General features: G+C 66.2%; 203 protein-coding genes, 5 tRNA genes, 1 other RNA gene and 3 pseudogenes. 90 read left to right on the top strand and 122 right to left on the bottom strand.

From position 1 onward, the window contains the following. Nucleotide 1: 1 nt before the first annotated feature. The 3 genes from ETC07_RS06565 to glpK form a co-directional block, all read right to left on the bottom strand. Nucleotides 2-78: transfer RNA gene (locus tag ETC07_RS06565), tRNA-Val, on the bottom strand. A gap of 21 nt (nucleotides 79-99) precedes the next feature. Beyond that, nucleotides 100-176: transfer RNA gene (locus ETC07_RS06560), tRNA-Val, on the bottom strand. 104 nt (nucleotides 177-280) lie between these two features. Further along, entirely contained in the window at nucleotides 281-1,789 is a 1,509-nt protein-coding gene (gene glpK, locus ETC07_RS06555) for a glycerol kinase GlpK (protein ID WP_136247698.1), read from the bottom strand. A gap of 210 nt (nucleotides 1,790-1,999) precedes the next feature. On the opposite strand from glpK, the gene ETC07_RS06550 reads away from it, so the two are divergent. Both ETC07_RS06550 and glpD read left to right on the top strand, forming a co-directional pair. Next, a complete protein-coding gene (locus ETC07_RS06550; protein WP_136247697.1) occupies nucleotides 2,000-2,758 on the top strand; it encodes a DeoR/GlpR family transcriptional regulator in 759 nt (252 codons plus the stop codon). A gap of 135 nt (nucleotides 2,759-2,893) precedes the next feature. Beyond that, nucleotides 2,894-4,408: a glycerol-3-phosphate dehydrogenase gene (gene glpD, locus ETC07_RS06545; protein WP_136247696.1), complete on the top strand. Its 1,515-nt coding sequence runs from the start codon at nucleotides 2,894-2,896 to the stop codon at nucleotides 4,406-4,408. Nucleotides 4,409-4,442: 34 nt separating this feature from the next. On the opposite strand, the gene ETC07_RS06540 is transcribed toward glpD, so the two are convergent. Further along, nucleotides 4,443-4,988, bottom strand: a complete 546-nt coding sequence (locus ETC07_RS06540) for a histidine phosphatase family protein (RefSeq protein WP_240724577.1) — start codon at nucleotides 4,986-4,988, stop codon at nucleotides 4,443-4,445. Between the two features lie 173 nt (nucleotides 4,989-5,161). Here ETC07_RS06540 and phnD point away from each other — a divergent pair, with 173 nt between their 5' ends. The 5 genes from phnD (at nucleotide 5,162) to ETC07_RS06515 (ending at nucleotide 9,872) form a co-directional block, all read left to right on the top strand. Next, nucleotides 5,162-6,163, top strand: a complete 1,002-nt coding sequence (gene phnD / locus ETC07_RS06535) for a phosphate/phosphite/phosphonate ABC transporter substrate-binding protein (RefSeq protein ID WP_136247694.1) — start codon at nucleotides 5,162-5,164, stop codon at nucleotides 6,161-6,163. 78 nt (nucleotides 6,164-6,241) lie between these two features. Next, nucleotides 6,242-7,039 (top strand): phosphonate ABC transporter ATP-binding protein, encoded by a 798-nt coding sequence (phnC, locus tag ETC07_RS06530; RefSeq protein WP_136247693.1) that lies wholly within the window; start codon nucleotides 6,242-6,244, stop codon nucleotides 7,037-7,039. Then, nucleotides 7,026-7,841 carry a phosphonate ABC transporter, permease protein PhnE gene (phnE, locus tag ETC07_RS06525; protein WP_136247692.1) on the top strand — a complete coding sequence of 272 codons (816 nt, stop codon included), beginning with the start codon at nucleotides 7,026-7,028 and terminating at the stop codon, nucleotides 7,839-7,841. Before phnC ends, phnE (ETC07_RS06525) begins: the two co-directional genes overlap by 14 nt. Then, a complete protein-coding gene (gene phnE, locus ETC07_RS06520; protein WP_136247691.1) occupies nucleotides 7,835-8,644 on the top strand; it encodes a phosphonate ABC transporter, permease protein PhnE in 810 nt (269 codons plus the stop codon). Before phnE (ETC07_RS06525) ends, phnE (ETC07_RS06520) begins: the two co-directional genes overlap by 7 nt. A 163-nt stretch (nucleotides 8,645-8,807) precedes the next feature. Next, a complete protein-coding gene (locus ETC07_RS06515) occupies nucleotides 8,808-9,872 on the top strand; it encodes an endonuclease/exonuclease/phosphatase family protein (RefSeq protein ID WP_136247690.1) in 1,065 nt (354 codons plus the stop codon). 27 nt (nucleotides 9,873-9,899) lie between these two features. On the opposite strand, the gene ETC07_RS06510 is transcribed toward ETC07_RS06515, so the two are convergent. Continuing rightward, nucleotides 9,900-11,279, bottom strand: coding sequence for a class II fumarate hydratase (locus ETC07_RS06510; RefSeq protein WP_136247689.1), 1,380 nt, complete (start codon nucleotides 11,277-11,279; stop codon nucleotides 9,900-9,902). A 145-nt stretch (nucleotides 11,280-11,424) separates the two neighbouring features. Between ETC07_RS06510 and ETC07_RS06505 the strand changes: the two genes are divergently transcribed. Continuing rightward, complete coding sequence (locus ETC07_RS06505) at nucleotides 11,425-11,997, top strand: carboxypeptidase-like regulatory domain-containing protein (protein ID WP_240724576.1); 573 nt, start codon at nucleotides 11,425-11,427, stop codon at nucleotides 11,995-11,997. Nucleotides 11,998-12,088: 91 nt separating this feature from the next. Then, nucleotides 12,089-12,967: an ectoine/hydroxyectoine ABC transporter substrate-binding protein EhuB gene (gene ehuB, locus ETC07_RS06500; RefSeq protein ID WP_136247688.1), complete on the top strand. Its 879-nt coding sequence runs from the start codon at nucleotides 12,089-12,091 to the stop codon at nucleotides 12,965-12,967. A gap of 18 nt (nucleotides 12,968-12,985) precedes the next feature. On the opposite strand, the gene hda is transcribed toward ehuB, so the two are convergent. Both hda and ETC07_RS06490 read right to left on the bottom strand, forming a co-directional pair. Continuing rightward, on the bottom strand, nucleotides 12,986-13,687 hold the full coding sequence (gene hda / locus ETC07_RS06495; protein WP_136247687.1) for a DnaA regulatory inactivator Hda: 702 nt from the start codon (nucleotides 13,685-13,687) through the stop codon (nucleotides 12,986-12,988). Further along, a complete protein-coding gene (locus ETC07_RS06490) occupies nucleotides 13,684-14,760 on the bottom strand; it encodes an AI-2E family transporter (RefSeq protein WP_136247686.1) in 1,077 nt (358 codons plus the stop codon). Before ETC07_RS06490 ends, hda begins: the two co-directional genes overlap by 4 nt. Nucleotides 14,761-14,901: 141 nt before the next feature. Here ETC07_RS06490 and purM point away from each other — a divergent pair, with 141 nt between their 5' ends. Together purM and purN are read left to right on the top strand one after the other, a co-directional pair. Then, a complete protein-coding gene (purM, locus tag ETC07_RS06485) occupies nucleotides 14,902-15,975 on the top strand; it encodes a phosphoribosylformylglycinamidine cyclo-ligase (RefSeq protein ID WP_136247685.1) in 1,074 nt (357 codons plus the stop codon). Continuing rightward, entirely contained in the window at nucleotides 15,972-16,712 is a 741-nt protein-coding gene (gene purN / locus ETC07_RS06480; RefSeq protein WP_136247684.1) for a phosphoribosylglycinamide formyltransferase, read from the top strand. The genes purM and purN overlap by 4 nt, the downstream gene beginning before the upstream one ends. A gap of 156 nt (nucleotides 16,713-16,868) precedes the next feature. Here purN and dcd read toward each other — a convergent pair whose 3' ends face one another. The 3 genes from dcd to ETC07_RS06465 form a co-directional block, all read right to left on the bottom strand. Continuing rightward, nucleotides 16,869-17,435: a dCTP deaminase gene (gene dcd, locus ETC07_RS06475; protein ID WP_136247683.1), complete on the bottom strand. Its 567-nt coding sequence runs from the start codon at nucleotides 17,433-17,435 to the stop codon at nucleotides 16,869-16,871. 89 nt (nucleotides 17,436-17,524) lie between these two features. Continuing rightward, entirely contained in the window at nucleotides 17,525-18,331 is an 807-nt protein-coding gene (gene apbC / locus ETC07_RS06470) for an iron-sulfur cluster carrier protein ApbC (RefSeq protein WP_136247682.1), read from the bottom strand. A gap of 151 nt (nucleotides 18,332-18,482) precedes the next feature. Further along, nucleotides 18,483-19,574 (bottom strand): coiled-coil domain-containing protein, encoded by a 1,092-nt coding sequence (locus ETC07_RS06465; RefSeq protein ID WP_136247681.1) that lies wholly within the window; start codon nucleotides 19,572-19,574, stop codon nucleotides 18,483-18,485. A gap of 232 nt (nucleotides 19,575-19,806) precedes the next feature. Between ETC07_RS06465 and ETC07_RS06460 the strand changes: the two genes are divergently transcribed. After that, the gene (locus tag ETC07_RS06460; RefSeq protein WP_136247680.1) at nucleotides 19,807-20,736 is read left to right on the top strand and encodes a YihY/virulence factor BrkB family protein; all 930 of its coding nucleotides are present in this window, start codon (nucleotides 19,807-19,809) and stop codon (nucleotides 20,734-20,736) included. 8 nt (nucleotides 20,737-20,744) lie between these two features. Here the strand turns inward: ETC07_RS06460 and ETC07_RS06455 are convergent, their stop codons facing one another. The 5 genes from ETC07_RS06455 to ETC07_RS06435 all read right to left on the bottom strand — a co-directional run bounded on the left by ETC07_RS06455 (nucleotide 20,745) and on the right by ETC07_RS06435 (nucleotide 25,630). Continuing rightward, nucleotides 20,745-20,963, bottom strand: coding sequence for a lipopolysaccharide assembly protein LapA domain-containing protein (locus ETC07_RS06455; RefSeq protein WP_136247679.1), 219 nt, complete (start codon nucleotides 20,961-20,963; stop codon nucleotides 20,745-20,747). Between the two features lie 90 nt (nucleotides 20,964-21,053). Continuing rightward, complete coding sequence (locus ETC07_RS06450) at nucleotides 21,054-22,505, bottom strand: phospholipase D family protein (RefSeq protein ID WP_306462088.1); 1,452 nt, start codon at nucleotides 22,503-22,505, stop codon at nucleotides 21,054-21,056. Nucleotides 22,506-22,668: 163 nt separating this feature from the next. Beyond that, nucleotides 22,669-24,192, bottom strand: a complete 1,524-nt coding sequence (locus ETC07_RS06445; RefSeq protein WP_136247678.1) for a tripartite tricarboxylate transporter permease — start codon at nucleotides 24,190-24,192, stop codon at nucleotides 22,669-22,671. Further along, nucleotides 24,192-24,644: a tripartite tricarboxylate transporter TctB family protein gene (locus tag ETC07_RS06440; protein ID WP_136247677.1), complete on the bottom strand. Its 453-nt coding sequence runs from the start codon at nucleotides 24,642-24,644 to the stop codon at nucleotides 24,192-24,194. The genes ETC07_RS06445 and ETC07_RS06440 overlap by 1 nt, the downstream gene beginning before the upstream one ends. Then, nucleotides 24,644-25,630, bottom strand: coding sequence for a Bug family tripartite tricarboxylate transporter substrate binding protein (locus ETC07_RS06435; protein ID WP_136247676.1), 987 nt, complete (start codon nucleotides 25,628-25,630; stop codon nucleotides 24,644-24,646). The genes ETC07_RS06440 and ETC07_RS06435 overlap by 1 nt, the downstream gene beginning before the upstream one ends. Before the next feature lie 215 nt (nucleotides 25,631-25,845). Here ETC07_RS06435 and ETC07_RS06430 point away from each other — a divergent pair, with 215 nt between their 5' ends. The 4 genes from ETC07_RS06430 to ETC07_RS06415 are packed head-to-tail and all read left to right on the top strand — an operon-like array spanning nucleotide 25,846 to nucleotide 29,562. After that, nucleotides 25,846-26,451, top strand: coding sequence for a helix-turn-helix domain-containing protein (locus ETC07_RS06430; protein ID WP_136247675.1), 606 nt, complete (start codon nucleotides 25,846-25,848; stop codon nucleotides 26,449-26,451). Further along, nucleotides 26,448-27,110: a response regulator transcription factor gene (locus ETC07_RS06425; RefSeq protein ID WP_136247674.1), complete on the top strand. Its 663-nt coding sequence runs from the start codon at nucleotides 26,448-26,450 to the stop codon at nucleotides 27,108-27,110. The genes ETC07_RS06430 and ETC07_RS06425 overlap by 4 nt, the downstream gene beginning before the upstream one ends. Then, nucleotides 27,107-28,477 (top strand): sensor histidine kinase, encoded by a 1,371-nt coding sequence (locus ETC07_RS06420; protein WP_136247673.1) that lies wholly within the window; start codon nucleotides 27,107-27,109, stop codon nucleotides 28,475-28,477. Before ETC07_RS06425 ends, ETC07_RS06420 begins: the two co-directional genes overlap by 4 nt. Next, entirely contained in the window at nucleotides 28,474-29,562 is a 1,089-nt protein-coding gene (locus ETC07_RS06415) for an ABC transporter substrate-binding protein (RefSeq protein WP_240724575.1), read from the top strand. Before ETC07_RS06420 ends, ETC07_RS06415 begins: the two co-directional genes overlap by 4 nt. 35 nt (nucleotides 29,563-29,597) lie before the next feature. Here ETC07_RS06415 and ETC07_RS06410 read toward each other — a convergent pair whose 3' ends face one another. From ETC07_RS06410 to ETC07_RS06390, 5 genes are all read right to left on the bottom strand, one after another. Continuing rightward, nucleotides 29,598-30,008 carry a septal ring lytic transglycosylase RlpA family protein gene (locus tag ETC07_RS06410; protein ID WP_136247672.1) on the bottom strand — a complete coding sequence of 137 codons (411 nt, stop codon included), beginning with the start codon at nucleotides 30,006-30,008 and terminating at the stop codon, nucleotides 29,598-29,600. A gap of 48 nt (nucleotides 30,009-30,056) precedes the next feature. Further along, a complete protein-coding gene (gene cobA / locus ETC07_RS06405; protein WP_240724574.1) occupies nucleotides 30,057-30,932 on the bottom strand; it encodes a uroporphyrinogen-III C-methyltransferase in 876 nt (291 codons plus the stop codon). Nucleotides 30,933-31,112: 180 nt separating this feature from the next. Continuing rightward, nucleotides 31,113-32,573: a sodium-dependent transporter gene (locus tag ETC07_RS06400; protein ID WP_136247671.1), complete on the bottom strand. Its 1,461-nt coding sequence runs from the start codon at nucleotides 32,571-32,573 to the stop codon at nucleotides 31,113-31,115. A gap of 174 nt (nucleotides 32,574-32,747) precedes the next feature. Further along, nucleotides 32,748-33,848 (bottom strand): 4-hydroxyphenylpyruvate dioxygenase, encoded by a 1,101-nt coding sequence (gene hppD, locus ETC07_RS06395; RefSeq protein WP_136247670.1) that lies wholly within the window; start codon nucleotides 33,846-33,848, stop codon nucleotides 32,748-32,750. Nucleotides 33,849-34,070: 222 nt separating this feature from the next. Beyond that, nucleotides 34,071-34,394 (bottom strand): MTH1187 family thiamine-binding protein, encoded by a 324-nt coding sequence (locus ETC07_RS06390; RefSeq protein ID WP_136247669.1) that lies wholly within the window; start codon nucleotides 34,392-34,394, stop codon nucleotides 34,071-34,073. Nucleotides 34,395-34,562: 168 nt separating this feature from the next. Here ETC07_RS06390 and cfa point away from each other — a divergent pair, with 168 nt between their 5' ends. From cfa to ETC07_RS06370, 4 genes are all read left to right on the top strand, one after another. Continuing rightward, nucleotides 34,563-35,714, top strand: a complete 1,152-nt coding sequence (cfa, locus tag ETC07_RS06385) for a cyclopropane fatty acyl phospholipid synthase (protein ID WP_136247668.1) — start codon at nucleotides 34,563-34,565, stop codon at nucleotides 35,712-35,714. A 53-nt stretch (nucleotides 35,715-35,767) separates the two neighbouring features. Continuing rightward, nucleotides 35,768-35,953, top strand: a complete 186-nt coding sequence (locus ETC07_RS06380; protein WP_136247667.1) for a class I SAM-dependent methyltransferase — start codon at nucleotides 35,768-35,770, stop codon at nucleotides 35,951-35,953. A gap of 53 nt (nucleotides 35,954-36,006) precedes the next feature. After that, nucleotides 36,007-36,192 carry a class I SAM-dependent methyltransferase gene (locus ETC07_RS06375; RefSeq protein WP_136247666.1) on the top strand — a complete coding sequence of 62 codons (186 nt, stop codon included), beginning with the start codon at nucleotides 36,007-36,009 and terminating at the stop codon, nucleotides 36,190-36,192. An 81-nt stretch (nucleotides 36,193-36,273) separates the two neighbouring features. Then, on the top strand, nucleotides 36,274-38,271 hold the full coding sequence (locus ETC07_RS06370) for a RecQ family ATP-dependent DNA helicase (protein WP_136247665.1): 1,998 nt from the start codon (nucleotides 36,274-36,276) through the stop codon (nucleotides 38,269-38,271). 46 nt (nucleotides 38,272-38,317) lie between these two features. On the opposite strand, the gene ETC07_RS06365 is transcribed toward ETC07_RS06370, so the two are convergent. Continuing rightward, nucleotides 38,318-39,880 carry a sigma-54-dependent transcriptional regulator gene (locus tag ETC07_RS06365; protein WP_136247664.1) on the bottom strand — a complete coding sequence of 521 codons (1,563 nt, stop codon included), beginning with the start codon at nucleotides 39,878-39,880 and terminating at the stop codon, nucleotides 38,318-38,320. A 289-nt stretch (nucleotides 39,881-40,169) separates the two neighbouring features. On the opposite strand from ETC07_RS06365, the gene phhA reads away from it, so the two are divergent. From phhA to ETC07_RS06350, 3 genes are read left to right on the top strand one after another with little or no spacing between them, the layout of a single operon-like run. Next, the gene (phhA, locus tag ETC07_RS06360) at nucleotides 40,170-41,000 is read left to right on the top strand and encodes a phenylalanine 4-monooxygenase (protein WP_136247663.1); all 831 of its coding nucleotides are present in this window, start codon (nucleotides 40,170-40,172) and stop codon (nucleotides 40,998-41,000) included. Nucleotides 41,001-41,048: 48 nt separating this feature from the next. Continuing rightward, nucleotides 41,049-41,387 (top strand): 4a-hydroxytetrahydrobiopterin dehydratase, encoded by a 339-nt coding sequence (locus ETC07_RS06355; RefSeq protein ID WP_136247662.1) that lies wholly within the window; start codon nucleotides 41,049-41,051, stop codon nucleotides 41,385-41,387. Further along, the gene (locus tag ETC07_RS06350; protein ID WP_136247661.1) at nucleotides 41,388-42,578 is read left to right on the top strand and encodes an amino acid aminotransferase; all 1,191 of its coding nucleotides are present in this window, start codon (nucleotides 41,388-41,390) and stop codon (nucleotides 42,576-42,578) included. It abuts the gene before it with no gap. 139 nt (nucleotides 42,579-42,717) lie between these two features. Here the strand turns inward: ETC07_RS06350 and ETC07_RS06345 are convergent, their stop codons facing one another. From ETC07_RS06345 to leuC, 18 genes are all read right to left on the bottom strand, one after another. Next, nucleotides 42,718-43,977, bottom strand: a complete 1,260-nt coding sequence (locus tag ETC07_RS06345) for a D-amino acid dehydrogenase (protein WP_136247660.1) — start codon at nucleotides 43,975-43,977, stop codon at nucleotides 42,718-42,720. 241 nt (nucleotides 43,978-44,218) lie between these two features. Then, a complete protein-coding gene (locus ETC07_RS06340; RefSeq protein ID WP_168709178.1) occupies nucleotides 44,219-45,505 on the bottom strand; it encodes an MATE family efflux transporter in 1,287 nt (428 codons plus the stop codon). Between the two features lie 235 nt (nucleotides 45,506-45,740). Beyond that, nucleotides 45,741-46,325, bottom strand: coding sequence for a YceI family protein (locus ETC07_RS06335; RefSeq protein WP_136247659.1), 585 nt, complete (start codon nucleotides 46,323-46,325; stop codon nucleotides 45,741-45,743). Nucleotides 46,326-46,365: 40 nt separating this feature from the next. After that, nucleotides 46,366-46,944 carry a cytochrome b gene (locus ETC07_RS06330; protein ID WP_136247658.1) on the bottom strand — a complete coding sequence of 193 codons (579 nt, stop codon included), beginning with the start codon at nucleotides 46,942-46,944 and terminating at the stop codon, nucleotides 46,366-46,368. Between the two features lie 129 nt (nucleotides 46,945-47,073). Further along, complete coding sequence (locus ETC07_RS06325; RefSeq protein WP_136247657.1) at nucleotides 47,074-48,273, bottom strand: O-succinylhomoserine sulfhydrylase; 1,200 nt, start codon at nucleotides 48,271-48,273, stop codon at nucleotides 47,074-47,076. A gap of 12 nt (nucleotides 48,274-48,285) precedes the next feature. After that, nucleotides 48,286-49,806 carry an amidophosphoribosyltransferase gene (purF, locus tag ETC07_RS06320; protein WP_136247656.1) on the bottom strand — a complete coding sequence of 507 codons (1,521 nt, stop codon included), beginning with the start codon at nucleotides 49,804-49,806 and terminating at the stop codon, nucleotides 48,286-48,288. A 57-nt stretch (nucleotides 49,807-49,863) separates the two neighbouring features. After that, nucleotides 49,864-50,427, bottom strand: a complete 564-nt coding sequence (locus ETC07_RS06315) for a CvpA family protein (RefSeq protein WP_136247655.1) — start codon at nucleotides 50,425-50,427, stop codon at nucleotides 49,864-49,866. After that, a complete protein-coding gene (locus ETC07_RS06310; RefSeq protein WP_136247654.1) occupies nucleotides 50,424-51,104 on the bottom strand; it encodes an SPOR domain-containing protein in 681 nt (226 codons plus the stop codon). The genes ETC07_RS06315 and ETC07_RS06310 overlap by 4 nt, the downstream gene beginning before the upstream one ends. Continuing rightward, complete coding sequence (folC, locus tag ETC07_RS06305; protein ID WP_136247653.1) at nucleotides 51,101-52,459, bottom strand: bifunctional tetrahydrofolate synthase/dihydrofolate synthase; 1,359 nt, start codon at nucleotides 52,457-52,459, stop codon at nucleotides 51,101-51,103. Before folC ends, ETC07_RS06310 begins: the two co-directional genes overlap by 4 nt. After that, nucleotides 52,425-53,456, bottom strand: a complete 1,032-nt coding sequence (gene accD, locus ETC07_RS06300) for an acetyl-CoA carboxylase, carboxyltransferase subunit beta (RefSeq protein ID WP_136247652.1) — start codon at nucleotides 53,454-53,456, stop codon at nucleotides 52,425-52,427. Before accD ends, folC begins: the two co-directional genes overlap by 35 nt. A gap of 71 nt (nucleotides 53,457-53,527) precedes the next feature. Further along, nucleotides 53,528-54,331, bottom strand: a complete 804-nt coding sequence (gene trpA, locus ETC07_RS06295; protein ID WP_136247651.1) for a tryptophan synthase subunit alpha — start codon at nucleotides 54,329-54,331, stop codon at nucleotides 53,528-53,530. A gap of 9 nt (nucleotides 54,332-54,340) precedes the next feature. Beyond that, on the bottom strand, nucleotides 54,341-55,555 hold the full coding sequence (gene trpB, locus ETC07_RS06290; protein WP_136247650.1) for a tryptophan synthase subunit beta: 1,215 nt from the start codon (nucleotides 55,553-55,555) through the stop codon (nucleotides 54,341-54,343). Nucleotides 55,556-55,607: 52 nt separating this feature from the next. Continuing rightward, nucleotides 55,608-56,258, bottom strand: a complete 651-nt coding sequence (locus tag ETC07_RS06285) for a phosphoribosylanthranilate isomerase (protein WP_136247649.1) — start codon at nucleotides 56,256-56,258, stop codon at nucleotides 55,608-55,610. A 14-nt stretch (nucleotides 56,259-56,272) separates the two neighbouring features. Beyond that, nucleotides 56,273-57,253: a tRNA pseudouridine(38-40) synthase TruA gene (gene truA, locus ETC07_RS06280; RefSeq protein WP_136247648.1), complete on the bottom strand. Its 981-nt coding sequence runs from the start codon at nucleotides 57,251-57,253 to the stop codon at nucleotides 56,273-56,275. A gap of 205 nt (nucleotides 57,254-57,458) precedes the next feature. Then, on the bottom strand, nucleotides 57,459-58,571 hold the full coding sequence (gene asd / locus ETC07_RS06275) for an aspartate-semialdehyde dehydrogenase (protein ID WP_136247647.1): 1,113 nt from the start codon (nucleotides 58,569-58,571) through the stop codon (nucleotides 57,459-57,461). Between the two features lie 164 nt (nucleotides 58,572-58,735). Beyond that, nucleotides 58,736-59,815: a 3-isopropylmalate dehydrogenase gene (gene leuB, locus ETC07_RS06270; RefSeq protein WP_136247646.1), complete on the bottom strand. Its 1,080-nt coding sequence runs from the start codon at nucleotides 59,813-59,815 to the stop codon at nucleotides 58,736-58,738. 204 nt (nucleotides 59,816-60,019) lie between these two features. After that, nucleotides 60,020-60,664 (bottom strand): 3-isopropylmalate dehydratase small subunit, encoded by a 645-nt coding sequence (gene leuD / locus ETC07_RS06265; protein WP_136247645.1) that lies wholly within the window; start codon nucleotides 60,662-60,664, stop codon nucleotides 60,020-60,022. A gap of 3 nt (nucleotides 60,665-60,667) precedes the next feature. Beyond that, nucleotides 60,668-62,131 carry a 3-isopropylmalate dehydratase large subunit gene (gene leuC / locus ETC07_RS06260; RefSeq protein WP_136247644.1) on the bottom strand — a complete coding sequence of 488 codons (1,464 nt, stop codon included), beginning with the start codon at nucleotides 62,129-62,131 and terminating at the stop codon, nucleotides 60,668-60,670. A gap of 187 nt (nucleotides 62,132-62,318) precedes the next feature. Between leuC and ETC07_RS06255 the strand changes: the two genes are divergently transcribed. The 10 genes from ETC07_RS06255 to ETC07_RS06210 all read left to right on the top strand — a co-directional run bounded on the left by ETC07_RS06255 (nucleotide 62,319) and on the right by ETC07_RS06210 (nucleotide 73,693). Further along, on the top strand, nucleotides 62,319-63,218 hold the full coding sequence (locus ETC07_RS06255) for a LysR family transcriptional regulator (protein WP_136247643.1): 900 nt from the start codon (nucleotides 62,319-62,321) through the stop codon (nucleotides 63,216-63,218). 183 nt (nucleotides 63,219-63,401) lie between these two features. After that, a complete protein-coding gene (locus ETC07_RS06250) occupies nucleotides 63,402-64,559 on the top strand; it encodes an aromatic ring-hydroxylating oxygenase subunit alpha (protein WP_136247642.1) in 1,158 nt (385 codons plus the stop codon). Continuing rightward, nucleotides 64,556-65,323 carry an SDR family NAD(P)-dependent oxidoreductase gene (locus tag ETC07_RS06245; RefSeq protein WP_136247641.1) on the top strand — a complete coding sequence of 256 codons (768 nt, stop codon included), beginning with the start codon at nucleotides 64,556-64,558 and terminating at the stop codon, nucleotides 65,321-65,323. The genes ETC07_RS06250 and ETC07_RS06245 overlap by 4 nt, the downstream gene beginning before the upstream one ends. A 37-nt stretch (nucleotides 65,324-65,360) precedes the next feature. Next, nucleotides 65,361-66,293 carry an ABC transporter substrate-binding protein gene (locus ETC07_RS06240; protein ID WP_136247640.1) on the top strand — a complete coding sequence of 311 codons (933 nt, stop codon included), beginning with the start codon at nucleotides 65,361-65,363 and terminating at the stop codon, nucleotides 66,291-66,293. A gap of 57 nt (nucleotides 66,294-66,350) precedes the next feature. After that, the gene (locus tag ETC07_RS06235) at nucleotides 66,351-68,015 is read left to right on the top strand and encodes a choline dehydrogenase (protein ID WP_136247639.1); all 1,665 of its coding nucleotides are present in this window, start codon (nucleotides 66,351-66,353) and stop codon (nucleotides 68,013-68,015) included. A gap of 10 nt (nucleotides 68,016-68,025) precedes the next feature. Further along, nucleotides 68,026-68,982, top strand: a complete 957-nt coding sequence (locus ETC07_RS06230) for a PDR/VanB family oxidoreductase (protein ID WP_136247638.1) — start codon at nucleotides 68,026-68,028, stop codon at nucleotides 68,980-68,982. A gap of 32 nt (nucleotides 68,983-69,014) precedes the next feature. Then, a complete protein-coding gene (locus tag ETC07_RS06225) occupies nucleotides 69,015-70,499 on the top strand; it encodes an aldehyde dehydrogenase (protein ID WP_136247637.1) in 1,485 nt (494 codons plus the stop codon). Nucleotides 70,500-70,513: 14 nt separating this feature from the next. Continuing rightward, the gene (locus tag ETC07_RS06220) at nucleotides 70,514-71,248 is read left to right on the top strand and encodes a class II aldolase/adducin family protein (RefSeq protein ID WP_136247636.1); all 735 of its coding nucleotides are present in this window, start codon (nucleotides 70,514-70,516) and stop codon (nucleotides 71,246-71,248) included. 9 nt (nucleotides 71,249-71,257) lie between these two features. Beyond that, the gene (locus tag ETC07_RS06215; protein ID WP_136247635.1) at nucleotides 71,258-72,271 is read left to right on the top strand and encodes a GlxA family transcriptional regulator; all 1,014 of its coding nucleotides are present in this window, start codon (nucleotides 71,258-71,260) and stop codon (nucleotides 72,269-72,271) included. 84 nt (nucleotides 72,272-72,355) lie between these two features. Continuing rightward, nucleotides 72,356-73,693: a hypothetical protein gene (locus ETC07_RS06210; protein WP_136247634.1), complete on the top strand. Its 1,338-nt coding sequence runs from the start codon at nucleotides 72,356-72,358 to the stop codon at nucleotides 73,691-73,693. A gap of 64 nt (nucleotides 73,694-73,757) precedes the next feature. On the opposite strand, the gene ETC07_RS06205 is transcribed toward ETC07_RS06210, so the two are convergent. Further along, nucleotides 73,758-74,279, bottom strand: coding sequence for a zinc ribbon-containing protein (locus ETC07_RS06205; RefSeq protein WP_136247633.1), 522 nt, complete (start codon nucleotides 74,277-74,279; stop codon nucleotides 73,758-73,760). Between the two features lie 238 nt (nucleotides 74,280-74,517). On the opposite strand from ETC07_RS06205, the gene leuS reads away from it, so the two are divergent. The 6 genes from leuS to ETC07_RS06175 all read left to right on the top strand — a co-directional run bounded on the left by leuS (nucleotide 74,518) and on the right by ETC07_RS06175 (nucleotide 80,686). Then, the gene (leuS, locus tag ETC07_RS06200; RefSeq protein WP_136247632.1) at nucleotides 74,518-77,100 is read left to right on the top strand and encodes a leucine--tRNA ligase; all 2,583 of its coding nucleotides are present in this window, start codon (nucleotides 74,518-74,520) and stop codon (nucleotides 77,098-77,100) included. A 28-nt stretch (nucleotides 77,101-77,128) separates the two neighbouring features. Then, a complete protein-coding gene (locus ETC07_RS06195; protein ID WP_136247631.1) occupies nucleotides 77,129-77,620 on the top strand; it encodes an LPS-assembly lipoprotein LptE in 492 nt (163 codons plus the stop codon). Between the two features lie 8 nt (nucleotides 77,621-77,628). Next, nucleotides 77,629-78,687 (top strand): DNA polymerase III subunit delta, encoded by a 1,059-nt coding sequence (holA, locus tag ETC07_RS06190; protein ID WP_136247630.1) that lies wholly within the window; start codon nucleotides 77,629-77,631, stop codon nucleotides 78,685-78,687. Between the two features lie 192 nt (nucleotides 78,688-78,879). Beyond that, nucleotides 78,880-79,275 (top strand): PA2779 family protein, encoded by a 396-nt coding sequence (locus ETC07_RS06185; RefSeq protein WP_136247629.1) that lies wholly within the window; start codon nucleotides 78,880-78,882, stop codon nucleotides 79,273-79,275. Between the two features lie 14 nt (nucleotides 79,276-79,289). Then, nucleotides 79,290-80,261 carry a PA2778 family cysteine peptidase gene (locus ETC07_RS06180; protein WP_136247628.1) on the top strand — a complete coding sequence of 324 codons (972 nt, stop codon included), beginning with the start codon at nucleotides 79,290-79,292 and terminating at the stop codon, nucleotides 80,259-80,261. Next, on the top strand, nucleotides 80,258-80,686 hold the full coding sequence (locus tag ETC07_RS06175; RefSeq protein WP_136247627.1) for a DUF488 domain-containing protein: 429 nt from the start codon (nucleotides 80,258-80,260) through the stop codon (nucleotides 80,684-80,686). Before ETC07_RS06180 ends, ETC07_RS06175 begins: the two co-directional genes overlap by 4 nt. A 62-nt stretch (nucleotides 80,687-80,748) precedes the next feature. Here the strand turns inward: ETC07_RS06175 and sthA are convergent, their stop codons facing one another. The 9 genes from sthA to ETC07_RS06130 all read right to left on the bottom strand — a co-directional run bounded on the left by sthA (nucleotide 80,749) and on the right by ETC07_RS06130 (nucleotide 90,429). Beyond that, on the bottom strand, nucleotides 80,749-82,140 hold the full coding sequence (gene sthA / locus ETC07_RS06170) for a Si-specific NAD(P)(+) transhydrogenase (protein WP_136247626.1): 1,392 nt from the start codon (nucleotides 82,138-82,140) through the stop codon (nucleotides 80,749-80,751). Nucleotides 82,141-82,265: 125 nt separating this feature from the next. After that, the gene (nqrM, locus tag ETC07_RS06165; RefSeq protein ID WP_136247625.1) at nucleotides 82,266-82,520 is read right to left on the bottom strand and encodes a (Na+)-NQR maturation NqrM; all 255 of its coding nucleotides are present in this window, start codon (nucleotides 82,518-82,520) and stop codon (nucleotides 82,266-82,268) included. A 179-nt stretch (nucleotides 82,521-82,699) separates the two neighbouring features. Beyond that, nucleotides 82,700-83,932, bottom strand: coding sequence for an NADH:ubiquinone reductase (Na(+)-transporting) subunit F (nqrF, locus tag ETC07_RS06160; RefSeq protein ID WP_136247624.1), 1,233 nt, complete (start codon nucleotides 83,930-83,932; stop codon nucleotides 82,700-82,702). Between the two features lie 63 nt (nucleotides 83,933-83,995). Next, a complete protein-coding gene (nqrE, locus tag ETC07_RS06155; protein ID WP_136247623.1) occupies nucleotides 83,996-84,613 on the bottom strand; it encodes an NADH:ubiquinone reductase (Na(+)-transporting) subunit E in 618 nt (205 codons plus the stop codon). A gap of 1 nt (nucleotide 84,614) precedes the next feature. Next, nucleotides 84,615-85,283, bottom strand: coding sequence for an NADH:ubiquinone reductase (Na(+)-transporting) subunit D (locus ETC07_RS06150; protein ID WP_136247622.1), 669 nt, complete (start codon nucleotides 85,281-85,283; stop codon nucleotides 84,615-84,617). 2 nt (nucleotides 85,284-85,285) lie between these two features. Continuing rightward, complete coding sequence (locus tag ETC07_RS06145) at nucleotides 85,286-86,095, bottom strand: Na(+)-translocating NADH-quinone reductase subunit C (protein ID WP_136247621.1); 810 nt, start codon at nucleotides 86,093-86,095, stop codon at nucleotides 85,286-85,288. Further along, a complete protein-coding gene (locus ETC07_RS06140; RefSeq protein WP_136247620.1) occupies nucleotides 86,095-87,321 on the bottom strand; it encodes an NADH:ubiquinone reductase (Na(+)-transporting) subunit B in 1,227 nt (408 codons plus the stop codon). Before ETC07_RS06140 ends, ETC07_RS06145 begins: the two co-directional genes overlap by 1 nt. Then, nucleotides 87,321-88,670 carry a Na(+)-translocating NADH-quinone reductase subunit A gene (locus ETC07_RS06135; RefSeq protein ID WP_136247619.1) on the bottom strand — a complete coding sequence of 450 codons (1,350 nt, stop codon included), beginning with the start codon at nucleotides 88,668-88,670 and terminating at the stop codon, nucleotides 87,321-87,323. The genes ETC07_RS06140 and ETC07_RS06135 overlap by 1 nt, the downstream gene beginning before the upstream one ends. A 295-nt stretch (nucleotides 88,671-88,965) precedes the next feature. Beyond that, the gene (locus tag ETC07_RS06130; protein ID WP_136247618.1) at nucleotides 88,966-90,429 is read right to left on the bottom strand and encodes a glyceraldehyde-3-phosphate dehydrogenase; all 1,464 of its coding nucleotides are present in this window, start codon (nucleotides 90,427-90,429) and stop codon (nucleotides 88,966-88,968) included. A gap of 183 nt (nucleotides 90,430-90,612) precedes the next feature. Here ETC07_RS06130 and mfd point away from each other — a divergent pair, with 183 nt between their 5' ends. Together mfd and ETC07_RS06120 are read left to right on the top strand one after the other, a co-directional pair. Beyond that, nucleotides 90,613-94,062 carry a transcription-repair coupling factor gene (gene mfd, locus ETC07_RS06125; protein ID WP_205742515.1) on the top strand — a complete coding sequence of 1,150 codons (3,450 nt, stop codon included), beginning with the start codon at nucleotides 90,613-90,615 and terminating at the stop codon, nucleotides 94,060-94,062. A 157-nt stretch (nucleotides 94,063-94,219) separates the two neighbouring features. Beyond that, complete coding sequence (locus tag ETC07_RS06120; protein ID WP_136247616.1) at nucleotides 94,220-95,260, top strand: L,D-transpeptidase family protein; 1,041 nt, start codon at nucleotides 94,220-94,222, stop codon at nucleotides 95,258-95,260. Between the two features lie 286 nt (nucleotides 95,261-95,546). Here the strand turns inward: ETC07_RS06120 and ETC07_RS06115 are convergent, their stop codons facing one another. The 7 genes from ETC07_RS06115 to topA all read right to left on the bottom strand — a co-directional run bounded on the left by ETC07_RS06115 (nucleotide 95,547) and on the right by topA (nucleotide 104,218). Further along, nucleotides 95,547-96,641 (bottom strand): ShlB/FhaC/HecB family hemolysin secretion/activation protein, encoded by a 1,095-nt coding sequence (locus ETC07_RS06115; protein WP_240724572.1) that lies wholly within the window; start codon nucleotides 96,639-96,641, stop codon nucleotides 95,547-95,549. Next, nucleotides 96,616-97,149: a POTRA domain-containing protein gene (locus tag ETC07_RS15890; RefSeq protein ID WP_240724571.1), complete on the bottom strand. Its 534-nt coding sequence runs from the start codon at nucleotides 97,147-97,149 to the stop codon at nucleotides 96,616-96,618. The genes ETC07_RS06115 and ETC07_RS15890 overlap by 26 nt, the downstream gene beginning before the upstream one ends. Nucleotides 97,150-97,557: 408 nt before the next feature. Next, nucleotides 97,558-99,273: a collagen-like triple helix repeat-containing protein gene (locus ETC07_RS15980; protein WP_136247615.1), complete on the bottom strand. Its 1,716-nt coding sequence runs from the start codon at nucleotides 99,271-99,273 to the stop codon at nucleotides 97,558-97,560. A 409-nt stretch (nucleotides 99,274-99,682) separates the two neighbouring features. Next, on the bottom strand, nucleotides 99,683-99,946 hold the full coding sequence (locus ETC07_RS06105; RefSeq protein WP_136247614.1) for an Lpp/OprI family alanine-zipper lipoprotein: 264 nt from the start codon (nucleotides 99,944-99,946) through the stop codon (nucleotides 99,683-99,685). A gap of 177 nt (nucleotides 99,947-100,123) precedes the next feature. Beyond that, on the bottom strand, nucleotides 100,124-100,750 hold the full coding sequence (locus tag ETC07_RS06100) for a L,D-transpeptidase family protein (RefSeq protein WP_136247613.1): 627 nt from the start codon (nucleotides 100,748-100,750) through the stop codon (nucleotides 100,124-100,126). Nucleotides 100,751-101,117: 367 nt separating this feature from the next. Then, a complete protein-coding gene (locus tag ETC07_RS06095) occupies nucleotides 101,118-101,582 on the bottom strand; it encodes a DUF6586 family protein (protein WP_136247612.1) in 465 nt (154 codons plus the stop codon). After that, a complete protein-coding gene (topA, locus tag ETC07_RS06090; protein WP_136247611.1) occupies nucleotides 101,579-104,218 on the bottom strand; it encodes a type I DNA topoisomerase in 2,640 nt (879 codons plus the stop codon). Before topA ends, ETC07_RS06095 begins: the two co-directional genes overlap by 4 nt. Nucleotides 104,219-104,516: 298 nt before the next feature. Here topA and lipA point away from each other — a divergent pair, with 298 nt between their 5' ends. After that, a complete protein-coding gene (gene lipA, locus ETC07_RS06085) occupies nucleotides 104,517-105,575 on the top strand; it encodes a lipoyl synthase (RefSeq protein ID WP_136247610.1) in 1,059 nt (352 codons plus the stop codon). 105 nt (nucleotides 105,576-105,680) lie between these two features. Here lipA and lipB read toward each other — a convergent pair whose 3' ends face one another. The 11 genes from lipB to ETC07_RS06030 all read right to left on the bottom strand — a co-directional run bounded on the left by lipB (nucleotide 105,681) and on the right by ETC07_RS06030 (nucleotide 115,983). Continuing rightward, entirely contained in the window at nucleotides 105,681-106,316 is a 636-nt protein-coding gene (gene lipB, locus ETC07_RS06080) for a lipoyl(octanoyl) transferase LipB (RefSeq protein ID WP_136247609.1), read from the bottom strand. Nucleotide 106,317: 1 nt separating this feature from the next. Continuing rightward, on the bottom strand, nucleotides 106,318-106,635 hold the full coding sequence (locus ETC07_RS06075; protein WP_136247608.1) for an HP0495 family protein: 318 nt from the start codon (nucleotides 106,633-106,635) through the stop codon (nucleotides 106,318-106,320). A 71-nt stretch (nucleotides 106,636-106,706) separates the two neighbouring features. Then, nucleotides 106,707-107,924 (bottom strand): D-alanyl-D-alanine carboxypeptidase family protein, encoded by a 1,218-nt coding sequence (locus ETC07_RS06070; protein ID WP_240724570.1) that lies wholly within the window; start codon nucleotides 107,922-107,924, stop codon nucleotides 106,707-106,709. A gap of 44 nt (nucleotides 107,925-107,968) precedes the next feature. Next, on the bottom strand, nucleotides 107,969-108,889 hold the full coding sequence (locus ETC07_RS06065) for a septal ring lytic transglycosylase RlpA family protein (protein ID WP_136247606.1): 921 nt from the start codon (nucleotides 108,887-108,889) through the stop codon (nucleotides 107,969-107,971). Beyond that, nucleotides 108,886-109,944, bottom strand: a complete 1,059-nt coding sequence (gene mltB, locus ETC07_RS06060) for a lytic murein transglycosylase B (RefSeq protein ID WP_136247605.1) — start codon at nucleotides 109,942-109,944, stop codon at nucleotides 108,886-108,888. The genes ETC07_RS06065 and mltB overlap by 4 nt, the downstream gene beginning before the upstream one ends. A 36-nt stretch (nucleotides 109,945-109,980) precedes the next feature. Next, nucleotides 109,981-111,132, bottom strand: coding sequence for a rod shape-determining protein RodA (gene rodA / locus ETC07_RS06055; protein WP_136247604.1), 1,152 nt, complete (start codon nucleotides 111,130-111,132; stop codon nucleotides 109,981-109,983). 5 nt (nucleotides 111,133-111,137) lie between these two features. Beyond that, nucleotides 111,138-113,042, bottom strand: a complete 1,905-nt coding sequence (mrdA, locus tag ETC07_RS06050; protein ID WP_136247603.1) for a penicillin-binding protein 2 — start codon at nucleotides 113,040-113,042, stop codon at nucleotides 111,138-111,140. A 22-nt stretch (nucleotides 113,043-113,064) separates the two neighbouring features. Then, nucleotides 113,065-113,532: a 23S rRNA (pseudouridine(1915)-N(3))-methyltransferase RlmH gene (gene rlmH / locus ETC07_RS06045; protein ID WP_136247602.1), complete on the bottom strand. Its 468-nt coding sequence runs from the start codon at nucleotides 113,530-113,532 to the stop codon at nucleotides 113,065-113,067. Further along, nucleotides 113,529-113,903 carry a ribosome silencing factor gene (gene rsfS, locus ETC07_RS06040; protein ID WP_136247601.1) on the bottom strand — a complete coding sequence of 125 codons (375 nt, stop codon included), beginning with the start codon at nucleotides 113,901-113,903 and terminating at the stop codon, nucleotides 113,529-113,531. The genes rlmH and rsfS overlap by 4 nt, the downstream gene beginning before the upstream one ends. A gap of 119 nt (nucleotides 113,904-114,022) precedes the next feature. Continuing rightward, nucleotides 114,023-114,649 (bottom strand): nicotinate-nucleotide adenylyltransferase, encoded by a 627-nt coding sequence (gene nadD / locus ETC07_RS06035; RefSeq protein WP_136247705.1) that lies wholly within the window; start codon nucleotides 114,647-114,649, stop codon nucleotides 114,023-114,025. A gap of 41 nt (nucleotides 114,650-114,690) precedes the next feature. Continuing rightward, a complete protein-coding gene (locus ETC07_RS06030; protein WP_136247704.1) occupies nucleotides 114,691-115,983 on the bottom strand; it encodes a glutamate-5-semialdehyde dehydrogenase in 1,293 nt (430 codons plus the stop codon). Between the two features lie 90 nt (nucleotides 115,984-116,073). Between ETC07_RS06030 and ETC07_RS06025 the strand changes: the two genes are divergently transcribed. Genes ETC07_RS06025 through ETC07_RS06015 form a run of 3 tightly spaced genes read left to right on the top strand, consistent with a single transcriptional unit; the run spans nucleotide 116,074 to nucleotide 119,293 of the window. After that, on the top strand, nucleotides 116,074-116,943 hold the full coding sequence (locus ETC07_RS06025) for a hypothetical protein (RefSeq protein ID WP_136247600.1): 870 nt from the start codon (nucleotides 116,074-116,076) through the stop codon (nucleotides 116,941-116,943). Next, nucleotides 116,936-117,874 carry a diguanylate cyclase domain-containing protein gene (locus ETC07_RS06020; protein WP_136247599.1) on the top strand — a complete coding sequence of 313 codons (939 nt, stop codon included), beginning with the start codon at nucleotides 116,936-116,938 and terminating at the stop codon, nucleotides 117,872-117,874. Before ETC07_RS06025 ends, ETC07_RS06020 begins: the two co-directional genes overlap by 8 nt. Before the next feature lie 15 nt (nucleotides 117,875-117,889). Further along, on the top strand, nucleotides 117,890-119,293 hold the full coding sequence (locus tag ETC07_RS06015; RefSeq protein ID WP_136247598.1) for a bifunctional DedA family/phosphatase PAP2 family protein: 1,404 nt from the start codon (nucleotides 117,890-117,892) through the stop codon (nucleotides 119,291-119,293). A gap of 81 nt (nucleotides 119,294-119,374) precedes the next feature. Here the strand turns inward: ETC07_RS06015 and ETC07_RS06010 are convergent, their stop codons facing one another. The 3 genes from ETC07_RS06010 to mpl form a co-directional block, all read right to left on the bottom strand. Further along, entirely contained in the window at nucleotides 119,375-119,998 is a 624-nt protein-coding gene (locus ETC07_RS06010; RefSeq protein WP_205742514.1) for a LysE family translocator, read from the bottom strand. Nucleotides 119,999-120,076: 78 nt separating this feature from the next. Then, nucleotides 120,077-120,706 (bottom strand): flavin prenyltransferase UbiX, encoded by a 630-nt coding sequence (locus ETC07_RS06005; RefSeq protein ID WP_136247597.1) that lies wholly within the window; start codon nucleotides 120,704-120,706, stop codon nucleotides 120,077-120,079. After that, nucleotides 120,693-122,078, bottom strand: coding sequence for a UDP-N-acetylmuramate:L-alanyl-gamma-D-glutamyl-meso-diaminopimelate ligase (mpl, locus tag ETC07_RS06000; protein WP_136247596.1), 1,386 nt, complete (start codon nucleotides 122,076-122,078; stop codon nucleotides 120,693-120,695). Before mpl ends, ETC07_RS06005 begins: the two co-directional genes overlap by 14 nt. Nucleotides 122,079-122,306: 228 nt before the next feature. On the opposite strand from mpl, the gene ETC07_RS05995 reads away from it, so the two are divergent. Beyond that, the gene (locus ETC07_RS05995; RefSeq protein WP_136247595.1) at nucleotides 122,307-123,566 is read left to right on the top strand and encodes a 6-phosphofructokinase; all 1,260 of its coding nucleotides are present in this window, start codon (nucleotides 122,307-122,309) and stop codon (nucleotides 123,564-123,566) included. 84 nt (nucleotides 123,567-123,650) lie between these two features. Here ETC07_RS05995 and ETC07_RS05990 read toward each other — a convergent pair whose 3' ends face one another. Next, complete coding sequence (locus tag ETC07_RS05990; protein WP_136247594.1) at nucleotides 123,651-125,369, bottom strand: bifunctional protein-serine/threonine kinase/phosphatase; 1,719 nt, start codon at nucleotides 125,367-125,369, stop codon at nucleotides 123,651-123,653. A 223-nt stretch (nucleotides 125,370-125,592) separates the two neighbouring features. On the opposite strand from ETC07_RS05990, the gene ppa reads away from it, so the two are divergent. Continuing rightward, the gene (ppa, locus tag ETC07_RS05985) at nucleotides 125,593-126,123 is read left to right on the top strand and encodes an inorganic diphosphatase (protein ID WP_136247593.1); all 531 of its coding nucleotides are present in this window, start codon (nucleotides 125,593-125,595) and stop codon (nucleotides 126,121-126,123) included. A gap of 67 nt (nucleotides 126,124-126,190) precedes the next feature. On the opposite strand, the gene ETC07_RS05980 is transcribed toward ppa, so the two are convergent. After that, on the bottom strand, nucleotides 126,191-127,306 hold the full coding sequence (locus ETC07_RS05980) for a DUF2333 family protein (RefSeq protein ID WP_136247592.1): 1,116 nt from the start codon (nucleotides 127,304-127,306) through the stop codon (nucleotides 126,191-126,193). Between the two features lie 214 nt (nucleotides 127,307-127,520). On the opposite strand from ETC07_RS05980, the gene dsbD reads away from it, so the two are divergent. The 7 genes from dsbD (at nucleotide 127,521) to purH (ending at nucleotide 135,590) form a co-directional block, all read left to right on the top strand. Next, on the top strand, nucleotides 127,521-129,452 hold the full coding sequence (gene dsbD, locus ETC07_RS05975) for a protein-disulfide reductase DsbD (RefSeq protein ID WP_136247591.1): 1,932 nt from the start codon (nucleotides 127,521-127,523) through the stop codon (nucleotides 129,450-129,452). Between the two features lie 185 nt (nucleotides 129,453-129,637). Beyond that, nucleotides 129,638-130,111, top strand: a complete 474-nt coding sequence (gene accB, locus ETC07_RS05970; RefSeq protein ID WP_136247590.1) for an acetyl-CoA carboxylase biotin carboxyl carrier protein — start codon at nucleotides 129,638-129,640, stop codon at nucleotides 130,109-130,111. 28 nt (nucleotides 130,112-130,139) lie between these two features. After that, nucleotides 130,140-131,480 carry an acetyl-CoA carboxylase biotin carboxylase subunit gene (gene accC, locus ETC07_RS05965; protein WP_136247589.1) on the top strand — a complete coding sequence of 447 codons (1,341 nt, stop codon included), beginning with the start codon at nucleotides 130,140-130,142 and terminating at the stop codon, nucleotides 131,478-131,480. 79 nt (nucleotides 131,481-131,559) lie between these two features. Then, nucleotides 131,560-132,474 (top strand): 50S ribosomal protein L11 methyltransferase, encoded by a 915-nt coding sequence (gene prmA, locus ETC07_RS05960; RefSeq protein WP_136247588.1) that lies wholly within the window; start codon nucleotides 131,560-131,562, stop codon nucleotides 132,472-132,474. Between the two features lie 76 nt (nucleotides 132,475-132,550). Then, complete coding sequence (gene dusB, locus ETC07_RS05955) at nucleotides 132,551-133,609, top strand: tRNA dihydrouridine synthase DusB (protein ID WP_136247587.1); 1,059 nt, start codon at nucleotides 132,551-132,553, stop codon at nucleotides 133,607-133,609. Between the two features lie 107 nt (nucleotides 133,610-133,716). After that, nucleotides 133,717-133,941, top strand: a complete 225-nt coding sequence (fis, locus tag ETC07_RS05950; RefSeq protein ID WP_168709176.1) for a DNA-binding transcriptional regulator Fis — start codon at nucleotides 133,717-133,719, stop codon at nucleotides 133,939-133,941. 74 nt (nucleotides 133,942-134,015) lie between these two features. Beyond that, entirely contained in the window at nucleotides 134,016-135,590 is a 1,575-nt protein-coding gene (purH, locus tag ETC07_RS05945; protein ID WP_136247585.1) for a bifunctional phosphoribosylaminoimidazolecarboxamide formyltransferase/IMP cyclohydrolase, read from the top strand. A 167-nt stretch (nucleotides 135,591-135,757) separates the two neighbouring features. Here the strand turns inward: purH and ETC07_RS05940 are convergent, their stop codons facing one another. The 4 genes from ETC07_RS05940 to ETC07_RS05925 all read right to left on the bottom strand — a co-directional run bounded on the left by ETC07_RS05940 (nucleotide 135,758) and on the right by ETC07_RS05925 (nucleotide 139,462). After that, nucleotides 135,758-137,215, bottom strand: a complete 1,458-nt coding sequence (locus tag ETC07_RS05940; RefSeq protein ID WP_136247584.1) for an NAD-dependent succinate-semialdehyde dehydrogenase — start codon at nucleotides 137,213-137,215, stop codon at nucleotides 135,758-135,760. Nucleotides 137,216-137,324: 109 nt separating this feature from the next. Next, nucleotides 137,325-137,735: a dihydroneopterin triphosphate 2'-epimerase gene (gene folX, locus ETC07_RS05935; protein WP_136247583.1), complete on the bottom strand. Its 411-nt coding sequence runs from the start codon at nucleotides 137,733-137,735 to the stop codon at nucleotides 137,325-137,327. A 10-nt stretch (nucleotides 137,736-137,745) separates the two neighbouring features. Continuing rightward, nucleotides 137,746-138,303 (bottom strand): GTP cyclohydrolase I FolE, encoded by a 558-nt coding sequence (folE, locus tag ETC07_RS05930; protein WP_136247582.1) that lies wholly within the window; start codon nucleotides 138,301-138,303, stop codon nucleotides 137,746-137,748. 175 nt (nucleotides 138,304-138,478) lie between these two features. Next, the gene (locus ETC07_RS05925; RefSeq protein ID WP_136247581.1) at nucleotides 138,479-139,462 is read right to left on the bottom strand and encodes a serine/threonine protein kinase; all 984 of its coding nucleotides are present in this window, start codon (nucleotides 139,460-139,462) and stop codon (nucleotides 138,479-138,481) included. 259 nt (nucleotides 139,463-139,721) lie between these two features. On the opposite strand from ETC07_RS05925, the gene ETC07_RS05920 reads away from it, so the two are divergent. Continuing rightward, a complete protein-coding gene (locus ETC07_RS05920) occupies nucleotides 139,722-140,357 on the top strand; it encodes a LysE family translocator (RefSeq protein ID WP_136247580.1) in 636 nt (211 codons plus the stop codon). Nucleotides 140,358-140,478: 121 nt separating this feature from the next. On the opposite strand, the gene ETC07_RS15875 is transcribed toward ETC07_RS05920, so the two are convergent. After that, nucleotides 140,479-140,928: a ComF family protein gene (locus ETC07_RS15875; RefSeq protein WP_240724578.1), complete on the bottom strand. Its 450-nt coding sequence runs from the start codon at nucleotides 140,926-140,928 to the stop codon at nucleotides 140,479-140,481. A gap of 114 nt (nucleotides 140,929-141,042) precedes the next feature. Continuing rightward, nucleotides 141,043-141,189 (bottom strand): annotated as a pseudogene (locus tag ETC07_RS15870) (ComF family protein); the annotation flags it as partial. Nucleotides 141,190-141,259: 70 nt separating this feature from the next. On the opposite strand from ETC07_RS15870, the pseudogene ETC07_RS05910 reads away from it, so the two are divergent. From ETC07_RS05910 to ETC07_RS15770, 3 genes and pseudogenes are all read left to right on the top strand, one after another. Next, nucleotides 141,260-141,595 (top strand): annotated as a pseudogene (locus tag ETC07_RS05910) (biotin synthase BioB); the annotation flags it as partial. A gap of 118 nt (nucleotides 141,596-141,713) precedes the next feature. Beyond that, nucleotides 141,714-141,920 (top strand): hypothetical protein, encoded by a 207-nt coding sequence (locus ETC07_RS05905; protein ID WP_240724569.1) that lies wholly within the window; start codon nucleotides 141,714-141,716, stop codon nucleotides 141,918-141,920. A gap of 369 nt (nucleotides 141,921-142,289) precedes the next feature. Continuing rightward, a complete protein-coding gene (locus tag ETC07_RS15770) occupies nucleotides 142,290-142,784 on the top strand; it encodes an integrase core domain-containing protein (RefSeq protein WP_205742513.1) in 495 nt (164 codons plus the stop codon). Between the two features lie 224 nt (nucleotides 142,785-143,008). On the opposite strand, the gene gapS6b is transcribed toward ETC07_RS15770, so the two are convergent. The 4 genes and pseudogenes from gapS6b to ETC07_RS15865 form a co-directional block, all read right to left on the bottom strand. Beyond that, nucleotides 143,009-146,320, bottom strand: coding sequence for a GapS6b family protein (gene gapS6b, locus ETC07_RS05895; RefSeq protein WP_136247578.1), 3,312 nt, complete (start codon nucleotides 146,318-146,320; stop codon nucleotides 143,009-143,011). A gap of 15 nt (nucleotides 146,321-146,335) precedes the next feature. Beyond that, nucleotides 146,336-146,674: a GapS6a family protein gene (gene gapS6a, locus ETC07_RS05890; RefSeq protein WP_136247577.1), complete on the bottom strand. Its 339-nt coding sequence runs from the start codon at nucleotides 146,672-146,674 to the stop codon at nucleotides 146,336-146,338. 154 nt (nucleotides 146,675-146,828) lie between these two features. Continuing rightward, nucleotides 146,829-147,185, bottom strand: a complete 357-nt coding sequence (locus tag ETC07_RS15765; protein ID WP_205742512.1) for a ComF family protein — start codon at nucleotides 147,183-147,185, stop codon at nucleotides 146,829-146,831. A gap of 114 nt (nucleotides 147,186-147,299) precedes the next feature. Continuing rightward, a pseudogene (locus ETC07_RS15865) lies at nucleotides 147,300-147,446 on the bottom strand (ComF family protein); the annotation flags it as partial. A gap of 70 nt (nucleotides 147,447-147,516) precedes the next feature. Between ETC07_RS15865 and bioB the strand changes: the two are divergent. From bioB to ETC07_RS05855, 6 genes are all read left to right on the top strand, one after another. Next, nucleotides 147,517-148,614 (top strand): biotin synthase BioB, encoded by a 1,098-nt coding sequence (bioB, locus tag ETC07_RS05880; RefSeq protein ID WP_205742511.1) that lies wholly within the window; start codon nucleotides 147,517-147,519, stop codon nucleotides 148,612-148,614. 4 nt (nucleotides 148,615-148,618) lie between these two features. Next, a complete protein-coding gene (gene bioF / locus ETC07_RS05875; RefSeq protein ID WP_136247576.1) occupies nucleotides 148,619-149,770 on the top strand; it encodes an 8-amino-7-oxononanoate synthase in 1,152 nt (383 codons plus the stop codon). Continuing rightward, nucleotides 149,767-150,522, top strand: a complete 756-nt coding sequence (locus tag ETC07_RS05870) for an alpha/beta fold hydrolase (RefSeq protein ID WP_136247575.1) — start codon at nucleotides 149,767-149,769, stop codon at nucleotides 150,520-150,522. Before bioF ends, ETC07_RS05870 begins: the two co-directional genes overlap by 4 nt. Continuing rightward, complete coding sequence (locus ETC07_RS05865; protein WP_136247574.1) at nucleotides 150,519-151,328, top strand: methyltransferase domain-containing protein; 810 nt, start codon at nucleotides 150,519-150,521, stop codon at nucleotides 151,326-151,328. The genes ETC07_RS05870 and ETC07_RS05865 overlap by 4 nt, the downstream gene beginning before the upstream one ends. A gap of 1 nt (nucleotide 151,329) precedes the next feature. Further along, nucleotides 151,330-152,031, top strand: a complete 702-nt coding sequence (bioD, locus tag ETC07_RS05860; protein WP_136247573.1) for a dethiobiotin synthase — start codon at nucleotides 151,330-151,332, stop codon at nucleotides 152,029-152,031. A 45-nt stretch (nucleotides 152,032-152,076) separates the two neighbouring features. Continuing rightward, nucleotides 152,077-152,161, top strand: a tRNA-Leu gene (locus ETC07_RS05855). Between the two features lie 416 nt (nucleotides 152,162-152,577). Here ETC07_RS05855 and ETC07_RS05850 read toward each other — a convergent pair. Then, nucleotides 152,578-153,492: a LysR family transcriptional regulator gene (locus tag ETC07_RS05850; protein ID WP_168709173.1), complete on the bottom strand. Its 915-nt coding sequence runs from the start codon at nucleotides 153,490-153,492 to the stop codon at nucleotides 152,578-152,580. 126 nt (nucleotides 153,493-153,618) lie between these two features. Here ETC07_RS05850 and ETC07_RS05845 point away from each other — a divergent pair, with 126 nt between their 5' ends. The 5 genes from ETC07_RS05845 (at nucleotide 153,619) to ETC07_RS05825 (ending at nucleotide 159,033) form a co-directional block, all read left to right on the top strand. Further along, complete coding sequence (locus ETC07_RS05845; protein ID WP_136247571.1) at nucleotides 153,619-154,851, top strand: MFS transporter; 1,233 nt, start codon at nucleotides 153,619-153,621, stop codon at nucleotides 154,849-154,851. A gap of 55 nt (nucleotides 154,852-154,906) precedes the next feature. Further along, nucleotides 154,907-156,082, top strand: a complete 1,176-nt coding sequence (locus tag ETC07_RS05840; RefSeq protein ID WP_136247570.1) for an MFS transporter — start codon at nucleotides 154,907-154,909, stop codon at nucleotides 156,080-156,082. Nucleotides 156,083-156,420: 338 nt separating this feature from the next. Next, the gene (bioA, locus tag ETC07_RS05835; protein ID WP_136247569.1) at nucleotides 156,421-157,698 is read left to right on the top strand and encodes an adenosylmethionine--8-amino-7-oxononanoate transaminase; all 1,278 of its coding nucleotides are present in this window, start codon (nucleotides 156,421-156,423) and stop codon (nucleotides 157,696-157,698) included. An 81-nt stretch (nucleotides 157,699-157,779) separates the two neighbouring features. Beyond that, the gene (locus ETC07_RS05830) at nucleotides 157,780-158,088 is read left to right on the top strand and encodes a winged helix-turn-helix domain-containing protein (RefSeq protein WP_136247568.1); all 309 of its coding nucleotides are present in this window, start codon (nucleotides 157,780-157,782) and stop codon (nucleotides 158,086-158,088) included. Nucleotides 158,089-158,238: 150 nt separating this feature from the next. Continuing rightward, complete coding sequence (locus ETC07_RS05825; protein WP_136247567.1) at nucleotides 158,239-159,033, top strand: SDR family NAD(P)-dependent oxidoreductase; 795 nt, start codon at nucleotides 158,239-158,241, stop codon at nucleotides 159,031-159,033. A 76-nt stretch (nucleotides 159,034-159,109) separates the two neighbouring features. Here the strand turns inward: ETC07_RS05825 and ETC07_RS05820 are convergent, their stop codons facing one another. The 3 genes from ETC07_RS05820 to ETC07_RS05810 all read right to left on the bottom strand — a co-directional run bounded on the left by ETC07_RS05820 (nucleotide 159,110) and on the right by ETC07_RS05810 (nucleotide 162,380). Then, the gene (locus ETC07_RS05820; RefSeq protein WP_136247566.1) at nucleotides 159,110-159,877 is read right to left on the bottom strand and encodes an SDR family NAD(P)-dependent oxidoreductase; all 768 of its coding nucleotides are present in this window, start codon (nucleotides 159,875-159,877) and stop codon (nucleotides 159,110-159,112) included. An 18-nt stretch (nucleotides 159,878-159,895) separates the two neighbouring features. Continuing rightward, nucleotides 159,896-161,563, bottom strand: coding sequence for an AMP-binding protein (locus ETC07_RS05815; protein ID WP_136247565.1), 1,668 nt, complete (start codon nucleotides 161,561-161,563; stop codon nucleotides 159,896-159,898). Between the two features lie 247 nt (nucleotides 161,564-161,810). Further along, complete coding sequence (locus tag ETC07_RS05810; RefSeq protein WP_136247564.1) at nucleotides 161,811-162,380, bottom strand: TetR/AcrR family transcriptional regulator; 570 nt, start codon at nucleotides 162,378-162,380, stop codon at nucleotides 161,811-161,813. Nucleotides 162,381-162,512: 132 nt separating this feature from the next. On the opposite strand from ETC07_RS05810, the gene ETC07_RS05805 reads away from it, so the two are divergent. Further along, on the top strand, nucleotides 162,513-163,700 hold the full coding sequence (locus ETC07_RS05805; protein ID WP_136247563.1) for an acetyl-CoA C-acyltransferase: 1,188 nt from the start codon (nucleotides 162,513-162,515) through the stop codon (nucleotides 163,698-163,700). Nucleotides 163,701-163,812: 112 nt separating this feature from the next. Beyond that, complete coding sequence (locus ETC07_RS05800; RefSeq protein ID WP_136247562.1) at nucleotides 163,813-165,012, top strand: MFS transporter; 1,200 nt, start codon at nucleotides 163,813-163,815, stop codon at nucleotides 165,010-165,012. A gap of 47 nt (nucleotides 165,013-165,059) precedes the next feature. Here ETC07_RS05800 and pstB read toward each other — a convergent pair whose 3' ends face one another. The 6 genes from pstB to ETC07_RS05770 form a co-directional block, all read right to left on the bottom strand. Further along, entirely contained in the window at nucleotides 165,060-165,842 is a 783-nt protein-coding gene (gene pstB, locus ETC07_RS05795; protein ID WP_136247700.1) for a phosphate ABC transporter ATP-binding protein PstB, read from the bottom strand. Between the two features lie 103 nt (nucleotides 165,843-165,945). Further along, the gene (gene pstA, locus ETC07_RS05790; RefSeq protein ID WP_136247561.1) at nucleotides 165,946-167,112 is read right to left on the bottom strand and encodes a phosphate ABC transporter permease PstA; all 1,167 of its coding nucleotides are present in this window, start codon (nucleotides 167,110-167,112) and stop codon (nucleotides 165,946-165,948) included. 17 nt (nucleotides 167,113-167,129) lie between these two features. Then, a complete protein-coding gene (gene pstC / locus ETC07_RS05785; RefSeq protein ID WP_136247560.1) occupies nucleotides 167,130-168,386 on the bottom strand; it encodes a phosphate ABC transporter permease subunit PstC in 1,257 nt (418 codons plus the stop codon). A gap of 112 nt (nucleotides 168,387-168,498) precedes the next feature. After that, nucleotides 168,499-169,512: a PstS family phosphate ABC transporter substrate-binding protein gene (locus tag ETC07_RS05780; protein ID WP_136247559.1), complete on the bottom strand. Its 1,014-nt coding sequence runs from the start codon at nucleotides 169,510-169,512 to the stop codon at nucleotides 168,499-168,501. Nucleotides 169,513-169,625: 113 nt separating this feature from the next. Continuing rightward, nucleotides 169,626-170,360 (bottom strand): sulfite exporter TauE/SafE family protein, encoded by a 735-nt coding sequence (locus ETC07_RS05775; RefSeq protein WP_136247558.1) that lies wholly within the window; start codon nucleotides 170,358-170,360, stop codon nucleotides 169,626-169,628. Continuing rightward, complete coding sequence (locus ETC07_RS05770) at nucleotides 170,353-171,537, bottom strand: multidrug effflux MFS transporter (RefSeq protein WP_136247557.1); 1,185 nt, start codon at nucleotides 171,535-171,537, stop codon at nucleotides 170,353-170,355. Before ETC07_RS05770 ends, ETC07_RS05775 begins: the two co-directional genes overlap by 8 nt. A gap of 129 nt (nucleotides 171,538-171,666) precedes the next feature. Here ETC07_RS05770 and tal point away from each other — a divergent pair, with 129 nt between their 5' ends. Continuing rightward, on the top strand, nucleotides 171,667-172,605 hold the full coding sequence (gene tal / locus ETC07_RS05765; RefSeq protein ID WP_136247556.1) for a transaldolase: 939 nt from the start codon (nucleotides 171,667-171,669) through the stop codon (nucleotides 172,603-172,605). Between the two features lie 95 nt (nucleotides 172,606-172,700). Here tal and ETC07_RS05760 read toward each other — a convergent pair whose 3' ends face one another. From ETC07_RS05760 to ETC07_RS05725, 8 genes are all read right to left on the bottom strand, one after another. Next, nucleotides 172,701-173,210, bottom strand: coding sequence for an STAS domain-containing protein (locus tag ETC07_RS05760; RefSeq protein ID WP_136247555.1), 510 nt, complete (start codon nucleotides 173,208-173,210; stop codon nucleotides 172,701-172,703). Further along, nucleotides 173,197-174,387 (bottom strand): PP2C family protein-serine/threonine phosphatase, encoded by a 1,191-nt coding sequence (locus ETC07_RS05755; RefSeq protein WP_136247554.1) that lies wholly within the window; start codon nucleotides 174,385-174,387, stop codon nucleotides 173,197-173,199. Before ETC07_RS05755 ends, ETC07_RS05760 begins: the two co-directional genes overlap by 14 nt. A gap of 9 nt (nucleotides 174,388-174,396) precedes the next feature. Next, on the bottom strand, nucleotides 174,397-175,170 hold the full coding sequence (locus ETC07_RS05750; protein ID WP_136247553.1) for an MlaA family lipoprotein: 774 nt from the start codon (nucleotides 175,168-175,170) through the stop codon (nucleotides 174,397-174,399). A gap of 119 nt (nucleotides 175,171-175,289) precedes the next feature. After that, nucleotides 175,290-179,306 carry an ATP-dependent RNA helicase HrpA gene (hrpA, locus tag ETC07_RS05745; protein ID WP_136247552.1) on the bottom strand — a complete coding sequence of 1,339 codons (4,017 nt, stop codon included), beginning with the start codon at nucleotides 179,304-179,306 and terminating at the stop codon, nucleotides 175,290-175,292. Between the two features lie 203 nt (nucleotides 179,307-179,509). Continuing rightward, a complete protein-coding gene (locus tag ETC07_RS05740) occupies nucleotides 179,510-181,192 on the bottom strand; it encodes an AMP-binding protein (RefSeq protein ID WP_136247551.1) in 1,683 nt (560 codons plus the stop codon). 243 nt (nucleotides 181,193-181,435) lie between these two features. Beyond that, nucleotides 181,436-182,233, bottom strand: a complete 798-nt coding sequence (locus tag ETC07_RS05735; RefSeq protein ID WP_136247550.1) for a class II glutamine amidotransferase — start codon at nucleotides 182,231-182,233, stop codon at nucleotides 181,436-181,438. After that, nucleotides 182,226-184,070, bottom strand: a complete 1,845-nt coding sequence (locus ETC07_RS05730; protein WP_136247549.1) for a vWA domain-containing protein — start codon at nucleotides 184,068-184,070, stop codon at nucleotides 182,226-182,228. The genes ETC07_RS05735 and ETC07_RS05730 overlap by 8 nt, the downstream gene beginning before the upstream one ends. Nucleotides 184,071-184,078: 8 nt before the next feature. Further along, nucleotides 184,079-184,513 carry a hypothetical protein gene (locus ETC07_RS05725; RefSeq protein ID WP_136247548.1) on the bottom strand — a complete coding sequence of 145 codons (435 nt, stop codon included), beginning with the start codon at nucleotides 184,511-184,513 and terminating at the stop codon, nucleotides 184,079-184,081. 72 nt (nucleotides 184,514-184,585) lie between these two features. On the opposite strand from ETC07_RS05725, the gene ETC07_RS05720 reads away from it, so the two are divergent. Then, complete coding sequence (locus ETC07_RS05720; protein ID WP_136247547.1) at nucleotides 184,586-186,697, top strand: S9 family peptidase; 2,112 nt, start codon at nucleotides 184,586-184,588, stop codon at nucleotides 186,695-186,697. A gap of 206 nt (nucleotides 186,698-186,903) precedes the next feature. Here ETC07_RS05720 and ETC07_RS05715 read toward each other — a convergent pair whose 3' ends face one another. The 6 genes from ETC07_RS05715 to dnaX all read right to left on the bottom strand — a co-directional run bounded on the left by ETC07_RS05715 (nucleotide 186,904) and on the right by dnaX (nucleotide 192,010). Next, entirely contained in the window at nucleotides 186,904-187,350 is a 447-nt protein-coding gene (locus ETC07_RS05715; protein ID WP_136247546.1) for a YcgN family cysteine cluster protein, read from the bottom strand. A 123-nt stretch (nucleotides 187,351-187,473) separates the two neighbouring features. After that, nucleotides 187,474-187,776: a YcgL domain-containing protein gene (locus ETC07_RS05710; protein ID WP_136247545.1), complete on the bottom strand. Its 303-nt coding sequence runs from the start codon at nucleotides 187,774-187,776 to the stop codon at nucleotides 187,474-187,476. Further along, nucleotides 187,773-188,900, bottom strand: a complete 1,128-nt coding sequence (gene rnd / locus ETC07_RS05705; protein WP_168709172.1) for a ribonuclease D — start codon at nucleotides 188,898-188,900, stop codon at nucleotides 187,773-187,775. The genes ETC07_RS05710 and rnd overlap by 4 nt, the downstream gene beginning before the upstream one ends. A 34-nt stretch (nucleotides 188,901-188,934) precedes the next feature. After that, entirely contained in the window at nucleotides 188,935-189,540 is a 606-nt protein-coding gene (gene recR / locus ETC07_RS05700; protein WP_136247543.1) for a recombination mediator RecR, read from the bottom strand. Between the two features lie 132 nt (nucleotides 189,541-189,672). After that, nucleotides 189,673-189,999, bottom strand: coding sequence for a YbaB/EbfC family nucleoid-associated protein (locus tag ETC07_RS05695; protein ID WP_136247542.1), 327 nt, complete (start codon nucleotides 189,997-189,999; stop codon nucleotides 189,673-189,675). Between the two features lie 61 nt (nucleotides 190,000-190,060). Continuing rightward, on the bottom strand, nucleotides 190,061-192,010 hold the full coding sequence (gene dnaX / locus ETC07_RS05690; protein WP_136247541.1) for a DNA polymerase III subunit gamma/tau: 1,950 nt from the start codon (nucleotides 192,008-192,010) through the stop codon (nucleotides 190,061-190,063). A 305-nt stretch (nucleotides 192,011-192,315) separates the two neighbouring features. Between dnaX and ETC07_RS05685 the strand changes: the two genes are divergently transcribed. Beyond that, a complete protein-coding gene (locus tag ETC07_RS05685; RefSeq protein ID WP_136247540.1) occupies nucleotides 192,316-193,350 on the top strand; it encodes a sodium:calcium antiporter in 1,035 nt (344 codons plus the stop codon). A gap of 29 nt (nucleotides 193,351-193,379) precedes the next feature. On the opposite strand, the gene ETC07_RS05680 is transcribed toward ETC07_RS05685, so the two are convergent. The 3 genes from ETC07_RS05680 to ffs all read right to left on the bottom strand — a co-directional run bounded on the left by ETC07_RS05680 (nucleotide 193,380) and on the right by ffs (nucleotide 195,535). After that, a complete protein-coding gene (locus ETC07_RS05680; protein ID WP_136247539.1) occupies nucleotides 193,380-194,423 on the bottom strand; it encodes a histone deacetylase family protein in 1,044 nt (347 codons plus the stop codon). Nucleotides 194,424-194,497: 74 nt separating this feature from the next. Then, entirely contained in the window at nucleotides 194,498-195,217 is a 720-nt protein-coding gene (locus tag ETC07_RS05675; RefSeq protein ID WP_136247538.1) for a tellurite resistance TerB family protein, read from the bottom strand. A 221-nt stretch (nucleotides 195,218-195,438) separates the two neighbouring features. Further along, nucleotides 195,439-195,535: signal recognition particle sRNA small type (gene ffs / locus ETC07_RS05670), an RNA gene on the bottom strand. A gap of 238 nt (nucleotides 195,536-195,773) precedes the next feature. Here ffs and ETC07_RS05665 point away from each other — a divergent pair. Genes ETC07_RS05665 through ETC07_RS05655 form a run of 3 tightly spaced genes read left to right on the top strand, consistent with a single transcriptional unit; the run spans nucleotide 195,774 to nucleotide 199,871 of the window. Continuing rightward, entirely contained in the window at nucleotides 195,774-196,997 is a 1,224-nt protein-coding gene (locus ETC07_RS05665; protein WP_136247537.1) for an ATP-grasp domain-containing protein, read from the top strand. A gap of 45 nt (nucleotides 196,998-197,042) precedes the next feature. Next, on the top strand, nucleotides 197,043-199,058 hold the full coding sequence (locus ETC07_RS05660; RefSeq protein WP_136247536.1) for a hypothetical protein: 2,016 nt from the start codon (nucleotides 197,043-197,045) through the stop codon (nucleotides 199,056-199,058). Between the two features lie 57 nt (nucleotides 199,059-199,115). Next, a complete protein-coding gene (locus tag ETC07_RS05655; RefSeq protein WP_136247535.1) occupies nucleotides 199,116-199,871 on the top strand; it encodes a TlyA family RNA methyltransferase in 756 nt (251 codons plus the stop codon). Nucleotides 199,872-199,878: 7 nt separating this feature from the next. Here ETC07_RS05655 and mscK read toward each other — a convergent pair whose 3' ends face one another. Next, nucleotides 199,879-203,295 carry a mechanosensitive channel MscK gene (gene mscK / locus ETC07_RS05650; protein WP_136247534.1) on the bottom strand — a complete coding sequence of 1,139 codons (3,417 nt, stop codon included), beginning with the start codon at nucleotides 203,293-203,295 and terminating at the stop codon, nucleotides 199,879-199,881. 155 nt (nucleotides 203,296-203,450) lie between these two features. Between mscK and ETC07_RS05645 the strand changes: the two genes are divergently transcribed. From ETC07_RS05645 to ETC07_RS05630, 4 genes are all read left to right on the top strand, one after another. Next, nucleotides 203,451-204,569, top strand: a complete 1,119-nt coding sequence (locus ETC07_RS05645) for a phospholipase A (protein ID WP_136247533.1) — start codon at nucleotides 203,451-203,453, stop codon at nucleotides 204,567-204,569. A 75-nt stretch (nucleotides 204,570-204,644) separates the two neighbouring features. After that, nucleotides 204,645-204,977 carry an ElaB/YgaM/YqjD family protein gene (locus ETC07_RS05640; protein WP_136247532.1) on the top strand — a complete coding sequence of 111 codons (333 nt, stop codon included), beginning with the start codon at nucleotides 204,645-204,647 and terminating at the stop codon, nucleotides 204,975-204,977. Then, on the top strand, nucleotides 204,977-205,375 hold the full coding sequence (locus tag ETC07_RS05635; protein WP_136247531.1) for a phage holin family protein: 399 nt from the start codon (nucleotides 204,977-204,979) through the stop codon (nucleotides 205,373-205,375). Before ETC07_RS05640 ends, ETC07_RS05635 begins: the two co-directional genes overlap by 1 nt. Beyond that, nucleotides 205,362-205,649, top strand: coding sequence for a YqjK family protein (locus ETC07_RS05630; RefSeq protein WP_136247530.1), 288 nt, complete (start codon nucleotides 205,362-205,364; stop codon nucleotides 205,647-205,649). The genes ETC07_RS05635 and ETC07_RS05630 overlap by 14 nt, the downstream gene beginning before the upstream one ends. Before the next feature lie 49 nt (nucleotides 205,650-205,698). Here the strand turns inward: ETC07_RS05630 and ETC07_RS05625 are convergent, their stop codons facing one another. Then, a complete protein-coding gene (locus ETC07_RS05625; protein ID WP_136247529.1) occupies nucleotides 205,699-206,874 on the bottom strand; it encodes a BaiN/RdsA family NAD(P)/FAD-dependent oxidoreductase in 1,176 nt (391 codons plus the stop codon). Between the two features lie 269 nt (nucleotides 206,875-207,143). On the opposite strand from ETC07_RS05625, the gene ETC07_RS05620 reads away from it, so the two are divergent. From ETC07_RS05620 to ETC07_RS05605, 4 genes are all read left to right on the top strand, one after another. Further along, complete coding sequence (locus ETC07_RS05620; RefSeq protein ID WP_136247528.1) at nucleotides 207,144-208,280, top strand: efflux RND transporter periplasmic adaptor subunit; 1,137 nt, start codon at nucleotides 207,144-207,146, stop codon at nucleotides 208,278-208,280. Next, entirely contained in the window at nucleotides 208,280-211,393 is a 3,114-nt protein-coding gene (locus tag ETC07_RS05615; RefSeq protein WP_136247527.1) for an efflux RND transporter permease subunit, read from the top strand. The genes ETC07_RS05620 and ETC07_RS05615 overlap by 1 nt, the downstream gene beginning before the upstream one ends. A gap of 133 nt (nucleotides 211,394-211,526) precedes the next feature. Further along, a complete protein-coding gene (locus tag ETC07_RS05610) occupies nucleotides 211,527-211,904 on the top strand; it encodes a SpoIIAA family protein (RefSeq protein WP_136247526.1) in 378 nt (125 codons plus the stop codon). 542 nt (nucleotides 211,905-212,446) lie between these two features. After that, a complete protein-coding gene (locus ETC07_RS05605) occupies nucleotides 212,447-214,036 on the top strand; it encodes an ABC-F family ATPase (RefSeq protein WP_136247525.1) in 1,590 nt (529 codons plus the stop codon). Between the two features lie 21 nt (nucleotides 214,037-214,057). On the opposite strand, the gene ETC07_RS05600 is transcribed toward ETC07_RS05605, so the two are convergent. Continuing rightward, nucleotides 214,058-214,963 (bottom strand): LysR family transcriptional regulator, encoded by a 906-nt coding sequence (locus ETC07_RS05600; RefSeq protein WP_136247524.1) that lies wholly within the window; start codon nucleotides 214,961-214,963, stop codon nucleotides 214,058-214,060. 107 nt (nucleotides 214,964-215,070) lie between these two features. On the opposite strand from ETC07_RS05600, the gene ETC07_RS05595 reads away from it, so the two are divergent. The 5 genes from ETC07_RS05595 (at nucleotide 215,071) to ETC07_RS05575 (ending at nucleotide 218,935) form a co-directional block, all read left to right on the top strand. After that, complete coding sequence (locus tag ETC07_RS05595) at nucleotides 215,071-215,574, top strand: lactoylglutathione lyase family protein (RefSeq protein WP_136247523.1); 504 nt, start codon at nucleotides 215,071-215,073, stop codon at nucleotides 215,572-215,574. 215 nt (nucleotides 215,575-215,789) lie between these two features. Further along, on the top strand, nucleotides 215,790-216,230 hold the full coding sequence (locus ETC07_RS05590; protein ID WP_136247522.1) for a LexA family protein: 441 nt from the start codon (nucleotides 215,790-215,792) through the stop codon (nucleotides 216,228-216,230). Nucleotides 216,231-216,238: 8 nt separating this feature from the next. Next, the gene (locus ETC07_RS05585; protein ID WP_136247699.1) at nucleotides 216,239-217,516 is read left to right on the top strand and encodes a Y-family DNA polymerase; all 1,278 of its coding nucleotides are present in this window, start codon (nucleotides 216,239-216,241) and stop codon (nucleotides 217,514-217,516) included. Nucleotides 217,517-217,761: 245 nt separating this feature from the next. Beyond that, nucleotides 217,762-218,322 (top strand): hypothetical protein, encoded by a 561-nt coding sequence (locus tag ETC07_RS05580; protein WP_136247521.1) that lies wholly within the window; start codon nucleotides 217,762-217,764, stop codon nucleotides 218,320-218,322. A 1-nt stretch (nucleotide 218,323) separates the two neighbouring features. Further along, nucleotides 218,324-218,935, top strand: coding sequence for an ImmA/IrrE family metallo-endopeptidase (locus ETC07_RS05575; protein ID WP_168709171.1), 612 nt, complete (start codon nucleotides 218,324-218,326; stop codon nucleotides 218,933-218,935). Nucleotides 218,936-218,989: 54 nt separating this feature from the next. Here ETC07_RS05575 and ETC07_RS05570 read toward each other — a convergent pair whose 3' ends face one another. The 10 genes from ETC07_RS05570 to ETC07_RS05525 all read right to left on the bottom strand — a co-directional run bounded on the left by ETC07_RS05570 (nucleotide 218,990) and on the right by ETC07_RS05525 (nucleotide 225,824). Beyond that, nucleotides 218,990-219,943, bottom strand: coding sequence for a sce7725 family protein (locus ETC07_RS05570; RefSeq protein WP_136247519.1), 954 nt, complete (start codon nucleotides 219,941-219,943; stop codon nucleotides 218,990-218,992). A gap of 26 nt (nucleotides 219,944-219,969) precedes the next feature. After that, entirely contained in the window at nucleotides 219,970-220,839 is an 870-nt protein-coding gene (locus ETC07_RS05565) for a sce7726 family protein (protein ID WP_136247518.1), read from the bottom strand. A 53-nt stretch (nucleotides 220,840-220,892) separates the two neighbouring features. Continuing rightward, complete coding sequence (locus ETC07_RS05560; protein WP_276605500.1) at nucleotides 220,893-221,174, bottom strand: S24 family peptidase; 282 nt, start codon at nucleotides 221,172-221,174, stop codon at nucleotides 220,893-220,895. Between the two features lie 384 nt (nucleotides 221,175-221,558). Further along, a tRNA-Ser gene (locus ETC07_RS05555) sits at nucleotides 221,559-221,646 on the bottom strand. Between the two features lie 122 nt (nucleotides 221,647-221,768). Continuing rightward, nucleotides 221,769-222,272: a YiiD C-terminal domain-containing protein gene (locus tag ETC07_RS05550; RefSeq protein ID WP_136247516.1), complete on the bottom strand. Its 504-nt coding sequence runs from the start codon at nucleotides 222,270-222,272 to the stop codon at nucleotides 221,769-221,771. Nucleotides 222,273-222,274: 2 nt separating this feature from the next. After that, nucleotides 222,275-222,835: a nitroreductase family protein gene (locus ETC07_RS05545; RefSeq protein WP_136247515.1), complete on the bottom strand. Its 561-nt coding sequence runs from the start codon at nucleotides 222,833-222,835 to the stop codon at nucleotides 222,275-222,277. Between the two features lie 92 nt (nucleotides 222,836-222,927). After that, on the bottom strand, nucleotides 222,928-223,764 hold the full coding sequence (gene queF / locus ETC07_RS05540; RefSeq protein ID WP_136247514.1) for an NADPH-dependent 7-cyano-7-deazaguanine reductase QueF: 837 nt from the start codon (nucleotides 223,762-223,764) through the stop codon (nucleotides 222,928-222,930). Nucleotides 223,765-223,767: 3 nt separating this feature from the next. Then, complete coding sequence (locus ETC07_RS05535) at nucleotides 223,768-224,541, bottom strand: ABC transporter permease (protein ID WP_136247513.1); 774 nt, start codon at nucleotides 224,539-224,541, stop codon at nucleotides 223,768-223,770. After that, on the bottom strand, nucleotides 224,538-225,494 hold the full coding sequence (locus tag ETC07_RS05530; protein ID WP_136247512.1) for an ABC transporter ATP-binding protein: 957 nt from the start codon (nucleotides 225,492-225,494) through the stop codon (nucleotides 224,538-224,540). The genes ETC07_RS05535 and ETC07_RS05530 overlap by 4 nt, the downstream gene beginning before the upstream one ends. 255 nt (nucleotides 225,495-225,749) lie before the next feature. Continuing rightward, nucleotides 225,750-225,824, bottom strand: a tRNA-Gly gene (locus ETC07_RS05525). Nucleotides 225,825-225,919 lie beyond the last annotated feature (95 nt).

Here is a 225,919-nt window from a genome sequence, read left to right as displayed (position 1 = left end):
CTGGTAGGACCAGGCGGATTTGAACCGCCGACCTCCACGATGTCAACGTGGCGCTCTAACCAACTGAGCTATGGTCCTGCTATCGATGCCGTGTCGTGCTGGTAGGACCAGGCGGATTTGAACCGCCGACCTCCACGATGTCAACGTGGCGCTCTAACCAACTGAGCTATGGTCCTGCATCGTCGGCGATCTTCGCCTTCACAACGGATGCGTATTCTACGCACCCCGAGGAAAAATGCAAGTCTTTTCCGCCGACACGAGGCCGGCAAGTCACGACGGATCAGGCAGTTGGCGGCGCATCGTCCGGCTCACAACACACTCGATCCACCGCCTCGAGCCAGCCGCTATAGAGGCGCTGCCGCTCGGCCTCCTCCATCGCCGGGGAAAAGCTACGCTCGCAACGCCACAACGCGGCGATCTCGTCGAGATCCCGATACCACCCCAGCCGCAGGCCCGCCAGGTAAGCCGCCCCCAGCGCGGTGGTCTCGAGGACCCCGGGTCGATCCACCCGGCTGCCCAGCATGTCGGCCAAGAACTGCATCAACCAATTGTTGACCACCATGCCACCGTCCACCCTCAGGGTGCTCGGCGGTGCCCGCATGTCATCACTCATGCAGGCCTGCAGGTCTCGCGTCTGATAGCAGACGGCCTGCAGACCGGCCGCCACGATATCGGCGATCCCCGTATCGCGGGTCAACCCCAGGATGGCCCCACGGGCCTTGGGGTCCCAATGGGGGGCCCCAAGGCCGGTGAAGGCCGGCACCAGATACACACCGTGCCGCCCTTGCGTTTCGCGGGCCAGGGCCTCGGTCTCGGCGGCATCGTCGAACAACTTGAGGCCATCGCGCAGCCATTGGACCGTCGCTCCGGCGACGAAGATGCTGCCTTCCATGGCGTAAGTCGGCACCCCATTCAGCCGGTAACCGACCGTGGTCAGCAGGCGGTTGCGCGAGATCTCGGGGCGCTCGCCGGTATTGACGATCATGAAGCAGCCGGTGCCATAGGTGCTCTTGCCCATGCCCGGCGAGAAGCAGGCCTGGCCGATCAGCGCCGCCTGCTGGTCCCCGGCGACACCGGCGATCGGCAGCTCGCCACCCAGCAGCTCCGCCGTGGTTCGGCCAAAGTCGTCACTGGAATCCCGCACCTCGGGCAGCAAGTTCTGCGGAATGTCGAACAGCGCAAGCAGCTCCGGGTCCCAGCGCTGCGCGTGAATATCGAACAACGCCGTGCGCGAGGCATTGGTGGCGTCCGTGACATGCACTCGCCCTCCGGTGAGGCGCCATATCAAGAAGGTGTCGACGGTACCGAACGCCAGCTCACCGCGCCGGGCCCGCTCCCTAGCCCCCTCGACGTTGTCGAGCAACCAGGCCAGCTTGGTCGCCGAGAAATAGGGGTCGATCAACAGCCCGGTGCGCGCCTGGACCAGCTCGCCGTGCCCCGCCTCGCGCAATGCCTGGCAGCGATCGGCGGTACGCCTATCCTGCCAGACGATGGCGTTGTGAAGCGGCTCGCCGGTGGCACGATCCCACAGCAGGGTCGTCTCGCGCTGATTGGTGATACCGATGCCCGCGATCTCCTCGATCGTTAGCCCCTGGTCGGCGATCACCTCACGGCAGCTCGCGAGCACACTCTCCCAGATATCTTCGGGGTCATGTTCGACCCAGCCGTCGGCGGGAAAGTGTTGAGGAAACTCGCGCTGAGCCGTCGCAACACTATGCCCCTCGCGGTCGAAGAGGATCGCCCGGGAGCTGGTGGTACCCTGGTCGATGGCAAGCAGGTAAGAGGCCATGAAGAAGCATCCTGGAATCGTTGGCTCGAGGAAGGTTTTCGTTTTTCACGACAAAAATGTTCGTTTATGTTCAAAAGACTACGCTAGTGGCAGATGACGCTCAATTGACAGCATCGACCATCGCCTACGACTTTAGCCGCAAATCTCGAGCATCGAATCGCCCTGAAACGGCGCACAGGATAACGTGCCCCCTGGCATCAAGGAGTTAGCATGACCCCACAGAAGCGCCAAGACAGCATTGTCGACCTCGTGCGTCGCCAGGGCTACGCCAGCATCGAGCAGCTTACCGAGCATTTCTCGGTCACCCCGCAGACGATCCGTCGCGACCTCAACCAGCTCTCCGAGGAAGGCCAGCTCAGGCGCGTCCACGGCGGTGCCGGCCTCGAGTCCAGCACGGTCAACACCGCCTACTCGATGCGCAAGAGCCTCAACCTGGAGGCCAAGCAGCGCATCGCCACCCTGCTGGCCCGCCACATCCCCGACCACGCCTCGCTGTTCATCAACATCGGCACCAGCAACGAGGTCATCGCCGAGGCCCTGCTGGACCATCACGCCCTCGAGATCATCACCAACAACCTCAACGTGGCCGCGATCTTGCAGCGCAAGGAAGACTTCAACGTGATTGTCGCCGGCGGCCAGGTTCGCTCCCGAGACGGCGGCATCATCGGCGAAGCCACCATCGACTTCATCAATCAGTTCAAGGTCGATTTTGGCATCATCGGCATCAGCGGCATCGATGAGGACGGCTCTCTGCTCGAGTTCGACTATCAGGAGGTCCGCGTCGCCCAGGCGATCATTCACAACTCGCGCCAGGTCTTCCTGGCCGCCGACCACTCCAAGTTTCAGCGTAACCCGGTCGTTCGCCAGGGCAATCTCGCCCAGCTCGACGCCCTGTTCACCGACCGCCAGCCTTCGGAACGCATCGCGGAGCTGCTGCGCGAGCACGACGTCACCCTGCACCTCGCCTGATCCTCGACGCGCCTTCCTCTGATCTCACGACGCTTGCCGGCGGTGGCATGTTGACACTTGATGTTCGATTTCAATTACTATATTTTCGTTTTCGACCATCACCTTCACACGACCCCGTGCCGACCGGAGCGCGATATGGCGACTTCTACCGACATCCTGGACCTATTCGTGATCGGCGGCGGCATCAACGGCGCCGGCATCGCCGCGGATGCTGCCGGGCGCGACCTCTCGGTCGGCCTCTGCGAACAGGCCGACCTGGCCAGCGCCACCTCTTCCGCCAGCAGCAAGCTGATCCATGGCGGCCTGCGCTACCTGGAGCACTACGAGTTCCGCCTGGTCCGCGAGGCGCTTCGCGAGCGCGAGATCCTGCTCGCCAAGGCCCCGCACATCATCTGGCCGCTACGCTTCATCCTGCCGCACCGTTCACACCTGCGCCCGGCCTGGATGCTGCGCGCCGGCCTCTTCCTCTACGACCATCTCGGCAAACGCCGCCGCCTTCCCGCCTCCCGGGGCCTACGCCTGAGCCCCGAGATGGGCTTGTCCGATGACCTCTCGCGAGGCTTCGAGTATTCGGACTGCTGGGTCGATGACGCTCGGCTGGTGGTGCTCAACGCCATCCAGGCCCACGAGCACGGTGCCGAGATCATGGTCGGCACACGCTGCATCGCGGCGCGCGAGATCGACGGCCTGTGGGACATCGAGCTGGAAGACCTGGCCAGCGGCGAGCGCCTGCACCGCCGCGCGCGTACGCTGGTCAATGCCTCGGGACCCTGGGTGGAAGGCGTCATCCGCGGCATGACGCCGCGCACCTCGCGCTACGGCGTACGCATGATCCAGGGCAGCCATATCATCGTCCCCAGGCGCAACGCCGACGAGCGCGCCTACATCCTCCAGCACACCGACCAACGGATCGTCTTCGTGCTGCCCTATGAGCAACACTTCAGCCTGATCGGCACCACCGATCGTCGCTACCAAGGGGACCCCGCTCGGGTCGAGGCGAGCGAGGAGGAGATCGACTACTTGCTTGAGGTCGTGAACGACCACTTCGCCACGCCACTCACGCGTGACGATGTGATTCGCACCTTCGCCGGCGTGCGCCCGCTGTGTGACGATGAATCCGCCGACCCCTCGGCCATGACCCGCGATTATACGCTGGACCTCGACCACCAAGGCGCCCCCTTGCTATCGATCTTCGGCGGCAAGATCACCACCTATCGCAAGCTTGCCGAGGCGGCATTATCGAGCCTCGAGCCCTATCTCCCTTCCATGCGTGCCGCCTGGACGGCCGACGTGGCGCTTCCCGGTGGCGATATCGCCAGCCAGGATGAGTGCTACCGCCAGCTGTGCCACGATTTCCCTTTCCTGACGTCGGAGCAGGCGCGTCGCTTCTCGCGCACCTACGGCTCGCTCTGCCAGCACTTCCTGTCCGGCAAGTCGTCGCCCGACGAGCTGGGCGAAGACTTCGGCGCCGGCCTGACCGCCGCCGAGGTCGACTACCTGGTCGAACAGGAGTGGGCGCGCCGCGTCGAAGACATCCTGTGGCGGCGCACCAAGCTGGCGTTGCGCCTCACCGCAGGCCAACAACAGCGGCTGGCCGATTATCTCGAGGCGACGCTTCCTACCATAGCGCCGCACCCCCGCACCGCCTGACCCGGCGGTGCCACCCGAACCCCACCGCCCAACTTCATGGTGCGGCGGGCAGCATCGTGATACTGGCCGGCGCCAGGGGCTCACGCTCCCGGTGGCGGCTCAGCGCACGCCCCTCCAGGGCGGTCAGCAGGATCTGCAGCGGGTCACCGTGACTGACCAGCAGAATCGTCTCGCCGCGCTGCTCGCGTTCCAGCTCATCGATCACGGCCCGCATACGCGCCGCCACCTCGGTGACCGGCTCGACGCCGTCCCGACACCGGCCAGGGTCGCTGGCGTCCTGGGCCCAGACCCCGGCATAACGCGCATCGCTCTGCCCCTCGAGTTCGCCGAAATGGCGTTCCCGCAGGCGCGGCTCGGCGACGAGTGCCCGGCCAAAGTGCATGGCGACTCGCTCGGCGGTCTCGGTGGTGCGTCGGAAGTCCGAGTGCAGGATGCGCTGGGGGCTCGCCCACCGCCAGTCGGCCAACAGGGCATCGAGCTGGTCGCGCCCTCGAGGAGACAGACCGAACTCCATCAGGCCGCGCGGCGGCGCGCTGATGATGCGCCCCTCCTGGTTGGCCTGGCTGTGACCGTGACGCATCAGCAGATAGCGATTTCGCCAGTCCCTAGCGGGAGGGAAAGTATTTGACATGGTTTCGTGACAAACCCTAGATTGATGGTGAGTATTCGGATTCAATCATCGGCGAATCACCATGTCGATATCCGAACATTCAACAAAACAAATGCGCCAGAACAATAATCGTGAGGCACCCCATGATCCACTCTTTCGCCCGATCCGGCACCTTCCCGCTTGTCCCCCTCGCCCTGTCCACGCTGCTGCCGTTAGCCCTGCTGGCGAGCCAGGCCCAGGCGCAAGAGGGATGCGAGCGCGGTGCCCTGGCCGAGATCTACTGCGACGAGAATGGCGACATGGTCGCCGACCGCCCCGCCGACGAATCGAAGTGGGCCAATCCGGACACCCTGATCTTCGCCTACACCCCGGTCGAGGATCCGGCCATCTACTCCGACATCTGGCAGCCGTTCATCGAGCACCTCGAGGCGGTGACCGAACGCGATGTTCACTTCTTCGCCGTGCAGTCCAACTCGGCCCAGGTCGAGGCCATGCGCAGCGGCCGCCTGCACATCGCCGGTTTCTCCACCGGCCCCACGCCCTTCGCCGTCAACCTGGCAGGCGCAGTGCCCTTCGCCCTGATGGGCGCCGACGACGGGCGCTTCGGCTACACCCTGCAGCTCTACACCCACGTCGATTCCGGTATCGACGAGATGGAAGACCTCGAGGGCAAGCGGGTCGCCCACACATCGCCGACCTCAAACTCCGGCAACCAGGCCCCACGGGCGCTGTTCCCGGAGATGGGCGTCGTGCCCGGCGAGGACTACGAGGTGGTCTATTCCGGCAGCCACGACCAGTCGATGCTCGGCGTGGTGGCCCAGGACTACGACGCCGCCCCGGTGGCCTCGGAAGTGGTCGATCGTATGGCCGCCCGCGGCCTCTATGATCCGGAGGACGTGAAGATCATCTACGAATCCGACAGCTTCCCGACCACCTCCTACAACTACGCCCATGACCTCCACCCGGACCTGGTCGACAAGATCGAGGAGGCCTTCTTCAGCTTCGACTTCGCGGGCACCGAGCTCGGCGATGAGTTCGAGGGCGTCGAGAAGTTCATCCCCATCAATTATCAGGACAACTGGAAGGTCATCCGCACCATCCAGAATGCCAACGGCGTCGAGTACACCCCCGACAACCTCCAGTAGCCCTCGCGACTTCGCGGCGCCGGCCTTCCGGGAAGGCCGGCGCCGTCGTCTTGGTGACCCTTTCTCGACGGACCCCACATGCTAGAGATATCCCACCTGATCAAACGCTACGGTCGTGACGAGCCGGTCCTCAAGGGGCTCGACCTGACCGTGGAAGACAACAGCGTCGTCTCGATCGTGGGCGCCTCCGGCGCCGGCAAGAGCACCATGCTACGTTGCATCAACCGCCTGGTGGAGCCCACCTCGGGCTCGATCAAGCTCAACGGCACCGAGCTGGTCACGCTGCGCCACGGCCAGCTGCGCCGGGCCCGGCGCAAGATCGGCATGGTCTTCCAAGGCTTCAACCTGATCGACCGCCTCACCGTGATGGAGAACGTGCTCGCCGGGCGGCTCGGCTACGTGAACCTCTTCCAGGCCATCACCCGCCGCTACCCGGACGCGGACATCGAACGCGCCTTCGTGCTGATGGAGCGTGTAGGCATCGCCCACTACGCCAACAAGCGCGCCGATGAGCTCTCCGGCGGCGAGCGCCAGCGCGTGGGCGTGGTGCGGGCGCTAATGCAGGAGCCCGAGGTGCTGCTCGCCGACGAGCCCACGGCCTCGCTCGACCCACGCACCTCCGAGCAAATCATGGTGCTGCTGCAGAGCCTGGCGAGCGAATTGTCGCTGCCGGTGCTGATCAACATCCACAACGTGGCCCAGGCCAGGAGCTATACCGACCGCATCGTCGGGCTGCGCCACGGCACCATGATCTTCGACGGCTCCCCCGCGGACTTCGACAAGGAGGCCCTGGACGCCATCTACGGCGGCATCGAGGCGCCGGAGGACGAGCTCGCCCCACCCGCCGCGGAGGAGGTGAGCGATGGCCAAGAGTGACCGCGAGGCGTCCGCACCGCCACGCACCTGGCGCAAGCCGCCCTTCATCGCCAATCCGTGGGTGCGCTATGGGCTGCTAGTGGTGCTGGTGGTATACCTGGTCTGGGCGTTAGGCACCCTGCCCTTCAACTGGGAGCGCATCAGCGAGGGGCTGCCCCGGGCGGCACGCATCTTCGGCGGCGGCTTCCCGCCGAACCTGTCGCGCTTCGACCTGCTGCTCACCGGCTTCACCGAGAGCCTGCAGATCGCCATCCTGGCGACCCTGCTCGGCGTGCTGTTGTCCATTCCCTTCGCGGTGATGGCGGCCCGCAACGTCGCCCCCCTGCCCATCTATCTGCTGGGGCGCGCGGTGATCATCGTCTCGCGCAGCTTCCACCCGGTGATCGTCGCCATCCTGTTCGTGGCGGCGGTGGGCTTCGGACCGCTCGCGGGGATCCTGACCCTGACCCTCTACTCCATTGGTTTCGTCGGCAAGCTGCTCGCCGAGGAGATCGAGGAGATCGACTGGGGACAGGTGGAGGCGATGCGCTCCACCGGTGCCGGCTACCTGGCGACGCTCTGCTACGCCGTGTTCCCGCAGATCCTGCCCCGCCAGGTAGGGCTCTCCATGTATCAGCTCGACAGCAACCTGCGCGCCTCCGCGGTGGTGGGCATCGTGGGGGCCGGCGGCATCGGCAGCACCCTGATGAACGCCTTCGGGCGCTACGACTACGACTTCGCCTTCGCCATCCTGCTGGTGATCATCGCGGTGATCCTCGCCAGTGAAGGCGTCAGCGGCTGGGTAAGGAAGAAGATATGGTAGACGATGCCGACCTCTTGGCCGAACGCATCTGGCGACGGCACAACCCCAAGCAGCAACTGATCCGCTACGGCGCGATGCTTCTGACCCTGATGGTGGTGATCTGGGTGGTCAGCGACATCGATATCTTCTGGCCCTGGGTGTGGGACGCCCCCAACCAGATCTCGAGCCTCGGCGCGCGCATGTGGCCACCGGACCCGGCCCGGCTCTCCGAGATCATCGCGGCCATGATCGAGACGGTGCACATCGCCACCCTGGCGACGATGCTGACCATCTTCATCGCCCTGCCGGTCTCCTACATCGCCGCCCAGAACACCACGCCCAACCGCGCCTGCCTGTGGCTGGGGCGCTTCATCCTGGTCTCCAGCCGCTCGGTGAACACCATCATTTGGGCACTGCTGTTCGTGGCGATCTTCGGCCCCGGGGTGCTGGCGGGGATACTCGCCATCATGTTCCGTTCGGTCGGCTTCATCGGCAAGCTGATGGGCGAGGCCATCGAGGAGATCGACCGCCGTCCGGTGGAGGCCATGGAGGCCACCGGCGCCTCCAAGGCCAAGGTCATCGCCTACGCGGTGGTGCCCCAGGTGATGCCGGCATTCTTCGCCATCGTCATCCTGCGCTGGGACATCAACATCCGTGAGTCCACGGTGCTAGGGCTGGTGGGCGCCGGCGGCATCGGGATGATCCTGCAAGGCGCCATCGACACCTTCGCCTGGCCCACCGTGGCGACTATCCTGATCGCCATCATCGCCCTGGTGCTGGTCGGCGAGGCAGTAACGGGCCTGCTGCGCCGCAAGGTGATCTAGCCGCCAGGCCTATCCGGTCGTCAGGGGCTGGGTTGGCCATGTGTCGCACCCGACGTTCGGCCACCGCGATAGCCCGGCGCCGGCTACCCGGGGCAAGATCAATCACGTAGGCTGCGGGCGTGACGGCACGCCCCTTCTACGAATCACGCTGGAGACGATACCCATGCTCGGATGGTTGCTCGGCGGGATCGCGGTCCTGCTGCTGCTGGCAAGCCTGATCGCGCGGGTCCCCGGGCACTGGTGGTGGCTACGGGCCTGCGAGTTTCCGCGACTGCAGATCGCCCTGGGCGGCGCCGTCTGCGCGCTCGCATCGCCCCTGGCCGAGCCGGGCATGACGCCCTGGATCGCCGCTGTGGGAAGCACGGTGCTGCTCATCCAGCTGCGTTACATCCTGCCCTGGACGCCCCTTTGGCCCGTCCAGGTGGCACGCGCCCACGACGATCGTCCCGACCGTTGCCTGTCGCTGCTGGTGGCCAACGTGCTGACCTCCAACCGCGACAGCGACGCCCTGCTGGCGATCATCCACGCCCAGGATCCCGACCTGGTCCTGACGCTCGAATCCGATGACTGGTGGGGGAAGCGTCTCGACACCGGGCTCGGCGACGACTGGCCCCATGCCGTGCGCGTGCCGCTGGACAACCTCTACGGCATGCACCTCTACTCGCGCCGCCCCCTCGTCGACCCGCGAGTCCAATGGCTGATCCAGGACGATATTCCCTCCATCCATTGCGGTATCGAACTCGCAAGCGGCGATCATATCCGCTTCCACGCCCTGCACCCGCGCCCGCCGGCGCCCAGCGAGAGCGAAGAGTCGCTGTGGCGAGACGGCGAGTTGATGCTGATCGCCAAGCACATCCATCGCCACCCGGTGCCCACCGTGGTGGCGGGAGACCTCAACGATGTAGCCTGGTCGCGTAGCACGCGGCTGTTCTGCCGGGTCAGCGGAATGCTCGACCCGCGTCGCGGGCGCGGCATGTTCAGCACCTTCCACGCCCAGCATGCCCTGCTGCGCTGGCCTCTGGATCACGTCTTCTCGAGCGAGCATTTCACCCTCAAGCAAATGCGCCGCCTGCCAGGCTTCGGCTCGGATCACTTCCCCATCCTGACCACCCTCTGCTATCGGCCGTCCCGAGCCGACGAGCACGACACGCCCACGGCGACGACCGAGGAACATCATGACGCGGTGGACACCATGCACGAAGCCCGGGAGCGCGAGCAGGACGACTGACGCCGCCGCACGGCCCGGGCACGCCAACTAGCCGGGGATTCCCCCACGGGTCAAGGCGGCCGGGTCGAGCAGCCGCTCGAGCTCCTCACGGCCGAGCTCGGTCTGCTCCTCGGCGACCTCGAGGATCGGCCGCCCCGCCTGGTAGGCCTGCTTGGCGATGGCCGCCGCTGCGTCGTAGCCGATCACCGAATTGAGCGCGGTCACCAGGATCGGATTGCGCGACAACGGCTCGCTGAGGTGCTCCTCGCGCACCGTGAAGGTGGCGATGGCGCGATTGGCCAGCAACCAGGCGGTGTTGCGCATCAGGGTGATCGAGGTCAGCAGGTTGTGCGCCACCAGCGGCAGCATCACGTTGAGCTGGAAGTTGCCGCTCTGACCGGCCACCGTGACCGCCGCATCATGACCGATGACCTGGGCCGCGGCCTGGGCCGCGGACTCGGGGATCACCGGATTGACCTTGCCCGGCATGATCGAGCTGCCGGGCTGCAGCGCCTCGAGCTCGATCTCCCCGAGCCCGGCCAGAGGCCCGGCATTCATCCAGCGCAGATCGTTGGCGATCTTCATCACCGTGCAGGCCAGCCCCTTGAGCTGACCGGAGAGCTCCACCGCCGCGTCCTGGCTGCCCAGGCTTGCGAAGAAGCTGTCGTTGGGGGAGAGCGACAGCCCGGTCTGCTGGCTGAGTTCCCGCGCCATGCGGTCGGCGAACTCGACATGCGCGTTGATGCCGGTGCCCACCGCCGTGCCCCCCTGGGCCAACCGACACAGGCGCAGCATGGCGCTGTCGAAGCGCTCGATGGACTGCCTGATCTGGCTCGACCAGCCGCCGAGCTCCTGGCTCAGGCGCAGCGGCATGGCATCCATCAGATGGGTACGGCCGGTCTTCACCACCGCGTCGAGCTCAACGGCCCGTCGGTCGATGGTCTCGTGCAGGTGCACCAACGCCGGGCGCAGCTCGCCGGCCACCTCCAGGGCCGCAGAGAGATGCAGCGCCGTGGGAATGACATCGTTGCTCGACTGCCCCATGTTGACGTGATCGTTGGGGCCCACCGTCAGGCCGTCGCGGCTGGCCAGGTGGGCGATCACCTCGTTGACGTTCATGTTGCTGGAGGTGCCCGAACCGGTCTGGAAGACATCTACCGGGAACTGATCGTCGTGATCGCCGGCGACGACCGCCTCGGCGGCGGCGACGATCGCCTCGGCGCGCGCCGCGTCCAGCAACCCGAGATCTCGATTGACGCGGGCCGCCGCCAGCTTGATGCGGGCGATGGCATGGATGAAGCGCGACGGCAGCGCCTGGCCGGACACCGGGAAATTATTCACCGCCCGCTGGGTCTGGGCGCCATAGAGAGCACCGGCGGGAACCTCCAGCTCGCCCATGCTGTCGCGCTCGATGCGATGTTCGCTCATGTTACGCTCCTTCGCTGATGGCCTCCTTACACCATGGTGGCGCACCCGCCGGCTTGCAAGGCATCGCCGTGGCGAGGGCCCTTTCGCGCGCCGTTTGCGTTAAGCTTTCCCCCGCACAGGGCCAACCCCCTCATGGGAGAGTGCAATGACGAGCGACACGAAGCGCGCCATGCCGCGTTCCTGCCTGCCCATCCTGCTGGGCATGATCCTTGGCGGCTGCCAGATGCTGCCCCCCGACGGCGCCACGCGACGCGAGCCCGCCGAGGTGATCGACATCGGCGGCGAGGCCCCCGACGCCACACCCTCGAGCGAGGGACGCGTGCCGCGCCAGGTGGCCTTCCCCGCCGACGAGTACGCCGACCTGGAGAAGACCGGCAACGCCGCGCTCAGCGGCCGTTTGACCCTGGACACCGCCGCAGGCAGCGTGGCCGGCGACGCGCAGACGGTCTCGGTGGCCCCGATCACCACCTATTCCGCCGAAGCCGCCGAGCAGGCCCTGGCCGGGCGCAGCGTGGCCCCCGCCGACCCCCGGGCCCGCGCCTATACCCACACCACCCGCACCGATGCCGACGGCTACTTCGTGCTGCGCGGCCTGCCCGCCGGCAATTTCTATGTCTCCGCTAGCCTGGTCGACCCCAGTGACGGGCGGCGACGCATCATCATCCATCAGGTCTCGCTGTCCGAGGGCCAGCATCGCGAGCTGCAGCTGAACCGCTGAGCACAGCGATGGCGCGCCGACGAGCCGCCTTCTACCCTGAAGGCGATGCTCGCGATGCGTGCGCGTCGCGAGCCCGGACGGGAGAGACGACATGGAGAGGAACACGCACGGATTCGGCCGTCGGCCCCTGGCCGGCTGGGCATTGCCGCTGGCCTTGGCCATCGCCGGCTCGGCACAGGCCGCCGACCTCGCCGAGCTGCAGGAAAGCGGCAGCATCCGCGTCGCGGTGGCCAACGAGGCGCCCTATGGGTATCTGGACGACGACGGCCAGGGTCAGGGGCCGGGGCCCGAGGTGGCGCGTCACGTCCTCGGCGAGCTCGGCATCGACGACATCGAGTGGGTGGTGGCCCCCTTCGGCGAGCTGATCCCCGGCCTCGAGGAGGACCGCTTCGACATGGCCGCCGCCGAGATGGCGATTCGCCCCGAACGCTGCCGGCGGGTGCTGTTCTCCGCGCCCAACACCTCCTACGGCGAAGGCCTGCTGGTGCGTGCCGCCAACCCTCTCGAGATCGATGGCTACGCCGACTTCGCCGAACGTGACGATATCCGCGTCGCGGTACTCGCGGGCGCGACCCAGGTCGACATCATGGCGACGCTGGGCGTGCCGGATGAGCGCATGGTGACCATCGACGACAATGCGGCGGCCATCGACACCCTGCTCGACGACGCGGCCGACGCCTACGCCGGCACCGGGCTCACGGTGAGCCAGCTGGATGCGCGCAGCGCCGAGGTCGAGGTGGTCCAGAACTTCGAGGACCCAAAGATCGATGGGGAGATCGTGCGTAGCTGGGGGGCCTTCGCCTTCCCCGAGGGTGCAACGGCGCTTCGCGACGCCTTCGACGAGGTACTACTCGACTACCGTAACACCCAGGCCTGGGAAGACACCCTGACCGACAACGGCTTCACTCAGGACGACGTCATCAACGCCTTCCGTTTCGACGCCCGGTGGCTGTGTGGCCCGCCACGGTGAACACGGCTCGCCGTCGGCCTACCAATCCAGCGACTGCTTGACGAACGGAATGGTCAGCTTGCGCTGGGCGGAGAGCGAGGCACGGTCGAGTGTTCCCAGCGCCTCGAAGAGCGCCTCGAGCTTGCGCGGGCCGCGATGCAGGATATAGCGTGCCACCTCGTCGGGCAGCTGCATGCCGCGCATCCGCGCGCGCAGTTGCAGGGCGGCCAGACGGTCGTCGTCGCCGAGCCCCTGAACATGGAAGGTCATCCCCCAGGTCAGCCGCGAGGCCAGATCAGGCAGCTTGACCGCCAGCTGACGCGGCGGCGCCTCGGCGGCGATGATCAGCCGACGGCCCTCATCGCGCAGGCGGTTGAAGGCGTGGAACAGGGCCTCCTCCCAGCGCTTGCGCCCCACCACACGATCGATGTCGTCGATCGCCACCAGATCGAGCCGCTCCACCTCCTCCAGCATCAGCGGCGGAAAATGGCCAAGTTCCTTCAGCGGCAGATAGAGCGAACGCCGGTCGCGATCCGAGGCCGCGTGACAGGCGGCCTGCAACAGGTGGCTGCGCCCGACACCCTCGCCTCCCCATAGATACAGAAACGGCTCGCCGTCGTCATCCAACTGCCGCTTCAAACGATCGACCAGGGTCGCGTTGGGGCCAGGGTGGAAGTTGGCGAAGGTGGCGTCGTCACGCAGCCCCACGCCCAACGGGAGCTGCGCGGGTGCTCGACTCATGGTGACTCCTCGTCCTGGGGACCGTGACCCGCATCATAAAGTGTGCTGTTTTTATAACGCTCGTGAAGATAACGCAACACCACCATCGCCATGGCGGCCACCGGCAACGCCAGCAGGATGCCGGTGAAACCGAACAACTGGCCGCCGGCCAGCACGGCGAAGATCACCGCCACCGGATGCAGCCCGATCTTGTCGCCGAGCAGCTTGGGCTGCAACACCAGGCTCTCGACCAATTGCCCGAAGCCGAAGATCCCCGCCACGGCGAGCAGCATCAGCCAGTCGCCGAACTGGAAGAAGGCCACCAGACCGGCGACGCTGATGCCCACGATCACGCCCAGGTAGGGCACGATGCTGGCCAGGCCCGAGAGCAGGCCGATCAACAGCCCGAACTTGAGGCCCAGCAGGGTCAGGCCGAGCGCATAGATGATGCCCAGGCACAGCATCACGATCAGCTGGCCGCGCAGGAAGGCCGACAGCACCTCGTCGCATTCCTTCCCCAGGCGCGTCACCGCCGGCTCCCACGGGCGCGGCAGCGAGCCACGCAGCTTGGCCACCAGCACGTCCCAGTCGAGCAGCAGATAGAAGGTGACCACCGGAATCAATGCCAGGTTGCCCACCCAAGCGACCACCGCCAACCCCGACTGGGACACCTTGGCCAGCAGGGTCGCGGCCACGGTGCCGGTCTCGCGCCAGTTGTCGAGCAGCGTCTGGCGCAGCTGCTCGAAGTCGGTCCCCAGGTCGATCCCGGTCAGGCTACGGATCTCGGGCAACACCGTGACCTGCACCCAGTTCAGGGCCACCGGCAGCAGCTGCGCCAGCTGACCGACCTGGCGACCGAGCAGCGGGATCACCAGCACCAGCGTCGACACGATGACCAGCGTCAACAGCAGGAACACCACCGATACCGCCAGCCGCCGCGACAGGCCCTTGTCCTCCAGTCGATCGGCCAGCGGGTCGCCGAGATAGGCCAGCACCATGCTGATGAAAAACGGCATCAGCACCGGCTCGATACTGATGAAGAACCACAGCCCCAGTGCCGCCGTGACGGCCAGGACCCACCCTTGTCTGCGCATCTCGCTCTCCCTGTGTGATGCCCGGCACGGCGGTGCGAGCCGTGCGTCGTGATGCTACAATTCACGCCCCATCTTGCCCAGCCCGGCGTCGCCGACAGCGCCGCGGGCCTTATCGACCGCAATGTTCATACAGGACAGGCCATGACCGATTCCACCACTCCCCCGAACGGCGCCTCCCTCAGCTACAAGGACGCCGGCGTCGATATCGATGCCGGCAACGCGCTGGTCGACCGCATCAAGGGCGTCGCCAAGCGTACCAGCCGTCCCGAGGTAATGGGCGGCCTGGGCGGCTTCGGCGCCCTGTGTCAGCTCCCCAGCGGCTATCGTGAGCCGGTGCTGGTCTCCGGCACCGACGGCGTGGGCACCAAGCTACGCCTGGCCATGGACCTGGGGCGTCATGACACCATCGGCATCGACCTGGTGGCCATGTGCGTCAACGACCTGGTGGTCGCCGGCGCCGAACCGCTGATGTTTCTCGACTACTATGCCACGGGCCGGCTCGATGTGGACATCGCCGCCGACGTGGTGACCGGCATCGGCAAGGGCTGCGAGCAGGCCGGCTGCGCCCTGGTAGGCGGCGAGACCGCCGAGATGCCTGGCATGTACGAGGGCAATGACTACGACCTGGCCGGGTTCTGCGTCGGCGTGGTCGAGAAGGACGAGGTCCTCGATGGCAGCCGAGTCGCCGAGGGCGATGTGCTGTTGGGCATGGCCTCCTCAGGCCCCCACTCCAATGGCTACTCGCTGATCCGCAAGATCCTCGAGGTCTCCGACGCTTCGCTGGACACCGCCATCGACGGGAAGTCGCTGGGCGAGGCGCTGCTGGCGCCGACGCGCATCTACGTCAAGCCGCTGCTGTCGCTGCTCAAGGAGACCGACGTGCCGGTGCACGCGCTGTCGCACATCACCGGCGGCGGCCTCACCGAGAACCTGCCGCGCGTGCTGCCCGAAGGCGCCGCCGCACGCGTCGACGTCGCCAGCTGGGAGCGCCCGGCGGTGTTCGACTGGCTGCAGCAGCAGGGCAATGTCGAAGAACACGAGATGTATCGCGTGCTCAACTGCGGCATCGGCATGGTGATCGCGGTGCCGGCCGACAAGGCCGACCAGGCCCGCGCCCATCTTCAGGGCCTCGGCGAGACGGTCTATCGTATCGGTGAGATCGTCCCCCGCGGCGACGACGAGGAGGTAGTCCAGCTGGAGAGCCTGAAAGGATGAGCGACAACGACTACAGCAACGACACCCTGCAGGACTTCACCCCCGAGCCCGCCGACGCCCGGCGGGTAGTGGTGCTGATCTCCGGCAACGGCAGCAACCTCCAGGCGCTGATCGACGAGCAGGTCCACGACCGCCTGGGCGGCGAGATCGTCGCGGTGGTCTCCAACCAGGCCGACGCCTATGGCCTGCAGCGCGCCCGCGAGGCCGGCATCGATGCCGTCGCCCTGCCCCATCGCGAATACGAGAATCGCGAGGCCTACGACGGCGCCCTGATCAAGGTCATCGAGCGCCACGAGCCCGACCTGGTGGTACTGGCCGGCTTCATGCGCCTGTTGACGCCACGCTTCGTGCAGCGTTTCCTGGGGCGGCTGATCAATATCCACCCCTCGCTACTGCCGGCCTACCCCGGCCTGCACACCCACTCCCGAGCGCTCGCCGACGGCGTCGCCGCACACGGCTGCAGCGTGCACTTCGTCACCGAAGAGATGGATGGCGGCCCGGTGCTGCTGCAGGCGGCCGTCGAGGTGGCCGAAGGCGAGACCGAAGACAGCCTCAAGGACAAGGTCCATGCCCGCGAGCACCTGATCTACCCGATCGCGGTGAAGTGGTGCCTGGAGGGCCGCCTACGGTTCGGCGACGGCGATGCCCGCTTCGACAACATGCCGCTGCCCGCCCACGGGCTGCGCATGTCTCATGCCGACGCGGCCGAGGAGCTGGACGAGGATATCGAGGAGTAAGCTGCAAGCTGCAAGCTGCAAGCTGCAAGCTGCAAGCTGCAAGCTGCAAGCTGCAAGCTGCAAGCTGCAAAACAGCAGCGTGAGATCGCCCGACGCAAAAGAAAACCCCGAAGGCCTCGGCCTCGGGGTTTTCTTGTTGTTGGGCGCTCGGCGCGGTCAGGTGCGCGGCAGGGTCACACCCTTCTGCCCCATATACTTGCCACCACGGTCCTTGTAGGAAGTCGCACAGACCTCATCGGACTCGAGGAACAGCATCTGGGCCACGCCCTCGTTGGCGTAGATCTTGGCCGGCAGGTTGGTCGTATTGGAGAACTCCAGGGTCACGTGGCCTTCCCACTCCGGTTCCAACGGCGTGACATTGACGATGATGCCGCAGCGCGCATAGGTCGACTTGCCCAGGCAAATGGTCAGCACGCTACGCGGGATGCGGAAGTACTCCACGGTTCGCGCCAGGGCGAAGGAGTTCGGCGGGATCACACAGACATCGCCCTTGACGTCGACGAAGCTGTTGTCGTCGAAGCCCTTGGGGTCCACCACCGCCGAATGAATATTGGTGAACACCTTGAAATCGTCGGCACAGCGCACGTCATAGCCGTAGCTGGACGTCCCGTAGGAGATCACCCGCCGGTCGTTCACATAGCGCACCTGATCGGCCTCGAAGGGTTCGATCATGCTTTCCCGCTCGGCCATGCGGCGGATCCAGTGGTCGGATTTGATGCTCATGGGTCGTCCTGCTGGGTGGAATCGAAACGAAAGGGCCGCCATGATAGCGGCCACGGCGGCAAGCGTCACGGCTCACGCCACACGCGCTCTCAGTCGCTGAAGGAGATATCCGGGCCCGCATCGCCCGAGGCGGCCTCGAGCTGCTCGGCCACCCGGCGCGCCATGGCGCGGAAAGTCGCGGTGATCTCGCCGTCAGGCTCGGCGACCACACTGGGCTCGCCGCCATCGGCCTGCTCGCGAATCGACAGCGTCAACGGCAACCGCCCCAGCACCTGGGTGTCGTACTCCGCGGCGATGCGCTCACCGCCGCCCTCGCCGAAGATCGGCTCCTGGTGACCACAGTTCGAGCAGTGATGCAGGCTCATGTTCTCGGCGATCCCGAACACCGGGACGTTGACCTTGCGGAACATCTCGATGCCCTTGCGGGCGTCCAGCAGGGCGATATCCTGCGGCGTGGTGACGATCACCGCGCCGTCCACCGGCACCTTCTGCGCCAGCGTCAGCTGAATATCCCCGGTCCCCGGCGGCATGTCGACGAACAGCACGTCCAGGTCGTCCCACTGGGTCTGGGTCAGCAGCTGCTGGAAGGCACCGGCGATCATCGGGCCACGCCACACCATGGGCTCGCGGGTATCGACCATGAAGGCCATCGACATGGCTTGCAAGCCGTGAGCGCGCAGCGGCTTCATCAGGTTCTCGCCCGCCGACTCGGGCCGCGCGCCCTCGTCGACGCCGAGCATCCTGGCCTGGCTGGGCCCATGGATATCGGCATCCAGGATGCCCACACGATGGCCCTCGGCGGCCATCGCCAGGGCCAGGTTCACGGTCACGGTGGACTTGCCCACGCCGCCCTTGCCGGATGCCACGGCGACGATATTCTTGACCCCTTCGATCACGACTCGCTCCTTCCTGCAGTTGGGGCCGACCTCCTGAGGGTCGGGTGAGACCAGTATACCCGCCCGCTCACCGCATCATGCAACGTCACCGATGCCCATGAACGACAAAGGGTGCGCCTGAGCGCACCCCTCGTCGACTGCTGCCCCGGTCTCAGTCTTGCTGGGGCTTCTCGTCATCGCTCGAGACGGACGCCTCACCCTGCGAGCCATCGCTCGACTCGGAGGACGACACGGCTGACTCGTCACCTTGAGCACCGGCCTGCGGATCCTCGCTCGACTCACCGGACGACGCCGCTGGCTCGTCACCTTGAGCACCGGCCTGCGGATCCTCACTCGACTCACCGGACGACGCCGCTGGTTCATCACCTTGAGCATTAGCCGTCGAGCCATCGCTCGACTCGGCGGCCGATGCCGCGGGCTCACCATCCTGCGATGCGTCCTGCGGGGCGGCGCTATCGCCGGCCGATGCCATCTCGGTGTCCAGGTCGGCCAGGGCATCGCGCCAACCGGCCAGCTCGCTTTCGAGTCGCGCCAATTGCTGGTGACGCGCCTCGACCCGAGAGTCGAGCCCCGCCAGTTCCTCGCGCCCTTGCTGAAGCTGGGTCTGCACGGTTTCCAGCTGGCTGGCGGCATCATCACGCTGGGCCTGAAGCTGTTGATGCTCATCGCGCAACGGGTCAAGCGACGCCTCGAGTTCGCCTTGGCGCTGCTCCAGCTCGGCGACCTGCTCGGACAGGTTCTCGCGCTGCTGCTCGGCCTGCTTGCGCGCCTGCACGGCCTCGTCGCGGGCCGCCTGAGCCTCGTCACGCGCTTGAGTGGCGTCATCCACCTGCTGCTGCAGGTCGTCCAGGGATGCCTGACGCTCCTCGAGCTTCTGCTCGGCCTCGGAGACCTTCGCCTGCACGGGTTCCAGGGCCTCGTTGACGTCGGTGAGCCGTGACCTGGCCTGCTCCACCTCGGCGATCACGCTCTCCCGTTCCGCCTCGGCCGCCTGACGCTGCTGCTCGAGCTCGTCGGTACGCGCCTGCAGTGCCTCGACCTCGGATTGCGCCGCCTCCTGCTCGGCCACCTGGCTCTTGAGGGTCTCGTTCTCGGCCTGGGTCGTGTCCAGGCGCGATTCCAGGGAATGACGCGCGTCGTTGCTGGAGCTCGCGCTGGATTGCGCGAACAGGGCCCAGATGACGGCCACGACGGCAACGGCGGCCAGCCCCTTGACGCGGTTGTCCTGGAAGAGCTGTCGCATGGAATTCTCTGACATCGGCTTGCTCCCTTCATGGGTCGATAAGCATGGTCCTCCCCTTCCCGGGCCATGCGCGATGGGACGATTCAGCCTACACCCCCGAGCGGCCCCTGGCATCATCTGCGACCTCTAGCGAGGCGCCCAGGCACGCCGTCGGCGTGGGATGCAACGAGACGATTGACGCGGATCGCGACGAACAGCGTATCATGCCGGAAGATTCCCGACCGGCTCGCCCATGTCCGACACCCCGGCACGATCCCCCCAACGCCGCGCCTGGCGACTCGTCAGCCGCGTGGCACGCTTCGCCTGGCGGGTGCTCGTCACCTTCCTGCACAATCGCGGCCTGCTGCTGGCCGGTGGCGTGGGCTACAACATCCTGCTGTCGATCGTGCCTCTATTCGCGCTGCTGGTGGTGCTGCTCGCGCGGGTGGTCGACGAGCAACAGCTGCTGACCCTGCTCTCCATCCAGGCGCGCCATCTGACACCCGCTCACGCCGAGGTATTGCTCGACGCCGTGCGCTCCCTGCTCGACTCGCGCGAGGCGATCGGCTTTCTCGGCCTGCCGGTACTGTTGCTGTTCAGCTCCTTCGCCTTCCGCATGCTGGAAGACGCCCTGGCGATCATCTTCCACGCCCCGGAGGCACACGTCAGACGCTCGGCCTGGGTCTCGGTGCTGATGCCCTACGCCTTCATGCTGGTGCTGGGTGCGGGGCTGATGGCGCTGACGTTGCTGGTCAGCCTGGCGGATGGACTCAATACGCTGTGGATGGCGCTTCTGGGCAGGGAGCTACCCCTGGCAGGGCTCTCCGATACGGCGCTGAACCTGACCAGTTTCGCCGGCGTCTTCCTGCTGTTCAGCGCCATCTACAAGGTGCTGCCGCTGGTCAAGGTCGCCCCGCGGCGCGCCCTGGCGGGTGGCTTCGTCGCCGCCTTGCTATGGGAGGGCGCCCGCCTGCTGCTGGTGTATTACTTCGCCCACCTGTCGTTCGTCAACGCCGTCTACGGCTCGCTCGCGACGCTGATCGTGGTCCTGCTGACCCTCGAGGTAGGCGCCCTCATCCTGCTGCTCGGCGCCCAGGTGATCGCCGAGCTTGAGCGCAACGCCCGCCTGGGCCTGCCCTGGCACCTGGACTCACGCCATCGAGCCATCTCCCGCGTGGACTGAGCGATGCCTCAGCGGCCATCCCGCCGGCCACGCAGACGCCGTACCAGGCCCATCAGGCTGCGGCCGCTGAGCATCCCCAACAGATAGAGGGCGGCGATCAGCAGCGCCAACGGCAGCGTGAAGCTCCAGGTCAGCAGCCGCACCTCGACCAGGTTCAGGTTCTGCACGATCAGCACTAACACCAGCGCCAGCAGCACCAGCTTCACTCCCAGCCACAATCGCTCCATATCCTCTCTCCCTCGTGATAGCGGATCGCCCGCCGGCCATTCCCAGGCTGATCGGCCCTGGCACGGCTGTCAAAGGCCAGCCGCTCACGCTCAGAAGGTCGAAAGCCCCGTCGCCTCCATCAGCCGGTAACGCCATCGGTCGAACCCGCTTGACGCCTCGGCGTCGGCATAGGGCAGGCTGGTGAGACGCTCCGGCGTGGCCTGCCAGCGACGCGCGAAGAACGCCTCGGCATCGGACAGGGCCGGCAGGTCCGGCGGCCCCAACAGACGCACGCTGGTCTCCAGGTTCAGGTCGTCCAGGTTGCGCCGGGTGAAGTTGGCGGAACCGAGGATCAACTCGACCTCGCCGCCCTCGGCGGGGTGACGCATCAGCAGCTTGGTATGGCACTGTTCGCCACGGGTGGCGCACCAACGCACCGGAATGCCGGCGGCGACCAGCTCGTCGGCCACCGGCCGGTTGGGAATGCCCCCCTTGTCGAGGCCGAAGGCCTCGCGGTTGGGATCGAGCAGCACCCGCACCTCGACGCCACGACGGTGTGCGGCGAGCAACGCGTCGATCATTCCGCGATGGGCCAGGTAGAAGACCGCCACAGCGAGCCGGTCGCCTTCCCCAGCCTTCGCCACGGCGTCGATCAGCGCCTCACGGATCGCCCCCTCGGTGAGTAGCTGCAGGCGAGCCCCGGAGGCGTCGTCCTCGGCGGACGGCGGCGGCGCCGGCCCGGGCACCGTCACGCCAGACCAGCTCGCCACGACGCGCTCCGAGGCCAGCAAGTCGAGGGCCGCCGCGCCCTCGACACGCAACGCCACGTTGCCGTGCAGGCTGCTGGCATCGTGGGGGTTGGCCGAGGTCACCAGCCCCGCCCAGCCATCGCCCTGATCGACCACCAGGGTCTTGCGATGGTTGGCCTTGACGTTGGCCAACGCCAGGTAGCTACGCAGGGTGACCTCCCCCGGCCCCAGGGCATTGGGCAGCCAGCCGGCCGTAGCCCGGTTGCCGAACCAGCGCGGCCCAAGCGCCCAGAGCCCCGTCCACAGCGGGTTGGAGGCGCGCAGTCGCTCAAGATCGGTGATCACCACCTCCACGCCGGCCTCGCGCAGGCGCTCGAGGTGCTCGGGCGCAAGCCCGCCATAGAGGGTGTTCACAGGGTCGGTGATCAGGATCGCGCGCAACCCGGGGTGACGGCGCCGCTGACGCACCAGGGCCGCGGTAAGCTCGTCGGACAGCGGCCGGAAATCGCCCGGCCCGGAATCGGCGGCGAAGTCGTTGAACAGGAACATGTCGACCACCACCAGGCGGCGTGCCTGGCCGATCATCGAGAGCGCCTCGTCGAAGATCGCCTGACGCCGATGGCGCTGCCCCGCGGCGTCGTACCAGGTCTCGTCGGTGAGCAACCGTGGCGACACCGCGACGCGCAACGGGTGGGCCTGGCCGACACCGTCCGGCAGCGGCTTGTAGCGCTGCCAGGTCCCCATCGCCAGCCAGGCCAGCATCAGCGCAGCCAGCACCCATGGCCACTTGCGGCGTCGTGTCATCCCACTCATCTCATCCTCTCCGGCACTCGCCGCCGGCGATACCCGCCGCGGCTTGGTGCCCGCCAGCATAGCCCGAGGCCGAGCCTGGCGCAGCGTACCGGCTCACCAACGAGACGGGGCGCCGGCACATGGCCGACGCCCCGTCATGCTGCGCGCTACCCGGCCCAGGCGCTTAGTCGCCCGGCCCTCCGGTCTCGGTGGTCGCCTTCATGCGCCGGCGCAGTAGCGGGCCGACGATATAAGGCAGGATCAATCCCAGCCCGGCGAACACCCACAGGCCGATGGCCAGGCCACTGTCCCACAGGATGGTCCAGTCGCCGTCGGCGATGTCCATCGCATGACGCAGGTTCTTCTCCATCTCCGGCCCAAGCAATAGACCAAGGATGATCGGCACCAACGGAATCTCCAGCTTGCGGAAGACATAGCCGGCCACGCCGAAAGCCACCATGAAGTACAGGTCGAAGGCGCTATTGCTGATCGAGTAGATGCCGACGAAGGCCACCATGGTGACGACCGGCAACAGGTACTTCGGCGGCACCGACAGCAGCTTGACGAAGATGCCCACCAGCGGGATGTTCAGCAACAGCAGCAGGAAGTTGCCGATCAGCAGCGCGGCGATCACGCCCCACACGATGTCCGCGTTCTGGGTGAACATCAGCGGCCCGGGGGTGATGTTCAGCGAGATCAACAGCGCCAGCAGCACCGCGGTGGTGCCGCTGCCCGGCACGCCGAGGGTCAGCATCGGCACCAGCGCGCCGCTCGAGGCGCCATTGTTACCGGCCTCGGGGCCGGCCACGCCGCGCGGATCGCCTTCACCGAAGGTACCCTTGCGACCCACCACCTTCTTCTCGAGGGTGTAGCCGATGAAGCTGCCGAGCGAGGCGCCCGCGCCCGGCAACACCCCGGCGATGAAGCCCAGCACGCCACCGCGAAGGCTCGACGGCAGGATGCCGCGGATATCGGCCCACTTCAGCGACAGCTTGTTGACGGTCATCTTCTCCTTACCGCCGCCGGCCTTGTCCTCGATGAAGAACAGTAGCTCGGAGATGGCGAACAGGCCGACGATGGCGATGATGAAGTCGATGCCTTCATAAAGCTCCAGCACGCCGAAGGTATAGCGCTGCACGCCGGTGTTATCGATGCCCATGGTGGAGATCATCAGACCCAGGCAGGCCGCGACCACTGTCTTGACGGGGTTCTTGCCGGTGATGCCGCCGAGGGTGGCGAAGGCCAGCAGGAACAGCGCGAAGTACTCGGCCGGGCCGAAGGTCAGGGCAAATCGGGCCAGCACCGGCGCCAGCAGGATCAGGCCTACCGTGGCGATCAGGCTGCCGATGAACGATGCCACCGCGGAGATCGCCAGCGCCTCGGCGGCCTTGCCCTTGCGGGCCATCGGGTAGCCATCGAGGCAGGTCATCATCGCCGGCTCGTCACCGGGGATATTGAGCAGGATCGAGGAGATCCGCCCGCCATACATCGCCCCGGCGTAGACCGAGGTGAGCATGATCATCGCGGTCTCCGGGGCCAGCCCCAGCGAGAAGGCCAGCGGTATCAGGATCGCCACGCCGTTGGCCGGCCCGAGGCCGGGCAGCGCCCCGATCAAGGTGCCGAGGAAGGCCCCGAGCAGGGCGAACATCAGGTTGTGCGGCGCCAGGGCGACGCCGAAGCCATCGATCAAGTAACCCAGGGTCTCCATCAGCTCACCTCCAGGAAGGACAAGAGCCCCAGCGGCAGCGCAAGATCCAGGGCGAAATTGAACAGCCCGAACACCGCCACGCCGGCCACGCCGCCGGTGACATAGGCCTTGAGCGGCGTGGCACCCATGCGCCAGCACAGGGTCCCCACCGCCAGCAGGGTGCTGAGGATGAAGCCCAGCGACTGCAGCAACGCGGTATAGACGATCAGCACCGCCACCGCGATCAACAGCTCTACCCCGGTACGGCTCCACGGCCAGGCATTATCCGGGTCCGGCCGCACGATCAGATAGAGGCTGGAGAGCACCAGCACCGATGCCAGTAGATAGGGAAAGGTCTCCGGGCCGACGCCTTCGGCCCCGCCGAACGGTTCGGGAAACTGGGTAGCACCCCAGCCGTACGCGACGGCCAGGGCGATCAACAGGACCCCGAAGATGCGGTCGTTGAAGGTCATTACTGGATCAGCCCGATGTCTTGGGAGAGTTGACGGATGTCGGCGATCTGGTCGTTGACGAATTGCTCGAACTCACCGGCACTCATGTGGAACGGCATCAGGCCGTTGCTGGCCATGACGTCCTTCCATTCCTGGCTCTCGTAGAGGGTATCCATGGCATCCATCCAATACTGCCGGGCCTCTTCCGGCACGTCGGCCGGCATGTAGAAGCCGCGCCAGTTCGGCCCGATGGCATCGATGCCCTGCTCACGAGCGGTAGGAATATCGCTGAACTCGCCCGGCAGCCGCTCCTCCGACAACACCGCCAGCACGCGCAGGTCACCGGAGTCCATGAAACCCTGGGCCTCGGTGATGTCGCCGGTGAAGGCATCGACATGACCGCCGACCACCTGGGTCATGGCCTCGCCGCCATTGTTGTACGACAGGTAGGGGATGCGCGGCAGGCTCTCGACGCCGGCTTCCTGGGCGGCGATCAGTACCTTGAGATGATCCCAGCCGCCCTTGGCACTGCCCCCGGCGAACTTGACGCTGCGCGGGTCATCCTTGAGGGACTCCATCAGCTCGGGCAGGTCGTCGTATTCGGAATCATCGGCGACGGCGATGACACCATAGTCGGCCCCCAGCGCGCCGACCCAGTTGACCATGTCGGCGCTCATGCCCGGGAACTGATCTTGCGCCAGGCGGGTGGTCGTGGCCGTCGACGCGGCCACCAGTAGCTGGTCATCGCCGGCGCGCTTGCTCACGGTGTGGGCGTAGGCCACGCCACCGCCGGCACCGGCCATGTTGATGGTCTGTACGCTGGCAGGCACCAGGTCCAGCTCCTCCATGACATTGCCGACGCTACGGCAGGTGAAGTCCCAACCACCCCCCGGGTCGGCCGGGGCGATGCATTCGACCTTGCCTTGCGGCTCGAAGGCCAGGGTGGAACCGGCGCTCACGGTGAAGGCGGCGACGGCGACGAGCTTGAGTGGCGTTCTCACAGACATTGTTGTTATCCCCTAGGAGATTGTCGTTGACGGTGAAGGTGTCGCTTGCGGGTGGCTGACGACTGCCTTACAATTCTGTAAGGCAGAACATCGTTCCCCTGAGCGAAAACTAGGCCGCTCCTCCATGGGGGTCAATGCCCATGCGGCGAATCGCGACCAAAGTTGCAGGTCCGACACCGTCTCTTGAAACGCGACCATCAACGAGGCAACACGACATGGCCCAGGACCGCGTCGAGGCCGTGGAACGCGCGCTGACCGTGCTCGAGGTCTTCGACTCTCCCCACGACGCCTTCAGCCTGGCCGAACTGGCCGAGGCCACCGGCTTCTACAAGAGCACCCTGCTGCGCCTGCTCGGCTCGCTTTCCCGCTTCGACTACGCCCAGCGGGGTGACGACGGACGCTGGCGGCTGGGCGGAAGCCCGGTACGCCTCGCCCGTCGACACGCCCCGTCGCAGCACCTGGCGACCCGGGTCCAGCCATGGCTCGACCGGCTGGCCGCCGAGACCGGCGAGACCGCCGCCCTGCTGGCGGGTCACGCCGACCAGGTGGAATGCCGGCTGGTCGCCCTCCCCGAGACCGGCCTGCGTCATGACCTGCGCCCGGGGAGCCACTGGCCGCTGGCCGGCGACGACGACCCGCGTCTCGCCCTCCCTGGCGGCCACATGACGTGCGTCGCGCTGGGCGGCGACCCCGCCCCCGCGCTGTGGCTATCGCTGTCCGGCCCCGCCGGCCGCCTGTCCGACGCCGCCGCCCGGCGAGCCCTGGAGGCGGCCCAAGCGGCGCTTGGTGACCCTCCATCAGGCGAGGAGGCATGCCCATGACGCTGCTGCTGGTAGAAGACGACCGCCTGCTGGCGGAAACCCTGGTGGATGCCCTGGCGCTCGAGCATCACACCGTCGAGCACCTGGCCGATGGCGAGGCGGCCCGGGCCCGGCTCGATGGCGCGGAGCATGGCCTCGAGCTGGTGCTGCTGGACCTCAACCTACCCGGTTGCGGCGGGCTCGACGTGCTCGAGACGCTGCGCCGCCACGACGCCGACACCCCGGTGCTGATCCTCACCGCCCGCGGCGCGGTGGAGGATCGGGTCCGCGGGCTCGATCTCGGCGCCGACGACTACCTGGCCAAGCCCTTCGCCCTGGACGAGCTCGAGGCCCGGGTGCGCGCCCTGCTGCGACGCCGCGAACGCGGCCAGGCGCTCCAGGTCGGCCCGCTGAACTTCGATGCCACGGCCCAGCGCTTTACCCTCGACGGCGCGGCGCTGCCGCTGCCCCCGCGGGAGCAACGGTTACTGGCCTGTCTGATGCGGCATGGCGGCGAGCCGGTCGACAAGGCGCGCCTCGTCGAGGAGGCCTTCCAGGGCGAACCCATGGGCGACAACGCCATCGAGGTCTACATCCATCGCCTGCGCAAGCGCCTGGCCGGCGGCGCCATCGCCCTGCGTACCGTGCGCGGGCTGGGGTATCTGCTGGAGGCCACGTGATCCGGCGCGACAGCCTCTACCGTCGCCTGCTGACCTGGCTGCTGCTGCCGCTGATGGCATTGGGCGCGCTGATGGTCGTGCAGGCCTGGATCGAGGCACGCCATACCGCCGACCGGGCCTTCGACCGCCTGCTCGAGGCGGCCACCCTGGCCATCGCCGAGCAGGTCCAGTGGCAGGACGAACGCCTGTGGCTCGACCTGCCGCCGGCGGCCCTCGAGATGCTCGCCACCGACGCCGAGGAGCGCGTCTTCTACGCCCTCTACGACGCCCAGGGGCAGTTCGTCACCGGCAATGCCGAGCTGCCCGGCCCGCCCGCCGACGCCGGCGAGGTCCCGACGCTACGCTATCGCGACCTGATCTGGCAGGGCCTCGAGCTGCGCCAGGGCATTCGTCATTCCCGCCTCGCGGACTGGCGCCAGCGCGCAGGCTTCGAGGTACGCGTCGCCCACACCCGGGAGGGCCGTCAGCGCCTAGCCCACGAGCTGCTACGCGCCAACCTGGCTTACATCCTGGGCATGGCGGGACTGGCGGTCGCCGTGGTGCTGCTGGCCATTCGCGGCGCCCTGACCCCGCTGAGCCGATTGCGCCAAGCCATCCGCGCCCGCGACCCCCGCACCCTGGCCCCGCTGGACCTGGCGCTGCCGCGAGAGCTCGCCGAACTGCGTGAGACACTCAACGAACTGCTGGCGCGCATGCGACGCGTCAAGACCAATCAGGAACGCTTCATCGGCGACGCCTCTCACCAGCTTCGCACCCCCCTCGCCGGACTCTCGGCGCGTGCCGAGCTGGCCCTGCGACAGACCGACCCGCCGCGCTGGCGAGAGGCCCTGGCCGCGATCCACGCCACCAGCACGCGCACCTCGCATCTCGCCGTGCAGTTGTTGTCGCTGACCCGCCTCGACAACCCCGAGTATCGCCCCGAGCTGGTCCCGCTCTCGCTCGAGGCAGTGGCCAGCCGCGCGGTACGCGGCCACTGGAATGCCTGCCATCGCGCCGGCATCGACCTGGGGCTGGAAGCGCCGGCGACACCGGTAACGGTGGACGGGCTCGACTGGCAGCTCGAAGAGGCACTGGCCAACCTGATCGACAACGCTCGTCGTTACGGGGCGACGCACATCACCGTGCGAGCCCGCGCGGCGCCCCCCGTCCTCGAAGTCGAAGACGACGGGCCCGGCATCCCCGCCGACCGGCGGCTACTGATGCTGCGCCCCTTTCATCGCGGCAGCGACGACCCCGACGGCTCTGGGCTTGGGCTGGCCATCGTCGACGGCATCGCCCGTGCCCACGGCGCCCGCCTGCGACTCGACGCTGGCAGCGACGGCCATGGCCTCAGGGTCGGCCTGCATTTTCCCGAGGAGACCCCATGAGGCGACGTCCCGGCATCATGCTGATCGCCCTGCTGTGGCTGGCTACCGCATCGGCCACCCAGGCCGCAGAGCGACTCCACTTCCCCGCCACCGGTCCCGTCGACGGGGCTACCGACACGCTGGTGGTCCACGGCGCCCTCGACCCGTCCTACGCCCGCCCGCTGCTCGAGGCCTTCCATGCCGAGCATCCGAGCATCGGCCTGACCTATCGCAACCTGGATACCCTCGGCCTGCACCGGCGCTTCCTGGAGACCCCGGACGAGGTCGATGTGCTGATCTCCTCGGCCATGCCCTGGCAATACTGGCTGGCCAACGGCGGCCACGCGCGCCCGCTGTCGTCTCCCCAGGCCATGGCCTGGCCGGCCTGGGCACGCTGGCGCCACGAGCTGTTCGCCTTCACCTTCGAACCGATCGTCATGGTGGTGCGCCGCGAGTTGATCGACCGCTTCGGACGCCCGGAAAGCCACGCCGAGCTGCTCGAGTTGCTGGAAGGCCATGGCGAGGCGCTGCACGGCCGGGTGGTGACCTATGACCCCGAGCGCAGCGGGGCCGGCTATGCCTATGCCATCCAGGAATCCCGGCTGACACCGCGCTACTGGGACCTGGTGACCGCCTTCGGGGCGACCCAGACGGCACTGGCCGCCACCACCGGTGAGATGCTGGCAGGCCTGAAGGACGGTCGCTATTGGCTGGGTTACAACCTGCTGGGCAGCTATGCTCGGGCGGTCGCCGACGCCGACCCGGCGCTGGAGGTGGTGGTGCCCGACGACTATGCGCTGATCACCCAACGCCTGGCCCTGATACCCCGCCAAGCACCGCATCCGGAAAACGCGCGACGCTTCATGAACTTCCTGCTCGGCGACGCCGGCCAGCGAGTGATCGCCGAAGCCACGCCGCTCGGCGCCGTGCACCCGTCGCTTGGCGGGCCAGGCACGGCGCACGCGTTGCGAGAAAGCCATGGCGAGGCGCTGCGGCCGGTGTCACTGGGGCCGGGGCTACTGGCGACCCTCGACGAACTCAAGCGTCAGGCGCTGCTCGAGCGCTGGAAGCGGGAATTCACACGCACCGACGCCACATCACCCTGAGGGAGTGACGCGGCGTCTGGCGTGAGGGATAGCGCTCAGTCGGTCAGGCTGAGCTGGACGGGCGCGGTGCCGCGCCTGAGCATGCCGAGCGCGCGAGCGGCGCTCTTGGAGAGATCGATCACCCGGCCGGAGACATAGGGGCCGCGATCGTTGATCATCACCTCGACCTCGCGCCCGTTGTCGGGCCGAGTCACCAGCACCTTGGTACCGAACGGCAGGGTGCGATGGGCCGCGGTGAGCTCGCGCTGATCGAAGGCGTCGCCGCTGGCGGTGGTGCGACCCTGAAAGCGATCACCGTAGAAGGAGGCGACACCCTGCTGGAGCGGCGCCTCGCCGTGGGCCAGGGCCGGGCCGGCGCCGGACAACACACAGATCGCCAGGCCGATCGTCAACAGGTAGCGACCGCCTGTAGAGCGGAGACCGCCCGCCTTGCCGAGTATTCTCATCTGTACCTATTCCTCACAACGACATGCACGCCGGTCGACCTCCCGCGATCAGGCGCCGTCAGACGTATCGGACGGTGTCGGGTGCTTTCCCTGCAACCAACCCAGGCTGGCGGCTCGTTCGCTGTCGAACCAGGCCAGCGTCTGATGCAATGCTACCACCGTACCCACGATGATGAGGGTCGGGGGGCGGATGTTAGCCAACTCTTCGGCCGACGGCAAATCGTCCAGACGCGCCACGTGCACCCGCTGACGCGCCGTGGTGCCCTGCTCGATCAGCGCCAGCGGCGTCTCACCCGCCAGGCCATGGGCGCGCAGGCGCTCGCCGATGATCTCGAGGCTACCGAGCCCCATGTAGAACACCAGAGTCTGGCCGGGGCTCGCCAGCGCCGGCCAGTCCAGGTCGCAGCTGCCATTGCGCAGGTGGCCGGTGATGAAGCGCACCGACTGCGCGTGGTCACGGTGGGTCAGCGGTATCCCGGCATAGGCCGCACAGCCCGAGGCCGCGGTGATACCTGGCACCACCTCGACCTCGACCCCGTCGGCGACCAGGCTCTCCAGCTCCTCGCCGCCGCGTCCGAAGATGAAGGGATCGCCCCCCTTCAGGCGGACGACGCGCTTGCCCGCCCTCGCCCAGTCGATCAGCGCCTGGTTGATGCCCTCCTGAGGCACGCTGTGATCGGAGCGCGCCTTGCCGACATAGAGACACGCCGCCTGAGGGGCGGCGAGCGCCAGGATCTCCTTGCTGACTAGCCGGTCGTGGAGGATCACATCGGCGGCCTGCAGGCGGCGTAGCGCCTTGACGGTCAATAGTTCCGGGTCGCCGGGACCGGCGCCGACCAGGCTGACCCGCCCCGCCACCAGCTCGGATGTCGCATCAGGAAGCCGGAGAAGCGGAGCATCGGGCGAGAAGATCGCGGCGCACATATTCCAATATCTCTATCTGAAAATATTTTATATACCCTAAAGTAATTAAATTGCCGGCCGAATGCCACTCTCACCTCTGCGTAAGGATATAACCGATCCGCCGTATGGGCCGCGCCCTCTCCCAAACGACGCGGCCCCCGCCATTGGCGGGGGCCGCGTGTTAACGGGGCGCTGACGTCATCAGGCGCACAGCGTCCGCTTCAGCCGCGGGCTTGTGATCTCACCGATCAGCGTGATCACCGCCAGCGCCAGCAGCAGCCAGGGCCACTGAACCGCGAACTCGAGGGTGGCGATGCCCAGCGCATCGAGGAAGATGACCACGATGCCCAGCGGGCTGACGTAGCGCACCATGAATAGCCACAGCGCATGCATCACCGGCGACAGGCCGAGCTCTTCGCGCATAACCTCGCTGTTGAGCACGAAGCCGGCCAACAACACGACGCCCAGCCCGCCGAGCGGCATCATCCAGCGCGAGGTCAGGTAATCCAACCAGTCGAAGAAGTGCTTGCCGGCCAGCGTCCAATCGGCACCGACATTGAAGGACAGCATGGCCAGGGTGCTGATGATCCACAGCACGATGCCGGTGCCCCAGGCCGCCGTGCGACGTGAGATGCCCTTGTTATCGGTGAGCCAGGAGACCGTGGCCTCGACCATCGAGATCGACGAGGTGAGCGCGGCCATGGACAGCATCACGAAGAACAGGATACCGAACAGGGTACCCAGGGGCATGGCCTGGAAGGCCAGCGGCAGGCTCATGAAGATCAGCCCCGGGCCACTGCCCGGCTCCATGCCATTGGCGAAGATCACCGGGAAGATGGCCAGCCCCGCCATCAGCGCGACCAGGGTGTCGGCCACGGCCACGGTCAGGGTGGTACGACCGATGGAAGCATCGCGCGGCAGGTAACTGCCGTAGGTCAAGATCGCCCCAGAGGCCAGCGACAGGGTGAAGAAGGCATGCCCCATGGCCGCCAGCATGCCCTCGCTGGAGAGGCTGCCCGCATTGAAGGCGAACAGGAAGTGCAGCGCGTCGCCGAAGCCACCGGAGAAGGCCCCGTAGACGATCATGATCAACAGCATGAGGACCATGCCCGGCATCATCCAGCTCACGCTCTTCTCGATGCCCGCCTGGACGCCCTTGCCGACGATCAGCATGGTGATGATCGTCACCAGGGTGCTCCAGAAACCGAGGTTGAACGGGTTGGCATTGTTGGCGCCGAAGATCGCCGCCATGTCATCGACGCTGGTGCCGGCCAGGCCGCCGCTCAGCATCTTCCACAGGTAGGAGAACGACCAGCCGGCCACTACCACATAGAAGCACAGGATCATGAAGCCGCAGGCCATGGCCATCCAGCCCAGCAGCGACCACGGCGAGCGACCGCCGGACTCGGCGGTCACGCGGCGGATGGCGTCGATGGGGCTACCCCGGCCACGGCGACCCAGGGCGATTTCGGTCATCATCACCGGAACGCCGAGGGCCAGGATGCAGGCCAGATAGACCAGCACGAAGGCGCCGCCGCCGTATTCGCCGGTCATGTAGGGGAACTTCCAGACGTTGCCCAGGCCGACCGCGGAACCGGTCGCCGCCAGGACGAAGCCCCAGCGGCCTAGCCACTGAGTACGGGGTTGTGCATCGTTTGTCATGTCACACCAAGGATCACGGAACTGTTGTTGTCGCCGCCACGCAGCATGCGACCACCGCAAGGCGGCACATTGTGACGGATTTTATCGTGAATGGGCAGGGAATCGGTGTGTTGTTCTGGCGCTCGACACCCTGCCCCTCGGACCCGGTCGAGGCGACCGTTCCGGTACGACGCATCAGTCGTCGGACTGAAGTACGCCGCGGCGAATCTGGTCTTCCTCGATGGATTCGAACAGCGCCTTGAAGTTGCCTTCGCCGAAGCCATCGTTGCCCTTGCGCTGGATGATCTCGAAGAAGATCGGCCCGATCACCGTCTCGGTGAAGATCTGCAGCAACACGCCCTGCCCGGGAGCACCATCAACCAGCAGGTTCAGCTCACGCAGCTCGTCGAGCTTCTCCTCGTGGTTGGGAACCCGCGCGTCGACCTTCTCGTAGTAAATCTCCGGGGTGGTCAAGAACTGGATGCCGTTGGCCTTGAGGGCGCGCACCGTGGCATAGATATCATCGGTGGCCATGGCCAGGTGCTGGATGCCCTCGCCGCCGTACTCGCGCAGGAATTCGGCGATCTGGGAATTGTCGTCGGCGGATTCGTTGATCGGGATGTGCATCTTGCCGCAGGGCGCGGTCATCGCCCGGGAGAACAGCCCGGTCTTCTTGCCGGCGATGTCGAAGTAACGAATCTCGCGGAAGTTGGCCAGTTGCGTATAGAACCCGGCCCACACATCCATCTGACCGCGGTCGACGTTGTGGGTCAGGTGATCGAGCACCTGCAGACCGACACTGTGGTCCCGAGCCGTGCGACCCTCGATCGGCACGAAATCGATGTCGTAGATGCTGCGACCTTCACTATCGAGTCGAGGGTCGACGAAGTAGAGCAGCGAGCCACCGATCCCCTCGACGGCCGGGATGCCGACCTCGCCTTCACCCACCGGGATCTCCACCGGCGCGGCGCCGCAGGACACGGCACGTTCGAAGGCTTGCTTGGCATCGGCGACCTTCCAGGCCATGGCGCAGGCCGACGGCCCATGGACCTGGGCGAACTCGGCGGCCTGGCTATTCGGCTCGGCGTTGAGCACGAAGTTGATGCCTTCCTGTTGGAACAGGAAAACGTTCTTGGAACGGTGCTTGCGGGTCTCGGTGAAGCCCAGCTGCAGAAACAGCTGGCGCAACGCCTCGATGCCCTCGGCGGTCGGGGCGGTGTACTCGACGAACTCGAAGCCATCGGTGCCGATAGGGTTAGCGGTCTCGAGCGGACTCGTCTGGGCGGGGGCATTCATGGTGGTTCTCCAGATCGTTTGTGGTTGTCATCGGGGCGCTCGGCCCGCGGTTGCTTCCCAGACTAGTGGCCCCACGCCTCCTCCGGTATGCCCATGACACCCCCGGCCACGCCGTCTTCCCCCACCACGTCATGCGCCCCCGTCAAGATCGTGTTACATGCTCCGCTACGCCCTGCATGACGTTTCCGGATCGGCAAATTATCCTGACAACCCGTAACGAATTCATGACATCCCCGATGACGATGACTCCCCCAACAACGACTCCACGCTCGCCACCTTGTCGTTCATATGCTGTTCACGGTCGATCCGCGTGCCCAGCTTGAGCGTCGAGGTGATGCGCGGCGCTCCCATCTCATGCACCGTCTCGTGGCAGCGCTTGACGACCGCCATGACCTCGTCCCAAGGGCCTTCGATGTTGGTGCCATAGGCATGCATGCGGTACTCGAGCCCGGAGGCCTCGATGACCCTCTGGCAGGCCGCGACCTGCGGCGAGACGGAGACACCGACACCCATCGGCACCACGCACAGATCCACGATTACATCCATTTCTTCACCCTCTTCGGCATTGAATGATGGCAAAAACTCTAACGAGGTGATTGCCAAGAACTATTGAGCCTGGTCTATGCTAAAAACGTGTAGCAAGAGACCGGGAATCACGCCATTGCTCGCTTCGCTGTTGCGGTTACCCCCGTATCTGAAGGATCAGGAGGATTCATGACCAGCGACCCTCGTCTCGGCCCCATCACCCTCCCCGACACCCGGGCCCGTCGCGTCTTCGAGAAACTGCTCGACGGCTCAGGCATCGCCCTCAACGGCTCGGCCCCTGCGGACATCCGGGTCTATCACCCCGACTTCTTCTCGCGCGTGCTGCATCAGGGCACCCTGGGGCTGGGCGAAGCCTACATGGATGGCTGGTGGGAGTGCGATCGCATCGATGTCCTGGCGCATCGGCTGTTGTGCCATGGCCTCGGCGAACACGCCCAGTCCAAGCCGGAACGACTGATGTATCGCCTGCAGGCCGGCTTCTTCAACCTCCAGAGCCGGACCCGGGCCCACATCGTCGGCGAGGCCCACTACGATTTCGGCAACGACCTGTTCGAGCGCATGCTCGACGAGACCATGTGTTATTCCTGCGGCTACTGGAAGGACGCCGCGACGCTGCAAGACGCCCAACGTGCCAAGCTTGAGCTGGCCTGCCGCAAGCTCGCGCTCGAGCCCGGCATGCGGGTCCTCGATATCGGCTGCGGCTGGGGCAGCTTCGCCGAACATGCCGCCCGGCATCACGGCGTCGAGGTCACCGGCATCACCATCTCCCGGGAGCAGGCCGAGCTGGCCCGCCGCCGCTGCGAAGGCCTGCCGGTCGAGATCCTGCTCGAGGACTATCGCGAGCTCGAGGGACAGTTCGAGCGCATCGTCTCCATCGGCATGTTCGAGCATGTCGGCCATCGCAATTACGCCACCTATTTCGAGACCGTGCAGCGCCTGCTGCCCGCGGACGGCCTGTTCGTCCTGCACACCATCGGCTCCAACACCTCGCACGTCAGCGCCGACCCCTGGATCAACCGCTATATCTTCCCCAACGGCGTGCTGCCCTCCGCCAAGCATATCGCCAGTGCCAGCGAGGACCACCTGCTGATGGAAGACTGGCAGAACTTCGGCGCCGACTACGATCACACGTTGATGGCCTGGCTCGAGAACTTCGATCGCCACTGGGACGAGATCGCCTCCCGCTACAACGAACGCACCCGACGCATGTTCCGCTATTATCTCGCGGCCTGTGCCGGCGCCTTCCGCGCCCGCAATCTCCAGCTCTGGCAGGTGGTATTCTCGAAGGGAAGCGCGGGCCGCTACGACGCCCCTCGCTGACCGGAAGACTGGCGCCGACATGGGCCACCGGCACCGACGACGATCACACGCTGATGGCCTGGCTCGAGAACGTCGATCGCCACCGGGACGAGATCGCCTCCCGCTACAACGAACGCACCCGACGCATGTTCCACTATTATCTCGCGGTCTGTGCCGGCGCCTTCCGCGCGCGCAATCTCCAGCTCTGGCAGGTGGTCTTCTCGAAGGGAAGCGCGGGCCGCTACGACGCCCCTCGCTGACCGGAAGACTGGCGCCGACATGGGCCACCGGCGCCGACGACGATCACACGTTGATGGCCTGGCTCGAGAACGTCGATCGCCACTGGGACGAGATCGCCTCCCGCTACAACGAACGCACCCGACGCATGTTCCGCTATTATCTCGCGGTCTGTGCCGGCGCCTTCCGCGCCCGCAATCTCCCGCTCTGGCAGGTGGTGTTCTCGAAGGGAAGCGCGGGCCGCTACGACGCCCCTGGCTGACGCCGGCCGCGACCATGGGGGGCGAGTTCGGCCGGCATGGCGTGTATTCTAATCGCCCTATCGACGCCGCCCGGAGCCACCATGCCTACCATCGACCAGACCCTCGCCCGCGTCTTCGGCTACCCCGAGTTCCGCCCCGGCCAGCGTCCGGTGATCGAGGCGACGGTCGCCGGGCGCTCGGCGGCCGCGATCTTCCCCACCGGCTCGGGGAAGTCGCTGTGCTATCAGCTATCCGCCCTGCACCTGCCGAATCTCACGCTGGTGGTCTCGCCGCTGCTGGCGCTGATGCAGGACCAGCTGGCCTTCCTGCAGCGTCATGGCATCGCCGCCGCGAGCCTCGACTCCTCCCAGAGCAAGGACGAGGCCCGCGCCGTGATGGACGGCGTGACGCGGGGCGAGATCCGCATCCTGATGATTTCCGTGGAACGCCTCAAGAACGAGCGCTTCCGCGCCTTCATTCGTCGCGTGCCGCTCTCGCTGCTGGTGGTGGACGAGGCCCACTGCATCTCCGAATGGGGGCACAACTTCCGCCCCGACTACCTGACCCTGCCCGAGACGCGTCGCACGCTCGGCATTCCCCAGGTGTTACTGCTGACCGCCACCGCCACCCCACGAGTGATCGAGGACATGCGTCGCCACTTCGCCATCGAGGCCGGTGACGTCACCGCCACGGGGTTCTATCGCCCCAACCTGGACCTGCAGGTGGCGCCGGTAGCGGCCGACGATCGCCCCCGGCGGCTGGTCGAGTGGCTACGCCCGCGCCTCGAGGGCCCGCACGCCGGCGCCACCGTGGTCTATGTCACCCTGCAGCAGACCGCCGAGCGCCTGGCCGCCTACCTGGCGGCCGCCGGCCTGCCCGCCGCGGCCTACCACGCCGGCCTCGATGCCGAGACCCGCGCCTCCCGGCAGGCCGACTTCATGGCCGGTCACATGCCGGTGATCGTCGCCACCATCGCCTTCGGCATGGGCATCGACAAGTCGGATATCCGCGGCGTGGTGCACTTCGACCTGCCCAAGTCGGTGGAAAACTACAGCCAGGAAATCGGCCGTGCCGGCCGCGACGGCGCCCCCGCCGAGTGCCTGATGCTGGCCGGCCGCGACCATCTCAGCGTGCTGGAGAACTTCACCTACGGCGACACCCCCGAGCGCGCCGCCGTGGCCCAGGTGACATCGACGCTGCCCGCTCCCGGCGAGGATTGGGCCTTCACCCTCAATACGCTCTCTCGAGACAGCGACGTCCGCCCGCTGCCGCTGAAGACCCTGCTGGTTCACCTCGAGCTCGAAGGCATGATCCGCCCGCGCTTCAGCTACTTCGCCGAATATCGCTTCCGACTGGAGGAGCCGGCGGAGACGCTGAGCGCCCGCTTCCAAGGCGAGCGCCGCGCCTTCATCGAGGCGATCCTCGAGGCCTCGCCCAAGGCTCGCACCTGGCAGCGCCTGGACCTCGAGGCGCTGTCGCGCCTCGGCGCCGCGCGTGGCCTGGACACCTCGCGCCAGCGGGTGATCACCGCCTTGGACTATCTCGCCGACAAGGACCTGATGACGCTTGAAAGCAAGCAGATGACCGAGGTGTACGAGGTGCTACGCCCCGTCGACGAGGCCATGGTCAGCCGGCTGCACCAGGCCTTCGTCGGGAAGGAGCGAGCCGAGATCGAGCGGCTACACGCCATGCTGGCGCTGTTCGAGGGCGAAGGCTGCCTGACCCGGCGGCTGGCGGACTGGTTCGGCGACGACGCGGCCCCGCAGCGCTGCGGCCACTGCTCGGGCTGTCGCGGTCAGGTCGCCTCGCTGCCCATCCCACCCGCCCAGGCCCCACTCGCCACGCTGGATGCCGCCGCGCTGACCGCGCCGCTGCGCGAGCGCCTGGCCTCCGCCGGCGAGGGTGATGCGGCGACGCCGACGCTACTGACCCGCTTCCTGTGCGGGCTGACATCCCCACGGCTGACCCGCCACAAGGCGCGCCGGCTCGACGGTTTCGCCGCCCTGGAGGCGTATGCCTTCGGCGAAGTGCGCGACTGGCTCGCCGGCCACACCGGAGCACTCCACGACGGCCAACGCTCCGCAACCAACGGATGGTAATGCTTCCGCTACCGGCACCGCACGGGCCAGTACCGTCCCCCATGAGTCACGAGTCCTCCGAGCCGATCCCGTGGCGCTTGAGCTTGTTGGCGATGGTGGTGTGTGAGACGCCGAGGCGCTTGGCCAGCTGGCGACTAGAGGGATGCTGCGGATGCAGGTTCGACAGGACCCGGCGCTCCACCTCGGCCAGGATATCGGACAGCGAGCCGTCCAGGTCGATACCGGCGAGGCCCGGCGCGCGCCCCACCTCCGGCAGGCGCAGGTGGACAGGCTCGATGACGCCTCCCTCGCACAGCGATACCGCCTGGAAGAGCACGTTCTCCAACTGGCGCACATTGCCCGGCCAATGGTAGGCGGACAACCGCGCCACGGCGCTCGCCGACAGGCGCGGCATCGGGCAGCCGATCTGGGTCGCGGCGCGATCGATGAAGTGCACCGCCAGCGCCTCGATGCCATCCAGGCAATCACGCAGCGGTGGTACGGCGAGGGTCAGCACATTGAGGCGGTGGTAGAGGTCCTGGCGGAAACGCCCCTCGGTGCACAGGGCCGGCAAGTCCTGCTGGGTGGCGCAGATCACCCGCACGTCCAGGTAGGTCTCCTCGTCGCTGCCGACCCGGCGGAAGCCGCCATCCTGCAGGAAGCGCAGCAGCTTGACCTGCATGCGCGGGCTGGTCTCGCCGACCTCGTCGAGGAAGATGGTGCCCCCGGCGGTCAGCTCCAATAGCCCCAGCTTGCCTTCGGGGCGGGCGCCCTCGAAGGCCCCCGGGGCATAACCGAACAGCTCGGTCTCGGCCATCGACTCGGGCAACCCCGCACAGTTCAGCGCCATGAACGGCGCCTGGCCACGCGGGCTCGCCAGATGGCAGGCCCGCGCCAACAGCTCCTTGCCGGTACCGGTCTCGCCCTGAATCAGTAGCGGCGCATCCAACGGCGCCATGCGTCGCGCCTCGCCGATCAGCGCCTCCAGCCGAGGACTGGCCTGGAACAACGACTCGAAGCCCCGCAGCTCCTGACGCTGTACCTGATAGATGCGCTCGCCGATGCGGTCGGCGCGGTGCAGGGTGACCACGGCACCGGCCAGCGAGGCCACGTCGGACTGCTGCTCGCGGTGCAGCGGCGAGATATCGGCCAGGAACACCGTCTCGCGCAGCTTGACCCGCAGCCCGTTGACCCGGGCGTTGTTGCGACGAATCAGCGCCGGCAGGTCCAGATCGGGCAGATAACGATCCAGCGACAGCCCCGGCACCTCATCAACCCGCACACCCAACAGCTGTCCCGCGGCCCGGTTGGCGGCCACCAGATGGCCCTCCATGTCGATCGACATCACCGGATCGGAGAGCGACGACAACAAGGCATCGAGCTCGAGGTGGCGCCGCTCGCTGGGCATCAGGCTGACCCGGCGCACGCCGAACACCCCGGGGACTTGCTCGAGCTCGGGCCTGAGCGTCGCCAGCTGGGCATTCAGCAGGTGGGGCACATGCAGGTAGATGGCGTTGCCGTACTCGCCACCGACCTCGCCATGGGCCACGTTGAGACCATAGTCGGCGAAGTGGGCGACGATATCGCGCAGGATGCCGATACGGTTCTGGCAATGGAATCTCAGGCGCATGAAGGACTCGCGGCAACGGGAAAGACACCCCTCCGACAGAAGATCGTCAGCTCGGCGTGACTCTCGTGTAAAGATAACGTGACGATACGGCCCGCGAGAGGCCGATGCCATCCACCTTTCGCCGCATCGACCCAGCCGGCGGCGCCGACTGTCATGAATCCTTTACGAATGACGGTGCCGGGGCCACCGCCCTTGCCGTGGCGGAAGCCCCCGGCGACCTGCCTCCCCACCTAGACTGCGGTTATCCCCTTGAGGCCATCACAATTCCAACATCGCGACGGGAGCCATCATGAAGACACAGAACGCCCCCAAGAAGACCGCCTATCAAGCCCGAATGCCGGATGCCGACGGTCATATCGCCTGGAGCGAGCAGGAACATGCCACCTGGCGCACGCTGATGAAACGTCAGGTCGAGCTATTGCCCGGCCGGGTCTGCCAGGAGTACCTCGACGGCATGGAGCGCCTGGCGCTACCCACCGAGCGCATCCCCCAGCTCGGCGAGATCGATGCCGTGCTGCGCGAGACCACCGGCTGGGAAACCGCCCAGGTGCCGGCCTTGATCCCCTTCGACACCTTCTTCGAGCTGCTCGCCAACCGGCGCTTCCCCGTCGCCACCTTCATCCGCACCCCGGAGGAGCTGGACTACCTGCAGGAGCCGGACATCTTCCACGAGATATTCGGTCACTGCCCGATGCTCACCAACCCCGCGTTCGCCGAGTTCACCGCCACCTACGGCCGCCTGGGGCTCGAGGCCACGCCCAAGGAGCGCGTCTACCTGGCCCGGCTGTACTGGATGACCGTGGAGTTCGGCTTGGTCGATACCCCCGCGGGCCGGCGTCTCTACGGCGGCGGCATCATCTCCTCGCCCAAGGAGACCCTGCACGCCCTGTCGGATGAGCCGTTGCAGGCGCCCTTCGATCCCATGGATGCGCTGCGCACCCCCTATCGCATCGACATCCTCCAGCCACTCTACTATGTGTTGGATGGCCTGGAGACGCTGCACGACCTGGCCGGCCGCGACATCATGGGCATGGTCCACGAGGCCATGACGCTCGGCCTGTTCGAGCCACGCTTCCCACCCAAGCCCAAGCCGGCAGTGGCCGCAGCCACCAGCGCCTGACACCCTTCACGCACCACTCACGACCATCAACCACCACGAGGAGTCATCATGAGCGAACTTTCCGAACAGCAGTGCGAGGCCTGCAGCTGGGACGCCCCCCACGTCACCGACGGCGAGCTCGAGCAGTATCGCCGCGATATCCCCGAGTGGCGGATCGCCGAGCGCGATGGCATCATGCAACTGGAGCGGGTCTTCACGTTCCGCAACTTCCGGCAGGCCCTGGCGTTCACCAACGCGGTCGGCGAGATCGCCGAAGAGGCGGGTCATCACCCCGCCCTGCTGACCGAATGGGGCAAGGTCACCGTGACCTGGTGGTCCCACGAGATGAAGGGCCTGCACAAGAACGATTTCATCCTAGCCGCCAGAACCGACGAGGTAGCGAAGTAAATGTTCGAACAGATTGAGCGGGTTCCCGGGGATGCCATCCTCGGGCTCATCGAGGCCTTCAAGAAGGACAGCAACCCTCAGAAGGTCGATCTCGGTGTCGGCGTCTATCGCGACGCTCAGGGCAACACCCCGGTGATGCGCGCGGTCAAGGAAGCCGAGACCCTGCTGCTCAACAACGAGAGCACCAAGACCTACATCGGTTCTCACGGCGCCCCGGCCTATGGCGAGGTGGTATTGCCGATGGTGCTCGGCGAAGGCTCGCCGGTGCTCGAGGCCGGACGCGCCAGTGCCACCCAGTCCCCCGGTGGGACCGGCGCGCTGCGCCTGGCGGCGGACTTCATCGCCACCCAGCTGCCCGGCAAGGACATCTGGGTCAGCGACCCGACCTGGCCGAACCACCTCGGCATCTTCCCGGCGGCCGGCCTCACGCTGCACAAGTATCCCTACGTCGATGCCGACAATCGCCTCGACTTCGACGGCATGCTGGGTGCGCTGAAGCAGATTCCCGAGGGCGACGTGGTGCTGCTGCACGCCTGCTGCCACAACCCGACCGGCTTCGACCTGTCCCGGGAGCAGTGGAAGCAGGTGCTCGAGGTCGTCCGCGAGCGCCGTCTTCTGCCGCTGGTCGACTTCGCCTATCAGGGCTTCGGCGAAGGCCTGGACGAGGATGCCTTCGCCCCGCGCCTGCTGGCCGAAAACCTCGATGAGGTGATCATCACCAGCTCCTGCTCCAAGAACTTCGGCATCTACTGCGAGCGCACCGGTTGCTTGATCATGGTGGCCAAGAACGCCGAGCAGATGGAAGACGTGCGCTCCCAGGCGGCCATCGTCGCCCGCGAGAACTACTCCAATCCGCCGGCCCATGGTGGCGCCATCGTCTCGGAGATCCTGCATTCCGACGCGATGACCGCCCTGTGGCGCGAGGAACTCACCGAGATGCGCGACCGCATCAACACCCTGCGGCGCGACTTCGTCGAGGCCTTGAAGCCCTACGGCCTGGACCAGAAGTATGCCCACGTAGCCGAGCAGCGTGGCATGTTCTCCTACACCGGGCTGACGCCCGAGCAGGTGGATCGCCTGCGCGACGAGTTCAGCATCTACATGGTGCGCTCCGGGCGTGCCAACGTGGCCGGATTCTCCCACGAGAACCTGCCCTACCTGGCCAAGGCGATCGCCGCGGTCAACGACTGAACGGCAACCGCGTTCGGTGACACGACGCCCGGGCCCTGTGGCCCGGGCGTTTTCTTTGTCGCCTGCCACGCGCCCCTCATACGACGACGGCCCGCGCAGGAGCGCGGGCCGTGGCGGTCTTCGGCGAACAGGCGTGGCGTCAGGCGACGTAGCGCGAGACGTCGAGCCCCTGCGGATCGATACGCGGCTCGCTCGACGCCATCAGGTCGGACAGCAGCTGGGCACTGCCGCAGCTCATGGTCCAGCCAAGGGTGCCGTGGCCGGTGTTGAGCCACAGGTTGTCATAGCGGGTCGCCCCGACGATCGGCGTCGAGTCCGGCGTCATCGGCCGCAGGCCGCTCCAGAACTCGGCGCGATCCGCGTCGCCCCCCTCGGGGAAGACGTCACGCACCACCATGTCGATGGTCGCCCGACGCTTCTCGGGCAGGCTCAGGTCGTGACCCGCCAGCTCGGCGGTACCGCCCACACGGATGCGATCGTCGAAGCGCGAGATCGCCACCTTGTAGGTCTCGTCCATCACCGTGGACTGCGGTGCCCCGCCGTCGTCTACCACCGGCACCGTCAGGCTGTAACCCTTGACCGGATAGATCGGCAGGCGCACCCCCAGGTCCTTGACCAGGAACGGCGAGTAACTGCCCAGGCAGACCACATAGGCATCGGCGGTCAGTTCGCCGGCACTGGTGATCACACCCTCGACACCGGCATTGCCGCGACGGATACGCTGGATGTCGACGCCGAAACGGAACTCGACGCCCAGCTGCTCGCGACAGTAATCGGCCAGGCGGTTGGTGAACAGATGGCAATCGCCGGTCTGGTCGTCGGGGAGGTGCAGGCCGCCGACGAACTTGCCGGGCACCCGGGACAGCGCCGGCTCGACCGTCGTGATCTCGTCGGCGCCGAGCAGCCGGTGACGCACGCCACACCGCTCGAGGACCTGCATGTCCTTGGCCACGGCCTCGACCTGGCTGTCATACCGGAACAGCTGCAGCAGCCCGCGCTGGCGATCCTCGTAGCGGATGCCCGTCTCGGCCCGCAGCTCGTCGATGCAGGTTCGGCTGTGCTCGGCGATACGCACCATGCGCTCCTTATTCACGGCATAACGCTCGGCGGTGCAGTTGCCGAACATCTTGGCCATGAAACGCGCCATGGTCGGATCCATGCGCGGCTGAATCTTCAGCGGCGCATGCTCCTGGAACATCCACTTCACCGCCTTCTGCGGAATACCCGGTGCGGCCCAGGGTGAGGAGAAACCGAAGGACACCTGCCCGGCGTTACCGTAGCTGGTCTCCATGGCCGGCGCGGCCTGGCGGTCCACCACGGTTACCTCATGGCCCTGACGCGCCAGATAATAGGCGCTGGTGACGCCCACCACGCCACTACCGAGAATCAGTACCTTCATGCGCTGCTCTCCCCCTGATGGTCTGAGGCGTCTTGTCGATCGCCGTGTCGCATGCGGATGCGGATGCGGATGCGGATGCGAGATCGTCCGGGCCACCCCGGACGATAAGATGTGGGAGAGTATAGGAGAAGCCGATCAGATGATTTTGCTATTATTAACCACTAGATTTACCAGATTCTTCAAATATTTTATTAAAATTGAAATAGATACCAACTATTACCTTAAAAAACAGGATATATCACTACCCTGAAACCGACGCCTGGCGTCGGGGGCTGGCCAGGATGCGCCGCAACAGCCCCCAGGCCGCAAGGCCGGCCAGCAGATTGCCCAACGCAGCCCCCAGCGCCAGCCCCGGCAGGCCACCCAGCCAGGCCCCCGCGCCCAGGCAGGGCAGATAGAAGACGAACAGCCGCGCGGCGGACATCAGCATCGCCCGTAACGGCCAGCCCAGCGCATTGCCGGCGGACACCACCAGCATGCAGACCCCTAACGCGGCATAGCTCGGCGGCAAGCAGCGCATCAATACCGTCAGGTCGGTGCTGACCTCCGCGGTGCCGGCGAGGGCCACGGCCACCCAAGGCGCGGCCAGCGCCAGCACCAGCCCCAGCGCCAGCTGCCAGACCACCACCACCTTGAGTGCGAGGCGCATCAGGCGGTGTACCTGCGGCCAGTCACCGGCACCGTAGCAACGCCCCAGCCAGGGAGGCAGCGACATGGTCATCGCCAACACCGCCATCAGCGAGACCGTCTCCAGGCGGCTGGCCAGCCCCCAGGCCGCGACCTGGGACTCACCGAGCCGCGCCACCACCGATATCGCCAGCATGGCGGCCAGCGGCGGCATCAGCTGGCTGATCATGGCCGGTCCGGCGATGCCGAGGAAGGGGCGCAGCGACTGCCGAGCCTCTTCCCACAGACCACGCGTGGCCAGCCAGTCGGTCCCCATCAGGCGCACGCCCATCACCGCCAGGCCTACCAGCATGGCCAGCACCGTGGCCCAGGCCGCGCCCGGCAAGCCTAGCCCCGGCCAGTCGCCGATGCCGAAGATCAAAAGCGGGTCGAGGGCCAGATTGGCCAGGCTGGTGAGGACCATCAGCGATCCTGGCAGACGCGTATTGCCATGGGCGCGAAACAGGCTGTAGGCGAAATAGAGCAGCGCCCCCACCCAGGCGGAGAGCAGCTGAGGCCCCCAGTAGGCGCGGATCAGTGACAGCGACTCAGGCACGGCCCCCAGGCGCCGGAAGATCGGCGCCTGAGCCAGCCACAACCCCCATGCCAACCCGGCGATGACCAGCGCCCCGACCAGCAGCACCAGGCTGCCCAGCCGACGGGCACGCGCCTCTTCTCCGCCGCCCAGCGCCCGGGAGATCAAGGCGGCGATGGCGATGCCCATGCCCACCTGCACGCCGATGATCAGGAAAGACAGTGGCAGGGTGAAGGATTGGGCGGCCAGTGGCGCGGTACCCAACCGGGCCACGAAGGCACTATCGACCAGCTGGAAACCCAGCAAGGACAACACGCCGATGGCCATCGGCCAGGTCTGGCGCCAGAGTGTCACCCCCAACGGGGGGGCATTCTGATCGTTTCGCAACACAAGGACTCCGTGGCGATGTTCAAAGGCGGCCCATTCTACGCGAAGTCGCGTCGTGGCTCAGGCGCGCAACGATCCCCTCATCGCGGGCGACGCACGTCGAGGGCCGCCACCAACGCAGCGCGCCCGGCCAAGGGCCGGGCGCGCTGACTGTCGAGGAGAAAAGCCGAGTGGCTTACTGGCGGATGCCCTCGAAGGTCACGTAGAGCTCGAGTTCATGCATCGGCGCCGGGAAGTCCGACATGTCGATGCCGTAATCGGCAAGCGTCAGGGTCGTCGTGCCCTCGAATCCCGCGCGATAGTTGCCCCAGGGATCGTCGCCTTCGCCGAGCAGGGTCACCGGCATCTCGATGGTATGCGTCTCTCCGTGCAGGGTCAGCTCACCGGTCAGCACGCCCTCGCCTTCCCCGGAGGGTTCGAAGCCGGTGGACGAGAAGCTGGCACTCGGGTACTCGGCCACGTCGAGGAAGTCGTCGCTCTTGATGTGCTTGTCACGCTCGGCGTGGTTGGTGGTCAAGCTGGCAACATCCACCTCCAGGTTGGCCGAGGCGGCCTCCGGGTTCTGGGGATCGTAGCTGAACCCGCCGCTGAACTCCTCGAGGCTACCCAGGATATAGGAGAAGCCCAGGTGGCTGATCTTGAATTGGATGAAGGCATGCTGACCGTCGGTATCGAGGGCGTAGTCGGCGGCCTGAGCCTGGGAGAACGGCACCAATGAAGCGGCGGCCAAGGCGGCACTGAGGGCGGTTTTCTTGAACATCGCGGACTCCTTACGAGGTTTCGGTGATGCGTGACAGGGTTCAGTCGTGAGATGACCCGCCGCGGCGGCGAGCCTGGGCGAAACGAGGTGACAGCATGCGCTTCAGGGTGTCATGGCGATCCAGCCAATGGTGCTTGAGCGCCACCAGGGCGTGGCCGGCGGCCAGCCCCATCAGCGCCAAGGCCGCATACCAGTGGATCAGCCCGGCCAGGCTCGCCTGATCGGGTAGCCCCGTCACCAGCGCCGGCACCTCGATGAGGCCGAACACTCCGATGCCGGCGCCCTCGGCCGTGGAGATCAAGTAGCCACTGACCAGCACCAGCAACATCAGCCCATAGAGCCCGCTGTGCCCCAGATGGGCGGCCACGCGCTCCAGGCGCGAGCCAGGCAGTCGCGGGGCCGGCTGCATGAAGCGCCAAACCAGGCGAACCAGGGTCACGGCCAACAGCAGCATGCCCACCGAACGATGCCACCAAGGCGCCAGGTTATACCAGCCATCGTAATAGCCAAGACCGGTCATCCACCAGCCCAGCACGAAGAGACCCACGAAGGCCAGCGCGCTCAGCCAGTGCAGCAGGATACTGATGATGCCCCAGCCGGAGGAGGTATTACGCCACATGACCGCTCCCGAGCGGGATGAATGAGAGGCCAGACTACCCGAACGAGACGCGTGAATCCGCTGAAAAAAGCCGCATGCTGCGTTCAAAAAATCCGCATGCCGTCCGAGCAGCATGCGGATGGCTTCGCGTCAGCGGATCAGCGCGTCGAGGCCACGGGCCAGATCGGCCTGGACATCGGCGACATCCTCGAGTCCTACCGACAGGCGGATCAGGCCCTCGCGAATACCGGCGGCACGCTTCTGCTCGTCCGACAGGCGCCCATGGGTGGTGGTCGCCGGATGGGTGATGGTGGACTTGACGTCGCCCAGGTTGCCGGTGATCGACAGCATGCGCGTGGCATCGATCACCGACCAGGCCGCCTCGCGCCCGCCCCGGATCTCGACCCCGAGCACGGCGCCGGCGCCCTTCTGCTGACGCGCGGCCAGCGCCTGCTGAGGATGGCTGGCCAGGCCGCTATAGTAGACCCGCTCCACCGCCGGATGCGCCTCGAGCCATTCGGCGAGCCGCTGGGCGTTGTCGCAGTGGGCCTGCATGCGTAGCCCCAGGGTCTCGAGGCCCTTGAGGAAGATCCAGGCGTTGAAGGGGCTCAGGCAGGGTCCGCAGGTACGCACCACGCCGAACAGCTCCGCCAGCAGCGCGTCGGGGCCCACCACGGCACCGCCGATCGCCCTGCCCTGGCCGTCCAGGTACTTGGTGGCGGAGTGGATCACCAGGTCGGCGCCCAGCGCCAGCGGCTTCTGCAGCGCCGGCGTCAGGAAGCAGTTGTCGATGGCAAGCCAGGCCCCGTGGCGATGGGCCAGCTCGGCCAAGGCGGAGATGTCGCCCACCTCGGACAACGGGTTCGACGGCGTCTCGGCGAACAGCAGCTTGGTGGAGGGCGTGATGGCCGCTTCCCAGGCCGCCAGGTCGGAGAGCTCGACGTAGCGGGTGGTGATGCCGAATTTACCCAGATACTTGTCGAACAGGCTCACCGTGGAGCCGAACAACGAGCGCGAGGCGACGATCTCGTCGCCGGCCTGCAGCAGCGCCAGCGCCGTGGAAAGAATCGCCGCCATCCCGGAACTCGTGGCCACGCAACGCTCGCCGCCCTCCAGGGCCGCGAGGCGGCGCTCGAAGGTCTGCACCGTGGGATTGGTGAAGCGCGAGTAGACATTGCCTGGCTCCTCGCCCACGAACTTGCGCGCCGCCTCGGCGGCGCTCTCGTAGACGAAGCTCGAGGTCGGGAAGATCGGCTCGCCGTGTTCCTGCTCGGCGGTGCGATGGTGCCCGGTGCGGATCGCCAGGGTATCGAGCCCCCACTGCGTCTCGGGGTGAGATTCGTCGTGCATGGCGCTTCCTCGTCAGTCGGTATCGTCATCCTGGTTGTGCATCCCCACCAGCGCGTGGTCCCCGGCGCTCTGCTCCGACTTGGCATCGTCGTTGCGATTGGCCTCCAGGGCGGCCAGATAGGCATCGTCGATGTCGCCGGTGATGTAGCGACCATCGAACACCGAGCAGTCGAAGTCTTCCAGAGCCGGGTTGATCTCGCGACAGGCGACCTTCAGGTCCTCGAGGTCCTGATAGATCATGCGATCGGCACCGATCAGCTCGCCGACCTCGGCCTCGCTGCGACCATGGGCGATCAGCTCGTTGGCCACCGGCATGTCGATGCCGTAGACGTTGGGATAGCGCACGGGCGGCGCCGCGGAGGCGAAGTAGACGTTCTTGGCGCCGGCCTCCCGAGCCATCTGGATGATCTGATTGCAGGTGGTACCGCGCACGATGGAATCGTCCACCAGCAGCACGTTCTTGTCTTCGAACTCGATATCGATGGCGTTGAGCTTCTGGCGCACCGACTTCTTGCGCTGTGTCTGGCCCGGCATGATGAAGGTCCGCCCGATATAGCGGTTCTTCATGAAGCCTTCCCGATAGGTCACACCCAGGTGCTGGGCCAGCTCCAGGGCCGAGGTCCGCGAGGTATCGGGAATCGGGATGACCACGTCGATGTCATGGTCCGGCCATTCCTGCTTGATGCGATCGGCGAGCTTGCGGCCCATCGCCATGCGGGTGCCGTAGACGTAGGCACCATCGAGCAGGGTATCCGGGCGCGCCAGATAGACATGCTCGAAGATGCAGGGCGCCAGCCGCGGCGCATCGGCACACTGCTGGGTGTGGATCTCGCCGTCCATGTCGACGAAGATCGCCTCGCCCGGCGCCAGGTCGCGGTGCAGCTCGAAGCCGCCGACGTCCAACGCCACCGACTCGGAGGCGATCATCACCTCCTGGCCCTCTCCCTCGTCGCGGCTACCGAACACCACCGGACGGATCCCGTTGGGATCGCGGAAGGCCACCATGCCCACGCCGTTGATGATCGCCACCGCCGCATAGCCACCCAGGCAACGACGATGCACGCGACGCACGGCATCGAAGATATCGCCCGGCGTCAGGTGCGGCCCCTGCTTGCCCAGCTCGTGGGCGAAGACGTTGAGCAGCACCTCGGAGTCGGAACTGGTGTTGATGTGGCGCAGGTCGGAGGAGAACAGCTCCTGCTTGAGCTGGTCGGCGTTGGTCAGGTTGCCGTTATGGGCCAGCGAGATGCCATAGGGCGAGTTGACGTAGAACGGCTGGGATTCCGCCTCGCTGGACGAACCGGCGGTGGGATAGCGCACGTGGCCGATGCCCAGGTTACCCTGGAGGCGAGCCATGTGGCGGGTATGGAAGACGTCACGTACCAGGCCGTTACTCTTGCGCAACAGGAAACGCCCACCATTCCAGGTCATCATGCCGGCGGCATCCTGGCCACGGTGTTGTAACACCGTCAGGGCATCGTAGATCCCCTGGTTCACTGCCTGTTTGGCCATCAGGCCCACGATACCGCACATTACACCTTACCTCGCTTACCTTGGTTGGGCGGCACGCGGCCGCCGCGTTCGATCGTGTCAGGGGGTGGCGATCTCGTCATCCGCCGCCTGAGGCGGCATGAGGGAGGCGGGATCGCCGAAGGATGCGGGGGAGACCGGCAACCGCCCTTCCCAGGCCGCCAGACGACCGATCGCCCAACCCTTCAACTGTTCGAAGGGGGGTCGCAGGGTCGCCTGTTGCCAGGCCTCGAGCTTGTCCAGCGGGGTCAGGCCGATCAGCAGCGTGACCACCACCAGGATCGCGCCGCCCTTGGCCAGGCCGAAGGCGGCGCCGGCCACGCGATTGAACAGGCCCATGCCGACCCATTCCACGGCGGCCTGGATCAGACGGATGATCACGCCACAGGCCAGGATGACGCCGAGCACCACCAGCACGAAGGCCAGGATCAGGCGACCGTCGGGGCTGTCGATCAGGCCATCGAGCCGTGCCGCCAGGGGATCGGCGAGCCAGCGCGCCGCCAGCAGCGCCACCACCCAGGCCGCCAGGCCAAGCGCCTCGCGGACCAGGCCGCGCATCAGCCCGGCGATACCGGTGACGGCCAGCACCGCCACGAACAGCCAGTCCAGCCAGGTCAGTGTCACTCCGCCTCCACCAGCAGTCCCTGAAGATTGAGGTCAGCCTTGAGCTCGGTCATCGCGCGCTCGGCGACCTCGCTGCTGGCGTAGGGGCCGACGTACACGGTGGTCAGGCGGTCGTCCCGCGGGCGCCGATAGGCGGGGAAACCCTCGTCCGCGAGGCGTGCCTCGAGACGCTCGGCGTTGGCGGGCTCGCCGAAGCTGCCCACCTGCACCGCCCACTCGCCGCCGGACACCGCTTCGCGGGTCGGCTCGTCGGCGGCCGCCATCCGCTCATCGGCCGCCCGCGCCAAATCGGCGATAGGATCGACCTCGGTCTCGACCTCCTCGGCGGGTGGCGCGGGGCTCGGCTCAGGTTTCGGTTCCGGCTCGGCGTCGGCCGTCTCCTGGCCCTCGCCGGCCCCGTCGGCATCCTGCGCGTCGCGCGACGCTACGGCTTGTCCCGTATCGAGCGTGGCGGTCTCATCGCCGCCCGACGCCTGATCGCGTGACGATACCTCGTCCGGAGGCGTCGGCGCCTCGGGCTCCCGGTGTGGCACCTCGATCGGCTGCTCGATGGTCATCGTCGGCCGGGGCCGATCCTCTCGCGGCGCCGGATCATCGAACAACAGCGGCAGGAAGATCACCGCCAGGGCCAACAGGATCAGCGCACCGCTGATCCGCTCTCGCCATCCATACTTCATCTCGTTCCCTCGTTGCCGGCCTCCATGGCAGTCTGCGCCGGCTTGGCCCAGGCCGCCAGCACGTCGGCCACAGTGAAGAAGGAGCCGCAGACCAGGACCCGGTCGGCCGGATCCAGGCGCTCGGCCAGCCAGGCCACGCCGGCCGCCGGAGACTCCGCCCGATGCAGCACGGGTTGGCCGAGCGACTCGAGGCAGTCGGCCAGTGCCGCGGCGCTGCGCGCCCGCTCGCCCGCGAGGCTCACCGGTAGCCAGGCGTCGACCGCCGGTGCCAGCGCGTCGATGACGCCCTTGGCGTCCTTGTCGGCGAGCATACCCAGCAGCGCGATGGTGCGTCCGGCGCAGGGTCGAGCGGCCAGGCGTTCGGCCAGGTAGCTCGCGGCATGAGGGTTATGGCCGACATCCAGGCACCATTGGCCACGCCACTGCATGCGCCCGGGCAGCTCGACCCGCGACAACGCCCGGCGACAGGCCTCGGCCTCGAGCGCCCAGCCGGCCAGGACGAACGCCTGCAATGCCGTGGCGGCGTTGTCCAGCGGCAGGCCGGGATCGGGTAATGCCGCGAGGCGGCAGACGCCGCCCGCGGCGTCCCGCCCCGACCAGGACCAGCCCTCGCCCTGCGGCTCACGGCGAAACGTGTCGCCCAGTGCGTGTCGCTCGGCCCCCAGGGCCGCGGCGGTGTCGGCGACGCTCGCCGGCAGGCGCTCGCTGCCCAACACCGCCGGGCGGCCCGCGCGCATGATGCCGGCCTTCTCACGGCCGATGACCTCGAGATCGTCACCCAGGAAGGCGGCATGATCGCGGGCGATGGTAGTCACCACGGCCACGTCGGCGTCGAGCACGTTGACGGCATCGAGGCGCCCTCCCAGCCCCACCTCGAGGATGGCCAGTTCGGGGGCCCGTTCGCGAATCGCGTGCAGCGCGCCGAGCGTGCCGGCCTCGAAATAGGTCAGGCTGATCGACTCGCCGTCGAGGCGGGCGGCCTCGACGGCCTCGAAGCCGGCCACCAACGCGGCATCGCTGGCCTCGACCCCGTCGAGGCGCAGCCGCTCGTTGTAGCGCAGCAGATGAGGAGAGGTATAGGTGGCGCTGACGATGCCATGCTCACGGGCCAGCGCCTCGAGCATGGCCACGCTGGAGCCCTTGCCATTGGTGCCGGCCACGGTGATCGTCCGCCCGGCGATGGGCCCGTCGAGCAGGCCCATGCGCCGAGCGACCTCGGCGACACGCTCGAGGCCCAGCTCGATGCTCACCGGATGCGACGCCTCCAGTCGGGTCAGCCAGGCCTCGAGCGAGGAGCGAGAGGCATCGCCCACGGCGGCCTCAGCGCTCACCGTTGGAACGCGGCTCGCCGGCATCGCTCGGCGACTCGGGCGCGGCATCCGCATCGGGCTCACTGGTATCGGTCGATTCCGGCTCGGCGGCATTGACCGATTCGCTGGCGGCAGCCGGCTCGACGGCCGGCGAGACATCGGCGTCGGCGTCGGCGTCGCCATGGACCGACTGGTGAGTCAGCTTGCGCAGCACCCCACCGAGGCGCTCGCGCATCTCGTGGCGGTGCACGATCATGTCCACGGTGCCGTGCTCGAGCAGGAACTCGCTGCGCTGGAAGCCTTCCGGCAACTGCTCGCGGACGGTCTGCTCGATGACCCGCGGGCCGGCGAAGCCGATCAGGGCGTTAGGTTCGGCGACGTTGAGGTCCCCGAGCATGGCCAGCGACGCGGAAACGCCACCGAAGACCGGATCGGTCAACACCGAGATGTAGGGCACGCCGGCCTGCTTGAGCTTCTCGAGCGCGGCGGAGGTCTTGGCCATCTGCATCAGCGAGAACAGCGCTTCCTGCATGCGGGCACCCCCCGAGGCACCGAAGCACACCAGGGGCACGCCCTGTTCCAGCGCCTGCTCGGCGGCACGCACGAACTTCTCGCCGACCACGGCACCCATCGAGCCACCCATGAAGGTGAACTCGAAGGCCACCGCCACCATCGGCAGACCATCCAGGCGGCCGCTCATGGCCACCAGGGCATCCTGCTCACCGGTGGACTTCTGGGCCGCGGCCAGGCGGTCCTTGTACTTCTTGGAATCCCGGAACTTCAAGCGATCGATGGGCTCGAGGTCGGCCGCGATCTCCTCGCGACCTTCCTTGTCGAGGAACCAGTCGAGCCGCTTGCGTGCCGTGAGGCGCAGGTGATGCTCGCACTTGGGACAGACGTTTTGATGCTTCTCGAGTTCCGGCAGATAAAGCACCCCTTCGCACTTGGGACACTTACGCCACAGGCCGTCCGGCACGCTCGAACGGCGCTCCTTGCGCTGAATGCGGCCCACCGAGGGCACGATCTTGTCTAGCCAGCTCATGTCAGAAACGCTTCCATTTTTGCGGTCGTCCCACCGCGGCGGGACGACTGTCGAATCGGTGTTCGGGTCCGTCAGGCGTCCAGGGCCTGACGCATGTCGCCGAGCACGGCCTCCAGTTCGGCGGCAACCGCCTCGGGGCGCGCGGCATTCTCGGCGATGCGCGAGACCAGGGCACTGCCGACGATCACTCCATCGGCCACCCGGCCGACTTCGGCGGCCGATGCCCCGTCACGAATGCCGAAGCCCACACACAGCGGCAGTTCGGTCATCTCGCGCAGCGGTGCCAGGTGATCGGCGACGTCCGCGGCGTCGACGCTGGCGCCCCCCGTGACGCCCTTGAGCGAGACATAATAGAGATAGCCCTCGCCATGGGCACATATTGTAGCGGCCCGGGCACGGGGAGTGGTAGGGGCCACCAGGAAGATCGAGGCCAGGCCTCGCTCCTTGAGCACCGGCCCCATCAGGTCGGCCTCTTCCGGCGGCATGTCGACGAGCAATACGCCGTCGATGCCGGCGTCCTTGGCCGCGTCGGCGAAGGGCTCAAGCCCCATCCGCTCGACCGGGTTGAGATAGCCCATCAGCACCACCGGAGTCTCGGCGTCGTCACGGCGGAACTCGCGCACCATCTCGATCAGGTCGGACAGGCGCACGCCATGCTGGAGGGCCCGCTCGCAGGCCTTCTGGATCACCGGCCCGTCGGCCATGGGGTCGGAGAACGGCACGCCCAGCTCGATGACATCGGCGCCGGCGCGCACCAGGGCGTGCATGTAGCCCACGGTGTACTGCGGCGCCGGATCGCCGGCGGTGATGTAGGGGATCAGCGCGCGGCGCCCCTGTTCCTTGAGCGAGGCGAAGCGTTGGTCGATACGATTCATCTGAGTCCCCTAGAGTTCGATGCCGTCGAGCTTGGCGACCGTCAGGATATCCTTGTCGCCGCGTCCGGAGAGGTTGACCACGATATGCTGGTCGGGCCGCATCTGCGGCGCCAGCACCTTGGCATGCGCCAGGGCGTGGGCCGACTCGAGCGCCGGCATGATGCCCTCGACATGGGTCAGCTCGCGGAAGGCCTCGAGCACCGCGTCGTCGTCGGCGGTCACATAGCTGACCCGCCCGACGTCCTTCCACAGCGCGTGCTCGGGCCCCACGCCGGGATAGTCCAGCCCCGCGGAGATCGAGTGGGTGTCGCTGACCTGGCCGCCCTCGTCGGACATCAGGTAGGTACGGTTGCCATGCAGCACGCCCCGCGGCGCCCCGGATGCCAGGGGGGCGGCGTGACGGCCGGTGGCCACCCCGTCGCCACCGGCCTCGACGCCGAACATGGCCACCTCGTCGTCTTCGACGAAGGGATAGAACAGGCCCATGGCGTTGGAACCGCCCCCCACGCAGGCGATCAACGCATCGGGCAGGCGACCGAACTCCTCCACCGCCTGACGACGCGCCTCGCGGCCGACCACGGCATTGAAGTCGCGGACCAGCTGCGGATAGGGATGCGGCCCGGCCACGGTCCCGATGATGTAGAAGGTGTGATCGACATTGGTGACCCAGTCGCGCAACGCCTCGTTCATGGCATCCTTGAGGGTGCGAGTGCCGGATTCCACGGGAATCACGTTGGCGCCCAGCAGGCGCATGCGATAGACATTGAGCTTCTGGCGCTCGACGTCCTCGGCGCCCATGTAGACGTCGCATTCGAGCCCCAGACGCGCCGCCACGGTGGCGGTGGCCACACCATGCTGACCGGCACCGGTCTCGGCGATCACCCGCGGCTTGCCGCTCTTCTTGGCCAGCAGCGCCTGACCGATGGTGTTGTTCACCTTGTGGGCGCCGGTGTGATTCAGGTCCTCGCGCTTGAGCCAGATCTGCGCGCCACCGAGCCGCGTCGACCACCGTTCGGCATGATAGAGCGGTGACGGCCGACCCACGTAATGGGCCAGGTCATGGTCGAATTCCGCCTGGAAGTCCGGATCGTCACGCAGCTGGGCGTAGGTCGCCTCCAGGTCTTCCAGGGCGAAGCTCAGGGTCTCCGAGACGAACCGGCCGCCATAGGGGCCGAAATGGCCGCGGGCATCCGGCAGTCGGGTCAGGTCGCTGAACTTGCTCACAAAGACACCTCACAGGGTCGCCAGTAGGGGTTGTCGGGGGGATTCGTCGGGATCATGAGCCTGCGGCATCGCCGCGCTGTACCGCCCGGAGGAAGTCGGCCATCGGCGCCTCGCCCTTGATCCCCGGTGCGCTCTCGATGCCGCCGGAAACATCCACCGCGAAGGGCCGCACCGCCACGATGGCCGCCGCCACATTGGCCGGCGTCAGGCCTCCGGCGAGAATAACAGGTTTTGCCAGGCACGCGGGAATGCGCGACCAGTCGAAGGTCTCGCCGGTGCCGCCCGGCATCCCCGGGCGATAGGCGTCGAGCAACAGCGCCCGGGCGCCGGCATAGCGGCCGGCCGCCACGGGGAGATCCAGGTCATCATGCATGCGCAAGGCCTTGATCCAGGGCGCCGGAGCGGCCTGACAGAACGCCGGCGCCTCCTCGCCGTGGAACTGCAGCAGATCCAGATGCTCGGCGGCCTTCGCCACCAGCGCGGCATCGGGGTCGACGAACAGCCCGACCCGTGTCACGAAGGCCGGCACCCGGGCCGTCAGCATCGCCAGGCGCTCGAGGTCTATGGCCCGCTTGCTGCCGGGCCAGAGCACGAACCCCAGAGCATCGGCGCCCGCCGCCACGGCCTTGTCGACATCCTCGGGGCGCGTCAGGCCGCAGAACTTGACCCGAGTGCGGCCGTGGGCCTGCCCATGCTCAAGCATCCCCGTTCTCCTGTTCAGTCATCGTCATCGACCGCCCCGGGGCTCGAGGCCTGCGCGGCAATCTCCGCGTCGCGGGCGGAGGCAAAGGCCAGGCCTTCCGCGCGCGTCCTGCCACGCAGCAGCTCGGGACGAATGGCCGGCAAGGCGCGCTCTCCCGCCCACTCGCCCAGGAAGGCCAGCAGGTTGGGACCCAGGGGCTCGCTGGGAAGCTCCCAGGCGGGGTCATAGACCGAGTCGACGAAATGCAGGCCATGGGCTGGCGCGGTGATATCGCCGAGCGCACGGTTCTGCAGCGCCAGCAGACGCGCCAGATAGTCGGCGCCCTCCTCACCGCGCCCGACCCGCATCAGGGCCCCGGCGATATTGCGAATCATGTGGTGCAAGAAGGCATTGCCCTGCACATCGAGCACCACATACGGGCCATGACGCTGCACCTCGACGAAGTGCAGGTGCCGCCAGGGGCTCCTCGACTGGCAGCCGGCGGCGCGGAAACTGGAGAAGTCGTGCTCGCCCACCAGCACCTGAGCGGCCTCATGCATGGCCTCGGCATTCAGCGGGTCGCGACACCAGATCACGTTGGCTCGCTCCAGCACCGGCCGCGTGGTCTGGTTGAGCCAGATGTAACGATAACGGCGCGCCTGGGCCATGAAACGCGCATGGAAGGCACGGTCCACCGGCTTGACCCAACGGATGGCGATGTCGCTCGGCAGGTTGGCATTGCCGCCGAATACCCAGGCTTTCGCCGAGCGCGGCGACGGCGGGTCGAAGTGCACGACCTGCCGGGTCGCATGCACCCCGGAATCGGTGCGCCCACTGGCATGCAAGTCGACCGGCGCGCTGGCCACCTTCGACAAGGCTTTCTCGAGCGAGCCCTGAATGGAAGGCGAATGCTTGAGGCGTTGCCAGCCACAGTACCGGCTGCCGTCGTACTCCACGGACATGGCCAGGCGTCCGCTCAGGGGCTGTGTTTCGTCGAGGCGTTGGAAAAAACTCATGGCGCAATCATGTCATCGGCTCGCGGTGCCGTCCGGCGCTTGCCGGCGGAGAAAAGAGGGTCACATTATCCCTGCCGGACTCGCCGAACGCCAGCCGGCGCGCACGCGAAGCCGAACCACCGACGAGTACGCAAAAAAGCGGGGGCGCCTCGATCAAGGCGCCCCCGGGCATGCACGACCTACCGCGTCGTCTTGCGCGCGTCGTTTACTGCTCGCGCAGGATCTTGAGCATGCGCTTCAGCGGCTCGGCCGCCCCCCACAACAGCTGGTCGCCGACGCCGAAGGCCGAGAGATATTCGCCGCCCATGGCCATCTTGCGTAGACGGCCCACCGGCACGTCCAGGGTGCCGGTCGCGGCGGCCGGCGTCAGGCCGTCGATGGTGGCATCCTTGTCGTTGGGAATCAGCTTGACCCAGTCGTTATGGTTGGCGATGCGGTCCTCGATCTCGTCGAGCGGCACGTCCTGGCGCAGCTTGATGGTGAACGCCTGGCTGTGAGAGCGCATGGCACCGATACGCACGCAGAGGCCATCGATGGGCACCGGATTGTCCTGCAGGCCGAGGATCTTGTTGGACTCGACGTTACCCTTCCATTCCTCGCGGCTCTGGCCGTTGTCGAGCTTGGAGTCGATCCACGGCAACAGGCTGCCGGCCAGGGGCGCACCGAAGTTGTCGGTCGGGAAATCGCCGCTACGCATGGCCGCGGTAACCTTGCGATCGACCTCAAGGATGGCGCTGGCGGGGTCGGCGAGCTCATCGGCCACGCTGTCACGCAGGCCGCCCATCTGGTTGAGCAGCTCGCGCATGTGCTTGGCACCGGAGCCGGACGCCGCCTGGTAGGTCATGGAGGTCATCCACTCGACCATGTTGGCCTCGAACAGCCCGCCCAGGCCCATCAGCATCAGGCTGACGGTGCAGTTGCCGCCGACGAAGGTCTTGGCGCCGCGCGCCAGCTGCGCGTCGATCACCTTGCGGTTGACCGGGTCCAGCACGATGGTGGCGTCATCGGCCATGCGCAGGGTGCTGGCAGCGTCGATCCAGTAACCCTTCCAGCCACCGCCACGCAGGTCTTCATAGACCTTCTTGGTGTAGTCCCCGCCCTGGCAGGTGATCACCACGTCGAGCGCCTTGAGCGTCTCAAGGTCGAAGGCATCCTTCAGCGGAGGCACGTCCACACCGACATCGGGGCCGGGCTGGCCGACCTGAGAGGTGGTGAAGAAGATCGGTTCGATGCCGTTGAAATCGCCATCTTCCACCATGCGCTGCATGAGCACGGAACCGACCATGCCACGCCATCCGACGAAACCGACTTTCAACATGTGAAGTCCTCCACAAAGAATTTGACCCGTTAGTCTACAGAAAAAAGCATGGCCTAACAGCGAGCGCCCCTGTGTCGCGATCACGATGCGAAATGACAGGAAAGTATAGCGTTCCTGCGACCCTAGTGTAGCAACGTCGCCGGAAAGGCATCATCTCCGAACGCCTAGAGCGCCTCGAAGGCGGCCAGCACGGCGTCGCCCATTTCGACGGTCGACACCTGGGCCTCTCCCCCGGCGGCGATATCGGCGGTACGCAGGCCGTCGTCGAGCACCTTGCCCACCGCGGCCTCGATGCGCTCGGCCAGCGCGGACTCGCCCAGCGAATAACGCAGCATCATCGCCACCGAGAGGATGGTCGCCAGCGGGTTGGCCAGCCCCTGCCCGGCGATATCCGGAGCGCTGCCGTGGCAGGGCTCGTACATGCCCTGGCCGGACTCGTTGAGCGAGGCCGACGGCAGCATACCGATCGAGCCGGTCAACATGGCTGCGGCGTCGGAGAGGATGTCGCCGAACATGTTGCCGGTGACCACCACATCGAACTGCTTGGGCGCGCGAACCAGCTGCATGGCGGCGTTGTCGACGTACATGTGCGATAACTCGACGTCCGGGTATTCCGGCGCCAGCCGCTCCATGACCTCGCGCCACAGCATGGTCACTTCCAGCACATTGGCCTTGTCGACGGAGCACAGCTTGCCACCACGCTTCTGCGCCATCTCGAAGGCCACGCGACCGATGCGCTCTATCTCGGCCTCGGAGTAGACGTAGGTGTTGTAGCCGACCCGCTGGCCATCGCGCTCCTCGATGCCCCGCGGCTGGCCGAAGTAGATGCCGCCGGTGAGCTCGCGCACGATCATGATATCCAGGCCGGCAACCAGCTCGGGCTTGAGGCTCGAGGCCTCGGCCAGCTGCGGATAGAGCAGCGCGGGGCGCAGGTTACCGAACAGGCCGAGCTCCTTGCGCAGGCCCAGCAGGCCCTTCTCGGGGCGCTTGCCGATGTCCTCGAGCTTGTCCCACTTGGGGCCACCCACGGCGCCCAGCAGCACGGCATCGGCGGCTCTGGCCTTGGCCAGGGTGCTGTCCGGCAACGGCGAGCCCTCGAGGTCATAGGCGGTGCCGCCGACCGGCGCCTGCTCGACTTCGACATCCAGGCCACGAACCTGGCAGGCGGCCAGTACCCGGCCGGCCTGGGCGGTGATTTCCGGGCCGATGCCGTCGCCCGGGAGAACCAGAATCTTGCGTGTCATCGTGTCTTCCTTGCTGGGAAAGGCGGAGCTGACTCGGGCGCAGGCCATCGAGGAGGCGCTGTGAACCCATCCCTGGGCGCTACCGGCGCCATCCCTGGCGCAGGACCTCCGCTCTGGCCCGCCTCCGACGCTCCGCTGTCATATCACTGAGAAGCCGGCCATGCTCGATACTGGCCGCTGAAACGCAGCGAGCCTCTTGCCGATTCAAGCTTCTCGGAACAGCCAGGGCCGGGCCTCACGGTGCTGCTGCTCGAAGGCGCGGATGGCGTCCTCGTTCTGCAGGGTGATGCCGATGTCATCGAGCCCTTCGAGCAGGCAATGCTTGCGGAAGGCATCGATCTCGAACCCAAGGATCTCGCCGGACGGCGTGATGACACGCTGCTCGGCGAGGTCCACCTCGAGCCGGTATCCCTCGGCGGCCTCGACCTCGGCGAACAGGCGGTCGACGACGACTTCGGGCAGCGTGATCAGCAGGATGCCGTTCTTGAAGGCGTTATTGTAGAAGATGTCGGCGAAGCTCGGCGCGATCACCACCCGGAAGCCGAAGTCGGCCAGCGCCCAAGGCGCATGCTCGCGGGAGCTGCCGCAGCCGAAGTTGTGGCGCGCCAGCAGTACGCCGGCGCCCTGATAGCGTGGCCGGTTGAGCACGAAATCAGGGTTGAGCGGACGCTGCGAGCAGTCCTGGCCCGGCTGCCCCTCGTCGAGGTAGCGCAGCTCGTCGAACAGGTTGACGCCGAAGCCGGTGCGCTGGATCGACTTCAAGAACTGCTTGGGGATGATCAGGTCGGTGTCGACATTGGCGCGATCCAGCGGTGCGACCAGGCCGTCGAGGCGTTCGAATTTCTGCATGGCTCAGGCCTCCTGCTGCGGGATGGCGTCGTGGGCGGGGCTGTCGCCCCCGAGGGCGCGCACATCGACGAAGTGGCCGGCGATGGCGGCAGCGGCGGCCATCGCCGGGCTCACCAGATGGGTACGCCCGCCATAGCCCTGGCGGCCCTCGAAGTTGCGGTTGGAGGTCGAGGCGCAGTGCTCGCCGGCACCCAGCTTGTCGGCGTTCATCGCCAGGCACATGGAGCAGCCCGGCTCGCGCCATTCGAAACCGGCCGCACGGAAGATCGCATCGAGGCCCTCCGCCTCCGCCTGCTGCTTCACCAGGCCCGAGCCCGGCACCACCATGGCCAGCTGGATGGAGTCGGCGACCGTCTTGCCGCGAGCCACCTTGGCGGCCTCACGCAGATCCTCGATGCGCGAGTTGGTGCACGAGCCGATGAACACCTTGTCGAGGCGGATATCGGTGATCTTCTGCTTCGGCGCCAGGCCCATGTAGTCGAGCGCGCGGATGATCCCCGTGCGCGCCGTCTCGTCGGCGGCCTCGGCCGGGTCCGGCACCTCGCCGCCGATGCCGGTGACCATCTCGGGACTGGTGCCCCAGCTGACCTGCGGCTCGATCGCCGCGGCGTCCAGGGTCACTACCTTGTCGAAGGCGGCATCGTCGTCGGAGACCAGGTGGCGCCAGTCGGCTACGGCGGCCGCCCACTGCTCGGCGGAAGGCGCATAGTGACGGCCTTTGAGATAGTCGATGGTGGTGTCGTCCACGGCGATCAGGCCGACCCGGGCGCCGGCCTCGATGGCCATGTTGCAGACCGTCATGCGGCCTTCCATGGACAGCGACTGGATGGCGCTACCGGCGAACTCGATGGCATAGCCGGTGCCACCGGCGGTGCCGATCTCGCCGATGATCGCCAGCACGATGTCCTTGGCGGTGACGCCGGCGCCGAGCACACCTTCCACGCGCACCTGCATGTTCTGCATCTTCTGGGCCAGCAGACACTGGGTGGCCAGCACGTGCTCGACCTCGGAGGTGCCGATGCCGTGAGCCAGCGCCGCGAAGGCGCCATGGGTGGCGGTATGCGAGTCGCCGCAGACCACGGTCATGCCCGGCAGGGTCGCGCCCTGTTCCGGCCCGACCACATGCACGATGCCCTGGCGCGGGTCGTTGATGCGAAACTCCTCGATGCCGAACTCGTGGCAGTTGTCGTCGAGGGTCTGGACCTGGATCAGCGATACCGGGTCGGCGATCCCCGCATTACCGGCGGCGCGCTCCTTGAGGGTGGTCGGCACGTTGTGGTCTGGGGTCGCCAGGTTGGCATCGATCCGCCACGGCCGGCGGTTCGCCAGGCGCAGACCCTCGAAGGCCTGGGGCGAGGTCACCTCGTGGAGCAGCTGGCGATCGATGTAGATCAGGGCGGTGCCGTCGTCGCGTTCCTTCACCAGATGTTGCGACCACAGCTTGTCGTAGAGGGTCTGGCCTGCCATCTCGTTCTCCCGGGCGCGAGCGCCCTGTGCGTGTCCGGTCGGTCTGTTCATCTTTTGGCGCTTGGCGCTTGGCGCTTGGCGCTTGGCGCTTTTGCGATGAGTGTCACGCGGCGCGCACATAAAAGCAATTCATGTTATTTATCCAAAGGATTCCATTAAGGAATGCGAAACAGCCCCAGGAGATCGCATGGACACCCAGAGCCTGCAGGCCTTCCTCGCCGTGGCCGACGGCGGCAGCTTCTCGCGGGCCGGCGAACAGCTGCACCTCACTCAGCCGGCCGTGAGCAAGCGCATCGCCGCGTTGGAAGACCAGGTCGGCACCCGGCTGTTCGACCGCATCGGCCGCCGGGTCACGCTGACCGAGGCCGGCCGACTGCTCTTGCCCCGCGCCCGCCAGATCCTGGTCATGGTCGACGACAGCCGCCGCGCGCTCGGTAACCTGGATGGCCGCGTCGCCGGTAGCCTGACGCTGTCCACCAGCCATCACATCGGCCTGCACCGGCTGCCACCGCTGCTCAAGGACTACACCGCCCAGCACCCCGAGGTGCGCCTCGACCTGCGCTTCCAGGACTCCGAACAGGCCTACCAGGGCGTGCTCGATGGCGAGCTGGAGATCGCCGTGGCCACCCTGGCCCCGCACCCCGACGCCCAGCTTCAGGCCGTTCCGGTATGGATCGACCGGCTGCGCTTCGTCTGCGCGCCCGACCACCCCCTGGCCGCACGAGGCCCGCTGGCGCTGGCCGAGCTGTGTGATGTTGATGCCGTGCTACCGGGGCCGTTGACCTTCACCCGCGGCCTGATCGAGGCGCGCTTCGCCGCCGCCGGCCTGCGACTGCCGGCGACGCTTTCCACCAATTACCTGGAGACGCTCAAGATGATGACCGCCATCGGACTGGGCTGGAGCCTGCTGCCGGAACGCCTGGTGGACGACGAGCTGCACGTGCTCGAGGTCGACCACCCGCCGATCCAGCGCCCGCTTGGTTACCTGGTGCATCGCAACCGCACGCTGTCCAATGCCGCCCGCTCGATGCTGGAAAAGCTGGATCAAGCCCAGGAGGATCGCGCCAGACAATGGCTCAAGCAATGACGTCTAATATCAATCAACAAACGCAAGAGAGGCGCAAAAAATGCGGCTAATATGATTTTAAACGACATTGATACGCCGCTTAAAATCAAAATAATTATATAGCCATGTCGTTAAATATCATGCACCTCGCCATCCTCCTCCCTAAGCTCGAGCGCATCACACTCCTGCTGCTCGAGGTAATTCATGTCACAGACGCCCCAGGCTTGGGCTGCCCAGAGCCCCGAAACTGCCCTGACCCTACCCTCCCGCTACTTCTACGACCCGGCGCTATTCAACGCCGAACGCGAGCATATCTTCATGGGCGCCTGGCACTTCGGCTGCCACGTCAACGAACTCGATCAGTCCGGCGCCTTCGTGGTGCGCGATATCTTCGACCAGAGCGTGATCCTGATACGCGACCAGAAGGGCGAGCTACATGCCTTCCATAACGTCTGCCAGCACCGTGGCAATCGCCTGCTGAACGAGACCCGCGGAGTGCGCAAGGGAGTGATCCGCTGCGCTTACCATTCCTGGTGCTACGGCGCCGACGGCCGCCTCAAAGCCGCCCCGCGCAGTGACCGTATCGAGACCTTCAACGTCGACGACTACCGAATTCCTCCGGTACGCCTGCAGGTCTTCGCCGGCGGCGTCTACTTCAACTTCGATCCCGATGCCGCGGACATGCACGACCTCTTTCCCGGTGCCGAAGCGGCGATCCGCGATGCCATCCCCAACCTCGACGAGATGAACCTGATCGAGGAGGACGACGTCATCGTCCCCGCCAACTGGAAGGTGATCATGGACAACTCCATCGAGGGCTATCACTTCCAGCTCTCGGGACCCTGTCATGTCGACCTGGCGTCGCTGATCGACTTCTCCGGCTACACCCTGCGCCACCACGATAACTGGTGGACCTACGGCGCCCCGCCGAACCGCGACGCCGACGAGGCCTACGGCGTCCCCATCGGCCGGCCGGTGGAAGACGGCGACGGCTTCTTCAACATCGGCCTGTGGCCCCACAACACCTTCTATCAGTTCCCGTTCTCCCAGTGCATGGGCACCTTCATGATCATCCCGCTGGATGCCGAGCGCAGCCTCCTGCGCTTCGGCTACTACAGCGCCCACGCTCCTGACGCCCTGCCCGAGGTGACTCGTGCCAGCATTCGCTGGATGAACGAGGACCTGGGCCCGGAGGACATCGATCTCAACGTGACGGTGCAGAAGGGGCTGCGCTCGCTTGGCTACGACCAGGGTCGCTACATGATCGACGCCGAGCGCAGCAACGAGAGCGAACACCTGGTGCTGAATTTCCATCGTCTGGTCCATCGCGCCCTTCACGGCGAGCATGGAGGCCCGGCATGACGGACGAGAGGCCTTTCGCCGGCAAGCGGGTGCTGGTCACCGGCGGTGCCCGCGGGATCGGTGCTGCTACCGTGCGCCGCTTCCTCGAGGCAGGTGCGACGGTCGCCATCGGCGCCCGCCGCGCAGACTCCGTCGAGGCCCTGCAGCGCGCTCTCGGCGACCAGGCCCGGGTGGTCGCCGCGCCGGGGGGACTGTCCGACCAAGCCTCATGCGCCGCCGTGGTGGAGGCCGCGGTGACCGACCTCGGGGGGCTGGACATCCTGGTCAATGCCGCCGGCGTATTCGAGGAAGTCCCCTTCGAGGCCGTCAGCCAGGCCCATTGGGACACCACCATAGACGTCAACGCGGCAGGCACCTTCTTCACCCTGCAAGCCGCCTTGCCTTATCTGGAAGCGACCGGTGGCAACGCCGTGAACCTGGGCTCCGATGCCGGCCTGATCGGCTTCCCGCCGAGCAGCGCCTATTCGGCGGCCAAGGCGGCGGTGGTCAACCTGACCCGGGCGCTGGCCCTGGAGCTCGCCGGGCGCATCCGCGTCAACTGCGTCTGCCCCGGCAACGTGGCCACCGACATGATCGACGCCGCCGCCGAGACCAGCGGCGATCGCGAGGCCTACCTGGCGGCAGCCCGATCCCGGGCACCGATCGGCCGCATGGCCCGCCCCGAGGAAGTCGCCGACGCCATTCTCTATCTCGCCTCGCCCCGCGCCGGCTTCACTCATGGCGCCATCCTCTCGGTGGATGGCGGAGGAGTCTGCGGATTCTGACTCGCGTATCGATAACAACACTTTGAGGAGTTTCTCCATGACCCAGCACTCCCATGTCCTGCGCGCCGGCCTGCTGGCCGCCACCCTGGGCGCCACCGGCATCGCCCAGGCCGACGAGGTGCGCTTCGCCACCCCGCCCTGGCCCGGCGCCACCGTCAAGACCGAGGTCGCCAGTCAACTGCTGGAGCGCCTGGGCTACGCGACCAGCGTGAAGGAAGCCAGCACCGCCATCATCCTGGAAGCTCTGGTCGGCGGCGACATCGACGTCGACATGGCCCTGTGGCGCCCCTCCCAGGGGGCCATGCTCGATCCACGCCTGGAGAGCGGCGCACTGGTCGAGGTAGCACAAAACATCCAGGGCGCGCGTTTCAAGCTCGCCGTGCCCGGTCAAGCCTGGGAGGCCGGCGTGCACTCCATGGCCGACCTGGCCGATCACGCCGAACGCTTCAATCACAGTTTCTACGGCATCGAACCCGGCAACGTCGGCAACGAGATCATGCAGGGAGCCATCGAGAACGACGCCTACGGACTGGGCGACTGGCGGGTGGTCGGCTCCAGCGTCACCGGCATGCTCTCGCAGCTCGAGGCCAATAACGACGACGCACGCTGGACGGCCTTCCTCGCCTGGGAGCCACACTGGATGAACGTCGTCTACGACGTGCACTACCTGAAGGACCCGGAAGGCCTATGGGGGGCTGACAGCACCGTTTCCACCATCGCCAATGCCGACTTCCTCGAACGTGAGCCCAACGTCGCCGCCCTTCTCGAGCAACTGGTCGTGCCCATCGAGGTACAGAACGCCTGGGTACAGGCCTTCGGCCGCGAGGAGCGCCCCCTGGCCGAGGTCGCCGGCGAGTGGCTCGACGCCAACCCTGACCGAGTCGGCGAGTGGCTGGAGGGGATCACCACCGCCGATGGCAGCACGCCCGCCCTGAAGGCCTATACGAACGCTCAGCTGGCCGATCACTGAGTCTCAATCCCAGCGGTGTCGGGCGCTCGACGCGTCCGCCTCCCTTCTGGAGTCACGATGAATTCTCCCGCTGACTACGACTACATCATTGTCGGCGCCGGCTCGGCAGGCTGCGTGCTCGCCGACCGTCTGAGCGCCGACGGCCGCTACCGGGTGCTGCTGCTCGAGGCCGGCCCCAAGGATCACTCCTGGACCATTCACATGCCGGCGGCCATGGGCGCGGCCATCGACGGCCCGCGCTTCAACTGGCACTACTGGTCGGGCCCCGAACCCCACCTGGACGGCCGCCACATCGCCACGCCCCGAGGCAGGACTCTGGGCGGATCGTCCTCGATCAACGGCATGGTCTATATCCGCGGCCATGCCCGGGACTACGATGCCTGGGCCGAGGCCGGCTGCAAGGGCTGGGACTACGCCCAGGTGCTGCCCTACTTCAAGCGAGCCGAGGGCCACGCCCAGGGCGGCGACGACTACCACGGCGGCGACGGCCCGCTACGCGTCAGCCCGGGCCAGCCGACCGACCCGCTTTCCCGCGCCTTCCTCGAAGCCGGCGAGCAGGCCGGCTATGGCGCCAGCGCTGACGTGAACGGCTACCGCCAGGAAGGTTTCGGCCGCGTCGACCGCACCACCTGGAAGGGGCGGCGCTGGAGCACCGCCCGCGGCTACCTGGCCCGGGCCCGTCACCGCGACAACCTGACGGTGATGACCGGTGCCCTGGCCGAGAAGGTGCTGGTCGAGGGCGGTCGTGCCCGTGGCGTGGTCTATCGACGCGGCACGAACCACGTCGAGGCTCGTGCCTGCCGGGAAGTGCTGCTCGCCGGCGGCGCCATCAACAGCCCCCAGCTGCTGATGCTCTCCGGCATCGGCCCCGCGGACGAGCTCGAGCGCTGGGGCATCGACGCCACCCACCGCCTGGAAGGGGTCGGCCGGCGGCTCAGCGATCACCCGGATACGGTGGTCGCCTACCGCTGCCCCCGGCCGGTCTCCCACGCGCCCTGGACGCGGGCACCGCGCAAGTGGTGGCTGGGCATGCGCTGGTTCGCCGATCGTGGGGGGCTGGCCGGCACCAACCTGTTCGATGCCGGGGCCTTCCTCCGCTCCCGGGCCGGAGTCGAACACCCCGACCTGCAGCTGACCTTCATGTCGCTGGCCGTCGAGCCCGGCAGCGTCGAGGCCCTCAAGGATCACTCCTTCCAGGTGCATATCGACCTGATGCGTCCCACCAGCCTGGGCCGGGTACGCCTGGCGGCCCCCGACCCGACGAAGCCGCCGGAGATCGTCTTCCACTACCTGGCCACCGAGCGCGACCGGGCCGACATGCGCGCCGCGGTGCGCCTGGTCCGCGAGCTGATCGAGCAGCCGGCCTTCGACGGCCTGCGCGGCGAGGAGATCACCCCGGGGCCGGATTACCACAGCGACGAGGCCCTGGACGCCTGGGCCCGGGCCACCACCGAGACCGGCTATCACGCCGCCGGCACCTGCAAGATGGGTCCGGTGACCGATCCCGAGGCGGTGGTCGACCCCGAGCTGCGCCTCCATGGCCTGGCGGGGCTGCGCGTGGTGGACGCCTCCGTGATGCCGACCATCGTCAGCGGCAACACCAATGCCCCGACGGTGATGATCGCCGAGAAGGCCAGCGACCTGATCCTCGGCCGCCCCGCCCCGGCGCCCAGCGAGGCGCCGGTGTGGATCCACCCCGACTGGCAGCACCGGCAACGCTGAGGAGGTTCCCATGTCCGATCGCCTGTCGCTGATCCTGACCCGCCGCCGCCGGCTGGCTCCGGCCGTCGTCGAGCTGACCCTCGAGGCCGAAGGCGGCACGCCGCTGCCGCCGGCCCCGCCCGGCGCGCACCTGGAGCTCGAACTGCCGGGCGGGCTCACGCGCCACTACTCACTCCTCGACGACGGGGCCGACGGCCGTTACCGCCTGGGCGTGCTGCGCGAACCCGACTCCCGGGGTGGCTCGGCCTTCCTGGCCGACCAGGCCCCGGAGGGCCTGGCGCTCGCCGCCTCGACACCCCGGGATCGCTTCCCGCTCGACGAGGGTGGCCACCGCCAGGTGCTGATCGGCGGCGGCATCGGCATCACCCCGCTGGTGGCCATGGCCCGCCGGCTGTGCCAACTCGATACCATCCCGGAGGTGCACTACCTGGTGCGCCGGGAGGAGGACGCCGCCTTCGCCGACACGCTCGCCGCCCTGCTGCCCGAGGGTGCCCTGCACCTGCACGTCTCGGCCCGCAGCGGTCGCGTCGACCTCGCCGCGCTGGCCGGCGAGGTCGACGCCGCCACCCGGATCCACGCCTGCGGCCCCGAGGGCCTGCTCGCCGCCCTGGAGGCCGAGGCCGAGGCCGAAGCCTGGCCGGCGGGCTGCCTGCGCCTGGAGCGCTTTCGCGGCACGACACCCGATGCCACGCCCCGGGACGGCCGGTGCGAGATCGTGCTGGCGCGCAGCGGCCGGACCCTCACCCTGGCCGCCGACGAATCGCTGCTCGACGGCCTGAGCCGCGCCGGCGTCGCCCCGCCCACCCTGTGTGGCGAGGGCGCCTGCGGCACCTGCGCCTGCGGCGTGATCGAGGGCGCCGTGGAGCATCGCGACGTCCTCCAGGACGACGCCGAGAAGGCCGCCAACGACACCCTCTACGCCTGCGTCTCCCGCCCCGCGGGAGCGCGCCTGGTGCTCGATCTCTGAACGATCACACAAGACGACGACAAGGAGGCTCCATGCCCCTGACCCATGACGACTGGAAGCGCCGCGCCGCCACCCTGAAGGCCGACGGCCGCGCCTGGATCGCCGGCCGGCGCTGCCCCGCCGCGGGCGGCGCCACCCTGGACTCGATCGCCCCCATGAGCGGGGCCCCGGTCGCCGCCATCGCCGCCTGCGAGGCCACCGACGTGGAGCGTGCCGTGGCCACCGCCCGGGCGGCCTTCGTCGCCGGCGACTGGGCCCGGGCCGAGCCCGGCGAGCGCCGCCGGGTGATGCTGGCCATCGCCGCCGAGATCCGCGCCCACGCCGAGGAGCTGGCCCTGCTCGACAGCCTGGAGGCCGGCAAGTGCATCGCCGAGGCCCTCGACGACGCCGAGGAAGCCGCGGTGCTCTTCGACTGGTACGGCGAGGTGCAGGACAAGGCCTACGACCGCGTCGCGCCCTCCCCGGCCGGCGTCCAGGCCACCATCACCCACGAGCCGCTGGGCGTGGTGGGCGCCGTGGTGCCCTGGAACTATCCCCTGCATAACGCCGCGGTCAAGCTGGCCCCGGCGCTGGCCGCGGGCAACAGCCTGGTGCTCAAGCCCGCCGAGGAGTCGTCGCTGTCGGCACTGCGCCTGGCCGAGCTGTGCCAGGCGGCCGGCCTGCCGACCGGCGTGCTCAACGTGGTGCCGGGCCACGGGCACCTGGCCGGCGAGGCCCTGGGCCGCCACGACGACGTGGACGCCCTGGGCTTCACCGGCTCCACCGAGATCGGCAAGCGCTTCCTGGTGTATGCCGGCGAGTCCAACATGAAGCCGGTGTGGCTGGAGTGCGGCGGCAAGAGCCCGCTGCTGATCTTCGACGACTGCCCCGATCTGGCGGCGGCGGTGGATGCCGCGGTGGCCGGGATCTTCACCCACGCCGGCCAGGTCTGCTCGGCCCATTCGCGGCTGCTGCTCCAGGACGGCATCCACGACGCCTTCCTCGAGGCCCTGGACGCGCGCCTGACGAACCTGGTCCCCGACGACCCCCTGGATCCGGCCACCCGCCTCGGCCCCTTGGTCAGCCGCAGCCAGTTCGATAAGGTTTGCGACTATCTGGCCATCGGCCGGCGAGAAGCCACCCTGCGCCACGGCGGCGAGCCGCTGAGGGCCGCCGGCGGCGAGCTCTTCGTGGCGCCCACGGTGTTCACCGGTGTCACCCCCGAGCATCGGCTGTTCCACGAGGAGATCTTCGGCCCGGTGCTGTCGGTGAGTCGCTTCGCCGACGAGGCCGAGGGCGTGGCACTGGCCAACGACAGCCGCTACGGCCTGGCCGCCTCGCTGTGGACCGCCGACCTGGGCCGCGCCCACCGCCAGTGCGATGCCCTGCAAGCGGGCACGGTGACGGTCAACGGCGTCGACGCGGTGAGCCCCCAGACGCCCTTCGGCGGCATGAAGGAGTCGGGCATCGGCCGCGACTACGAGCTGGCCGGCATGCGCAAGTACATGGCGCTGAAGACCCGCTGGATCCACTACTGAGCGAGGAGCTCACCATGAGCGATATCCCCGAGGTCCCGGGCACGCCCCGGGAACAGCTGGCCGGCGCCCTGCGCTGGCTGGCCCGGCTGGACCTGCACGAGGCCACCGCCAACCACTGCAGCCTGGCCACCGACGAGGCCGGCGAGCGCTTCCTGATCAACCCCGCGGGCCGCCACTTCGCCGAGCTGCGCGCCAGCGACCTGCTGGAGGTCGAGGCCCGGGGCGACACGCGCCCCGCGGGCCTCGACCCCACCGCCTGGGCCATCCACGGCGCCATGCATCGACAAGGCCACGCGGTGGGCTGCATCCTGCACACCCACTCGCTCTACGCCACCGCCCTGGCGTGCCTGGCCGAGCCCGAGCTGCCGCCGGTGGAGCAGAACGCCATGCGCTTCTTCGAGCGCATGGTGGTCGACCGCGGCTTCGACGGCATGGGCCTGGACGACGAGGCCGAGCGCCTGGGCCGGCTGGCCGGCGCGGCGCCGATCCTGCTGCTGGGCAACCACGGCGTGATCGCCACCGGTGCCGATGTCGCCGGGGCCTTCGATAACCTCTATTATTTCGAGCGCGCCTGCCGCTCCTACCTGGTGGCCCGGGCCAGCGGCCTGCCGCTGGCTCCCGTGACGCCGGAGGTGGCCCGCAAGACCGCAGCCCAATGGGACGTTCATGCCCAGTCGGGCGCTCCCCAGGCCCACTTTGCGGCGCTGATGCGCCTCCTCGACAAGGAAGGCGACGACTACCGGAGCTGAGACCACGCCATGCCCGACACTCCCGCTGCCGCCTCGCCGCCGTATCGGCTCGGCATCCTGCTGCAGCCGCAGTTCTCCTTCGCCGGCCTGGGGGCATTGCTGGATCCGCTGTTCATCGTCAACTGGCTGGCCCAGGAGCCGCTCTTCGAATGGCGGCTGCTGGGCGGTGAGCCAACGATTTCGGCCTCCAACGGCGTGCCGTTGAACGTGGAAGCGGACTGGCCGGCGCCCACCGAGCTGGACGGGGTGCTGGTACTGGCGAGCTTCGAGACCAAGGTGCTCACCGGCGATCGACCTCTGGCCATGTGGCTGCGCCACTGCGCCGCCGCCGGCGCCACCCTCGGCGGCATCGAGATGGGCAGCGAGGTGCTGGCTACGGCGGGCCTGCTCGACGGACGACGGGCGGCGGTGCACTGGGACAACCTGGAGGGCTTCCGCGAGCTCTATCCCCGGGTAGACGCCGAGGGCGAACTCTACACCCTGGACGGAGATCGCCTGACCTGCGCCGGTGGCACGGCGGTGCTCGACATGATGCTGGCCTGGCTGGCCACCCGGGTCGAGGCGCCGCTGATGGAGGAACTGCGCAACCATCTGCTGGAACGCCGCCAGCGCCCGGGCGACGCCATCCAACTGGCCGCCGCACCGGAGCACCGTTCCCAAACGTCGGCCCAGATGCGTCGCGTGGTCCGGCTGATGCGCCGGGCCATCGAAGCGCCGCTGAGCAGCGCCGAGCTGGCCGAGCAGGTCGGACTCTCTGTGCGCCAGCTCGAACGGCGCTTCAAGGCCGAGCTCGGCGTCACGCCCAAGCGATACTATCTTTGGCTGCGCATCAACCGCGCCCATCGGCTGCTCCAGCAGACCGATCTCGGCGTTGCCCAGGTGGCGACCAGCGCCGGCTTCGGCTCCCTGGAACACTTTTCCCGCGCCTATCGCCGCTTCTTCGACTGCGCACCCAGTCAGGACCGCCTGCAGTCCCGTGATGCGCCGGTATTACCGCTTCGCCACCTGCCACGCCGGGATTGAGCGCAGCTTGAGGCGGCCGAGCATCTTGCTTAGGATGCTATGTTTCCATCGCCCTCCATCCGCCGCCAGCCAGGAACCCATGCCATGCCCGCCCCTCTCGCCGATGCGACCACGCCCCGGATCGGCTCCCGTCATGCCCTTGCCGGGCTGGCGATCCTTGCTGGCCTGCTCTCGCGAATCATCGGCCTGGGCGGATACCCCGCCGCCGAGGCGCTCACTGGCCCCGCGCTGTGGCTGGGCGCCGCCCTGCTGTGGCCCGACTTGCCCCGCCGCAACCGACGCCAGGCGGAACTGCTGGCCGGCCTCGGCATCGTCCTGCTGCTGATCGCGGCGCTGGGCTACGGCGCCAGCCTGGAATGGTCGAGCCTGCTGGACGGCAACACTCAGGTGGTGGCGATGCTGGTGGGGGTCAGCTTCATCGGCCTGATCGGCAACCGGCGTGGCGGTTCTCGCAGCCCCGGCGCCCCGGTCACCGGCCGGCGCGGCCTGGTCGGCACCTGGCTCGGCGTGCATCTGCTCGGCACCATCCTCAACCTGTCGACGGTGTTCATGGTCGGCGACCGCCTGGCGCGTCGCGCGCCGCTGACCACGCCCCAGTTGCTGGCCCTCAACCGGGGGCTTTCCAGCGCCGCGCTGTGGTCACCCTTCTTCGCCTCCATGGGCATCGTCATCACCCTGGCGCCGGCGATGGACTACGCCACCGTGCTGGCCCACGGCCTGCCGTTGGCGCTGTGTGCCGGGCTGGTGACGCTGGTCGAGCTGCCGCGCCGCTTCGACCTCGCTGACACCGCAGGCTTCTCGATGTCACCGCGAAGCCTGCTGCTGCCGGTGCTCATGGGCACGCTGGTGATGGTCTTTCACTTCGGGTTGACACCGGAGCTGTCGATCGTCGCCATCATCACCTTCCTGATGCCTGGCGTGGCGCTTTTGACCCACCTGCCCCGCGGCCTGCACGGGACCGCCGGCCGCCTGCGCCAGCATACCCTCACCCGGCTGCCGGCCATGCGTGGCGAGATCTCGCTGTTCCTGTGTGCGGGGCTGCTGACGGAGGGGCTCTCGACCCTGGCCGAGGCCGCCACCCCAGGAGGCTGGACGCTGTTCGAGGCCTTCGGCAGCGGCGCGGCGATCGCCAGCTTCCTGGCCATCGTGGCCAGTGCCGTGGCCGGGCTTCACCCGATCATCGGCGTCTCGGTGCTGGCCTCGGTACTCGACCTGGCAGCATCGGAACAGACGCTGTTCGCCTTCACCGCGCTGGCCGCCTGGGCGGTGGGCACCAGCGTCGGGCCGTTGTCGGGCATCAACCTGTCGTTGCAGGGCCGCTACGGCGTCAGCGGCACACTGATGATGCGCGAGAACCTGCGCTACGCCCTGATCATGGCCGCCCTGGTGGTGGCGATGATCGCCTGGCTGGCCGCGGCCTAGGCCGTCCACGACGTCAGGCCATGCGCGTAGGGAGACGCCCCCTGAGGCTCAGGGGGGCGCGGAATCAATCCAGCGGGGCACGCACGAAGTAGCGGTGGCCACACTGGTGGCAGGGCTCGAGGCGGACCACCCCGGGCAGCTCGACGATGGCATCGCAGTGCGTGCAGGCCATGCGCCCGGGCACGGCCAGCTCGCCGGCGGTGTAGTCGGCCCGCGAGGCCTCCAGGTCGTCTTCCAGGCGTGAACGCTCGACCTGGCTGCGATCGGCGATCGAGAGCAGCGACTCCACCACCCGGCGCGACAGCACCGACAGGTCGATGCCCAGCCAGTGGGCCACGCTATGCCCGCCCGCGTTGAAGTAACGCCGCATCTCCTTGAGGTCGCGATCGACCCAGGCGCGCAACAACGAGAGCTCATCACGGGTGAAGTCCTCGACATCGGCCTCGAACTCGACCGCCTCGTCGAGCTCCTGCTGCAGCGACTCCCGGTTCAGCTCGCCGGCGCCCTCCTTGAGCCGCTCCAGCACGCGTTCGTAGGCGTCCTTGAGGCGATGGTCCTGATGTGGCTGGTGCTGTTGGTCGCTCATCGGTGTTCTCCCGTCCGCATCCTGTCAGTCTCGGCGCCACGACGCCGGCACCGTAGCCGGCGCCCGTCGTGCTGGGGTATCCTTGCGCCCCTGAGGTTCTTCCATTTAGACGATACGCCGTCGGCGAATCAAGGGCTTTCCTCCGTGTATGAGGACACCCCTGACGCTAGACAAGGCCCGCGGACATGCGCAGCGCCACGCGCGTTGCTCTCGACTAGCAAGGTACCCGAAGACAGCGATGGACGCACAATACCAGCCCCAAGAAATCGAACGCGACGCCCAGCAATACTGGGAGAAGAACGCCTGTTTCAAGGCCGTGGAAGACGCCAGTCGCGAAAAATTCTACTGCCTGTCGATGTTCCCCTACCCCAGCGGCAAGCTACACATGGGGCATGTGCGCAACTACACCATCGGCGACGTGGTCTCCCGCTTCCAGCGCATGCAGGGCAAGAACGTGCTGCAGCCGATGGGCTGGGACGCCTTCGGCATGCCCGCGGAGAACGCCGCCATCAAGAACCGGGTACCGCCGGGCGAGTGGACCTACCAGAACATCGACTACATGCGTCGCCAGCTCAAGGCGCTGGGCTTCGCCTACGACTGGGATCGCGAGTTCGCCACCTGTGACAGCGACTATTACCGCTGGGAGCAGTGGTTCTTCACCAAGCTCGTCGAGCAGGGCCTGGTCTACAAGAAGATGTCCACGGTCAACTGGGACCCGGTCGACCAGACGGTGCTGGCCAACGAGCAGGTGATCGACGGCTGCGGCTGGCGCTCCGGCGCGCCGGTGGAGCGCAAGGACATCCCGCTGTGGTTCTTGAAGATCACCGACTACGCCGAGGAGCTGCTGTCGGATCTCGACCAGGTCGACTGGCCCGAGCAGGTCAAGACCATGCAGCGCAACTGGATCGGCAAGTCACGGGGCGTCGAGCTGGCCTTCGACATCGCCGACCACAGCGACAACGCCCTGGAACCACTGCGCGTCTATACCACCCGCCCCGACACCCTGCTGGGCGTGACCTACGTCGCCGTGGCCGCCGGCCACCCCCTGGCCCGAACCGCCGCCGAGGGCAACCCCGAGATGGGCGCCTTCCTCGAGGAGTGTGCCCATGGCGGCACCTCCGAGGCAGAGCTCGCCACCAAGCAAAAGAAGGGCATGGCCACCGGCTACCAAGCCGTGCATCCGCTCACCGGGCGGCGCGTACCGGTCTATGTCGCCAACTTCGTGCTCATGGAGTTCGGTACCGGCGCGGTGATGGCGGTGCCCGCCCACGACCAGCGTGACTGGGAGTTCGCCACCCAGTACGGCCTGCCCATCGAGCCGGTGATCGCCGGCGACGATGGCCAGGCCCCGAACCTGAGCGCAGGGGCCCATGACGAGCACGGCACGCTGATCAACTCCGGCGAGTTCGACGGCCTCGACTTCCAGGCCGCCTTCGATGCCATCGCCGCACGACTGGTCGAGCAGGGCCACGGCGAGGTCAAGACCAACTTCCGCCTGCGTGACTGGGGCGTGGCTCGTCAGCGTTACTGGGGCGCGCCGATTCCGGTCAAGTACGGCCCCGAAGGCCAGACCGTGCCGCTCAGCGACGACGAGCTGCCGGTGGAACTGCCCATGGAGGTCACCGTCGATGCCTCCGGCTCGCCGCTCAAGAAGATGCCCGAGTTCTCTGATCTGGGCGATGGCTGGGTGCGCGAGACCGACACCTTCGACACCTTCATGGAATCTTCCTGGTACTACGCGCGCTTCGCCTGCGCCGACAATCCGGAGGCCATGCTCGACGAACGCGCCAACCATTGGCTGCCGGTCGACCTGTACATCGGCGGCATCGAGCACGCCATCCTGCACCTGCTGTATGCGCGCTTCTTCCACAAGCTGATGCGCGATTTCGGCCTGATCGAGTCCGACGAGCCGTTCAAACGCCTGTTGACCCAAGGCATGGTGATCGCCGAGACCTTCTACCGCCCCGAAGACAACGGCGGCAAGGCCTGGTTCAACCCCGCCGATGTCAGCGTCCAGCGCGATGACAAGGGCCGGCCGCTCAGCGCCGTGCTCGAGGACGACGGTCAGCCGGTAGAAATGGGCGGCATCGAGAAGATGTCCAAGTCGAAGAACAATGGTGTCGATCCCCAGGCGATGATCGATCGCTTCGGCGCCGACACCGTGCGCCTGTTCATGATGTTCGCCGCGCCCCCCGAGCAGTCCCTCGAGTGGTCCGACTCCGGGGTCGAGGGCGCGCATCGCTTCCTCAAGCGGCTGTGGCGGCTGGTGGCCGAGCATCTCGCCGCCGGCACCCCCGGCGAGCTCGATGTCGAGGCCCTCTCCGAGCCCCAGCGCGAGCTGCGCCGCAAGACGCATGAGACCATCCATAAGGCCAGCGATGACATCGGCCGGCGCACCACCTTCAACACCGCCATCGCCGCGGTGATGGAACTCACCAACGCCCTCGGGCGCTTCGACGACACCACGCCGCTGGGCCTCGCCGTGGCCCGCGAGGCCGTCGAAGCCTGCGTGTTGCTGCTAGCCCCGATCGTACCGCATGCCTGCCACGCCCTGTGGGCTCAGCTGGGCCATGACGAACCGGCCATCGATGCCGCCTGGCCGGTCGCCGATCAAGCCGCACTGGCCCGCGACACCCTCGAGCTGGTGGTGCAGGTCAACGGCAAACTGCGCGCCCGCCTCGACGTCCCCACCGACGCCGACAAGGCGGCCATCGAGGCACAGGCCATGGCCGCCGAGAACGTCCAGCGCCACCTCGAAGGCAAGACGGTGCGCAAGGTCATCGTGGTCCCCGGCAAACTGGTCAACATCGTGGTCGGCTGAGCCGACCGGCGGCCAAGGAGAGAGCCCAATGCAACGGCGTGACTTCCTGCGCTTCACCCTGGCCGGCGTCGCCGGCCTCACCCTCGGCGGCTGCGGCTTCCGGCTACGCGGCTTCGACCAGCAGGCGCTGGACCTCGAGTCCCTGGCCATCGCGGGCGCCGACGACGCGTTCTCGCGGTTGGCCGCCCGACGGCTCGAGGCCGCGGGCGTGGCGGTCCGCGAGGCGGCGCCCAGCGTGCTCAACCTCGGCACCGAACGCGTCGAGGAGCAGCGGCTCGGTGTGCTCGAGTCCGGCAGCCAGGAACGTGAACTGACCCTGAGCGTGCCCTTCTCGGTGCAGCGCCGCGCCGACGGCGCCTACCGCCTCAACCAGCAGATCCTGGAGGTCAGCGAGCGCTTCTCGGTCAGCGACGATAACCTGCTGGTCGGCGACGAGCTGCGCGAGGCGGCCACCGAGCGGCTGCGCCGCGAGGCCGTACGCCGCCTGATGGACCGGCTGCGCGCCCTGCCCCCGACCTGAGGTCCGATGTGAAGGTCTTTCCCGACAAGCTCGACGGCGCGCTGGCCAAGTCGCTACCGAAGGTAGTGATCGTCGCCGGCGATGAACCCCTGCAACACCGCGAGGCCTGCGATGCGGTACGCGGCGCGGCGCGCCAGGCGGGCATCGAGGAGCGCGAAGTGCTTCACGTCGAGGCCAACTTCGCCTGGGGGCGACTCACCGAGGCCTCCGCCAGCCTGTCGCTGTTCGCCTCGCGCAAGCTGATCGAGCTGCGCCTGGGTAATGGCAAGCCCGGCCAGGAAGGCGCCAAGGCGCTACGCGAGTACGCCGAGGGCATGGCCGACAGCGACAACGTGCTGTTGATCGCCGCCGGCAAGCTCGACTACCGCGAGCAGAAGAGCGCCTGGTTCAAGGCCCTCGACAAGGCGGGGCTATTCGTGCCGGTGTGGCCGGTAGACGTCTCGCGCCTGCACTTCTGGCTGCGCGACCGCGCCTCGCACCACGGCCTGAACCTCGACCTCGATGCCGCGCGCCTGCTCGGCGAGCGCATCGAGGGCAACCTGCTGGCCGCCGACCAGGAACTGCAGAAACTCTCGTTGCTCTCGCCGCCGGGCGCGCGCATATCGCCCCAGCAGGTCACCGCCGGGGTGGAGGACAGCGCTCGCTTCGACGTCTTCACGCTGATGGATGCCTGTCTCAAGGGCGAGCGCGCGCGGGTCTCGCGCATCATGAGCGGGCTGCGTGGCGAAGGCGTGGAACCGCCCATCGTGCTGTGGGCGCTGTCCCGCGAGCTGCGGCTGCTGCTCTCGCTGCATCAGCACCTCGACCAGGGCCAGAGCCTGGAGCATGCCTGCAAGGCCCAGAAGCCGCCGATCTTCGACAAGCGCCGCCCCGCCTACCAGCAGGCGCTGAAACGCCTGCCCATGAAGCGCCTGCACAAGCTGCTGCTGTTCGCCCAACGCCTCGACCTGGCGATCAAGGGGGCGAGCGCGATTCCGCTGTGGGAGGGGCTTCACGACCTGGCCCTGACGCTTGCCGGTGGGCGCGGCCTGCTCGCCGAGTCGCCCGATTCGTATCGCGTCGGCTGAATCGAGGCCGCTTCCCGGCGGCCTTCATCGCCGCCGGAAGGGTGGACGCAAACGCTTGGAAATCAACGTTCCAGCGTGAAACGACCGTCACTTATCCTCTATACTGTCGACACATCGCCATCGGCATGGTGCAAGGATGCCCATGTGGAGCGACACCGAGCCGGATCATCCCGAAACACAAGGAATCACTCCATGAAGCGACTCACCCGACTCTTAAGCCCGCTCCTGATCCTCGCCCTGGTCGTCGGCAGCCTGCCGGCCATGGCCGCCGCACCGGCCGCGGGACAAGACCTGGTCGGCACCACCAGCGTCCTCGATGCCCAGACCAGCCAGCAGGATCGCGACAAGATCCGCCGCGTCCTGGCCCGCGAGGACGTGCAGCAGCAACTGTTGCTGCAAGGCGTCTCTCCCAGCGAAGTCGAAAACCGCGTGGCCGCGCTGTCCGACGCCGAAGCCAGCCAGATGGCCGATCGACTCGATCAGATGCCCGCCGGTGCCAGCGTCGTCGGCGCCCTGTTCGCGGTCTTCATCATCCTGCTGGTGACCGACATCCTGGGCCTCACCGACGTCTATCCCTTCACCCGCTAAGCCGGGAGCCCCCGATGACCGGTCTGTTTTCATCAGCCGGACACAAGAACGCCCGCCCTGCGGGCGTTCTTGTACTGGTGTTGATCCTACTGTTGCTGACGGGCTGCGCGACGACCCCGCAGCTCTCGCCCGCCACTCGCCAGGCGCTGCCGTCACAAGCCTTCAATGAGAGCGTACCCTTCCACGGCCAGCGCAAGTATCAGTGCGGCCCGGCGGCGCTGGCCATGTCCCTCGCGGCCGGCGGACGCGAGGTGAGCGTGGACACGCTGATTCCCCAGGTCTTCCTGCCCGACCGCCAGGGCAGCGTGCAACCCGAGATGCTGGCCACGGTGCGTCGCCACGGGCTGATCCCCTTCCGGATCGAGGGCGAGTTCGCGGCGCTGCTCGACGAGCTGGCCGCCGATCACCCGGTGGTGGTGATGCAGAACCTCTCGCTGCCGGCCTTTCCCCAGTGGCATTATGCCGTCGCCATCGGCTACGACCTGCCGGCCGAGGAACTCGTGCTGCATACCGGCATGACGCCACGGCGCTCCGTCGATTTCGCGCGCTTCAACGCCACCTGGGCACGCAGTGAACGCTGGGCCTTCGTCGCCCTTCCGCCGGGTGAACTGCCGGCCGGCGACAACCTCGACACGGCGACCCGCGCCATCGCCGATTTCGAGGCCCTGAACGGCAGCCAGGCGGCGCTTCCCGCCTGGCAGGCCCTGGCCGAGCGCCATCCCCACGCCGCCACCGTACGCTTCGCCCTGGGGAACGCGCGCCATGCCGGCGGCGACGCCGAGGGTGCCATGGCGGCCTTTCGAGAGGCCGTGACGGCGGACTCCGAGTTCGCCCCGGCGTGGCTGAACCTAGGACTGATCGCCAGCGAACAGGGGCGGCTCGACACCGCCCGTGAGGCGCTGTCGCGCGCCGCCGCGCTGCCCGGCCCCTGGCAGTCACGCGCCCGTCAGGAGCAACAGGCGCTGGAGACGGAGAACGCGCCATGAGCCTGGAGATCGTCCTCAAACGCGTCTATCAGGCCATCGAGCCCGACGATGGTGCCCGGGTGCTGGTCGACCGCCTGTGGCCTCGTGGCAAACGCCGCGAAGTGCTCGAACTGACCGACTGGTATCGCGATGCCTCGCCGTCACCCACCCTCAGGCGCCAGCTCCACGAAGGCGAGATCAGTGCCAGCGTCTTCGCGGTTCGCTATCGGGGCGAACTGCGCGACCACCCCGAGGCGCTGACACCGTTGATGCGGCGCGCCCGGTCCGGGCGCCTGACGCTGCTCTCGGCGGTTCGCGACCTCGAGGATTCTTACCTGCCGCTCCTGCGCGAGGCGCTGCTCAAGGCGCTGGAAGAGGAAGATGCCAGCGACCGCGAGCCCGCCTCCTCCCCCTGCTACGGGCGCGATCTCGACGCACCACGCTGACCGGGTGCTCGGCGTTGCCCCGATGCCCCGACACGTCGGGGCATCGGGGCGGGCCCGAGGCATCAGAACACTCGATTCAGCCCGTTCTGCGCCGCGACTCGGTAGGCCTCGGCCATGGTGGGATAGTTGAACGTCGTGCTGACGAAGTACTCGAGGCTGTTAGCGGCACCCGCCTGCTGCATGATGGCCTGGCCGATGTGGACGATCTCCGAGGCCTGGTCACCGAAGCAGTGGATGCCGTAGATCTCCAGGGTGTCCTGGTCGAACAGGATCTTCAGCATACCCACGGTATCGCCGGTGATCTGGGCCCGGGCGGTGTCCTTGAAGAAGGCCTGCGCCACCTCATAGGGCACCTTGGCCTCGGTCAACTCGCGCTCGTTGCGGCCGAAGGAACTGATCTCCGGGATGGTATAGATGCCGGTCGGCACCTCGCTGACGAAGCGATACTCGCGGTCGAGCAGCCCGTCACAGGCATTCAGGCCCTGATCATAGGCGGCGCTGGCGAGGCTCGGCCAGCCGATGACGTCGCCCGCCGCATAGATGTGCGGGATCGCCGTGCGGTAATGGTCATCGACCTGAAGTTGCCCGCGGCCGTTGGCCTCTAGGCCGACTTCCTCCAGCCCCAGTTGATCGGTGTTGCCGGTACGGCCATTGGCCCACAGGAAGGCATCGGCGCGCAGCCGCTTGCCGGACTTCAGGTACACGGTCACGCCCGACTCGTCGCCCTCGACCCGCTCATACTCCTCGTTATGGCGAATCAACACCCCGTGCTTGCGCAGGTGATAGGACAGCGCATCGCTGATTTCGTCGTCGAGGAAGGACAGCAGGCTATCGCGGCTGTTGATCAGGTCGACCTTGAGGCCGAGCCCCGAGAAGATCGAGGCATATTCACAACCGATCACCCCCGCCCCGAAGATGATCATGGTGCGCGGCGTATGGTTGAGGCCGAGGATGGTGTCGGAGCAGTAGATGCGCGGATGCCGGAAGTCGATATCCGCCGGCCGATAGGGCCGCGAGCCCGTGGCGATGATGATGCGCTTGGCCACCAGCTCCTCGCTGTGCTCACCCTCGCCACGCACCACCAGGGTATGTGCATCCTTGAAGCGTGCCACGCCGCCGAACAGGTCGATACGGTTGCGCGCATAGAAATTGGTCCGCATCTCGACCTGCTGGTCGATGGTCACGCGGGAGCGTTCCATCACCCGGGGAAACGAGAACCAGCGCGGTTCGCCGATGTCACGGAACATACGATTGGTGTTGAAGGACAGGATCTGCTTGACCTGGTGGCGCAGCGCCTTGGAGGGGATCGTGCCCCAATGGGTGCAGTTGCCCCCCACCACGGGCTGCTTCTCTATCACCGCCACGCGCTGGCCATGCTTGGCGGCATTGATGGCGGCGCTCTCGCCAGCCGGCCCGGTGCCGATCACCACCACATCGTAGTTATGGACTGCCATGAAGCCTTCGATCTCCTGTTATCCTGAAAAAGGCGAAGACGAGTGATTTTCCAGGCCACAACGCAAGAGGCGAGGAGCCCCTTGCCGTGCGGCCCCTCGCCTCTCGCTGCTCACATGCTCGCACTTTAGCGGCGTGCCGCGTCGTACCCCAGGTCCGCGCCACGGCTCTCGTCGCTGCGGCGGCGGGCACCGCCCTGCTTGCGACTCTCTTCTTCACAGACCTTGTCCTTGCCGCCACAGACCTCGCAGCCTTCCTTGAGGCCGAGCTTGTTGAGCCCGCCGCAGGTGCCGGCGATCGGCTTCTGGCCAAGGATGACGCCGACGGCCATGGCGGTCATGACCACCAGCATGAAGGCCAGTACCACGAGAAAGGTGCTCATAGGATCTCCATCGATATCGCTCTGGGTGTTGCCATTGGGACCACAACGACGGCGTGATGATCCCTGGGCTCGCCCCGAAAGGGCCGTCGCCTGATATGCCGCCCCCAAGGCGGCATATCGGGCGGCGGAACCGAACAGGGCTGGCCCGAAGGCCAGCCCTGACGGTCGCCGGCGAGCCATCAGCCGCCGAAGTCATCGAGCATGATGTTCTCGGGCTCGACACCGAGATCCAGCAGCAGCTTGATCACGGAGGCATTCATCATCGGTGGCCCGCACATGTAGTACTCGCAGTCCTCGGGAGCCGGATGGTCCTTGAGGTAGTTCTCGTAGAGGACGTTATGGATGAAGCCGGTCGGCCCCTCCCAGTTGTCCTCTGCCTGCGGGTCCGACAGCGCCAGATGCCATTCGAAGTTGTCGTGCTCCTCGGCCAGCTGGTCATACTCCTCGTTGTAGAAGGTCTCGCGCCAGGAGCGCGCACCGTACCAGAAGGAGATCTTGCGCTGGGTGTCGAGACGCTTGAGCTGGTCGAAGATATGACTACGCATCGGCGCCATGCCGGCACCACCACCGACGAAGACCATCTCGGCATCGCTGTCCTTGGCGAAGAATTCGCCGAAGGGCCCCATCACCTCGACCTTGTCACCCTCCTTCAGGCTGAAGGCGTAGGTAGACATCAGGCCCGGCGGGTGCCCGGTGTTGGGCGGCGGCGTGGCGATACGGATGTTGAACTTGAGGATGCCCTTCTCTTCCGGGTAGTTGGCCATCGAGTAGGCCCGGATGATTTCCTCGTCGTTCTTGTGGGAGACGTTGAACAGGCCGAACTTCTCCCAGTCGCCCCGGTACTCTTCCTCGATATCGAAGTCGGAGAACTTGATGTCATAGGACGGCGCCACCAGCTGCACGTAGCCGCCGGCACGGAAGGCCACGTCCTCGCCCTCGGGCAGACGCAGGTTGAGCTCCTTGATGAAGGTCGCGACGTTGGGGTTCTCGATGACCTCGCATTCCCACTTCTTGACGCCGAAGACCTCTTCCGGGACCTCGATCTTCATGTCCTGCTTCACCGGTACCTGGCAGGACAGGCGCCAGCCTTCCTTCTTCTCGCGCAGGGTGAAGTGAGACTCCTCGGTGGGCAGGATGGAGCCGCCGCCCTCACCCACACGGCACCGGCACTGGGCGCAGGAGCCGCCGCCACCACACGCGGAGGACAGGAAGATGCCGTTGGCGGCCAGGGTGTTCAGCAGCTTGCCGCCGGCCTGGGTGGTCAGGGTGTGATCGGGGTCGCCATTGACCTCGATGGTCACGTCCCCGGTGCTGACGAGCTTGCTGCGGGCGGCCAGGATCACCGCCGTCAGACCGATGATGATCATGGTGAACATGACCACACCGAGCAAGATGACTGTTGTATCAACCATGTCGGGTTCCTATTGCTAGCATTGCCTGGTCACCGGCGGCGCGAGGCGCCGCCGGAAGCCGTCTCAGAGCTGGATGCCGGAGAAGGACATGAAGCCCAGCGACATCAGGCCCACCGTGATGAAGGTGATACCGAGCCCTTGCAGGGAGCCCGGCACATCGCTGTACTTGAGCTTCTCGCGGATACCGGCCAGGGCGGTGATCGCCAGTGCCCAGCCCACTCCGGCGCCGAGGCCATAGACCACGGATTCGCCGAAGTTGTAGTTACGCTCGGACATGAACAGCGTTGCCCCGAGGATCGCGCAGTTCACGGTGATCAACGGCAGGAACACGCCCAGCGCGTTGTAGAGCGCCGGCACGTACTTGTCGAGGAACATCTCCATGATCTGCACGATGGCGGCGATCACGCCGATGTAGCTGAGAAAGCCGAGGAACGACAGGTCGATGTTCTCGGCGCCGGCCAGACCGGTCCAGGTCAGGGCCCCTTCGCCGAGCAGGTAGGTCAACAGCAGGTTGTTGACCGGCACGGTGATCACCAGGACCGCGATCACCGCGATCCCCAAGCCGATGGCCGAGGATACCTTCTTGGACACCGCCAGGAAGGTACACATGCCCAGGAAGAAGGCCAGGGCCATGTTCTCGACGAAGACCGAGGCGACGAACAGGCTGAGATAATGTTCCATCTTACACGGCCTCCTTCGGCTGGGTGTTTTCCTTCATCTTGAACTCGTTCTCCTCGACCTGCTCCGGGTTGATGGCGCGCAGCACCCAGATGATCAAGCCGATGATGAAGAAGGCCGACGGCGGCAACAGCATCAGGCCATTGGGCACGTACCAGCCACCGTTCTGCACGGTTTCGAGCACGGTGAAGCCGAACACGCTGCCGGAGCCGAACAGCTCGCGGAAGAAGCCGACGGTCATCAGGATGAAGCCATAGCCGATGCCGTTGCCGACGCCGTCCAGGAAGGACAGCCCCGGGCTGTTGGTCATGGCGAAGCCCTCGGCACGGCCCATCACGATGCAGTTGGTGATGATCAAGCCGACGAAGACCGATAGCTGCTTGGACATCTCATAGGCATAGGCCTTGAGAATCTGGTCCACCACGATCACCAGCGAGGCGATGATGGTCATCTGCACGATGATGCGGATCGACGACGGGATGTGGTGGCGGATCAGCGACACGAAGAAGTTCGAGAGCGCCGTGACGAAGATCACCGCCAGCGACATGACCAGCGATACGCTCATGCTGCTGGTCACCGCCAGCGCGGAGCAGATCCCCAGGATCTGCAGCGCGATGGGGTTATTCTTGAAGAGCGGCGTCAGCAGGACGCCTTTGGCAGTCGGTGCAGACATCTTCAGGCTCCTTCAGTATCGGTGGAGGTGTCCTGCATGGCGTCACGCTCGATACCGCTACGGAAGCGAGCGAGGTACTGACCGAAGCCCTCGGGGCTCAGCCAGAACTGCAGCAGGTTGGTGACACCCTTGCTGGTCAGCGAGGCACCGGAGAGCGCGTCGACCTCGGTCGCGTCGCTGGCTCCACCCTTGACCAGGGCGATGTCCGGCTGAACGCTCTCACCGTCGGCGAAGATTTCCTTGCCGTCCCACTGAGCCTTCCAGCGCGGATTGTCGACCTCACCACCGAGACCCGGGGTCTCGCCGTGGGAGTAGAACGTGATGCCTTCGATGGTGTTGCCGTCACCGCGCACCGCGAGGTAGCCACGCATCAGGCCCCACAGCCCCTGACCACGAACCGGCAGGATGACCTGCTCGGGGTCGTCGGCATCACCCACCAGGTAGATGGTGCTGTAGTTCTCCTGACGCGACAGCCCGGCGATGTCCTGCTCTCCGGAGAGCGTGCGGGACTGCGCCGGATCCTTGGCCGCCTGGAAGCTGTCGTAGGTCTGCGGGTCGAACTTGTCGGAGTAGTCGCCGTTGCGCAGGTCGACGACCCGCGCCGTGACCTGCTTGAAGGCCTCCTCGATGTCGGTGCCAGGCTCATAGAGCCCCGCCACGTCGAGGATGTTCGACTTACGATCCAGCTCCTGGTTGAGCTCCTGCTTGGCACGCAGGCCCACCGCGGCGGTGGAGACGATCACCGAACACACGATGCAAAGTGCGAACGCCACCGTCAGGATCTTCTTGATGGAGTTGTTGCTCTGTGCCATCAGGCGTTCTCCTCGGCCGGCACACTGGTCCGCTGCTGGCGGCGTTTGATGTTGGCCTGAACAAAGAAGTGGTCGATCAGCGGAGCGAACAAGTTGGCGAACAGGATCGCCAGCATGATGCCCTCCGGGAAGGCCGGGTTGACGACACGGATCAGCACGGTCATGACACCGATCAGCGCACCGAAGATGAAGCGACCCGGGTTGGTCATGGAGGCGGACACCGGATCGGTGGCCATGAACACCATGCCGAAGGCGAAGCCGCCGATCACCAGGTGCCAGTACCAGGGCATGGCGAACATGACGTTGGTATCGGAGCCGATCAGGTTGAACAGCAGGCTGGTCGCCACCATACCCAGGAACACGCCCAGCATGATTCGCCAGGAGGCGATCTTGGTCCACAGCAACACGGCCGCGCCGATCAGGATGGCCAGCGTCGAGGTCTCACCGACCGAGCCGGGGATGAAGCCAAGGAAGGCATCCCACCAGCTGAACTGGTCGGTCAACGCGCTCATGCCGTTCTGGAAGGCGGTGGACAGCGCGGTGGCACCGGTATAACCATCGGCCGGCACCCACACGGCATCGCCGGAGATCTGCGCCGGATAGGCGAAGTACAGGAAAGCACGGCCGGTCAGCGCCGGGTTGAGGAAGTTCTTGCCGGTACCGCCGAAGATTTCCTTGCCGATGACCACGCCGAAGGTAATGCCGAGCGCCACCTGCCACAGCGGAATGGTCGCCGGCAGGATCAGTGCATACAGCACCGAGGTGACGAAGAAGCCCTCGTTGACCTCATGGCCGCGCTTGATGGCGAACAGCACTTCCCAGAAGCCACCGATCACGAAGGTCACCAAGTAGATCGGCAAGAAGTAGGTGGCGCCGAGCACCAGGTTGCCCCACAGGCTGCCCGGATCGTGGCCGCCGGCCAGCGTCATGACGATCGCTTCGCGCCAGCCGCCCGCGGCACCGAAGCCGTCGGCGATGGCCACGTTGGCCTGCCAGCCGGCGTTCCACATGCCGAAGATCATGGCCGGGAAGGTGCAGAACCACACCGTGATCATGATGCGCTTCAGATCGATGCCATCACGCACGTGAGCCGTGGTCTTGGCGACGCTCGGCGGCGTGTAGAAGATGGTGTCCACCGCCTCGTAAAGCGGGTAGAACTTCTCGTACTTGCCGCCCTTGTGAAAGTGCGGCTCGAGATTGTCGAGTGTCTGTCGGATACCCATCATCAGGCCTCTTTCTCGATCATGGTGAGGTTATCGCGCAGGATGGGACCATATTCGTACTTGCCAGGGCACACGTAGGTGCACAGCGCCAGGTCCTCCTCATCCAGCTCCAGGCAACCCAGCTCCATCGCGGTCTCGATATCGCCGACGATCAGCGAACGCAGCAACTGGGTAGGCAGGATGTCCAGCGGCATCACTTCCTCGTAGGCACCCACCGGCACCATGGCACGCTCGGAGCCATTGGTGGAAGTGGTCGGCGCGTAGTTCTTCAGGCCCTTGATCCGCGACAGGTAGATGCCGAGCACCGAGTGGCGATTCGCACCCGGTGACAGCCAGCCGAGGAAGTCGCGCTTGTTGCCCTCCTCCAGCAGACTGAGCTGGCTGTTGAAGCGACCCACGTAACGCAGGCTGCCCTCGACGGCGAAGCCGGAGAACACCGAACCGGAGATCACCCGGGTATCATCGGGCTCGCGGACCTCGCCGGCCAGCAGCTCCTCGGTGTTCGCGCCCAGGCGAGTGCGCAGCAGGCGCGGCTTCTCGGCGCGCGGGCCACCCACGGCCACGACCCGCTCGACATCGAGCTTGCCTTCGGTGAACAGCTTGCCGAAGGCGATCACATCCTGGTAGCCGATGTGCCAGACCGTCTTCTGCAGGCCCACGGGCGAGAGATGATGGATATGGGTCCCGACCAGGCCGGCCGGATGCACACCGCCGAAGGTTTCGGTCTGCACGCCCTGGACATCACCGCCAGGCAGTTCAGCGCCCGGTGCGGTGCACAGGAACACCTTGCCTTCGGTCAGTCGCGTCAGCACCTTGAGACCGTCTTCGAAGGCCTGGGACTGGCCCTGGACGATCGTCGCGGGGTCGGCGGACAGCGGATGGGTATCGACGGCGGTGACAAAGATGTCGTTCGGCACGCTATCGATGGCGGGGGTGCGGGAGAAAGGACGGGTGCGCAGCGCGGTCCAGAGGCCGGATTCGAGCAGCTGGTCGACCACGGCCTGTCGCTCCAGGGAGGCCAGCTTGTCACGGCCGTGGGAGCTGAACTCCACCGCCTCTTCGGACTCATCGACCTTGATCACCACCGACAGCAGCCTGCGTTTCTCACCGCGGTGGATGGCGACGACCTCACCGGCCGCCGGGGCCGTGAAGCGAACGCCATCGATCTTCTTGTCCGTGAAGAGCAGTTCGCCCAGTTTGACCTTATCCCCTTCCCGGACCTCCATGGTCGGCTTCATGCCGATATAGTCGGTGCCGAGAACCGCCACATGGCGCACCGGACGCGCGTCCTCGACACGCTGCTCCGGGGCTCCCGTGATGGGGAGATCCAGGCCTTTCTTGACTTCGATCATAGTCTCGCCCAGTTGATGGATCTGATATACGAAGGAAAGGGGTGCGATTGGATCGGATTCTTGTATTTTGTTCAGAATGTAACCAGTCGGGCCCGAGGCGAGCTCGAACCACCCCGAAAAATCCCCCGTATTATAAAGAGAAGCCAGTGGAATGACTACCTGCCGGAAGGTCATACGACCCCGCCGATGACGAGTAACGACGTGTCACGCAGAGGGCTGAAAAAGCGTTGAACGAAGGTATGACGGCGGGCGCCCCGACCGCTGGCCGGGGCGCGATGGCGCGAAGGGGAAGGGTTTAGCCCTGGGCGCGGGGCAGCTTGCGGAAGGCCACGTTGGAGATGTGCTGCAGGATGCGGATCACCTGGCAGCTGTAACCGAACTCGTTGTCATACCACACGTAGAGCACGGCATGCTTGCCGTTGGCGATCGTCGCCTGAGCGTCGACGATGCCGGCATGCCGGTTGCCGACGAAGTCGGTGGACACCACCTCGGGCGAGTCGACGTAGTCGATCTGCTTCTGGTACTCGGAATCGATCGACATCCGACGCAGATAGTCGTTGAGCGACGCCACGTCGGTCTCGCGCTCCAGGGTCAGATTGAGGATCGCCATGGAGACGTTGGGCGTCGGCACACGGATGGCATTGCCGGTCAGCTTGCCGCCCAGCTCCGGCAGCGCCTTGGCGACCGCCTTGGCGGCACCGGTCTCGGTCAGCACCATGTTGAGCGGGGCACTGCGGCCGCGACGATCGCCCTTGTGGTAGTTATCGATCAGGTTCTGATCGTTGGTGTAGGAGTGCACCGTCTCGACGTGACCGTGATCGATGCCGTACTCGTCATTGAGCGCCTTGAGGGCCGGCACGATGGCATTGGTGGTGCAGGACGCCGCCGAGATGATGCGATCATCGGTATTGATGTCCAGGTGGTTGATGCCATACACGATGTTCTTGACGTCGCCCTTGCCCGGCGCGGTCAGCAGCGCCTTGGCCACGCCCTTGCAGGCCAGGTGTTGACCCAGGCCATCCGCATCGCGCCAGATGCCGGTGTTATCGACCACCACGGCGTTGTCGATGCCGTAGTCGGTGTAATCGATCTCGGCCGGTGAGTCGGCGTAGATCACCCGGATGACGTTACCGTTGGCGGTCAGGGTACGCGCCTCGACATCGATGCTGATGGTGCCCTCGAAGGGGCCGTGAACGCTGTCACGACGCAGCAGGCTGGCGCGCTTCTCGAGGTCCTTGGCGATATCGCCGCGGCCGCGCACCACGATGGCGCGCAGGCGCAGCAGGTTGCCGCCGCCGGCCTTCTCGACCAGCACCCGCGCCAGGATACGGCCGATGCGGCCGAAGCCGTAGAGCACCACGTCCTTGGGCTCGCCGGTGCCGGTATCGATATCATGACCATCGACGATCTCGGCCAGCTCCTTGCGCAGGAAGGCCACGGCATCGCCGCCGCCCTGCTTCTTGTAGGCCACGCCCAGCTTGCCCACGTCGACGTGAGCGGGCCCCAGGTTCAGCTCACCCATGGCCTTGACCAGCGGGAAGGTGTCCTCGACAGACAGCTCGGTGCCCTCGACCTTGCGCACGAACCGATGGTCCTTGAGGATGCGGATCACGCTGCGATTGAACAGCGAACGACCGTACAGGGTGGTCACGACGTTATTGTGGCGATACAGGCTGCCGATCATCGGGATCATCTGCTCGGCGAGCGCCTGGTTGTCGTGCCACTCCTGGAAGACGGTATCGTGGGGTTGCTGGCTCACGTGGGTGCCTCTCCGTGGGGTTGAGATTCGTCGAGCATTATCCGGGGCCCACCTCGGCAGGGCAATCTCGAGATGGTCGCAGACGCTGTAGGGGATTTACAGGAATTCGCGTTTCACTACATGACGCAGCCAGGCTGTTATGATGCCCCAAGCCACCCATTGGACACGATGCAAGCGACGCCCATGCCGACCTTCTCGCCTCTCGACCCGCCTCGCCCGACGGGCCTGCGCGACACCCTCTACTGGCAGACGCCTCCCGGCAGCGCGACCGCGCTGTCGCTGGCGCATCTCGCCGAGGACGCCCCGCTGCTGGTGATCACCGCCGACACCGCCGCCGCCCAGCGTCTCGAAAACGACCTGGCCTTCTACTCGCGGCTGCCGGTGCTGCCCTTCCCCGACTGGGAGACGCTGCCCTACGACAGTTTCTCCCCGCACCAGGACATCGTCTCGGCCCGCCTGCGCACCCTGCGCTGCCTGCAGGATGGCGAGCACGGCATCGTGTTGGTGCCGATCAACACCCTGATGCAGCGGCTGCCGCCGGTCGACTATATCGCCGGCCGGGTGATGACCCTCGAAGTGGGCACGACGCTCGACCGCGAAGGCTTCCGCGACCGCCTCTCCCGCGCCGGTTACCGCGCCGTGGAGACGGTCTTCGAGCCCGGCGAATACGCGCTGCGCGGCGCCCTGATCGACCTCTTCCCGATGGGCTACGATGCCCCGCTGCGCATCGACCTGTTCGACGACGAGATCGACACCCTGCGCCACTTCGACCCCGACACCCAGCGCAGCGCCGACCGGGTCGAGCGCATCGAGCTGCTGCCGGCCCACGAATACTCCTTGTCGCGCGGCGCCATCGCCTGCTTCCGTGAGGGCTTCGAGACGCTGTTCGACGTCGACCCGCGGCAGTGCCCGCTGTATGTGGACGCCCTCAAGGGCATCCCCTCCCCCGGCCTCGAGCAGTACCTGCCGCTGTTCTTCGATGAGACGGCGACGCTGTTCGAGCACCTGGCCGAAGGCACCCGGGTGGCGCTGTTGCCTGGCGCCTTCGAGGCCGCCGAGCACCACTGGGCGGCGATTGAGAGTCGCTATGAAAACCTCGGCGTCGACCCCACCCGACCGCTGCTGCCGCCGCATCGCGCCTTCGTGCCGGTCGCCGAGGCCTTCGGCGCCATCAAGCGCCATCCGCGCGTCGAGCTCACCGACGACCCCGAGCATCGCCACGCCGTGACGCCCGCCGCCCGTCCGGCCCCTAGCCTGCCGATCAATGCTCGAGCCAAGCGCCCACTGGCCGAGCTCGAGCACTTCCTCGCCGCGCACGAGGCCACCCGGGTACTGTTCGTCGCCGAGTCTCGCGGGCGCCGCGAGGCGCTGGAAGAGACCCTGGCGCCGCTGAACCTCGCCCTGCCCCATGTCGACGACTTCGCCACCTTCCTCGACGGCGAGACACGCACCGCCATCACCGAGGGCACCATCGACGCCGGCCTATGGCTCGAGACGCCGGACCTCGCGGTGATCGGCGAGACCGAACTCTACGGCGAGGTCGTACGCCAGAGCCGACGCCGCGAGCGCGCCACCGATGACAACGAACTGGCCATTCGCCACCTGGCCGAGCTCAAGCCCGGCGCGCCGGTGGTCCACCAGGCCCATGGCGTGGGCCGCTACAAGGGCCTGGAGACGCTCGAGGCCGGCGGCCAGGCGGCGGAATTCGTCACCCTGGAATACGCCGATGGCGCCCGGCTCTACGTGCCGGTGGACAGCCTGCACCTGATCTCGCGCTATGCCGGCGTCGACGACGAGCTGGCACCGCTGCACAAGCTGGGCTCCGACCAGTGGGACAAGGCCAGGAAGAAGGCCGCCGAGAAGATCCGCGACACCGCCGCCGAGCTGCTCGACGTCTATGCCCGCCGCGAGGCCCGGGAAGGCTTCGCCTGCGCGCCACCCGACGCCGACTATGCCCGCTTCACCGCCAGCTTCCCCTTCGAGGAAACGCCCGATCAGCGCGTCGCCATCGAATCGGTGGTCGGTGACATGACCGCGCCGCGCCCCATGGACCGCGTGGTGTGCGGCGACGTCGGCTTCGGCAAGACCGAGGTGGCGATGCGCGCCGCCTTCCTGGCCGTGCACTCCGGCCGGCAGGTGGTGGTGCTGGTACCCACCACCCTGCTCGCCCGCCAGCATTACGAGAACTTCCGCGACCGCTTCGCCGATACCGCGGTGAACATCGAGCTGGTCTCGCGCTTCACCGGCGGCCAGGGCCAGAGCGCCGCCACCAAACGCATCGAGGACGGCCAGGCCGATATCGTCATCGGCACCCACAAGCTGCTCTCCAAGTCGATGCACTTCCCCCAGATGGGCCTGCTCGTGATCGACGAGGAGCACCGTTTCGGGGTCGCCCAGAAGGAGCGCCTGAAGGGCCTGCGCGCCGAGGTCGACATCCTGACGCTCACCGCCACACCGATTCCGCGCACCCTCAACATGGCCATGAGTGGCATCCGCGACCTGTCGATCATCGCCACACCCCCGGCTCGGCGGCTATCGGTGAAGACCTTCGTGCAGCAACGCGACGAGGCGGTCATCAAGGAGGCGGTGCTGCGCGAGATCCTGCGTGGCGGCCAGGTCTACCTGCTGCACAACGAGGTCAAGACCATCGAGACCAGCGCCGAGGCGCTGCGTGCGCTGGTCCCCGAGGCGCGGGTCGGCGTGGCCCACGGCCAGCTGCCCGAACGCGCCCTGGAACGGGTGATGTCGGACTTCTACCATAAGCGCTTCAACGTGCTGGTATGCTCGACCATCATCGAGACCGGCATCGACGTGCCCAGCGCCAACACCATCATCATCGAACGCGCCGACAAGTTCGGCTTGGCCCAGCTGCACCAGTTGCGTGGCCGGGTCGGCCGCAGCCACCACCAGGCCTACGCCTACCTGCTGGCCCCGCCACCGCGAGCCATGAGCCGCGACGCCGTCAAGCGCCTGGAAGCCATCAGCCAGGCCGAGGACCTGGGCGCCGGCTTCACCCTGGCCAGCCACGACATGGAGATCCGCGGCGCCGGCGAACTGCTCGGCGACGAGCAGAGCGGGCAGATGGAGGCGCTCGGCTACAGCCTCTACATGCAGATGCTCGACCGTGCGGTGAAGGCGATTCGCGAAGGCAAGACACCCAATATCGAGGCGCCGCTCGACGAAGGCGTGGAAGTCAGCCTCAACCTAGCGGCCTTGATTCCCGACGACTACCTCCACGATATCCAGCAACGCCTGGTGATGTACAAGCGTATCGCCGGCGCCGAGAACGAGGCCGAGCTCAAGGAGCTGCAGGTGGAGCTGATCGACCGTTTCGGCCTGCTGCCGACGCCGGTCAAGACCCTGTTGCGCCAGACCCGCCTGCGTCAGCGCGCCGAACGACTCGGCATCGCCCGCCTCGAGGCCGGCCCCGAGAAGGGTCGAGTGATCTTCGCCGGCCACACCGGCGTCGACCCGCTGACCCTGGTGGAGCTGATCCAGCGCCAGCCCGAGCGCTACCGCCTGGAGGGGGCCGACACGCTACGCTTCGAGGCCGACATGGCCGACCCGGAAGCCCGCTTCAGCACGGTCGAGGAACTCCTCGGACTCTTCAATCGCAAGGCCGAGGCGGCATGACAGGGGCGAGGAAGCGAGAGACGAGAACACCCTCGCGCCTCGAACCGTAATCCTGTCCCACTGGCGAACCGACGCCGGCTCGGGCACTCTAACGCCCAAGGGTGTCCGCCTCGGCCACGAGGCGGACGTCCACGATCCATCAGACGAGACGACCAAGATGACCTGTGCTCCCCTACACGGCTCGCTGGCCCGCACGACCCTACTGGTCGGGCTGACCGCCGCCCTCGCCGCCCCGCTGCAGGCCAACGAGGACCTGCCTCGTGGCTATTACATGCTGCCCGAGGAAGGCGACCTGATCGGCGAGGTCACGACCGTCGAGGCCGATGAGGAAGACACCCTGATCGATATCGGCCATGAACACGGTATCGGCTACCAGAGCATGGTGCGCGCCAATCCGGATGTCAGCGTCTGGTATCCCGGCGAAGGCACCGAAGTGACGATCCCCGGCCAATTCATCCTGCCCGATGCGCCGCAGACCGGCATCGTGATCAACGTCGCCGAGATGCGCCTCTACTATTATCCGCCGGCCGTGGAAGGCGAACCACGCACCGTCCAGACCTACCCGCTGGGCGTGGGCCGCCAGGATTGGAAAACGCCGCTGGGCAAGACCACCATCACCCAGAAGGTCAGCAATCCCGCCTGGTACCCGCCCGCCTCCATTCGCCGCGAGCACGCAGAAGCCGGCAATCCGCTGCCGAGCGTCGTGAAACCCGGGCCCGACAACCCCATGGGCACCCGCAAGATGCGCCTCGGCATCCCCGGCTACCTGATTCACGGCACCAACAAGCCGGAAGGCGTGGGCATGCGCGTCACGCATGGCTGCGTGCGGATGCTGCCGGACGACGTGGAGACCCTGTTCGACCAAATCTCGGTGGGCACCCAGGTACGGATCATCAACGAGAACTTCAAGCTGGGCTGGGCCGATGACACCCTCTACGTCCAAGCCTACCCCTACCTGGACGACGAGCAAGGCGCCACCATCCAGCGCGTTACCGAGGCGCTGGACCAGGTGGATGCCAGCATCGAAGGGCTCGATTACCCGGTCGACTACTCCCGCCTGCGCGAAGTCGTGGAGGTGCCGGGTGGCATGCCGGTCGCCCTGGAGGAGCCGCCGAAACCCGAGCCCGCGCCACGCTTCTACGAGCAACTCGAGCTGGTCTCCGCCGAGGCCACGGCGAACGAGACGACCCAGGGCTAACGCCGCCCGACCGTCTCGGTATGCACAACGAAGGGGCCCGGCAATGCCGGGCCCCTTCGAGTTTCGATCACGACGCATCAGTGCGATGCCGGCCCTCATCATGGCTGGCTTCGTGCCTGTGCGCCGCGCGGCCCGAGGCCGCCGGATCAGAAGGCTTCGCGTCACTCGTCGACACCGAAGGGTTCACGCCGGTGGACGATGACGCTCGCCCCCAGCGCCAGCCCCAGGGTGATCACGGCATCATGCAACAGGGTCACCCGTGGCGTACCGGCAAGCCCACGACGTCTCAGCCGCCGAAGTCCCAGCTCAGGCGCGCATTGATCCGCCCTTCCCGAGACGCATCCTCCACGGGACGATCACCGATGGGATAGGCATACTCGAGCCCCAGGCGATACACATCGCCATGGCTTAGCTCGAACCCGGTCGCCACCGAGGCCAGGTCGTATTCCAGCTCGTTGCCGTTGAACTCGGTATGCGCCCCGTCCACGACCAGGTAAGGCGCGACATGCGAGGCCCAGGAAGACGCTAGCGCATGGCGATAGCGCAGCTCGACCTCGCCGGCATAACCGCGCTCGCCTTCGGCCTCACCGTCGTCGTAACCACGCGCGAAACGGCTGGCGCCGTATTGGCCGTGCTCCGGCGCCGGTAGATCATCCTCCGACCAGAAACCCGTCATGCGCATCGACAGGCGCAGGCTCGGCGTCAATGCCTCGAGCCAGCGGCCCTGTAGCGCGAAGCGGGTGAACTTCAACTCCTCTGTACCAATGCCCTCCCCCTGGAAGCCGTTGACGACGTTGCGCACACGCGACGTGGTACGGCTAGCGCCCAGGTCGATGCCCTGGCGTACCTCGGCGCTCGCCTCGAGGCGCCGATCGGCACTGCCCTGACGATAACGCGTGCCTAGTTCGAGGGTCGAATAGCGCAGCTCCTGACGCGCCACCAGGTCGGGGCCGATGTCCGAGCGATAGCGATAGTCGGCGGTCTCATTGAGATGCTCAATATTAGCCGCGATGTTCCACAGACGGTGGCGCTCCAACACCAGCGGGTAATCGAAGCCCAGGCGATAGCGGTCGCGCTCCTTCTCTTGGGCCACCTCATAGGGCAGCCCACCCACCACGGCGGTTTCTTCCTCGTCCCCCTCGAAGCGCTGGGCGCTCATCGTCAGGCGCAGGCCATCGGTGCCAAGCTCCTGGCGATACTGCGCCGCATAGAAGGTATCGTCGTTATCGACCGGCATCAGGTAGGCGAAGGAGAGCGTCTCCGCATAGGGGGTGTGACTGTGCAGGGCCAGGTTGCCGATCACCTGGGTATCGTTCTTGTCACCGCCGCCGAGCGTCAGGCCCGCATCGATGCGATCACTTTCGCGTTGCTCGACGCGCAACGTAGTGGCGCCGGACGGCCTTGACGCTCAAACGCGCTCCCGGAATGCGCTCGATAAGCCCCGTGTAACGCTCGAAGGTCTCGCGCGTCAGTGGGCGCTCTTCTAGCATCCGCGACGCCAGACGTTCCACGCGCTGGGCCACCGCCGTATCCTCCACGGCGATCTCGGTGCGGGCGATGTATCCCTCGACCACGATCACGGTCAGGGTATCGTTCTGGAAGTTGTTGCCAGGGAGGTAGGCGTAGGAAAGCGGGTAGCCTGCATCCTGGTAGCGTTGGGTAATCTGTTCCGCGGCCTCGACCAGGCGACTCACGGCCACCCGCTGCCCCACGAGAGGCTGCAGAGGAGCGCTCAGGGTATCCAGATCGAAGACACTCCCGCCACGGATCCTGACGCTGGCCACCGGCACCTGTGTCTCGGGGCTCATCCTGCCGGCGGCGCCGGGCAGGCTGACCTCCCCACCACTGTCACGCTGTCGCTCCAGCACATCCTGAACCGGAGGCCTCATGGTCGGCTGACGCTCGTCGATCCACGACGGTAGATCGTCCGCCTGAGCGTCGGTCGATGACAACCCGCATACCGATACGAGTATCAGCGGAACGACATCCCATTGCACCCGGTGCCCGCCTAACCTTGGCATCATATTGTTGTCCCTGCGTTTTATTCAGTTCCCCATGCGCCGTCGCAGCATTATCGTGTGAGCGTTGGGCACACCGGCTTCGCCGCTTTATCGAAGCGTTTCATACCGAAGACTGAAGTCAGATTAGTATAAATCTCATGCCCTATGGCAACCATGGAGCGGGCGCATGAATACGATCGTTCAGGCCGCCCATCGGCCGCTGCCGGCCACAAGGCGCCCACACGGAAAAGGGCCCGGCGTTCGCCGGGCCCTAATACCTAAGGCGTGATAGCGGGATCAGGGCCGACCCAGCAGACCGCCGACCACCTTATCGAGCAGCCCTCCGCCGCCGGCATCGCTTCCGGCATCGGCCTCATCCTTACCGACGCCGCCGCCACCCGACTGGCCACTCGTCAGGTCATCCACGGTGCCGGTCACACCGCTCAGCGCGCCACCGCTCACGCCATCCACGGCGTCGGTCACGCCGTCCACGGTATGGGAGACACCACCGAGCAGGCCACCATCGCCACCCAGCGAGCCGCCACCCGCACCATCGCCACCGCTCACACTGCCCAGCAGAGCACCGTCACCGCCGGTAACGCCACCCAACAGACCGTCGTCGCCACCGGTCACGCCACCCAGCAGGCCACCATCGCCACCGGTCACGCCGCCCAGCAGGCCACCATCGCCGCCGGTCACGCCACCCAGCAGGCCACCATCGCCGCCGGTCACGCCACCCAGCAGGCCACCATCGCCGCCGGTGACGCCACCCAGCAGGCCACCATCGCCACCGGTCACGCCGCCCAGCAGGCCACCATCGCCACCGGTCACACCGCCAAGCAGACCACCGTCACCGCCGAGCAGGCCGCCGCCAGAAGACAAGCCACCCGCCAATAGGCCGTCATCGCCGACGATTCCGCCGTCACCACCGACCAGCAGGCCGCCGGTCACGCCGTCCAGCAAGCCGCCGTTACCATCGCTGACGTCGCCCAGCAGGTCGCCATTGCCACCATTCGAGGACAAGAGGCCACCGGCATCGTCCACCAACTGCCCGGTGGAGGTCACCAGGTCTCCGACGCCTGCGAGCTTCACCCTGTCTCCCAGTCGTTCGCCCAGCAACACGACGGCACCCCCGGCTTTACCCAACAGGCGACTCCCCACGGGGCCGACCACCAGTGCATCACCGAGTCGCTGCGTGGTGCCTTCCAGGTTCACGACCAACGGCCTGACCACACCGGTCAGCTCGCGCGTCAGGCCCGACAGATGGCCGTCTTCGTCGGTCAGCGTGACGGTCAGGCGATCACCCACCGCGGTGATCGTGGCGCCGAGCTGGTCGACCGTGCCGCCCGCGCTGGCAAGCACCCCGGTGCCATCTTCCACCTGCATCAGCACCGGCAAGGAGCCCAGCCCCTCGACGATGCCGCCCGTGCTGCTGACGGCCTTGCCGGCCTGTGACACCAGCCCCGTCGCGCCGCCAAGGGTCGTGCCCAGGGCATTGTCGTTCTCGCTGAGGTTGCCGAGCCCATCACGTAGCCCCGAGGACTGGCTGTCGACGCCGCCGCCCAAGTCCTTGACGACCTGGCCGGTACCATCGGTCACGCTACTGACCACGGGCGGATTCACCTGCTGAATCTTGCCACCCAGCGTCGTGACGGTGTTGCCCACCGCCCCCGTGGCGTCGGCGGCATCCCGAATGACCCGCTCACTGCTGGTAGACGTATCGCCTGAACCATCGTCACCACCCCCATCACCGGGGCCATCGCCACCACCCCCATCACCGGGGTCATCGCCACCACCCCCATCACCGGGGTCATCACCACCATCGGAGCCGTTACCACCGCCGGAACCATTGCCACCATCGGTGCCATCACCGCCGCCGGATTCCATGCCACCGTTGCCGCCATCGAGCGGCTGAGAGATGTCCGAGCTCCCGCTGCAACCGGCCAGCGAGATCGCCAGCACCAGCGCTGTCAGGGGGGAGAGACGCGTCTTGAGCTCTGTGTTCCCTGCCATCGTTATGCCCCTCTTTATTTTCCAGAAGCATCGTTGACCACTGGGGGTTCGATGCCGGATGAGGATGACTGTCTTGCTAAGGGAAGCGTATGCAGGAACACAGGGCATGAACAGGAGCCGAATTTTCACCAAAAACTTAAACTATTGATAAAAAAGAAATCTTACATAGAGATGCATCTATTCTTACACCACGATCAGATATCTCTTACATGAGTCGGTGCGGCTAGCACCGCAGCAGAGGAGCAAGACATAACGCTTGCGGTGCGACACCCCGTCGCCCGGCCCGCCATGCGGCCACGCCAATCGTTCGGCGTGACCGGAGAAGCGGACAAAAAAAGGCCACCCCTCTTGCGAGGGGTGGCCCGTCGTGGCACCACCAGGTCTGAAACCTGGTCGGCGCACTGCCGACTTACTTGCGCATGGAGCTCTCGAACATGCGGTTCATCTCTTCGCGGTTCTTCTGCGACAGCTGCAGAGCCGCCTGGGCGTCGCGCTGCGCCTGGTTGGCGGTGTTCTGCGCCTGGCTCGCGATGCTGCGGGCTTCGGCGGCATCAGCCTGAGCGGACTCGGCAGTCGTACGGACCTCGTCCAGGGCGCCAGAGGAGGCGCAACCGGCCAGAACGGCGAGAGAGGCGGCAGCGGCGGACAGCTTCAGAGTAGTCTTGAGAGTCATAGTGTTCTCCTTGGATCTTCCTTGGTACTACATTGGTGATGCCTGATGACCAGGCGTCCTGCTAGTTGCAGTTTCTACTGCAGCAACAATGCCTGCTGCAAGCCGGCGGCGTCAAATGTATCGCCTCTCGTGGCGACGCACGCCTACCGGCTAGAACGTCCTTAGCGCATGTAAAGCCTAGCGGATGACGACCCGCGTGCCAATGTCGATCATCGACGACAGGGTATCGATCTGACGGTCGGTGACCGCGACGCAACCACTGGTCCAATGAAACCGGCGATGGATCTCCGGGTCGGCCACGCCGACGCCATGGATACCGATATAACCACCCAGCGCCGTTTCTTGAGGCGGTGTACCGTGTCGACGGTAGTAGCTGAAGTAGTCGTCGTAGTCCTGCTGGCTGTAGACCCCTGACGCCAGGGCCATACGCGCATGAGTCGGGGTCGGGTAATCCAGCCCGACGAAGGTGCGATACCTGCTGTGGTAATTGAAGCGCATCACCCGGAACTCGCCCAGCGGCGTGACGCGATCCCCTTCCACACGCTGGGACCTGGCGCCTCCACGCCCCAAGGAAATCGGCGAGAAACTCTCCACCAGGCGATCGCCGCGGAAGATGCTCAGGCGCTCTTCTGCATCATCGACCAGTACCCAAAGCTCATCGGGCGAACGGGGTACCGCGAAATCGCCCCGCACCTCGTTCATCAGGGCTGCCGGCGCGGAAGCCGACCAGAAGGGCAGGCTCAGCGCCAGCAGGGCGAAACGACGCCGCGTCAAAAGCGGCCGCGATGCTCGAGGATGCGTCATAAGAGTGTCGTTAACCAAAATCGAAGGGGTCGTTATATCGCATCCCAGCATCGGGTGTCAGTCGATAGCCGAACGCGATTCCAAGCCAGCCTCCCGTGCAGCGCCCGAGAGGTCTTTTCGTGAACCATGCGGGCATCGCTCGGCAAATGTCTCCCAGCCGCGACACCCGACATCCAGGGCGTAGTGGCGCCGTTTGAGTGGCGGATCACGCGCTCCATATCATTCTCCGGGAACCGGCGTCTCCTTAAAGCGACATATCTGGGGCGATTCAGGCCTCATCAATGCACTCGAAAACCGGCCGCTGTCGACACTCATGCCGCCATCGACGCGCAAGGTGACGATAAGAGCACGCCAGCGACTCCCGGCCTCACCACTCCTCGCTGGTCTGGCGCAGTTCGGTGATTTCGCGCTTGGCCGCCGCCAGGCAGTCGCGCAGTTCGTCGCCCAGGGCGGCGGCGCTGCCCACGGCGATCAGCCCCTGCGCCGCTCCGCTGGTACGGCGCGCCACGCCCTCGCTGCCGTGCAGCGCCTGGAAGCGGGATAGCAGCCGGGCCAGCCAGCTGTCAGGTCGCTGCACCAGCCCGCGCAGCCGCTCGAGTTCGGCCAACGACTCGCCCTCGGGCGCCAGCAGCTCACGCCAGTCGTGGCGCTCGAGGCCGGCGTGCTCGGTCACCTCACGAAGCAACGACTCCAGCGCCAGCTCGAACATCGCCAGCGCCCCCTCCTCGGCGGCCATGCGGCGCGCCTCGGCGTGCTCGTCATCGCCGCCGGGCGTCGCCAGCAGCAACTCGGCCTGATAGAGCAACTGATTGGTGCGGGCCCTCGGGGTCACTTGCGCTTATCCTCCACCTGCCACTTGCCGGCATCGAAGGTGGCCTTCCAGCCGGTGGCCTTGCCGTTGTCTTCGGTCATCAGGAACTGCGCCTTGGCCTTGCGCGAGAAGCGAATCTGGGCCGGACGACCGTCCGGGTCGGCATCGGGCGCATCGAGCAGGTAGCGGTACTTGTCCGGCAACTCCTCGGCATGGGCCTTGAGCTCGATCACCAGCGGCGGCCGGGTCTCGCGATTCTTGGGGAACTTGCTGGCCGCCAGGAACAAGCCGCTGGCCCCATCACGCAGCACGTAGTGGTCCTCGACCTTCTGGCAGGCCAGCTCTGGCATGGCAATGGGATCCATCTTCGGCGGCGCCACCTCGCCGCTCTTGAGCAGCTTGCGGGTGTTCTTGCAGCTCTCGCTGGTGCAGCCGAAGTACTTGCCGAAACGCCCGCTCTTGAGCTGCATCTCGCTGCCGCACTTGTCGCACTCGATCACCGGCCCTTCGTAGCCCTTGATCTTGAAGTGTCCGTGCTCGACCTCGTGGCCTTCGCAATCGGGGCTGTTGCCGCAGACGTGCAGCTTGCGCGTCTCGTCGATCAGGTAGCTATCCATGGCGGTGCCGCACCGCGGGCAGCGCTGCTTGGCCCGCAGCGCATCGGTCTCGGCATCCTCGTCGGCATCGGCGGCCACCGCCTCGTCGCCGAGCAGCAGGTCGATGGTGGTCTTGCAGCGCTCCTTGGGCGGCAGGTTGTAGCCGGAGCAGCCCAGGAAGACGCCCGTCGAGGCGGTGCGAATCTGCATCTTGCGCCCGCAGCTCGGGCAATCGATGTCGGTGGGCACCGGCTGGTTGGGGCGCATGCCCTCCTCGCTCTGCGCCTCATCGAGCTCCTCGCGGAACTCGCCATAGAAGGCATCGAGCAGCTCGCGCCAGCGGCGCTCCCCTTCGGCCACCTCGTCGAGGCTGTCCTCCATGCGTGCGGTGAAGGAGTAGTCCATCAGGTCGGGGAACGACTCCTTGAGTCGCTCGGTGACGATATCGCCGAGTTTCTCGGCGTAGAAACGCCGGTTCTCGAGCTTGACGTAGCCGCGGTCCTGGATGGTCGAGATGATCGCCGCATAGGTCGATGGCCGGCCGATGCCCTTCTTCTCCAGCTCCTTGACCAGGCTCGCCTCGGTGTAGCGAGCCGGCGGCTTGGTGAAGTGCTGCTGGGGGTCCAGTGTCTCGAGAGTCAGCGGCGCGCCCTCGGCGAGATCGGGCAGCGACTGGTCCTCGTCCTTGCGTCCCATGGGCTTCATGACGCGGGTATAGCCGTCGAACTTCAGCACCCGGCCCTTGGCGCGCAGCTCATAGCCATCGATCGCCACGGTCAGGGTCGATGAGAGGTACTCGGCGGGCGTCATCTGGCAAGCCACGAACTGGCGCCAGATCAGCTCGTAGAGGCGTTCGGCATCGCGCTCCATGCCGGCAAGGTCGGTGGCCCGACGAGCGACTTCGGAGGGGCGGATCGCCTCGTGAGCCTCCTGGGCGCCTTCCTTGCTGGAGTAGCGATTGGGCGCCTCGGGCAGGTAACGCGCGCCGTACTCTTCATCGATGAAGTCGCGCACGCCATCCACCGCCTCGCGGGAGAGGTTGGTGGAGTCGGTCCGCATGTAGGTGATGTAGCCTGCCTCGTAGAGCCGCTGAGCCAGCGTCATGGTCTTCTTCACCGAGAAGCCGAGCCGCCCGCTCGCCGCCTGCTGCAGCGTCGAGGTGATGAAGGGAGCATTGGGCTTGGAACGCGTCGGCTTGTCTTCCCGCGAGGTGATCGCAAGCGACGCCTGCCTGAGCCCCGCGATACGCTCCAGGGTCTCGGATTCCGACGTCGGCCGGAACGCCTTGCCGTCCTGGCGGGCCAGTTCGAAACGCACCGGGCTGGCCGCGGCCTCATCGGCCGGCGCGAGGTCGGCATGGACGTCCCAGAATTCCTCGGGCACGAAGGCACGGATCTCGCGCTCACGCTCGACGATCAGGCGCATGGCCACCGACTGCACGCGACCGGCAGACAGGCCCCGGGCCACCTTGGCCCACAGCAACGGCGAGAGCATGAAGCCCACCACGCGATCCAGGAAACGCCGCGCCTGCTGGGCCTCGACCCGCGGCATGTTGAGCTGCCCAGGATCCTCGAAGGCCTCATGAATGGCGTTCTTGGTGATCTCGTTGAACACCACCCGCCGATAGCGCGAGTCGTCGCCGCCGATGGTCTCGCGAAGGTGCCAGGCGATGGCTTCCCCCTCGCGGTCCAGGTCGGTGGCGAGATAGACGGTATCGGCCTTCTCGGCGAGCTTCTGCAGCTCGGCCACGACCTTCTCCTTGCCGGGCAGGATCTCGTAGTTGGCTTCCCAGTCATGCTCGGGATCGATACCCATGCGCCGGATCAGCTGCTCGCGGGACTTGCGTTGACGGTACTCCGCCTTCTCATCGGCGGACATCTTGCGCGTCGCCGCGGCCTGCCGAGCACGCTCCTTGGGGTCCGAGGCCGCCTTGCCCGAGCCGCTGGTCGGCAGGTCACGGATGTGTCCCACGCTCGACTTCACGATGAACTCGTTGCCGAGATACTTGTTGATCGTCTTCGCCTTGGCCGGCGACTCGACGATGACCAGAGACTTGCCCATAGTGCTCCAAACGTCAGTAGACGCGGGAACCCCGCGCCGAACGGTATCGGTTCACCGCTTCCGGGTGAAAAATGCGCTTACCCTACCCCAGCGCCATCCAACACGCCAGTCGCGGGAGGCGGCCTTAGACCCTAGACCGCCGCCCACGACTCGGCAAGCGCCCCGCCACACGGCGAGGCCTCACGTCACAGGCCACCACGGCCCGGCCCGCCTGTCCAGCCGGATGGCAAATGTGGTAGGTTGAGCGCCCAGGATTCTAGACCGCACGACCGGCCGCCGAGTGGAGAAACGCCAGCTCATGAGCGACAACACCAGCAAATCAGTGTCCAGCGGCGAGAAATACCGCAACGAACACGGCGCAACGGCCATCAAGGATGGCATGAAATCGCGCCAACAGGCCGAAGAAGGCCAGGATCTGGGACGCAAGCCCAAATGGCTGCGCGCCCAGATTCCCGGCGGCGAACGCTTCGATGCCGTGAAGAAGAACGTGGCCGAGCACCGGTTGAGCACCGTGTGCGCGGAGTCCCACTGCCCCAACATGGGAGAGTGTTGGAGCAACGGCACCGCCACCATCATGCTGATGGGATCGGTGTGCACCCGCGCTTGCCGCTTCTGCGCCGTCGACACCGGCAACCCCAAGGGTTGGCTCGACACCGAGGAACCCGAGAACACCGCCAAATCGGTGGAGCTGATGGGCCTGCGCTACATCGTGTTGACCTCGGTGGACCGCGACGACCTGCCCGACGGCGGTGCCGGCCATTACGCCGACTGCATCCGTGCCATCAAGGCCCGCACCCCCGAGGTCGCGGTGGAGGCCCTGACCCCGGACTTCGACGGCGCACCCAGTGCCATCGAGAAGGTGGTGGATTCGGGCCTCGAGGTATTCGCTCAGAACGTCGAGACCGTCGAGCGCCTGACCCGGCGCGTACGCGACCCCCGCGCCGGCTACCGCAAGACCCTCGACGCACTGGCCCACGCCAAGCATCATCGTCCCGGCGTGATCACCAAGACCAGCCTGATGCTGGGTCTCGGCGAGACCGAGGAGGAGATCCTGCAGACCTTCGACGACCTGCGCGAGATCGGCGTCGACATCGTCACCCTCGGCCAGTACCTACGCCCGACCCGCAACCACCTGCCGGTGGAGCGCTGGGTCACCCCCGAGGAATTCGAACGCTATCGCCAGCAAGGCCTCGCCAAAGGCTTCATGGAAGTGCCGTCGGGGCCGCTGGTACGTTCCAGCTATCGCGCCGACCGAGTCTTCGAGAACAACAATCTGGGCCTCGAACTCGCTTCCCCATCCGAGGTACCCGGCCAGACGCCCGACCCCGACATCATCCCCGCGCGCAATGTAAGCTAACGCCCGAGGGCCGTCCTCCGGCCCTCTTTGCCCTGCATTGACACGAAAAAGCCTGAGGCGATCGCCTCAGGCTTTTTTGCCGGCCGCGGTAAGCCAGGCCGAGCGTCAATCCTCGGCGTCGACCACCGCCCGCTGAAGTTCGCGAGCCAGGCAGGCGGCGAGTGCCTCGCCGACATCGGTCACCGACGGCGGCCGCTCCATCAGATCGGCCAGCCGAATCATCTCCAGCCCCGCATAGCCGCAAGGGTTGATCCGCGCGAACGGCGAGAGATCGCCATCGACATTCAGGGCGATGCCATGAAAGCTCGCCCCACGCCGAATGCGCAGCCCCAGCGAGGCGATCTTGCCCTCGCCCACGTAGACACCGGGGGCATCCGCCCGCGCCCGCGCCTCGATGCCATACCCAGCCAGCAGCGCGATCGCGGCGTTTTCCAGGGCGCTGACCAACTCACGCACGCCGAGCCCGGCGCGCCGCACGTCGAGTAGTGGATAGAGCACCACCTGCCCGGGACCGTGATAGGTCACCTGCCCGCCGCGATCGGTCTGCACCACTGGAATGTCACCGGGCATCAGCAGATGCTCAGGCTTTCCAGCGCGCCCCTGGGTGAACACCGGATCATGCTCGACCAACCACAGCTGGTCCGGAGTACCAGCATCACGGGTATCGGTCAGCTCGCTCATCGCCCGCCATATCGGCTCGTAGGGGCGCCGGCCGAGGCGATGCAGCACAAGCGGCAGCACCTCAGAGCACCATGTGCACGCGATCGGTCGCCTTGAGCTCGGCGAACAGGGCCTGGAGCTGGTCCTCGCCGGTGGCCCGCAGGGTCAGACGCAACGAGACGAAACGCCCGTTGCGGCTCGGCACGCTCTGCAGGGTACTGGCGTCGAACGCGGGATCGTGACGAGTCACCACCTGGCATACCATGGCGGTGAAGTCTTCGGCGGCATCGCCCACGACCTTGATCGGATAGTCGCAGGGAAACTCGATCTTGGGCGGCTTGTCGTCGCCGGAATCCGTGGTGCTGGGCTGGCGCAGGTCACGCAGGGTCTTGTTGCTCATCCGTCAACCGTCCGAAAGCTTGTCGACCCATCATTCTACGCGACCCATGCCTGCCCACCAAGACGGTCGCCTTAGTCGAAGAAACCACCCAACAGGTTATGGAAGAAACGCTGCACCTTGTCGAAGAAGCGCTTGAAGAAACCGCCCTCTTCGACCGCTTCCAGCGCCAGCAGCGGACGCTGCCCCATCACCTCGTCACCGAGACGCACTTCCATGGTACCCACCTGTTCGCCGGCGGCGATCGGCGCGGTGAGATCGGGGCGAATATCCAACTTGGCGGTCAGCTCTTCGCCACGCTTACGCGGCACGGTCATGGAGACATCCTCGTCCACACCGACCTTGAGCTCGTTGCGCTCGCCGCCCCACACCCGCGGCGCGTTGAGCACGGCACCCCGATCGTACAGCTTGAGGGTCTCGTAATAGCGGAAACCATAGCTGAGCAGCTTCTGGGATTCCTGGGCCCGCGCCTCCTTGGAATCGGTGCCCATCACCACCGAGATCAGCCGCATGTCTTCGCGAGCGGCGGAGGCTACCAGGCAGTAGCCGGCCTCGTCGGTCCAGCCGGTCTTGAGACCATCGACACTGGGATCACGCCACAGCAGAAGATTCCGGTTGGGCTGCTCGATACCGCCATAGGTGAAGTGCTTCTGGCGATACATCCGGTAGTGATCCGGATAGTCGTTGATGATGTGCTGGGCCAAGACCGACATGTCACGCGCCGAGGAGTAGTGGTTCTCGTGGGGCAGCCCGGTGGGGTTCTCGTAGTGCGTATTGGTCATGCCCAGCTGCGCGGCATGCTGGTTCATCAGATCGGCGAAGGGCTCGGTACCTCCGGCCAGGTATTCCGCCATGGCGACGCTTGCGTCGTTGCCGGAGACGATGACGATGCCATGCAGCAGCTCGCTGACCGGCACCCGTTCGCCGACCTCGACGAACATCTTCGAGCCACCGGTACGCCAGGCCTTCTCGCTGATCGGCACCATGTCGTCCGGCGAGATGTTATCGCTCTCGAGCTCACGCTCGACCAAGTAGGCGGTCATCAGCTTGGTCAGGCTGGCCGGCGGCAAGCGCTGGTCGGGGTTATGCTGCGCCAGCACCCGGCCGCTATCGGCATCCATCAGGATCCAGGAACTCGCCGCCAGCTGCGGCGGCGATGGGATCACCGTTCCGGGGCTCGCGAGAGTATCGGGCTTAGGCGTCTGTGCCAGCAGCGGAGAGGCCACCAGCGACAGGCAAATCAATAGAAGCGGCAGCAGCCGACGTAGCATGGTGAAGCTCAGGGGTTTCATGAAGGGCAGTCTCTTCGGGGACATCGGGAAGATTCGGCGCCGACTCAGTCGGCGCGGGTATCGACGACGAAGGCGTCATCGAAACCGGCCCGGCGCAACTCGCCGCGTACCGGGTCGATCTGGGAGCGGCCGGCCAGCGGGCCGACCTGTACGCGATGCAGGCCCGCCTCGGGCGCCACCCGTACCGGGTGTGACACGGCATCCTGCAACCGACGCTTGAGGTCACCAGCCCCTTCGGCAGAACCGAGCGCCGCGACCTGCAGGTAGACGCCATCCACCGGGGCCCGATCGGAGCCGGTCGTCGGCGTCGATGCCTCGGGTTGCGGCGCGACCGCCTCCGGCGGCGCCGTAGCATCGCCGGTTCCACCCTGCCTAGCCTGCCACGCCGCGGGATCGATCGCTTCGACATTGACCCGCCCGGTGCCGTGATCGAGGATGTCGAGGCGCGCCGCCGCGGCATACGAAAGATCGATCTCGCGCTCACTGTGGAAGGGCCCACGGTCGTTGACGCGCACGATCACCGAGCGATCGTTGTCGAGGTTGGTGACCCGCGCGAAGCTCGGCAACGGCAGCGAGCGATGCGCCGCGCTCATCTTGTACATGTCGTAGATCTCGCCGTTGGACGTCGCGTAGCCCTGGAACTTCTCGCCGTACCAGGATGCGGTCCCGCGGCGCTCATAGCCACTGGCATCATCCAACACGTGATAGGTCTTGCCCCACACCTCATAGGTCGAGCGATTGCCGGCCCGCGAGTGTGGCTCGACGCGCGGCACGGCATCCGGCACATGGCTGACGTCGGGCGGCTCCTCGGGGTAGGCATCGTTGCCCATCGCGTAGCGACCGCCATCACTCGTTTCACCGGCGTCCACGCCGGCATTGCCGGAAGGCGCCGGCGCGGTACCGCCGCCGCCGGCACAACCGGCCAGCGCAAGCGCCGCCAGCAGGGGGATCCACCTGAGGCTCATGAGGACGCCTCCGTGTCGGTGGCGGTGAACCAGTCGGCCTGGCGCCCACGCGCCTCGGCGATGGCCTCGGCCAGCTCGGTCACCGCCATGGCATACAGATAACTGTGGTTATAGCGGGTGATGACATAGAAGTTGTCGCGTCCGAAACGGTAGCGGACGGCGCCGTCGCTCATCTCCAGCGCCAGCGGCATCACCTCGGCGTCACTCGGCAGTGCCGCATCGCTCTCGATGCCGGCACCCGCCAGCTCGGCGATACTGGCGCTCGGCCGGCGTGCCGCATTGAACTCGAGCCCTTCCGGGCGCGCGTTCGGCCCCTCGGCTTCGTGATAGATCGGCGCCCCCGCCTGCCAGCGATGCTCGGCGAAGTAGTTGGCGATGCTGCCGATGGCATCCACCGGGTCGGTCCAGAGGTTGCGATGACCGTCGCCATCGAAGTCGACCGCGTAGGCGCGATAGCTGGTCGGGATGAACTGGGGATAGCCCATGGCACCGGCATAGGAGCCCTCGATGCTCTCCGGCGCCACCTCCTGGCGATAGGCGATCTCGAGAAAGGCAGCCAGTTCGCCGCGGAAGAAATCGCCGCGCCGCGGGTGGTGGAAGGCCAGGGTCGACAGCGAGTCGAGCACGCGATGATCGCCGGTGATCCGGCCATAGCGCGTCTCGACGCCGAGGATGGCGGCGATGATCTCCGGCGGCACACCATATTCCGCCTCGGCGCGTTCGAAGGCCTCGGGGTGGGCGTCGATGAAGGCCGCGCCCTGCGCGATGCGTTCCTCGCCGAGGAAGATATCTCGATACTCGTGCCACACCAGATGATGCTCGGCGGCGCCGGACATGGCATCGAGCACCGGCTGGCGAAACTCGGCGCGCCCCATGGCCTGCTCGAGCCAGGCGCGATCGACGCCGCGCTCGGCGACCTCATCCACCAGCGCCCGAACCGAGCCCTTCCCCACCTCGAAATCCGCCGCCGAAACCCCGGCGGACAGCCCCAATAGCAGGCTAGCGAAGGCCAGTTTCCGCCACTGGCGTCCGTGTCGCGACATCGTCACCGTCATGCTGCTCTCCCTGAGTCGTTCGGCCCGCCGGCCACGCTAACGCGGCAGCAGGCGGCGGTGCGAGTGAATGGCCATGAGAATACCGAAACCGGCCAGCAAGGTCACGCTGGAGGTTCCGCCATAACTGACCAGCGGCAGCGGCACCCCGACCACCGGCAGGATGCCGCTGACCATGCCGATATTGACGAACACATAGATGAAGAAGGTCAGGATGATGCTGCCGGCCAGCAGGCGGCCGAACGTCTCCTGCGCGGCCCCGGCGAGCCAGAGCCCGCGGCACACGATCAGCAGGTACAGCGCCAGGAAGGTCAGCATACCGACCAGCCCGAATTCCTCGCCGAGCACCGCGACGATGAAGTCGGTGTGGCTCTCGGGCAGGAACTCCAGCTGCGACTGGGTCCCCTCCAGCCAACCCTTGCCCCACAGCCCCCCGCTGCCGATGGCGGTGGTCGACTGGATGATGTTCCAGCCAGCGCCCAGCGGATCGCTCTCGGGGTCTAAGAAGGTCAGTACTCGCTGACGCTGATAGTCATGCATGTTCATCCACAGCAACGGCAGCGCGGCGGCCGCCAACGCACCGAGCACGCCGATGACCCGCCAGGACAGCCCGCCCAGCAGGACCACGAAGACCGCGGCCAGGGCCACCAGCAGCGAGGTGCCAAGATCGGGCTGGCGGGCGATCAACAGCACCGGCACGCCGATCAGCAACGCGCAGACGAACAGATCCTGCCAGCGCGGCGGCAGCTCACGTCGACTCAACCAGGCCGCCACCATCATCGGCACCGCCAGCTTCATCATCTCCGAGGGCTGGAAGCGCACCACGCCGGGGATCACCAGCCAACGCTGGGCGCCCATGCCCATATCACCCATGATCTCCACCGCGACCAGCATCGCCGTGCCCAGCAGATAGGCCGGCAGCGCCCAGCGCTGCAAGGCGGCCGGGGTGAATTGGGCGATGATGACCATGCCCGTGAGAGCTACGCCGAAGCGCAACGCCTGGCCGGTGACCAGCTCCATGCTCTGCCCGCTGGCGCTGTAGAGCACCACCAGGCCGGCCGACATCAGCGTCAGCAGCAGGCCCAGTAGCCAGGGGTCCAGATGGATGCGCTCCCACAGGCTGCGCCGGCGCGACATGCCGCTGGCGGTGGGCTTGATGGGGTGGGCACGGCGCAGCAGAAAGTCGACCATCGTGATTATTCCTCTTCCTCGCTGCGCTGGGTGTCATCCACCGCGGCTTGCGGTGGCACCTCGCCGTGGTCGCGTTCGAGCAGCCAGTAGTCGGTCATCGCCCGCGCCGGCTCCGCCGCATGGCTGCTCCCGCCGCCGGCGTTTTCGATGATCACCGCGACCGCGATCTCGGGGTCTTCCACCGGCGCGAAGGCCGTGAACAAGGCATGGTCACGCAGGCGCTCCTGCAGTTCTTCGGCGTCATAGCGCTGATCCTGTCCCAGCGAGAACACCTGAGCGGTACCGGACTTGCCGGCCATGCGGTACTCGAGCCCGGCGCCGGCACGACGCGCCGTCCCCTCGTTGCCGGACAACACCTGCTCCATGCCCGAGATGACGCTGTCCCACCACTCGGGATGCTCGAGCTCGATGTCCGGCGGCGTATCGGCCAGATCGATGGACACCGGTTCGTCGCCCATGTCGCCGACCAGACGCGGCTTGACCCAGTCACCGTGGTTGGCCAGCACCGCGGTGGCCGAGGCCAGCTGTAGCGGGGTGATCTGCAGATAGCCCTGGCCGATGCCCACCGACAGCGTCTCGCCGGGATACCAGGGCTGGTCGAAACGCGACCGCTTCCAGTCCCGCGACGGCAGGAGACCCGCGCCCTGACCGTAAACATCCGCGGCCACTCGCTGTCCGAAGCCGAACTGCTTCAGGCTGGCATGGATGCTGTCGATGCCCAACTCATGGGCCAGGGAATAGAAATAGGTGTTGTTGGACACCTCGAGCGCCCGCTCGAGGTCGACGCGCCCATGCCCCCAGCGTAGCCAGTTCCGATAGCGGCGGGAGTCATTGGGCAGTTGGTAGTAGCCGGGGTCGTAGATCACCTCACCAGGCGTGACCGCGCCGTCGCGCAGCCCGGTGATGGCCATGAACGGCTTGATGACCGAGCCGGCGGGATAGCTACCACGGATGGCGCGGTTGAATAGCGGCAGGTCGATGTCCTGCTGTAGCGCCCGGTAGGAGTCCACATCGATGCCGGTCACGAACTGGTTGGTATCGAAGCCCGGCACCGAGGCCATCGCCAGGATCTCGCCGGTCTGCGGGGCAATCGCCACGATGGCGCCACGCCGCCCATCGAGCAGGTCCACGGCGAGGTGCTGAAGCCCCTTGTCCAGGGTCAGGGTCAGGTTCTCTCCGGGCACCGGGTCGCTGTGTCCCAGCTCGCGCAGCACCCGCCCACGGGCATTGGTTTCCACCTTGCGCAGCCCGGCTTCACCATGCAGCGTGTCCTCATAGAATCGCTCGACACCGGTCTTGCCGATGAAGTGTGTCCCGGCATAGTTTCCGGCGTCGACGTCTTCGAGCTCCTCGCTGTTGATGCGGCCGACGTAGCCGAGCACGTGCGACATGGCCTCGGCATCCGGATAATAGCGCAGCAGCTGGGCCTCGACCTCGACCCCAGGTAGGCGATGACGATTGACCGCCAGCCGTGCGATCTGCGCCTCGTCGAGATCGCTCATCAGCAACGCCGGCTGGTAGGGGCGCTGGCGCTGGCGTGAACGCTCGCGAAAGGCCTCGACCCGCTCCGCGGGCAGATCGAGCAGGTCGACCAGCAACGCCAGGGTCTCGCCCAGATCATCGACCCGCTCACGCACTAGCGTCAGGTTATAGGTGGGGCGATTCTCGGCCAACAGCTCGCCGTTACGGTCATAGATCAGACCGCGGGTCGGCGGCAGTGGCTCGACCCGCACGCGGTTCTTCTCGGAGCGCGTGCTGTAGACCTCGTGCTCGACGATCTGCAGGTAGAACAGGCGCCCGGCCAACAGGCCGCTGAGCGTCAACACCACGACCACCGCCAGCAACGAGCGCAGGCGGAAGATTCGTAGTTCCTGTTGGGGATTCTTCAGGGTATCGCGTGGCTGACGCATGCTTGGCGGAGACCTCGAACGCTCAGCGATGGTAGGGATGGCCGACCATCAGGGTCCAGGCTCGATACAACTGCTCGGCCAGCAGGATACGCACCAGCGGATGCGGCAGGGTCAGCGGCGACAACGACCAGTGCTGGTCGGCACTGGCCGACAGGGCCGGGTCGAGCCCGTCTGGGCCGCCTACCAGCAGCGCCACGTCGCGCCCCTCGAAGCGCCACGCCTCGGCCTCGCGCGCCAGCTGCTCGGTACTCCAGGCCTTGCCGCCCACTTCAAGGGCCACCCGCCGTTCATCACCCTTGAGGCGCGTACGCAGGCGCTCTGATTCCTGGGCGATGGCACGACGGGTGTCGGCATTCTTGCCGCGCGCTCCCGGCGCGATCTCTTCGATCTCGAGGGCGAAGTCGCGAGGCAGCCGCTTGCGGTATTCCTCGACACCCCGAGTGACCCAATCGGGCATCCGGGTGCCGACGGCCAGCACTCGTACCTTCATGAAGCGCCGTGGGCCCGCTCTTCCGTCTCTTGCGCCTGGTCGTCGCTCGGCAGGTCGGCCCACAGGCGTTCCAGGTCGTAGAGCGCCCGGGTCTCAGGCATCATCATGTGCACCACCAGATCACCGAGGTCGACCAGCACCCAGTCGGCACCACTCTCGCCTTCGATGCCCAGCGGTGTCACGTCCGCTTCCTTGACCGTCTGGACCAGCTTGCTGGACAGCGCCATCAGATGACGGCTGGAGGTGCCGCTGACGACCACCATCAGATCGGTCACGCTGGTCAGGTGGGAGACGTCGATGACACGAATGTCATTCGCCTTGAGTTCCTCCAGTGCGTTTAGCACTAGCGTCTTGAGTGCGTCGATGTGCATACCCTTCGTATCAGCCCCTCTAGGCAGAAAATGATCTCGGCGCCCATTGTACCGGCTCGGGCCGAGCCTGGCAGCGCCTAGCGACGGCTCGGCGACGTTTTTTTGTGACACGCCGCCGACTAGCGACGATAGAGTCCCGCGGCGTGAATTCGTTCTTCGACGGCTTCGGGAAGCAGGTAACGCACGCTGTCACCCGCCACCAGGCGCTGGCGCACCTCGGTGGCGGAAATCGCCATCCGCGACGGCAGACGCAGGCGCAGCAGCCCGCCCGCGGGCTCACGCATCAGCGCCTCGACGCTGGAGGCCTCACGGCCGTCGATCAGTGCCGCCAGCGCCGCGGGCAACGCCGCGTCATGGTCCGGACGATCTACCACCACCAGATGGGCCAACGAGAAGAGCCGCTCAGGGGCGTGCCAGTCGGCCAGCCGCAGGAAGGCATCATGGCCAAGCGCCATGACCAGCCGCGCCTCGGGGCCGCACTCACGGCGCAGCGCCACGAGGGTATCGGCACTGTAGGAAGGCCCCTGGCGCTCGAGCTCGCGGGCATCGGCGATCAGCCCCGGGGTATCACCGATGCCCAGGCGCAGCAGCGCCAAGCGCTGTTCGGGGGTGATGTGCGGCTCACCGCGCAGCGGCGGCTGGGCCGCGGGGATCATGTGCACCCGATCGAGCCCCAGCGCCTCGCGAATCTCCACGGCACTACGCAGGTGACCGAGATGGACAGGATCGAAGGTCCCACCCAGCATGGCGATCCGCGGCGCGCGCCCGCTCTCGCTTAGCGCCCTCGTCACCGACGGACCTGACCGTCGCCGAAGACCACGTACTTACGCGTGGTCAGGCCCTCGAGACCCACCGGGCCACGCACATGCAGGCGATCGGTGGAGATGCCGATCTCGGCGCCCAGGCCATACTCGAAGCCGTCGGCGAAGCGCGTCGAGGCGTTGACCATCACCGAGCTGGAATCTACCTCGGCGAGGAAGCGCCGCGCCAGGGTATAATTCTCGGTGACGATGGCGTCGGTGTGGCGCGAGCTGTAGCGCTCAATGTGCGCCATGGCCTCGTCGATGCCGTCGACCACGCGCACGGCCAGCACCGGCGCCAGGTACTCGGCCGCCCAGTCGGCCTCGCTGGCCGCCGGCACATCGCCGAGTATCGCCTGGGTGCGCTCGCAGCCGCGCAGCTCGACCCCATGCTCGGCGTAGGCCGCGGCCAGCTCGGGCAGCAGCGCGTCGGCCAGCGGCGCGTCGACCAGCAGGGTCTCCATGGTGTTACAGGTACCATAGCGCTGGGTCTTGGCATTGACGGCGATGGCCAGCGCCTTGTCACGGTCCGCGGTAGCGTCCAGATAGACATGGCAAACCCCGTCCAGGTGCTTGATCACCGGCACCCGGGCCTCGCGAGAGATCCGCTCGATCAACGACTTGCCACCGCGCGGGATGATCACGTCGACGAACTCCGGCATGGCGATCAGCCGCCCTACCGCGGCGCGATCGGTGGTGGCCACCACTTGCACGGCGCCATCGGGCAGCCCCGCTCGTTCGAGACCTAGCGCGATGCAGGCGGCGATGGCGAGGTTCGATTCACGCGCCTCCGATCCGCCGCGCAGGATGGCCGCGTTACCCGACTTGAGGCACAGGCTGGCCGCTTCCAGGGTGACGTTGGGACGCGATTCATAGATGATGCCGATCACCCCCAACGGCACGCGCATCTGGCCGACCTCGATGCCGCTCGGTCGAGCGCTCAAGCCGTCGATCTCGCCCACCGGATCGGGCAGCGCCGCGACCTGATGAAGCCCTTCGATCATCGCCTCCAGGCGCGACTCATCCAGCGCCAGGCGATCGAGCAGCGCGGCATCGAGGCCGTTTTCGCGACCACGCTCGAGGTCACGGGCATTCGCCGCCAGGATCGTCTCGCGGGCCTCGTCCAGGCCCTCGGCCATGGCCAGCAGGGCACCGTTCTTGGACGCGGTATCGGCGCGACGCAGCTCAGCGGCGGCGCGACGCGCCTGCTGCCCCAGTTGCTGCATGTAGGCATCAACGTCGGTGATGGCGCCATCGGAGTGGGAGGCGTGAGCAGTCATGCCGTAGAGTGTCTCCAGGAAGAGGGGCACCGGCATCAGGCCAAGCCCCGGACTCGTATCAAAGCGGGAAGAAGCCCATACTAAGTCACCATGCAGAGCAAGTACAAAGTCGGCCCGATGCGCGTCAACCTGTTGATCGCCGCCGGCCTCACGAGCTTCCTGGCGGCGACCGCCAACACCCTCCCGGATGCGCTGCTGCTGGGCCTCGCCACGCTGTGGCTGGCGGCCACCGCCAGCCTGGTGCTCCCCGGCCATCGCCACCCGGCCACGCTCCCCTGGCAGCTGCTGCCGGGCTTGCTGCTGGCCGCCCTGCTGTGGAACACCCCGGAGCGCCACCTGGCCTGGCTATGGGCCTGGGCCCTGCTACTGATGCTGCCCCAGCCGCGCTGGGTGATGGGGTTCAACACCCTGCTGGCCTGCGTCAGCTGGTGGCACCTGCGCACGCTGCTGGGGCTGGAGTCATGGCTGATTGCAGGCCCGCTCCTGGCCGGCCTGATGCTGCTGGGGCTATCACGCTCACTGGAGCTTCAGGCCCTGCGGCGCCACGTCCACCATCGCTCGCGCCTGGTGCCGGACCTACCCCTGTGGCCTCAACAGTGCCTGCACCACGACATGCAGACCGAGCGTCAGCGGGCCCGGCAGGACGGCGCCCACGTCGAGCTGCTGCTGCTCCACACGTCACGCCGACGGTTCTGGCCGCTGGCCGAACGGCTCTGCCGCCAGCTCCAGCCCTTCGAGAACGGCTACCGACTGGACGGGCGGACCCTTGGATTGCTGCTGGTGCACTGCGACGCCCAGCAGGCCGAACGGCGGCGCCGGACACTACTCGAACAGCTAGACGACACCGTACGCAGCCGTACCATCGCCCTGCCTCGCCTCGCTTCGCTGTCCCGGGAACGCCGCGCCTTGAAGCGCCAGCCGCGCCGCGTACCGGCCCGGGAGGCCGTTCCTCATGACTGAAGCCAAACCGCATCCGCGCCTGTTCATCGTGGTGCTCGGCATCGCCACCCTGCTGTTGATCGGCCAGGCATTATGGTTCTATCTGACGGGCCACTACGCGCGCATCCTGCTACCGGCGCTGCTAGCCCCGGTGATGGCCTTGTCCGCCTTACTCGCCGCCACCGGCCACGTGCCCCTGCGCGCCTCGTCCTACCTGGTGCTGATCTGCAGCTTCCTGCTGATCGCGGCCGCGCTGCCCGATCGGGCGCTTCATCCGGCGCTGTGGATCGGCGTACCACCGGTCCTGACACTGGTGTTGCTGCCGCTGGGGCCCGCCATCTTCCTCAACCTGGCGCTGACGCCGATCTGGCTGACGCTGCTCGGCACCGACGAGGCCGGCATCGAGCGAATCTTCGGCTACCTGGCACTGGTGGCCATTGCCCCCCTGGCGCTCTGGGAACGGGCTCGCCAACGCGCCCTGTTGCAGGCCACCGACCCCCGGGAGCAGGAGTGCGCGGCGCTGACCCGCTCGCGCCTGCACGAGCGCCTCACCGGCGAGCTCGCGCGCACCCGGCTGCTCGAGCAGCCGCTGGCGGTACTGCTGATCCACCTGCCACAACTCGACATGACCCGGGAGCAGTTCGGCGACGCGACCCGTCGCCGCATGTTGTCGACCTTCTGTCAGACCGTGCGACACGACTGTCGTGACCTCGACTCGCTGGGCCGCGAAGGCGACTCCGCCTTCTGGCTGGTCCTGCCGGATACCACCGAGAGCGGCGCCCTGTTGGTGCAGCAGCGCCTGGCGCAGACCCTGGAACAACTCGTGCTGGTCGGCACCGGACCGCTCGAGATACGCCAGCGGCTCGAGACACCGCATCGCACCGAGACCTGCCCGACCTTCCTGGCTCGGCTGCAGGCCATGACCCAGGCCTTGGCCGCCACCGATCGATGACCCCAGGAGGGCCACTTGAACCCCGCCGACCTGCTCCAGCAGCTGACACCATCGCCGGCGATGCTGCTGCTGTTGACCGCCCTCATTGCCCTGCTGGAATCGCTGGCCCTGGTCGGGCTACTGGTCCCCGGCGTGGTGCTGATCACCGCCACCGCCTCTCTGGCCGGCCACCAGGCGCTATCGGTGCCCCTCATGCTGACCGCCGCCCTGTTCGGCGCGGTGATCGGCGACGCGCTCAGTTTCTGGCTCGGCTACACCCAGCGCGAACGCGCCACCCGGATGTGGCCGCTGTCACGCTATCCGGAATGGCTCGCCCAGGGCGCCCGCTTCTTTCACCGCCACGGCACGCTGTCGGTCTTCTTGGGGCGCTTCGTCGGCCCGGTGCGTCCGGTGATCCCGTTGATTGCCGGCATGCTGCACATGCCTCCGCGCCGCTTCCTCCTCACCAGCCTGGTATCGGCACTGCTCTGGGCCCCGGCCTACGTGTTGCCGGGCTACCTGCTGGGCCGCACCTGGCAACGGCTGCCAGGCCTCCCCGAATCGCTGCACCCCTGGCTCGCGGGGCTCGGCGGGCTGGTCGTGATGCTCGCGTTGATCTTCTCCTGGCTGCGCCACCAGACGCATCATGACGGCCTGATCTATCGCGCCGTGGCAGGGCTCTTGAGCCGCCACCCCCACGGCCGGCGAGTCTGGCGGGCGCTGGCCCGCGCCCGAGGACGCGAGGCGCCGCTCGGCACCTGGCTGCTGCTATTGACCTCGCTCACCGCCCTTTCGGCCTGGACCCTGGTGATCCTCCAGCAGGGCGGCCCACTCCCCATGGATCAACGGCTCGACGCCCTGATGGACGGCCTGGCGATCCCCGGGCTCAATGTCGTCGCCGAGGGCATGGCGCGGATCGGCGACGCCTATGGCGTCGTGGCCCTGGTGCTGCCCTGGGCGCTGTGGTGGCTGATCCGTGGGCGCCTCGACGTGCTCGCCCATGTCGCCGGAGGCCTGGCCGGCATCGCCGCGCTCAACACCCTCGGCAAGAGCCTCATCGCCCGCGTCCGGCCGGATACACCGCTCCACCTGGCCGACTCCTTCGCCTACCCCAGCGCCCATACCTCCACCGCCGTGGTGCTATACGGCCTGGCCGCGGCCTTCATCGCTCGAGAGCTGCCGTTGCCGCGCCGCTTCTGGGCCTACTGGGGCGCCATCCTGGTCATCGTCCCCATGGCGCTGTCACGCCTGGTGCTCGGCGTTCACTGGTTGAGTGATCTGGTGGGAGGCGCCCTGCTGGGCCTGGTGGTGTGTACCCTGGTGCAGCTCGCCTGGCAGCGCCAGCCGCACCGCACCTTGCGCCCTTGCCCGTGGCCGGCGCTGGTCACGGCGTCATTGGCCCTCGGCGGCGCACGATTCATGTGGCTGGGGCCGGCGTAAGCTGCCATTCAGCGGCGCGAGACTGCCCGAAGCAAAGAAACCCCGAAGGCCGAGGCCGCCGGGGTTCCTTGTCGCTTGTCGCTACCCCAGCATCAACCACACCCCGACCCCGACCATCAGCGAGCCGGCCAGGCGGTTGAGCAGGCGCACCTTGTCCGCCTGGCCCAGCAGGTGGCGCAGGGTCTGGCCGCCGCTGGCATAGGCCAGCAACGCGGCGAACTCGAGGCTCAGGATGATCGCCACCATCGCCAGGAGCTGTGGCGCGAGGGGCCGAGTGGCATCCAAGAATGGCGGCAACAGCGCCACGAAGAAGGCCCAGCCCTTGGGATTGGCCACCGCGGTGACCAGGCCCTGCATCGCCAGCTCGCCGCGCCCCGCCTGGGCCTTGGCCTCGAGGCTCTCGGGAATCGCCATGCGCCCTCGGGAGCGCCACATCATCACCCCGAGATACACCAGATAGACGCCGCCCAGGCTCTTGAACACCGCGAACAACGCCGGCTGGCGCAGCATCAGCGCGGCCACCCCGGCACCGGCCGCCACGGCCACCAGCCCGACGCCGACCAGCTCGCCGAGCATCATCCACAGCGCCCGCCGCACGCCCTGTGTCATGCCCAGCACCATGGCCAGGGTCATGCACATGCCCGGCGTCAACGACACCAGCAGGAAGGTCGGCACGAACACCGACAGCAGCGAGAGCGAGATCATGGAAGACACCTCCTTGTCATCGAGGCTCGCCGAGCAGCGAGCCACCGTTAGCACCGGCCGACGGCGTCCTGGCCCGGCCTATTCGCCCCAGCGCGGCATCAGCCGATGCTCGATGCCGAGCTGATTGAGGATGCGTGCGACGATGAAGTCGACCAGCTCCTCCACCGCCGCCGGCCGATGATAGAACCCCGGCGCCGCCGGCATCATGACCGCGCCCATACGGGTCAGCGACAGCATGTGTTCCAGGTGGATGGCCGATAGCGGCGTCTCGCGCGGCACCAGGATCAGTTGCCGGCGTTCCTTGAGCGCCACGTCGGCGGCGCGTTCGATCAAGTTGTTGCTGGCCCCGCAGGCCACCGCGGAGAGCGTACCCGTGGAGCAGGGGCAGACCACCATCGCCGAGCTGGCGCCGGAGCCGGAGGCCACCGGCGCCATCCAGTCCTCGCGACCGAAGCAGCGGATCTGCCCCGCTGCCGCACCCGCGCGCTCGGTGAGCGCCTCGGCCAGCCGCTCGGGCCGGGCCGGCAGGTCGCTGTCGGTCTCGGTGGCGATCACCAGATGCGCGGCCTTGGAGATCATCACCCAGACCTCGTGATTCGCCGCCACCAGCGCCTCGATCAGGCGCAGTCCGTACTGGGCGCCCGAGGCGCCGGTCAGCGCCACGGTCACCGGCGCCGCGAAGCGCGTCGTGTCATTATCGGTCGCCATGCGCCACCTCCAGGGCGGTGAGCAGTTTCTCGTGGATACCGCCGAAGCCGCCGTTGGACATCACCACCAGGCGATCCCCCGGGCGCGCCTCGGCGACCAGCGCCGCCACCAGGGCGTCGATATCGTCGCACACCCCGCCCGGCCGGCCGCTGGCCTCGACCACTGGCGAAAGCGTCCAGTCGAGCCCCGGCGGTTGGTACCAATAGACGGCATCGGCATCGGCCACGCTTTCGGCCAGCCGCTCACGCAGGCTACCCAGGCGCATGGTGTTGGAACGCGGCTCGATCACCGCCAGCAGGCGCCCTTCCCGGCCAGCGGCGCGCAGCCCGCCGAGTGTCGCGGCGATGGCCGTCGGGTGATGGGCGAAGTCGTCGATCACCTGGATGCCCGCCACCTCGCCGCGCACCTCCTGGCGACGACGTGGGGTCTCGAAGCGCGCCAGTGCGGCGCAGCTCGCGGCCAGGTCGACGCCGCAGGCCTCGGCGACGGCCAGCGCCGCCAGGGCATTGCGGGCGTTGTAGACGCCGCTCAGCGACCAATCGACCACCGCCTCCCCTTCACCGGCCTCGCCACGATGCACGACCCGGAAACGGCTGGCGTCGGCACGCTCCAGCTCGAGTCGCCAAGCGCTTTGCGGCGCATCGCCGAAGCGTTCCAACGGCGTCCAACGCCCCTGCTCCAGCACCCGCTCCAGCGCCGGTTCACCATCGGCCACCAGCAGCAGCCCCTTGCCCGGCACGGTACGCACCAGGTGGTGGAACTGGCGCTCGATGGCGGCCAGATCGGGGAAGATATCGGCGTGGTCGAACTCCAGGTTGCTAAGCACCGCGATCTCGGGCCGGTAGTGGACGAACTTGGAACGCTTATCGAAGAAGGCGGTGTCATACTCGTCGGCCTCTACCACGAAGGGCGCACCGGGGTCGCCGAGGCGTGCCGAGACGCCGAAGTTGCGCGGCACCCCGCCGATCAAGAAGCCCGGCGCGAGGCCGGCGGCCTCCAGCAGCCAGGCGGTCAGGCTCGCCGTGGTGGTCTTTCCGTGGGTGCCCGCCACGGCGATCACGCGGCGCCCCGGCAGCACCTGCTCGGCCAGCCACTGCGGGCCGGAGACATAGGGCAACCCACGGTCGAGCACCGCCTCCACTTCGGGGTTGCCCCGTGACAGAGCGTTGCCGATCACCACCAGATCAGGCGCCGGCCCGAGGTTATCGGCCGAGTAGCCGTCGCACAGGACGATGCCGGCCTGCTCGAGCTGGGTGCTCATCGGCGGGTAGACACCGGCGTCCGAGCCGCTGACCCGATGCCCCGCCTCGCGGGCCAGCAGGGCCAAGCTGCCCATGAAGGTACCGCAGATACCGAGGATATGAAGGTGCATGAAAACTCCGCTGCCGAACGTCTGCTGCGCCGGGTCACCGGCGAAATGCGGCAGCCTAGCATGGTGCCTGATACCGCTCCAGCGCACGCCACCGCCCGGCGCGCATCGCCAATGGGATGCACCCCCCGGGGCGATGGGCTAGAATCGCGACTCTTCGGGATCCACCCGGGAAGGGCTCGCCGAGCCGCGGCCGCCTTCCCTCGACGCGACCAGCAACAGGATAGCTCCATGGCCCAGCATAACGCCTTCTACGCCCAGTCCGGCGGTGTCACCGCCGTGATCAACGCCAGTGCCTGCGGCGTCATCGAGGCCTGCCGTCGCCACTCCGACCGGATCGGCAAGGTCTATGCCGGCCACAACGGCATCATCGGCGCCCTCACCGAAGACCTGATCGATGTCAGCCAGGAGAGCGATGAGGCCATCGCGGCGCTGCGCCACACCCCCGCCGGGGCCTTCGGTTCCTGCCGCTACAAGCTCAAGGACATCGAGACCCACCGCGCCCAGTACGAGCGCCTGATCGAGGTCTTCAAGGCCCACGATATCCGTTACTTCTTCTATAACGGCGGCGGCGACAGTGCCGACACCTGCCTCAAGATCTCCCAGCTGTCCGAGAAGATGGGCTATCCACTGACCGCCATCCACGTGCCCAAGACCGTGGACAACGACCTGCCGATCACCGATAACTCCCCGGGCTTCGGCAGCGTGGCCAAGTATATCGCCACCTCGACGCTCGAGGCCTCGCTGGACATCGCCTCCATGTGCGCCACCTCCACCAAGGTGTTCGTGCTCGAGGTGATGGGCCGCCACGCCGGCTGGATCGCCGCCGCCGGCGCCCTGGCGGGCGAGCAGGAAGGCGACGCGCCGCACCTGGTGATCTTCCCCGAGCTGGCCTTCGATCGCGCCGCGGTCATGGCCCGGGTCGAGGAATCCGTCAATCAGTACGGCTACTGCGTGATCGTGGTCTCCGAGGGCGCCCGCTACGAGGACGGTACCTTCCTGGCCGACTCCGGCAACACCGATGCCTTCGGCCACCGCCAGCTCGGCGGCGTCGCGCCGACGCTGGCCGGCATGATCAAGCAAGACCTGGGCTACAAGTACCACTGGGCGGTCGCCGACTACCTGCAGCGTGCCGCGCGCCACCTGGCCTCCAGGACCGACGTGGAGCAGGCCTATGCGGTGGGCGAGAAGGCCGTGGAGCTCGCCGTGTCCGGCCAGAACGCCATGATGCCGGCGATCAAGCGCATCAATGACAGCCCCTACGAGTGGCGCATCGAGGCCGCCCCGCTGGCCGAGATCGCCAATCGCGAGAAGTTCATGCCACGCGATTTCATCCGCGAGGACGGCTTCGGCATCACCGAGGAATGCCGCCGCTACCTGGCGCCGCTGATCCTCGGCGAGGACTTCCCGCCCTTCGAGAACGGCCTGCCCAAGGTCGCGCGCCTGACCAAGCAGCGCGTCGAGCGCAAGCTGCCCGAGTTCAAGATCTAAGCGGCAGCGTGACACCGACCGACGCAAAAGAAGCCCCCGAAGGCTAGACCTTCGGGGGCTTCTTGTCGCTCGGCGCTCGGTTGCTTATCTCAACCACCAGCTCAGCACCAGCAACAGCAACAGCACGCCTGCCACCGCCTGCCAGACCCGTGTCGCCCCACTCTGGCGCCGCGGCGCCTCGTGCGCCTCCGGGCGCCGCATCTTCAGGGCATGCAGCAGCTCCGACAGCCGCCGGAAGCGCAGGGCCCGCTGGGGCGTGAGCGCACGCGCCAGCGCCTCGTCGAGGGCCGCCGGAACCTCCGGGTTGAGCGCCCGGGCGCTGCGATAGTGCATCCGTTCCAGGTCGGTATGACGCAACAGCTCCTTCACCGGCAGTTCATAGGGCAAGGCACCGGTCAGCAGCCAGTAGATCGTGGAGGCTAACGAGTACTGATCGCTGCGCCGACCGATCTCGTCATCCATGGCGTACTCCGGCGCGCTGTGCTCGGTGAGCCCCACCTGGCGCAACAGCCCGCGCGACCGGCGGTGACCATCCACGTCGCGCAGATGGCAGGCGCCGAAGTCGGTGAGCACCACCTGGCCATGGCGATCGATCAGCACGTTCTCGGGGTGAATCTGCTGATGCAGCACGTCGCGACGATGCAGCGCCTGAACCGCCTTGCCGAGCTGGGTGGCGATATCGAGCCGCTGCCCCAGGCTCGCCCGAGGGTGGCGACGCAGCCACTCCTGCAGCGTCATGCCATCCACGTAGGCCATCAAGTAATAGAGGTAGCGGTGCGGCCGCGAGGCCGTCATGGCCCGCACCACGAACGGCGAGCGCACCCGGTCGACGACCCAGCGCTGCAACAGGAAATGCTCGAGGTAAGCGTTGCGGCTAGACAACTCCGGGCTCGGCGCCTTCAACACCATCTCGCGCTCGGCGTGGGCCTCACGCACGCGATAGACCCGCGACTGGGCCGTACGCGACAGCACCTCGAGCACCTCGAACCCGTCCAGGCGCTCGCCCACGGCCAGCTCCGGGGGGATCGGTAGATCACCGTACGCGTGCTCCGGCTGATCGCTCTCGGCGTCGGGCAAGGCATCGATGCGCACCAGCTGGAAGCAGAACGGATCACCGCCGTAACCGCGTGCCCGGGCCCGCTCGCTGGCGGTCTCGGCCAGACGCTCGCAGGCCGCATGCAGATCGCTGGCATCCTCGCGAATCAACCCGACGTAGTCCGAGGGCATCAGCGTGCCCTGCACCGCCTGGGTGGTGAACAGGAAGATGTCGCCCTGCTTGAGCGGCATCTCCACATAGTCGATATCGAGGCTGGCATCCATGCCCAACGCCCGGGAAGGATAGCGGTAACCGCCGAGATCGGTGACGTGATCACGGCTGAGCTGCTCGAATTCGGCCCCGCGCAGGCGGAAGACCAGGGTATCGCCCATATGAAAGAGATGCGCCGCCTGCCCCTGGTAGACCATCGCCGACATCGAGCTCACGTAGCCGCCATCGCGCACCTGCCGGCTCTGGCCATAACACCAGCTGTTCAGGGCATGCAGCACCCGGTGCACCGAGGTCTTGGCGTCCCAGTGCTCGGGCGTCGAGTAGAAATCGGCCAGAAAGCCCTGCACGCTCAGATCGCCGGCCTGCTTGGCCAGCGGATTGCGGGATGTGGAATCGGTGATCAGCGCGCTGGCTCCCTTCGCCGTCAGCAGCGCCGCCTCATCGGGCACACACACCGACATCGAACTGCGATGCCGGCCGCGGTCCGGTACCACGAAGGCCTGGCCGAAACTCAATGACAATTGCGCGGGTGCCAAGACGATCTCCTTGTATGACAACGACTTCGAGACCGCAGGGCCTCCTTCCATCTGCGCGCATGATACACGGCCAGCCCTGCGCCTGGCTTTCCCTTCCGTTCATTGGCCCAGCCTCTCGCTGTCGCGCCGGCCGGCCTCGGCCCGGGTTGGTAATCGTCGGGGCGGACTCGTATAATTCGCCACATTTTCACCCGACGGCCATCCGCCAGAGAAGGACGCGCTCATGAACTTCGACAACATCCCCGCCGGCAAGGATCTGCCCAACGATCTCTACGTCGCCATCGAGATCCCGGCCAACCATACCCCGGTCAAGTACGAGATCGACAAGGACATGGAGGCCCTGCTGGTCGACCGCTTCATGGCCACGCCGATGTTCTACCCGGCCAACTACGGCTTCATTCCGCACACGCTGGCCGACGACGGCGACCCCCTGGACGCCCTGGTCGTGACCCCTTATCCGGTCCACCCCGGCAGCGTGATCCGTGCCCGCCCGGTCGGCATCCTCAACATGACCGACGAAGCCGGCGAAGACGCCAAGCTGGTCTGCGTGCCGCATCCGAAGCTGTCCAGCCTGTACGACGATGTCCAGGAAGTGACCGACCTGCCCGAACTGCTGCGCCAGCAGATCGCCCACTTCTTCGAGAACTACAAGGATCTCGAGAAGGGCAAGTGGGTCAAGGTGGAATCCTGGGAAGGCGTCGAGGCCGCCCGCAAGGCGATCGAGAAGGCCGTGGCAGCACACAAAAAGGCCTGATCGCCCCGCGCGTTCTCCCCTGCAAGGGGCCGCCCGGCGGGCGGCCCCTTCGTCGTTGCGGCGCGGCTCAGTGCGCGCCGTCGGCCTGAGAGGCCGTCAGGCTCTCCGCGTCATCCTCCGCCGCAGACGCATCGGCGGCGTCCTCTGCGGGCGGCTGCGTCGCACCCTCCACGGCAGCCTTGCCAGGCGTGTCGTCGGCAGCGGGCGTCGATACCCCGGATGCACCGCCCGCCTCCGCCAGCCCGGCGGACAGCTCGCGGCTCAGGTCGCGGGCACGCAGCACGTGATGCGCCATCGTCAGCGAATGATTGGCAAACGGCCCGAAGCCCGACCCATTGAGCACCACCGGGCTCCACAACCGGCGCTGGCTGAGCTCGAGCTCGGCGCTCAGGGCGTCCCAACGCACCGCGAGCCCTGCGGCCTCGATACGCGCGGCCTGATCGCGATGGATCGCCTCGAGCAGGCGATGCAGGGCCCAGGTCTGGCCACGCGCCTCGAAGAAGACGTTGTCGAGACGGTACCAGGGCGTCTTCTGCGCCCCGTCCTCTACATCGAGATCCAGCCCGGCCAGGGCCTCGGGGTTAGCGACGCTCGCCGAAAGGCGCCGCCCCATGTCGTCGAGCCTGCGCGCCACGCCTTCCAGCCAGGCCGCTAGCTCCCGCCCCTCGACGGCGACCCCGGACCCGCCGCCGAGCGACCGTCGGTAGCCCTGCAAGGCGCTCCGGGCCTGCTCGAGCCGGTGCTCGGTCGACGGGTAGACCCCGTCATCGCCGTCGCCCTCCAGCGCCGTGCGCGCGGCGTCGAGGGCCGAGGCGTCGCGACCCACAAGCGACTGGCTCAACCAGCGCGCCTGGTCGAGCACCCCAAGCTCCCAGGCCGGCATGTTGTCGAGCCACAACCCCGGCGGCGTCATATCGTTGCGCAGGTAGCCGCCCGGCTTGTCGAGCAGCGTGTCCACTAGCCCCGACAAACCATCCACGCTGGCCGCGCCCGGCGCGGCGTCGGCCTGCTGGGCCGCCTCCAGCGCCGGCGTGCGACTCCACCAGATGCCCAGCCCCACGGCCACCAGCAGATAGATGGCCAGCGCCACCAGCAACGGCTTCCAGATCCAACCGTATTGGGGGCGCTCCAGCGCCTCCTTCCTGCGGCGACGCCGTTCGGCCGCCTGTCGCGTCACTGCCATAATGGACTCCCTGATGATGAGGGCCCGGCATCTACCCGGGCTGCGATGTCGAGGCGCATCCACAGCCGCCCCACGCTACGTTATCCTGAACGCGCCCGACGCGGGCTAGACACCGGGCGTTTCCTGCATCAGAGCATAGCGCCCTATGCCGCGGAACCCCATGCCCCTTCGCCGGTCACACCCTCGCCGTCAATCTCACGAGAAAGGAAGCCCCGTGCTGTACGTTCGTCGCCTGTTATGCCTGCTCGCCCTGCTATGGATGCCACTGATCGCCCAAGCGCAGTGGTTCGATGACGACGGCGGATCCAGCGATTTCCTGCCCGTCGAGGAAGCCTTTCAACCCACCGCCTGGCACGACGGCGAGACGCTGAAGATCGGCATCGAGAGTGCCGAAGGCTACTATCTCTACCGCCACCGCTTCAGCGTCACAAGCGACACGCCGGGAGTCACCCTCGGTGAGCCGGACCTGCCGCCCGGCCTGGCCAAGACCGACGAGTTCCTCGGCGACGTGCGAGTCTTCTACGACCGACTCGTGTTCGCCGTACCGATCGAAGGCCAGCCCCAGGGGCCGCTCGAGTTGACGTTCGGTTTCCAGGGCTGTGCCGACGCCGGCCTCTGCTATCCGCCGGAGACCCTCTCGCTGCAGGCGCCCCAGGGCCAAGCCCCGGCCGCCTTCGCCGGCCTCGAGCGGGCATCGACCCCGACGGGCAAGCCGACCGCGCCCGATTCCACGACCGATTCCACGACCGATTCCACGACCGACTCCACGACCGACTCCACTACCCAGGCTGCGGCCGAATCGCCTGGCGATGTCACCCCCCAGGCGCCGACCAGCGAGGACGAGCGCTTCCGCGACCTGCTGCAGGATGCCAGCCTGCCACTGGTGCTGGGGCTGTTCTTCCTCGCCGGCCTGGGCCTGACCTTCACGCCCTGTGTACTGCCGATGATGCCGATCCTCTCCTCGATCATCGTCGGCCAACACCCCAGCCGCCCCCGCGCCTTCGCGCTCTCGCTGTCCTATGTGGCCGGCATGGCGCTGACCTATGCCGTCGTCGGCGTGCTGATGGGCAGCTTCGGTGCCGGGCTGAACCTTCAGGCACGGCTCCAGTCGGCGCCGGTGCTGATCGGCTTCGCGGCGCTATTCACGCTGTTCGCCCTGGTCATGTTCGGCGCCTTCGAGCTGCGCCTGTCGTCGCGCCTAACCGGACGCATCGAGGCCTGGCAGGACCGCGCCCAGTCGAGCGGCCCGGCCGGCCTGATGCTGGCCGGTGCACTCTCGGTGCTGGTGGTCTCGCCCTGCGTCTCGGCACCACTGGCCGGTGCCCTGGTGTTCATCTCCTCCACCGGCGATGCCCTGCTGGGCGGCGCCGCCCTGCTGGCCCTGGCGCTCGGCATGGGGGTGCCGCTGCTGCTGGTCGGCACCTTCGGCCCCACCCTACTGCCACGCACCGGCGCCTGGATGACCGGCATCAAGGCCGCCTTCGGCATCCTGCTGCTCGGGGTCGCCGTGTGGCTGATCGAGCGGCTGGTGCCGGGGCCAATCGCCCTGTTGCTGTGGGCCGCCCTGGCCATCGGCACGGCCCTGGCGCTCGGCGCCCTGAGCCTGAACACGCCCCAAGGCTGGCCGCGCGCCCGTCAGGCCACGGGCATCCTGCTGCTGGTGTGGGGCGTCGCCCTAGTGATCGGCGCCTCGCGAGGGGCCGAGGACCCTCTGCGCCCGCTGGCCCCGCAAGGCAACGGCGGAGCGCTCGCCGGCGCGAGCGCGCCCCAGCCGGTGCAGGTGGTGACCCGGCCCGACGAGCTCGACGCCGCCCTGGCCGCCGCCACCCAGCCGGTGTTCGTCGACATCACCGCCGAATGGTGCATCTCGTGCAAGATCATGAAGCGTGAGGTCTACCCCGCCCCGGCCGTCGCCGCGGCGCTCTCGGACTTCAAGCGCATCGAGGTCGACGTCACCGACAACAATGCCGCCAGCCAGGCCCTGCTCGAGCGCTATCAACTGTTCGGCCCCCCGAGCCTGCTATTCTTCGACGACGGCCGCGAACTTCGCCAGGCGCGCATCCAGGGCGAGGTCGACGCCGAGGCCCTGGCCCGTCATCTCGAGGGGGTCAAGGCCTCGCTCGACGCCGACCGCGCCCCGAGCTAGGGTAGATTGGCGAACGCCGTTCGGGCCGCTGGACATCGCCCATGAATTTCGGCAAACTCCGCCCACACCGCTTTTCGAGGCCAATAGAGGCGGCAAGAGACGATATCTTGTCGCGATCTATGACAAGTTAGCCGAGGTTGACTGCGTCGGCCGTTATCCCGAAATCACCATTGAGACGACGTCATATGGATATCCGCAAGGTCAAGAAGCTGATCGAGCTGCTGGAAGAGTCGAACATCAGCGAGATCGAGATCCAGGAAGGCGAGGAGTCGGTGCGCATCAGCCGCCACCCGAACGGCAGCGCTTACCCGCAGCCCCAGCCGCCAGCTCCCGCCTGGCCGGCCGGCGCCCCGGCTCAGCCCACCGCTCCGGCCCCGCAGGCCGCCTCCGCCGAGCCCGCCGCCGAACAGGCCCCGGCCTACCAGGGCCAGGAAGCGCTATCGCCGATGGTCGGCACCTTCTACCGTGCCCCGGCCCCGGGCGCCAAATCCTTCGCCGAAGTCGGTCAGCGCGTCAAGAAGGGTGAAACCATCTGCATCGTCGAGGCGATGAAGATGATGAACCAGATCGAAGCCGAACATGACGGCGTCATCGAGGCCTTCCTGGTCGAAGACGGCGAGCCGGTCGAATTCGAGCAGCCGATGGTCGTCATTTCCTGATCCCTTCACCCACCTGGCGGACCCCATCATGCTGGACAAGGTTCTCATCGCCAATCGCGGCGAGATCGCTCTGCGTATCCTACGCGCCTGCAAGGAACTCGGTATTCGCACGGTCGCGGTACACTCCAAGCCCGACCGCGACCTGATGCACGTGCGCCTGGCCGACGAGGCCGTATGCATCGGCCCCGCCTCCTCGGCGCAGTCCTATCTCAACATCCCGGCGCTGATCAGCGCCGCCGAGGTCACCGACTCGAGCGCCATCCACCCCGGCTACGGCTTCCTCTCCGAGAACGCCGACTTCGCCGAGCAGGTGGAACGCTCCGGCTTCACCTTCATCGGCCCCCGCGCCGAGACCATTCGCCTGATGGGCGACAAGGTCAGCGCCATCGAGGCCATGAAGAAGGCCGGCGTGCCGACCGTGCCGGGCTCCGACGGCCCACTGGGCGACGACGAAGGCGAGATACTGGCCACCGCGCGGCGCATCGGCTATCCGGTGATCATCAAGGCCGCCGCCGGCGGCGGCGGGCGCGGCATGCGCGTGGTACACGCCGAGGGCCACCTGCTCTCCGCGGTGACCGTGACCCGCACCGAGGCGCATTCGTCCTTCGGCGACGGCACCGTCTACATGGAGAAGTTCCTCGAGAACCCGCGCCACGTCGAGGTACAGGTACTGGCCGACGGCCAGGGCAACGCCATTCACCTGTATGACCGCGACTGCTCGCTGCAGCGCCGCCACCAGAAGGTGATCGAGGAAGCCCCGGCCCCGAACCTCGACCAGGACGCCCGCGCCGAGGTGTTCGATGCCTGCCGCGATGCCTGCGTCAAGATCGGCTATCGCGGCGCCGGCACCTTCGAGTTCCTGTACGAGAACGGCCAGTTCTTCTTCATCGAGATGAACACCCGCGTCCAGGTCGAGCATCCGGTCACCGAGATGGTCACCGGCGTCGATATCGTCCGCGAGCAGCTGCGCATCGCCTCGGGCCTGCCGCTGTCGGTCAGCCAGGACGAGATCGAACTCAGCGGCCACGCCTTCGAGTGCCGCATCAACGCCGAAGATTCTCGAACCTTCATGCCCTCCCCCGGCAAGGTCACCCTCTACCACCCGCCGGGTGGCATCGGGGTGCGCATGGACTCCCACGTCTACACCGGCTACTCGGTGCCGCCGCACTACGACTCCCTGATCGGCAAGCTGATCACCTGGGGCGTCGACCGCGAGACCGCGCTGACCCGCATGCGCAACGCCCTCGACGAGCTACTCGTCGAAGGCATCAAGACCAACACCGACCTGCACAAGGATCTGGTCCGCGACGGCTATTTCCAGCAGGGAGGCGTCAACATCCACTACCTGGAGAAGAAGCTCGGGCTCTAAGCCCGGCCGACACTCCTCCGACGGCGGGGCGGCATGGCCGCCCCGCCGTCGTTTCATCACGCGATTCCCCGGAGTTCCCATGCCCTGGCTGCAACTCAAGGCGCGCATCGCTCCCGAACAGGCCGACCTGCTCGAGGAACTGCTGCTGGACGAAGGCGCCACCGCCATCACCCTCCAGGACGCCCAGGACGACCCGCTGTTCGAACCCGAGCGCGGCACCACGCCGCTATGGGACGAGACGATACTGACCGGCCTCTACGACGACCTCGAGGGCCTGCCCGCGATGCTCGAGCGGTTGGCCGGCGCCTGGTCCGAGGCCCTGCCCGGCGAGCCCTGCCCCGAGATCGAGCACGAGCTGCTCGACGACCGTGACTGGGAGCGCGCCTGGATGGACGACTTCGCGCCCATCCAGATGGGCCAGCGGCTATGGATCGTGCCGAGCTGGCATGACGCCCCGGACCCGGCCGCGGTCAACCTGCACCTGGACCCTGGCCTGGCATTCGGCACCGGCACCCACCCCACCACCGCGCTATGCCTGGCATGGCTCGATGAGCTGAGCGTGGCCGGCGAGCTTGCCAGCCACGAGGTACTCGACGTGGGCTGCGGATCCGGCATCCTGGCCATCGCCGCCCTCAAGCTGGGAGCCGCCTCGGCCCAGGGCACCGACATCGATCCTCAGGCGCTCACCGCCAGTCGCGACAACGCCGAGCGCAACGGCATCGACAACGCCGACCTCGCCCTCCACTACCCGGAACAGCTGGATACCACGGCACGCTTCCCGGTGGTGATCGCCAACATCCTGGCCGGCCCGCTGATCGAACTGTCCGCCAAGATCGCCGGGCGTGTGTCGCCGGGTGGGAGCCTGGCGCTGTCCGGCATCCTCGAGGCCCAGGCCAACGAGGTGCGCGAGGCCTACGAGGCTTGCGGCCTGATCATGGACGAGCCCGAGGTGCGCGAAGGCTGGGTGCGCCTCGACGGTCGTCGGCCGAGCTGAGACAAGCCACACCCTCCTTCACCCAGACCATCGGGGGGCGTATGATATGCCTCCCTTCGAACCATCGATCTCGACCATGTCCGACTCACGCTCCCTGCCGCGCATCGGCGCTCATGCGTTGCCGAACCGAGTGATCCTGGCCCCCATGGCCGGCGTCACCGACCGCCCCTTCCGGGCGCTCTGCCGCCGGCTGGGCGCGGGCCTGGTGGTGGGCGAGATGGTGACCTCAGACCCCGCCCTGTGGAACACCCGCAAGTCGCGGCTACGCCTGGACCACCGCGGCGAGCCCGGCCCGCGAGCCGTGCAGATCGCCGGCGGCGATGCCGAGATGCTCGCCGAGGCGGCGCGTCTCAACGCCGAGATGGGCGCCGAGATCATCGACATCAACATGGGCTGCCCGGCCAAGAAGGTCTGCAACAAGGCCGCCGGTTCGGCGCTGCTGCGTGACGAGGCGCTGGTGGCCGAGATCCTCGGCGCGGTGGTCGCCGCGGTCGACGTGCCGGTGACGCTGAAGATCCGCACCGGCTGGTGCGCCGACAGCAACAACGGCGTGCGCGTGGCCCGCCTGGCCGAAGACGCCGGCATCCAGGCGCTGGCGGTCCACGGCCGCCATCGCCAGCAGCGTTACGGCGGCGAGGCGGAGTACGACACCATCGCCGCCATCAAGGCCGCGGTGAGTCTGCCGGTGTTCGCCAACGGCGATATTGATTCGCCCGAGAAGGCTCGCCACGTCCTCGACTATACTGGGGCAGATGCGGTGATGGTCGGCCGCGGCGCCCAGGGCAATCCCTGGATCTTCCGCGAGATCGACCACTACCTGCGGCATGGCCAGCGCCTCGCGTCTCCCGACGATACCGAGCGTTCGGCGGTGCTTCATGGCCACCTGGTGGCCCTGCATGACTTTTACGGTGAGCACATGGGCGTGCGCATCGCCCGCAAGCACCTCGGCTGGTACCTGGCCGGCGATGCGCGCCTCGACGATGCCGGACGACGTGCCCTGCGCGCCACCTTCAATGGCCTGGACAGCGCCGCTGACCAGTGCCGCTTCATCGACGAACTCTTTCGTCATGACCCCGCCACGGCGCCGCACCGTGTCGCTCGGGCCATGATGCCAGATGGAACCTGTGCCGCATGACCAGCAGCCAAGCCCTTAACCAGAAATCCGCGCTGACCGAGCTGGACGCCCGCGCCCCCCGCCGCCTCGACGAGAGCCACGGCAGCGCGCTGACGCCGCATGGTGACATGCCTCTGCGCGAGACCGTCGACGCCGCGATGCGACGCTACTTCGATCATCTCGACGGTGGCGACGTCACCGACCTTCACGCCATGGTGATGGCCGAGGTCGAGGCGCCGCTACTGGCCTCGGTGCTCGAGCACGCCCAGGGTAACCAGACCCGCGCCGCCGAAATGCTCGGCCTCAACCGTGGCACCCTGCGCAAGAAGCTCAAGCTCTACGGTCTGATCTAAATTCCCGCGGGGGCGCCATCGAGCGCCCCCGCTTGCGTTTCGATGCCCCCTCAACGCCCAACAGAGTGACCTTCATGTCTCAAGCCTCTTCCACGCCCGTCCGCCGCGCCCTGATCAGCGTGTCCGACAAGACCGGCATCGTCGACTTCGCCCGCGGGCTCGGCGAGCAAGGTGTCGCGCTGCTGTCCACCGGCGGCACCTTTCGCCTGCTCCAGGAGCACGGCATTCCGGTCACCGAGGTCTCCGAGCACACCGGCTTCCCCGAGATCATGGACGGACGCGTCAAGACCCTGCATCCGAAGATCCATGGCGGCATCCTCGGCCGTCGCGGCCAGGACGACGCGGTGATGGCCGAGCATGAGATTGCCCCGATCGACATGGTGGTGGTCAACCTCTACCCCTTCTCGGCCACCGTGGCACGCCCCGACTGCCGCCTCGAAGACGCCATCGAGAACATCGACATCGGCGGCCCGACCATGGTCCGCTCCTGCGCCAAGAACCACGCCTACACCACCATCGTGGTCGACGCCGGCGACTACGATCGGGTGCTGGACGAAGTCACCCGGGGCGGCATGCAACAGGCCACTCGCTTCGACCTGGCGGTCAAGGCCTTCGAACACACCGCCGGCTATGACGCCGCCATCGCCGATTACCTCGGCCAGCGCGTCGAGGGCGGCGAAGACGGTTTCCCGCGCACCTACAACCTGCAGTTCCACAAGAAGCAGTCCATGCGTTACGGCGAGAACCCGCACCAGTCCGCGGCCTTCTACGTCGATCCCGACTGCCAGGAACCGAGCGTGGCCACCGCCGAGACCCTCCAGGGCAAGCCGCTGTCGTTCAATAACGTCGCCGACACCGACTCGGCACTGGAGTGCGTGAAGAGCTTCACGGAGACCGCCTGCGTCATCGTCAAGCACGCCAACCCCTGTGGCGTGGCGGTCGGCGCCAGCCAGCTCGAGGCTTACGACAAGGCCTTCGCCACCGACCCGACCAGCGCCTTCGGCGGCATCATCGCCTTCAATCGCGGGCTGGATGCCGACACCGCACGCGCCATCATCGACCGCCAGTTCGTCGAGGTGATCATCGCCCCCGGTGTCGAGGCCGATGTCGCCGCGATCGTCGCCGAGAAGAAGAACGTCCGCCTGCTCGATATCGGCGCCCACTGGCCCGGCGAGCGCGCGCATGCCCACGACCTCAAGCGCGTCACCGGCGGCCTGCTGGTTCAGGATCGTGACCTGGGCATGGTCGGCCGCGACGAGCTGACCGTGGTCACCGAACGCGTGCCCAGCGAGCAGGAGATGCGCGACCTGGCTTTCGCCTGGAAGGTCGGCAAGTACGTCAAGTCCAACGCCATCGTCTACGTCAAGGATGGCCAGACCATCGGCGTCGGCGCCGGCCAGATGAGCCGCGTCTACTCGGCCAAGATCGCCGGCATCAAGGCCGCCGACGAGGGCCTCTCGGTGCCCGGCTCGGTGATGGCGTCCGACGCCTTCTTCCCGTTCCGTGATGGCATCGACGCCGCCGCCAAGGCCGGCATCACCGCGGTGATCCAGCCCGGCGGCTCGATGCGCGACCAGGAAGTGATCGATGCCGCCAACGAGGCCGGCATCGCCATGGTGTTTACCGGCATGCGCCACTTCCGCCACTGACGCCGAGCGCCGAGCGCCGAGCGCCGAGCGCCGAGCGCCGCAGGATGATGTCTCAAACTCAATAGACATCGACAAAGCCCCCCGCCGGACTCGATCCGGCGGGGGGCTTTTTCCTCCCTCAACACCTACCGCCCGTCACGGATCGGCCAGGCGCTTGCAGCTCGGCGCTATCCGAGATCGATGCACAGGTACTTGGTCTCGAGGAACTCCTCGATGCCCTGGTGGCCTCCCTCGCGGCCGAGACCGGAAGCCTTGACCCCGCCGAAGGGCGCGGCGGCATTGGAGATCAACCCGGTATTGATGCCCACCATGCCATATTCCAGCGCCTCGGCGACTCGCCACACGCGGCCCAAGTCGCGGGAATAGAAGTAGGAGGCGAGCCCGAACTCGGTGTCATTGGCCATGGCCACGGCATCCTGTTCGTCCTCGAAGGGGAAGACCGCGGCCAGCGGACCGAAGGTCTCCTCGTTGGCCACCTTCATGCTGCCGTTGGCGGCGCTGATCAGCGTCGGGGTGAAGAAATGCCCCCCCAGCGGGTGCGGATGGCCCCCCAGTAGCAACTCGGCACCGTGATCGACGGCATCCTGCACATGCTCGGAGACCTTGGTCACCGCCTTGTCGTCGATCAGCGGGCCGATGTTGACGCCCTGCTCGCTGCCGTTACCCACCTTGAGCTCGCTGTTCATGGCCACCGCCAGCTTCTCGCAGAAGGCGTTGACCACGCTGGACTGGATCAAAAAGCGGTTGGTGCACACGCAGGTCTGGCCGGCGTTGCGGAACTTGGCGGCCATGGCGCCTTCCACGGCGGCATCCAGGTCGGCGTCTTCGAAGACGATGAAGGGCGCGTTGCCGCCGAGCTCCAACGAGATTTTCTGCACGTGGCGCGACGCCTGGCTCATCAGCTCGCGCCCCACCTCGGTGGAGCCGGTGAAGGTGATCTTGCGCACCGCCGGCGACTCGGTGAGTGCCGCAGCGATTTCCGAGGCGCGGCCCGGCACCACGTTGAATACCCCGCGCGGCACGCCGGCCCGCTCGGCCAGCAGCGCCAGCGCGGTGGCCGAGAACGGCGTCTGGCTGGCCGGCTTGACCACGAAGGTGCAGCCCGCGGCCAGGGCGGCGCCGGCCTTGCGAGTGATCATCGCCGCCGGGAAGTTCCAGGGCGTGATGGCACCGACCACGCCGATCGGCTGCTTGGTGACCAGGATACGCTGCTGCGACTGCGTGGCGGGAATCGTCTCGCCATAGACCCGGCGAGCCTCCTCGGCGAACCAGCGCAAGAAGCTCGCCGCATAGGCGATCTCGCCGGCGGCTTCCTTGAGCGGCTTACCCTGCTCATGGGTCATGATCATGGCCAGATCGTGTTGATGCTCGAGCATCAGATCATGCCACTTGAGCAGGATATCGGCCCGCTCGTGGGCGGCCAGCGCCCGCCAGGCCGGCAAGGCGGCATCGGCGGCATCGATGGCACGCTCGGTCTCGCCGCGCCCCAACCGTGGCACCTGCCCCACCGCCTCGCCGGTCGCCGGGTTCAGCACCTCGATCTGTTCGCCGCTGTCGGCGGCGACCCAACTCCCGTCGATGTAGGCGAAAGGACAGTAGAGCTGGGTTTCCTTCAGGGCTTCCATGATTGACTCCTGGCGTGTGGGCATACTTCATGAGGGATGATTCTCATGCTAAGCGCAAGCCCCCCGACACGCCAACCGCTCATCCATGAGCGACATTCCACCCCGTCGCCTACCCCTGGCGACGCGCCTCACGGGAATCGGACAGGGTGATCGACACCGAATCGGCGAAGCGCAGCGCATGCGGCTTGTCGATCTCGACCTGGGCGGCGAGCACCTGGTCGAAGCTCATCACCAGGTCGAGCACCTCGCGGGTCATGCGCTCCAGCAGCTGGAAACGGTGGTCTTCCACATGCTGGATCACCTGCTTGGTGATGGTGCGGTAATTCAGCGCCTGCTCGATGTGATTGAAGGCCACCGCGCGATCGGCGCGATAGCGGATCACCATGTTGATCACCACGTCCTGGCGATTCTGGATCTCCTCGTCCTTGATGCCGATATGCGTCCTCAGGCGCAGATCCTTGATACGGATCGTCGCCAGATCATGATCGAGGTGTTCGTCGCCCAGCGCGTGCAGTGGCATCTCGCTCTCCTTAGCGGCCTTGAACCAGGGTCAGGAACTCCTGGCGGGTGCTCTGATGCTCGCGGAAGGCGCCGAGCATCACCGAGGACGACATGCTGGAATTCTGCTTCTCGACGCCACGCATCATCATGCACAGGTGGCGAGCCTCGACGACCACGGCCACGCCACGAGCCTCGGTGACCTGCTGTACCGCCTCGGCGATCTGGCGGGTCAGGTTCTCCTGAATCTGCATGCGGCGGGCGTACATGTCGACGATGCGGGCGAACTTGGAGAGCCCCAGCACCTTGCCCCGCGGCAGGTAGGCGATGTGACACTTGCCGATGAACGGCAGCAGGTGATGCTCGCACATCGAGTACAGCTCGATATCCTTCACCAGCACCATCTCATCGGTCTCCGAGGCGAAGACCGCACCGTTGATGATCTCCTCCAGCGACTGCTGATAGCCATGGTTGAGGAATTGCATGGCCTTCGCGGCCCGCTTGGGAGTGTCGCGCAGCCCCTCGCGGTCGGGGTCCTCCCCCAGCCCCTCGATGATCTGGCGGTAGTGGTCGGCGAGATGTTCGGTCATGCTCAGGCCCCATGCAGAGTCGTGATATCGGTGGGTCGGCGATTCCCCCGGCCACACCTTATACATAAATTATTCAAAAAACCGCACTTGTAAACATAACGGTTCGGGGAACGCATTATTCTAGCGCAAGGCGCCGCGCGACGCAGTGCCATGGCGCCTCAGCAGACCCGTGCCGTCAGGACAACCAGCGATCATCGCCATCCAGCATGACGCGCTGCTGCTCGAGCTCGCGCAGGTGACCGTCCCAGTAGCCGGCATCGGCCAGCCACGGGAAGGCCTGCGGGAAGGCAGGGTCTTCCCAGCGCGCCACCAGCCAGGCGCTATGACGCAGCAGCCGCAACGCCCGCAGCGGCTCCACCAGCGCCAGCTCGCCACGGTCGAAGTCGCGGTGCTGCTCGTAGCCCTCGATCACCTCGGAAAGCTGCATCTGGCGCTCGCCCTCGTCCTTGGCGGTCAACAGCATCCACAGATCCTGCACCGCCGGCGCCATCAGGCAGTCATCGAAGTCCACCAGCGCGAAGTGCTCATCCCGCCCCAGCATGTTTCCCAGATGGCAGTCGCCCTGCGCCCGTAGCATCTTCGCCGGCCATGCCCGCGCAGATAAGGCCTCGATCAGCCCCTGCCCGGTGCGCCGATAGGCGGCACGCTGGCGATCCGTCAGCCAGCGGCTCGCCAGTACCGTCTCGACGGCCTCCTCGGCCATCTCGCGCGGGGCCAGGGTGCGGCGATGCACGAAGGCACGACGCTCGCCGACCGCATGCACGGCACCGATCGTCTCGCCCAGGGCGAACAGATGCTCGGGGCTTTCCAGTTCCGGCGCCTGGCCGGGCAGGTGGGGGAACAGCGAGAAACGGAAATCGTCATGCCGATGCAGGCTCGCCCCCGAGGCGTCGCGCCAGGGCGCGGCCACCGTCACGCCGGCCTCGAGCAGCTCAGCCAGGAAGTCGTGCTCTTCCTGGATCTGGGCGTCGCTCCAGCGCCCCGGGCGATAGAACTTGACCACCCAGCGGCGTCGCTCGTCGTCGTGCACCAGGTAAACCCGGTTCTCGTAACTGTTAAGCGCGAAGGGCTCGCCGGGCAGCCAGAAGCCCAGGGACTCCACCGCCGCCACGACCCGCGCGGGCTCGAGGCGGGCAAAGGGATGAATCGCGTCGTTCATGGGCGTTCTCGTCACAGGCAAAGCCCCATGGTAGCAAAGCCACCCGGCCCGACGCGTCACAGCGTGGCCCGATAACCGCCACCACAGCCACCCTCCGGACTACCCCGCCGACCATTCGCCGCGACCGCGGCCAGCCATGCCCCACACCACCGCCCCCATCACAGGGCCTGGAAACCGCCCACACGCCTACCCTATGCTGGTGGCTTCATCAATACGGTGGCCGATGCACGCCGCACTTGCCCCCGGCCGGAGACCCTGCATGGAACTGCTCACCTGGCTCACCTACGTCGGCATGATCGTCGCACTGATCATCTTCCCCGGTCCCGTGGCCCTGTTGTGTACCAGCCACGGCCTGCGCTTCGGCCGACGTCGCGCCGCGGCCACCGTCTGTGGCGGCACCCTGGCCTCGCTGGCCCTGATGGGGCTCTCGTCGCTGGGGCTCGGCGCCATCCTGGCCACCTCCGAGACCGCCTTTCATCTCCTGAAGATCGCCGGCGGCATCTATCTCGTCATACTCGGCCTCCAGGCCTGGCGCCGCTCCGGCGACGAGCCTCCGGTGGCCACCACGGCGACCGGGCCGAGCCCCACCACGACCCCGCTGCCTCGGCTGTTTCGCCAGGGCTTCCTGGTCGGCATCAGCAACCCCAAGGACCTGCTGTTCTTCGCCGCCCTGTTCCCCAACTTCATCGACGTGGCCGCGCCCCAGCTCGCCCAGTTCGCGATCCTCGCCGCGACCTGGGCGGCGATCGACCTCAGCCTGATGTGGCTCTACGCCGCCATGGGTTCGGGGATCGGTCGGTGGTTCGGCCATCCGCGCCGCGCGCGGCGCTTCCATCGCGCCACCGGCGGCCTGTTCATGGCCGCCGGTGGTTCGCTGATCGCCACGTCGCCATAGGTTGCCTGCGAAAAGGCGACGAACAGACGGAATTGACGCGGTGTACATGGGTACTGTGAGCCGACGTTGAATGCCGCCTGGGCGGGCGCAGGCATTTTTCGAACAAAGCCTCCGCATGATCTCAGGGCGTGGCCAGGGGCGTCCTGGCGATCGCCCAGGCCTCGATCTCCGTCGCGCCCGCCTGACGGCAGGCCCGGGCCAGGGCATCGAGGGTGGCGCCGGTGGTCATCACGTCATCGAGCAGCGCCACCCGCGGCGGTAGACGCGCCTCCAGGCGGAAGGCGCCACGCAGGTTGCCGCGTCGCTTCCCGCGATCGAGCCCGCGTTGGCTCCGCGTGTCGGCGAGCCGTCGAGCGCCCACCAGCGGAACGTGCAGCCGCGCCGCCAGCCGCTCGGCGAGCCAATACCCCTGGTCGAAGCCTCGCTCTCGGGCTCGGTGCGGATGGAGTGGCACCGCGATCAATGCCTGGGGCGGCTCGCTTCCCGCCAAGCCTTCCTCCAGCAAGGCCAGCAGCAGCGTCCCCGCCCGCGGCGAGGCATGGAACTTGAAGCGCTGCATCAGCTCCGCCACCTCCCCCTCGTAACGCAGCGGCACCCGCGCGCACTGAAAGCACGGCGACCGGCGCAGGCAATGCCCGCACGGTCTCGGCGCGACCGTGGCCGGCAACGGCTCTGCACAGACCGGGCAGGCCGACCGATTCCAGGGCAAGGCGGCATGGCAGGCGGTGCACCAGGCGCGTCCCTCCTCACAGGGCGCCAGACAGAACGCACAACGGCCTGGCAAGGCACGACGCAGCCATTCGTCAACCTTTGCATTCAGCAAGGTTGACATGATGACGCGTCTCCGTACCCTACTCGTCAACCCACCAATGCTAAGCAAGTTGACCATAAGCGAGCCCTGCATGTCTGCCCAGCCTCACGACAACGCCCCGGTTGATCTGACCCTAGCGTCCCGCCCGGATATTCGCCACGACTGGTCTGTCGAGGAGATCGAGGCGTTGTTCGCGCTGCCCTTCAATGACCTGGTGTTCCGCGCCCAGCAGGTCCATCGCGCGCACTTCGACCCCAACGCCGTCCAGGTCTCCACCCTGCTGTCGATCAAGACCGGCGCCTGCCCGGAGGATTGCAAGTACTGCCCGCAGTCCGGCCACTACAACACCGGGCTCGGCAAGGAGAAGCTGCTCGAGATCGGGAAGGTGGTGGATCAGGCCCGAGAGGCCAAGGTCGCCTCAAACAGCCTATCTGAAGTGACCCCCTTCATAGCTGCACAGGGTATAGTGCAGCCATCAGGAGGACAGGATGAGCGACGACAATCCCATCAAGCGATGGACCGCCAAGCGCAAGGCCGCTGTGGTCATGGACATCTTCAAGGGCAAGACCACGGCCGCTGAAGTGGCTCGCCAGTACGATCTCACCGTCTCTGAGATCGAGGGTTGGATCGATGAGGCCCAGCGCAGCATGGAAAACGGGTTCAAGGCCCGACCCAAGGACATCCGTGAGCAGTACGAATCCGAGCTCCGGGAGACCAAGGAGGCACTGGGCGAGGCCCATCTGCAGATCTAAGCGCTAAAAAAATTCAAGCGCCTGCTCGACGAGGACGAGAACTCGTAAGGTCGCTGCAGGCGCAATTGGCCGAGGAAGGCCATGTGGTATCGCTCGTTAAGCTCTGCCGCTGGTTGGGGCTCCCCCGGCGAAGTCTGTATTACCGGCCCAAGCCCCGGCAGCGCGACATCAATACCGATCTGGCAGCGCGGGTGAAGCTGGCCTTGGAACGGTTTCCTACCTATGGCTATCGCCGCCTGGCATGCATCCTGGGTGAGAACCGCAAACCGATCCAGCGCATTCTGCAGCTCAAAGGCTGGCAGGTACGCAAGCGGCCTCAGGGCTTCCGACCGCGTGCCAGAAGTCTGCCGTCCGTCGCCTTGAGGCCTGATGAGCGATGGGCGGACCGATCTCACCCGCGTGTGGTGTGGCAAGGATCGGCGAGCCAGCCTGGCGGTGATCATCGACTGCTGCACACGAGAGAACCTCGGCTGGCGATTATCGGACAATGGCAGCAGCAAGACCGCGGAGGCGGCGTTGGAGGAAGCGCTGATCTATCGGCTCGGGGCGCTGGGGCGCGTTCAGCAGCCGTTGGCCCTTCGCTCCGATAACGGGCTCGTTTTCAGCAGTCGCCACTATACCGTCACGGTAAAGGCCTATGGCCTTACCCAAGAGTTCACGACGCCGTATACCCCGGAGCAGAACGGCCTCGTCGAGCGCTTCTTCCGTTCCTTGAAAGAAGAGTGCATCTGGCTCCATCGCTTCGAGTCGTTGGGCCAAGCCAGGGTCGTGATCGAGCGCTGGATCCGGTACTACAACGAAGAGCGACCACATCAGTCTCTGGACTATGTGGCACCCCGAGCACACCCAGCATTAGCGGCATAGGGTGTGCAGAAACCAGGGGGTCATTACAAAATCGGAGACGGCCTTCGGAAGCTCGGCTAAATCTTCATAGAAAGCCTTACTTGAAGCGGAACCTTCCGAACGATCGCCATATATGGCTATGCCGCCATATTCTTTAAAAAATTGCCTATATAGCATACCGAGAGACTCATCAAGCAACCTCTTCCTTATATTATTCAATGCTCTCACCTCTCAGCCTCACACATCTAGTTAGTATCAGCATATGGAACGTATTGCTTTTCTTGAAAATACTCCACTACTGCCTCCCGATTCAAAAAGTGCCCAAAAATGAAATTTTCATAGAATGGAACCAGCTTCTTTATATCAAATATTGCCTTATGGGCTTTAAAGGAAGACTGTTGAATAGACATTGCAAGCTTATACTCTGCTGGATAACCATTGTTTCTAGCAATTTGAAGCCTGAACACCTCATTCAACAAAGGAATAGCACAATTAACAACCTCAGCCGACCTTCCTTCTTGAAGTTTGAAAACAATATACACAGGCATCGAATCCAGAGAAGAACTCAACCCTCTATTTTCAAGTATAGAAGATTTGTGTTTTTCAAGAATCTTCCTTAAAACTGTAAGGCTAATAGCTTTAAAATCAAAAATCAGATCAATGAAATCTTCGTTATGCACGGGGAAAGGAAGGTCAGCAAAGACATGCCACTTTAAACCATTTAGCCTCTTTTCAAACTCCTCTTCTCTTGATAGCTTAGAAGCCATAACATGCATTGGATAAGCATCTACCCCATAGTTAGAAACGAAACCACCAATTGCATTATCAATGGTTAACCATGATACACGATAAGAATGGCAGGCCATTATCGTATGAACTACTGTGTCATCAATAGCCCCTTTCAAAATATTAAGATCTTGAGGTAGATCAGCTTCAAGAATTTTAGTGTCGTCAACGACTGTGATTTTAGACAAGATCTCATCAAGACCTTCAATGAAGTCTTTAAAATCTCTCTCTATATCCTCTCCTAGAGTTCTGACTAAATGCCCACTATCACTGAGGCCAAGTGTCATATATTCTGGAGATGTTATAGTGTCACGAAATTCTTTCAAAAGCCTTTTTGTTTCTTCCGTAGATTTTATGTTTTGTCTACAAAAGCTTTTTGCCAATCCCGCCAAGCAAACATAGATAATAGTATAAACATCCGCAATGTATCCGAGAGATTCTTGCCTTGGGCTCTCCACAGGAAGTATCATCTTAGATATTGCTGGATCTACAAACAACTCAAGAGCTGACTTGCATACTTCTTGAGAGTTAAGAGCATTACCTTTCATTAGCAATGGGATATTCGGATCAGCAAAAACCTCTTCACTCCTACGGGGTGAAAGCCTCTTGAGATTATCTTCCATAAAGGCAACAAGCTCATCGCCACCTTCTGGAACTTGGAGCATAAAAAAAGCATCGCTTCCGTCATTCATTTCTTGCCTAATGTCACAAGAAATTTGAAATGCAGCAACATAAGGTGGGATTTTACTGTGAAGAGTTAAGTCTTCCACCCCGCTCTTATCCATGCTTCCTTCACTAAGAGCCATAAGTTTTTCTGCCAAATCAGAGCTTGCTTTAAGCACATACTGATTCGGCGGGTACTTCTCGCCCTCTACTACAATGGCTTTACTTGACTTGTTCCCTTTATTGAAAGCAAGACCAACAACAGCATCACCAACATTTCGAGAGGCGGGAACAAATTGCTCTGCGGTTTTATTCGACACACTAAAACCAAGGTGTAAACCACTTACAACCTTAGAAGACCTTATCGGATCTCTCAGAAATAAATCGACAACCACTTCTTCAACTTTTGAAAAGTTTACGAAATGATACATCATTGCGAGCAACTGAATTGAGTCGTCATCATCTATACTGATTACGGAAATATCAATACTATCTAAAAACTCACCAACCCCTTTACCAAGGCTTAACAAGACTCTCGCTTTCTGCAACAGAAACTGAGTAGCAGTTGGTTCCAAACGAATAGCTGGATCAATTGAATTTAATGCTTTATCAAGCTCACCCTTATTGGTTTCATAATGGGACTTAAGAGACCAATAGAAGCTAGAATCTTGTGCATCGTTGTGTAAACCTGATATCAGCTTATGAAAGCTACTATACTGGCTACTATTATATAAAGCGACAAGATACTCTCTCATAATAGGAGAGAGCCACGGATCTTCTAAAGTGAGAGGGTCTTCTAGACACTTACAGACCTCACTGTAAAGGTCGTGACGATGTAGGTTTCTGGCAAGCTTAATAATAAGAAATGGATTTATTTGCTTAAAATCACCACCAGAATCATAAAAATCTTGAATAAGACCCGGAATGTCTTTTTTATTTCTTAACCGACACTTTTCTGACGAAGCGGAATAGAGCAAAAGGCTAACAAACTTCTCAATAGACTCATCATCATTATCTATCGAGATTTCCTTTCCTATGATCTTATCAGCCACACTGCTATCTAAATAATCAAGTGCCAACAAAACATCGACCACATTCAAAACATCTGCTGAAAGCACTTTCCTCTTCAATTCATTTCTTTTGCTTTCACTTTCGCTAAGCAAAAATCCTTGTTTGATATCATCTTCCAAATAACTATAGTCTTTATTCTCAGTTGCATACAACAAGGCAGAAAATTCTGGGAAGTCCTCTTGCCACTTATCAACATACCTCCAACAGATATCACTGAGCTGTTGATCTGCTGAGGCGGAGTAAGAAAGAATAGGCACTGCAAGTTTAAATAGCCGTTTGTCTCGCCCTTCAGATTTAACTATCAGCTTATGTATATTATTGCAGAGCACCAGTATTTGGTCTTTAAGCCTCTTTTCTACAAACCAGAATGCTCGATCGTTAAGGTCGAGACTTATTTGCTTGCACAAAGCTTGTAAATAGACTACTTCAAAATCGTGATCTTTATAGGTATTTTTAGCTTTTCCGGAAAGCTTTAATGCAGCACTAAATTCATCAACTCTAAGCAGCCCCCTGATGATAGAAAGAACTTCTACATCACTACCGGTGGGTTCTGTTCCAGTGGCTTTTAGCTCATCTTTACTAGCCAAGAGCTCTAAATACTGACACCTGGATAAAAAGCCTGCATCCTTTTCACTTTTATATGCTTGAATAGCACCTTCTTCGTCATCCAGTATAAGCCTGACTCTAATCAAAGATGCCAAAAACACATCCTTAATTTTTGGAGAAGTAGAATCAGCGAGAGCTCTAGAGATTTTTGGGTGAAGAGCTTCTCCTTCAGACTGGTCTGTTAAACCAGAAATAAGCTTCAGGGCTTGTAAGTAAGGGTGCGACTCTTTACCAAGCCTTCCTGTGCTCTCTATGGCACTTATTCTTGCCTTTGCACTTTGGACATCACCTTTACCAATGTCAGAAAACACCTCAATGGATAACTCTTTGAGGTCGTCTGGCATCAGCTCCTTAATTTCGTATTTATTATTTCCAACAGCATCCCCAGAACCAAAGTGGAACTGGAATAACTTCTTAACCTGCTTAAGCATTAGCAAATCCTTTTGCTAGCAATACTTGTCGCCACCAACATTATCACCATTCCCATAGTGATACTGATTGGTTATGTGCTGAACGTTTTCTTGCTTGATGCTATTTAGTGCCTCTACAAGCTCTGGGCATTTCTCCATCCTCTTTATTATGCCCTTTTCGCTGAGATCTTCTAAATCTTCACTTTTGTCTAATTTGACAAGCTCTTCAGCTATATATTCCAGCTTCTGCTGATCGTCCTTGACTGCTTTAGCAAGCTCTTTCACTAAGTAGTCTTTTGAGAGGGACAAGCCTTTTTTCGTGCATTCGTAAACGACATTGGCGACAACACCTGCTGCAACACTTTCGACAAACATGCCTTATTCCCTTTGATACTTATTGGTTAGCCATATTCTCATATTAGGGTTGTCTAGGCATGGCTGCAATGAGGTTTTCAACCTTAAGCACAACTAAGCTATTGATTTTATGCGATTTCATCAAAGCTAAGGGGTGAAGGTACGGAGTTGCACCCTAGGTAGTGGACATCACGTCATCGAGCAGCGCCACCCGCGGCGGTAGACGTGCCTCCAGGCGGAAGGCGCCACGCAGGTTGCCGCGTCGCTTCCCGCGATCGAGCCCGCGTTGGCTCCGTGTGTCGGCGAGCCGTCGAGCGCCCACCAGCGGAACGTGCAGCCGCGCCGCCAGCCGCTCGGCGAGCCAACACCCCTGGTCGAAGCCTCGCTCTCGGGCTCGGTGCGGATGGAGTGGCACCGCGATCAATGCCTGGGGCGGCTCGCTTCCCGCCAAGCCTTCCTCCAGCAAGGCCAGCAGCAGCGTCCCCGCCCGCGGCGAGGCATGGAACTTGAAGCGCTGCATCAGCTCCGCCACCTCCCCCTCGTAACGCAGCGGCACCCGCGCGCACTGAAAGCACGGCGACCGGCGCAGGCAATGCCCGCACGGTCTCGGCGCGACCGTGGCCGGCAATGGTTCTGCACAGACCGGGCAGGCCGACCGATTCCAGCGCAAGGCGGCATGGCAGGCGGTGCACCAGGCGCGTCTCTCCTCACAGGGCGCCAGACAGAACGCACAACGGCCTGGCAAGGCACGACGCAGCCATTCGTCAACCTTTGTATTCAGCAAGGTTGACATGATGTCGCGTCTCCGTACCCTACTCGTCAACCCACTAATGCTAAGCAAGTTGACCATAAGCGAGCCCTGCATGTCTGCCCAGCCTCACGACAACGCCCCGGTTGATCTGACCCTAGCGTCCCGCCCGGATATTCGCCACGACTGGTCTGTCGAGGAGATCGAGGCGTTGTTCGCGCTGCCCTTCAATGACCTGGTGTTCCGCGCCCAGCAGGTCCATCGCGCGCACTTCGACCCCAACGCCGTCCAGGTCTCCACCCTGCTGTCGATCAAGACCGGCGCCTGCCCGGAGGATTGCAAGTACTGCCCGCAGTCCGGCCACTACAACACCGGGCTCGGCAAGGAGAAGCTGCTCGAGATCGAGAAGGTGGTGGAACAGGCCGAGGCCGCCAAGCAGGCCGGCGCCAGCCGTTTCTGCATGGGCGCCGCCTGGCGCAGCCCGCGGGAGAAGGACCTGCAGGTGGTCATGGAGATGGTCAGCCGGGTCAAGTCGCTGGGGCTCGAGACCTGCATGACACTCGGCATGGTCGATGTCGAACAGGCCAGGCGCCTCTCCGATGCCGGGCTCGACTACTACAACCACAACCTCGACACCTCCCCGGAGTACTACGGCGAGATCATCACCACCCGCAGCTATGCCGACCGACTGGACACGTTGGCCAACGTGCGCGAGGCCGGCATGAAGGTATGCTCCGGCGGCATCCTGGGCATGGGCGAGACGCCCCGCGACCGCGCCGCCCTGCTCCAGCAGCTGGTGCGCCTGGAGCCGCATCCCGAATCGGTACCGATCAACATGCTGGTCAAGGTGCCGGGCACGCCGATGGAAAACGTCGAGGACATGGACCCGCTGGAGTTCATCCGCGCCATCGCCGTGGCCCGCATCCTGATGCCGAAGAGCCACGTGCGCCTGTCCGCCGGCCGCGAACAGATGGACGAGTCGACCCAGGCCATGGCCTTCCTGGCCGGCGCCAACTCGATCTTCTACGGCGACTCCCTGCTGACCACCGGCAACCCCCAGGTAGAACGCGACCGTGCGCTGTTCGACAAGCTCGGCCTGCACCCGGAGCAGCGCGAAACCTGCGCCGACGACGAGAAGACCGAAGCCGCCCTGGAGGCCGCCATCCGCGACCGCCGCGACGATGCCATGTTCTACGACGCCAGCGAAGCCTGACCGCATGGCCACCAACTGGCCACAGCGTCTGACTGAGCGCGCCGAGGCTCGCCGCGCCGAAGGGTTATGGCGCTCACGTCCCACCGTGGATCCCAAGGATCCACGGCAAGACTTCGCCGGCAACGACTACCTCGGCCTGGCACGCGACCCGAGGCTCGCCGAGGCACAGGCCGAAGCCGCACGACGCCGCGGTGCCGGCGGCCGGGCCTCGCACCTGGTGTGCGGCCATCAGACGATCCACGAGACACTCGAACGGCGCCTCGCCGAGCTCACCGGACGCCCCCGGGCGTTGCTGTTTTCCACCGGTTACATGGCCAACCTGGGCGTCCTGCAGGCACTCTGCGACCGCCACACGCCGGTCTTCCAGGACCGCCTGAACCACGCCTCGCTGATCGATGGGGCGAGGCTCGCCGGGGCGCCCTCGCGGCGCTTCCATCATCGCGACCTCGCCGACCTCGAGCGGCTGCTGGCGCGCGCCCAGGAGGGTGCCCCAGCACTGGTGGTCAGCGACGGCGTGTTCAGCATGGACGGCGACGTGGCCGACGTCGCCGGACTGGCCGCGACCGCCCGCCGCCATGACGCCTGGCTGATGATCGACGACGCCCATGGCCTGGGCGTGCTCGGCGGGGTCGGCGACGGCTGCGCCGGCCGCGCCCACGGCGTCGACGAGGTCCCGGTGCTGGTCGGCACCCTGGGCAAGGCGCTGGGCAGCGCCGGGGCCTTCGTGGCCGGTGACGCGGCGCTGATCGAGCATCTCATCCAGTTCGCTCGCCCCTACATCTACACCACCGCCCAGCCGCCCGGCGTGGCGGCGGCCACCCTGGCCGCCCTGGACATCCTCGACACCGAGCCCGAGCGCCGCGCCCGGCTTCACCAGCGCATCCAACGCTTCCGCCGTGAGGCCGCCACCCTCGGCCTTGAGCTGGACGCGTCGACCACGCCGATCCAGCCGCTGCGCCTGGGCGACAACCAGCGCACCCTGCGCTGGGCCGCCCGTCTCGGCGAGGCCAACCTGCGGGTCGGCGCCATCCGCGCGCCGACCGTGCCCCAGGGCGAGGCGCGGCTGCGCATCACCCTCTCCGCCACCCACGACGATGACGCCCTGGACGCCCTGCTCGAGGGATTGGCCGACTGCCAGCGGCAGGAGGCCGCATGAACGAACCGGCAACGAACCGGCTGGTGCTGCTCTCCGGCTGGGGCTGCGACGCCCGCCTCTGGCAGGCGCTCGACGGGCACTGGCCAGACGACCTCGAGATCATGACCCCGGACTGGCCCGGCTACGGCGAACGCGTCGCCCTCGACGACCCCGCCGCCCTGGACGCGCTGGCCGAGGCCATGGCGGATAGTTTGCCCCACGATGCCATCTGGGTCGGCTGGTCGCTGGGTGGGCTGCTGGCCGGCGCCCTGCTCGACCGATTGCCGGCCCCCCGCGCCCTGGTGCTGCTCGGCATGGGCGAGCGATTCCCGCATCCCGAAGGGGTCAGCCAGGCGGCGCTGGCTCAGTTTCGCAAGGCCTTCCGTCGCGATCCGGCGGCCATCCGCGCCCACTTCCTGCGCTGGCAGCTGGGCGGCGAGCCATCGCCCCGGGCGGCCCACCGGCGACTGCGCGGCCTGCTCGGCGATGCGGCACCCGCCGACAAGGCCACCCTGAACGCGGGGCTGGCCCAGCTAGCCGAGCTCGACAACACCGCGCGCCTCGCGGCGCCCCCCTGCCCGGTGCATCGCCTGGCCGGCGAGGCCGACCCACTGCTGGCTCCGGCGATCCGTGAGCGGGCCGACCGGCTGCTTCCCGAGGCCGGCCACTGCCCGATCATCAGCCAGCCAGGCCGGCTCGCCAGGACGCTGGCCACCATCGCCACGGCGCCGACACATCCGCTAGAAGAACTCGCCCTCGAGGACACCCGATGACCGCCCTGCCGAGCCACGTAGCCCACGTCGCCTCCGCGCCCCGGATCGACGAGCGCGACTGGCACGCCCGGGTCGCCCACGCCTTCTCGCGAGCCGCACCCCGCTACCTCGAGCGCGCCTGGGCCCAACAGGCCATGGCCGAGCGATTACTCGCACGACTGCCGGCTCACGCCCAAGACGTGCTGGACCTGGGCTGCGGGCCCGGCGACCTGACCGCCGAACTGTTTCGGCGCTACGGCGCCGGCGGCCGAGTCACCGGCCTGGACCTGGCACCAGGGATGCTCGACGCGGCGCGCCAACGCCATGGCCAGGCGATCGACTGGCGATGCGCCGACGCCGCCGACCTGCCGCTGCCGAATGCGAGCCACGACCTCGTGGTCTCCAACCTGGCCATCCAGTGGTGCCCAAACCTGGACGCGGTACTCTCTGAGCTCACCCGCGTGCTGCGACCCGGCGGCCGCGCACTGATCAACACCCTGGCGCCGGGCACCCTGGCCGAGGTCGGCCAAGCCTGGGCACACCCCGCCGCGCTGCTCGACTTCCGCGACGCCGCTTGCCATCGTCGCGCCGCTCACGGCGTCGGCTTCCGCCGGGTCGAAGTCAACGAGCGCATCGAGCGCTTCCATTATCCCGACCTCTCCGCGGTGATGGCCTCCATCAAGGGCGTGGGTGCCCAGGTGGCACGCGGTGGGGCGCGGCTCTCCCGCGCCGACGTGGCCCGCGCCACCCACCGCTTCGAAGCGCTCCGCACCGACCACGGCCTGCCCGTGTCCTATCACCTTCTAACGCTGGAACTGGAACGCTGAGATGAGCACCTACTTCGTCACCGGCACCGACACCGACGCCGGCAAGACCCTCGTCGCCAGCGGCCTGCTGGCCCAGGCCCGCCGCCACGGCCTGACCACGCTGGGGCTCAAGCCGGTGGCCTCGGGCTGCGAGCCTACCGCCGAGGGGCTGCGCAACATCGACGCCCTGACCCTACAGGCCCAGAGCGAGCCGACCACGCCTTACGCCACCATCAACCCCCACACCTATGCGCCGCCCATCGCCCCGCATCTGGCCGCCCGGCAAGCCGGCGAGGTACCGACCCTTGGCGAGCTGGCCGCGCATGTCGCCTCCCCGCTGGCAGAGGGACGCGGCCTGACGCTGATCGAAGGGGCCGGCGGCTGGCGAGTGCCGCTCAACGACCACGAGGATCTCGCCGGCCTGGCACTGCGCCTCGAACTGCCGGTCATCCTGGTGGTCGGGCTCAAGCTCGGCTGCCTGAACCACGCCCGGCTCAGTGCCGAGGCGATCCGCGCCGATGGCCTGCGCCTGGCCGGCTGGGTGGGCAACCTGATCGACCCCGACTTCGCCGCCGACGAGACCAGCTACCACGACAACCTGACGACGCTCGAACGCAGCCTGGCCGCCCCCTGCCTCGGCGTCGTGCCGCGCCTCGCCGCCGACACCCCCGCGGCGCGCGCCGCCGCCGCCGCCGATCACCTCGAGTTGCCCAACGACGATTGACTTGCCGCCAGGCGTCCGTAGAATGTGGACGCCTGCCTGACCCGTGCGGATGTGGTGGAATTGGTAGACACGCGAGGTTTAGGTCCTCGTGCCTTCGGGCGTGGGAGTTCAAGTCTCCCCATCCGCACCATTCTCTTCTTTATTTTCAATATCTTACCGAACGACCAACAGCCAACATGGGCTGATTTTGGTCCGTTTTGGGTATGGTATGCTCAACATTTCCTGCCTAGCTTGAAGCCTGCTTCCACTCATATCGCTGCTGCCCCTGTGCAGCTAAAAGGAAGCTCGTCCCTAAACTCGCGAATGCCTGACGTCATTCATTGCTCGTAGGAACCCTCACAGCCAGGTGGCCCTAAGCGACCGGCGTCAGCAGGAACAGCCGGGGCAACTTGCCAAATGCTGACGGCGACGTCGCAAGCCAGCTCGTGGTGAAGCGGCCCCCACCCTTTGGACCACCTGGCAGGTCATCTAAACTCAGATCGGGTCATCATCGGGCATCAGAAAAGTGCCGGGGACAATCAGTACGCAATGCCCGGCTACCCTCGATTATTCGAGCTCCATCAGTGCCTTGATCCCAACCTGCATCTGACGGGCCTCCTTGAGAAAGGCGTCGACGGTCGGTCTCAGCGGGTCCCGAGAGTAGTGAAGCTCCAGTGCAATGGGCGGCGGTGCTAAGTGAAGCGGGATAAAGACACACCCTTCGCTCTGCAAAAAACGAATACAGGCCGGTGCGATGGCCACGCCCAGGCCGCTGGCGACCAGACTGATCAAGGTCTGCATCTGGGCCGGCTGGCGTATTACGCGGGGCGAATAGCCTGCTTCACCACAAGCACTGATGATCATGTCGAACAGGCCGCTGGCCTGACCGCGCTCAAACAACACGAACGCTTCCTGGGCCAGCGCCTTTAGCGACAGCCGTTGGAGCCCGGCCAAGGGGTGCGACCGGGGCAGCACGGCCATCAGGCGATCCTGATACAGCGACAGGCGCTCAAGCCCCAGAGTTTCAGGTTCGGGCAGCGGGCGAGAAAACCCCAGATCGATTTCCTGACGCGCGAAGGCTTCCAGCTGCTGCTGGGCCGTCATTTCGAAAAGCTCCAGATGCACATCAGGATAACGGGCACTGAACTGCTGGAGCAGAGTTGGCAGAAAACGTGCGGTGGCCGAGCTCATATAGCCGATACGTAGCTGGCCGGTATGGCCGCTGGCGGCGCGCGTTACCCGCTCACGGGCCTCCACCTCAAGCGCCAGCATACGACGGGCATCCTCCAGCAGAACCTCACCGGTGGCCGTCACTCTCACTTCGCGGGTACTGCGCCACAGCAACGGCACGCCCAGTTCCTCTTCCAGCTCGGCAATCTGGCGACTGATGGCCGGCTGAACCGTATGCAGGCGGCGGGCGGCGGCCGAGAAGTTGCGCAGCTCCGCCACGGCAACAAAGGTCCTGAGGGTCTTGAGCTCCATGGTGCCTTCCCAATTCATACAAATTAAGTATAAATCAAATACCATATAAACATTTCTGTTATCAAACAGAACGCCCTAGAGTCTCCGCACTGCTCACACCACGAGTAACGTCACGGAGACTTACCCATGTCATCGACTCATACCGATGAGGCGCCAACGCCAACCAGCGGACCAGAGGCACCGTCCTCTTTTCTGCTGCTGATGATGGCAGCGGCGGTCGCCTTCACAGCGGCCAACCTGTACTACTACCAACCCTTGTTGCCGGCGATGCGCGATGGGCTGGCGCTGAGCGACACGCTACTAGGCCTGGTGCCCTTTGCCACTCAGGTGGGTTATGCCGCGGCGATTCTGCTGATCTCGCCACTGGGCGATGTGATGCCACGTCGCCAACTGATTGCTCTGCTCTCCGGACTGTTGACGGGCGCCCTGGTGATGCAGGCGAGTGCCGGTCACGGCGTGGTGCTGGTACTGGGCACTTTCCTGATGGGTCTGGGGGCCAATATCACCCAGCAGCTGATTCCACTCGCCGCGTCCCTGTCATCATCACAGCAACGAGGTCGAGTACTGGGCACCCTGATGAGCGGCTTGACGCTGGGCATCCTGCTGTCGCGGGTGCTCAGCGGCGGGATCGCCGAGCACCTTGGCTGGCGTTTCGTGTTCTGGATGGCCGCTGCCGCCGCGCTGGTGTGGGGCCTTCTGCTGTGGCGGCTGTTGCCGAGGGAAAACGCACGGGCTTCCGGCATGGGCTATCTCGCGCTGATCGGTTCCATGGTGACGCTCTTTCGCCGACATGCCCTGCTGAGGGTCTCGGCGCTGACCGGTGCGCTGTGGTTCGCCGCCTTCAATGCCGTCTGGGCCAGTCTATCCCTGCATCTGACCAGCGCCCCGCTCGGGCTCAACCTCCAGCAAGCAGGCATGTTCGGTCTCGCGGGCATGGCCGGCATTGTCGGGGCCAAGGCGTCCGGTCGTTGGGTGGCATCGCTTGGCACCTGGCGGACCATGGGCCTGGCGCTGCTGGTACTGCTGACCGGCACCCTGATGCTGTGGGGCTTCCAGTACTCCCTGGTGGGCCTGGTGCTGGGCATCGTGCTGATCGACCTCGGCGTGTTCGCCGCCCAGGTCCCCAATCAGGTGCGGGTCTTCGCTATCGAGCCGTCGGCCCAGAGCCGTCTCAACGCCGTGTATATGCTGTTCTATTACCTCGGCGCGGCCATCGGCTCCGCCGCGGGGGTCAAGCTGATGACCGCCTACGGCTGGCCGGGCGTGATGACACTATGCGTCGCGCTGTCGGCGGGGGCGCTGCTGCTGCACGTTGCCATGCGCCGGGCCGATCCGAGCCGCGCACCGCAAGCCGCCTGAACCAGCCGGTCCCCTTCACCAGCGGGGCCGGCGCTCATAGCCAAAGGACTTACCGATGACGAGCACCTCTGCGCCCGCAACGGCGGCACTTTCCTCGCGGGGACGCTTTACCCTGCTGGCGGTAGCCTGCCTGACCATCATGGTGGGCACGGCGATCGCGCCGGGCCTGGCCGTGATTGCGACGGCCCTCGATGTCAGTGACTACGCCAGCTGGCTGATCACCCTGCCGGCGCTGGGCGTGATTCTTTTTGCGCCGCTGATGGGGCGGCTGATCGACCGTATCGGCGCCTATCCTGCCCTGCAGATCGGGCTGGCCAGTTATGGTCTGCTGGGCATGGCGGGGGCCTTCCTGAGAGGCCCGCTGCTGGTATTCGCCGACCGGATACTACTAGGTGGCGCCACCGCGCTAATCATGGTCGCCGGCACCAGCCTGATCTCGCACTGGCATCACGGCCGGGAACGCCTGAAGATGCTCGCCCGCCAGGGCATGGCCATTGAGCTGGGTGGCGTGCTGTTCCTCATGCTCGCCGGCGTCCTGGCGACCATCGGCTGGTACTGGCCCTTTGCCATCTATCTGCTGGCCTGGCTGATGCTGCTGATGCTGTGGGCATGGGTACCCCGCCACACGCCAGCGGACGAGGAAGCGGTGGCTGCGACGGATAGCGCCACGGTTTCAGGCATGGCCCGGATATACCTGACCGCCGTCGCCGCGATGATGCTGTTCTTCACCACCATCGTGTTGCTGCCGATGAGCTTATCCGGCATGGGCATGGGCGAGAGTGGTATTGGCTTCTTTTTGGCCGCCATCTCGCTGATCGCGGTCATGGCTGCCATGATGATGCCGCGCGTGGTAGGCCGGGTCGGCGAGAGCATCACCTTGTCACTGGCCTTTGCCAGCTTCACGGTCAGCCTGCTGATCTTCGCCCTGGCCCATTCCGTTGTGATCATGAGTCTCGGCGCGTTGTTTTCCGGCATCGGTTTCGGGTTATCGATTCCGCTGGTTAACCACATGACCGTGGAACGGACCCCCGTGGCGCTTCGTGGCCGCCATCTTGCCTACCTTTCCATGGCCATCTTCTCGGGCCAGTTCCTGACCTCGCTGCTCGAGTTCTTGCCCGGACAGGCTGAGCTGGTGTTTGGCGTCATGGCGGTGACGGGGAGTGTTTGTACGCTGATTTATCTATGGATTTGCTGCCGCGAACGCCAGTCGCTGCTGCCACGGCACTCCTGAGCGAACTGCCACTACTGGTTACGTTACCGACCACAGGACTACAGCTAAGCCCAGCCAGAACAGCGTAGCAACGATCTAATGCATCCATTGGTCGTCCTCTCTTACAGTAAATAAACTCCCCCCAAAGCTGGACACCCATCCCACCTTTGGGGGTTTTGGTGCTAATGACCGGATCCCGCTCAATCGACCGTCGGCACGCTTCTTGTCTCGAGTGGAACCTTACCTCACCACAGTAAACACCTTTATAGACTAACGGTTTACATGTAGGGTATAAGCCCTTCGACCGCCCGCACTCGTGCACACTGGCGGTGCCATCCATGATTGATCCTGGAGGCCCGATGACGTCCCCCGTCTGGCACCCCTACGCCCACCTCAAGACCCAGACTCCGCCCCCCAAGGTGGTCGGTGGTGACGGCCCGCGTTTCACCCTGGAGAGCGGCGAGTCGCTGCTCGACGCCACCTGCTCCTGGTGGTGCATGATCCACGGCTATCGCCATCCTCGGCTGGTCGAGGCGATTCAGCGCCAGGCCGATGAGCTGTGCCACGTGATGCTCGGCGGGCTGACCCATGAGCCCGCCGACAGCCTGGCCCGCGAGCTGGTGCGTATCACGCCCGAGGGGCTGAACCATGTGTTCTTCTCCGACAGCGGCTCGGTGGGCATGGAGGTGGCCATGAAGATGGCCGTGCAGTATCACTACCTGCGCGGCAAGCCGGCCAAGCACCGCATGCTGACGCTGATGAAGGCCTACCATGGCGATACCGCCGGCTGCATGGCGGTATGCGACCCCGAGGAAGGCATGCATTCGCTGTTCGCGGGCTTCCTGCCCCGGCACCACTTCGCCCCCGCGCCTGCCGCCGGCTTCGCGGCGAGCCGGGAGGATGTCCAACCCGATCTCGACGCCCTGCGCGACGTCCTGGAGGCGCATCATGAGGAGATCGGCGCGCTGCTGATGGAACCGCTGCTGCAAGCGGCCGGCGGGCTCAACATGGTCTCGCCACACTACCTGCGTGGCGCCCGCGAGCTATGCGACGAGTTCGACGTGCTGCTGATCTTCGACGAGGTCGCCACCGGCTTCGGCCGCACCGGCAAGATGTTCGCCGCCGACCACGCCGCGGTCACGCCGGACATCATGGTGCTCTCCAAGGGGCTGACCGGCGGCTATCTGGGCCATGCCGCGACGCTCGCCACCGACCGCGTGCACGACGCCTTCATCGGTGACAGCGAGCTGCATGCCTTCATGCACGGCCCCACCTTCATGGGCAACCCGCTGGCCTGCCGCGTGGCGCTGGAGAGCCTGGCGGTCTTCGAGGAAGACGACTACCTGGGTCGCATCGAGGCATTGAACGGCGTGCTGCGCGAGGAGCTGCTGGACGACGCGGGCCTCGCCGAGCATCCGCACGTCGCCGACGTGCGCGTGCTCGGCGCCACCGCGGTGATCGAGGTGCACGATGCCGACTCGCTCGAGGGTGCGGCCGACTTCGCCCGCACCCAGGGCGTGTGGCTGCGCGCCTTCGGTCGCTGGTTGTATACCATGCCCGCCTACATCACCTCCCACGACGACATGCGCCGCATCACCGATGCCATGAAGGGTTGGTTCCGCTCCCAGGCGGGGTAATTCCCGCCATGGCCGGCCTCGGGCTGGCACTCGCCGCAGCGGCGTGTCAGCCTGAGGAAAATCGTCACGGACACCCCTCCCATGAGCCTGAGCAAGACCCAGACCAGTTTCTATCGGCGTCTCTACGTGGCCCAGCTGATCGGCACCGGCACCGCCAGCGTCCCGGCGATCACCCGGGCCACCGGCATGCCGCGGCGTACGGCCCAGGACACCATCAGCGCCCTGGCCGAGCTCGATATCCACTGCGAGTTCGAGCCCGAAGCCGGCCAACGCCACAACATCGGCCACTACGTCATTCGCGACTGGGGCCCCATCGATCCGGACTGGGTGGCGCGGCACGCCGAACGGCTGCGCGAGGCCCTGGGCTATCCCCCACTGCCGGACGCATGAGGCCCGTCGGGCTCCTCGAGGGCCGCCACGATGCTTGCGGCACCGGCGAGCGCATCGTGGCCCCGCCCCACGACCTATGTTTTTCCGGACACGTGATATTTGTTAGGGTGCTATGAAAGTCACCTTCACAACCATCATCCGGAGACGCTCATGCAGATCGATCTGACCGGCAAGACCGCCATCGTGACCGGTTCCACCGGGGGCATCGGCTTCGCCATCGCCAAGGGGCTGGCCGACAGCGGTGCCAGCGTGGTGCTCAACGGCCGCCGGCAGGCCGCCGTCGACGCCGCACTGGAACGCCTGCACCAGCAGGTGCCGAAGGCCGAGGCCCGCGGCGTGGCCGCGGACCTCGGCGACGCCGAGGGCTGCGACGCGCTGCTGGCCGCCGAGCCCGAGGCCGATATCCTGATCAACAACGTCGGCATCTTCGGCCCGCAGGACTTCTTCGAGACGCCCGACGACGAATGGCAGCGCTTCTTCGATGTCAACGTGATGTCCGGCGTACGCCTCTCGCGGGCCTACTCGAGCGGCATGGTCGAACGCGGCTGGGGCCGCATCCAGTTCTTGTCGTCGGAATCGGCGCTGAATATCCCCGACGACATGATTCATTATGGCGTGACCAAGACCGCCTACCTGTCGTTGTCGCGCGGACTGGCCAAGCGCCTGGCCGGCACCGGCGTCACTGTCAACGCGGTGCTGCCGGGGCCGACGCTTTCCGAGGGCGTGCAGAGCATGCTCGCCGAACAGCAACAGGACAGCGGTAAATCGATAGACGAGATCGCCCGGGATTTCGTGATGGACCAGCGGCCAAGCTCGGTCATCCAGCGCGCGGCCAGCGTCGAGGAGGTGGCCAACCTGGTCGTCTACACCGCCTCGCCACAGGCCTCGGCCACCAGCGGCGCGGCCCTGCGCGTCGATGGCGGGGTGGTCGACAGCATCGCCTGACGCCGCTCTGCGGCATGCCACCCCCATGGCACACGCCTGGGGGCGGCCTCGCTGGGGCCCTCAGGCCGGCCCGCCGTCACTGCATGCGGATGCCACCGTCCAGGCGAATCACCTCGCCATTGAGCATGGGATTGGTGATGATCTGCTCGGCCAATCGGGCGTATTCGTCGGGCCGGCCCAGCCGCTTGGGAAACGGCACCGCCGCCGAGAGGGCCTCTACCGCGGCCTCGGGAAGATCCTCCATCATCGGTGTCTCGAAGACCCCCGGGGCGATGGCCATCACCCGGATGCCGTGGCGCGACAATTCTCGCGCCGCCGGTAGGCTCATGCTCGCCACCCCGGCCTTGGAGGCGCTGTAGGCGCACTGCCCCACCTGGCCGTCGAAGGCCGCCACCGAGGCGGTGTTGACGATCACCCCGCGCTCGCCATCCTCACCCGGCGCATTGGCCGCCATGGCCGCCGCCGCCAGCCGCATGACATTGAAGGTGCCCACCAGGTTGATCTGCTGAGTCCGCGCATAGCCGTCCAGATCGGCGGGCCGGCCCTCGCGATCGAGCAGCTTGGCCACGCTGACCACGCCCGCACAGTGCACGACCCCGGCCAGGCCACGCTCCCCTCCATGGGCCACCGCGGCATCCACCGCGGCCTGGATGTCGGCCTCGGAGGTCACGTCGCCGCGCACCGCGATGGCCGCCGTGCCGAGCCGCTCGGCCAGCTCATCCACGGCCTCGCTCAGGTCGCACAGCGCCACGCGGCCACCCGCCGCGACCAGTCGTTCGGCGGTCACCGCGCCCAGCCCGGAGGCGGCGCCGGTGATCAAAAAGGTGTTGTCCTTCACTTGCATGATGGCGTCTCCACGATGTTAAGGGGCAATCGCCGCCTTGTCGGCGGCATCCTCGCGCAGCTTGAAGCGCTGGATCTTGCCACTGGGGGTCTTGGGCAGGGTATCGACGAACTCGATCTCCCGGGGGAAGGCGTGTGTCGAGAGCCGTTCGCGCACCTGCCGGCGAATCTCGTCGGCCAACGACTCGCTGGGCTCGGCATCGTCACGCAGCACCACGTAGGCGCGAATGATCTCGCCGCGCAACGCGTCGGGCTGGCCGACGGCGGCCGATTCCGCCACGGCGGGATGCGTCAACACCGAGTTCTCCACATCGGTGGGCCCCACCCGATAGCCGGCGGTGGTGATGATGTCGTCATCGCGACCGGCGAACTGGAAGGTGCCGTCCTCGTGGCCGACCACCACGTCGCCGGTCAGGTAATAACCCGCGACGAAGGGATCCTTCTCCTGCCAGGTATAGCCGGTGAAGAAGTGCGCCGGGGAACGGGCGACATCCACCGCCAGCACGCCGGGCTCGCCCGCTGGCAGCTCGCGGTATTCGGCGTCGAGGATCGCCAGCCGGTATCCGGGCAATGGCGCGCCCATGCCGCCGACCGGCCGCGGATGCTCGAGGGCATGGTGATTGCAGCAGGTCATGCCGGTCTCGGTCTGGCCGTAGTGATCCATCACCGGACAGCCCAGCGCCTGCTCTACCCAGCTCACCACCTCGGTGTTGAGTGGCTCGCCCGCCGAGCTCGCCCGCCGCAGGTCGAGGCCGACATGGGCCTCATCGAATAACCCCGACGCCTTCATCAGCCGGTAGGCGGTGGGCGCGGCGGCGAAGTTGGTGATGCGATGGCGGCGCAGGAAATCTCGCGCCACCTCGGCGCTGAAGCCGGCCTCACAGAAGTGGGTGGTAGCACCCAGCAGCAGCGGGCCGGCGATGGCGTAGTAGAGCCCGTAGGCCCAGCCCGGATCGGCCATGTTCCAGAAGCGATCCTGGGGCTCGAGGCCCACGGCCAGTTCCATGTAGAGGGCGAAGGCCGGCAGTGCCGACAGCGGCACGGCCACACCCTTGGGCTTGCCCACCGTGCCGGAGGTGAACATCTGCAGGAAGGGCGCCTCCGGCGCTTGGCGCGGCGGCGGGGTGGCGATGGGCGCATGTTCCAGCGCGGCCGCCCAATCCAGGTCGTCGCCATGCTCGGCATCGGGGCCACCCACGGCAAGCACCGGCGGGCATCCGGCCAGGCCATCGAACTTGGCGCGATTGGTGGCATCGGTGATGAGCAGCCGCGTCGCGGCACGCTCCAGGCGATAGCCGACCGAGTCCGTGCCGAAGGCGGTGAACAGCGGCTGATAGACCGCGCCGATGCGCCAGGCCGCCAATATCGCGATCAACAATGACGGCGTACGCGGCAACATGCCGGCGATGCGATCGCCTTCACCCAGGCCCTGGCTGGCGAACCAGCCGGCGAGCCGCTCGCTGGCCGCCGCCAGCTCGGCATAGCTCAGGTGTGTGATCCGGCCATCGAGGCCTTCATGCACCAGCGCCGCCTCCTCGCCACGCCCCTCGCGCAGGTGACGGCCGCAGCAGGCCTCGAAGGCATTGAGCCGCCCATCGTCGTGGTCATCGAGCCGGGCGGTCACGGTGTCGACCGAGAAACGCTCGAGATAGGCCGAAAGATCGGAACGCGTCGCTGAGATGCTCATGGTGAGTCCTCCACGCCGGGCGGCTCCGAAGGCTCTGACGCCGGACGCCCCGCGATGCTTGTTGTTGTACGTGATCGCTCTGTGGTGCCTGCGGTGATGGCAAGACCTTGCTTTATTCCGTTAACGTAAACGTCAACCATGCATCACACCCGAACCAAGCTAGAGGTTTACCCTTGCCGGGGCAAGCGGGCGAGCCTTGCCCGCGACTAGACGATGGTCGCGCCCGTCATGCGGCGGGCGCGACGCTTCAGCCGCGCGGCGCCATCAGCATGCCGATGAGTTCGCCGGCCAGCTCGTCGGGGGAGCGCGCTCCCGCCGGGTCGTACCAGCGCACCGTCCAGTTCAGCGCGCCCATCACGAAGCGTGAGACCAGAAAACGGTCGCCGTGAATCAGGCCGGCGGCCAGGGCCTCATCGATGACGGCCTCCCACAGTGCCTCGTAAGCATCGCGCAGGTGGGCGAGATGGGCGCGCGCCTCGTCGTCCAGGCGGCGCCATTCATAGAGCGCCACCACATGGGCGTTGCGATCGGTCAGCAGGGTCTCCAGGTGGGCTCGCGCCATGGCATGCAACCTCGCCTCGGGGTCGCGGTCGCATGTCTCGAGGGCGTCATGGGCGATGGCGATGGCGTTGCGCGTGCCCGCCTCGATCACCGCGGCCAGGATCTCCTGCTTGTCGCGGAAATGGTGGAAGAGACTCCCCGACTTGATGCCCATTTCCTCGGCCAGCATGCGGACCGTGGTGCGATCGAAGCCTTCACGCACGAACAGTCGAGCGGCCTGGCGGGTGAGCTCCTTGCGGCGCGGAGAGTCATTCATTACATTCATCCGTATTCACACTAGCGCTTGCTTGGTTATATCGAGAAAACCATAGCCTCATCGGCGGGTCAACGCGCGCTCGCCGGCCCTCATCACGCTCCCTATCCAACAATCCATACTGAGAGCCACGCCATGAGTGATTCACGAGACATCGTCGTTCTTTCCGCCGCTCGCACGCCCATGGGCGGCCTGCAGGGCGGCCTTTCCGCCCTCTCCGCCCCGGCGCTCGCCGCCACCGCGATCCGCGCGGCCATCGAGCGCGCCGGCATCGCGGCCGACAGCATCGACGAGGGGCTCATGGGCTGCGTGCTGCCCGCCGGCGTCAAGCAGGGTCCGGCGCGCCAGGCCATGCGCCAGGCCGGTATCACGGATGCCGTCGGCGCCACCACCATCAACAAGCTGTGCGGCTCCGGCATGAAGGCCACCATGCTGGCCCATGACCTGATCCGCGCCGGTTCGGGCGAGCTGATGCTGGCCGGCGGCATGGAGTCGATGTCCAACGCGCCCCATCTGCTGCCGGCATCACGGACGGGCTACCGGCTGGGCCACGCCGAGCTCAAGGACCACATGTTCCTGGATGGCCTGGAAGACGCCGAGACCGGCCAGCTGATGGGCGGCTTCGCCCAGCAGATCGCCACCGACCGCGGCTATTCCCGCGAGCGCCTGGACGACTTCGCCATCGCCTCGCTGGAGCGCGCCATGGCGGCCACCAACGCCGGCCACCTGGCCGCCGAGATGGCCCCGGTCACCCTCTCCGACCGCCACGGCGAAAGCGTGATCGAACACGACGAACAGCCCTTCCAGGCGAAGCTCGACAGGGTCCGCTCGCTGCGCCCGGCCTTCGCCAAGGACGGCACCATCACCGCGGCCAATTCGAGTTCCATCTCCGATGGCGCCTCGGCGTTGCTGCTGGCCAGCCGGGCCGCGGCCGACAAGGCCGGCGCCAGCCCGATCGCCCGCGTGCTCGGCCACAGCACCCACTCGCGGCATCCCAGCGAATTCACCCTCGCCCCGGTAGGCGCCATCGACAAGCTGATGTCACGCCTCGGGTGGGGCGTCGACGATGTCGACCTGTTCGAGATCAACGAGGCCTTCGCGGTGGTCACCTTGATCGCCATGGACGACCTCGGCCTGCCCCACGACAAGGTCAACGTGTTCGGCGGCGCCTGCGCCCAGGGCCATCCCATCGGCTCCACCGGCTCGCGGATCATCGCCACGCTGATTCATGCCCTGCGCACCACCGGTGGCCGACGCGGCATCGCCAGCCTGTGCATCGGCGGTGGCGAGGCCACGGCGGTGGCCGTCGAGGTAAGCGACTGACGGCGACACGGGCACGGCTCGCCCTTCGGCCATCGATGGGCGTCACCGACATCGATACCATGGCCTTCCCCGGCGGCCACCGGCCGCGGTCTTCCAGGAGTTCGCCGAGCGCATGCCCTTCGCCCTGTCACGCCGTTCCGCCCCCCGCCATCCGCTGGCGATCATCGTACTCGCCCAGCTGTTCGGCACCTCGCTGTGGTTCAGCGTCAACGGCGTGGGGCTGTCGCTGGCCACCGACCTGGGGCTCACCGACGCCGACCTGGGCCGCCTGACGCTGGCCGTCCAGGCCGGCTTCATCCTCGGCGCCCTGGGGCTGGCCGCCAGTGGCCTCACCGATCGCTTCCGCGCCAGCCGGCTGTTCGCCGCGGCGAGCCTCGCCGGCGCTGTGATCAACGCCGGTTTCGTGCTGGCCGCCTCGCAGCCGACGCTCGCGCTGCTGCTGCGCTTCGCCACCGGCCTGTGCCTGGCCGGCATCTACCCGCTGGGCATGAAGCTGGTGATCGGCTGGACGCCCAAGCATACCGGCGCGGCGCTGGCCTGGCTGGTGGGGATGCTGACGCTGGGCACCGCCCTGCCCCACCTGCTACGCGGCGCCACCCTGGGACACCCCTGGCAATGGCCGCTGCTCGGCGCCTCGGGGCTGGCGCTGGTCGGCGGCGCCCTGGTGGCGGCGCTGGGCGATGGCCCGCATCTGCCGCCTCCCGGCGGCCGGGCGAGGCTTCGCGAGGGGCTCGCCGCGCTGCGCGACGCCCGTTTCCGGGCCGTGGCCGGCGGCTATTTCGGCCACTGCTGGGAGCTCTACGCGATGTGGACCCTGACGCCGTTCCTGGTGAGCCGCGAGATCACCCGGCTCTCGGCCTCGCCGGCGCTGGTGCCGTGGTTCTCCTTCGCGGTCATCGCGCTAGGCACGCTGGGCTGCGTGCTCGGCGGACGGCTGAGCCTGCGCCTGGGCAGCCTGCCGATCGCCCGTAGTGCGCTCGCCGTCTCGGGGCTGATCTGTCTCGCCTATCCGCTGCTGGCCGAGGCCCGGCCCGAGTTCTTGCTGGCGCTGCTGGCGCCGTGGGGGCTGAGCGTGATCGCCGACTCGCCCCAGCTCTCCGCCCTGGCCGCCGCCAATGCGCCACGCGACCACATCGGCTCGACCCTGGCGGTGATGAACGCCATCGGCTTCAGCCTGACGCTGCCCGGCATCTGGTTGACCACCACGCTGTGGGCCGCGCAGGGCCCATGGGCGGTCTGGTGGCTGTTGCCAGGCCCTTTGCTGGGCCTCTGGTGCCTACGCCGCCGCTCGCCCCACGACGCGACGACCTGACCCTCGGCCCGCGTCGCCATCGCTTTTGCGTCACAGAAACGATGCCATCAGCCATAACGCCCGGTGATGTAGTCCTCGGCCTTCTTGGTCGCCGGGTTGGAGAACATCGTCTGGGTATCGTTGTACTCGACCAGCTCGCCCAGGTGGAAGAAGGCCGTATAGTCGGCGACCCGCGCGGCCTGTTGCATGTTGTGCGTCACGGTGATGATGGTGTATTGGCGCTTCAGCTTGTCCATCAGGTCCTCGATGGTGGCCGTGGAGATCGGGTCCAGGGCCGAGCTCGGCTCGTCCATCAGGATGACCTCGGGGCGCACGGCGATCGCCCGGGCGATGCACAGGCGCTGCTGCTGGCCGCCGGACAGCGAGGTACCGGGCTCCTGCAGCTTGTCCTTGACCTCCTCCCACAACCCGGCGTCGCGCAGCGCGCGTTCCACCAGCTCGTCGACGTCGACCTTGCGACTGACCAGATCGTGCATGCGCGGCGCATAGGCGATGTTGTCGTAGATCGACTTGGGGAAGGGGTTGGGCTTCTGGAACACCATCCCCACGCGGCGACGCAGGGCCACCTCGTCCATCCGGGCCTCGTTGACGTCACGCCCGTCCATCTCGACCAGGCCCTGGAGGCTCACGCCAGGAATCAGGTCGTTCATGCGGTTGAGGCAGCGCAAGAAGGTCGACTTGCCGCAGCCGGAGGGACCGATCAGCGCCGTGATGTTGTGCTGATAGACGTCGATGTCGATGTTCTTGAGCGCCTGGGTCTCGCCATACCAGAGGTTCAAGTCGCGGACCCGCACGCTCAGTTCATGCTGGGCATTGTCGTTTCTGACCATCGGCTGGCCGGTACCCTGCCCCGCCGCGGGGCCCAGGCTGCGCTCGGAAACTGGCATATTCATCATGGTGAGTCCTGTGTCGGGTCGCAGGGTCGTCAAGGCGTTACCAGCGACGTTCGAAGGTCTTGCGCAGTACCACCGCGGTGGCATTGAGAGAGATCAGCACGGCCAGCAGCACCAGGATGCCCCCGGAGGTCTTCTCGACGAAGGCGCGCTCGGGCTCGCCCGCCCAGGTGAATATCTGCGCCGGCAGCACCGTGGCCGCCTCGCTGAAGGAGGCCGCCACGTCGGGAATGAAGGCCACCATGCCGACGATGATCAGCGGCGCCGTCTCGCCCATGGCCTGGGCCAGGCCGATGATCGAGCCGGTCATGATGCCCGGCAGGGCCAGCGGCAGGACATGGTCACGCACCACCTGCCAGCGCGAGCAGCCGACGCCGAAGGCGGCATGGCGGATGCTGTCCGGCACACTGCGCAGCGCCGTGCGGGTGGCGATGATGATCACCGGCAGGGTCATCAAGGCCAGCGTCAGGCCGCCGACCAGCGGCGAGGAACGCGGCACCCCGAACACGTTGATGAAGATCGCCAGGCCCAGCAGGCCGAACAGGATCGAGGGAATCGCCGCCAGGTTATTGATGTTGATCTCGATCAGCTGGGTGAGACGGTTGTCGGGCGCGAACTCCTCGAGATACACCGCGGTCATCACGCCAATCGGGAAGGCCACGGCCAGCGTCACCAGCAGCGTCATCAGCGTACCCATGGCCGCCGAGGCGATACCGGCAAGCTCCGCCATCTTGGAATCGCCGCGGGTAAAGAAGCCGCTGTTGAAGCGCAACTCGGCGCGCCCATCGGCCTGCAGGCGTTCCACGACCGCCGCTTGCCCGTCACGCAGCCCGGTATGGTGGCCCTTCAAGTACTGGTCGACCGCGCTGTCGGCCAGCACCCACTCCTTGCGCGTGGTGCCGAGCAGCTCGGGGTTGTCTTCCATGCGCCCGGGGATCAGGCGCAGGTAGCCACGGCTGACCAGCGGGCGCACGTCTTCCTGGACGGCGGCCAAGGGCAGTTCGGCGGCGCGTTCGTTGTAGTCGACCTGGACCTGGATCTGTGCCTGCTGGAAGGCCGGCAGGCCCTTGGCCAGCATGTCGCCGAAGAACACCACCAGGAACAGGGCCGCCAGCCCCAAAGCGCCCATGGACATCCACTTCAACCGGGTGGTCTTGCGATGACGACGCCGGAGCTGGGCGCTGATCTCGTCGAAGGATTGGCTCATCGGAATGGCTCCCAGCGTTAGAGGTTGTTGATCCGGTACTTCTCGCGGAACCGGCGGATCATGATCACCGACACCAGGTTCAGCGACAGCGTCACCACGAACAGCACCAGCCCCAGGGCGAAGGCCGAGAGCGTTTCCGCGCTAGCGAACTCCTGATCGCCGGTCAGCGAGGCGACGATGCGCACCGTCACGGTGGTCATGTCCTCGAGTGGATTGGCGGTGAGATTGGGCCGCATGCCGGCGGCCATGACCACGATCATGGTCTCGCCCATCGCCCGGGACATCGCCAGCAACGCCGCGGAGATGATGCCCGGCAGCGCCGCCGGCAGCACGACGTCGCGGATGGTCTCGCCCCGGGTCAGGCCCAACGCCAGGGAGCCCTGGCGCATGCTGTCCGGCACCGCATTGATCACGTCGTCCGACAGCGAGGAGATGAACGGGATGATCATGATGCCCATGACGAGGCCCGGCGCCAGGGCGTTGTTGAAGGAGGCATCGAGGCCGAACAGGCCCGCCACATCGACCAGTATCGGCGCCACGCTGATGGCCGCGAAGAAGCCATAGACCACGGTAGGAATGCCGGCCAGGACCTCGAGCACCGGCTTGGCCAGGGTGCGCACCCGCGCCGGTGCGAACTCGGCCATGTAGATCGCCGCCAGCAGGCCCACGGGGATCGCCACCAGCATGGCGATGGCGGTGATCATGAAGGTACCGGCGAACAGCGGGATCGAACCGAACTGTGCGGCGCTGGCGCCTTCCTCGGCGCGCCCCGCGGCCTCCAGGAAGCTGGCCCCCGGGTTCCAGGTAGTGCCGGTGATGAAGTCCCAGAAGCTCTGCATCTGGAAGAAGCGGATGGCTTCGCCGACGATGGAGATCAGGATACCGAAGGTGGTGAAGATCGAGATCAGGGCGGCACCAGCCAAGCAGCCATGCACGACGCTCTCGAGGGCCTTGCGCGCATGGAAGTCGGGGCGCACCCGCCGCAGGCCGGCGAACAGCCCGACGCCGCCGACGCCCAGGCTCGCGGCCAGCAGATATGGCGTGGGAATCTCGGCACCCAGCAACAGCATGGCGATGCCCCCTAGCGCGCCGACGGCGATGGCGGGGCCGGCGGTGGAGAGCACGCTGAACCAGGCGTATTGATCGGGCTGTGCGTGCATCGCGGTGCCGCTGGCACGCACCCTGACGGCCTTGTAGCGCCCCGCCAGGTAGGCAATCAGGCCCAGCACCAGCAGTGTGCCGCAGAACAGGGCGAAGAGTTGGTTGGTCGGCATGGTGGTCTCTCGGCTGAAAGAATCCGCGGGGCGCCAAGCCCGGCACCCCGTCGGAACGCGAGCCGGCCGACGGCCCGGGGCCGCCGGCCGGCTCGGGGCTTAGCCCCGTCCCTTAGTCGATATCGGCCAGTTCGAGCGGCTCGTGGTTGGCGACGGCATCACGCGCCTCGCTACGCAGCGCTTGCGGCGCCGGGATCAGGCCGACACCCTTGAGGTAGCCCAGCTCCCCGATCATCTGCTCGCTCATGAACATCTCGGCGTAGGCGTTCATGGCCGGCACCTCGTCGGCATGCTGATTCTTCACGTAGAAGAACAGCGAACGAGACACCGGATACTCACCGCTGCCGATGGCCGCAGGCGTCGGTTCGACACCACCGATGCTGGCGCCGATCAGGCTGTCGGCGTTCTCTTCCAGGAAGGAGTAGCCGAAGATACCGAAGGCATTGGTATTCTCGGCCAGGCGCTGAACGATCAGGTTGTCGTTCTCGCCGGCGTCGATGTAGGCGCCGTCGGCGCGAATATCGGTGTAACCCTCACCGCCATAGACCGCCATGTCCTCCGAGGCGGCCTCCATCACCAGCTCCTCGAAGGCATCACGCGTACCGGAGGTGGTAGGCGGGCCATAGACGGCGATCTCGCGGTCCGGCAGCGAGGCGTCGATGTCGCTCCACCGGGTGTAGGGGTTGTCGACCAGCTCGCCCTCGACCGGCACCTTGGCGGCCAGGGCCTTGAAGATCTGCTCGAGGGTCAGGTCGATGGCGGGATTGGCGTTGGACTCGGCGAAGGCGATGCCGTCATAGCCGACGAAGGCCTCGGTGATGTCGGTGACGCCGTTGTCGGCGCAGCGCTCGAACTCGGAGGGTTTCATGCGGCGCGAGGCGTTGGTGATGTCAGGCGTCCCTTCACCGATGCCGTTGCAGAACAGTCGCAAGCCACCGCCGGAGCCGGTGGACTCGATGACCGGCGTCGGGAAGTCGGTGGTGGCACCGAACTCCTCGGCCACGTAGCTGGCAAACGGATACACCGTGCTGGATCCGACGATGCGTACCTGATCGCGGGCCTGGGCGACACCGGCGATACCCATGACGGCAGCGGCGATGGCGGTGGTCTGGAGGATACGGTTCATGGAGAGAGCTCCTGGTCGGGGAAGAAATCATCCTGTCGCGGGACACACGATGCCCCACGAAAATGACAGCTTCATGACAACCAGGACGCACTAAGCGACGGGAAGGATCGCCTTCAGATCAAAAGCCCCAGGGCCGCCAGGCTACACAGCAACAGCGATGCCTGTTGCAGGCGACGCCGGTCAAGGCGGGCCGCCGCGCGTGCGGCCAGCCGGTTGCCGAGCCACAGGGCCGGCAAGAAGGTCGCCGACACGCCCAGGTGCCAGACCGTCACCCGGCCCGCCAAGGCCAGGGTCAAAAGGGTCATCAGCGACGTGATCAGAAAGAAGGCCGCCAGGTTGCCGCGCACGCGATCCGGCGCCATGCCCTGCATCAACAGGACCATGGGCGGCCCCCCGATGGCCGCCACGGTGCCGAACACGCCGGAGAGCAGGCCCGCGACGAACAGGGTCAACCGATTGAGCGGCAGGCGCGCGCGGCTCAGGCTGACCGCCACCGCAAACAGCACGCCGATAGCGATCCAACGCTCCAGCCAAACCGTCGACGCGGTCACCAGCAACGCAAGCCCCAGCGCATTGCCCGGCAGGCGCCCCAGTAGCGCCATGCCGATCTCGCCCAGGTGCACCTCGCGGCGATAGTGACGCAGCATCAACAACGAGAGCATGAAGCCCATCAGCAATAGCGTCACCGGCACCAGGCGCGGCTCGAGCATCAGCAACAGCGGCGCCCCGACCACCGCCAGGCCGAAGCCGGTGGCTCGCTGCACGAAGGCCCCCAATACCAGAACCGACGCACAGCCTGCCCAGCGCCAGAGAGGCATGTCGAGCCATATCAGCAAGCCGTCAAGCATGCGTGGGGCACCCCACCAGCCGACGCAGGGCCAGGTTGCCGATCAGCGATACCCCCAGCATGGTCAACACCATCGGCCAGGCACTGTTGACCTCGAAGGCACTGACCGCCGCCCCGGCCAGGGCGCCACTGGTGAACTGGATGCAACCCAGCAGTGCCGTGGCGGTGGCGCTCATGTGACTGAAATGCTCGAGCATCGAGGCGATGGCGTTGGGTGTGATCAACCCCACCATGCCCATGAACACCATGATCAGCGGTACCACCGTGAACAGCGAATCCAGCCCGCTCGCCACCAGCGCCACCAGCGCCAGCGCCACACAGAACTGCACGCCGAGCCCCAGGCGCATGTTCTGCTGGGGCGTGCGGCGGCGCAGCAGACGGATGTTGAGGCGGTTGGAGGACGCCATGACCACCACATTGGCGCCGAACACCAGCGGATAGACCGCCGGCGAGGCGCCATAGTGGGTCATGTAGAGAAACGGCGAGCTGGTGATGAAGGCGAACATCCCCGAGAAGGTCGACGCCACCGACAGCACATAGCCCATGGCCTCGCGATGGCGCAGCACGCTCCAGTAATTACGCAACACCTGCCCCGCCGAGGCCACCGGGGCATCGACGGGACGGGTCTCCGGCAAACGAGTCCCCATCAGCCACAGCAGGAAGGCCGCATAGACCGCCAGGAAGGCGAAGATCAACCACCAGTCGGCCAGGTAGAACAGGCCACTGCCGACCGCTGGCGCCACCAGCGGTGCCAGCATCAGGATCATGGCCATGGTCGACATCACCTTGGCCGCCTCGCGCCCGCTGAAACAGTCACGCACGATGGCCGCGGAGTTGACCACACAGGCACCCCCACCCAGGGCCTGAACGAAGCGCCAGGTCAGCAGTTCACCGAGGGTCTCGATACGCATGATCATCAGGCTGGCCAGCAGGAACACCACCAGCCCGCTGAGCAACACCGGACGACGCCCCAGGCGGTCCGACATCGGGCCACCGAACAACTGCCCGAACGCGAAACCCAGCAGGAACACGCTGATCGACAGCTCGGTATGATGGACACTCGCCCCGACCGTGTCGGCCAGCGCGGGCATGGCCGGCAGATAGGCGTCGATGGCGAAGGGAGCCAGGGCGGTGTTGGCGGCCACCAACAGGGCCACGCGTCGAGCACTGAGGGTCAAGCGACCTCCTAGAGAATTCCACAAGGGGGCTAATGATAACGTAACTGTCTCATGGGTGCCTGCGGCGCCTGTTTTCGCTGCGCGGCGCTTGCTACAGTGGTTCCCAGACACGAGGAGGATTCACGAACTATGGCAGACGACCTGCTGACGCAACTCAAGGGCATGACCACCGTGGTCGCCGACACCGGCGATATCGAGGCGATTCGCCGCTTTCAGCCCACCGATGCGACCACCAATCCCTCGCTGATCCTGCAAGCCGCCCAGCAGGAGGGCCGCCGAGCCCGGCTCGGCGAGATCGCCCGCCAGGCCACCGACATCGACGACGCCCTGGACGCTGTGGCGGTCGATATCGGCAGCGAAATCAGCGCCCTGGTGCCGGGCTACGTGTCGACCGAGGTCAGTGCACGACTCTCTTTCGACACCCAGGCCTCGCTGGACCGGGCCCACTCGCTCATCGAACGCTACCAGCGCCAGGGCGTGGATCCGGCGCGGGTGCTGATCAAGCTCGCCGCCACCTGGGAAGGCATTCGCGCCGCCCAGGTGCTGGAACGCGAGGGCATTCACACCAACCTGACGTTGATGTTCAACTTCGATCAGGCGCGTGCCTGCGCCGATGCCGGCGCCACCCTGGTCTCGCCCTTCGTCGGCCGTATCCTCGATTGGCACAAGGCCCAGGACCCCCAGGCCGACTTCGAGGGCGACCGCGACCCCGGCGTGCAATCGGTCAGGCGCATCTACGAGCATTTCAAGGGCCATGGCTACGACACCGTGGTGATGGGCGCCAGCTTTCGCAACCGCGGCGAGATCACGGCGCTGGCCGGTTGCGACCGACTGACGATCTCACCGGCCCTGCTCGGCGAACTGGCCGAGCGCCAGGAACCGCTGGAGCGCCGCCTGTCGCCTTTGGACGCCGAGACCCGTACTCCGGAACCGCAGAACGAGGCCGACTTCCGCTGGGCACTCAACGAAGACCCCATGGCCACCGAGAAACTGGCCGAGGGCATTCGCAAGTTCATGGCCGATCAACGCCAGCTGGAGACGCTGCTGGGCGAGCTGCGCAAGGGCTGATCCCACGACGCTGGGCCAGTAACACGAAGGGGAGGCGCCGACCGGCGCCTCCCCTTCGTTCGTCGCCCGGCCAGGGCGGCATGTCGCCATCCGCTTCAGCCTTTCGGCACCCCGTTCTTCTGGACCTCGAGCATCTCGACCAACGGCTGGAACTCCTCACGATTATGCTCGTTCATGTGCATCAAGATGCGGTGCGCCTCGAGGATGCGCTGGCGCATGCCCGCCTCATCGGCGGGCACCTCGGGTAACTCGCGCAGCTCATGGGGCTCGGTGATTGGCGACTCCACCAGGGTGAAGTAGTGAGCGAAGCCCATGACATCGAGCATGCGGCGGACATCGGGATGATCGACGACGATGGTCGGCGGCTGCTGAAGCCGCCCTCGCAGCGCCATCGCCACCTTGGCCAGGAAGCCGAGCGCCGTGGAGTCGACGTTGGTGGCCTCGCGCAGGTCAACCATCACCGCCGTCAGCCCCGGGGTCTCGGCCAGCCGCTGGGCCTGGGTATCGAGCGTCGCACAGAGCGTGAGCCGAACATCCCCGCACAGCTTGAGCACGAACACACCAGAATCGAACGCCGCCTTGAGGCGGCCTTCATGCATCATCATTGCCAAATCCGCTCAATGTCATGATCGTCAGGTCGTCGGGAAGCTCGTGGCGGTCGGAGGGATCGTCCTCACCTTCAGCCTCGGCGATGTCGGAGTGCAGGGCAAGCCCCTGGCGCAGGGTCGTGAGCGTCGCACCGTGCTCGGTGCGGCTTCGCAGCACCTCGAGCCGGGCCTCCAGGGTCTCGCCGGGCAGGCAGTCGAGGATACCATCGGAACACAGCCAGAGCCGGAAGTCCGCCGGCAGCTCACACCCGAGCATCGGATATTCGACATCCGGGAACAGTCCTACCGGCATGCCCTCCCCTTCCAGATAACGCGCCTCTCCGTCGGCCACCAGGATCGGCATGGGCAGCTGCGCGCCGAGCGAATAGTGAAGATAGCCACGCTCCCGGTCAATGACGCCGACGAACAGCGTGGCATGCTTGCCGATGCCGGTATCGAGCAGCTCGCGATTCAGCCCGGCCAGCCAGCGCGGCGCCAGGCGCTCGGGGTGCTGGCCGTCCCACTGATGCCGCCAGCGGTTGGACAGCGACTTGAGCAATACCGTGACGAAGGCCGACGACGCCCCGTGCCCCGAGACATCGGCGAAATAGAACAGGCTGTAGCGATCATCGAAGCGCTGGAAGTCGAGGAAGTCGCCGGACAGGTAGAGTGACGGCACCAGCCAGTAGTCGCAGCTCACGCCACCGATGCATTGCGGACGTGGCGGCAGCAGCTTGCGTTGGATCTGACCGCCGGCCTGCTGGTCGAGGCGCAGCATCGCCAGATGCGTCTCGAGGCGTTCGTTGAGCTCGACCAGTTGGGCGCGATCGTTTTCACGCTCCTGGGCCAGGCGATTGAGATCGATGACCCGGCGGATCATGCGCCGCAGCAGGTGGCCATGGCGACGCGGCTCGATCACATAGTCCACCAGCCCGGCGTCCACCGCCTGGAGCAGGTCGCTGTCCTGGCGCTCGTCGCTGACCACCAGCGTCGGCAACCGCTCGGCCAGCGCCTGCCACGCCACACGAGGCACCGCGCGGGTATGCGCCACCACAAGCACCGCCTCGGCCGGTAGCTGATCGATGTGTCCCACGGCGGCCACCGCCAGCCCTTCCCGACCGATGATCTCGGCCAGGGCGTCGCGCTCGGCCCCGGGGGCATCGATCAGGCCGATCAGCTCGTTGGCTCCAGGCATGCTATGGCCTCACTCGGCGAAGGCGTCATCGAAGTCGGCATCGTCGAAGCCGAAGTCGTCCTGGGCGAAGGGATCGTCGCCCATCTCCCCGTCGTTGACCTCGAAGCGTCGACGCTGCAGCCAACTGTCGCGGATGAAGCTGTAGCGATCACCGCGGATCAGGCGTTCCTGATCGAGCAGCCCGGCCCGGGTATCGATCACGTCCAACCCACGCAGGCCGTAACGCACCTTGTCCTCCTCCACGTAGGTCAACGGGTCGGTGTACCAGTCCACCGGCAGCCCGGCGCTCGCGCGCACCGTGCTCGGCCCCAGCAGCGGCAGCACCAGATAGGGGCCCTCGCCCACGCCCCAGGTAGCCAGGGTCTGGCCGAAGTCTTCCTCGCGCCCGGTGAGTTCCATGCGGGTGGCCACGTCGAAGACGCCGAACACGCCTACGGTGGAGTTGATCAAGAAGCGCCCGCTCGCGATGCCGGCATTGCCCGGCTTGGCCTGCAGCAGGCTGTTGACCGTGTTGCCGATCTCGCCGAGGTTCGAGAAGAAGTTGCCGACGCCGGTCTGCACCGGATCCGGCGTCACGAAGCGGTAGCCCTGGGCCGCCGGCTTGAGGGCGTAGCGATCGAGCGTCTCGTTGAAGGCGAACACCCCACGGTTGAAGCCCTCCCAGGGGTCATCCGGGTTGGCGTCGCCGGCGCCCGAGGTGGTCGCGCAGCCCGTCAGCAGCAGCAGGGCGCAAAGCGCCGCCAGGCCTTGGCCGGCCCGATGGCCCGCGAATGTCGGTTTCATGGCTCGAACGGTCTCCCTACGCGTCATTCTGGTATTCCTTGTCGATCGGTGTCACGTGCCCACGACGCTGCCGGCACTGTAGCCCGCGGCGCCTCAACACTCCAGCCCGAGCGCCGCCTTCAGGCACGCCCGGTCAATTCCTTCCAGCGCTTCTCGAGGCGTTTCTCCGATACCGCCATCCGCGTCCCCAGTTGCTGGGCGAACAGCGATACGCGTAGCTCCTCGATCCACCAGCCGAACTCGACCAGCGCCGGATCCTCGATGCCGCCGCGCTGTTCGCTGTCGCGGCGAGAGGCCAGCCGCGACTCGAAGTCCTGCACGGCCTGCATGTGCATCTGATCGCGCATGCGCTCGCGGGGCGCCTTCTCCAGGCGGACTCGTGCCGCCTCCATGTAGCGCGGGTACTCCGCCAGCCAATCACCAGCCTCGGAGACAAAGCCCGGATGCACCAGGCGTTGCATCTGGGCCTTGAGATCACTGTATACCAGCGCCAGCGCGAGATTGAGATTGCCCTTCAACGCCTTGGTCACCGCGAGGTGTCCTTCCAGCGCCGGCTTGAGGATACCGAGCCGGGCCTCGGCGTGGGGCACCAGGGCCTCGCGGGTCTCGGCCAGGCGCGCCTCGAGCTCGTCGCGGGAACGCGGCAACGGGTCGACGGCGACCACCTGCCGGAAGACCGCACTCACCAGGTCGTCGGCCAGCTGGCGCTTGCTGCCCACCTTGGCAAACAACAGCGCACAGGGTGGCAGGCCGGGCAGGCGCTCGATGGCCCGCACCTGGTCGGGCAGTCGCGCCATGGCGGCATGTACCACGCCGCGGCGATGGGCCTCACGGGCCTTGTCGGGGTGGTCGAACAGCTCGACCCTGAAGCGGTCATCCTCCGGCACCACGGCCGGATAGGCCTCGACGCGGATGCCGGCCTGGGTGGTGACCCGGGATTCGGGCAGCGCCGCCTCGGGCAGGGTCTCGAGCGCCTCGGCCTCGCTGGCCTCGACGGCCAGCGCCCGGGCGCCCTCCCCGGCGGCATCCTCGAAGCGCTGTACCAGGGCACGGATGTCGCGCCCCTGGCCGAGCTCACGGCCCTCGTGGTCGACCACCCGCAGGTTCATCACCAGATGAGGCTCGAGCGCCTCGACCCGCCAATCGTCGGGTTGCAGTCGCACCCCGGTCTTGACCCGCAGGAACTCGCCCAGCGCCTCGGTGAGCGGTACGTCATCGGGCGTCATCGCCTGCTGGGCGGCATCCACCCAGTCGGGGATCGGCACCACCTGGCGACGAATCGACTTGGGTAGCGACTTGAGCAGCGCGATGCACTTCTCGCGCAGCAGGCCCGGCACCAGCCACGACAGACGCCCTTCCGGCAGCTGCGGCAGCATCGCCGCCGGCACGGTCAGGGTCACGCCGTCGTCCGCGGCGCCGGGGGCGAAATGGTAGGCGAGCGGGTAGCGCACGCCGTGTAGGGCCAGCTCGTCGGGATAGTCGGCCTGGGTGACCTCGTCGGCCTCTCGGGCCAAGAGCGCGGCGCGGTCGAACTTGAGCGCATCCGGGTCGTCACGCTCGACCTGCTTGCGCCAGGCCTCGAAGCCCTTGCCGTTGACGATGTCGCCGGGGATCCGCGCGTCGTAGAAGTCGTAGAGTGCTTCCTCGTCGACCAGGATGTCGCGCTTGCGGGCGCGGTCCTCGAGGTCTTCGACCTCCGCCACCAGCGCCCGGTTGTGGGTGAAGAACTCGCCGCGGGTCTTGAACTCGCCCTCCACCAGCGCCCGGCGGATGAACAGTTCACGGGCTTCCGTCGGCGCGATGGGGCCATAGTGCACGCGACGTCGGTTGACGATCGCCAGGCCGAACAGCGTGACCTGCTCGAAGGCCACCACCTGGGCACGCTTCATCTCCCAATGCGGCTCGCTGTAGCTGCGCTTGACCAGGTGGCCGGCCTGCGGCTCGATCCAGGCCGGGTCGATCTTCGCCACGCTGCGGGCGAATAGCTTGGTGGTTTCGACCAGCTCGAAGGCCATCAGCCACTTGGGCGTCTTCTTGGAAAGCCCCGACCCGGGATGAATCATGAACTTGCGGTTGCGCGCGCCCTGGTACTCGCGGTTCTCCAGGAACTGGCCGAGGTGCGAAAGCAGCCCCGGCAGCAATGCCTTGTGCAGGCGCACCGCGCTCTCACGGCGGGCCTGGCTGGCGGCTTCGCCGTCGTCATCGGTGCGGGGCAGTGGCGTCGGCGCCGGCACCGCGATGTCCATGTCGCGCAGCAGCTGGCGCAGCTGGCGGAAGGTATCGTGCCACTCGCGCAGGCGCAGGTAGTTGAGGTAATGATCCTTGCACCAGCGCCGCAGGCGATTACCGGAGAGTTCCTCGCGAGCGGCCTCGAAGCCATGCCACAGGTTGAGCAGCGCCACGAAGTCGGAGTCGGGATCCTGCCAGCGGCGGTGCGCCTGGTCGGCGGCCTGGCGCTTCTCGGCGGGACGATCCCGCGGGTCCTGGATGGCCAGCGCCGAGACCACCACCAGCACCTCGCGCAACCCACCCTGCTCGGCGCCGGCCAGCAGCATGCGAGCCAGGCGTGGGTCGATGGGCAGCCGCGACAGCTTGCGGCCGAGCGGCGTGATGCGCTGCCCTTCGTCCACCGCACCGAGCTCGAACAACAGCCGAAAGCCATCGGTGACGAAACGCGAATCGGGAGGATCGACGAACGGGAAGGCCTCGATGCTGCCGAGCTTCAGCGACAGCATCGACAGGATCACCGAGGCCAGGTTGGTCCGCCGGATCTCGGGGTCGGTGAATTCGGGGCGTCCGAGGTAGTCCTCCTCGTCATAGAGGCGGATGCACAGGCCCTCGGCCACCCGGCCGCAGCGCCCCTTGCGCTGGTCGGCGCTGGCCTGGCTGACCGCCTCCACCGGCAGGCGCTGGATCTTGGATCGATAGCTGTAGCGGCTGATGCGGACCAGGCCCGGGTCGATCACGTAGCGGATGCCCGGCACGGTCAGCGAGGTCTCGGCGACGTTGGTGGAGAGCACGATGCGACGCCCGCGATGGGCGGCGAAGACGCGATTCTGTTCGGCGTTGGAGAGCCTCGCATAGAGCGGCAGGATCTCGGTGTCACGCAACTCGGCGCGACGCAGGGTGTCGGCGGCCTCTCGGATCTCGCGCTCGCCGGGCAAGAACACCAGGATGTCGCGTGGGCCATGAAGCCAGCCCTTCTCGCGCTCGACGGCCTGGATCTCCTCCACGGCCTGCAGGATGCCCTCCTGCAGGGTGCGGTCCTCTTCGTCCTCGGCCTCGCGGGTCAGCGGCCGGTAGCGTACCTCCACCGGATAGGTGCGCCCCGAGACCTCGACCACCGGGGCCGGGCGCCGCGTGCCATCCGGGCCCGTCAGCGCGAAGTGTTCGGCGAAGCGTTGCACGTCGATGGTCGCCGAGGTGATGATCACCTTGAGGTCGGGGCGCCGCTCGAGCAGGCGCTTCAGGTAGCCGAGCAGGAAATCGATGTTGAGGCTGCGCTCGTGAGCCTCGTCGATGATGATCGCCTCATAGCGGCTGAGGTCGGGGTCATGACGGGTCTCGGCCAGCAGGATGCCGTCGGTCATCAGCTTGACCCGAGTCGCATCGTCGGTGTGATCGGTGAAGCGCACCTGGTAGCCGACCTGCTCGCCCAGCGGCACCTCCATCTCCTCGGCCAGGCGCGTGGCCACCGAGCGTGCCGCCAGCCGACGCGGCTGGGTATGGCCGATCAGCCCGCGTCGCCCCAGCCCCAGTTCCAGGCACAGCTTGGGCAGCTGAGTGGTCTTGCCCGAGCCGGTCTCGCCGGCCACCACCACCACCTGATGATCGCCCAGGGCCTCGAGGATGTCCTCGCGCCGCTCGGCGACCGGCAGCTCTTCGGGGTAGGACAAGCGTATCGGGCGCGACGCCCGAGCCTCGACCCGGGCGCGGGAGCGCTCGACCTCACGGCGCAGCTCGGCGAGGCCGCGATCCACCGGCTTGCCCTGGCGCAGGCGCCGGGTCAGGCCGGCGAGGCGCTTGCCCAGGCGGGGCGCGTCGCGCAGCTGCACGCCGTCGAGCTCGCCCTTGAGGGCCTCGAGGGCGGCGGCATCGGATTCGGGCGCGTCGGGGGCTTGGGTCAGGGTACTCACGATGGACTCGAAGGCTCCGGTGATCGGGCGGGCGGGACGACGAAAAGACCCGCATCGGTGATCCGATGCGGGCTCTACATTGTAACGCCGGGAGAACCTCGGGGGCTAATCGCCGCCGGTTTCCCGTGCCGATGAAGGCTCGACCGTCGAGCGAACGCCAGCGAGGGCGGCGCGCGTGCTCCGGCCCACCGGCCGATGCTGGCTCACGAGGCCTCGTCGCCGTCGTCTTGCGCCTCGTCGCGCAGCTGGCGGCGCAGCACCTTGCCGACGTTGGTCTTGGGAAGCTCGTCGCGGAACACCACCTGGCGCGGCACCTTGTAGGCGGTGAGCTCACCCTTGCACCAGGCTCGCAGGGTCTCGGCATCCAGGTCCGGATCCTTGGCCACCACGAACAGCTGGATCGCCTCGCCGCTGGTTTCATCGGGCACTCCCACGGCCGCGGCCTCCAACACCCCGGGGTGATTCGCCACCACGTCCTCGATCTCGTTGGGATACACGTTGAAGCCAGAGACCAGGATCATGTCCTTCTTGCGATCGACGATGCGGATGTAGCCGTCGTCGCCGAAGGTCGCCACGTCGCCGGTACGAAACCAGCCATCGGCATCGAGCGACTCGGCGGTCTCGGCCTCGAGTTGCCAGTAACCCTTCATCACCTGGGGACCCTTGACGCACAGCTCGCCGGTCTCCCCCAGCGGCAAGTCATGGCCCTCAAGATCCACGACCTTGACCTCGGTGCCCGCCACCGGCTTGCCGATGGTGCCGAGACGAATATCGTCGACGGGATTGAAGCTGGCGATCGGCGAGGTCTCGGTGAGCCCATAGCCCTCGGCGATCGGGCAGCCGGTTACCTCTTCCCAGCGCTTGGCCACGGCGCTGGTCAGCGCCATGCCGCCGGAGATCGTCAGATGCAAGGACGAGAAATCGAGGCGCCGGAAGTCCTCGCGCTGGCACAACGCGTTGAACAGCGTGTTGAGACCCACGAAGCCGGTGAAAGGCACCGACTTCAGTGTCTTGACGAAGCCGTCCAGGTCGCGGGGATTGGGGATCAGCACCGAATGATTGCCGGTCTCCAGCATGAACAGGCAGTTCACGGTAAACGTATAGATATGGTAGACCGGCAGCGGCGCGACGATGGTCTCGCCGCCTTCGGAGAGCCCCGGGCCGATCGCCTGGCGCGCCTGGAGCATGTTGGCCACCAGGTTGCCGTGAGTCAGCATGGTGCCCTTGGCACGCCCGGTGGTGCCGCCGGTGTATTGCAGGGCGGCGATGTCGTCGGCCTCCCGGCCGCACTCGCGACGCTCGAGGCCTGCCCCGCGCTTGAGCGCCGCGCGAAAGCCCCACGCCCCGGACAAGCGATAGGCCGGCACCATCTTCTTGACGTACTTGACCGCGGCGTTGATCAGCGGCCGCCTGGGGAAGGCATGCAGGTCGGCGATCTCGGTCACCACCACCCGCTCGATGTCGGTGTCGCCGATGATCGCCTCGAGCTTGGCCGCCATGTTGGCCAGGATGATGATGGCCCGAGCACCGGAGTCCTTGAACTGGTGGGCCATCTCACGCTCGGTATAGAGCGGGTTGGTGTTGACCACCACCAGGCCGGCCCGCAGCGCGCCGAACACCGCCACCGGAAACTGCAGCAGGTTGGGCAGCTGAATGGCAATGCGGTCGCCGGGCTCGAGCGCCGTCTCGTGCTGCAGCCAGGCGGCGAAATCGCCCGACAGGCGATCGAGCTCGCGGTAGCTCAGGGTCTGGCCCATGCAGGTGAAGGCGGGCTTGTCGGCGAAGCGCTCGATCGCGGTGTGGAAGACATCCAGCACCGAGGCATAGTCATCGCACCCCTCGAGCTCGGGGCCGCGCAGGACGGCAGGCGTGGCGTGCTCGCTCATGGCATTCTCCAGGCTGTGGTCGACCCTGCGAGGATCGCGCCTTGTTGTTATGAAACGTTGTTGTGAAACGTAGTCATGACCTGTTGTTATGACATCTTGCTAGGCCGCATCGTTCGGAAGCGTCGTCCTGACGACGCTGGGTGGCTGATGACGATGACGCCGTGTGCCGGCGTATCGAAGCCAGCCGGCCTTCAGCCTATCCCAGTCGCCCGGCCCTGAAAACAAGCGATTGAAACTAGTGTTTTAAACTTTCGCTTGATCGTGGCCGCCGAAGCGTCCCTGGATATCGCCATCCCGCCACACCAGCAACTCCCCGGGCGCCATGCGCATCCATTCCTCGTTATCGGTCAACGGCTCGGTGGCGATCACCGAGACCGTATCATCCGGCGTGGTGTGTTCGGCGAAGTTCACCGTCATCTCGGCGTCCGAGAGGCTCGCCTGCCCGAAGGGCGCCCGGCGCGTGATGTGCGCCAGCTTGGTCGAGCAGTAGGTATAGAGATGCTCGCCGTCGGCCAGCAGTAGATTGAACACCCCGAGCCCGCGCAGACGTTCACAGAGCCCGTGCAGGTGCGCCCATAGCGCCTCGCGCTCGTGCGGCGGCTCGGGGAAGGCACGGCGCAGCTCGCCCATCAGCCAGCAGAAGGCGTGTTCGCTGTCGGTGCCCCCTACCGGCCGATAGAACGACAGCGGCAACGCCTCCCAGCCGGCCAACTGACCGTTATGGGCATAGCACCAGGGCCGCCCCCACATCTCTCGGGTGAAGGGGTGGGTGTTGGCCAGGCGTACCTGGCCGACGTTGGCCTGGCGAATGTGGCTGATCACGATGTGCGACTTGATCGGATAGTCGCAGATCAGCCGGGCGATGGGCGAATGCGCCGAGGGATGCGGGTCACGGAAATCGCGGTAGCCGCCGGCCTCGTAGAAGGCGATGCCCCAGCCGTCGCGGTGCGGGCCGGTGCCACCGCCGCGGGTCAGAAAGCCGGTGAAGCTGAAGCAGATGTCGGTCGGCACGTTGGCACTCATGCCCAGCAGCTCACACATGGGGATCCTTACGCTCGCGGGAGGAACGCGGGCGGCTGGTATAGCGCCACAGCAGACGCAGCAGCACCAGGCCGATCCCCAGCGCCAGCAGGGTCCAGAATAGTGGCGAGGCGGTCCAGCCACGGGCCCGCTCGACCAGCCCCGGCCAGCCTTCCTGCCAGGCCTGATCCAGCTTGGCCGGCAACGCGTTGACGCCCTCGACGAAGCGATCGGCGATGCCCGGCGCCTCGGCCGACGGCGGGCCGTCTTCGGCGTCGCCCGAGGCGAAGCGCTCGGCGGCAAGCGTCGGGCCCGCCTCCGCGCCACTGATACCGACCCGCGCATCGGGATTGAGTATCAGCCGCGGCAAGGAAATCTCGCGGGTCTCACCGTCCAGGGTGACGCGGGCGGTCAGCGTCAACGGCTGTCGCAGGTCGGGATCGAACTCGGGCAAGGCCATCTCCCAGCGCCGCTCGCCGACCGGCTCGGCGGTCAGCGCCGTGCCACGCAGCTCGCCCTGGATCCGCGTGTTGTCGCGGTCGAGGCGAGGATGTTCGGCGGCCAGCACCACGCGCCCGGCGTCGGGATCGTGGCGCGTGCCGATCGCCGGCAACACGTTGACCGCCTGACGACGCTGGCGAGTGAAGCCCTCGCCGGAGGCACGGATCATCAGTTGCGCATTACCGGTCAGCGCCGGCGCCGGCAACTCGCCCTGGAAGCGACCCTGATCATCGGCGCTGAGCGTCGCCGAGGACACCGTCTCGCCATCGGGAGATGCCAGCGAGACCTCGAGGGTCAGCCCGCCCGGCAGGGGAAGCCCGTCCTGTTCGCTCTCGAGCCAGGCCTCCACCGGCACCGGGAAGCCACGGTAGAGCGTCGCCGGCAGCGACCCGGTGCGTAGCCGCCAGGGGCCGTCGATGCTGATACGGCTGCCCTCGCCGACCGGCCCCTCGAGGCGCCATGTGCCGGCCTCCGGGTCGGGAAGGCGGATCAGGTCGAAGCGAGGCTCGACCTGCCAGCGCGCGCCGTCCGGCGCCGAATCGGCGCGGTAGCGGGTGCCGTCGGGGGCGACCAGTGTCAGCGGCGACGCCTCGGCATCGTGGAGGATCAGCGCCGAGAGGCGATCCACGCCTTCGTCGACCTCGAACTCGCCCTCTTCATCCAGCGGCAGGCGATCCTTGGGGAATATCCGCTCGAAGATGTCGAGGAAGGCGCCCATCAGGCCTTCCGGGGAATCCACACGGGCGGCCAGCCCACCGGTGCGCTGGGCCAGGCGCTCGACCAGCGCCAGGTCGGCCTCGCCGGAGAAGGCGATGGCATGGACCGTGACGCCCTGCTCGGCGAGTTCGGGCGCCAGCTCCTCGACGATCCGGCGGCGCGAGGCACGGTCGATGGCAGGCTTGTCACCGCGCCCGGGCGGCAGGTCGATGACCCCGTCGGTCATCAGGATCAGCTGCCGGCCGTCGCCGCCCCCGGCCTCGACCGCCTGACGCAGGGCGGCCTCGATATCGGTGTACTGCTGGTCGCGCTGCGCCGGCGGTAACGACAGCGCCCGCTCGCGCCAGTCATCCCCGACTCGCGCCAACGGTAGCGGGTTATCGACCCGTTCCCCGAAGGACCAGACCCCCGCGCTGGCGCTTTGCGGCAGCAACGAGACCAACAGCCCCATGGCGCTCGCCGCCAGACGCTCGGGATCATGGGTTTTCATGCTCCCAGACACATCCACGACCGCCCGCACATCGGCTCGCTGCTGCTCGGCGTGTGCCGTCGAGACGGCCACGCCGATCCCGATCAGGCACAGCAGGCACCACCGGGCGAGGCGCCCTGCGCCCCCGTCACCCAGACTTCCTCTGTTCATGAACGTCCTTAGCCGACCACCGGCTCCCGTCGTTCCTTCCTGGCGCCGTCCTGGCTACCCTCTTCCGCGGCATCGCGCCGCTGCGTCTGCCCCACATCCGCGCGCCGACCGCGGCGCCACAGCAGCAGTCCGAACAGCGCCCCCAGGCCGGCGGCCACCACCACCAGCATCAGCGCCGGCAGCATGGCACCGCCATCATTCGACAGGAAGGACAGCCCGGCGACCACCACCGCGGGCGCGAAGCCATGATAGACGCCTTCCTGGGCCGTCAGCGGCAGCTGGAAGCTCGCCGGCACCCACATGATCGCCGCCACGGCCCAGGTGATCATCAGCCGTGGCAACCGCGGCAAGAAGGCCAGCCCCAGGTAGCCGGTGCCCAGCACCACCAGAGACAGCGCGGCATAGGTCAGCCATAGTAGTGACATCGAATCCGAAAGTAGCATCGGTACCTCGTCATTGCGGCGTCGAAAGACGCACTTCGTTGAATTCACTTCGAGTATGGTACATCTCGCACCATGAAAGCACAGCCGCCACGTGATCCCGGCCAGGCGAACGCCTGCGACATCCCCCACCCGACCGCCACCTTCCGGCGCGACGATGCCCCTGAATGGCACTGGCTGGAACACCGCGACGACCCCCAGGTGAGCGCCTTCCTGGAAGCCGCCAACGCCCATTCCCAGGCCTGGTTCGCCCCCCTGGATGCCCTCACCGAGCGCCTCTACCACGGCCACCTGGCCCGCCGCGAGCTGGCCGTCAACGGCCTGCCCACGGCGCTCGACCACTTCACGCTGTGGAGCGAGACGGCCGCGGACGCCGACCACCCCATCTGGTGGCGCCACCCCAACGGTGCCCCCGAACGCCGCGAGCCCTTCTTCGACCTTGAGCAGCGCGCCGCGGACCACGCCTTCTTCGAGATCGGCGACATGGCACTGTCACCGGACGAGGCCTGGCTGGCCTGGAGCGAGGACACCCGCGGCGACGAGATCTACACCCTGTGGCTCAAGCACCTGCCGAGCGGCGAGCCACGGGCACTGCTCGAGGAGATCGGCCCCGAGCTGTGCTGGGCCGAAGACGGCACCACCCTGCTGTTCACTCGCTATGACGCCACCCAGCGGCCCGAAAGCATCTGGCGGCTGCCGCTGAACCTCGAGGCGACACCCAGCGCGGGGCAGCCGGCACTGATGCTGCACGAGGACGACCCCGAGTTCTGGCTGGGCCTGGGCAAGACACGCTCGCGCGAATGGCTGATACTCGAATCGGCCTCCAAGGACACCAGCGAGGCCCATCTGGTTCCGGCGGCGGCGCCGGCCACCGCCCCCCGCCTGTTTCGCCCCCGCGAGCACGGCGTGGAATATGGCGTGGACCATCGCCCCGGGCACTTCTACGTGCTGCACAACCGCGAGGCGCCGCACTTCTGCCTCGATCGGGTCGACGAGGCCGATTCCGAGGGCCAGTCCGAACGGCTGATCGAACACCGCCAGGACACCACCCTGGAAGGCATCGATGCCTTCGCCTGGGGGCTGGTGGCCAGCGAACGCGACCATCACCAGGCCCAGGTCTACCTGCGGGTGATCGAACTCGATGCCGATCACGGCATCCGGCGCGACGAGCGCCTGCCGCTTCCCGAGACGCCCTGCAGCCTGTCGCTGGCCGACGCCCCGCACTTCGCCGAGCGCCGCCTGCGGCTGCGCGAGGAATCCTTCACCCTGCCGGCGACCTGGACCGAGCTCGACCTGGACAGCGGCGAGCGCCGCCGCCTCAAGCAACAGCCGGTGCACGGCGACCTCGCGCCCAGCCAGCTGGCCTGTGAGCGGCTATGGGCGACCTCCCACGACGGCGAGCGAGTGCCGGTCTCGGTGGTCATGCGCGCCGACCTCGTCGGTCGGCCGTTGCCCACCCTGCTCTACGGCTACGGCGCCTACGGCGAGACGCTCGACCCCTGGTTCTCGGTGGCCCGCCTGGAGCTTCTGGCCCGGGGCGCGGCCTTCGCGGTCGCCCACGTGCGCGGCGGCGGCGACGGCGGCGAACCCTGGTACTTGAACGGCAAGCTCGAGCACAAGGCCAACGGCTTCCATGACTTCCTGGCCGCCCGCGACACGCTGGTCGAGGCGGGCATCAGCGACGGCCAGCGTATCGCCGCCTATGGCGCCAGCGCCGGCGGGCTGCTGGTCGGCGCCAGCCTCAACCTATCGCCGGAACGCTTCTGCGCCGCGGTGCTCGACGTGCCCTTCGTCGATGTGCTGCGCACCATGCAGAACCCCGAGCTGCCGTTGACCATCGCCGAGTACAGCGAATGGGGAGACCCCCGCGACCCCGTCGTCTACCGCCGCATCCGCGACTATTCACCGCTCGACAACCTGCCCGAGCACGCCTGGCCGCCGGTGTTCCTGCAAGGCAGCTGGCACGATACCCGGGTGCCCTACTGGGAGCCCGCCAAGCTCTACGCCCGACTCACCGAGCTCGCGGGGCGTCACGGCGCGACCGGCCACGATCACCCCACGCTGCTGCGTACCGACCTGGAGGCCGGCCACGGCGGTGCGTCCGGGCGCTTCAAGGGCTGGCACGACGACGCCCGCCAGGATGCCTTCATCCTGTGGGCGCTGGGGCTGGAAGAGCGCGAGGCCTGAGCCTCACCGCTTTCATTGAGGCGATGCCTGACAGCCGGTGGGCCCACGCCCTTCCCGCCCCCCGTATGGGGCGCTAGGTAGGAAGGGCCGCCGTGCTGCCCGAGGAGCGAGTGGCATGGGCGTCAAGCAGCGGAGTTGACACGCACTCAATGCGGGCTCGGAGCCGGCGCGTGACGCCGCATGGCTAAGCGCCCCTTTCGGACGGCCTAACCGTCGATGGGTAGAATCGCGATGATATGGTCCTCGAGCTCCTCCTCGGGAACCGAGGCCTGGGAGACGGCGAAGCTGCGCACGCTGATGCCCTTGCGATGCACCCGTTCGGGATCCCCCGAGATCAGCGGATGCCAACCGGCCAGCTTGCGCCCCTCGGCCAGGCGGCGATAGGCACAGGACTTGGGCAGCCAGCGGAACTCCTCGATACGCTCGACGGTGAGCTGCTGGCAGTCCGGCACCTTCTCGAAGCGATTGGCATAGTCGCTGCAGCGACAGCCCTGGATATCGAGCAGCTCACAGGCCACGCCCAGCACCGCCAGATCGCCCTCGTCGTCCTGGAACTTGAGCAGGCAGCACTGGCCACAGCCATCGCAGAGCGCCTCCCACTCCTCGTCGCTGAGCTCCTCCAGGGAATAACGCTCCCAGAAGCGGTCTCTCATGTTCTCTCCTGCGCGACATGCGTCGCGATACGCGCGGCCCACGCTGGCACCGGGCGCATTGAATGCGATACGCGCATCATCGGACGTGTTGCGCCCCATGCGCGCGTCATCGGGCGCATTGAATCAGTAACGCGCTTCGGTCGGGGTCTTGTAGAGGTCGAGCAGATACACCTCCTTGGCCGGCGGCATCTGCAGGTAGAAGCCCTTCTCCTCGATCGCCGCCATCACATCGCCGCCACGGGTTCGCGCCAGCGACTTTTCCGGCGTGAGGATCAGGGTCAATGCCGACACCGGTCGACCGAAGTGCTCGAGCAACGCCTCGGGCACGTCCTCGAGGCCACGGCGCTTGTCCACGTACAGGTACATCCCATCCTTGCGCGGACTCTTGAAGACCTCGCACAACAGCTTGCCATTCAGGGTCGTCATGCAGGGACCTCGTTCAGGGCGTGTTCCAGAGCATCGGCGAGCCGCTCGCCGCGCCAGCCGACGGGCAATGGCAACGGCCGGCCACGCAGCCGGGCGCTGGCCAGGGCTTCCAGGTCACGACGGCGCATCAGCATCTCGGGGGCCATGCCCAGGGATTCGGCCTCGACGCTCACCACCTTCTTCATCGCCTTCAGGCAGCGCTTGAAGGCCGGCGACAGCGGCGACAACGGCACCGAGGGCAGCTCGGCCTCATCGAGGTGGCGCGCCTCCTTGACCATCGCCAGCAGGGTATCGCCTTCGCGCTTGACCAGCGGCGGCTTGATGCCATCGACCGTGGCCAGATCATGACGGTTCTCGGGCAGACGCTCGGCGATGGCGAACAGCAGCTTGTCACTGACCAGCCAACCGCGTGGCAGGTCGCGGCGGCGCACCTCGCCCTCGCGCCAGGTGGTCAGCCGGCGATAGGCCTCGATCTGGCGCGGCCCCAGCCGCCACAGGTTGCGCTGGCGCAGGTACCACTGGCCATCGGCCTCGTCGCTGCGGGAGGCCTGGTCCGCCAGGGCGGCGCAGTCTTGCTCGAGCCACTCGAGGCGCCCGTGGCGGGCCAGGGAGTCGTGCTGGCCTGCCCAGACATCGAGCAGGTAAACCACATCCAGCGCCGCGTAAGACTTCTGGGCCTCGCTCAGGGGGCGCTCGAGCCAGTTCGAGCGCGTCTCGTCCTTGGGCAGGGTCTCGCCCATCCAGACCTCGACCAGCTTCTGGTAGCCCATGGACGTGACCTCGCCGAGCAGCGCCTGGGCGATCTGGGTGTCCACCAGCGGCGCGATCGGCACCCCGGCCCAGTGGGCGAAGACCTCCAGGTCCTCGCTGGAGGCGTGGAGCAGCTTCAATGGCCCCTCGCAGAGCAGCCGGCGGAAGCGTTCGGTGCAGGCGACCTCCTGGGGATCGACCAGGTAGGCCGGCCCGCCGGCACAGAACTGGATCAGCGCCGGGATCGGGTGGAAGGTGCGTTCGCGAAAGAATTCGGTATCCAGGGCCAGGACATCGGCACCGGCCACATCGGCGCAGGCGGCATCCAGCGCCTCGGGGGTATCGATCCAGCGGATCTCGGGTGTCAGGGACATTCGGTCATCCGGCATGGCAGGAATGGGACGGCGCTCATTCACCCTGGAAGGGCAAACGGCCATTGAAGGCGCGGCTCAGGGTGCCGCCGTCGACGTATTCGAGCTCACCGCCCATGGGCACACCATAGGCCAGGCGCGAGAGCTTCACGCCCAGCGGATCGAGCTGAGCGGCGATGTAATGCGCCGTGGCCTCGCCTTCCACGGTGGGATTGGTGGCCAGGATCACCTCCTCGACGCCGGCCTCGGCGACGCGCGCCTCCAGCCGGTCGAGGCCGATGTCCTCGGGCCCGACGCCGTCCAGCGGCGAGAGATGGCCGTGCAGCACGAAGTAGCGCCCTCGGTAACCGCCGGCGTCCTCGATGGCCAACTGATCGGCGGGCGACTCCACCACGCACAGCACGCCGTCATCGCGACGAGCGCTGGCGCAGATGCCGCACAGTTCTTCCTCGGTCAGCGTGCGACAACGCCGACAGTAACCGACCGACTCGATGGCCAGGCCCAGCGATTCGACCAGTCGTCGACCGCCGTCGCGATCACGCTCGAGCAGGTGCATGGCCATGCGCTGGGCGGTCTTGGGGCCGACCCCGGGCAATACCCGGAAGGCCTCCATCAACCGTTCGACCAGGGGAGAAAAGCTCATGGGTCGTCAGGACTCACTTCAGCATGCGACGAGATGAGCGCCACGCGGGCGCTCATCTCACGGTGGGGGTGTGCAACGCCCGCGGGGCGGTCCGCCGCATCGACGAACGCCGGCGCGCGCCGGAGCCAGGCCTCAGAACGGCATCTTGAAGCCGGGCGGCAGGTTCAGGCCGGAGGTGGCGTCATCCATCATCTCCTTGGAGCTGGCCTCGACCTTGCGCACGGCATCGTTGACCGCGGCCGCCAGAAGGTCCTCGAGCATCTCCTTGTCCTCGCCCATGACGCTCTGGTCGATATCGACCTGAAGCACGTCGTGGCGGCCGTTCATGGTGATCTTGATCATTCCGGCCCCGGCCTCGCCATGCACCTCGGCATTGGCGACCTCTTCCTGAGCCTTCTGCATCTTCTCTTGCATTTCCTGAGCCTGCTGCATCAGGTTGCCCATTCCACCTTTCATCATGGTCGTGTCCTCTCGATTGGCTATCGCCCCTGGCCGCCGCGGCGGCCAGGGCGTGTGCGTTTCAGTGGCGGCCCGCCGCCTCGGCGGGTTTCACCGTATTCTCGACCAGCCGGGCCCCGAAGGCCTGCTGCAACTTCTGTATCTGGGGGTCGGCCTGGAGCACCGCCAGCGCCTCGGCATGGCGCTCGGCGAGCCGCCGATCGGCCCGTTGGCGAGGCGTCTCGACGCCCTCGGGCAACGGGCCGTCGGCGATGCTCAGGCGCCGTTCGAAGCCCGCCGTGGCCAGCGCCTCGCGGATACGCTCGACGTGGACATCGGCCTGCATCGCCGCCTGGGACGGATCGAGTCGCAGCATCAATGCCTCTCCGTCATCGGCTTCGACCACGCAATGGGCCGCCAGGTTGCGTGTCAGCCCGGTTAACCCCAGCGCGTCGAAGCGCTCCAGCCACCCCGCATGACTGAGCCCACCCGCCGCCTCGGCGGCCGGAGCCTCCGCCACCGCGGCCTCGACAGGCGTCGGAGCGGCCGGCGCGGGCTCAGGAACCACCGCCGGCGCCTCGACACGCTCGGGCTCGGCCGGCATGGGCGCCGGCGACTCGTCCACCGGAGACGGTTCGGGCGCGGGCGATGCCGCCGGCGCGCGCTCCTCTTCGTCCCAGGGCGGAGGCGCCGGTGCCGCCTCGGCCGACTCAGCAGGCACCTGGAGAGCGGCGGGCGGCGGCGCTTCGGCGACGGGCTCAGCCGCCGCGGCGGCGGGGGCCTGCGGCGAGCCTTGAGGGCCAGATGGCGGCGCGGCGGCCGAGGCGGCGCTCGCTTCCCCGCCTGGCGGCGGCCCGGCCTCGCCACCCGACGAGGCCGGGCCGCCATCGCCGCGCATCGGCAACGGGGTCTGGGGCGGCTTGGGCACGCCCTGGGGCCGGAAGGCCAGCATCCGCAGCAGGGTCATCTCCAGGGCGGTGCGAAGGTCCGGCGCATGGGCCATGTCGCCCCGCCCCTGGAGGCCGATCTGGTAATAGAGCTGAATGTCCTCGGCGGTGAAACGCGCGGCCAGCGCCAGCAGCGTCTCGCGATCGCCGTGGCCGTTGTCCAGGGCATCGGGGACCATCTGCGCCACCGCCAGGCGGTGCAGCACGCCGGTGACATCATCGAGCACACCGGCGAAATCCGGCCCCTGCTCGGCCAGAGCCGCGACCTCGGCGAGCACTCGGGCGGCATCGACCTCGGCCAACGCCTCGAGCAACGCCAGCACGTGGCGATGGTCGAGCGTGCCGAGCATCGCCGCCACATCGGCGTGGTGCACCTCGCCCTGACCGAAGGCGATGGCCTGATCGGTGAGGCTCATGGCGTCACGCATCGAGCCCTCGGCGGCCTTGCCGAGCAGCCACAACGCACTCTCCTCGAAGGACACGCTCTCGGCCTCGAGCACCTGGGAAAGATGGCCGACGATGCGCTCCGGCGGCATGTGCTTGAGGGTGAACTGCAGGCAACGCGACAGCACCGTGGGCGGCAGCTTCTGCGGGTCGGTGGTGGCCAGCAGGAACTTCACGTGGGGCGGCGGCTCTTCCAGGGTCTTGAGCAGCGCATTGAAGCTGCTGGTGGAGAGCATGTGCACCTCATCGATGAGATACACCTTGTAGCGCCCCTGGGTCGGTGCGTACTGCACGTTATCGAGCAGCTCGCGGGTGTCCTCGACCTTGGTGCGCGAGGCGGCGTCGACCTCGATCAGGTCGACGAAGCGGCCGTCATCGATGGCCTCGCAGCTCGGGCACTGGCCACAGGGCGTGGAAGTCACGCCCTCGTCGCCTTGCCCACCGGCGGTGCAGTTCAGGCACTTGGCCAGTATCCGCGCCAGCGTCGTCTTGCCGACCCCGCGGGTGCCGGTGAACAGGTAGGCATGGTGCAGCCGGCCCTGGTCCAGGGCATTGACCAGCGCGCGCTGGACGTGCTCCTGGCCGACCAGCTCATGGAAAGTACGCGGCCGCCACTTGCGGGCCAGAACCTGATAGCTCATGCAGCTCGGGATCCTTGCAGCTGGGCTGGCTGGCAGCCGAACAACGAAAGCCCCGCCGGGTTGATGCGCACTCACCGACGAGCCTGAAAGATGGCCTGCATTCTACCGGGTGGCAGCCCCGGCGCAAAGCATGGGCCGGGACGCGCCGCGGCCGTCACCGACGGGGAGGAGCCGCCGTGCCGGGTGCGGCTCATGCGGGTAGCCTCGTGGGCACACGACCATGATCACACCCACACGGACCGCGGCCGACCCCGCCGCCGAGCTGTTAGGCTGGGGCCTTGCCAATGACGGAAGGGACGACCGCCATGCCCAGCATCCTGATCTGGAGCCTCGTCGCCGTGCTCGGCACGGCCATCATCTGGCAGGGCAGCGTCCTGCTGGAGCGCAGCAGCGAGCGGCTCGCGGCCCACTATCGGCTGCCGGACATCGTCCAGGGCGCCATCGTGGTCGCCGTGGGCTCGAGCTTCCCGGAGCTCTCCACCACCGTGATCTCCACCCTGGTGCACGGCGAGTTCGAGCTCGGCGTGGCAGCCATCGTCGGCTCGGCGCTGTTCAACATCCTGGTGATTCCCGCCGTGTCCGGCCTGGCGAGCCCCCGGCCACTGACCGCCAACCGTGACCTGGTCTACAAGGAAGCCCAGTTCTACATGATCGCGGTGGCGGTACTGACCCTGACCTTCGCCTTCGCCGCCATCTACCACCCCGTCGATGCACCGAGCGGCGCCATCAGCGGCGAGTTGACCCGCGGTCTGGCGCTGATGCCGGTCGCCCTCTACGGGCTCTATCTGTTCGTGCAGTACCAGGACACCCTGGACCACCAGGCCGACACCGACGCCGGCGACGTCCGCCCTGGCCGCGAGTGGGCACGGCTGGCGTTGTCGCTCGTGGTGATCGTGATCGGCGTGGAAGGGTTGGTGCAGGCGGCGATCCATTTCGGTGAGATCTTCGGCACCCCGAGCTTCCTGTGGGGCATCACCGTGGTCGCCGCCGGCACTTCGATCCCCGATGCCTTCGTGTCGATCCGCGCCGCTCGCCAGGGACGCGGCGTGACCAGCATCGCCAACGTGCTGGGCAGCAATACCTTCGACCTGCTGGTATGCATCCCCGCCGGGGTGCTGATCGCCGGCACCGCGACGATCAACTTCTCCCTCGCCGCCCCGATGATGGCGGCACTCACCGCCGCCACGGTGGCGCTGTTCCTGATGATGCGCACCGGCATGGTGCTGACCAAGCCCGAATGCGGGGCCCTGCTGGCGCTCTACGCCGGCTTCCTGGTGTGGGTCAGCCTGGAGACCTTCGGCATGCTGGACTGGGTGCCCAGCCTGCCGCCGCCGGGATAGGCGGCATCGCCCACCGCCCCGACGAGCGGTCACGACGCGCGGCAGGCGGCCTCGAAACCACTCAGCACATTGACGACGTTGATGCCGATCTCCTTCACCGCATAGCCACCCTCGAGCAGGAAGGTCGTGGGCAGGTCGGCTCCGGCCAGGCGACGGCCGAGCTCGGTGAAGTCGTCGCTGGTCAACGTGAAGGCACTGATGGGATCACCCTCGAAGGCATCGACGCCCAACGAGACCACCAACGCTTCGCAGCCGGCATCGCGCATGCGTCGCAGGGCGTCATCGAGCGCTCGCGACCAGGCGTCGAAGCCCGTGCCCGGCGCCATCGGGTAATTGAGGTTGAAGCCCTCCCCTTGCCCACGACCGGTTTCATCGGCATGACCCAGGAAGTAGGGGAAGCAGCGACGCGGATCGCCATGCAACGAGGCGAACAGCACATCGTCGCGCTCGTAGAAGATCTGCTGCGTGCCGTTACCGTGATGGAAGTCGACATCGAGCACTGCCACCCGCGAAATGCCGCGGCCCAAGGCATGCTGGGCGGCGATGGCGGCGTTATTGAAGAAGCAGTAGCCGCCGAACTGATCGCTCGCGGCATGATGCCCCGGCGGCCGGCACAGCCCGAAGGCGGGCTCGCCGGTCGCCAGGCTGTGAGACACCGCCGACAGGGCAATGTCCTTGCTGGCCATGGCCGCCTCGAAGGTACCCTCGCAAATCGAGGTATCGGCGCCCAGCGCATAGTGCCCGAGCCGCCCGTCGATATGCTCGGGGATGATGTCGTCACGCAGCGCGCGGGTCGGCCAGATCCAGGCGATCGCCTCACCGCTATTGCCCGCCGCCTGCCAGTCGTTCCAGCAGTCGGCGAGGAAGTCCACGTAGCCGCGATCATGCACCGCCAGCACCGGCCCGAGGCCGAAGATCTCGGGCGCTCGCACCTCACCGAGCCTCGTCTCGCGTACACGCTCGAGTACCAGGTCGACCCGCTCGGGGCACTCGTATGGCGTCACCAGAACGCCACCGTCCAGCTCGGTGCGGGCTCGACGTTGCTGGGTGGCGGCACTGTGAAAGGTCAACATCGGCGTCGGGCCCCCGGGCATCTCAAGAAACCCTGACAGGATATCGCCGGATCATGCATCCTGGAACAGGCTTTTCAGGAAGCTACCGCTTGCTGCTCCAGCTCGCGCTTGAGCGAATCATCGAGCCCCAGCGCGGATGCCAGCTGGTCGAGCCAGGCACGCTCCATGGGGTTGTCGTCGTCGATCACCGCGACACTGACCAGATACATCTCCCGAGCCGCCTGGGGAGAGTCCGCCTGACGGGCCAGGGCCAGCGCATCGAGCGGCGCCTTGAGCTGACGCTCCATCCAGTCGTGCAGCTCGTCATCGGCGCCCATCTCGTCGATCTGTTCGGCGAGCAAGGCACGCTCTCGTTCATCGACATGACCATCGGCGCGGGCCGCCATGATCATCGCCTGGAGCAATTCGAGGCTACGCTGCTCCTGCTGGCTGCCCTCGAGGTGATCCATGGGCCGCCCCTCTCGTGCCTCGTCGCCCTCGGCACTGCTGCCGGCATTGCCTCGGGAATTCTGCCAGGCCTTCCAGGCCAGCATGCCGACGCCGGCGATGGCGCCATACTTGAGCGCCTTGCCGCCCATATTGCGACCACGCTTGGAGCCGACCAGCATGCCCAGGGCGCCCCCGCCCAGCAGCTGTTTCGGATCCAGGCCACCCTTCTGCCCACTGCTCTGGCCGCCGCCACCCAACTGGGACGACAGGCTATCGACCATGCCCTTTAGATCCGTACCGCCCGACCCGGAGCTGCTGCTGCCGGCTTGTTTCATCAACTGATCGAAAATGCGCTTGGCGTTCATCCCGGTCTCCTTGTCGCGTTTGCCACTGCCTTGGATGATCGATTCAACACTTCGTTTCATCAAGCAAGCAATATGCGAGCGGCGATTGCCATCGAGAAAACGCGGTGACGACAGGAAGATATAAGAAGAGAGGAGCGCGAGCGAAAGGAGGGAGATATAAGAAGGGAGCGGAAGGCGAAACGGCTTCAGGCCTTCGAAACGCAGGGCCAAAATGGAGGCGGCCCCGACAGCCACATCCCGGCACACGCATCCATCACTACCGTTGCTCCCTTCCGGGCCTGGCGGAGTTCGCGATTTAGCGTTGCGGGAGGACCGACGGGGCCACCACAGCGAGCACTCGAAGTGCTAGATGTCGGAGTGCGATCAAGCACTTGCCGAACGCCGCGCACTATACCAAGCCGCCACCGACGCGGCAAGGATCGATTACCAAATCGACCCGGCGGAGCGTGGAAACCCCGTAATTCCCGAGCGTCGCTAAGGGTCTATGGTGAGGGGTGTCTGCCTCGCGCCACCTTGTGGCGGGGGCCTCATCGCGAATCGCCCACCGGAGGCATCCATGAACAAGACGTCGGACAAGGGCCACATCGCACTGCTGGGCTGGAGCCTGAATGCCATCGAAGCCGCCGCTAACTTCGACCGCGACTACGTGGTGGTGGCCCCTGACTGGGCAGAGGAGTACTGCAGCCAGCACGATATCCCCTATGTCTCCTGGAACTTCGAGCGTTTGAATGATCGCTCCCTGGAGATCGCCGAGACGCTCAAGGACATGGGCGTCAACGTCGCCATCCCGCTGTTCGAGGAGACCGTGGAGTGGGCCGGCGCCATCAATTCGGTGCTGCTCGACAACCCGCGCCTCTACGGCCAATCGCTGCTGCTGCGTGACAAGGCGCTGATGAAGCGTCGCGCCCAGCTCGGCGGCATCCGCGTCGGCATCTTCGAGGAAGCCCACGACAAGGACGACGTCATCCGCTTCCTCAAGCGGGTCAACCAGACCCTGCTCAAGCTCGACGGCGATCCCAACGACCCCATCCATCTCAAGGCCTTCGACAAGGCCGGCTGCCTGGGCCACCGGGTGATCCGCACACCGGACGAGGTCGACACCATCCCCGACGAGGAATTCCCGGTGCTGATGGAGTCGCACCTGGATGGCTGGGAGTTCGCCGTGGAGGCCTGGATCCACAACGGCAAGATCGCCTTCCTCAACATCTCCGAGTACGTGACCCTGGGCTATTCGGTGTTCGTTCCCGCCTCACCGGAACTCGAGCGCTACCGCCCCCAGATCACCGCCCAGATCGAGAAGCTGATCAAGGCCTTCGACATCTCCTTCGGGCTGATCCATCCCGAGTACTTCGTCACCAGCGATGGCGAGATGTACTTCGGCGAGGTCGCCTACCGGCCGCCCGGTTTCAAGGTGTTCGAGCTGCTCGAACGGGTCTATGGCTTCAACGCCTACCAGGCCAGCATGCTGGTCTTCGACCCCAAGACCACGCCCGAGGAGGTCGAGGCCTTCTTCCCCAAGGAAGTCGTCGATGCCGACGGCTACGCGGGCTGCTTCGGGGTCTATCCACGCCTCAGGGTGGTCAGCCGCCTGGAGATTCCCGAGGCGGTCGAGGAAGATTCCTACTTCGAGTCCCACGAACTGACGTCGCCGCTGGAGGAGACCGTCACCAAGCGCACGGCCTTCGGCACCCACTGGGGACTGGTGTACCTCAAGGGCCCGGATCCTCATCGCCTGCACGACCTGCTCAAGAACATGGAAGAGCTTGATTTCTATGTCTGACAGGCGCGTCATGATGGCTTTACCCACGGATGACGAGGAGTCGGTGTGACCAGTCCCCCCGCCCCAACCGACGATGACAAGCTCCCCGGCCTGCTGGCCCGGCTGGACGAGGCGACCGCCCTGCTGAATGACGCCGCAGGCTTCGCCAAACCCGGCAAGCTGCCCCGGGTTCTCGACACGGCCCGCCGCGTGCTGCTTCAGGAAGGCGGCGCCGCGGCGATCGAGGCACGCGCCATGACCCTGGAGGCCGCCGGCGTCTTCGAGGGGTCGGACTGGGCGACCCCCCAGTTCTTGGTGCCGTCGATGACCACCCATGCCCTGAAAAACCCCGACGCCAACGTCGTGGTGATCGAGGCGCTGAGCGAGCTACGGCTGCTGGCGGCGGCCAAGGGTGACGAGCGCCATGCGCTGATCTCGGCCGAGCAGGCGCACCATTACCTGACCCAGGTGATCGCCCTGAATCTGTGGCTGCTGTTCGGCGCGCCCAGCGAGGCCGAACGCGAGATCCAGGGCCGCCTGGCCGCCCTGCCCCGCCAGCTCTTCGCCCACCTGGCCCGGCGCATCGGCTACGAACACATCATCGACAAGCTGATCACCGAAATCTGGCGGATCCTCCAGCAGCGTCCTCTGCAGGTCGAGCCGGTCAAGCAGATGATCACCCAGATCGCCATCTGCCAGGCCGACCCGGCGATCGACCTGGGCGCCAGCGGTCAGGGCGCCGACCGCCTGGTCAGCTCGCTGTTCGGTGCCACCCATGCCAGCCGCGAGGATCCAGGCATCGAGGTCTACCGCGAACGCCTCGCCGGCATGGACACCACCGCCCTGCAGGCCGAGGCCACGGGATTCGCCCGGGCCATGCACGATACCGGCCTGGTATCGCCCTATCACCCGGTGCTGATGCGCCATCTCACCGAGCACGGCGACCAACTGCTCAGCGAGGCGCTGGGGTTGTCCGCCACCGGCCGCGACTGCCTGCTGTGCTATCGCGAGCTGGTGCATGCGCTGATCCGCGGCGGCGTGCACCCCGCCACACCACAGGCCGTGTATGGCCTGGCGCTGATGCTCGAGCGCGGCATCCTCTACCAGCCCCCCGTGGCGCCGGCCATGTGGCGCCAACTCGGGCTGTCGCTCTCGGCATGGTCGGAGGCGCGGCTGCAGCTCGCGTTCGGCGAAGCGGTATCACCACGGGCACGGCTGCTCGAGGGCGTGCTGTGCATGCTGGGCCTGCCGTTGGGCGTGGGTCAGGGCAACAATCCCACCTGCCAGTCCGCCCGGGCGCTGTCGATGTGGGCCTACAACGATCCGGACTACCTGCTGCAGATGGTGGCTTGGGCGGCCCGCGACGACGAGATCATCATGCACTTCGAGGGCATGCCGCTCTCCTCGATGGCGAGCATCGGCGGCGTCGCCACCGAACTGCCCATCGACCTGGACCCGGTATCGCTGATCGTGGTGCCCCACCTGGATCGCATCTATGCCGAGATGGGCCGACGCTGCATCGGTCGCGAGGGCGATCCCCACCGCTGGGTCAATCCGGAATTTCACGGCTGGTGGTCGGGGCGCGGCTTTCGCATCAACGTCGACGTGGCCAGTGGCCGGCTGGATGAACCGAACGTGTTCCTGCGCCACTTCTATGCCAGCTACCACCCCTACTACAACGGCAATCAGCCGTTGATTCACCCCCAACCGGCAGGCATCGCCGTCACCGACAGCGCCGCACGCTTCATCGGCTGGCATGCCATCACGCTGCTGCGGGTCAGCCTCGATCCCGCCGAGCAGATGCGGGCCTACTTCTACAACCCCAACAACGACAGCGGCCAGGACTGGGGCGACGGCGTACAAGTCAGCACCGCCGGCCACGGCGAGCGCTTCGGCGAGGCCTCGCTGCCCTTCGAGCAGTTCGCCTCACGGCTCTACATCTTCCATCACGACCCCCTGGAGCGTGGCGATCCTTCCCGAGTCGACCAGGCGGAACTGGATCAAGCACTCGGCTACCTGGAACGCAGCTGGGGCGCCGAACGCCTGCCCCACGGCGGCCTCCAGGCGTCATCCGGCGACTGACCGGGCCTCCGGCTATGGCATAATGATGACCTTCATTCGCGATAGCCGGAACGCACCATGCCACGCCTCGACCAGCTGCTACTCCACCAGGGACTGGCACGCTCGCGCACCCGCGCCCAGCGCCTGATCCGCCACGGCCGCGTGCGCCTGGCCGATGACGGCCGGGTACTGGCCAAGCCTGGCGAGAAGCTGCCCGACGACACGCACCTGCGGGTCGAGGACGACCCGGAGGAACGCTACGTCTCGCGCGCCGGGCTCAAGTTGGAGGCGGTATTGGCGACCCTGGCGCTGCCGCTCGAGGGCGTCACGGTGCTAGACGTGGGCCAGTCCACCGGTGGCTTCAGCGACTGTGCGCTGCGCCATGGCGCGGCACACGTGATCGGCATCGAGGTCGGCCACGACCAGCTCGCCACCGAGCTTCGCGACGACGCCCGCATCACCTGCCTGGAAGGGCTGAACGCCCGCGCCATGCAAGGCGAGCCACGGCTCGCCGCGGCGCTGGCCCGATATCCCGCGACGCTTGCGGTGATGGACGTCTCCTTCATTTCACAGACGCTGATCCTGCCGGAGCTCGCCGCCCTGCTGCCGAGCGACGGCGAGCTGGTGTCGCTGGTCAAGCCGCAGTTCGAGGCCGGCCCCACTAACATCAACGCCCGTGGCCTGGTGACCGACCCCAGCTGTTACGCGCAGGTCGAGGCGCGCATCCGCGCGGCCTGCGACGCCGCCGGGTTCGCCATTCATCACTGGCAGGAAAGCCCCATCCGCGGTGGCGACGGCAACCGCGAATTCCTGCTCTACGCCCGTCGCCGCTGAACCAGCGTCAGCGCCCGGCATCGCCCCCGCCGTCTCCGGCATCCAGCTCGCCTGGGTCACCGCCGGCGCCCGGCGGCGGGTTATCGGGCACGTTTCCCGACGAGCGGATCGGTACCTGGGTCTCGTGGCCACCGGAATCCCGTAGCCTGATATCCAGCTGGTTGAAGGCGATCTCCAGGCCATTCTCGGCGAACAGCTCGCCGACCCGGCCATTGAGTTCATCGGTGGCGAACAGCCGGTCACCCAGGCTGTTGACGAAGATACACAGCTCGAACTCGAGGCTGCTGGTGCCATAGCGCATGAACAGCACCTGGGGCTCGGGATCGACCAGTACCCGCTCGTTTTCCTCGGCCGCCTGATGGAGCAGCCGCTGCACCAGGCGATGATCCGAGCCGTAGGCCACCCCGTAGGACAGTATCACTCGGGTGATGCTGTCCGACAGCGACCAGTTGATCAGCTGGTCGGTGACAAAGGTCTTGTTGGGGATGATGATCTCCTTGCGGTCGAAGTCGGTCACCGTGGTGGCACGAATGCGGATACGATTGACCGTGCCGGTGAGATGGCCAAGCGTGATGGTGTCACCGATGCGCACCGGGCGCTCGAACAGGATGATCAACCCCGAGATGAAGTTGGCGAAGATCTCCTGCAACCCGAAGCCAAGCCCCACGCCGAGCGCCGCGACCAGCCATTGCAGCTTGCTCCAGGACACGCCGAGTGCCCCCAGCGCCCAGACCACACCGCTGCCGACGATCACATAGGAGAGCAGCGAGCTGATGGCGTAGGCGCTGCCCTGTTTGAGTTCCAGCCGCGACAGCACCATCACCTCGAGCAGCCCCGGCAGGTTGCGTGCCATGATCAGTGTCAGCGCCACGACCAGCAAGGCCACCCCGAGGTCGGCCACCGAGATCGAGGCACCGACCAGTTCACCGCCCTGCTGGCCGCCACCCAGGATCATCACCTGATCGAGGTAGCCGAACACCGTCAGCAGGTCGGACCAGACCAGGTAGAATACGGCCAGGAAGGCCATCATCAGGATCAGCTTGGACAGGCGCAGCGACTGCTGATTGACCTGCTGCATGTCCAGGGGTGGCTCCTCGACGACCTCCGTACCAGGCTCGCCGCCGCTCCCCTCATGGGCCAGCGCATGACGCCTCGCCAGGGCACGGCGATAGGCCAGCCGGCGCGCCGCCACGGCCAGCCCGCGCACCACCGCCGCCTCGACCAGGATCCATACGCCCAGCAGGTAGACGGTGATGCCGAAGCGCCCCACCAGGCTCAGCGCGGTATAGGCATAGCCGCATACCACCAGGCCGCCCAGCACCAGGGGCACCAGCGCCAGCGCCAGCCCCAGCAGTAGGCGCAGAAGCTTGACGCCGAAGAACGGGGCATGGGCGAGGATCAACCTCGCCAACGCCAGGCTCATACCCACGAGGCCGGCCAACAACGCCAGCAACGCCAGCGGGCGCTGGGTCAGGTCGATATCGACATCCCGCGCCTGGGTGCCGATGAACAGCACCGGCACCAAGGCCACGCCCAGCCACAGCAACCAGCGCCGCAGCCGTCGCACGTAACCACTCGGCCAGTGGAAATGTCCGGTCGCCACCCCCTCCGGCATCAGCAGGCGCCTGGCCCATGCGATGACCGCCCAGGCCAGAGAGAGCTGTAGCAGCGCGCCACCGAGGCTCACGGCGAGGCCGCTTCCCCCGAGCCTCATGGCCAGCGCCACCGCCACCAGGCACAGCGGCCCGGGCAACGCCAGCAACGCCTCCAGCATGACCGCCAACGGCGTGTGCCCCTGGCTGTCATGGCGCAGGTGGCCGATTTCGTCGTGCAGGCGATCGAGCCGCCGTGTCAGCATCCGACGCAGCCCGATCAGCAGCCCGGCGACCAGCAGCAACGGCACGGCCAGCCACGCGGCGGAATCGGGCCTGCGCCAGTGCGATGGCAGGGCCCGCCGCCATTCGCCCTCGTCCCACTCGGCCAGCAGGTGCGACGGCAAGCCCATCATCCAGCTCAGATCCAGCGGGCGGGCGTTGGCGATCCAGAACAACTGCTCATCGATGGTGGCGCGCAGGTCACGCCCGATCTCACGCAGCTGTTCCCGATTGAGCTGAAGCTCGATGGCGGCGGTCAGCAATTCGCCGTAGGTCGGCTCGAGACGGTTGAGCAGCTCACGCCGGGAGCGCAGTAGCTGTATCAGGGCCTCGCGCACGGCCTCCGGCGCCTCGGTCTCGGCGTCGGCCTCCTCGAGGCGCCGGCGAGCCTGCCGATCGGTATCTTGCAGGTCCTCACGCTGGCGGGCGAGGTCGAACTGCTGGAGGCGCAGATCGGCGATCTCTTCCTTGAGATCGCCCCCCGCTTCGACGTTCGGCAAGGCCTGGCGTTGCTCACGCAGGATCCTCGACAACAGCGGACTGCCGCGAATCGCCTCGATATGTTCGGCGAACCCGCGCTGCAGCTGTCGCACCCGTTCCAGCTGTCGGCTCGCCTCCTGTCCTTCGCGCCCCAGCTCGCTGGCCCGGCTGGTGGCCCGCAGCAGTTCCAGGCTCAGTTCGCGATTGGTCCCGCGCGCCTCCTGCACCAACGGGTGGCCGGCCACGGCCTCGGGCTCATCGCCCACCGCCTCGGCAACGGCCTGCTCCGATTGCTTACGGCGACGCGTCTCAAGCGAGGCCTGCAAGGCCTCGAAACGGGCCACGCGCCGCGCGACCCGCAGCTTGTTGAGATCGCGCTGCTGCTGGGCCAGCTCGCGCAGGCGCGCATTGGAGGCCAGCTCGCGTCGATGCAGCGACAGCCGGCGCTCGGCCAACGCCCGTTCGACGAGATGCCGTTGGCGCGACGGAGCATCCTGTGACACTCCCTGGGCAGACAGCGTCTCCAGGGCTCGCCGATGCTCTTCCATCGCCGCGCTGGCCTCACCAACCGCCTGCTGGGCGCGCTCCGGCAGGGTCTGGGTGCCGAGCAGGCGAGTCTCCACCTCGGCAAGCCGGGACTGGGCCTCGTCCAGCTCATCGGTCACCGCCTCCAGCCGCAGCGCCAGCGTCTCGACATCGAGCGCCGCCAGCGCCTCGCGGTCCGGCGCTTCACGCGGCGTGTCCTGGGCGGCCGCCAGGGACCGCCGTGCCTCGTCGAGTGCCTGGGGCGCCCGCTCCGCGCGCGCCTCCAGTTCGGACAACCGCCCCTCGACATCATCGAGCGTGGCGAGCGCCTCCAGTGTCGCCTCCAGGTCCTCGATCCCCTCCTGGGTGGCCGCATCGGCCGTCTTGCCATCCGCCGGCTGAAGGGATTCGAGGCGCTCCTCGAGGGCTGCGCGTTCGGGCAGCTCGTCGGCCAGCGCGGCGCACGACACCAGTGCCAGCAGCGACAGCACGCCGCAAAGAATGTGAAAGCGGACGAGCCGCGGGCAACGCAGTAAAGCGATCACTAGTACCTCGACAGGTGGATATCATGGGCCTGACAGCGGATCATCGTCGTCCGGGAGGCACGAAGCAACATCGCCCGCCTGCGAGGTGGCCGTTGACTCGCCAGACGGGCATGATAGAACGACGCTTCCACCTAAACACAGGGTCGTCATCTACCATGGCTCCACGCTCCATCGCCACGCTGCTCGCGGCCACGCTCAGCGCCGGCCTGGCAGGCCCGGGACAGGCTCAGACGGAGGCCCCGCTCGCCGATGCCGAGCGCCAGGCGATCCGTGACCGCATCCAATCGCTGCAGGCCGAGATCGGCGAGCTGCGCACACGCCTGGCTAGCCCGGCGGCCAGCGACGCCACTCCCGACCCCGAGCCGACGGCGACCGTCAACGCGAGCGCCGACGCGAGCGCCACAGCCCGCACGACGACACCCGCACCGATGGAGCCGGCCGATTCGGCCAACTCGGAAATCAGCGCCTCGGTGGCCGAACGGCGGCTTCTCGAAGAGGAATCCGCCGACAACCCCTTCTCCATCACCACCCATCATCGCAACTATCTGCTGCCGTTCAGCTATACCACCTCGCCCAACCGGCAGACCTTCAGCGAGATCGACCGCGAGGCCAACCCCGACCGGCTCGAGGTGAAGTTCCAGTTCAGCGCCAAGTTCAAGCTGGCCGAAGACGTCGTGTTCGATCGCGGCGACCTGTACTTCGGCTATACCCAGCGTAGCTGGTGGCAGGCCTACAACGCCGACGCCTCCTCGCCCTTCCGCGAGACCAACTACGAGCCGGAAGTCTTCGTCGATTTCGACAACCACTGGACGCTGGCGGGCTGGACCAACATCAATAACCGGCTCTCGCTCAACCACCAGTCCAACGGGCGCTCTGGCGACCTGTCGCGCAGCTGGAATCGGCTGATCCTGACCAGCACCTTCATCAACGACGACTGGGCACTCTCGCTGTCACCCTACTGGCGCCTGCCCGAAACCGAGGGTGAGGACGACAACCCCGACATCCATGATTATCTCGGCTATGCCGACGTCACCGTGGCCCGGCGCATCTTCGACGACCACGAGGCCAGCCTGCTGTGGCGCGGTAACCCCGATAGCGGCCAGATGGGCGCCCAGCTCGACTACTCCTGGCCGCTGTTCGGCAAGATCCGCGGCCATGTCCAGTTCTACCAGGGCTACGGCGAGAGCCTGATCGACTACGATCGCAGCGTGCAGCGCCTCAGCGTGGGCTTCAGCCTCAACCCGCTGTTCTCGACCGGCACCTTCACGCGATGAGCGGCCGAGCCGCCTTACACACCCCGTGGACGGCTGCTATGCTGACCCTGTCACGTACCGTCAGAGGATGACTCGATGAGCGACCACACGTCCCATACCCGCGAGACCAGCGACCAACTCAAGCAAGACCTGCAGCACCTCTCGCAGACCGTCGAGGAACTGGTCAACGCCACCGCCGACGACTCACGCCACAACATCAAGGAACTGCGTGAACGCGCCGAGCAGCGTCTCCATGAGACCCGCGCCCGGCTCGAGGCCCGCGGTGGACGCGCCTATCACGACGCCCGCGAGACCGTCACTCAGCAGGCCGACGCCTGCGACCGTTACGTGCGCGACAACCCCTGGACCAGCATCGGCATCGGCGCCGCCGCCGGCGTGGTCATCGGCATGCTGATCGGGCGCCGCTGATGTCGGAGAGCCAAGGACCGGCTCAGCGGCTGTTCGGTGCCGGCAAGCGTCTGCTGGGCAGCCTCGTCGCGACCGGCGAGACGCGCCTGCGGCTCGCCGTGCTGGAGCTCGAAGAGGAGCGCGCCCGCCTGATCAGCCTGCTGCTGTTGGCCGGCGTCAGCCTGCTGCTGCTGCTGCTCGGGCTCGGAGCCCTCACCACCCTGATCATCGTCGCCTTCTGGGACAGCTACCGGCTGATCGCCATCGGTGGCTGTGCCGCGGTGCTGCTGCTCGCTGGCCTGGGGCTGGCGGGCTGGGTGCTGCATCGGGCCAGGCGCCGCACCCTGCTGGTCGACACCCTCAAGCATCTGGCGCTGGACCGCGAGCTGATGGAGACGCCTCACGATGGCAAAGGCTGAACGCCAAGCCCGCAAGGCGGCCCTGGAGGCCAGCATCCAACAGCAACGCCTCGACTTGCTGGTCGAGGCCGAGCACTGGCACCGGGCCAGCCGCCCCCTCGAGGCCAGCTGGCAAGCCGTGCAGCGTTACCGCCTGCCCGCCCTGGGCGGCGGCAGCCTGCTGCTCTGGTGGTCGCTGCGCCATCCCGCCACGGCCAAGCGCCTGGCGCGGCGCTCGCTGTCCATCATGGTGATCGCACGGCGCGCCCAATGGCTGCGTCGCCTGCTGCCCTGAGCGCCCCACCGATACCCGCCACAACGCTAAGGCCTTTCGCCATCGCCTCCTACAAGGCCTGGCCACAGGCCACGCCGGAGGCCCAGGCCCACTGGAAGTTGTAACCGCCGAGCTGGCCGGTGACATCGAGCACCTCACCGATGAAACGCAGCTGGGGCAAGCCGTTGACCTCGAAGGTCTTCGACGACAATGCCCGGGTATCGATACCGCCCATGGTGACCTCCGCGGTACGCCAGCCCTCGGTGCCGGCGGGCTTGATACGCCAGTCGTTGAGGCGAGCGGCCCAGGCCTCGAGATCGGCATTGGCGCGTTCGGCCAGCGGGCCATCGTCGCCATGCCACTCGACCAGGGCTTGCGCCAGGCGCCGCGGCAGCCGCTCGCCCAGCCAGGTGGAGAGCCGCCGCTTGGGCGTCTCTCGACGCGCCGCTACCAGCGCCTCGAAGGCCGGCTCACCCGGCAGCAGATCGATGGCGAGCTCGTCGCCGGGGTGCCAGTGGCTCGAGGCCTGCAACATCGCCGGGCCCGACAGGCCACGATGGGTAAACAGCAGGGGCTCTCGATACTCGCCGTCCCGGCAGCGCGCCACGACCTCGGCGGAAAGACCGGAGAGCGCCGCCGTGCGCTCCTTCCAGCTCGAGGTCAGGGTGAAGGGCACCAGGGCGGCGCGTGTCTCGGTCACCTCGAGGCCGAACTGCTGAGCGATCTCGTAGCCAAAGCCGCTGGCCCCGAGGGTGGGGATCGACAGCCCGCCCGTGGCGACCACCACCGCCCCGGCATCGATGCGTCCTTGCGAGGTCTCGAGCCGCATGCCCTCGCCTTGGCGTTCGAGCCGCTCGACGGCGGTCTTGAGGCGGATGTCGACGCCGGCCCAATCGCATTCGGTGAGCAGTACCGCCAGCAGGTCCTTGGCCGAATCGGCGCAGAACAACTGGCCCGGCGCCTTCTCCACGTGCTCCAGGCCGTGACGCTCGACCAGCTCGACGAAGTGTTCCGGACGGTAGCGCTTGAGCGCCGAGATGCAGAAGTGCGGGTTGCCCGAGAAGAAGTTGGCCGGCGAGGTATCGAGGTTGGTGAAGTTACAGCGCCCGCCCCCGGACATCAGGATCTTCTTGCCGGCCTTGTTGGCATGATCGATCACCAGCACCGAGCGCCCGGCATAGCCGGCGGTCAGCGCGCACATCAAGCCGGCGGCGCCGGCGCCGATAATCACCACGTCATACTTCATGCCAGTCCTCATGCCACTCGCAGGCCCGCAGCCTCGAAAGGCCAGGCAAAAGGTCGACATGGTACCAGAGCCCGGCCACGCGAGCCCGCGCCGGCGTGATCGATGCAACGCCGCACTTCCAGCCGACGGACGCGTTGCGAAAACATTGTGCAAGGCGCGACTCCTTGACACCCTGAGGCCCGGCTTGAGGCATGCTGTCGCCATGCCTCGGCACATGTTTCGCTACGCATACTGCCGAGGGCCGACGCCCTCCTCTCGGATACTCGCCCATGACCCACGCCTCCGCTTCGCGCCGCGCCCGACCGTGGCCCAGCAGGCTCGGCGCTTGCGCCCTGCTGCTCAGCGCACTGGCGCTTTTGCCCGTGCCGACGCCCGCCCGAGCCCAGCCTGCCGACAGGCCTCCCACGCCGGTGATCGGCGCCGTGGCCAGCCACGAAAGCTGGTCCGATCCGTTGACCGCGCTCGGCACGCTGACCGCCAACGAGAGCGTGACGCTCTCGGCGACCGTGACCGATACGGTGGAGGCCATCAACTTCGAGGGGGGCGAGACGGTCGGCCGGGGCGATGTGCTGGTCGAGTTGTCAGACGCCGAGGAACGAGCGTCGCTGCGCGAGGCCCAGGCGCTACGCGCCGAACGCCAGGATGCCCTCGATCGCCTCGCCCAGCTGCAAGAGCGCAACCTGGCGCCCCGCGCCGACATCGAGGACAGCCGTTCCCGGCTGCAGCAGGTAGACGCCACCCTCCAGGGGCTACAGGCGCGCCTCGACGACTATCACATCAGCGCGCCGTTCGACGGCGTGGTCGGGGTTCGCGACATCAGCGTGGGGGCGCTGGTCACGCCGGGTGACGAGCTCGCCACCCTCGACGACGTCTCGCGCATGAAACTCGACTTCGAGGTGCCCGAGGCCCAACTAGGCGCCCTCGCCCCAGGGCTCAAGCTGAGCGCCACCACCGCCGCCTTTCCCGAACGTGTGTTCGAGGCCGAGATCGCCACCATCGATTCCCGGGTCGATCCGATCAGCCGCAGCGTCGGCGTGCGCGCCCTGCTGGACAACCCCGAGCATCGACTGCGCCCGGGCATGCTGATGCGCGTCACCCTCGAGCGCCACCCCCGCCAGGCGCTGGTGGTGCCGGAATCGGCCGTGGTGCCGCAAGGGCGGCAACGCTGGGCGTGGGTCATCACCTCCCGCGAGGCCGGACGCGTGGAGCGCCGCGAAATCGGCATCGGGGCACGGCGGCGTGGCGAGGTCGAGGTCACCGAGGGCCTGGCGCCGGGCGACCTCGTCGTCACCCATGGCAGCGATCGCCTGCACGCCGCCTCGACGGTTGAGCTGATCGGCATCCAGGACGACGCCACCAGCATCAGCGAGATCCTGCGAGCGAGCCGGCGGGAAGAGGCCTCCTGATGCGTCTGTCCGACATCTCCGTCCAGCGCCCGGTACTGGCCATCGTCATGGCGGCGCTGATCGTCGCCTTCGGCCTGCTGGCCCTCACCCGCCTGCCATTGCAGGAATACCCCACCATCGACCCGCCCGTGGTCAGCATCAGCACGTCCTACTCGGGGGCCAACGCCGACGTGGTGGAGACCCGCATCACCCAAGTGCTGGAGGAACGCATCGCCGGCATCGCCGGCATCGAGATGATCTCCTCCACCAGCAGCGACGGCTACTCCAGCATCACCATCGAGTTCGGCCTCGACAGCGATATCGACGCCGCCACCAACGATGTGCGCGATCGCATCTCGGGCGCGGCGGATAACCTGCCCGAGGAGGCCGAGCCGCCCGAGGTCAGGAAGGAAGACACCAGTTCCGAGATGGTGATGTGGCTGATGCTCTCCGGCGAGGGCTATACCACCGCCGAGTTGACCGACTACGCCGAGCGCTACCTGGTCGACGGCTTCTCGGTGCAGGAGGGCGTCTCCGGGGTGTTCGTCGGCGGCGGTCGCGAGTACGCCATGCGCGTGTGGCTCGATAACGACGCCCTCGCCGCCCGCGGGCTGGCGGTCAGCGACGTCGAAGACACCCTGCGCGAGGAGAACGTCGAGCTGCCCGGCGGCGCCGTGGAGTCCGCGGACCGTCAGTTCATCGTGCGACTGCCGCGCCACTTCACCTCCCCTGAAGACTTCCGCGGGCTGGTGCTCGAACGGGGTCAAGGCGGCTACCTGGTACGCCTCGACGACGTGGCCCGGGTGGAGCTCGGCACCGTCGAGGAGCGCTCGCTGTTCCGCGGCAACGGCGAGACCGTGGTCGGCCTGGGCATGGTCAAGCAGTCCACCGCCAACGTGATGGCGCTTTCCGACGCCGTGCGCGCGGAGATGAAGCGCGTCGCGCCACGCCTGCCCGAGGGCATGAGCCTGGCGGTCAACTATGACGCCTCCACCTTCGTGTCCGGCGCCATCCGCGAGGTACTCAGCACCCTGCTGATCGCCATCGGCCTGGTAGTGGTGGCGATATTCGTGTTCCTCGGCAACCTGCGTACCACCCTGGTGCCGGCGGTGACGGTACCGGTGACGCTGATCGGCACCTTCGCCGCCCTGGCCGCCATGGGCTTCACCATCAACCTGCTGACGCTGCTGGCCCTGGTGCTGGCCATCGGCCTGGTGGTCGACGACGCCATCGTGGTGCTGGAGAACATCCACCGTCGCATGCATCTCTTCGCCGAGACGCCCCTGGTGGCCGCCTATCGTGGGGCTCGCCAGCTGGCCTTCGCGGTCATCGCCACCAGCCTGGTACTGATCGCGGTGTTCGTGCCGCTGAGTTTCCTCCAGGGCGATGTCGGCAAGCTGTTCACCGAATTCGCGCTGACCCTCTCGGCCGCGGTGGCCATCTCCACGTTACTGGCCCTCAGTCTGACCCCGATGATGGCCTCCAAGATCCTCTCGCCGAGCCTCCACGAGGGTCGCCTGGCGCGCTGGGTCGACGGCGGCCTGCATTGGGCCCAGGGGCTCTACCGGCGCTGCCTGGAGGCGGTACTCGCCCTGCGCTGGCTGGTGGTGGCGGCCTTCATCGCCCTGGTCGCGACCATCGCCTGGCTCTACCCACAGCTGCCCTCGGAATACACCCCGCAGGAAGACCGCGGGACCTTCTTCGTGCTCATCAACGGCCCGCCCGGCGCCACCTTCTCGTACATGGAAGACTACATGGACGAGGTCGAAGCCCGCCTGCTGCCGTTGCGCGAAGACGGCGAGGTCGAGGACGTGATGATCATGTCGCCCCGTGGGCGCGGGCGCACCGAGAGCTTCAATTCCGGCTTCGCCATCGTCGGCCTGGCCGACTGGGACGAGCGCGGGCCGGCGGCCCCGGTCCTCAATGAGGTGCGCCAGAGCCTGGCCGAACTGCCCGGCATCCGCGCCTTCCCGATCATGCCCAAGGGCTTCGGCGGCGGCAGCGAGCAGGGCCTTCAGTTCGTGCTGGGCGGGGCCAGCTACGAGCAACTGGTGGCCTGGCGCGATACGCTGATGGCGCATATCCGCCAGGACAACCCCGGGCTGCTCAACCTGCAGAGCGACTACGAGGAAAACCAACCCCAGCTCTCCGTCGACATCGACTACGCCCGAGCGGCCGACCTCGGCGTCACCGTCAGCGAGATCGGCCGCACCCTGGAGACCCTGCTGGGCGGACGCACCGTCACCCGCTTCACCGACCGGGGCGAGGAATACGATGTCATCCTCGAGAGCGAACGTGGCGTGACATCGACCCCGAACGCCCTGGCGAACATCCGGGTACGCTCGGCGCGCACCGATGAACGGGTGCCGCTGTCGAGCCTGGTCGAGATCGAAACCTACGCCGGCCCCAGCCAGCTCAACCGCTACAACCGCCTGCGTACGATCACCCTGCAGGCGGACTTGGCCGATGGCTACTCCATGGGCGAGGCACTGAACTACCTCGAGCATGCCGTGGACGAGACGCTACCATCGGGCGTGCAGACCGACGTCAAGGGCGCCGCCCGGGACTATCGTGAATCCAGCGGCGCCACCACCTTCCTGCTGATCCTCGGCACCCTGGTGGTGTTCCTGGTGCTGGCCGCCCAGTTCGAGAGCTTCATCCATCCGCTGGTGATCATGCTCACCGTGCCACTGGCCATCGGCGGCGCCCTGCTCGGCCTGTGGCTCACCGGGCAATCGCTGAACATCTACAGCCAGGTGGGGCTGGTGATGCTGGTGGGGCTGGCCACCAAGAACGGCATCCTGATCGTGGAGTTCGCCAACCAGCTACGCGACCAGGGCACCGCCTTCCACGAGGCCCTGGTTCAGGCCGCCATGACCCGGCTGCGTCCCATCGTCATGACCTCGGTGACCACCATCGCCGGCTCGGTGCCGCTGATCCTCTCCAGCGGCGCCGGCGCCGAGACACGGCTGGTGCTCGGCACCGTGATCTTCACCGGGGTCGCGGCGGCCACCTTCTTCACCCTGTTCGTGGTACCGGTGGCCTACGCCCTGTTGGCCCGGCATACCGGCTCGCCCGGCGACGTCGCACGCCGCCTGGAGCGCGAAATGGGCGATCACCCGGCCCCCCATTAAGCCTCGCCCGGGTCCGCACCGCGGGCCCGGGCCACCTGACGCGTCGGCCACTCCCGTCGACACCGTCCGTATCGCCGCGAGAAGCTATGCTGTTAGACACGCACCACATTCCTGCATCGAGGAGGGCACGACGATGCTCGAACTCCTTCCCTCGGAAGCCGATCACCTGCTGGCCATGCGCATCGGCGACCGTGTCACCGCACCGGACATCCAGGTGGCCATCGATGCCATCGAAACCCTCAAGAAGATTCAGCCCCGCATCAGCCTCTACATCGAGATCGACGATATGCGCTGGATGACCTTCACCGCCTTCCTCCGCGACCTGGGCTACGGCCTGACGCAGCTCGGCGATCTTGACCGCTATTACCGCGCCGCGGTACTCAGCGACAAGCGCTGGATCCGCCACCTGGCCCGGCTCGAGGACCGGCTGTTCAAGCGCATGGAGATCCAGACCTTCCCCCTTCACGACAAGCCCAGCGCCCTGGAGTGGGTCCGCCAGCGGCCCGAATGAGCCGCGGCCGGCATCGCCGAGACCACGGCTCAAGGACCCACGCCCCGGAACCCACGACGACGACAAAAAAATGCCCCCTCGAAGGGGGCTAAGCAGGGAATGGCCGAGGCCTGCACAACGCGGGGCGCACGACGCCTTGAGCCATCACGACGTCAACCGCATCGTGCCCCCGCAGGAAAGGCTCGGGCGAGCTTTCCCGCGTTCCGACAACGTTCGCCTGGCAGGCCACCCATCCGGCTTGGCCCGCTTCCTCCGGCCAGCCACTCGGGTGCCATGCCATGCTGGGAGCATGGCGCCTTATGCCACGCAGAGCCGCATGGCATCGACGACGCACCGCGTAGGAGATCGATGACAGCGGGCCGACGCAGCCCTGCAGGCCGCCCCGGCGCCAGAGGCATGATCCGGTCGCCGAATCGAGCGGGGCGATCGAGTAGATAGCCCCCAGGCCTGGCGCGTACAATGCGCCATCCACTTCGGTCGACACCACCTAGCGTGCCGGCCCAAGCCTCTCCTTCCATGCGCCTCCCGCGAGATACTCTGCCGTGCTCTCTACCGCCAACATCACCATGCAGTTTGGCTCCAAGCCGCTGTTCGAAAACGTTTCTGTCAAATTCGGCCAAGGCCATCGCTACGGCCTGATCGGCGCCAACGGCTGTGGCAAGTCGACCCTGATCAAGATCCTCGGGGGCGACCTGGAGCCCACCAGCGGTCAGGTGATGAAAGACGCCACCACGCAACTGGGCAAGTTGCGCCAGGATCAGTTTGCCTTCGAGAACGAGCGTGTCATCGACACCGTGGTCATGGGCAACGAAGAGCTCTGGGCCGTCACCGCGGAGCGTGAGCGCATCTACTCGCTGAGCGAGATGAGCGAAGAGGATGGCATGGCGGTCGCGGATCTCGAGGTGCGCTTCGCCGAGCTCGATGGCTATACCGCCGAGGCCCGCGCCGGCGAACTGCTGTTGGGCCTGGGCATTCCCATCGAGCAGCACGGCCAGCCGATGAGCGTCGTCGCGCCGGGCTGGAAGCTTCGTGTGCTGCTGGCCCAGGCGCTGTTCAGCGACCCGGATGTGCTGCTGCTCGATGAGCCGACCAACCACCTCGATATCAATACGATTCGCTGGTTGGAGGACATCCTCAAGGCGCGCTCGTCGACCATGATCATCATCTCCCACGACCGCCACTTCCTGAACAGTGTCTGTACCCACATGGCGGACCTGGACTACGGCGAGGTGCAGCTGTTCCCCGGAAACTACGATGAGTACATGACCGCCGCCACCCAGGCGCGGGAGCGCCTGCATGCCGAAAACGCCAAGAAAAAGGCGGAGATTGCCGAGCTCCAGCAATTCGTCAGCCGCTTCTCGGCCAATGCCTCCAAGGCCAAGCAGGCGACCTCGCGCCAGCGCAAGATCGACAAGATCCAGCTCGACGAGATCAAGCCCTCGTCGCGGGTCAGCCCGTTCATTCGTTTCGAGCAGAACAAGAAGATCCATCGCCATGCCCTGGCGGTGGAAGAGCTCTCCAAGGCCTGGGATGACAACGTCTTGTTCGAGCGTCTCGGCCTGCGCATCGAAGCGGGAGAGCGTGTGGCCATCATCGGGCCCAACGGCATCGGCAAGACCACCCTGCTCAACTGCCTGGTGGGGGCGATGGCGCCTGACGCCGGCGAAGTGAAGTGGACCGATGCCGCCGATGTCGGCTATTTCGCCCAGGACCACGCGGCCGATTTCGAGGGCGGCGAGACGCTGTTCGAATGGATGCAGCAGTGGACCACCGCCGGCGAGCAGACCGTGCGCGGCGCCCTGGGGCGGATGCTGTTTTCCAATGACGACATCGGCAAGTCCGTGAAGGTGATTTCAGGGGGCGAGCAGGGGCGCATGCTGTTCGGCAAGCTCTCGCTGCAGAATCCCAACGTGCTGGTCATGGATGAGCCCACCAACCACCTCGACATGGAGTCCATCGAGGCGCTCAACCTGGCGCTGGAACACTACCCCGGCACGCTGATCTTCGTCAGCCATGACCGCGAGTTCGTCGGCTCGCTGGCCACCCGCATCATCGAGATGAAAGACGATGGCATCGTCGACTTCAGCGGCACCTACGACGACTACCTGCGCAGCCAGGGCGTTCCCGGCTAAGCCCTCCCCGCACCACGCTGCTCAAGAGCCGGCCCAGTGCCCCTGATTCGACGGGGCACTGATCCATCGCGCATCGAGCCACTCCAGGGCGCGCTTGGCCCGCGCCGACAGCGGCCATTCCGCACGATGCAGGAGCCATAGGCTGTCGACGACCTCCGGCAGCCCCTCGACGACGCGGATGGCCTCGGGATTCGCGAAGGCCTCCCGGGCGAAGCGTGGCAGCACGCTGAAGCCCAGCCCCTCGGCCACCGGCGCCAGGATCAGGCCAATCTGATTGGTGAACCCGCGACAAGGCAACCGGCCTACCCCCGGGTTGCCGGGGAAGCAGCGACTCAACAGCCGAGTGGCCATGTCATGGCCGTCGGGGTGATCGATGAAGCCAAGTCGCTCAAGGTCCTCCCAATCCTGCACGCGCTCCCAGGCCGGGACGACCAGCTCGAGCGCTTCGCGTGCAAACAGCGATACCGACAGGCGAGGCTCCTCCGGACGCTGGGTCGCAAGCCCGAATTCCACACGATTATCGAGAACGGCCTCGATGACCTCACTGGTCGGGCCAAAACGGTGTCGAATGGCGAGCTCGGGCGCCTCCTTCTGCAGGGCCAGCAGCCGTGGGTAGATCGCCAGGCCACTGCTGCCCGGGGTCATCAGGCTGATCTCGCCTTGCGTCGCATCATCGCCCGCCAGACGCTGCTGCAGCCGTTGATCGGCGGCCTGCATCTCCCGCTGGTAGTCGAGCAGGGCGTGGCCCGCGGGGGTCAACTCCAGCCCCCTCGACCGGCGCAGCAGTAGCGGCCCCAGCCGCGACTCCAGGTGCTTGATATGTTGGCTGACCGCGGCCTGGGTCAGGTCCAGGCGCTCGGCGGCACGGGTGAAGTTGCCTAGCTCGACCGAGGCTTCGAACGTGCGTAGCCAGTGTGGATTAAGCATAAGGGTTTTTTATTACTGCCATAAGGTCATGATAGTTTTTATTATGATCCACGCTCCCTAGCATGGCCAGCGTCAACTCCCCATACGACGCAGCAGGAGCACTCGCCATGAGCCAGGTCTATCCCCGCACCTTCTCCCACATCGGCATTTCGGTGCCCGATGTCGAAGCCGCCTTGAAGTTCTACACCGAGGTCCTCGGCTGGTACGTGATCATGGAGCCCACCACCATCGTCGAGGACGACTCCGCCATCGGCGTGATGTGCAGCGACGTCTTCGGGCCCGGCTGGGGATCGTTTCGCATCGCCCACATGTCGACGGGCGACCGTGTCGGTGTCGAGATGTTCGAGTTCCAGAACCAGGAAACGCCGGAGAACAACTTCGAGTACTGGAAGACCGGCGTCTTCCACTTCTGCGTGCAAGATCCCGACGTGGAAGGGCTCGCCGAGCGCATCGTCGCCGCCGGCGGCAAGCAGCGCATGCCCGTCAGGGAATACTTCCCCGGCGAGAAGCCGTTCCGCATGGTCTACATGGAAGACCCCTTCGGCAACATCCTCGAGATCTACAGCCACAGCTACGAGCTGACCTATTCCGCCGGAGCCTACGCGTCCTGAGGCGAGTGGCACGACACGCCATTCACCGTGTGCAGATGCCCGGGCCCAGGTAGCTCACTCGCATGTCGCCCCGCCAATTCGGGATCCTGCCATCAACCGCGCCACGCCGGGCCCGGGCGCCTGCCCCCCGGCGTTTGTGCATATTAGCGTTTGCCTAAGGGCGTGTTGTTGTCGAATACTGTATAAACAAACAGCTTTTGACAAGAGGCACCGCCATGCGCAACCCCGAGACCCGTCATCCTCACCCGGCACCGTCGTACCGCGCCCTGCCCCACCCGCTGGCCACCATCCGCGCCGGCATCTCCGGCTTCCCCTCGCCGGCGGAGGACTACGTCGGCCGCACACTCGACCTCAACGAGCGGCTGGTGAAGCGCCCCGCGGCCACGTTCTTCATGACCGTTACCGGCGACAGCATGGTCGAGTTCGGCATCCAGGACGGCGACACCCTGGTGGTGGACCGCTCGATCGACGCCCGCCCCGGGCACATCGTCGTCGCCCTGGTCGACGGCGAAGTGATCGTGAAGCGCTACGAGATGATCGGGAAGCGGCCCTACCTGTGCTCCGGCAACAACCAGTATGCGCCGATACCTATCGCCAACCTCGACTGCCAGGTGTGGGGTGTGGTGCGCTCGGTCATCCACGAGTACGCCGTATGAGCGGCCAGATGATCGGATTAGTGGACTGCAACAACTTCTACGTGAGCTGCGAACGCGTCTTCCAGCCACGGCTCGAGGGCCTGCCGGTGGGCGTGATGTCCAACAACGACGGCTGCGTGATCGCCCGCTCCCATGAGCTCAAGGCCCTGGGCGTCGAGATGGGCACCCCGGCCTTCGAGCTGCAGCAGTGGGTCAACCTGGGCCGCATCCAGCTGCTCTCGTCCAACTACGAGCTCTACGGCGACATGAGCGCCCGGGTGCGCGAGGTGCTCGAGGAGTTCTCCGCCGGCATCGAGCCCTACTCCATCGATGAGATGTTCGTCAGGTTCGACGGCTTCGACGCCGCCGCCACCCAGGCACTCGCGCGCACGCTCTACCGCAACGTGCGCCAGTTCACCGGCATCCCCGTCTGCGTGGGCGTGTCGCCCACCCGCACCCTGGCCAAGCTTGCTAACCGCGCCGCCAAGAAGCTGCCGGAATACGGTGGCGTGTGCGTGATGCACGCCGACGGCGACGACACCCGCCGCTTGCTCGAGCGCACTGCCCTGGGCGACGTATGGGGCGTCGGCCGCCGGCTGGTCGAGCGGCTGGCCATCCAGGGCATCGAGACCGCCTGGGATCTCCGCCAGGCCGACCCCAAGGCCATCCGCCAGCGCTACTCCGTCACCCTCGAGCACACCGTACGCGAGCTCCAGGGCACGCCCTGCATCGAGCTCAACGACGCCAGCGAGCCCCGCCAGCGCATCATGACCTCGCGCTCCTTCGGCCGGTTGACCGGCGAGCTCGGCGACCTGCAGGACGCCATCCGCCAGCACGCCCAGCGCGGCGCCGAAAAACTCCGCCAGCAGGACAGCCACGCCCGCGCCGTGCTCGTGTTCCTCAAGACCAACCGCCACCGGCCCGACCTGGCCCAGTACTCGCCCAGCGTCGTCGTCGAGCTGCCCGAGCCCACCGACGACAGCCGGCCGATCCTGGCCGCCGCGCAGCAGGGGCTCGAGGCGATCTATCGCCGCGGGTATCGCTTCATGAAGGCCGGCGTGATGTTGCTCGACCTGGTGGACGCCAACCGCGAGCAGCTCTCGCTGCTCGACACGCCCGAACGGGAAGCCCAGCGCGAGCGCGACCACAAGCTGATGGCCGCCCTGGACGAGCTCAACGGGAAGATGGGCAAGGGCACCGTGCGCCTGGGCGTGCCGCGCAAGAATGCCGCCTGGCACCTGCGTTGCGCGCACCGCACGCCACGGTGGACGACGCAGTGGCGGGAACTAAGGAAGGTAAAAGCTTAAAGGTGGAGATGTATTGGCTGCACAGAATTAAAAACAATTGTCATGAGAATTATGCAGCGAAGAAGTCAACAGCAAAAATAAACTAAAATCAAAATGCCTGACCAAACCCCAAACCTAGCAATGCAAAAAACACCAAGATAAATATTAGCATATTTACATGTGTATCGCACAAACGAAAACTGTGTTATACTAAACTTGCAAGGTTGTTAAAAACCTATAAAGTAATTACATCAAGAGAGTTAAGCATGGAAGCTAACGCGCCTCCTGAGCAATCTAACAGCCAAGCCATTGAAACTTTAAAAAGCTTGCTTGACTCACAAAGCGAGGTGATAGAAAGCCTGCAGCGAAAAATTTTAGTACTAGAGACCAAGGTCGAATCAAATGGGAATTTAAGCTCACAATACGAGTCTTTGTACAACTCCACTTTCGATACCTTTAACAACGCTCTCACCATTGTCACACTGTTAGTTGCTGCTGCAAGCTTTTTGGGTGTTTTCGGACTTTGGTGGCACAGACGAAGCGATATTAATGATCTCGTAGCCAAGACAAAAAAAGAAATAAAAACGCAGTCAGATAGCCATAAAATTATCGGCGAGGCTGTAAATGAAACTTTGTACACTGACGACTACTATCAGCCGCTTCATAACAAAATAAAAGAAGAAATCATTGAGCATGTTGATGTAAGAGTCGAAAGAGCGGTGGAATCGGCAGCATTCAAGCACACTGACAGCTCTGTATCACGATTCAGAAACAGCATCGTACAACAAGACAAGACAGATGCCACCTCCCCTGAAGGAGAGAAATAAAATGGAGATCCAGAAATTCATATCAGCTAATAGGGCAGCCGCAATCAGAACTCCAAACGAGCTTCTGAAAATGGCTTATGGACTCCAAATCGAAGAGATAGAACCACCTATTGATGTCGAGAATATCTCAAAGAAAATCGAAAATGTAAAGCTATCAAAAAACATAAACTCTTTCGAACGTCTTAGCCGTTCAGGTGAGATAAAAGTTCAAAGAGACACAGGGGAGCAGTTCATAGAGATATGGATCAACCCTACACACCATACAAATCGGCAGCGGTTCACCATCGCTCACGAACTTGGTCACTTGTTCAATGATATACTTCCACACATTAACGACATAAACTATAAAGATGAGTTTACAGACAATGATGAAATAATGTTCAAACGAGCAGGAGAGCAAAAGCTTGAAGAATATCTGGCAAACTCCTTTGCTGCAGATCTGCTGATGCCTAAAGAAATAATCTCAAGAAAAGTAAATGAGATCATCCAAGTGGCCGAAGAGCAAAAGCAAAAACTATTTTTGAATGAAGTCATCCAAACACTTTGCGAAATGTTTCAAACTTCATATCAAGCAATGGAAATACGACTCAAAAATCTTGGCTATATAGATTAAAGCTCATCGACACCAAATCCATTTAAAATGCCAGCCGCTTGGCTGGCATTTTAATCAAATATAGCCAAGCAAAATCTGTCTATTCAAACAAATATGATGGAGAATTTGCTGACGTTTATTGCCACCTAAGCCTGGACTTCTATTACCAGCGACTTGTGCCTGATAGCTAGAAATTGCGACATTTGCCCCAAACTCACCGGGTCTAGATGCAACCTGGCGACACAATTGCCCAGCAGCATCTAAAAACTTCCCCTCCACAGTACCAGCCTCCCTATCAGTTTCGGCTGAAACAAAATGCTCAACCCAAACCTCCCCAGAGTTTGGTTCTTTATAAGTGGCATGGACAACAACAGCACCGGGAGGGCCACCCGAACCGGGAATGGCCGTAGATAACACCGTAAAATCACCATAACCACAAGAAGCTTGGCGAAAGCCTAAGTATTGACGAGAAAAAAATTCTGCGCCACCGTAATCGGCATTCCTGGTCTGCGCGTTGAAACAGTCTAAAATCTCGATAGTCTTTTGAGGAGAGAGCCCGCCACGAGCTTGGGGCTCAATCCCACCAGCCTTGATTACTTGCAAGCCAACTCTAGAATCCTGGTCTAATCTAGATACTTCAATGGCAGAAAGTGCTGGCGAATTATAGACAAGAACAGCAGAGCCACTGCGAAACTGATTCAAAAAATTATCAACATCCGCATACGAAACTCTATCATCACACAGCAACGCTGGAGTAAAGTCTACAGTTGGAGTAACCTGAGATGTCAGCGACGAAAGCCAACCGCTGAGATTAGCTTGATCCCTAAACTCGCCTCGCACCGGATTCAGAATAACTGTGAGAGGAAAATTCTGACTGGAAAGACGCTGAATGGCTCTCTTTAGATCTCCAACGTCACTCTTTAAAGGCTCAACGACAGGAGAAACATTGCGATCGCCCGGATGGTTCGTCGCGAAGTCTCTTAATGCTAAAAGTTCATATTTTCGTCCATAAAGATAAGGATAATACATTACTTTAGCTCCCTGAACATTGAATTTCACACCAGCATCTGATCCAGAACGTTCAGTATATTCGTCCTTTTTTTCTCAGACAGTGGCGTTGCGTAGCCAAGTGCTTTTAGGCTGTATGGAAGCCTAGAAATAAATAGCTGAGTTTTTTTATCAGTCTTCCTCTTCCTCATTTGCTCGACATAGAGCCTATGTGCTGACTCAACATCAAGCAAACTAAAAGCCCTAAAACAAGCCTCGTATATCAAGCCATTGGGCAACTCAATTTTTTCACCTATCACTTTTTCCGCGATACTAACCTGTTCTGATCGACGCAAGCATCTGAACATAACTTCATGCTTTAATCTAGAAACATCAGAACAGACTGGCTTCACCTCTCTTAAACTTCCTCTCTTGGAAAGGGACAGCATTCCCACTTCATCGGGAATATATGAAAGGTACTTTTTAACCGAGCTATCCGACACGACCACATAGACTTTTTCAAAAGCCTTGAGATAGCTTTCGCTTTGAGACCTCAACCTGAACGCACTGTCAAAATCCGTTTTTATTTCATAAGCTGTAGACGTGCCATTGTATATGGCCATATCAGCAATAGACCCACTGACAGGCAACTCTACATGCAAAGCTGCGGTGTTAGGACTATGGCGACCAAAGACTATACGATTGGCCAGCTCCGTTTTGTAAACATACTCATTCCTGTACGAATGCTTAAGCCTATTCCAGGCCTGATCAAAGACTTCACCAACGCGAAGCCCCTTAGAGTCAAATAATTTTTTCTCGCCGAACATTTCCGAGATCAAGTTTCGCGAATCAGCGAAACTCGAAATCATTTCAAAGCTCGGCCGGGTAAACCGAGCGGCCAGAGCAGTAGGATCTGTATCAGCAAAAGTGCATATCATGATTCAGCCCATCAACATCAAAATGCGCCGGAGTATAGTCCAACGCTCCAGCATCACAACACCCGCCCAACCCGAATCTCACACCACCCCAGGATCGCCACGTCCTTCATGTCATGCGGCTTGATCAATTCCTTCTCATAACGCGGGTTGTCGCTGATCAGCAGCCAGGCGCCGCCGGCGACGCGCTGCACACGCTTGATGCGCCGCTCGTCGTGCACGAGTAGCAGAAACACCCCTTCCGGGTGCGGGTCGCGGCTGCTGCGGTCCACCAGCACCCAGTCGCCGTCGGCCAGGGTGCCGTCCATCGAGTCGCCGCGGACCTTCACCCCGGCCACCTGGGCCGGGTCGAGGCCCTGGGCGGCGAGCTATTCGGTGGGGAAGTACAGCGTGGTCTCAACCTCCTCCCGCTCGAGCGAGCGGCCATCGCCGGCTGCGGTATAGATGCATTCAAGAAGAAAGCGTACATCTCCAACCCTAAGGCTGCTCACAACACTTAGGACACAGTACCGAAAGCCTGAACGGCTGTCATGCCTGAATTAGGAAATGATTGCCTAAATGAGGCATGGCGGCAGGAAGAGCGACAGCACGGGGAAAAAGGCCGCCCAAAGGCATCTTGATGGGGCCTATGGAAACCAGGCATTAGGTGGGGCCAAAGTGTGGGGTAAAAGATACAGACAAAGAAAAAGCCGCTGATTTCTCAGCGGCTTAATCGAAATTCTTGGCGGAGGGGGAGGGATTCGAACCCTCGAAGCCTTTCGGCTTACACACTTTCCAGGCGCGCTCCTTCGACCACTCGGACACCCCTCCGCATTGTGCTTCTCGAATCGATAGGCTTGCTGCCTTTTCCTCGAGAACGGCGCACATATTATCGCCTTAACTCCGTGTTAGCAAGACGTTTTTTCGATTTCTTGCCGGTCGGGGCAAGCGGCTCATTCGGCCGGGCGCACGGCGTAGTCGCCGTGGGCCTCGAGGCATAAGGTGTCGCCGCACCACAGCCGCTGCACCAGGGCGATGCGCCCCCTCCCCCGCTCCGCCATGCGCTCCCTGAGACGGGCCGGCGCGTCCTCGCTTTCGGGCGCGCAGGTCAGCCGGTAGCCGCCGGTGACCGGCGCCAGGAAGCGCTGACGGGCCTCGGCCACCACCACATCTCGCTCATATCCGTGGCGACGCAACCAGAGCGTCGTCCACGACCAGCCGAGCAACGTGGCCTGGGCGGCCAGGGACCCGCCGAAGCCGGTGCCCTTGTCGTTGAGGTTCGGCGCGATGGCAAGCCGCCATTCGAGCGTTTCACCCTCACGGTGCATGGCCTCGATGCCCAGCTGCTTGGCCATCGGGATGGCCTCGCCGAGCCAGGCCAGGAAGGTCGCCGAGTCGTCCTCGTCACCCGCCGGCGGCAACGGCAGGCGCGGGTGAGCGGTGCCAGGCTCGCGCATGCTCAGCACCAACGCTCGACGAAGGCGTCGACGTCGTGCTCGGGCACCGGGCGGTGGCGACCAGCGAGCTGCCCGAGGTAGAGGAAGCCGACCAGCTCGTCCTGTTCGCCCAGGCCGAGGCCTTCACGCACCGTGGCGTCGAAGGCGTACTTGCCGGTGCGCCACATGGCGCCAAGGCCCTGGGCGTGGGCGGCCAGCAACAGGCCGTGGGCGGCGCAGCCGGCGGAGATCACCTGTTCGACCCGCGGCACCTTGGGCTCGTCCAACGTGACCCTGGCGGCCACGGCGATGATCATCGGTGCCCGCTTGGGCTTCTTGCGTGCCCCATCGAGCACGGCTTCGGGGGCCTCGGGGTTGTCGACGCGCTCGGCCTCGGCGAACAGCTCGCCGAGCCGCTCTAGCCCATCACCCGAGAACTCGATGAATCGCCAGGGCCGCAGTTCCTTGTGGTCCGGGGCACGCAACGCCGCCCGGTACATGGCCTCGAGCTGCGCCCCACCGGGAGCCGGCCCCATCAGCTTGCCCATGGAGCTGCGTTCATGCAGCAGCGTCATCGCGTCCATCGGTGTCTCCTTGGCCGTCAAACGAGAAATGTTCTCGATACTCTATCAGCCCGCGCCATCGCTGTCGTGCCGGGCGGGCTGTCGCGACGCGCCTACTGCCTCGCCAGGCGCAGCGGCGACGGCGGCCGTTCGCCCGGCGTAGCGCGCCAGGGGCTGATGTCGAGCCCGCCGCGCCGCACGTAGCGCGCCAGCACCAGTAACCGCTCGGGCTTCGCCCGGGCCATCAGGTCCATGAAGATGTGCTCGACGCAGTGCTCGTGGAAGTCCTGATGCTGGCGATAGCCGATCAGGTAGCGAAGCAAACCGTCGCGGTCGAGGCGCGGCCCGCGATAGCGGATCATCACACTGCCCCAGTCGGGCTGGCCGGTGACCGGGCAGTTGGACTTGAGCAGGTGCGAGTGCAGGGTCTCTTCGACGATCTCGTCGCCCGCGACCAGGTGCTCGGCGCTGGGCGTGTAGTCGTCGATCTCGATGTCGCGCTCGTCGATGCACTCCCCCGGCAGCCGGCGCGGCATGAGCGCCTCGTCGTCGACGCCGAGCAACGCCACGCAGACCGGCGCGCCGGCCGCGGCGCCGAGATCGCGCGTCATCACCGCCTGCACCTCATCCGGCGAGGCGAAACGGGTCTGGTTGAAGCCGTTGAGATAGAGCTTCCACGACTTGGATTCGATCAGCCGCGGCGAATCCGCCGGCAGCCGGAAGCGCGCCACGGCGACGATCGGCTTGCCACGCGCGTTGAGCCAGGAGACCTCGAAGGCGTGCCATTCGTCTTCGCCGGCGAACGGCAGCGCGCCCTCCTCGATCCCCAGCGGGCCACGGTTGGCGGCGCGCTCAATCGCATACAGCAGCCCGGCATCATAGGCTTCCGGGTAGGCGGACTCGCGGCCCAGCGGGGCCTCCTTGAGCGTCTCGGGGCGGTCGTGTGCCATCGTTTAACTCCTAATGCCCTTGCCGTTCTCGAGCATCCACAGCGCGACGCCGAACAGTACCGCGATGAAGCCGAAAATCGCGGCCAGCGCCCACCCTACCGGGATGTCGGAGACCCCCAGGAAGCCGTAACGGAAGACGTTGACCATGTAGAGAATCGGGTTGAGCATCGAGGCGCCCTGCCAGAAGGTCGGCAGCAGCGAGATCGAGTAGAACACCCCGCCCAGGTAGGTCAGCGGCGTCAGCACGAAGGTCGGCACGATGGAGATGTCGTCGAACTTCTTGCCCAGCAGCGCGTTGATGAAGCCGCCGATGGCGAACAGCGCCGCGGTCAGCACCACCACCAGGATGGTCAGCAGCGGATGCGCCACATCGATGCGGGTGAAGAACAGCGACACCAGGGTCACGATGACGCCCACCCCCAGGCCGCGGGCCATGCCCCCCAGCACGAAGCCGGCGAGGATGACCCAGTTAGGCATCGGCGAGACCATCATCTCCTCCACGCTGCGCTGGAACTTGTTGGAGAAGAAGGACGATGCCACGTTGGAATAGCTGTTGGTGATCACCGCCATCATGATCAGCCCGGGGACGATGAAGTCCATGTAGTCGAAGCCATCCATGCCCCCGATGCGCGAACCGATCAGGTTGCCGAAGATGATGAAGTACATGGTCATGGTGATCGACGGCGGCAGCAGGGTCTGCGGCCAGATCCGGGTGAAGCGGCGAATCTCCTTGGACACCAGCGTCCATAGGGCGATGGCGATCTGGGTGGCGTTCATGAACTGGCCTCCTGGTCGGACTTCCCTGTCTGTTGCCCCTCTTCCACCATGGACACGAACATCTCCTCGAGCCGGTTGGCGCGATTGCGCATCGACACCACCTCGATGCCTTGCTGGCCGAGGGTGTCGAAGACGGCATTCAGGCGCTGGCCGCGATGGACCATGACCGCCAGCTGGGCGTCATCCACCTTCCTGACCTCGAAGCCCTCGATGGCCGGCGCCGACTCGACCGGGTGAGCCAGGTCGAGCAGGAAGGTCTCGGTGTCGAGCTCGGCGAGCAGCTCGCGCACGCCGGTGTCACGGATGATCTTGCCGTGATTGATGATGCCTACCCGCCGGCACAGGCTCTCGGCCTCTTCCAGGTAGTGAGTGGTGAGGATGATGGTGGTGCCTTCCTGCTCGTTGATACGGCGCATGTACTCCCACATGCTGCGACGCAGCTCGATGTCGACCCCGGCGGTGGGCTCATCGAGGATCAGCAGCTTGGGGCGATGCATCAGGGCACGGGCGATCATCAATCGACGTTTCATGCCGCCGGAGAGCATGCGCGCGCTGCCGTTGCGCTTGTCCCACAGCCCCAGGTCGCGCAACAGCTCCTCGGCGCGTGGCAGGGCCTCGCGGCGCGACATGCCGTAGTAACCGGCCTGGGCCAGCACGATGTCGATGACCTTCTCGAACTGGTTGAAGTTGAACTCCTGGGGCACCACGCCCAGATGGTACTTGGCCCGGGCGAAATCGGTGTCGATGTCGATGCCGAAGATCGAGACCTTCCCGGCGCTCTTCTGCACCAGCGAGCAGACCACCCCAAGGGTGGTGGACTTGCCCGCCCCGTTGGGGCCCAGCAAGGCATAGAAGTCGCCCTGGGCGACGTCGAGGTCGATGCCCTTGAGGGCTTGGAAGCCATTGCCGTAGACCTTGGTCAGGCCACGAATGGACAGCGCCGGTTCGGCCATGAGCGATCCTGTTCGATTGGATGAGTGTCGTGGAGGGCCCACTATATGGGGGCATATCGCCATCGGTTCAAGTTCGACGGCATCGTGAGCGTACGGCGACACCCGGCGATGACGGAGAACGCTGGCGAGCATGTCGGGGCTGCGACAGGCAGAAAAAAGCGGCAAGATGCCCGGAAAATGCGCCGTCGAGAACGGCCAGGCAAGCGACCCGGAAGGCGATTCCGAGGCGGCGGAACATGCGAAGCGATCTGAATCTGGAGCGGGAAACGAGATTCGAACTCGCGACCCTCGCCTTGGCAAGGCGATGCTCTACCACTGAGCTATTCCCGCTTGGAAGGGGTACTACGAAGTGGCGTCCCATAGGGGGTTTGAACCCCTGTTACCGCCGTGAAAGGGCGGTGTCCTGGACCACTAGACGAATGGGA

The sequence above is a fragment of the Halomonas borealis genome, assembly GCF_004798905.1.
Classification (GTDB): domain Bacteria; phylum Pseudomonadota; class Gammaproteobacteria; order Pseudomonadales; family Halomonadaceae; genus Halomonas; species Halomonas borealis.
This window is presented reverse-complemented; position numbering and strand designations above follow the sequence as displayed.

Coding starts and splice junctions, on each gene's coding strand:
- glpK (WP_136247698.1), bottom strand. CDS start 1,789: ATGGCCTCTTACCTGCTTGCCATCGACCAGGGTACCACCAGCTCCCGG.
- ETC07_RS06550 (WP_136247697.1), top strand. CDS start 2,000: ATGACCCCACAGAAGCGCCAAGACAGCATTGTCGACCTCGTGCGTCGC.
- glpD (WP_136247696.1), top strand. CDS start 2,894: ATGGCGACTTCTACCGACATCCTGGACCTATTCGTGATCGGCGGCGGC.
- ETC07_RS06540 (WP_240724577.1), bottom strand. CDS start 4,988: ATGCGTCACGGTCACAGCCAGGCCAACCAGGAGGGGCGCATCATCAGC.
- phnD (WP_136247694.1), top strand. CDS start 5,162: ATGATCCACTCTTTCGCCCGATCCGGCACCTTCCCGCTTGTCCCCCTC.
- phnC (WP_136247693.1), top strand. CDS start 6,242: ATGCTAGAGATATCCCACCTGATCAAACGCTACGGTCGTGACGAGCCG.
- phnE (WP_136247692.1), top strand. CDS start 7,026: ATGGCCAAGAGTGACCGCGAGGCGTCCGCACCGCCACGCACCTGGCGC.
- phnE (WP_136247691.1), top strand. CDS start 7,835: ATGGTAGACGATGCCGACCTCTTGGCCGAACGCATCTGGCGACGGCAC.
- ETC07_RS06515 (WP_136247690.1), top strand. CDS start 8,808: ATGCTCGGATGGTTGCTCGGCGGGATCGCGGTCCTGCTGCTGCTGGCA.
- ETC07_RS06510 (WP_136247689.1), bottom strand. CDS start 11,279: ATGAGCGAACATCGCATCGAGCGCGACAGCATGGGCGAGCTGGAGGTT.
- ETC07_RS06505 (WP_240724576.1), top strand. CDS start 11,425: ATGACGAGCGACACGAAGCGCGCCATGCCGCGTTCCTGCCTGCCCATC.
- ehuB (WP_136247688.1), top strand. CDS start 12,089: ATGGAGAGGAACACGCACGGATTCGGCCGTCGGCCCCTGGCCGGCTGG.
- hda (WP_136247687.1), bottom strand. CDS start 13,687: ATGAGTCGAGCACCCGCGCAGCTCCCGTTGGGCGTGGGGCTGCGTGAC.
- ETC07_RS06490 (WP_136247686.1), bottom strand. CDS start 14,760: ATGCGCAGACAAGGGTGGGTCCTGGCCGTCACGGCGGCACTGGGGCTG.
- purM (WP_136247685.1), top strand. CDS start 14,902: ATGACCGATTCCACCACTCCCCCGAACGGCGCCTCCCTCAGCTACAAG.
- purN (WP_136247684.1), top strand. CDS start 15,972: ATGAGCGACAACGACTACAGCAACGACACCCTGCAGGACTTCACCCCC.
- dcd (WP_136247683.1), bottom strand. CDS start 17,435: ATGAGCATCAAATCCGACCACTGGATCCGCCGCATGGCCGAGCGGGAA.
- ETC07_RS06465 (WP_136247681.1), bottom strand. CDS start 19,574: ATGCGACAGCTCTTCCAGGACAACCGCGTCAAGGGGCTGGCCGCCGTT.
- ETC07_RS06460 (WP_136247680.1), top strand. CDS start 19,807: ATGTCCGACACCCCGGCACGATCCCCCCAACGCCGCGCCTGGCGACTC.
- ETC07_RS06455 (WP_136247679.1), bottom strand. CDS start 20,963: ATGGAGCGATTGTGGCTGGGAGTGAAGCTGGTGCTGCTGGCGCTGGTG.
- ETC07_RS06450 (WP_306462088.1), bottom strand. CDS start 22,505: ATGAGTGGGATGACACGACGCCGCAAGTGGCCATGGGTGCTGGCTGCG.
- ETC07_RS06445 (WP_136247678.1), bottom strand. CDS start 24,192: ATGGAGACCCTGGGTTACTTGATCGATGGCTTCGGCGTCGCCCTGGCG.
- ETC07_RS06440 (WP_136247677.1), bottom strand. CDS start 24,644: ATGACCTTCAACGACCGCATCTTCGGGGTCCTGTTGATCGCCCTGGCC.
- ETC07_RS06435 (WP_136247676.1), bottom strand. CDS start 25,630: ATGTCTGTGAGAACGCCACTCAAGCTCGTCGCCGTCGCCGCCTTCACC.
- ETC07_RS06430 (WP_136247675.1), top strand. CDS start 25,846: ATGGCCCAGGACCGCGTCGAGGCCGTGGAACGCGCGCTGACCGTGCTC.
- ETC07_RS06425 (WP_136247674.1), top strand. CDS start 26,448: ATGACGCTGCTGCTGGTAGAAGACGACCGCCTGCTGGCGGAAACCCTG.
- ETC07_RS06415 (WP_240724575.1), top strand. CDS start 28,474: ATGAGGCGACGTCCCGGCATCATGCTGATCGCCCTGCTGTGGCTGGCT.
- ETC07_RS06410 (WP_136247672.1), bottom strand. CDS start 30,008: ATGAGAATACTCGGCAAGGCGGGCGGTCTCCGCTCTACAGGCGGTCGC.
- cobA (WP_240724574.1), bottom strand. CDS start 30,932: ATGTGCGCCGCGATCTTCTCGCCCGATGCTCCGCTTCTCCGGCTTCCT.
- ETC07_RS06400 (WP_136247671.1), bottom strand. CDS start 32,573: ATGACAAACGATGCACAACCCCGTACTCAGTGGCTAGGCCGCTGGGGC.
- hppD (WP_136247670.1), bottom strand. CDS start 33,848: ATGAATGCCCCCGCCCAGACGAGTCCGCTCGAGACCGCTAACCCTATC.
- ETC07_RS06390 (WP_136247669.1), bottom strand. CDS start 34,394: ATGGATGTAATCGTGGATCTGTGCGTGGTGCCGATGGGTGTCGGTGTC.
- cfa (WP_136247668.1), top strand. CDS start 34,563: ATGACCAGCGACCCTCGTCTCGGCCCCATCACCCTCCCCGACACCCGG.
- ETC07_RS06380 (WP_136247667.1), top strand. CDS start 35,768: ATGGCCTGGCTCGAGAACGTCGATCGCCACCGGGACGAGATCGCCTCC.
- ETC07_RS06375 (WP_136247666.1), top strand. CDS start 36,007: ATGGCCTGGCTCGAGAACGTCGATCGCCACTGGGACGAGATCGCCTCC.
- ETC07_RS06370 (WP_136247665.1), top strand. CDS start 36,274: ATGCCTACCATCGACCAGACCCTCGCCCGCGTCTTCGGCTACCCCGAG.
- ETC07_RS06365 (WP_136247664.1), bottom strand. CDS start 39,880: ATGCGCCTGAGATTCCATTGCCAGAACCGTATCGGCATCCTGCGCGAT.
- phhA (WP_136247663.1), top strand. CDS start 40,170: ATGAAGACACAGAACGCCCCCAAGAAGACCGCCTATCAAGCCCGAATG.
- ETC07_RS06355 (WP_136247662.1), top strand. CDS start 41,049: ATGAGCGAACTTTCCGAACAGCAGTGCGAGGCCTGCAGCTGGGACGCC.
- ETC07_RS06350 (WP_136247661.1), top strand. CDS start 41,388: ATGTTCGAACAGATTGAGCGGGTTCCCGGGGATGCCATCCTCGGGCTC.
- ETC07_RS06345 (WP_136247660.1), bottom strand. CDS start 43,977: ATGAAGGTACTGATTCTCGGTAGTGGCGTGGTGGGCGTCACCAGCGCC.
- ETC07_RS06340 (WP_168709178.1), bottom strand. CDS start 45,505: ATGGCCATCGGCGTGTTGTCCTTGCTGGGTTTCCAGCTGGTCGATAGT.
- ETC07_RS06335 (WP_136247659.1), bottom strand. CDS start 46,325: ATGTTCAAGAAAACCGCCCTCAGTGCCGCCTTGGCCGCCGCTTCATTG.
- ETC07_RS06330 (WP_136247658.1), bottom strand. CDS start 46,944: ATGTGGCGTAATACCTCCTCCGGCTGGGGCATCATCAGTATCCTGCTG.
- ETC07_RS06325 (WP_136247657.1), bottom strand. CDS start 48,273: ATGCACGACGAATCTCACCCCGAGACGCAGTGGGGGCTCGATACCCTG.
- purF (WP_136247656.1), bottom strand. CDS start 49,806: ATGTGCGGTATCGTGGGCCTGATGGCCAAACAGGCAGTGAACCAGGGG.
- ETC07_RS06310 (WP_136247654.1), bottom strand. CDS start 51,104: ATGAAGTATGGATGGCGAGAGCGGATCAGCGGTGCGCTGATCCTGTTG.
- folC (WP_136247653.1), bottom strand. CDS start 52,459: ATGCCGGCGAGCCGCGTTCCAACGGTGAGCGCTGAGGCCGCCGTGGGC.
- accD (WP_136247652.1), bottom strand. CDS start 53,456: ATGAGCTGGCTAGACAAGATCGTGCCCTCGGTGGGCCGCATTCAGCGC.
- trpA (WP_136247651.1), bottom strand. CDS start 54,331: ATGAATCGTATCGACCAACGCTTCGCCTCGCTCAAGGAACAGGGGCGC.
- ETC07_RS06285 (WP_136247649.1), bottom strand. CDS start 56,258: ATGCTTGAGCATGGGCAGGCCCACGGCCGCACTCGGGTCAAGTTCTGC.
- truA (WP_136247648.1), bottom strand. CDS start 57,253: ATGAGTTTTTTCCAACGCCTCGACGAAACACAGCCCCTGAGCGGACGC.
- asd (WP_136247647.1), bottom strand. CDS start 58,571: ATGTTGAAAGTCGGTTTCGTCGGATGGCGTGGCATGGTCGGTTCCGTG.
- leuB (WP_136247646.1), bottom strand. CDS start 59,815: ATGACACGCAAGATTCTGGTTCTCCCGGGCGACGGCATCGGCCCGGAA.
- leuD (WP_136247645.1), bottom strand. CDS start 60,664: ATGCAGAAATTCGAACGCCTCGACGGCCTGGTCGCACCGCTGGATCGC.
- leuC (WP_136247644.1), bottom strand. CDS start 62,131: ATGGCAGGCCAGACCCTCTACGACAAGCTGTGGTCGCAACATCTGGTG.
- ETC07_RS06255 (WP_136247643.1), top strand. CDS start 62,319: ATGGACACCCAGAGCCTGCAGGCCTTCCTCGCCGTGGCCGACGGCGGC.
- ETC07_RS06250 (WP_136247642.1), top strand. CDS start 63,402: ATGTCACAGACGCCCCAGGCTTGGGCTGCCCAGAGCCCCGAAACTGCC.
- ETC07_RS06245 (WP_136247641.1), top strand. CDS start 64,556: ATGACGGACGAGAGGCCTTTCGCCGGCAAGCGGGTGCTGGTCACCGGC.
- ETC07_RS06240 (WP_136247640.1), top strand. CDS start 65,361: ATGACCCAGCACTCCCATGTCCTGCGCGCCGGCCTGCTGGCCGCCACC.
- ETC07_RS06235 (WP_136247639.1), top strand. CDS start 66,351: ATGAATTCTCCCGCTGACTACGACTACATCATTGTCGGCGCCGGCTCG.
- ETC07_RS06230 (WP_136247638.1), top strand. CDS start 68,026: ATGTCCGATCGCCTGTCGCTGATCCTGACCCGCCGCCGCCGGCTGGCT.
- ETC07_RS06225 (WP_136247637.1), top strand. CDS start 69,015: ATGCCCCTGACCCATGACGACTGGAAGCGCCGCGCCGCCACCCTGAAG.
- ETC07_RS06220 (WP_136247636.1), top strand. CDS start 70,514: ATGAGCGATATCCCCGAGGTCCCGGGCACGCCCCGGGAACAGCTGGCC.
- ETC07_RS06215 (WP_136247635.1), top strand. CDS start 71,258: ATGCCCGACACTCCCGCTGCCGCCTCGCCGCCGTATCGGCTCGGCATC.
- ETC07_RS06210 (WP_136247634.1), top strand. CDS start 72,356: ATGCCCGCCCCTCTCGCCGATGCGACCACGCCCCGGATCGGCTCCCGT.
- ETC07_RS06205 (WP_136247633.1), bottom strand. CDS start 74,279: ATGAGCGACCAACAGCACCAGCCACATCAGGACCATCGCCTCAAGGAC.
- leuS (WP_136247632.1), top strand. CDS start 74,518: ATGGACGCACAATACCAGCCCCAAGAAATCGAACGCGACGCCCAGCAA.
- ETC07_RS06195 (WP_136247631.1), top strand. CDS start 77,129: ATGCAACGGCGTGACTTCCTGCGCTTCACCCTGGCCGGCGTCGCCGGC.
- ETC07_RS06185 (WP_136247629.1), top strand. CDS start 78,880: ATGAAGCGACTCACCCGACTCTTAAGCCCGCTCCTGATCCTCGCCCTG.
- ETC07_RS06180 (WP_136247628.1), top strand. CDS start 79,290: ATGACCGGTCTGTTTTCATCAGCCGGACACAAGAACGCCCGCCCTGCG.
- ETC07_RS06175 (WP_136247627.1), top strand. CDS start 80,258: ATGAGCCTGGAGATCGTCCTCAAACGCGTCTATCAGGCCATCGAGCCC.
- sthA (WP_136247626.1), bottom strand. CDS start 82,140: ATGGCAGTCCATAACTACGATGTGGTGGTGATCGGCACCGGGCCGGCT.
- nqrM (WP_136247625.1), bottom strand. CDS start 82,520: ATGAGCACCTTTCTCGTGGTACTGGCCTTCATGCTGGTGGTCATGACC.
- nqrF (WP_136247624.1), bottom strand. CDS start 83,932: ATGGTTGATACAACAGTCATCTTGCTCGGTGTGGTCATGTTCACCATG.
- nqrE (WP_136247623.1), bottom strand. CDS start 84,613: ATGGAACATTATCTCAGCCTGTTCGTCGCCTCGGTCTTCGTCGAGAAC.
- ETC07_RS06150 (WP_136247622.1), bottom strand. CDS start 85,283: ATGTCTGCACCGACTGCCAAAGGCGTCCTGCTGACGCCGCTCTTCAAG.
- ETC07_RS06145 (WP_136247621.1), bottom strand. CDS start 86,095: ATGGCACAGAGCAACAACTCCATCAAGAAGATCCTGACGGTGGCGTTC.
- ETC07_RS06140 (WP_136247620.1), bottom strand. CDS start 87,321: ATGATGGGTATCCGACAGACACTCGACAATCTCGAGCCGCACTTTCAC.
- ETC07_RS06135 (WP_136247619.1), bottom strand. CDS start 88,670: ATGATCGAAGTCAAGAAAGGCCTGGATCTCCCCATCACGGGAGCCCCG.
- mfd (WP_205742515.1), top strand. CDS start 90,613: ATGCCGACCTTCTCGCCTCTCGACCCGCCTCGCCCGACGGGCCTGCGC.
- ETC07_RS06120 (WP_136247616.1), top strand. CDS start 94,220: ATGACCTGTGCTCCCCTACACGGCTCGCTGGCCCGCACGACCCTACTG.
- ETC07_RS15890 (WP_240724571.1), bottom strand. CDS start 97,149: ATGAGGCCTCCGGTTCAGGATGTGCTGGAGCGACAGCGTGACAGTGGT.
- ETC07_RS15980 (WP_136247615.1), bottom strand. CDS start 99,273: ATGGCAGGGAACACAGAGCTCAAGACGCGTCTCTCCCCCCTGACAGCG.
- ETC07_RS06105 (WP_136247614.1), bottom strand. CDS start 99,946: ATGACTCTCAAGACTACTCTGAAGCTGTCCGCCGCTGCCGCCTCTCTC.
- ETC07_RS06100 (WP_136247613.1), bottom strand. CDS start 100,750: ATGACGCATCCTCGAGCATCGCGGCCGCTTTTGACGCGGCGTCGTTTC.
- topA (WP_136247611.1), bottom strand. CDS start 104,218: ATGGGCAAGTCTCTGGTCATCGTCGAGTCGCCGGCCAAGGCGAAGACG.
- lipA (WP_136247610.1), top strand. CDS start 104,517: ATGAGCGACAACACCAGCAAATCAGTGTCCAGCGGCGAGAAATACCGC.
- ETC07_RS06075 (WP_136247608.1), bottom strand. CDS start 106,635: ATGAGCAACAAGACCCTGCGTGACCTGCGCCAGCCCAGCACCACGGAT.
- ETC07_RS06070 (WP_240724570.1), bottom strand. CDS start 107,924: ATGAAACCCCTGAGCTTCACCATGCTACGTCGGCTGCTGCCGCTTCTA.
- ETC07_RS06065 (WP_136247606.1), bottom strand. CDS start 108,889: ATGAGCCTCAGGTGGATCCCCCTGCTGGCGGCGCTTGCGCTGGCCGGT.
- mltB (WP_136247605.1), bottom strand. CDS start 109,944: ATGACGGTGACGATGTCGCGACACGGACGCCAGTGGCGGAAACTGGCC.
- rodA (WP_136247604.1), bottom strand. CDS start 111,132: ATGGTCGACTTTCTGCTGCGCCGTGCCCACCCCATCAAGCCCACCGCC.
- mrdA (WP_136247603.1), bottom strand. CDS start 113,042: ATGCGTCAGCCACGCGATACCCTGAAGAATCCCCAACAGGAACTACGA.
- rlmH (WP_136247602.1), bottom strand. CDS start 113,532: ATGAAGGTACGAGTGCTGGCCGTCGGCACCCGGATGCCCGATTGGGTC.
- rsfS (WP_136247601.1), bottom strand. CDS start 113,903: ATGCACATCGACGCACTCAAGACGCTAGTGCTAAACGCACTGGAGGAA.
- nadD (WP_136247705.1), bottom strand. CDS start 114,649: ATGCTGGGTGGGACCTTCGATCCTGTCCATCTCGGTCACCTGCGTAGT.
- ETC07_RS06030 (WP_136247704.1), bottom strand. CDS start 115,983: ATGACTGCTCACGCCTCCCACTCCGATGGCGCCATCACCGACGTTGAT.
- ETC07_RS06025 (WP_136247600.1), top strand. CDS start 116,074: ATGCAGAGCAAGTACAAAGTCGGCCCGATGCGCGTCAACCTGTTGATC.
- ETC07_RS06020 (WP_136247599.1), top strand. CDS start 116,936: ATGACTGAAGCCAAACCGCATCCGCGCCTGTTCATCGTGGTGCTCGGC.
- ETC07_RS06010 (WP_205742514.1), bottom strand. CDS start 119,998: ATGATCTCGCTCTCGCTGCTGTCGGTGTTCGTGCCGACCTTCCTGCTG.
- ETC07_RS06005 (WP_136247597.1), bottom strand. CDS start 120,706: ATGGCGACCGATAATGACACGACGCGCTTCGCGGCGCCGGTGACCGTG.
- mpl (WP_136247596.1), bottom strand. CDS start 122,078: ATGCACCTTCATATCCTCGGTATCTGCGGTACCTTCATGGGCAGCTTG.
- ETC07_RS05995 (WP_136247595.1), top strand. CDS start 122,307: ATGGCCCAGCATAACGCCTTCTACGCCCAGTCCGGCGGTGTCACCGCC.
- ppa (WP_136247593.1), top strand. CDS start 125,593: ATGAACTTCGACAACATCCCCGCCGGCAAGGATCTGCCCAACGATCTC.
- ETC07_RS05980 (WP_136247592.1), bottom strand. CDS start 127,306: ATGGCAGTGACGCGACAGGCGGCCGAACGGCGTCGCCGCAGGAAGGAG.
- accB (WP_136247590.1), top strand. CDS start 129,638: ATGGATATCCGCAAGGTCAAGAAGCTGATCGAGCTGCTGGAAGAGTCG.
- accC (WP_136247589.1), top strand. CDS start 130,140: ATGCTGGACAAGGTTCTCATCGCCAATCGCGGCGAGATCGCTCTGCGT.
- prmA (WP_136247588.1), top strand. CDS start 131,560: ATGCCCTGGCTGCAACTCAAGGCGCGCATCGCTCCCGAACAGGCCGAC.
- dusB (WP_136247587.1), top strand. CDS start 132,551: ATGTCCGACTCACGCTCCCTGCCGCGCATCGGCGCTCATGCGTTGCCG.
- fis (WP_168709176.1), top strand. CDS start 133,717: ATGCCTCTGCGCGAGACCGTCGACGCCGCGATGCGACGCTACTTCGAT.
- purH (WP_136247585.1), top strand. CDS start 134,016: ATGTCTCAAGCCTCTTCCACGCCCGTCCGCCGCGCCCTGATCAGCGTG.
- ETC07_RS05940 (WP_136247584.1), bottom strand. CDS start 137,215: ATGGAAGCCCTGAAGGAAACCCAGCTCTACTGTCCTTTCGCCTACATC.
- folX (WP_136247583.1), bottom strand. CDS start 137,735: ATGCCACTGCACGCGCTGGGCGACGAACACCTCGATCATGATCTGGCG.
- folE (WP_136247582.1), bottom strand. CDS start 138,303: ATGACCGAACATCTCGCCGACCACTACCGCCAGATCATCGAGGGGCTG.
- ETC07_RS05925 (WP_136247581.1), bottom strand. CDS start 139,462: ATGAACGACGCGATTCATCCCTTTGCCCGCCTCGAGCCCGCGCGGGTC.
- ETC07_RS05920 (WP_136247580.1), top strand. CDS start 139,722: ATGGAACTGCTCACCTGGCTCACCTACGTCGGCATGATCGTCGCACTG.
- ETC07_RS05905 (WP_240724569.1), top strand. CDS start 141,714: ATGGACATCTTCAAGGGCAAGACCACGGCCGCTGAAGTGGCTCGCCAG.
- ETC07_RS15770 (WP_205742513.1), top strand. CDS start 142,290: ATGAGCGATGGGCGGACCGATCTCACCCGCGTGTGGTGTGGCAAGGAT.
- gapS6b (WP_136247578.1), bottom strand. CDS start 146,320: ATGCTTAAGCAGGTTAAGAAGTTATTCCAGTTCCACTTTGGTTCTGGG.
- gapS6a (WP_136247577.1), bottom strand. CDS start 146,674: ATGTTTGTCGAAAGTGTTGCAGCAGGTGTTGTCGCCAATGTCGTTTAC.
- bioB (WP_205742511.1), top strand. CDS start 147,517: ATGTCTGCCCAGCCTCACGACAACGCCCCGGTTGATCTGACCCTAGCG.
- bioF (WP_136247576.1), top strand. CDS start 148,619: ATGGCCACCAACTGGCCACAGCGTCTGACTGAGCGCGCCGAGGCTCGC.
- ETC07_RS05870 (WP_136247575.1), top strand. CDS start 149,767: ATGAACGAACCGGCAACGAACCGGCTGGTGCTGCTCTCCGGCTGGGGC.
- ETC07_RS05865 (WP_136247574.1), top strand. CDS start 150,519: ATGACCGCCCTGCCGAGCCACGTAGCCCACGTCGCCTCCGCGCCCCGG.
- bioD (WP_136247573.1), top strand. CDS start 151,330: ATGAGCACCTACTTCGTCACCGGCACCGACACCGACGCCGGCAAGACC.
- ETC07_RS05850 (WP_168709173.1), bottom strand. CDS start 153,492: ATGGAGCTCAAGACCCTCAGGACCTTTGTTGCCGTGGCGGAGCTGCGC.
- ETC07_RS05845 (WP_136247571.1), top strand. CDS start 153,619: ATGTCATCGACTCATACCGATGAGGCGCCAACGCCAACCAGCGGACCA.
- ETC07_RS05840 (WP_136247570.1), top strand. CDS start 154,907: ATGACGAGCACCTCTGCGCCCGCAACGGCGGCACTTTCCTCGCGGGGA.
- bioA (WP_136247569.1), top strand. CDS start 156,421: ATGACGTCCCCCGTCTGGCACCCCTACGCCCACCTCAAGACCCAGACT.
- ETC07_RS05830 (WP_136247568.1), top strand. CDS start 157,780: ATGAGCCTGAGCAAGACCCAGACCAGTTTCTATCGGCGTCTCTACGTG.
- ETC07_RS05825 (WP_136247567.1), top strand. CDS start 158,239: ATGCAGATCGATCTGACCGGCAAGACCGCCATCGTGACCGGTTCCACC.
- ETC07_RS05820 (WP_136247566.1), bottom strand. CDS start 159,877: ATGCAAGTGAAGGACAACACCTTTTTGATCACCGGCGCCGCCTCCGGG.
- ETC07_RS05815 (WP_136247565.1), bottom strand. CDS start 161,563: ATGAGCATCTCAGCGACGCGTTCCGATCTTTCGGCCTATCTCGAGCGT.
- ETC07_RS05810 (WP_136247564.1), bottom strand. CDS start 162,380: ATGAATGACTCTCCGCGCCGCAAGGAGCTCACCCGCCAGGCCGCTCGA.
- ETC07_RS05805 (WP_136247563.1), top strand. CDS start 162,513: ATGAGTGATTCACGAGACATCGTCGTTCTTTCCGCCGCTCGCACGCCC.
- ETC07_RS05800 (WP_136247562.1), top strand. CDS start 163,813: ATGCCCTTCGCCCTGTCACGCCGTTCCGCCCCCCGCCATCCGCTGGCG.
- pstB (WP_136247700.1), bottom strand. CDS start 165,842: ATGGTCAGAAACGACAATGCCCAGCATGAACTGAGCGTGCGGGTCCGC.
- pstA (WP_136247561.1), bottom strand. CDS start 167,112: ATGAGCCAATCCTTCGACGAGATCAGCGCCCAGCTCCGGCGTCGTCAT.
- pstC (WP_136247560.1), bottom strand. CDS start 168,386: ATGCCGACCAACCAACTCTTCGCCCTGTTCTGCGGCACACTGCTGGTG.
- ETC07_RS05780 (WP_136247559.1), bottom strand. CDS start 169,512: ATGAACCGTATCCTCCAGACCACCGCCATCGCCGCTGCCGTCATGGGT.
- ETC07_RS05775 (WP_136247558.1), bottom strand. CDS start 170,360: ATGCTTGACGGCTTGCTGATATGGCTCGACATGCCTCTCTGGCGCTGG.
- tal (WP_136247556.1), top strand. CDS start 171,667: ATGGCAGACGACCTGCTGACGCAACTCAAGGGCATGACCACCGTGGTC.
- ETC07_RS05760 (WP_136247555.1), bottom strand. CDS start 173,210: ATGATGATGCATGAAGGCCGCCTCAAGGCGGCGTTCGATTCTGGTGTG.
- ETC07_RS05755 (WP_136247554.1), bottom strand. CDS start 174,387: ATGCCTGGAGCCAACGAGCTGATCGGCCTGATCGATGCCCCCGGGGCC.
- ETC07_RS05750 (WP_136247553.1), bottom strand. CDS start 175,170: ATGAAACCGACATTCGCGGGCCATCGGGCCGGCCAAGGCCTGGCGGCG.
- ETC07_RS05740 (WP_136247551.1), bottom strand. CDS start 181,192: ATGAGCGAGCACGCCACGCCTGCCGTCCTGCGCGGCCCCGAGCTCGAG.
- ETC07_RS05735 (WP_136247550.1), bottom strand. CDS start 182,233: ATGTGTGAGCTGCTGGGCATGAGTGCCAACGTGCCGACCGACATCTGC.
- ETC07_RS05730 (WP_136247549.1), bottom strand. CDS start 184,070: ATGAACAGAGGAAGTCTGGGTGACGGGGGCGCAGGGCGCCTCGCCCGG.
- ETC07_RS05725 (WP_136247548.1), bottom strand. CDS start 184,513: ATGCTACTTTCGGATTCGATGTCACTACTATGGCTGACCTATGCCGCG.
- ETC07_RS05720 (WP_136247547.1), top strand. CDS start 184,586: ATGAAAGCACAGCCGCCACGTGATCCCGGCCAGGCGAACGCCTGCGAC.
- ETC07_RS05715 (WP_136247546.1), bottom strand. CDS start 187,350: ATGAGAGACCGCTTCTGGGAGCGTTATTCCCTGGAGGAGCTCAGCGAC.
- ETC07_RS05710 (WP_136247545.1), bottom strand. CDS start 187,776: ATGACGACCCTGAATGGCAAGCTGTTGTGCGAGGTCTTCAAGAGTCCG.
- rnd (WP_168709172.1), bottom strand. CDS start 188,900: ATGTCCCTGACACCCGAGATCCGCTGGATCGATACCCCCGAGGCGCTG.
- recR (WP_136247543.1), bottom strand. CDS start 189,540: ATGAGCTTTTCTCCCCTGGTCGAACGGTTGATGGAGGCCTTCCGGGTA.
- ETC07_RS05695 (WP_136247542.1), bottom strand. CDS start 189,999: ATGATGAAAGGTGGAATGGGCAACCTGATGCAGCAGGCTCAGGAAATG.
- dnaX (WP_136247541.1), bottom strand. CDS start 192,010: ATGAGCTATCAGGTTCTGGCCCGCAAGTGGCGGCCGCGTACTTTCCAT.
- ETC07_RS05685 (WP_136247540.1), top strand. CDS start 192,316: ATGCCCAGCATCCTGATCTGGAGCCTCGTCGCCGTGCTCGGCACGGCC.
- ETC07_RS05680 (WP_136247539.1), bottom strand. CDS start 194,423: ATGTTGACCTTTCACAGTGCCGCCACCCAGCAACGTCGAGCCCGCACC.
- ETC07_RS05675 (WP_136247538.1), bottom strand. CDS start 195,217: ATGAACGCCAAGCGCATTTTCGATCAGTTGATGAAACAAGCCGGCAGC.
- ETC07_RS05665 (WP_136247537.1), top strand. CDS start 195,774: ATGAACAAGACGTCGGACAAGGGCCACATCGCACTGCTGGGCTGGAGC.
- ETC07_RS05655 (WP_136247535.1), top strand. CDS start 199,116: ATGCCACGCCTCGACCAGCTGCTACTCCACCAGGGACTGGCACGCTCG.
- ETC07_RS05645 (WP_136247533.1), top strand. CDS start 203,451: ATGGCTCCACGCTCCATCGCCACGCTGCTCGCGGCCACGCTCAGCGCC.
- ETC07_RS05640 (WP_136247532.1), top strand. CDS start 204,645: ATGAGCGACCACACGTCCCATACCCGCGAGACCAGCGACCAACTCAAG.
- ETC07_RS05635 (WP_136247531.1), top strand. CDS start 204,977: ATGTCGGAGAGCCAAGGACCGGCTCAGCGGCTGTTCGGTGCCGGCAAG.
- ETC07_RS05630 (WP_136247530.1), top strand. CDS start 205,362: ATGGCAAAGGCTGAACGCCAAGCCCGCAAGGCGGCCCTGGAGGCCAGC.
- ETC07_RS05625 (WP_136247529.1), bottom strand. CDS start 206,874: ATGAAGTATGACGTGGTGATTATCGGCGCCGGCGCCGCCGGCTTGATG.
- ETC07_RS05620 (WP_136247528.1), top strand. CDS start 207,144: ATGACCCACGCCTCCGCTTCGCGCCGCGCCCGACCGTGGCCCAGCAGG.
- ETC07_RS05615 (WP_136247527.1), top strand. CDS start 208,280: ATGCGTCTGTCCGACATCTCCGTCCAGCGCCCGGTACTGGCCATCGTC.
- ETC07_RS05610 (WP_136247526.1), top strand. CDS start 211,527: ATGCTCGAACTCCTTCCCTCGGAAGCCGATCACCTGCTGGCCATGCGC.
- ETC07_RS05600 (WP_136247524.1), bottom strand. CDS start 214,963: ATGCTTAATCCACACTGGCTACGCACGTTCGAAGCCTCGGTCGAGCTA.
- ETC07_RS05595 (WP_136247523.1), top strand. CDS start 215,071: ATGAGCCAGGTCTATCCCCGCACCTTCTCCCACATCGGCATTTCGGTG.
- ETC07_RS05590 (WP_136247522.1), top strand. CDS start 215,790: ATGCGCAACCCCGAGACCCGTCATCCTCACCCGGCACCGTCGTACCGC.
- ETC07_RS05585 (WP_136247699.1), top strand. CDS start 216,239: ATGATCGGATTAGTGGACTGCAACAACTTCTACGTGAGCTGCGAACGC.
- ETC07_RS05580 (WP_136247521.1), top strand. CDS start 217,762: ATGGAAGCTAACGCGCCTCCTGAGCAATCTAACAGCCAAGCCATTGAA.
- ETC07_RS05575 (WP_168709171.1), top strand. CDS start 218,324: ATGGAGATCCAGAAATTCATATCAGCTAATAGGGCAGCCGCAATCAGA.
- ETC07_RS05570 (WP_136247519.1), bottom strand. CDS start 219,943: ATGTATTATCCTTATCTTTATGGACGAAAATATGAACTTTTAGCATTA.
- ETC07_RS05565 (WP_136247518.1), bottom strand. CDS start 220,839: ATGATATGCACTTTTGCTGATACAGATCCTACTGCTCTGGCCGCTCGG.
- ETC07_RS05550 (WP_136247516.1), bottom strand. CDS start 222,272: ATGCGCGAGCCTGGCACCGCTCACCCGCGCCTGCCGTTGCCGCCGGCG.
- ETC07_RS05545 (WP_136247515.1), bottom strand. CDS start 222,835: ATGGACGCGATGACGCTGCTGCATGAACGCAGCTCCATGGGCAAGCTG.
- queF (WP_136247514.1), bottom strand. CDS start 223,764: ATGGCACACGACCGCCCCGAGACGCTCAAGGAGGCCCCGCTGGGCCGC.
- ETC07_RS05535 (WP_136247513.1), bottom strand. CDS start 224,541: ATGAACGCCACCCAGATCGCCATCGCCCTATGGACGCTGGTGTCCAAG.
- ETC07_RS05530 (WP_136247512.1), bottom strand. CDS start 225,494: ATGGCCGAACCGGCGCTGTCCATTCGTGGCCTGACCAAGGTCTACGGC.